Origin of the sequence: Streptomyces bathyalis, assembly GCF_015910445.1 — a bacterium.
GTDB classification, from domain to species: Bacteria; Actinomycetota; Actinomycetes; order Streptomycetales; family Streptomycetaceae; genus Streptomyces; species Streptomyces bathyalis.
Genome location: NZ_CP048882.1, coordinates 1,028,821 through 1,258,693, shown reverse-complemented (window position 1 = coordinate 1,258,693; position 229,873 = coordinate 1,028,821). Strand labels below are relative to the sequence as shown.

Sequence of the window (229,873 nt, the reverse complement as noted above, 5' to 3'; positions counted from 1 at the left end):
GGTTGACAACGCCGCTGAGTCCGATACGGCGTCGGGTGAGGAATTTTGGCTGGTGAGGCCAATGGTCTTCATGACTCTGCACTGGAGTGAGGACGGGGCAGAGCACAGAGACTGTTTCGTCGACTCCGACGGGATTGTCCGTTTGCCCTACGGCCTTGCCAGTGAGGAAACCGTCACTCACTGGGCTGAGCTTCCCACCCTGCCAGGCGGGATGACGCACGGCCTTCTCGGGGAAGATGCGCAGTCAGCTCTCCAGAACGCGTGGGACCTTCGTCCCAGCACCTGACCCACGGGGTATCAGACGCACCTGGGACCTGCTCGACCGCATCCGGGGTTCGGTGACCCCGGGCAGGCGCCCGTGCTCGGGTGGGGCGGAGCAAGGTCTTGAAGGCGCACGAGAACGGCCTCAATCATGACCAGCCGCCGTCAGGTCTTCTTTCGGGCCCGCTTTGCCTCCTGCTTGAAGGCGCGGACTTTTTCCAGGGATTCCTGTCCTGTGATGTCGGCGGCAGAGCGGTGTGCGTCGGCGTCGCCGTACGCGCCGGCGGCCTCGCGCCAGCCTTCGGGGGTCACACCCATCTGCTTGCCCAGCAGAGCCAGGAAGATCTGGGACTTCTGCTTGCCGTAGCCGGGCAGGGCGTTGAGGCGCTTGAGCACTTCGGCGCCGGTGGGGACGTCGCGCCACACCGCGCTCGCATCGCCGTCGTGATGGTCGACGAGGTACTGGCACAGCTGCTGCACGCGCTTGGCCATGGAGCCGGGATAGCGGTGCACGGCGGGCTTCTGCGACAGCAGTGCCGCGAATTCCTCCGGGTCGCGCGCCGCGATCTCGTGGGCGTCCAGATCGTCACTGCCCATGCGCTGGGCGATGGTGTACGGACCTGTGAACGCCCACTCCATCGGCACCTGCTGGTCGAGCAGCATCCCGGTCATCACGGCGAGGGGGCTGCGGCTGAGCAGCTCGTCGGCTTCGGGCTGTTGCGCGAGGCGAAGGGTGATGTCCATGCTCCGATGATCGCCTTCTCGACGCCGCACCGCACGCCTGCCTCCGCGTATTTCACGCCACGTGACCGGCCGGATGTCGTGAGCCAGCGGCGGCGCCGACTGGTGGGTGTCCTCGGCTGCCTCGTGTCGCCCACGAACGTGTAGGCCGGAGATTCGCTCAAGCTGCCGCTCCACCTCGCCTTGTGGGAGGGCGACGACCGTAGCTCGTGAGGAATGAGTTCCGGTTCGCTCTGACCGACCCTCGCGAAAGCAGGCTGTCGGCCGTTGCCGGGTGCTCAGGCTGCGCGCGCGGTGCTGCGGCGGGGGATGAGAGTGGGGGCGAAGGTTCTGGTTTCGGTGGGTGCGCCGGTGATGAGGTCGATGAGCTGGTCGACGGCGGTGGTGGCGATGGCGTCGAAAGGGACGCGGACCGTCGTCAGCGGTACGGGCAGACGGGCTGTCAGGGGGATGTCGTTGTAGCCCACCACCGAGAGGTCGTCGGGGATGCGCAGGCCCGCGCGCTGGACTGCGGAGAGGAGGCCGACGGCCGTGTTGTCGTTGACCGCGAAGACCGCAGTCGGCCTCGGGGCGAGGTCGAGTAGGTGGCGCCCCGCGTCCTCACCGCTCTCCATGCTGAAGCTGGAGGGCAGGATCGACGCTTCGTCGACAGGGATGCCGGCTTCCCGCAGCGCGTCCTCGTAGCCGGCGCGGCGGCCCAGAGCGCTCGAGGCGTAGGCGGGCCCGGCGATCAGGGCGATGCGCCGGTGGCCGAGGTCTATGAGGTGGCGAGTGGCGAGATAGCCGCCCAGGTGGTCGTCGCCAAGCGCAGCCGGGCTGCCGGCGTAGGCCCGCAGTGCCAGTACGTGTGCGACACCCTTGTCCGCCAGGTCCTGACAGAAGCCGCCGTCGGTACGGGCGGTGGTGAGGATCAGGCCGTCGACGCGGCGCTGGAGCAGGACGTCGCCGCTCTCGCGCTCGCGGGTGGGGTCGTCGTGGGTGGTGGCGACGACGGTGTGGTAGCCGCGTTTGAGGCCCGCGGTGGCGATCTCCTCGTAGAGCATGGCCATCACGGTGTCGGTGAGCCGGGGCACCAGCACGCCGATGGTGTTGGTCTGCTGACGGCGGAGGTTGGACGCCACCGGGTTGGGCGCGTAGCCGATGGTGTCAGCGACCTCACGGATGCGCGCGGCGGAAGGGCTGCGGTAGAAGCGGTGCCCGCGGTTGAGGGCCCGTGACACCGTGGAGCGGCTGACACCAGCGGTCCGTGCCACGTCGGCGATGGTCGGCGGTTTGTCCCCTGTGGTCGCAGGCACGGAGTCCCCGGGCTCGGGCCTGTCCATCGTCCTGGTGTCCCCTCTTCCTGCTGCTCGACGCAACAAGCGTATCTACCGTGCAACGCGCGGAGGAAACGATTGCACCAAGGGATGTGGGCGGCTTTCACCGGACACTCATGTGCCGCCCACGGACGACGCCGTGGGCGGCACATGCGGTGCGGCGATTGCTCAGGGTGACAGTTCCTCCAGGACTCTGCCCTTGGTTTCGATGGCGAAGACGGTGGTGACCAGGCCGCCGACGAGCGCGACGGCGGCGAAGGCGGTGAACACGTAGCGGATGCCGAGGTCAGCGACGATCAAACCCACCATCAGCGGGCCGATGGACGAGCCCGCCCGCAGCCACGCGCTGCCGAAGCCGGTGCCGATCGCGCGGAGCCGCGTGGGGTACAGCTCGGCGGAGTAGAGGTACAGGGAGAAGGAGATGGTCTGCAGGATCGCGTAGGCGATGGGGGCCAGGACGACGACCTGGGTCGCGGTGGTGGCGCCCAGCGCCGTGAGGACGAGGAGCGGCACGGTGGCGACGAAGAAGGCGACGGCGTACCAGCGTTTGCGGCCGACCTTGTCGATCAGCAGCGCGCATATGACGGAGGCGACGACGCCCACGCCCGAGGTGATCCAGCCATAGGCGAGGCTGGTCTCCAGAGGGAGATGGAAGACCTGCTTGTAGAGGGTGGGCAGCCAGGTCACCAGGCCGTTGTTGATCATGTAGACAGACACCCACAGGACCCAGATCATGAGGGTCCGCTTGAGGTAGATGCCTTTGAAGAGCTCGCGCCAGTCCGAGCGGGCCGTGGGCAATGTGTCCACCGGGCGGAAGACCGGCTCGGGCAGCGGCAGGCCCTGCTTGGTGGCGTCGGCCTCCAGTTTCCGTACGACGGTGTCGGCTTCCTCGTGACGGCCCTTGGCGGCGAGCCAGCGAGGGGACTCGGGCATCAGCCAGCGCAGCGGGATGGTCAGGACGGCCGGGACGAGGCCCACGACGAACAGGGCCCTCCAGCCGAACACCGGGACCAGGAAGTAGGCGGCGATCCCGGCGAACATCAGGCCGGCAGGGAAGATGACCTCGTACAGGAGGAAGAAACGGCCGCGCTTTCGGGCCCCGATGAACTCGTTGATGTAGGCGCTCGCCACCGGTACTTCGCCTCCGGTGCCGACGCCCTGCACGAATCGGAAGATCATCATGGACGTGCCGCCCCAGGCGAAGAGGCACGCGATGTCCATCGAGACGAACAGCACGATGGTGATGAGCAAGGTGGGCAGGCGGCCGATCTTCTCCGCCAGTCCTCCGAAGACGAGTGCGCCGACGAGCTGGCCCAGGTATCCGGCCGAGAGGATCATGCCGACCTGGGAGGGGCTGAGGTTCCACTCGTCCACCAGTTGCGGCATGGCGAACGCAATGGCCAGGACGGTATAGGCATCGAAGAAGGTGGCACTGCCGACGATGACGCGGATCAAGGTCAGGCGCCGTGTCACGGGAAGTCGTTCGAGACGGGCCACCAGCGCGGCGTTCGCGGCCTTCGCTGCTCCTCCGTCGGCGACAAAGGTTGTCATGTCTGTCGTTCCTCGCCGTTGAGCGGGTGCCGGCCGTTGAGAGCGGTGGTGCGGGCCAGCGAAAGGGGACACAGGATCGGCAGCGCCTGCTGCCGATCCTGCCAGGCCCGGCGGAGAGACTCGGGCCGGGCGGGGACCATGGGTCCCGCGGCTGAGCGGTGGGGAGCGGCTCGGCCGGGCAGGTGCGGGGCGTGCGGCGGAACGCGTCAGATGAGCTGGGCCTGCTTCAGGGCGAACTCGATCTCGGCGGCGGCTTCCTCGCCGACCGGCTGGAGTGGCTGGCGGACGGTGGCTTCCCTCAGGATCCCGCGGGCCCGCAGGCCGATCTTGAGTGCGACGGTGCCCTCCATGTGGGAGCCGCGGTGATAGACGGCCTTGGTCACCGGCAGCAGACGGTCGTGGATCTCGCGGGCCTTGGCATAGTCCCTGTCCTTGCCGGCGGCGATGAGCTCGACCAGCGGCTCGGGTGCAAGGCCGCCGTAGCCGACCAGGGCGCCGTCGACGTCGAACATGGTGTGCAGCAGGTACTCGTCGTGGCAGGTGAGGATCTGCAGGTCGGGGAACTGCTCGCGCAGAACCGGGATCTCCGTGTCCCAGCGGCGCATGTTGCGCACGCCGTTCTTGGTGGCGACGGTGCCCGGCTGGGCGGCGACCTCCAGCTGGGTCTCCAGGTCGTAACTGGCCTTGGTGGCGTCCGGGTACTGGAAGAGGATGGTCTGCAGGCCTGACTCCTCGTGGATGGCCCGGTAGCGCTCCTGCGGCGCACCCTTCTGGAACCCGAAGCGCAGCCAGCCGTGCGAGGGGTAGACCAGCGCGCCGAGCGCCCCGGCGTCCGCTGCCCGCTTCGCCTCCAGGGCCGCGGTCTTCGTGCCCTCAGCGGTGATCCCCGCGATGATCGGCACCCGGCCCTCGACCGCCTCGACAAGCGTGCGGATGAGCGCGACCTGCTCCTCGGGCGTCAGGTACGTTCCCTCGCCGGCATGACCCAGACACACCAGCCCCTTCACACCCTTCACGGAGACCAGCCAGCGCGCGAGATCGGCGTTGGCCGCGTGGTCGACCTCGCCCTCGGCGGTGAACGCGGTGACGGGGGCGGGGACGAGGCCGCGCAGATCCATGGGATTCATGAGACACACTCCTTGTGCAACCGATGACGGAATCGATTGCACAAGCGCATCGGCTGCGCGTCAAGGGGTGGGACACCGGAAAGTGGTGAGGTGGCAGGTGCAGTCTGCCGCCATGAAGGCCATGTGAACCCGAGCAAGATGCTCAAGCGTCAGATGTCCGGCCGCCCGCGCAGGCTTCGAACTCCTCCGCGAACGAGTTGGCCGAGGCCGACGGCGAGAAGCAGTTGAACAAGGCCACAGTCCGCCCCGGATGGGCCGACCTGCTCCGCCCGACGGGCTGGGCTACATGGAACTCGCTGTACCTGCTGGGTCTCATGACAGGACGAACCTATGCTGGCTGTCATGAGGCGGACATCCTTTGCGCAGTGGCCCTGCTCGATCGCGCGGACCATGGATCTGCTCGGGGACTGGTGGACGCCGTTGGTCCTGCGCGAGGCGTTCTACGGCATCCGGAGGTTCGATGCGTTCCAGGAGGCGCTGGGGATCGCCCGCAACACACTGACGGACCGGCTGCGGCGGCTGGTGAAGGAAGGCCTGCTGGAGAAGCAGCCTTACCAGACGGATCCGGTCCGCTACGACTACGTGCTCAGCGCCAAGGGGCGCGACTTCTACGGCGTGCTGCTGGTGATGAACCGGTGGGGGGATCGCTGGCTGGCCGGTGAAGCGGGCCCGCCTGTGGCCATGCATCACGAGACGTGCGGGCAGGAGAGTCATGCCGAGGTGGTGTGCGCCGCCTGCGGCGAGCCGATGACATCGGAGAACACCCGCCCCCGGTTGGGCCCCGGCTATCCACCGCACCTGGCCCAGAGGCCGGATGTGCAGGAGCGCTTCGCGGACTAGCTCAGGAGCTCCGTGTGGACGCGTCCGCCCTTGACAAGTGAGTCTATCTACGCAACTTTACTGGTGAGTGCCTTGATTTTGGTGCCTCGGATGGACAGGAGGCCGCAGGATGGTGGAGTGGACGGGCGCGCGCTATGCGGACAGGCCAACGGTGGAGGTCTGCACCTGGATCGCCGCCCCGCCGGCACAGGTGTGGACGTTGGTGTCCGACATCGAGCTGATGCCACGTTTCAGTTCCGAGTTGCAGTCGGTGGAATGGCTGGAGGGCGTGAGCGGCCCCGCTCTGGGAGCCCGGTTCATCGGCCGGAGCAAGCATGAAGCGTTGGGGGAGTGGGCCACCACGTCCCACATCGTCGAGTACGAGCAGCCGAGAGTGTTCGCCTGGGCGGTCGAGGATCCTCAGCACCCGACGGCGATCTGGCGCTTCGTCCTGGAGCCGTACGACGGCGGCACGTTGCTGCGGGAGTGGATGCAGATGGGGCCTGCTCGCTCGGGCCTCTCCATCGCCATCGATCGCATGCCGGACAAGGAGCAGAAGATCGTCTTTGTGCGCATGCGGGAGTTCGAGGCAAACATGACCGCCACTCTCGGAGCGATCAAGAACCTTGCCGAGAGGGCCCGCACCACAGGTGAGGAAAGTCCGTGATGCGTACGGCCACCACGATCGAAGCCTCCGGAGGCAACTGGCGGGAGCTGGTCGACTACGTCACCGAGGCGGAGAAGCTCGGCCTGGACATCTGTTGGGTGGCGGAGGCGTGGGGCTCCGAGGCACCCTCCCCGTTGGGCTACCTCGCGGCGAAGACCGAGCGCATGCTTCTCGGATCCGGAATCATCCAGCTCGGCACTCGCACTCCGATGGCCATCGCCCGCGCCGCGATCACGTTGTCGCAGATTTCCCAGGGTCGCTTCCTCCTCGGCCTGGGCCCCTCTGGACCGCAGGTGATCGAAGGGCTGCACGGCGTGCCCTTCGACCGGCCGCTGTCCCGGATGCGCGAGACCGTAGCGATCGTGCGGCAGGCCACACTCGGCGACAAGATCTCCTATTCCGGGCGGGAGTTCCAGATCCCGCTGCCGGGTGAGGCGAAGCCGATGCGGCTGTCGATGCGAGCTGAGTACGACATTCCCGTATACCTGGCGACGCTCTCACCGAAGATGCTGCTCCTGACCGGTGAGATCGCCGACGGTTGGCTGGGTACCAGTTTCGTGCCTGAGGGCGCCAAGAACGCGTACTTCGACCACTTGGACCGAGGGCTGGCCGCCGCCGGACGCACCCGCTCCGACCTCGACATCTGCCAGGGTGCAGAGGTCGCCTTCGCCGAGGACGAGAACGCGCTGCGCGCGATGATCGCTGGACGCAAGAAGGAGTTGGCCTTCAGCCTCGGCGGCATGGGCTCCGCGACCACAAACTTCTACAACAACGCCTATAGCCGCCAGGGATGGGCCGACGTGGCGGCCGAGGTCCGGACCCGCTGGCAGGCCGGGGACCGGGACGGCGCGGCAGGCCTGATCACCGACGAGATGGTGCTGGCAACCACGCTGATCGGAACCGAGGGCATGGTCCGCGAACGGCTGCGCGTATGGCACAACGCCGGCATCGACACCGTCCGGCTCTACCCCGCCGGAGAGACCCTTGAGGCGCGCCTCGCCACCCTGGGCCGGGCCATCGACCTGGTCCGCGGCATTGAGGACGAGGCCGCGGAATAGCGTCCTGGCCATGCCGGCCCGAGAGGTCTGCTGTGCAGCGGGCGCTGCCCACGAGGCGGCAGTTCAGCTCAACGGAGCCGGCTGACGCCGTCGACTGCCAGGCTCGTCGTCAGTGGGTAGCGGGAACAGCATGCAGGTGCTGGTGGCGTGGGCGAGTAGGCGGTCCGCCGCATCGACCAACTGGGCCTGGGCAAGGGCGGTCTGGCCTCCGCTGTTGATGACAGTGCCGATGGCGCGGACCGTGCCCGTGTCCAGGGTGACCCGCCGAAGGAACTTCACTGTCAGGTCCAGTGATGTGTACGCCGTGCCCTGTGGCAGCGTCGACTGGACGGCGCAGCCTGCTGCCGAGTCGAGCAGCGTGGCATAGACCCCGCCGTGCATGCTGCCGATGGGGTTGTAGTGCTCTTCTCCTGGTGTCAGTGAGAACACCACGCGCCCCTTCTCCACCTCCTGCAGTGTGAAGCCCAGTGTGGCGCCCACCGGGGCCGTGGGCAGGACGCCGGCCTGCAGCTCACGTAGGAAGTCCAGCCCGGAGGTGCGCCCGGCGGCAGCTGCGGTGAGTGCCGGGTCCCCCCAGTCGTATGTGCGTGTCCGTCCCACGATCTTGCTCCTCCCGGTCTGGCTCTCCAGGGGAAGCTAGCCTCCTGCCCCCTGACTGTCAATCTTGAAGTCAGGCGGTACGCTGCCGGGATGGAGTGGCTTGAGGCGAGCACCGAGAACTGTCCGGTTCAGATCTCGCTGGGTGTGGTCGGAGAGAAATGGACGCTGCTGATCCTGCGCGACGCCTGCAACGGAGTCCGCCGCTTCGACGACTTCCGCCGCCACATCGGTCTGTCGGAGGCGATCCTCAGCAACCGGCTCCGGAAGCTGACCGCCGCCGGCATCTTGAAGACCGTGCCCTACCAGGAGCCCGGCAGCCGATCCCGCAACGAATACCGCGTGACCCGCAAGGGGTGGGACCTGTGGCCCGTCCTCGTGGCGTTGAAGCAGTGGGGAGAGGTCTACGGTGACGACTCGTCAGAGCCGGTTCTCGACCTTCGGCACGACGAGTGCGGCGCCCCTGTGAGGGTGGTTGTCGAGTGCACCGAGGGGCACACCGAGCTGACCCCATCCGAGGCGACCGCCATGCCGGGCCCTGGCGCCCGGATGCGCTGACGTGACGGAGTCTGAACAACTGGGCGCCCGTCGTGGGCACCGGTGAAGACCTCCTTGGGCAACGAGTAAGTCCCGCACCCCCACGGCGCGGGTCTGCCCTCACGTCATTGCGACGACGACCTTGCCTGCCTTCGCGCGGCCCTTCTCGACGTACTGCAGGGCTTCCCGGGTCTCCTCGAACGGGAAGACACGGTCGAGGACGGGGCGGATCTTCCCGGCGTCGATGAGCGGCGTGAGTTCGCGCAGCTGGTCGCCGCTTGCCTTCATGAACAGGAACGAGTACGTCACGTTGCGGTGCTTGGCGCGGCGCCGGGTCCTGAAGCTCAGCGCGCTCATCGCCAGCCGGAGGATCGCGTTCGCGCCCAACTCGCGGGCGAAAGCTGTGTCGGGAGGGCCTGCGAGGCTGATGACCTTCCCGCCCGGCTTGAGTACGCGCAGGGACTTCTCCAGCGTCTCGCCGCCGAGGGTGTCCAGGACGACGTCGTAGCCGTCGAGTTCCGTCTCGAAAGTCTGCTGCTTGTAGTCGACGGCGACGTCCGCGCCGAGCTCCTTCACCAGGTCGATGTTGGCCGTGCCCGCGGTGGTGGCCACGTGCGCGCCCAGCTGCTTGGCCAGCTGGATGGCGATGGTGCCGACGCCGCCGGAGCCCGCGTGGATGAGGACCTTCTGGCCCGGCTGCAGCTGTGCCCGTTCGACCAGCACCTGCCACGAGGTCAGGGCGACCAGGGGAAGGGAGGCGGCCTCCTCCATGGTGAGCTTGGCCGGTTTGATCGCCACGTCGTCCTGGTGGACGGCGATGAGTTCGGCGAACGTGCCGATGCGGTCCTTGTCGGGCCGGGCGTAGACCTCATCGCCCACCGCGAACCGTGTGACGGCCGGTCCCACCTGGACCACCACCCCGGCGAGGTCGTTGCCCAGGACGAGCGGGAGACGGTACGGCAGGACCGCCTTGAACTCCCCGTCGCGGAGCTTGAGATCCAGCGGGTTGACGCTCGCCGCGTGGATGCGCACCAGGACGTCGTCGGCACCCACCTGCGGGTCGGGCATCTCGCCGGCACGCACCCCGTCCTTGTCGCCGTACCGCTCGATCATGAAGGTCTTCATCATCGTCTCCGTTTCTCGTCCGCGCGGGGACGGGATCTTTGTGCATTCTGGGTTCTCGCGCGGCAGTTGCCGCAGGCCTCAAGAGCGGCGTCGCTACCGGGAACCAGCGGCAATACCTTCGGGTGTCAGGCCACCGCGCGGCCGGGGAACGATGCGGCTGAAGTCGCCTCCCTGGATGCCGTTCAGGGCCTCGTCCGACCCGGCGTGCCTCACGCCGCATTCGGCGAATCAGCCAGGCTCCGCTTGACGTACCGGGTCGCCTCGTCGGCGAGGATCTCCGGTTGGCCCGTCTCGATGCCGTACAGGGCTTGTGCGGCGACATCGGCGGGGTCGGCCTTCTGATCGGCGGGAACGCTCGCGGCCATGTCGGTGTCCATGTATCCGACGTGCAGCGCAGAGACGGTGATGCCGCGGGGTGCCAGTTCCTCGCGCGCCGCGTCGGTCAGTGCCCAGGCCGCGGCCTTGGCCGCGGCGTAGGACCCCAGGCCCGCGGGGTGCAGCCAGGACAGGACGGACAGGACGTTGAGTACGGCGCCGCCGCCGTTGCCCTCGATGACGGGGGTGAAAGCTCGCGTCACGGCGAGCGGACCGAAGAAGTTCGTCTCCATCTCCAGGCGCACCGCGTCCAGGTCGCCCGCGATCAGCGGCGTGGCAGTGGAGATGCCCGCGTTGTTCACCAGAAGCGTCGCGTCCGATGCGGTGCGGGCCGCGGTCCGGATCGATTCCTCGTCAGTCACGTCCAGCCGCAGCGGGGTGACCTCCGGGAGGTCCACCGTTTCCGGGCGGCGGGCCGCCGCGTACACCTTCGCTCCGCGCTCCACGAGCTGAGTGGCCAGATGCCACCCGAGCCCACGATTGGCGCCGGTGACCACTGCGACCGTGTCCTTGAGTTCCATGCCTACTCCCGGCCTTGCCGGCGCCGCTGAGCGGCCCGGCAGTTTAGATTACGATGACAATCTAAACCCTGGGCTAGGATAGATGCCAATCGACATCCAATCGGGAGGTGGCTGATGGGCCGCGTATCGCAGGCGCAAGCGAAGGAGAACCGCCGGCGGATCGTGGAAACCTCCTCCCGGCTGTTCCGGAAGCAGGGCACCCACGTCAGCGTCGCCGACCTCATGAAGGCGTCCGGCCTGACGCACGGCGGCTTCTACAAGCAGTTCGCCTCCAAGGAGGCGCTCATCGACGAAGCCACCGCCCACGCGTTCGACGAACTCACCCGGCTCCGCAATGACGGACTCGAGCAGCACGCCGGACAGCGCGAGGCCGCCCAGCAGGCGCTGATCGACACCTACCTCTCCATCGAGCACCGCGACAGTGCGGCAGACGGGTGCCCCGCCGCCGCACTGGCCACGGACATGGCGCGCGAGCCAGGGGATCGCCAGGCCCGTCGCGTCTACACGGAGGGAGTCGGTGACTTCGCCGAGTGGCTCGCCACCGGGGACCAGGACGGCGTCACCCGGCTGTGCACCATGGTCGGCGCACTCGTCCTGGCCCGGGCCACCAAGGGCTCGCCACTCTCCGAGGAGATCCTCACCGCCGCGCGCGCGGCAGTGACGGCGACCAGCTGATCAGGGGACACGATGCCGGGCAGCACACATGACCGCCTGGTTCCCCGCGCGAACTTCCTTCCCTGGAACTTCCTTCCAGGGAGAGAACACCTAGGTCCGTCGCCGGGCCTCGAAGTGGATGGACTGAGCGGTCAGTTTCTCCAGCAGCGCGATCAGGGTCTCCTGCTCGCCGGTGCTGAGGGTTCCCGCCCAGTCCTGTTCGCGGGCGTTGTGGGCGCGGAAGGCGTCGGTGATGGCCTCCCGCCCCTTGTGCGTCAGGCTGAGGTTGACCGCACGCCCATCCTGTGAGGAGCGCTCCTTTGTGAGGAGGCCGTCCCGTTCAAGGGTGTTGACGAGGGCGGACACAGCGGCGCGGCTCATTCCGGACAGCTCTGCGACCTTCTTCCCTTCGACGGGTCCCGTGAGCCAGACGACGAACAGGACGCGGAAGCCGGGCCAGGACCAGCCGCGTGGGCGGTGGACGGTGGACTCCAGGTCGTAGACGAGCATGTTCGCGACGCGGTGCAGGCTGAGCACGAGCCGCATCGCGAGCGGATCCACTTCCGGCAGCTCACCGGTGGTGCGCGAGATGGCGTGGTCGACGAACGACCAGAAGTGGAGCTGCTCGTTGTCGGGCTGATCGTGCTGGTCCGGCTGGTCCTGGGTCACATGGCGGAGTCTAGGTGGCCCGCCGTTTTCGCGGCCGCGGTGCCCGCTCCCGCGCTCGGACGACGCATCAGCAGCAGGACACAGACGAGGCTGAAGGCAGCGACGAGGACGAGGTAGAGCGTGATGGGCCAGGTCGCCTTGTCGATGCCGTACAGGGCCGTCGCGACGGTCGGGGCGATGCCGCCGCCGAGGATCGCGCCGAGCTGGTAGCCGAGCGAACTGCCGCTGTAGCGGAGGCGGACGGGGAAGAGCTCGGCGAAGAGCGCCGCTTGGGGCCCGTACGTGAAGCCCAGCACGACCGCCATCACCACGAGTCCGGTCAGCATGGACGCGGTGGACGCGAGGTCGATGACGGGGAAGAAGGCCGCCGCCCAGGCCAGCAGCCCGACCGATCCGGCGACGAACACCCGGCGGCGGCCGAACCGGTCCGAGAGCGCCGCCGACCAGGCCGTGGTCAGCAGCCAGACGGCGGCGGCGATCAACACAAGGACGAGCATGAGCTCGCGGTCGAGGCCGAGCGTGGTGCTCCCGTAAGAGAGCGTGTACGCCATGAAGATGTAGCCGAGTGCGTTGTTGCCGATGAAGGTTCCGCCGGCGAGAACCACGTCCCGCCACTGGTGGCGCAGCACCTCGAGAACCGGCAGCCGCACGGGCTCCTCGGACTCTGCGGTCTCCGCCTCCCCTTCCGCCTGTTCGTGTACGGGCTCTTCGCGCACTGCCTGGAATTCGGGACTCTCCGCTGTCCCCAGCCGGATGACCAGCCCGACCACGACGAGCACGAAGCTTGCGAGGAACGGCACACGCCAGCCCCAGTCGGCGAAGGCGTTACTGCCCAGCCCGTGCGAGGTGGCGAGGAAGACGAGGTTGGCGAGGATGAGGCCGCCGGGCACACCCATCTGCGGGAAGCTGCCGTAGAAGCCCTTCCTGCCGGACGGGGCGTGTTCGACGGCCATCAGGACGGCGCCGCCCCACTCGCCGCCAACGGCGAGCCCCTGCACGAAGCGGAGCAGGACCAGCAGCGCCGGCGCCCAGACGCCGATGGTGTCGTAGGTGGGCAGCAGCCCGATGCCCGTGGTGGCCAGGCCCATCACAGTGAGGGAGAGCACGAGCATCGCGCGGCGGCCGATCCGGTCGCCGAAGTGGCCCATGACCACGCCGCCGAACGGGCGCGCGACGAAGCCGATCGAGTAGGTCGCGAACGAGGCGAGTGTGCCTGCGGTCTCGGAGAGCTGCGGGAAGAACTGCGGACCGAAGACCAGAGCCGCGGCCGTGCCGTAGATGAAGTAGTCGTACCACTCGACCGCGGTCCCGACGAAGCTGGCCGCGGCGACGCGACGTATGCCGGAAGGACTCGGGCGCGCTGTGGGGGGCGCGGCCGAGGAGGCCGCGGAGGTGGATGAGCGTGCGGGAGTACGCACCATGTGAGGCTCCTTGAACGGTGAATGCGGGACAAGGAGCCGAGCCGTCCGCCCACGGATCGGCCGGCGGCGCGGAGTCCGCACCCGGACTCGGCGACCGCGAGCGCACACGTTAAGCGAGCCTTTGAGACCTGACAAGACGTGGCGGACGGCTGCGGCGAGTTTCGCCGTGAGAGCCGCAGAGGGGTTTACAGCGTCGGTGGGCCGTCGTTACCGTTCAAATTAATCAAAGCTTTGATCGTTTGCTTCGATCCACTTGCCGCGGTTCTTTCCGGCACCCCGGGGAGCAGCGGTCCACCCCGACACCATCCCTTCCGACACCCCGAACCCACCCCCTGTACGGGGCGGCCCCGGCCCGCCCGCCGGGGGCGCCCCGTACGCACCGGTTCTGTCAGCGCCTCTCAAACGACCCGCCAACACCCGTTCCGAGCAGGTGAGTTCGCGCATGTCCCTCAAGTCCCCTCCACCCGTCCCCGTACGGGAGGGCGTTGCCGACCACGCCCCACCACCGCCCGGCCCCGGCGCGCTTCGAGCCTGCATGGCCCGCTTCGCCACCGGCGTCACCGTCGTGACCTACACCGACGGCGATCCCGACGGAGACGGTGACCCGCGCGGTGCCACGATGAACTCCTTCACGTCGGTCTCCGCCGATCCCCCTCTGGTGCTCATCAGCGTGGCCCGACGGGCCCGATGCCACGACCAGTTGATCGGCCGCCCGTTCTGCGTGAACGTCCTCGGCGCCGAACAGGAGCCGCTGGCCCGCCTGTTCGCCGGTTCCCGCGGTATCGCCGAACCGAGCTGGGTTCCCGACGCCCGCATCCCGCGACTGCACAACCCGCTCGCCTGGTTCGAGTGCGAGCCCTGGCGCTCCTACAACTGCGGCGACCACACCCTCGTCGTCGGACGCGTCACCGATCTCGGACACCGCGACGGGGACGCCCTCACCTACGCCTGGAGCCGCTTCGGCACCACGGTCCAATCCACCGACGGCATCGAACACCTCATCTGAGCCCTACCGAACCCCCACACCGCACAGCAAGGAGCAGGAACATGGCCGCGCGCACCGGCAAGGAATATCTGGAGCGGCTGTCCGCCTCCCGCCCCACCGTGCACATCCAGGGCGAGACCCTCACCGGAGGCGTCCAGGACCATCCCGCGTTCCGCAACGTGGTCCGTACGTATGCGGAGCTGTACGACCTCCAGCACGCCGACGAGCACAAGGAAGTCCTCACCTACACTTCCCCCACTTCCGGCGAACGGGTCAACACCTCCTTCCTCACCCCGAAGGCCCCCGAGGACCTGGTCAAGCGGCGCAAGGCGTTCAAGATCTGGGCCGACCACAGCAACGGCATGCTGGGCCGCACCGGCGACTACATGAACAGCTCCCTGATGGCGCTGGCTTCGGCCGCCGACTGGTTCGCCGAGTCCCGGCCCGAGTTCGGCGAGAACATCCGCCGCTATTACGAGAAGGTCCGCGAAGAGGACCTGCTGTGCACCCACACCCTCATCCCGCCGCAGGTCAACCGCTCCGTCTCCGGTACGGAACAGGGCGGCGGCAAGCTGTCGGCCAGGATCGTCGACGAGGACGACAACGGAGTCGTCATCCGCGGCGCCCGCATGCTTGCCACGATCGCCCCGTTCGCCGACGAGATGCTCGTCTTCCCCTCGACCGTGCTGCGCGGCACCCCCGAGGACAAGCCGTACAGCTACGCCTTCGCCATCCCCAACGACACCAAGGGCCTGCGCTACATCGCCCGCGAGCCGCTGGACTACGACCGGCCGCGCCACGACCACCCGCTCGGCTCGCGCTTCGAGGAGTCCGACTGCGTCGTCGTCTTCGACGACGTCCACGTCCCGTACGAGCGCTGCTTCGTGCTCGGCGACCCCGAACTGTGCAACGGCTTCTACTCCCGGACCTCCTCCCAGGTGCACATGACCCATCAGGTCGTCACACGCACCTCGGCCAAGACCGAGTACATCCTCGGGCTGGTCTCCCTGCTGACCGAGGCCATCGGCCTTGAGCAGTTCCAGCACGTACAGGAGGACATCGCGGAGATCATCGCAACGCTGGAGACGCTGCGAGCGTTCCTGCGCGCGGCGGAGGCGGACGCAGAGATCAACGAATTCGGCGTGCTGACCCCGGCGTTCGCGCCGCTCAATGCGGCGCGCAACCTCTACCCCAAGCTCTACCAGCGCTTTCCGCAGATCCTGCGCAAGCTCGGCGCGTCCGGCCTGATGGCGACCCCGACCGAACTCGACGTCACCGGTCCCGCCGCGGCCGACATCGAGGCCTACCTGCAGTCGGCGACCCTGACCGGTCCCGAGCGGGTCAAGCTCTTCAGGCTGGTCTGGGACACGTGCATCTCCGCGTTCTCCAGCCGCCAGGCGCTGTATGAGTACTACTTCTTCGGCGATCCGGTGCGGATGGCCGGCGCCTACGTCAAGTCGTACGACCGCGAACCGTACAAGGCCCGCGTCCAGGCCTTCCTCGACCGCGACTGAACGGGGCCGCCGACATGACACATCCACTCGGGACAGCGCCGTCGAAGGTGATCGCGGTGCATCTGAACTATCCGAGCCGGGCGCGTGAGCGGGGGAGGGCGCCTTCGCAGCCCTCGTACTTCCTGAAACCGCCGTCGTCGCTGGCGGGTACGAAGGAAGCACTGGAGCGGCCGGCCGGGTGCGAACTGCTGGGTTTCGAGGGCGAGATCGCTCTTGTGATCGGCTCACGCGCGCAGCGAGTCCCGCCCGGTGAGGCGTGGTCGCATGTGCGGTGGGTGACGGCTGCGAACGATGCAGGCGTGTACGACCTGAGGTATGCCGACCGGGGCTCGAATCTGCGCTCAAAGGGTGCCGACGGGTTCACACCTCTCGGGCCCCGGCTGCTGGACGCCCAGGAATTGGATCCGGCTGGGCTGCGGTTGCGTACCTGGGTCAACGGTGAGCTGGCGCAGGACGACACGACCGGTCAACTGCTGTTTCCCTTCAACGAGTTGATCGCGGACCTGTCGCGGCTGGTGACCCTGGAGCCGGGCGATGTGATCTTGACCGGAACGCCGGCCGGGGCGTCGGTGGTGCGGCCCGGCGACGTGGTCGAGGTCGAGGTCACTGCCGGAGAGCTGTCCACCGGGCGGCTGCGCAACCCGGTGGCTGAGGGGCCGGTCTTGGAACCGTTCGGGGCGATGCCCCGGGTGGACGTAGCAGAACGCGCCGCCGCATGGGGGTCCGCGTGGATGCCGGAACCGGCACTCGATCCCCGGCTGGCGGAGGGACTGCGATCCGTGGCAGTGGCCACCTTGAGCGCGCAGTTGCGCAAGCGGGGGCTGCCGCACATGTCGATCGACGGAGTACGCCCGAGCCGGCCGGGCCAGGAAATGGTGGGCGTGGCGCACACGCTGCGGTATCTGCCGCTGCGGGAGGACCTGTTCAAGCGGCACGGCAACGGGTTCAACGCGCAGAAGCGCGCGATCGAGGAGATCCAGCCGGGCCATGTGCTGGTGATGGACGCCCGCCAGGATGCCACCGCCGGCACGCTGGGCGACATTCTCGCCCTGCGGGCACAGAAGCGGGGTGCGGCCGGGGTCGTCACCGACGGCGCTGTCCGCGACAGCGCCGCCATCGCGGAGCTGGGTCTGCCGGTCTACGCGGCCGGCGCCCATCCCTCGGTACTGGGGCGCCGGCACGTTCCGTGGGACACCGGCATCCCTGTCGCGTGCGGGGGCGCGCTGGTGCAGCCCGGCGACCTCTTGGTCGGTGATGCGGACGGCGTCGTGGTCGTACCGCCGGATCTGGCCGAGGAGTTGATCGCCGACTGCCGTGAGCAGGAACGGCAGGAGTGCTTCATCACCGAGCAGGTCCATGCCGGAGAGAGCGTCGATGAGCTGTACCCCCTGGGTCCCGCCTGGCGTGAGCAGTACGAGAAGTGGTGCGAGGAAGAAGGAGCAGACGCATGAAGTTCCGTAGCGACCCGGCCGGTATCCGTGGCTCGATCGCCCCTATCGTCACTCCCTTCACCGGCACCGGTGCCGTCGACCACGAGAGCCTGCGTGGCCTGGTGCGCTTCCAGCTCGAAGCCGGCTCGCACGGCATATCCCTCGGTGGCTCGACCGGTGAGCCCTCGGCGCAGTCGGTGGAAGAACGCATCGCGGGAATGCGCACGGCGGTGGAGGAGATCGGCGACCGGGTGCCGTTCCTGCCGGGTACCGGCTCCCACACGTTGGAGGAAACCCTCGAAATCACTGCGGCCGCAAAGGAATTGGGCGCAGATGCCGCCTTGGTGATCACCCCGTATTACGCGCGGCCCACGCAGGAAGGGCTCTACCAGTGGTACGCGACGGTGGCGCGGAAGTTTCCAGACCTGCCGATCGTCGCCTACAACGTGCCCTCCCGCACGGCGATCGACATCGCCCCCGACACCGTCAAGCGACTGTTCGTCGAGTTCGACAACTTCGTCGGGGTGAAGGAGACCACCAAGGACTTCGAGCACTTCTCGCGCGTCCTGCACGCCTGCGGCCGGGAGTTGCTGGTGTGGTCCGGCATCGAACTGCTCGGCCTCCCCCTGCTCGCCCTCGGCGGCACCGGCTTCGTCTCCGCGGTGGCGAACCTCGCGCCGCAGGCGGTGGCGCGGATGTACGAACTGTGGGAGGCCGGAGACTTCGAGGCCGCACGGGACCTGCACTACGCGCTGCACCCCCTGGTCGACCTCCTCTTCGTGGAGACCAACCCCGCACCGGCCAAGTGGGTGCTGGCCCAGCAAGGCCGCATCGCCTCCGCCCACGTCCGCCCGCCGCTGGTGCAGCCCACCCAAGCCGGGTTGGCCCGCATACGCACCCTGTTGGCCGAGGGCGGCGACCTCACACAGCAGATCGGAGAGTAACTGCTGATGACCATCGACAACCTCCCCACCCGCATCCAGCACTGGATCGGCGGCGAACTCCTCGACTCAGCAGACGGCCGTCTCTTCGACGTCGCCGATCCCGTCACCAACACCCCCTACGCGCAAGCCGCCAGGGGATCGCAGGCCGATATCGACCGTGCGGTGGCCGCCGCAGGCAACGCGTTCCCGGGATGGAAGGGGATCTCGAACCGAGAGCGGGCGAACACACTCAACCGGATCGCAGACGCGGTAGAGGCCCGGCACGAGCAGCTCGCCCGGTTCGAGTCCTTCGACTCGGGCCTGCCCATCACCCAAGCCAAGGGGCAGGCCAAGCGGGCAGCGGAGAACTTCCGCTACTTCGCCGACGTCATCGTCGCCCTGGGCGAAGAGGCCTTCCGGCAGGCCGACTCCCAGTTCTCTTACGTCGTGCGCAGCCCCGTCGGCGTCGCCGGGCTCATCACGCCGTGGAACACCCCGTTCATGCTGGAGTCCTGGAAGCTCGCCCCGGCGATCGCCTCCGGCTGCACTCTCGTCCTGAAGCCGGCCGAATGGACCCCGCTGTCGGCGTCGCTGTGGCATGAGATCTTCGCCGAGGCCGGGCTCCCGGCCGGGGTGGTCAACATCGTCCACGGCGTCGGCGAAGAGGCCGGCCAAGCCCTGGTCGACCACCCCGACGTGCCGCGGATCTCCTTCACCGGCTCCACCAGCACCGGTCGCCACATCCTCCGCTCCAGCGCGGACCATCTGAAGGCCGCTTCCATGGAGTTGGGCGGCAAGTCACCCGTCGTCGTCTTCGCCGACGCCGACCTCGATGCCGCTCTCGACTCCGTCGTCTTCGGCGTCTTCTCCCTCAACGGCGAACGCTGCACTGCCGGCTCGCGTGTCCTGGTCGAGCGCGCCGTCTACGACGACTTCACCCAGCGCCTCGCCCGTCGAGCCGAGCAGGTGAAGGTCGGACCGCCCGCCGACCCCGCCACCGAAGTCGGCGCCCTCGTCCACCCCGACCACTACCAACGCGTCCTCGACTACGTCGACATCGGACGCAAGGAAGGCACCCTCATCGCCGGCGGCACCCGGCCCGCCCACCTGCCCGACGGCAACTACCTGCAGCCCACCGTCTTCGCCGACGTCACCCAGGACGCCCGCATCTTCCAAGAGGAGATCTTCGGCCCCGTCGTAGCCGTCGCCCCCTTCGACACCGAGACCGAGGCGATCACTCTCGCCAACGCCACCCAGTACGGGCTGGCCGCCTACATCTGGACCAGCAACCTGCAGCGGGGCCACCGCCTCGCCCACGCCGTCGAATCCGGCATGGTCTGGATCAACTCCCACAACGTCCGCGACCTACGAACCCCCTTCGGCGGCGTCAAGGCGTCCGGGGTGGGCCGCGAAGGCGGCGCCCACTCCGTCGACTTCTACACCGAGTCCAAGATCGTCCACGTCGCCATGGGCCACGTCCACACCCCCAAGTTCGGAGGAGGCACCTCCTGATGACCAAGGCCGCCACCCCCAACGCCCCGGACGTCGTCCGCTCCGCGTACGCGCAACTCGTCGTCACCGACATCGCCCGAGCCCGCTGGTTCTGGGCCGACATGCTCGGCTTCCACATCCAGTACGAAGACGACGCCACTCTCTGCCTGCGCGGCATGGACGAACTCACCCATCACTCCCTCGTCCTTCGCCAAGGCGACACCCCAGCCCTCGACCACCTCGCCTACCGCGTCCGCACGCCCGACGACGTCGACAAGGCGGAGAGCTACTTCCACTCCCTCGGCCGACCCACCCGCCGCATCAAGGCCGGCGACGGCACCCCCGGCATCGGAGACGCCGTGCGTGTCATCGACCCTCTCGGCTTCCCCGTTGAGTTCTTCTACGAGATCGACCACGCCGAACGCCTCATCCAGCGCTACGACCTCCACCACGGCGCGGAGATCGCCCGCCTCGACCACTTCAACATCTGCACCCCCGACATCCCCGCCGCCTACGCCCACTACGAAAACCTCGGCTTCGGCTGCTCCGAGACCATCGAAGGCGATGAACACGAGCTCTATGCCGCCTGGATGTACCGCAAGCAGACCGTCCACGACGTCGCCTTCACCGGCGGCGCCGGGCCACGCCTCCACCACATCGGCGTCGCCACCCACGAATCCCACAACGTCCTGCGCACCGCCGACATCTTCGGCGCCCTCCACAAGGAACGCCACATCGAACGTGGGCCCGGACGGCACGGCGTATCCAACGCCTTCTACGTCTACCTCCGCGACCCCGACGGCCACCGCGTCGAGATCTACACCAGCGACTACTACACCGGCGACCCCGATCACCAGACCTACCGCTGGAACGTCCACGACGACCGCCGCCGCGACTTCTGGGGCAACGCCGTGATCGAATCCTGGTACAAGGAAGCCACCCCCGTTCTCGACCTCGACGACAAGCCCCAACCCGTCACCGATGCCGTCCTCGACGAATCCGCCGTCGCCGTCGGCGCGGACGGACTCGGCTGAGGAAGCAAGCGAGAATTACGGGCGAGGCGGAGCACGGCTTCGCAAGGTGAATTCGTCGGCACGCAGTCAGCGAATCTCTGACTCAGGTCACTGACGTCACCGAAGCCGGGCTCCGCCGCGTGGCCGGTCCGGTGAGTCTGTGGGACGAGCACCTCCAGCGGAGCCTTGCCGGATTCGACCAGGACCTCGGGCTTCCGGCCGACAACGTAGTAGCGGGCTCCCGTAAGAGACGTCGTTTCCGTGCTTCCCGACCAGCCGCGGGAGTTCCGGGAGACCGTCCTGTCGGCCCGGCTGAGCTGCCGCCGGTTCGACGTCGACGTGTCCGGAATCGGCAAACGGTGATGTCTCGCGTGGGAAAGACGCGCCTCGCCTCTCACGGTTCACTTCCAGAAACCGACAGAGCGGAATGGAGAGCACCATGCCCGAGGAAGCCGGCAGCGAATTCTGGAAGAACCTCAAGCCGATCCAGAACTCCTTCAAGCCGGACGCACTGCCCGAGGTCTACCTCTCTCAGGTGGCCACGGATGACGATCGCTACTACGTACCGTTCTCGGAGACTGTCGGCTCACGTCCGCTGTGGATCAACGTCAAGGACAACACTTGGGCCGACATTCTGCGGTCCAAAGAGGCGGGGTTGGTCAACCGGCATTACCACCCGCACGAGGTCTTCGCCTACACGATCTCCGGGAAGTGGGGCTATCTCGAGCGGCCCTGGACCGCGCACGCCGGTGACTTCGTCTACGAGGCACCGGGCGAGGGGCACACCCTGGTCGCTTACGACAGCGACGAGCCCATGAAGACGCTCTTCATCGTCAAGGGCCCGCTGATCTGGCTGGACGAGAACGGCGAGACGGCCGGCCACTTCGACGTCCATGACTACATCGACATGTGCCGCAAGCACTACGAACAGGTCGGACTCGGTGCCGACACCGTCGACTCCCTGTTCCGATGATCCGGCTCGTCCCAATAACCAGAGGTCACCATGACCGGTACCAGTAACCACCCCGGTACAGCGGTCCCACCCACTGTGGGTGAAGCAAACCGCTATGAGAACCGGCTGCTGCTCATCCTGTTCCTGTCCTTCGGGTTCGTCTTCTTCGACCGCCAGGCGCTGTCCTTCCTGGCCCCGTTCATCAACAAGGACTTCTCCCTGTCCAACACCGAGTTGGGCACGCTCTCCGGGGTGCTGGCGCTCACCTGGGCGCTGTCGGGGATGGTGGCCGGCCGTCTGTCGGACCGGCTGGGGAGGCGTAAGCCGTTCCTGGTGGCGGCTGTTGTGCTCTTCTCCTGCTTCTCCGCCGCGGGCGGGCTGGTGGCCGGTTTCATCGGCCTGCTCGCCGCTCGAGCGCTCATGGGGGTGGCGGAGGGCGCGGTACTGCCGCTGTCGCAGTCGCTGATGGTGGAGGCGTCACGGGAACACCGCCGTGGCCTCAACATGGGCCTGCTGCAAGGCTCGTCGGCCGGGCTGCTGGGAGGGATCCTCGCCCCGCTGGCCGTGGTGTGGATTGCCCAGCAGTACAGCTGGCGCACGGCCTTCCTGGTGACGATCATCCCGGGCCTGCTCATCGCGGCCTGGATCGCGAAGTCGGTGCGTGAGACCCCACCGCGCGGCAAGGCCCGCGTCGGTGGTGAGACCGACGCTGTGGCGGGTCCGGCCGGCCCCAAGGTGTCGGTACGGGAAGTCCTGGGGCACCGCAACATCGTGCTGTGCGTGCTGGCGGCCTGCTGCTACCTCACGTGGTTCGTCGTCATCATCACCTTCACGCCCACCTATCTGCAGACCGTCAAGGGTTTCTCCCCGGGCACCATGAGCGGCGTCATGACCTGCTTCGGGGTGGCGTGGGTCCTGTGGGGGTTCCTCACTCCCGCGATCTCCGACCGCATAGGCCGCAAGCCCACCATGATCGTGTTCTCGGCCGTCGCGGCACTTTGCCCGATAGCAGTGGTGTATGTCGCCGACCCGCTGGCGCTGGCCCTGGTCGTGGTGTTCACCTACACCGGCCTGGGCTGCTTCACCCTGTTCATGGCCACGATCCCCGCCGAAACGGTGCCACGCGGCGCACTGGCCACCGCGCTCGGTCTCGTCATGGGGGTCGGTGAGCTGGCCGGTGGTTTCCTTTCCCCCATGATCGCCGGGCGCGCCTCGGATGCCTGGGGTCTGGAGGTGGCGATGTTCATCTCCGCCGGCGGAGCGGTCGCGGTCGTGCTGCTCTCCTGCGGGCTTCGGGAAACCGCACCGCGTGTGCTGCGCCGGCGGGCCGCCCGTGTCTCCGCTCCGGGCGGAGCGGCAGGAACGGCCGAATGAGGGCCGCGGTCTGGCACGGAGCCGGGGACGTCCGCATCGAGGAGGTGGGTGTTCCCGAACCGGGGCCCGACGAGGTTCTCCTCAAGGTGGCCTACTGCGGGATCTGCGGCAGCGACCTGCACGAGTACGCCGACGGGCCGCATGCCATCCCGGTCACCGAGCCGCATCCGGCCTCCGGCACGATGGCGCCGCTCGTCCTCGGCCACGAGTTCTGCGGGACGGTCCTGTCGCTCGGATCGGCCGTGACCGGGGTCGCCGCCGGTGACCAGGTGGCGATCGAGTCGAACTACCGGTGCGGGACCTGTCCGCGCTGCCGGGACGGCGAGTACAACATCTGCCGGCACTTCGGCTTCGCCGGCCTGATGGGCGATGGAGGAATGGCCGAATACGCCGCCGTCCCCTCCTACATGGTGCACCGGCTCCCTGCGGGCGTGTCGATGGAGCAGGCCGCTCTCTTCGAGCCGGCCTCGGTCGCCCTGCACGCACTGCGGCGCGCCGGCACAGCACCCCGCGCGGTAGCGGTCGTCGGTCTCGGACCGGTCGGCCTGCTGACTGTGCTGCTCGCCGCCGAGCGCGGCGTGCCGCGGATCATCGCAGCGGACCTCTCCCCGGATCGACTGGACATCGCCGCACGGCTCGGCGCCACCGACCTCATCGACGCAGGTGTGGACGCTCCGGGGGAGCGGATGCGCGAACTGGCCGACGGTGAGGGCGTCGACGTCGCGTTCGAGGTGGTCGGTTCCGAGACCGCCCTCCACACCTGCCTCGATGCGACCCGGCGCGGCGGACGGGTCGTCCTCGTCGGACTGGCTCAGGAAGTGCGCCTGGACGCCTTCGCCCTGGTCAACAAGGAGCAGTCGATTGTTGCGAGCGTCGGCTACCGCGACACCTACCCGGAGCTCATCCGACTGGTGGGGGAGCGAGGCCTCGACCTGACACCCGTCGTCACCTCGACCGTGGCCCTCGAAGACGTGATCACCGACGGCTTCGAAGCTCTGCTGAACGACGCGGGAAAGCAGATCAAGATCCTGGTGGAGCCTGCGCCCCAGTGCCGGAACGCCACTTTCGCCGACTGAAAGGAGACTCTGACGTGACCACCGGAATGCCGCCCGACGCCTTCGCCGGCCGAAGCGTCCTGATCACCGGGGGGACCTCCGGCATCGGTGCCGCAACGGCTGTCCTCTTCGCCCAGCTGGGCGCCGACGTGCACGCGCTCGGCCTGGTTCCTGCGTCGCCGGATGAACTGCCCCGGCACGAACGGGTCCACGTGGCGGAGCAGGACGTCACCGATCGCGACGGGCTTGCCCGCCGGATAGCGGCATGCGGCCGCATCGACCACCTGGTCACCTGCGCCGGTGTCAGCAGGGACCGCGACGAGTACGAGGTTGCTGCCTGGGACCAGGTGCTGGCCGTCAACCTCAGCGCCACCATGGCTGCCTGCCAGGCGGCGCGCCCGCAGCTCGTCCGGACCGCCGGGAGCATCGTCACCGTCTCGTCGATGTTCGGTTTCTTCGGAAGCCGGGACCGGCCCGCCTACAGTGCGAGCAAGGGCGGCATCTCTCAGTTGACCCGGTCCCTGGCCGCCGAGTACGCGGCGGACGGTGTCCGCGTGAACGCGGTCGCACCGGGCTTCGTGACAACCCCGCTCGCTCGCGGCGTAATCGACGATCCGGACGCCGCGCAGGCGGTGCTGGCCCGTGTCCCACTCGGCCGGTTCGGCCGACCGAACGAGATAGCCACCGCGATCGCCTTCCTGTGCTCGCCGGCCGCCTCATACGTAAATGGAGCCATCCTCCCGGTCGATGGGGGATACCTGGCCGTCTGACCTCCGGTCGGCCCGCTGCGGCCGGCGCCGGGTCGCATTCCACCCTGGACCGTTTTCGGGCGCCTGCTGGTGCCGAAAGGCTTGCCCCTGCCCCAGCGGAATGCGGATTCTCGCACCGGCGAACCCTACGGGCGCTCGGGTATGTACCCCCAGCGCCACTCGCTCTACCCTGCTGGGCACCCGCACGATTGCGCCTGCATCCCGAGCAGTGCGAAGGCATGCGCACGGTAAGGAGGCCGACATGCCCGTACTCGCTGTCTCCACCGTGTCGACGAGATCCGTCGCCCCCGCGGACCGGGTCGAATTCTGGGAGGAGCACAATCGGCGAGCGCTGGTGGGACTGACCTGCTCGCCCTATTCAGATCAGGGCTTGCTGGCCTCAGAGACCAACATCGAGCTCGGCGACATTCGGATGGCTGAAATCGCCGGCAACGAACACGTCATCGAGCGCACGCCGCGAACCTGCCGGGCGTTTCCGAAGGACTCCGTATTCGCCACCCTGCTGACAGCCGGCAAGGGGGTGTTTTTCCACGCGGGTGGCTGCCTCCTCCTGGAGGCAGGTGACCTGGTGCTCTACGACACCCGACGCTCGTACCTGTTCGGATTTCCCTCAGCCATGCGGCAGTTGCTCGTGGACATCCCCCGCGAAGTGTTCCGCCAACGTTGCGCTGAGGGCGACGTATCGGCACCGATCCTCTTCGGCAGGGGCTCGGCATCTGAGGGCGCACTCATCTCCACGCTGAGGTCGACGCTTTCCGACTCTGCCACGCGGGCGCGTGAAGGAGCCGATGTGGCGGCGGACACCGAGGACATCGTGCTGGACCTCGTCCGATCACTCGCCACGCCGCTTCTGGATGACCGTTCCGTGTCTGTCGACCGGTTCTCCCAACTGGCTGTCGCCAAGGACTACGTCGACCGGCACCTGCGCGACGCCCGGCTGTGCGCCGAGCAAGTAGCGGAAGCAGTCGGCGTGTCGACCCGGCACCTCAGCCGGATCTTCGAACCCACGGGAGTAAGTCCGTCACGCCACATCCTCGAGCAGCGGCTCACGAAGGCCCGCGAGCAGCTCACTTGCACCGGTTCCCGCGACCTCACGGTTGCGGAGGTCTCCCACTACTGGGGCTTCGCCAGCCAGGCACACTTCACCCGGGTTTTCCGAGAGCGGTTCGGGCAGACACCCGGCGAGGTACGTCCAGTCGCCGCACGTCCCGCCTCCAGCGATGGCTAGGCAGCTGCCGACAACGCGGTCGGCCCTATGCCGAATGCGGGGCCTACCGTCGCAAATACGATGCGCGTTTCGGTGAGGTAGCGATGTCCGACCAGCCACGTCGCTTGTCGACCGGTCCGCCGGAGGATCTGCAGGACCTCGCGGCGTATCGCGCCAAGGTCTCCCACGCTGTCGTCTCACTCGACGTCCACGCCGGGGACCCCGACAGCTTCCGCGGAAGGCTCAGGGCAGGAGTCACCGGCGACATCCACCTGTTCGACATGCATGCCGACGCGCATGCGGTCCACCGCACCCCGGTCCTCATCGCCCGGGCACCGCAGCGGTACTTCAAGTTCTCACTCATCGAGCAAGGCACCGGCATGATCGTCCAGGACGGTCGCGAGACCGAACTCAGGCCCGGCGACATGGCGCTCTACGACACAGACAAGCCGTACTCGTTCCTGTTCGACGACTGGACCCGCATGTCGATCGTCATGTTTCCGAGGGAACTGCTCGGCATTCCGGCCGACTTGCTCGCCGGTCTCACAGCCGTACGGCTCGACAGCACGAGCGGCGCCGGCGCCACGATCCGTCCCTACCTCAGCGCCCTCTCGCATCAGATCGGCCAAGTCGAAGGCCATGTGGCCCAGCGTCTGTTCCGCACCGCGTTCGAGCTGGTTGGCACCCTCCTCGAGGACAACCTCGCGAGCGCTTCGCCCGCCGGCAATCACGGCGCGCTGCTGCGCCGCATTCTGAACTACATCGACGAAAACCTCGCGCAGCCGGATCTGTGCCCCACGCAGATAGCTGCTGCTCATTTCATCTCCGTCCGGCACCTTCACGCACTCTTCAGCGATCAGTCCACGACGGTCTCGACCGTGATCCGCACCCGGCGACTGGAGCGGTGCTACGACGAACTCGTCAATCCACTGCTCAACGGAAGGCCGGTCACGGCCGTCGGACGCGCGCACGGGTTCGCCGACGCAACGCACTTCAGCCGGGCATTCCGCGCTCACTTCGGGGTGCCGCCCTCGGCCGTGCGCCGCGAGAACGCTTGACTGCGCCCTTCTCACGACCCGCCCCGAATCTCTGCACGCGGCGTCAATCCCTCTGCACAGAAGGCAAACCGGCGCGCGGCACCTCGATCCGAGAATGAGCCCTCTTGCTCACGCGATCGAGGAGGATCCCATGTCCGAGGCGACGGCCACCCTCTTGGACCTGATCACCGTCCCGCCAGATGCCGGACGCGCGATCCCCGATGCAGCCACGGGCGAGACGATCGGCTACGCGCCCGTGCACACCGTCGCGGACCTCGATGCTGCGATCGAGGCAGCGCGGAAGGCGCAGACCGCGTGGGCCCGACTCGGGCACGCCGAGCGGAGCCGCCTTCTGAACGAGATCGCGGACGACATCGAGGCGCACAGCGAGGAGTTGGCCGTCCTCCTCTCCCGCGAGCAGGGCAAGCCGCTCGACGGGCCCAACGCGCGCTTCGAAGTGGGCGCCTGCGCAGCGTGGACGCGCAACGCAGCGGACACCGTGCTCGAACCCGAAGTGCTCCTCGAAGCAGGGGACAGCCGCGCCGAGCTCCATCACGTTCCACTCGGCATCGTCGGCGCTATCGGTCCGTGGAACTGGCCGATGATGATCGCCGTCTGGCAGATGGCTCCGTCACTGCGCATGGGCAACGCAGTCGTCGTCAAGCCCAGCGAGTACACCCCGCTCTCGGTGCTCGCGCTGGTCGAGGTCTTCAACCGCCACCTGCCCCAAGGCGTGCTGACAGCGGTTTCGGGCGATCGCGAGGTCGGTGCCGCCCTCGCCGCCCACCCCGACCTCGACAAGATCATGTTCACGGGGTCGACCACGACCGGCCGCAAGATCGTGGAGAGCTCGTCGCACAGCCTTGCCCGGCTCACACTCGAACTCGGCGGCAACGACGCCGGCATCGTGCTGCCGAGCGCCGATGTGGGGTCGATCGCCGAGGACCTGTTCTGGGGCATTTTCATCAACACCGGCCAGACCTGCGCCGCCCTCAAGCGACTGTACGTCCATGAATCCCTGTACGAGCAGGTCGTCGACGTCCTTGCGGGCATGGCGGAGCGTATGCCGATGGGCAACGGGCTCGAGCCGGGCAACGTGCTCGGCCCGCTGCAGAACAGGAAGCAGTTCGACATCGTCAGCCGGCTCGTCGAAGACGCTCGCCGGTGGGGCGCCCGCGTTGTCGTGGGCGGCGAGCCCGCGACCGAGCTGGGGCCGCTGTTCTACCGCCCGACCGTCGTCGCGGACATCGAGGACGGAGCGTCACTGGTCGATGAGGAGCAGTTCGGACCCGCGATCCCGGTCATCCGTTACACCGATGTCGACGACGCCATAGCGAGGGCCAACGCGAGCGAGCAGGGTCTCGGCGCCTCGGTGTGGTCGGACGACCCCGACGCCGCGCTGGCAGTGGCTGAGCGGCTCGAAGCCGGCACTGTCTGGATCAATCAGCACGGCGCCCTCAACCCGCTCGTGCCGTTCGGTGGCATCAAGTCGTCCGGCTACGGCATGGAGTTCGGGGTGCAGGGTCTGAAAGCCGTCGCCGCGCCCAAGGTGGTCTCGCGGTGACCGCACGGCACACGGAGCGAGGGGACCGGCGATGACGGAGAACTTCGACGCGATCGTTGTCGGTGCCGGCACCGCCGGGTCGATCGTCGTCAGGCGGCTCGTGGACGCGGGGCGCCGCGTGCTGCTGCTCGAGGCGGGCGGCCGCGACGAGAACCCGATGATCCACGACATAGCGGGGATGGGGACTCTCTGGCACGGGCCCGAGGACTGGGACTACTACACGGTCCCGCAGAAACACGCGGACGGTCGGCGACTGCACCTGCCACGCGGCAAGGTGCTCGGCGGGTCGCACTCGCTCAATGCCGCGATCTGGGTGCGCGGGCTTCCCGCCGACTACGACGGCTGGGCCGCCCGGGGATGCGAGGGCTGGGGCTGGGACGACGTCCTGCCCGTGTTCCGCGGCATCGAGAACTGGCAGGGGGAACCCTCGACTCTGCGCGGCCAAGGTGGGCCCATCGACGTGGTCGGTGACGGCGACCTCGTGCCCATCCAGCAGGCCATCATCGATGCGGCCGTGCAGACCGGCGTTCCCTACAACCCGGACTACAACGGCGAGGTCATCGACGGCATATCTCAGCAGCAGATCACCGTCCGGGGCGGGACACGGCTCACGAGCTACATCGCCTACGTGCGCCCTGTCGAAGACAGCGACTTGCTCGAGGTGCGCACCGGAGCCTGGGTGCACCGCCTCCTGCTCGACGGGCCCCGGGTCGTCGGCGTCGAGTACGAGGTCGGGGGCGCGCTCATGCGGTCGCAGGCCGACACCGTGGTTCTGTCGGCCGGCACGCTCGACTCGCCGCGCATCCTGTTGCGGTCGGGTATCGGACCGGCCAAGGAACTCCAGGACCTGGGGATCGAGCCCGTGCGGGACCTGCCCGGCGTCGGCCAGAACCTGCACGACCACCTGCTCTCACCCGTGATCTTCACGACCGACGCACGGGAGGTCGCACCGCCGCAGCCGCACGTGTCGGTCACCCAGACACACCTGTTCTGGCGCAGCGACCCGTCACTGCCGGTGCCCGACACGCAGCCCATCAACTTCAGCGTGCCGATGTACGAGCCGTGGATGGAGGGACCCGCGCACGGCTTCTCGCTCATGGCGGGCCTCATCACTCCGCGCAGCCGCGGCTCGGTCACCTTGACGGGACCAGGCCCCTACGACCCGGTGGCGATCGACCTCGGCGCACTCGAGGACAAGCGTGACGTCGCATCGCTCGTAGCCTCGGTCCGCCAGTGTCGCCAGATCGGCCGTGCTCCCGCTCTCGCGGACGGGTGGGGTGCCCGTGAGCTGTACCCGGGTCCCGAGCATGGCGACGACGACATCGAGGCGTGGGTGCGTAGGACCGCGATCAGCTACCACCATCAAGTCGGCACGTGTCGCATGGGCGTCGGCGATGACGCAGTCGTCGACCCGCAGCTCCGTGTAGCGGGCCTCATGGGTCTGCGCGTGATCGACGCCTCCGTCATGCCGACCATCGTCTCAGGCAACACGAACGCACCGACCGCGCTGATCGGCGAGAAGGGCGCGGCGTACCTGCTGGCGGAGTGAGTCGGATCGACGGCTCTGCGCTCCGGCCGTGGGCGCCCCGCGGACGCGTCCCGGTGGCTCGGCATGGCGCTGAGCCACCGGGACGCTCCCTGTCTCAGAGCTGACGTGCCTCCCGTCGCGCGATCATTCGTTCACGTAACCCATGTACTTGTCCCAGTCCCAGTTCGGACCGGGGTCCGTGTGGTCGTTACCCGGGACCTCGGCGTGGCCGACGATGTGCTCGCGGTCCTTCGGGATGCCGTACTTGTCGGCCAGGCTCCTCGTCAGCGAGGCCGAGGAACGGTACATCTCCTCGGTGAAGTACGACGGGTCGTCGACGAAGCCCTCGTGCTCGATGCCGATCGAGGTGGGGTTGCCGTTGCCGACGTGCCAGGCGGTATCGCCGTCGTCGACCATCTGGGTCACCTCGCCGTCGGCGGAACGCACCACGTAGTGGGCGCTGACCTCCGCGTCCGGGTTCTTGAACCAGTTGATCGTGCTGTCGTAACTGCCCTGCGTGACGTGGATGACGATCTGTGAGATCGGCGCGCTCCGGCCGGGCGTGTAGTTCGCCGGGTCGGCCGGGTCGAAGTTGGGCGGCGGTGCGGGAGCCTCGGCGGCCGGCGGTGCCGGGGCGGGTGCGGGTGGTGGAGCGGGTGCTTCGGCGGGCGGCCCAGCGGGTGGCGGTGCCGGTGCCTCGGCGGGCGGCCCAGCGGGTGGCGGTGCCGGTGCGGGTGCCTCCGTTGGTGGCGCCGCGGGTTCCTCGACTGGTGCCGGTGCCGGTGGGGGTGCGGGTGTGTCGGCGGGGAGGCCGTCGGCTGCGTGTCGTTCAGGTTCCTCGACTGGTGCCGGTGCCGGTGCCGGTGGGGGTGCGGGTGTGTCGGCGGGCAGGCCGTCGGCTGCGTGTCGCTCCGGTTCCTCGACCGGCGCAGGTGCGGGAGGACCGTCGTTCGCAGGCGGGGGCCCCGCAGGCGCCGGAGCCGGACCACCAGTCGTCGGCGGTCCCGCAGGAGCCGGAGCCTGTCTCGGCGTCGGAGTCTCAGCGGACGGTGGCGGGCCCGCAGGCCCCGGTGCCGGAGGCCCATCGTTCGCGGGCGGCGGTCCCGCAGGAGCCGGAGGCTGTCCGGGCGTCGGAGTCTCAGGGGCCGGCGCCGGACCCACAGGTCCCGGTGCCGGAGGACCATGATCCGCAGGCCCCGGAGCCGGAGCCGGACCATCGTTCCCGAGGCCGGGTGGTGGGCCCGGAGCGTGATCCGGAGCCGGGTCGTCGTTGGCGGGAGCGGGACCGGGACCCGCAGGCCCCGGAGCCGGGCCGTCGTTGACGGGACCGGGAGCCGGGTCGTCGTTGGCGGGACCGGGGGCTGGACCATCGTTCCCGGGGCCGGGTGGTGGGCCCGGAGCGTGATCCGGAGCCGGGTCGTCGTTGGCGGGAGCGGGACCGGGAGCGGGACCGGGAGCGGGACCGGGAGCGGGACCCGCAGTCCCCGGAGCCGGGCCGTCGTTGACGGGACCGGGGGCCGGGTCGTCGTTGGCGGGACCGGGGGCTGGACCATCGTTCCCGGGGCCGGGTGGTGGGCCCGGAGCGTGATCCGGAGCCGGGTCGTCGTTGGCGGGACCGGGAGCCGGCCCGTCGTTGGCGGGAGCGGGACCGGGAGCCGGGCCACTACCCGCGGGCCCGACCAGACCATCGTTCCCCGGCCCAGGTGGCGGACCCGCAGGTCCCGGAGCCGGGCCACTACCCGCGGGCCCGACCAGACCATCGTTCCCAGGCCCCGTCGGCGAACCCGCGGGGCCCGGAGCGGGAGCGTCAGCCGCGGGCCCCACCAGACCACCGTTCCCAGGCCCGGGCGCCGGTGCGTCGTTCGCAGGCGCCGACGGCGGGGAGAACGAGTTGGTGCCGTGCTGGTCGGAGAGGGCCCCCGCCCCGTCATTGCCGCTGGGACCGTTCTGGGGACCCGCGCCGCCGACGTCACCCGGGCTCGCCTGGGTGCTCGATCGGACGCTCCCCTGCGCGCTCGTGTTCGAGTCGGGGCCAGGTCCTGAATCCGGGGCGGAGTTCGAGCTCGTGGTCGAGTTGGATCCGGGCCCGGAGTCGTCTGCGGCAGCCGTTCCGGCGGCTACGACACTCGCGACAACGGCACCCGCGATGACGAATCCACCGCGCAGAGCGGCAGATCCCGGCAAACTGCGTCTCTTTGACTCTGATGGACGACGGTGACGTCCTGCCATTCGTCTTCCTTTCCTCGGCCGGCGCGCGGTCGGCGCCGGTTTGTGGGTTCGTTGTGCTCATGGAGCCCAATGAGCAGGGCATTGGCGCTACTTACGTGGGCAGGCCTGCTGAGATCGGCCGCCCGAACTCCTCCCGGTGTCGGGATGGTCAAGTGGTGCTCCCTTCTGGTCGGGGACCCGGCGCTGACTGCCGGTCAGTGCACGAAGCGGCGGAGCCGCTCCGGCGAGAGCGAGTCGCCGGTGCGTATGCACCAGGCGACGTGGTTGTCGGAGACGGTGGTCTGCGGCACGGGTTCGGCGCATTCGTCCACAGCCATGGGGCAGCGGGTGCGGAACACGCAGCCGGACGGTGGATCGAGTGGGCTGGGCGGATCGCCGCCGAGCAGGATCCGCTCACGGTTCTTCTCCGTGGCCGGGTCCGTGTCGGGCACCGCGGACATGAGCGCCTGCGTGTACGGGTGTGCGGGCCGGGCGTAGAGGTGGTCCGTGGTGCCGGTCTCCATGAGGCGGCCGAGGTACATCACGACGACGCGGTGGCTCATGTGCTCGACAGCGGCCAGGTCATGGGAGATGAACAGGTAGGTCAGCCCGAGTTCGTCCTGCAACTCCCGGAGCAGGTTCATGATCTGCGCCTGGACCGAGACGTCGAGCGAGGCGGTCGATTCGTCCAGGACGATCAGGTCCGGATCCGCCGCCAACGCGCGTGCGATGCTCACACGCTGGCGCTGGCCGCCGGAGAGTTCGTGCGGGTACCGGACGGCGGTCTCACGCAAGAGCCCTACGAGATCGAGGAGTTCGGCCACTCTGCGGTTGCGTTCGGCCCGGCCGGAGAGCATCCGGTGCACGTCCATGGGCTCCCGCACGGTCGCACCGACCGTGCGCCGCGGGTCGAGCGAGGAGTACGGGTCCTGGAAGACCATCGCGATACGCCGCCGCAGTTCGCGCGCCTGGGCGCCCCGGGCGGCCAGTACGTCCCGGCCGCCGAGCCGGACCGTTCCCGACGTGGGCGTGACCAGGCGGATCAGCGCGTTGCCTATGGTCGACTTGCCGGACCCCGACTCACCGACCAGGCCCAGCGTCTGCCCGCGCCCGATGGCGAAGGACACGTCCTCGACGGCGTGCACCCATGACGGACGGCGTCCTTCCCGGGGGCCGGGGAATCGTACGGACAGGCCCCGCACATCGAGCAGCGGTGCGGGCGGGGTCTCCTGGGCGGCGTCCATGCCTGGTTCGCTTCTCAACGGCCCTCCGGGCAGAACGTGCGGGCGTAGTGGCGCGTGCCGACCTCCAGCAGTTCCGGGACCTCGGTCTCGCACCGCGGGTCTTCCTTGACGGGGCAGCGGTCGAAGAAGACGCAGCCGGGTGGCAGGGCGCGGGGGTCGGGGGGTGTCCCCGGGATGGCGGTGAGCTGGTCGCGTCGCTTGCCGAGGACCGGACGTGCTCCCAGCAGGCCGCGCGTATAGGGGTGTACGGGCGCCCCGTGCAGGGTTCCGGCCGGTGCTTGCTCGACCACGTGCCCGCCGTACATCACGACGACGTCGTCGGCGAGTCCGCCCACCACCGCGAGGTCGTGGCTGATCCAGACGACCGCCATGCCCGTGCGCTCCTGCCGCTCGCGCACGATGTCGAGGATCTGCGCCTGCGTCGTGACGTCGAGGGCTGTCGTCGGCTCGTCCGCGATCAGGACGTCCGGTGAGCAGGACAGCGCGATCGCGATCATCACGCGCTGCCGCATGCCCCCCGACAGCTGGTGCGGGTACGCGTCCAGCCGTCGGTCGGGGTCGGGGATGCCGACCGAGTCGAGGAGTTCGCGCGCACGGCTGCGGGCGGCTCTGCGGGTGGCGCCGAGATGTTCCTCGATGCCCTCGGTCATCTGCCGTTCGACGGTGAGCAGCGGGTTGAGCGAGGTCATCGGTTCCTGGAAGACGAATCCGAGCCGCCGCCCCCGTATGCCGCGGAGTTCACGTTCGGACAGCTTCAGCAGGTCCTCTCCGCCGAGCAGGGCGCTGCCGGTCACGGTCGCCGACGGTGGGACGAGACCGGCCGCGGCGAGCACGGTCATCGACTTCCCCGACCCGGATTCGCCGACCACGCCGAGGGTCCGTCCGGCTTCCACGGACCAGGACACCCCTCGTACGACATGGGCCGCGTGCCTGCCGCGGCCGAGTACGACCGTGAGGTCGCGCACGGCGAGACCCGGTGCCTTCATCGGCCACTCCTGGACTCGATGACGGAGCGCTGGCGGGGGTCCAGCACGTCGCGCAGCCCGTCACCCACGAGATTGAACGCCAGGACCGTGACGAAGATCGCGAGCCCCGGGAACACGCTCATCCACCAGGCGTCCGTGAAGCCCTTGCCGTCGAAGAGCATCCGTCCCCAGGACGGTTCGGGCGGCTGCACGCCGAGCCCCAGGAACGACAGCGCCGCCTCCGAGAGAATCGCGAACGCCAGGCTGAGCGAGGTCTGGACGATGACCGGCGCCGAGACGTTCGGCAGTACGTGGGTACGTATGATCCACAGCGGCCCGGCGCCGATGCCGGCCGCCGCCCGAACGTAGGGCTCCTCGCGCAGGGCCAGCGTGCTCGCGCGGGTGACGCGGGCGAACACCGGCACGTACACCACGCCGATCGCGACCGTCGCGGTGGTCACCCCGGGCCCCAGCACCGCGACGATGGCGATGGCGAGAAGCATGATCGGGAACGCGAAGATCACATCGACGAGGCGCATGACCACGGTGTCGGCCCACCCCCGGAAGTATCCGGCGACAAGACCGAGCGTCACCCCGGCGACCAGCGCGATGCCCACACTGAGCAGGCTGACCCGGAGCGAGACCCGGGCGGCGAGGACGACCCGGCTGAGGACATCGCGCCCCAGGTCGTCGGTGCCGAACCAGTGCTCCGTGCTGGGTGGTTGCAGGGCACGGGTGACGTCGACGGCGTTGGGGCCGTAGGGCGCGAGCATCGGTCCCGCGAAGGCCAGGACGGCAAGCAGGACGATGACGCCGAGACCGGCCGCCGGCACGGGGCGGCGCAGCAGGTGACTCCACACGGAGAACGGCCGCGCGCTCATCGGAGGGACATCCTCGGGTCGATGCGCCCGTACAGCAGGTCGACGAGCAGGCTGACGAGCAGGAAGAGCGCCGCGACCAGCAGCACCGCCCCCTGCACCACGGGATAGTCACGCGCGGAGACGGCGTCGAAGGTCAGCCGCCCGAGCCCCGGCCAGGCGAAGACCACCTCGACCACGATGATCCCGCCCATCAGGATCGCCGCCTGTACGCCGATCACGGTGACGACGGGGACCATCGCGTTGCGCACCACGTGGCGGCCCATCACGATGCGGTGCCGCAGCCCCTTCGCGCGGGCGGTGCGCACGTGCTCGGAGCCGAGCGCCTCCAGGACCGCGCTGCGGACGAAGCGGGTGATGATCGCTCCGGATACGAGGCCCACTGCCGTCGCCGGCATGATCACCCTGGACAGCCAGCCGAGGGGGTCCTCGGTCAGCGGCACGTAGCCGGAGGGCGGCAGCCACCCCAGCGTGCTGGAGAACAGCAGGACGAACAGGATGGCCAGCCAGAAGTCGGGTACGGACAGGCCGAGTTGGCTGACGATGCGCACGATCGTGTCGCTGATCTTCCCCTGTCGGGCCGCTGCGTAGACGCCCAGCGGAAACGCGATGCCCACGGCGACGACCATCGCCGCGAACGCCAGCGACACCGTGGCCGGCAGGCGCTCGAGCAGCACGAGCGTGACGGGTTCGCCCGTGCGGAAGCTCACCCCGAGGTCACCGGTGAGGGCGCTGCCCACGTAGTGGAAGTACTGGCTGACCAGGGGCCGGTCGAGCCCGGAAGCCTCGCGCAGCGCCTCGTAGGACTCCTGTGTGTACTGCGTGCCCAGGGCGACCCGCACCGGGTCGCCCGGCACGAGGTGCATCAGCGCGAAGACGACGACTGTCACGCCCAGCAGGACGACCGCGGCGTGCCCGGTACGGAGCAGGGAGAATCGCAGCATCAGCCGGTCAGCCCCACATCGCGGAAACGGACGGCAGAGTCGCTGCGGGCCTTGTATCCCTTCAACTGCGGTGCCCACGCCTGCACGACGTCGGGGTTGTAGAGGTAGATGTAGCTCGCGTCGTCGGCTATCTTCCGGGCGGCCTCCGCGTAACGCTTCTTGCGGGCCTTCTTCTCGGTCTCCTCCTGGCCCTCCTCCAGCAGCCGGTCGACCTCGGAGTTCGAGTACTTCTGGAAGTTGAAGTCGCCCTTGGTGTGATGCTGGGCGTAGTAGAAGTCCTCCGGGTCCTGGCTGCCGAGCCATCCGAGCATCAGCATGTCGAATTCGCCCTTGCTCTGCTTGTCCAGCCAGGTGGCGAAGTCGACCTCGCGGGGCTTGACGGTGACGCCGATCTTCTCGAGTTGGGAGGCGATCACCTGGCCCGCGGTGACCGTCTCCGGATACTCCTTGGTCACCAGCATGTCGATCTTCAGGTCACGCACGCCCGCCGCCGCGAGCAGCTTGGCGGCCCGCCGTGGGTTGTGCGAGTAGGGCGAGTACGCGGTGTGCCAGGGATTGGTCTTCGGTATGGCCAGTTGGTTCACGGTCGCGTTGCCGTACTGCGTGGCCTGGACGATGGCCTTGCGGTCGATGCCGTAGGCGATGGCCCGTCTGACCCTCGGGTCGCCGAACGGCTCCCGCTTCTGGTTGGTCGCCAGATACCAGTAGTCGTTGCCCACAGCCGTGTCGAGCTTCAGATCCTGGTTCTGCGAAACGCGCTCGACCTGCTGCGGCGGGATGTTGTCCGTCCAGTTGACCTCCCCGGCTTCGAGGTCCGCGACGGCTGTCGTGGGCTCGGGTATGAACCGGAAGGTCAGCGACGGGATCTCCGGAGTGCCGCCCCACCAGCGGGAGTTGGCCTTCAGCCTGACCGACTCGCCGGGGTTGTAGTCGTCGACGGAGAACGGCCCGGTGCCGACCGGGTGCGTCTTGATCTTCCCGCTCTCGACGTTCTTCTTGTTGACGATGGCAAGCCCTTTGTGGCCGCCGATTCTGGAGAGCAGGTTGTATATGGGCTTGTCGAGCTCGAGTACGACGGTCGAGTCGTCCGGTGCCGAGATGTGCTCGATGCCTTCGAATCGCCAGGCGTTCCCCAGCTTCTCGTCGATGATGCGCCGGTACGAGTAGACGACGTCGTCCGCGCCGAACTTGGAGCCGTCCTGCCAGGTGATGCCCTCACGGAGGGTGAACGTCCAGGTGAGCCGGTCCTTGCTGACCTTCCAGCGCTCGGCCAGCGCCGGTCGCATCGTGAGGTTCTCGTCCGGCTCGACGAGTGTGTCGAAGGTGTTCTCCAGCACCTCGAAGGAGAAGTAGGACGACGTGCGGTGCGGGTCGAGTTGATCCGGCTCGCCGGCGATCGCGGCCACGACGCCGGAGCCGTCCTTGCTGAGGCCGCGGTCCACTCCGGTGCCGGGCGAGCAGGCACCGAGCAGGGCTGATACGAGTGCGGCGCCTGCCCATCGGCTCAGCCGTCTCACGCCTGTCATCCCCCGCTTCGGTCGACTGGTCGTCCGCCCGCACCTTCATCATTATGATGAAGGTGCGTCATTATTACGAAGCACGGCGGCACGCTACGAACCTCGGCGAGCGAGGTCAAGACAGCACCCGAAAACCGTTACCCGGAGTTAACTCAGGGCGGCCGCCCGGCCGTTCAGAGAGGAAGACGTGTGACCTATTCCCTGGTGGTACGGGACCGTGACGGAAGCTTCGGAGTCGTCACCGCGTCGAAGTCCCTCGCCGTGGGTGCCTCGGTGCCGGCCGTGGCCGCGGACGCGGGCGCCCTCGTGACGCAGGCCCACACCAACACCACGTTCGCCGAGCGTGGGATCACGCAGCTGCGTGCCGGGTTCGACGCGGCCCGGACGGTCGAACGCCTCATTTCCTCAGACCCGGGACGTTCACTGCGGCAGCTCGCGGTGCTCGGTCCGGCGGGCGACGCCGCTGCGTGGACCGGCCCGGACTGCACGGAGGCCGCGGGACATCTCCTCGGTCCCGGATGTGTGGCCGTGGGGAACTGTCTGAGCGGAACGGCAGTTCTCAGCGCCCTGCGGGACACCTTCCTGGCCTCGGTCGGGGCGCTGCCCCATCGCCTGATCGCGGCGCTCGCCAGCGGCGAGGAGGCCGGTGGGGACCGTCGCGGCAGGCAGAGCGCCGCACTGCGCGTTGCCGGCCCGGCCGACGATGGCAGCCTCCGCTGCGCGGCCCGTGTCGACCTGCGGGTGGACGATCACGGCGACCCGGTCGGCGAGTTGCGCCGCCTCCTCGCGCTGCACGATGTCTTCACGGGCGCGGCGGATCCCTCTCGACGTGGCCGTTGACGGCGCTGCGCGCGCCGGGTGGTCCATGCGTGAGCCCCAACACGGCATGCCGCACGGCCAGTTCGGCGTGACGCCGCTGAACGGCCTTGCCCGTGAGGGTCGGTCAGAAGGCCAGGGGAGTGACCGCTCCGAGCACCACGGTGGTCTCCGTCCCGGGGTTGGCCCACCAGTGGGCGGCTGTGCAGTCGTAGGTGATGGTGTCGCCCTGAGACAGGTCGACGACCTCCTCGCCGATGCTCACCTTGAGCCGGCCTGACAGCACGACGACGCACTCCTGACCCAGGTGGCGATAGGAACGCCCCTCATTGCTGAACCCCGGAGGCACCTCGCTCCGGATCACTTGCAGACGTCCGCTCGACGGGGTCAGCAGTTCGCGCAGCACCTGCGAGTCGCGTGTGTCATCGCTCGGCGCGGGCAGCCGGGGCCCGTGACCGGCGCGGACGACGTGGTGCTCGGGCTCAGCCGCTCCCCGGAGCAACTGCACCAGTGGGATGCCGAGTGCGGCGGCCAGACGCTGCAGAGTCTGGAGGGAGGGATTGCCCTGTCCGCGTTCGAGCTGACTCAGCGCGCCCGTGCTCACGCCCGCGCGGGAAGCGAGCGCCTCGACGGTCATGCCCAGGACGCGCCGCGTCGATCGGACGGTCGTCCCGATGGTGGCGAGTTCGCCGTCACGGTCTCCGGCGGGAGCGCCCCGGGACTCCGCGAACTCCCCTGCTGAACCGTCGGGTTCCCCGGCGGGTTTCCTCGGCATGCCTCACCCCTCGGTGCGCCGCTCCGGTCGGACGCCCCTCATGAGCGCCCCAGGATTCTATGCGTCCGCGGTAGCGCGCCCGCAGCGAAGGTCCCCCACGTCCGCACGCGGTGCGGGTCCGCCCCCAGGCTCACCGATTCCGGTCCGGTCGGCGTCATGCGCCCTCCGCCGCCGGCTGGGCACCGTACCCGTGGCGAGTCGGCTCCGGTTTGCTCTGCGAACCCTTCTCACCCCCGTGATCTCACCAACTGTCCCTGTTTTGCGAACGGTTGGGCGCGTCGAGTGTCAGTCGTCTCGTGGTTCCGGCGCCTCCTGTTGCGGTAGAAACGTCCTGGAGCCGGGGGCGGGCCCCTGAGGAGGCTCCTTGCGCGATTCGGTGGCCCTGACGGCCTGGTCCGGCGAGCGGTCCGCCTGAAGGATCTGCCCAGGGTCGGCCGGGACGGTATCCGAATCGGCCACGACCCGGCTGGTCACTGTGGCTACCGCGACCGGCGGTCCGCTCAGCGCCGGATCGGGCCCGGCGCCACGAGAGATCGGGCCGAACGGAGGGGAAATGGCTGCTGAGGCTCAGGTCGATGTGCTCGACGGGTGGTCGAGACTCGTTCAAATGGTGCCCCCGGCTCGACGCGGCAGGCAGCTTCCCGAGTATCTCGCCAGTGCCACCGGGGTTCCGCTCCGCCGCATCGTTGCGGTCAGGAGTATCCGAAACCGCATCGCCCATGAAGGCACCCGCAGCGTTTCGGACGAGAGTGCCCGCCGAGCCGCGCAGACAATTCGTGAGATGCAAGGTGCGCTTTCTCCTGCGACGCCGTCCGACGCTGCCGCTCCACCCCCGCGATCGCGCCACGACCCTGGGCACGCGGCCCGTCAGGACAGGAGGGGGGAACGGGCAGACCGTGCTCCGGGCTCTGCCACCACCGGGAGCGGTGGGGCCCAGGCGACGGCGAGAGTCGTGTTCTACCGGCCAGTCCGGTGGGGTAACGCGGCGCGTTCGTACACTCTGCGGCTCGACGGGGAACCTTGCGGAACGGTGCGCATCAACCAGGAACTCGCCATCGAGGTAGCGCCGGGATTTCACAGAGCTGAAGCACGAATTGACTGGTCAACCAGTCCAGCCCTGGGATTCAGCGTGCAACCTGGTGAGGTTCTCCGAATGAGGGTGGAGGCAGTCGAACTCGCCAAGCAGGTCTCCGGCGCGTTGAGCTTCAACTGGAAGAACATGCTGCGACTCAGCATTGACTGAGGCCCTCACGGTGGCCCATGGCAGTGGTTCATGCCGCCATGACGGCCAGGGGGCTGCGGCCGAGCAACTCCTCGGCTTCGGGCCTCCGTGCGAGGCGAAGGGGGATGTCCATGCCCTGATGACCGCGCTCCCGTGGCCGTATCGCACGTGCTTCGCCCGGTTGGCCCAGAGTCACCTGTACGTACGGGCCTCGCGCGGACAGTCTGGGACGGACGGGTGCACGGGGCACCGAACGCCTATCCCGAGGGGAGGCCCGTGGACGGTGAGCACCGGCCGCCCCGCGACGGCGGCGTCCACGGTGACAGCCGAGACAGCAACTGTGGCAGTGGCAGTGGCAGTGGCAGTGGTAGTGGCAGGGCTGTGGCGGTGGGCATGCTCGTACTGACCGTGCTCACCGTCGTGATGGCCGCTGCCGCGGCCTGGCGACTGCTGTCGTAGGTCCGTGCGCGGTATGTGCCACAGCCGTGGACGGTCGTTCCGCAGCCCACTCGACCCCACCCCTCATGTGCCACCGTGCCGCTGTACACCAAGATCACGCTGTTCTAATCTTGGGCGCCTGCCCGGTGGTTGACGCTTCGTTCGGGAGGTTCGCGTGGTTCCGGTGCGGCAGGACGCGGATGCCTCCACGCGCATTTCGACGCCGGGCGGCGAGACGACCTCCGTCGTCATCGTCGGCGCCGGCCCCGCCGGTCTCACCCTCGCGAATCTGCTCCAATCGGAGGGCGTCGGCTGCGTGCTGCTGGAGGCCGAGAGCCGGGAGTTCATCGAAGCGCTGCCGCGCGCGGGCTTCCTTGAGGAGTGGGCGGTACGAGCGCTGGAGCGGCGAGGTCTCGCCGGCCCAGGTCTGCTCGGGGCGGAGGCGCAGGGCGACTGCGAGTTCCGGCTGGACGGGACGCGTCACGTCTTCCGCTACGGCGCGCTCTCCGGCCAGCGCCACATCGTCTACCCGCAGCAGTTCCTGGTGACGGACCTGGTGCGCGCCTTCGCCGACGAGGCGGGCGGCGACGTGCGGTTCGGCGCCCGGGACGTCGCCGTGCACGGCATCCGTACGAGCCGTCCCTCCGTCTCCTACACCGATCCGGAAACCGGGCAACAGCGCACCGTCTCCTGCGACTTCGTGGCAGGCTGCGACGGCGCCCGGGGGTCCTCGCGCACCGCGATACCCGACGGCGGCATCGAGGTCTTCCGTCACAATCTCGGCGTGGGCTGGCTGGCGTTGCTGGCCGAGGCACCGCCGTCCGCGGAGAGGGTCGTCTTCGGGCTCCATCCGCAGGGCTTCGCGGCGCACATGGCCCGAGGGCCCCAGGTCACCCGCTACTACCTGGAGTGCCCGCCGGGGGACTCACCGGACAACTGGCCGCACGAGCGCGTCTGGAGCGAACTGCGCACGCGGCTCGGCGCACGCGACGCGGAGCCGCTGAACGAGGGCGACGTGATCGAGCGCCGCGTCCTCGACATGCACAACTACGTTGTGGAACCCATGACTTACGGCCGACTGCATCTTGCCGGCGACGCCGCGCACCTCGTGGCGCCCGTCGCGGCCAAGGGCATGAATCTCGCGCTGAACGACGCGCTGCTGCTGGCCGACGCCTTCCGCGCGTACTACCGGGAGGGCGACGAGAGCGGCCTCGAGGGCTACTCCGACGCCTGCCTGAGGCGGGTGTGGCAGTACCAGGACTTCAACAGGTGGGTCTCCGAGATCGTCCACGGCCCGTCCTCCGGCGACCCGTTCAGGGCCGGGGTGGCCGCGGCCCGGCTGCGGCGCATGACGCGGTCCGAGAAGGCGGGGCGGGCCGTCGCCGGCCTCTACATCGGCAGCGACGCCGACCACTGACGGCCCGGGGAGCGGGGCTGCCCCGCGAGGACGACCCGGCGGACATGGCGCCGCGCCTGGTGAAGCCCGTCTGTCAGTCGCGGGGGAAGTTCTCGGTCGAGAGTGTCAGGCCGACGGGGGTGTCCGACAGGTCGACCTGTTCGCCGAAGTCGACGGTGAGGTCCCTGCCGTAGCCACCGTCCTTCGGGTGCGTGAAGAGGCGGCAGCGGCCGATGTAGGGGTCGACGATCAGATACGCGGGAACGCTCGACGAGGCATACGTCGCCAGCTTGGGGCCGTAGTCGTTGGCGGCCGTCGAGCGGGAGACGACCTCCACGACGAACTCGATGTCCTGCGGGGCGAAGCGGCCGCGTGCGTCGGGGGTGGCGTCGTCGGCGATCTTGACGAGGTCGGGGGCGAACCCGTTGAGATTTCCGGGGAAGTCGATCCGCACGTCCGATCCGATCACGGCTGCCTCGCCGAGATGGTTCTCCAGCTGTCGCAGCACCTTGCGGATGATTTCCCAGTGCGTCCAGCGCTGTGGCGACATGTGCACGGACCCCTCGACGATCTCGACCTTGTAGCCCTCGGGGACGGGCATCCGCTCCAGTCGCTCGAACAGTTCGTCCAAGGTGAGCTCGTCGGGCTCTGTCATCTCGATCCTGTCGGTCATGACGGTCACGGTGACGCTCCTCCCCGCCGCGCCGGATCGCGCAGCCGCGCGGTACAACGATACGCACAATTCGGGGGTTACGGGCGCCTCGTCCGTGTAGAGCCGCGGCGCTCACCGGAACGCTCAACTCAGGCGCAGCGCAAGGAAGAAGTCGAGCCTGTCCTCCAGGCGGGACAGGTCGCGGCCGGTGAGCTGTTCTATTCGGCCCATGCGGTAGCGGAGGGTGTTGACGTGCAGGTGCAGCTGGTCGGCGCAGCGCGTCCAGGAGCCGTCGGCGTCGAGGAACGCGGCCAGGGTGGGGAGCAGTTCGGCGCGGTGGCGGCGGTCGTAGTCGTGCAGCGGCGCCAGGAGACGTGCGGTGAACGCGCGGCGTACGTCGTCCGGGACGAAGGGGAGGAGCAGCACGTGAGAGGCCAGCTCCTGGTGCCCGGCCGCGCACACCCTCCCCTCGCGTGCGGCGGCGACCCGCCTCGCGTGGCGGGCTTCTTCGAGCGCGCCGTGCAGCCCGTCGGCGGAGTGGACGGTCGCGCTCACGCCGAACGTGAGCCGTTCGCCGTTGGCCAGCCCATGCTCCAGCGGTTCGCGGACCGCGGCGAGCAGGGTTTCCGCGTCGAGGCCCTGGCCGGTGGGGCGGGAAGCGTTTGGGTCGGCCGCGGCCCGGGGCGCTCCCGGCTCAGGTGCAGGCGCCCCGGAGTCCAGCGTGCCGCGGTCCTGCGCGAGGGCAGGCAGCGGCACGAGGGCGACCGCCTCGCTGCCGGTGTGCGCGACCGCGGTGCGGTCGGCCGTCTCCTCGCCGGTCGTTCGGGGGTCGAGCAGGATCTCCTCCAGGAGCGACCGGCATTCGCGGCCGTCTCCGTGACGCGGGCCCTCCAGCCGCGCGACGACGACCTGCCAGTGCGGGGCGCTGCCGAGGCCCGGCAGCAGCACCGGGGCGGCGACGCGCAGGCGAGCGGCGATCTCGGCGGGCGGTGCCCCCGCGTGCAGGAGCTCCAGCACTTCGGTGGCCAGCCGGCGGCGGACCGCGCGGGCCGCGTCGCGGCGGTCGCGTTCGACGGCGATCAGCTGTGTCACGCCGTGCAGAAGGTCGAGGCGTTCGTCGGGCCAGTCGCCCGCGTCGTCGTCGACGGCGAGGAACCAGTCCGACAGACCGGGGGCATCCTGCGGAGCGGCGTCGCCGCCCGGGCCGGATGGCGGGCCGGTGCCCTGGACGGGGAAGAGCGAGTACGTGGTGCCGTCGGCGGTGACCCGGTGCGGGCGCAGGCCGGGGCGCCTCCCGCGTGCGGTCAGGTGCGCGGCAGCCAGGCGGGAGCGGACCTGCGGTGACAGGGGTCGCCGGCGCCGCCCGCCGCCGGCTCCGCCGGAGCCCTCACCGGTGCCGCTGCCCGGGCCCGCCACCGTACGGCCCGTGACGGAGAGGACCCACGCCCGCAGGTCCAGGTCCGAGCCGAGCAGGTCGAGCACGACGTCGGGGCCGCCCCCCGTGGGGCCGGACGACATCATCCGCCGGTGCCGGTCCACCACGGCGGCCAGGTCGCCCGCCCGTTCCGTGGAGACCTGCCGCAGCACGTGCTCGGTGACCGTCGCGAAGGCGACGTCCTCCGTCACGGCGAACAGGGGCAGCCCGTGCTCGGCGCAGGCGGTCACCAGCGGCTCCGGGACGAGGCCCAGTTCGGCCTCGCCCGCCGCCAGCCCCGCCACGCCGGCGCCCACGAGGATGCGGACGAAGGGCGCGGCGTCCTCCGGGGCCCGGTACCAGGCGATGCCGGTGAGGACCAGCTCGTCCCCCGACAGGTAGCGGCCGGGGTCGCGCAGGTCGGTGGTCATGACGCCGCGCACCGTTCGGTCCAGCTCGTCCTCCCCGGTGAGGAGGCGCAGACCGAGGGAGCCCGTCTCCAGAAGTGCGCGCAGGCGCATGGTCGTTCGCCCCGTTCTGTGGATGTCGTTCTGGCCCCGCCCTGGCTCCGGCCGGTCCTGCCGAGACTCCGGGAGCGGGAGGGGGAGAGTAGCTGCGCGGGCGGAGCGGGGTGCCGGTGCGGTCCCGTGCTGTGCTCCGTGTGATGCCGCGAGCAGCGTGCTCCACGATGTTCGTACGAATCTACAAGACGGCGGACGCGGAGGGGCAGGAGCTTCATGGTTTCCGTGACTCCCCGCCGCGGGCCAGGCATCGGTGTACTGAACCGGAATCGCCCGCACGGCGCGTACGCCGGCGAGCCGCGCACGTCCGAGACTCCCGCGTACGTCAGCGACCCGAAGCGAACAGCGAATAGAGAAGAGCCCCATGGACTTCCTGCGTCCCGCCAGGTGGGAGGAGGCGCTCGCCGCGAAGGCCGAGCACCCCACCGCCGTGCCCATCGCGGGCGGCACCGACGTCATGGTCGAGATCAACTTCGACCAGCGCCGTCCCGCACAGCTGCTGGACCTGAACCGCGTCACCGAGCTGCACGAATGGGAGACGGGGGAGGAGGACGTGGCCCTCGGCGCGTGCGTCCCCTACACCCGGATCATCGAGAACCTCCGGCGTGAGCTGCCGGGTCTCGCGCTCGCCGCGCACACGGTCGGCTCCCCGCAGATCCGCAACCGGGGCAGCGTCGGCGGCAACCTCGGTGCCGCGTCCCCCGCGGGCGACTCGCATCCCCCGCTGCTCACCGCTGGTGCGGAGATCGAGGCCGAGTCCGTCCGCGGCTCCCGGCGCATCCCCGTCGAGGACTTCTTCACCGGCGTCAAGCGCAACGTGCTCGCCGACGACGAACTGATCAAGCGAGTGCACATCAAGAAGGCGAGCGGGCCGCAGCAGTTCTCCAAGATCGGCACCCGCAACGCCATGGTGATCGCCGTGTGCGGCTTCTCCGTCGCTCTGCACCCCGAGCGTCGCGCGGTGCGTGCCGCCGTCGGCTCCGCGGCCCCCACGCCGTTCCGTGCGTCGGCGGCCGAGGACTTCCTGAACGCCGCCCTGGAGGAGCAAGGGCTCTGGGACAACGGCAGGGCCATCCCGCCGTCGGTGACGCAGCGGTTCGCCGCACTCTGCTCCGCGGCGTGCAACCCCATCGACGACGTACGGGGCAGCGCCGCATACCGCCGGCACGCCGTCGGCGTGATGGCCCGCCGGACGCTCGGCTGGGTCTGGGACAGCTACCGGGGAAGCGCCGTGGGCGGCGCCGGCACCGACGAAGGAGGCGCCCGATGCGCGTGACATTCACCGTCAACGGACGGCGGCACGAGGCCGACGACGTGTGGGAGGGGGAGTCGCTGCTCTACGTCCTGCGCGAACGCATGGGCCTGCCGGGCTCCAAGAACGCCTGCGAGCAGGGCGAATGCGGCTCCTGCACGGTGCGGCTGGACGGCGAGTCCGTGTGCGCGTGCCTGGTGGCGGCCGGGCAGGTCGAGGGCAGGGACGTCGTGACCGTCGAAGGGCTCGCCGACTACGCGCGGCAGCGCACCGATGCCCCCGCCTCCACCTCGGCCGCCTCGTCCCCCGCGTCCGCGCCGGTGCCGGCCTCCACCTCCGCCGCCGATGAGCAGCGCTGGCAGGCCATGCCCTCGCCGGACGCCGACGTGCGCCTCTCGCCCGTGCAGCAGGCGTTCATCGACGCGGGCGCTGTCCAGTGCGGCTTCTGCACCCCGGGCCTGCTCGTCGCCGCCGACGAACTCATCGAGCACAACGCTCGGCCCTCCGACGCGGACATCCGCGAAGCCCTCTCGGGGAACCTGTGCCGCTGCACCGGCTACGAGAAGATCCTCGACGCCGTGCGCCTGGCCGCTGCCCGTACGGACCACGCGGAAGGCTCCGCACCGGGTCCCGGAGCGGGCCCCACGCAGGGAGAGGTGGTCTGACGATGGCCGGCGCGAACCCGACCCGCGTCCCCACCGCACTCACCCAGGGCAGCGCCACCAAGGGCGGCATCGGCGAGTCCACGCTGCGGCCCGACGGCACCCTGAAGGTCACCGGCGAGTTCGCCTACGCCTCAGACCTGTGGCACGAGGACATGCTGTGGGGCTGCACGCTGCGCAGCCCGTACTCGCACGCCGAGATCCGTTCCGTCGACGTGTCGGAGGCGCTGAAGCTTCCCGGCGTGTACAGCGTGATGACGCACGACGACCTGCCCGCAAAGACGCACTTCGGCCTGGAGATCCAGGACCAGCCGGTGCTGGCGAAGGACCGCGTGCGCTACCACGGCGAGGCCGTCGCCATCGTCGCCGCCGACCATCCGGAGACCGCCCGCCGCGCCGCGGCGAAGATCCGTGTCGACTACGCCGAACTGCCGCCCGTGCACGACGAGGAGAGCGCGACCGCCCCGGACGCGCCCGTGCTGCATCCCGGACGCGACGACCATCACGCGCCGCACGTGACGCACCCCAACATCGTCCACCGGCAGCCCATCGTGCGCGGCGACGTGGCGGCGGCGAAGGCGAAGGCCGACGTCGTCGTGCGCGGCGACTACGAAGTCGGCATGCAGGACCAGGCGTTCCTCGGGCCCGAGTCCGGGCTCGCCGTGCCCGCGGAGGACGGCGGCGTCGACCTTTACATCGCGACGCAGTGGCTGCACGTCGACCGCGACCAGCTCGCGCCCGTCCTCGGACTCCCGCAGGACAAGGTGCGGTTGACGCTCTCCGGAGTGGGCGGCGCGTTCGGTGCCCGCGAGGACCTGTCGATGCAGGCGCACGCGTGTCTGCTGGCCATGGCCACCGGCAAGCCCGTCAAGATCGTCTACAACCGGTACGAGTCCTTCTTCGGGCATGTGCACCGCCACCCCGCCAAGCTCACCTACGAGCACGGCGCCGACAGCGACGGCAAGTTGCTCTATGTGAAGTGCCGCATCCTGCTGGACGGCGGCGCGTACGCCTCCTCGTCGCCCGCCGTCGTCGGCAACGCCGCGTCACTGGGCGTCGGCCCGTACGACGTGGACAACGTCGACGTCGAGGCGCTCGCCCTCTACACCAACAACCCGCCGTGCGGCGCCATGCGCGGCTTCGGGGCCGTGCAGGCCTGCTTCGCCTACGAGGCGCAGATGGACCGCCTCGCCGCCGAACTCGGCATGGACCCCGTCGAGTTGAGGCAGCGGAACGCGATGTCGCAGGGCTCGCTGCTGCCGACGGGACAGCAGGTCGACGCCCCCGCCCCGGTCGCTGAGATCCTCCGCCGCGTCAAGGCGATGCCGATGCCGCCGGAGCGCCAGTGGGAGACCTCCGGCGCGGCCGGCAGCGGCACCGGTGTGGACGTACGGGCGCTTCCTGGCGGCCTGTCCAACACCACGCACGGCGAAGGCGTGGTGCGCGGTGTGGGATACGCCGTCGGCATCAAGAACGTCGGCTTCTCCGAAGGCTTCGACGACTACTCGACGGCCCGCGTCCGCCTCGAGGTGATGGGCGGAGAGCCCGTCGCCGTGGTGCACACCGCGATGGCCGAGGTCGGGCAGGGCGGCGTCACCGTGCACGCGCAGATCGCCCGCACCGAACTGGGCGTCTCGGGTGTGAGCATCCTGCCCGCCGACACGCAGGTCGGCTCCGCCGGTTCGACATCCGCGTCGCGTCAGACCTACATGACGGGCGGCGCCGTGAAGCAGGCGTGCGAGGCCGTGCGCGAGCGGGTTCTCCGGCTCGGCAGGGAGAAGTTCGCCGACGGGCATCCCGCGTGGGCTTCCGGCGGTGAACTCCTGCTGGAGGGCGGCAAGATCGTCACCGAAGGGGGCGAGGTCCTCGCGGCGCTCGCCGACGTCCTCGGTGACGAAGCCGTCGAGGAGGAGCTGGAGTTCAGGCACCGGCCGACCGAGCCGTTCGACCTGAAGACCGGCCAGGGCTTCGGCCACGTCCAGTACTCCTTCGCCGCGCACCGCGCCGTCGTCGAGGTCGACACCGAACTGGGCCTGGTCAAGGTCGTCGAACTCGCCTGCGCGCAGGACGTCGGCAAGGCCATCAACCCGCTCTCGACCATCGGCCAGATCCAAGGAGGCACGACGCAGGGCCTGGGCCTGGCCGTCATGGAGGAGATCCTCGTCGACCCAGGCGGAAAGGTACGCAACCCCTCCTTCACCGACTATCTGATCCCCACGATCCTGGACACCCCCACCATCCCCGTGGATGTCCTCGAACTCGCCGACGCGCACGCCCCGTACGGGCTGCGCGGGGTCGGCGAGGCGCCGACGCTCTCCTCCACCCCGGCAGTCGTCGCCGCCATCCGCGACGCGACCGGTCTCGCCCTGAACAGGGTCCCGGTCCGTCCCGAACATCTGACAGACACGCAAGCGATCTAGCGCCCCGGCCGGTGCGGGACCCCCGCACCGGCCGCCGGCACCCCGTACCGTCTCGGGCCGTCCCCCGGGTCGTGCATCCCAAATCCCCGCAGTGCCACGGCACTTCGGGGTGCCCCAGCGAAACTTGGGAGAACGCACACCATGACCCAGTCCAAGACCGCACATCGCGATCCCGCGGAACACGCGGGCTCCACCGCTCCCGAACCACAGACCGCCGAGGGACGCTCGTGGCTCGACCGGTACTTCCGGATATCCGAGCGCCACTCCACGCTCGCCCGCGAAGTGCGCGGCGGCGCCACGACGTTCATGGCGATGGCCTACATCGTCCTGCTCAACCCGGTCATCCTCTCCGTCCCCGACGCGGGGAACGCCACCCTCGACGCCGGGCAGGTCACCACGGCGACCGCCTTCGCCGCCGCGGCCACCACCCTGGTGATGGGCGTGCTCGGCAACGTGCCGCTGGCCCTCGCCGCCGGACTGAGCGTCTCCGCGGTGCTCGCCTACCAGGTCGCGCCGGAGATGACCTGGCCCAACGCCTTCGGGATGTGCGTCATCTACGGCGCGGTGATCATCCTGCTCGTCGTCACAGGGCTGCGGCGGCTGATCATGGACGCCATTCCGCTCGCGATGAAGCACGCCATCACGATGGGCATCGGCCTCTTCGTCACCCTCATCGGCCTCGTCCAGGCGGGATTCGTGACGAGCATGCCCGGGCCCGGCGGAGTCGCCGGCGCCAAACCGCTCCAACTGGGCACCCACGACATGCTCACGGGTTGGCCCGTGCTGTGCTTCGCCGTCACCGTGCTGCTCGTCTTCGTGCTCCAGGTGCGGCGGGTGCCCGGGGCGATCCTCACCGGCATCGTCGGCGGCACGGTCGTGGCGGGTCTGGTGCACCAGTTCGCCGGGCTCGACAAGAAGGACTGGGGCGGACGGAACGTGCCGGAGCTGTCGGGAAGCGTCGTGAGCACCCCGGACTTCGGCCTGTTCGGCAAGGTCTCCTTCGACGGCATCACCGACGTCGGCGCCGTCACGGTCGGCGTCATCGTCTTCACGCTCGTCCTCGCGGGTTTCTTCGACGCCATCGGCACCATCATCGGCATCGGCCAGCAGGCGGGACTCGCCGGCAGTGACGGCCGCATGCCGGGTCTGAACAAGGCCCTCGCCATCGACGGTGCGGGCGGAGTCGCCGGCGGCCTGACGGGTGCCTCCGGGCAGACCGTCTTCGTGGAGTCCACGGCAGGCGTCGGGGACGGCGCCCGCACGGGCCTGGCCAGCGTCGTCACCGGACTCGGCTTCACCCTCTGCCTGTTCTTCACGCCGCTGGCCCGGATCATCCCGACGCAGGTCGCCGCCGCGGCGCTCGTCGTCATCGGCGCGATGATGATGACCAACGCCCGGCACATCGACTGGAACGACATCGCCACCACGGTCCCCGTCTTCCTGACAACGGTGCTGATGCCGTTCACGTACTCCATCACCGCGGGCATCGCCGCCGGCAGCATCTCCTACGTCGTGATCAAGGCGGCGCAGGGCAAGTGGCGCGACGTGGGACCGTTGATGTGGGGACTGGCCGCCGTCTTCCTCCTCTACTTCGCGCTCAGCCCGCTCGAAGGGTGGCTCGGCGTGAGGTGAGGCGGACGGTCACGTGGGACCGCACCGGCAGAGGGACGGACCGGGCCGCGCACCGCCGCCGGGCGTAAGCTCGCAGGCCGCAGCCCAGCGCATGCGAGTGAGGAGTCATCGATGCTGGACATCGCCGCCGAACTGCACCGTTGGTGCGAGGAGGAGCGCGACTTCGCCGTCGCGACCGTCGTCGCCGTGAGCGGCAGCGCGCCCCGCCAGCCGGGTGCCGCGCTCGCCGTGGACGCCGGCGGCGAGGCGGTGGGCAGCGTCTCGGGGGGCTGCGTCGAGGGCGCGGTCTATGAGCTGTGCCAGGAGGCGATGGAATCCGGGCGCAGCGTCCTCCAGCAGTTCGGCTACAGCGACGAGGACGCCTTCGCCGTCGGACTGACCTGCGGCGGAGTCATCGACATCCTCGTCACGCCGGTGCGTACGGGCACGGACGCGTACTCGATGTACGCGGGCGCGGTCGCGGCTGCCGCCGGTGGCCGCGCCGTCGCCCTCACCCGGGTCGTCGAGGGACCGGAGGAACTGCTGGGCGGTGCCATGTTCGTACCGGCCGACGGTCAGGCCTCCGGCACCCTCGGCGGCTCCGCCGCGCTCGACGACGGCGCAGCCGCCCAGACCCGCGCCCTGCTGGACGCGGGCCGCACCGCCACCGTCGAGACCGGTACGGAGGGCGGCCCGCCGGGAGCCGGCGGACGCGGCGCCGCCGGCGACGGCGACCCGCTGTGCGGGCCCACGGTGACGCTGCTTGTCGAGTCGAGCGCGCCGCGGCCGCGGATGCTCGTCTTCGGCGCCATCGACTTCGCGAGCGCACTCGCCCGCACGGGTGCCTTCCTCGGCTACCGGGTCACCGTCTGCGACGCCCGTCCCGTCTTCGCCACCGAGGCCCGCTTCCCCGACGCCGACGAGGTCGTCGTGGAGTGGCCGCACCGCTATCTCGACTCGCAGGAACTGGATGCCCGTACGGTCGTGTGCGTCCTCACGCACGACGTGAAGTTCGATGTGCCGCTGCTGGAACGGGCGTTGCGGCTGCCCATCGCGTACGTGGGCGCCATGGGTTCGCGCCGCACCCACCTCGCGCGGCTGGAGCAGCTGCGCGAGGCGGGTGTGAGCGATGCCGAACTCGCCCGGCTGCACTCGCCGATCGGCCTCGACCTCGGTGCCCGCACCCCCGAGGAGACGGCGCTGTCCATCGCGGCCGAGATCGTCGCCGTACGGCACGGCGGCACGGGCGTACCGCTCACGGGAGCGCACACCCCGATCCACCGCGAACCGGGATCGGCCGGCCGCGGGGCGCGGGGGCTCGGCGAGGTGGCGTAGGCCGTCCCGTCGGCGGTCGGGCGGTCTGCTGGTCACCGGTTGCCAGGCCCCGGGGTCGCCCGGCGGTCAGGCGTCGGCCGGATGTCCGAGGGTCACGACAGGACTCAGGCCTCCCCGCCGGTGAGTGCGGCCGCCCAGCCGCCCTGGATCATGGTCTGGAAGTACCACTCGCCGTCCCGCTTGACCAGGATGTCCGAGTAGCTCATCGACGTGCTCTCCGAACCCACCGTCATCGTCGACTCGGTGAACACCACGGCGATGCTCCGGGAGAGGAAGTGCGGTGTGCGCCGGGACTCGAAGTGCACCTCCTCGCCGCCGCCGTCACCCATGACCGCGGACATGGTGCGCACGAACTCCTCACGGCTCCACTGCCGGGTCACGCCGGACCCGGGAGCGGCGTCGTCCGTGACGAGGTTCAGGGGGAACAGCGCCATTGAAGCCATGGCCTCGACGTCCGCCTTCGCGGCGTGGGCGTCGTAACGCGCGAACCATTCCTCCACGTCACGGTGGTCCTGGTCCGTCGCGGTGCGGGTCGTTGCGTCCGGCACGGAGTCTCCTCGTCATTGATCCAATTTGACTACTTGCCTCGCAAGAGTCCCTCCTGCGGGAGAATTAGTCAAACTTGATTAACGGCACGGGTGTGGGGCACGGACACGGGTGCGGGTGCGGGTGTGCGCTGCGGGATCGGAACGGAGGGGGTGGGGCGCCAACGATGCGTCCGCGCGGGTCAGTTGCTGAACTTCTCGATGAGCTGCCGCAACGTCTCGAAGGCGGGCTTGGGGGAGTAGTCATCGGTAGTGAGTCCGAACTGGTGGAACAGCCCCGGGTTCGCACTGTGGGCGTCGCGCAACGCGAAATGTGTGTAGCCGCTCAGCCCGACCTGCCCGGCATGGGCCGCGATGACGTTCACCACGGTCTCGACCACGTCGGCCTGTTTGTGCGGGGGCCTCTCCGGCCCGGTCGGCCAGCCGTGCTCGGTGATGTGCAACGGCAGATGCCCCAGGCCGGCAGGTGCCAGCGCCACACCACGATGGTGGCGAAGCAGACCCCCCACCGCGTCGGCCAGGTCAGGAGCGGCCATGGGTCGGAAGACGTCGGGGAAGAAGTCGAGCCCGACGTAGTCCAGATCGCCGACGAACTCCGGGCCTCCGTGGCGGGTCAGATCGGCGACGAAGGAAACGTCCTCCCCGAAGAGGGGAGTCGTGTTGAAGCCGACGCGCAGGTGCGTATGCCCGAGTTCACGTGCTCGCGTCTTGGCGGCGCGCACCCCGTGGATGATCGCGTCACGCACCCTGGGGTGGTGACCGTCCAGGTTGGGGTTCGAGGTGATGTTCGGCTCCTCGGTGATCTGCAATGTGCCAGTCACCGAGCCGTATTGCGAGACCAGTTCGCGCAGGAAGCCGCAGTAGCCTTCCACGTCCCCGTCGGCCGACTGGAATTGGGCGACCAGGTCCAGCCGGCGACCGCGAACGGCGTACCGGGCCGCGGCGGAGGGGGTTGCGGTCGCGTGCGGCTCACCGAGCCGTGTGGCGTCGTCGAACCCGATGTAGGCGCGCACCAGGAACGGGCGTCCTGCCTGTCCCTGGAGCTGGTCGAGTGCGCCGGCGATGCGAGCGGGATCGTCGGGCGGTCCGCTCACCAGGCCCCCGGTGTCATCACCGGCGACTCCACCCGGGTAGATGCCGAAGAGCAGTCCCTCACGCGCCGTCGGTGTCATGTGTGTGCTTCCTCTCTGCCGAATCCGGCAAGGTGGATGCCGCTGCGGAGCCGGGCCAAGTGAGCGTGCCCGCGCGGATTTCCCCGATGACTGAGTCGATCCACGCCATCTCGGCGCGAGCGACGCACAGCGCGTACTCGGCTTCGATCACGTGGAGCCGTGGCACTCCGGCAGCCAAGGCGTCCGCGAGACGCGTCTCGTCCGCGTCGGTGCGTTGCCGGAGTCGCCCGGCGCGCTCGGTCAGAGCGTCGACCGCGCCGCTCGGCCCGAGCGCGCCCAGGTATGTGATTGCGCCCAGGAACCTCGAGAACTCCCGCTCGGGGTTGCGAACCCGCGAGTCCAGCCTTCGCACCAGTTCGTCGTGCCCTGCTTGCGTGAGCGCGTAGACGGTTCTCTCGGGGCGGTTTCCGGACCGCTGTTGGCCCTGCACGCTCACCCAGCCCGCTTCGACCATGGCGGCAACGGTGTTGTAGAGCGTGCCCCGCGTGATCACCGCCGTGTGGCTTTCACTTCGTTTCCGCAGCTCGGAGAGCATCTGGTACGGGTGCGAGGACTGTTCCAGCAGAAGCCCCAGCACTGCCAGCACGATCGGGTTGTCGAGAGCGCGGCGCGGCATGGTCGAACTCTATCAGTCCAAATAGACTATGTTGCTGGCCTGTTGGGAAGGGGGACACAACATGGCCGTGTGAAGGGGAGACGGAACCCGCTCAGAGGCGGCCGGCGTGGGCCGCCGCGGCGAGAGCCGGAACCAAGCTCGCGCGCGGGACACCGGTGCGCCGCCTGCCGATCACCGTTCCGCACCGGCTGTCCATTAGCGCGAGCCCGACCGGAGTGAGCATGTGACGCACCACGTTCCGCTCGCGGGTGCTCATGATCAGCCCCGCGCCGCGCACCACCGCCGCATGTTCGCCGGCCGAGGAGGCCAACGCCCCTGCCCCGCCGGGCGAGTTCCGTCGTGCTGCAGTTGCCGCCGACGGACTGCAGCACGGCCGCTCGCGTGTAGCCCAGCAACTGGGACAGACGTGCACTCGCGCCCGTGTCGGCGGCCATGTGCACCTCTGGCCCGTCGCCCTTGCCGGCGACACCATCGTCGGCGGCAGGGAGCGGCACCGGCGACTTCCAGCGCATGACGGGTGCGAACGTGCGCAGCATCGTTTCTCCGTGCCGCTGTTCCACTGGATGCGCGCACGCCATGTGCGGTCGGCCTCGATGCCGCACGGACACGCAGCCAGCACGTGCCGAACGCGGCCCGCTGGACAGGGCGGAGCCAAGTCGGCGCATCGCCGGCGCCGCGCCCTCCGCGCCCTCCGCGCCCTCCGCGACCCGAACGGGAGCCCAGGCACACGGCTGCTTGCCGACGCCCAACCCCCCGATCTCGGCCCGCAGTTGACGCGCGGCGTGGAGCGCGTGGCCGGTCGGGGCGGCACCTTTCCCCGGGGGCATCGGCTGATGCGCGTCACGCACTCTTCCGGACAGCTGCCCGGACGCCGCCGGGTGAAATGGAGAGCCGGGCGACGAGCCACGGCGGAACCCCCGGAGCGGTCCGCAGCGGTTCAGAACAGCTTCAGATCCGCCAGTACGGCCAGGTGGTCCGAGCCCTTGAGTTCGAGGAACTGGGCGTCGACCGCCGTCAGCGGGTCGCTGACGAGGACGTGGTCGATCTGCGCGCCCATGGGACGCAGCGGCGTGTTGTTGGGCCACGTCGGTGTGCGGGACTGGCCGGTGAGGCGGGCGGAGTCGTTCAGTCCGGTCCGCAGCAGGGAGCGGAAGGCGGCGTGGTCCTGGGAGGAGTTGAAGTCGCCCGCGACGATCGTCGGCGTGCTGCCTCGTGAAGCGCCGTACGCACGCAGCGTCTTGAGCTCCTTGCGCCAGCTGCCCAGGGACTCAGGGGTGGGCGGCATCGGATGGGCGACCTGCACCTTCACGCTCGTGCCGGCGATGTCGGCGACAGCGCTCGGCATGGCCAAGCGCCCAGGCAGGGAGGACTTCTTGTTCAAGGGGAACGCGCTCAGCAGTGCCGAACCGCCCGCGCCGCCGCTCTCGATGATGTTCCGGTACGGGTACGTCTCGTACATCCTGGCGCTGCGCAGCGCCTCCACGCACCGGGTGTCGCACTCCTGGACGGCGACGAGCTGGGGGCGCTCCCGGCGCAGCGTCTGCACCAGTGCCTCCGTCGCGGTGCCGTAGCGCACGTTGGCGGTCAGGACCCGGAAGCGTGCCTTTCCCGTCCGCTCGGAGACACCGGCGGGCGCGTCCGGACCCTGGGGCAGGGTGTATCCCACGGTGGCGGCGAGCACGGCGATCGCCCAGACGGCGAGGAAGCCCCGGCGTGCCAGCACCGTGTAGAGCAGCGCCAGCCATCCCGGCACGAGGAACCAGGGCAGGAAGGCGAGGAGTTGAGCGATGGGTGTGGGCCCGTCATCGTTCATGCCGCGGAAGGTGAGGGGCACGCTCAGCACCGCCAGCACCAGGCCGACGAACCAGGCCATGGGGCGCCGGCGCGTCCGCCGCGGTTTCTGTTCCCGCCGTACACGCTCATAGCGGGGACGGACGGGCCGTGCGGTGGCCTGGAGCTGATGCTCGGTCACCGTGCCACGGCCGCCCCGCTTGATGCGATGGTTCCGGTCCCCCGTCAACACGTTCTTGATGGTGCCCCATCCCTCGTGCAGGAGTGCGCACGTCCTTCCGATCTTTTCTTCGTCCGCGCACTTCACTACGAGTCCTGACGGTCCTGTCGCGCATCCGTCAAGAACTCCACGCAGACGTGGGGTGAGGCGGGTGCCCTTGCCCCGTTTTTGCCAGGTGAGACCCTTTCAGGCCGATGAATTCCGGCACCGGCCCGTGTCCGTCACTTGTGACGGTCCCCGAAGCGCGGGGGCCGAAGTGTGACGAGGAGGCCGCCATGAAGTTCATGATCATGCTCCAGGGGACGCAGTCCGAGTACGACGCGATGGACGGCAACGCCTCGGCGGAAGCACCCGCCTGGACCAAGGACGACCTGAAGGCCATGTTCGGTTTCATGCAGAAGCTCAACGAGGATCTCGCCGCTTCCGGTGAACTCATCGAGGGCCAGGGCCTCACCGCACCGTCGGAGGCCGGGGTCGTCACAGGCGAGAAGGACGGCCGCCCCCTGGTGTCCCGCGACGGGTACGGCGTGGGACAGGAAGTGCTGGTCGGGTACTGGCTGCTGGAGTGCGAGAGCTTCGACCGGGCGACGCAGATCGCGGCCCGGGTGCACAGCTGCCCGGTGCCGGAGGGCGCGGTCAGCCACCCGGTGATCGTCCGTCCCGTCCAGGAGGAGCCCCCGGTCGCGCAGTAGCCGTCGGCGGGTGGCCGCGCACCGCCCCGGCACCCGGAAACGGAATACGGGTCGGCCGCCCCGGCACCCTGCGCCCGGCGGCCGTCGAAGCTCTTGTCAGCCGGGGGATGCCGGTGAGGCATCCGCCGGCTCGGGCGGCAGGCAGGAGGCGACACGGTCCGCGCCGGCCCGCGCCCGGGGCCCGGTGGTGAGGAGCGCCAGCAGCAGCACCGCCGCGCCGCATCCGGTGAGGATCCACCAGGCCGTCACGTCCGAACCGGCGGCGACGGCCGCTCCGATGACGGCGACGCCCAGTGCCGAGCCGACCTGACGACTTGTCGAGGCGATGCTCGCAGCCAGACCGGAGCGTGAGCGGGGCATCCCGGAGACCGCGGCGTTGGTGATGGGCGCGTTGACCAGGCCGAAGCCGATGCCGAACAGGACGTACGCGGTGAAGAGCAGCATGTCGGTCCGCTCGGCGTCGAAGAGCGCGAACAGCACGCCGCTCGCCGTCATGAACACACCCGCTAGCAGCAGTGGCAGACGTGCGCCGCGTACGGCGACCAGATGCCCTGACAGTGGCGCGAAGACGGCGGTCATCGCGGCCATCGGCAGCAGATGAAGACCGGCCTCGAACGCCGAGAGGCCCCGGTCGTTCTGCAGATGCAGGGTGCTGAGGAAGAGGAATCCGGTCAGCGCGGCGAACGACGTGACCGCCGTGAGCGCGGCGCCGGAGAAGGGGACGCTGCGGAAGAAGCGGAATTCGACGAGCGGTTCGGGGCGGCGCCGCTCGTACAACGGCAGAACCGCGGCCGCGCACGCGCCGGCGCCGAAGCAGCCGAGGATCAGCGGCGAGGTCCAGCCGGCGTTGCGGCCCTCGATGATGGCGAAGGTGAGCGTGCCGAGCGTGGCCATCACCAGCAGCTGGCCGCCCAGGTCCAGCCGTCGCGGCTGCGGTGCGCGCGACTCCGGTACGAACAGCGCGGTCAGCAGCAGCGCCGCGAGCCCGATGGGGATGTTCAGCCAGAAGATGGCGCGCCAGCTCACCGACGCGACGAGCGCGCCGCCCAGCAGCGGGCCGGCCGCCATGGAGAGCCCGACGACGCCGCCCCACACGCCGATGGCCCGTGCCCGCTCCCGCGGTTCGACAAAGGTGTTCGTGATGATCGACATCGCGACGGGGTTGAGCATCGAACCACCGACGGCCTGGAGCGCGCGGAACACGACGAGCCAGCCGAGGCCCGGCGCGAGGGCGCACAGCAGCGAGCCACCCGTGAAGAGCACGAGCCCCGTCTGGAAGACGCGGCGCCGCCCCACCCTGTCCGCCGTCGAACCGGAGAGCATCAGCAGGGAGGCGATGACGACCGTGTAGGCGTCGAGCGTCCACCGCAGCCCGGAGACGGATGCGTTCAGGTCCCGCTGGAGCGAGGGCAGCGCGACGTTGAGCGCCGTGTTGTCGAGGCTGACGATCAGCAGGCTCATGCAGCAGATGGCCAGCACCAGCAGGCGCCGCGTGGTGCTCGCGCTCGTCGCGTCCGGGGAGGCCGGTGACACCTCTCCAGCATCCACGGCCCACGTACGAACTGCCGCCCGGGGGTGGTGCCGGGGCGCTCGGTGACTCAGGATGATCCGCAGTGTGACCAGCGGCGGACCGTGGAAGCAGCCCCCGGAGGGTCCTTCGGAGGGAATCGGGGCCCCGCGGCGCACCGGCAGTACAGAGCGGCATCCGAGGAGTTGACGATGACGGCGACCGAGCCCACCAGCCCCACCGACGCCTTCCGCGCCGCCCGGGACACCCTGCTGCGGCACCGGACCGACTACGACACCGCGCGCACCGCCTTCTCCTGGCCCAGGCCCGAGTACTTCAACTGGGCGCTCGACTGGTTCGACGCCGTCGCCGAGGGCAACGACCGCACCGCGCTGCACATCGTCGAGGAGGACGGCACCGCGGCCCGCTACTCCTTCGCGGAGATGCGCTCACGTTCGGCGCAGGCCGCCAACTGGCTCCGTGCGCAGGGCGTCGAGCCCGGCCACCGCGTCATCGTGATGCTCGGCAACCAGGTCGAGCTGTGGGAGACACTGCTGGCCTGCATGAAGCTGCGCGCCGTCGTCATCCCGGCGACCCCGCTGCTCGGCCCGGCGGACCTTTCCGACCGGATCGACCGCGGTGAGGCCCGCCATGTCGTCGTACGGGCCGAGGACACGGCCAAGTTCGCGACCGTGGAGGGCGACTACACCCGTATCGCCGTCGGCGGCGGCGGGAGTCCGGAGGAGGGCTGGCTCGCCTACGAGGACGTCTACGGCGCCTCACCGGACTTCGAGCCCGGCGGTCCCACCCGTGCCCAGGACACGCTGCTGCTCTACTTCACCTCCGGCACCACGGCCCGGCCCAAGCTGGTCGAGCACACCCATGTCTCCTATCCCGTCGGTCACTTGGCGACGATGTACTGGATCGGGCTGGAGCCGGGGGACGTGCACCTCAACATCTCCTCGCCCGGGTGGGCCAAGCACGCGTGGTCGAACGTCTTCGCTCCCTGGAACGCGGAAGCGACGATCTTCATCTACAACTACACGCGCTTCGACGCGGACCGGCTCCTCGCCGAGATCGAGAAGGCCGGCGTGAGCAGCTTCTGCGCGCCGCCCACCGTGTGGCGCATGCTCATCCAGGCCGACCTGAGCAAGCTGAAGGCCGTGCCGCGCGAGGTCGTCGCCGCGGGCGAGCCGCTCAACCCCGAGGTCATCGAGCATGTGCGGCGTGCCTGGGACAGGACCATCCGCGACGGGTTCGGCCAGACCGAGACGGCGGTGCAGGTCGCCAACTCCCCGGGGCAGCAGCTCAAGCCGGGTTCCATGGGACGGGCCATGCCGGGGTTCGAGGTGACGCTGCTCGACCCGGTGACGGGAGAGGCGGGCGCCGACGAGGGCGAGATCTGCCTCGACCTGTCCGCCCGTCCCGTCGGGCTGATGACGGGTTACCGCGGCGACGACGAGCGCACCGGGGAGGCGATGGCCGGCGGCTACTACCGCACCGGCGACATCGGTGCGCGCGACGAGGACGGCTACATCACCTACATCGGGCGTTCCGACGACGTGTTCAAGGCGAGCGACTACAAGATCTCCCCGTTCGAGCTGGAGAGCGCGCTGCTGGAGCACGAGGCGGTCGCCGAGGCCGCGGTGGTGCCTTCGCCGGACGAGCTGAGGCTGGCCGTGCCGAAGGCGTACGTGGTCCTGGCGGAGGGCTGGGAGCCCGGGCCGGAGACGGCGAAGGTGATCTTCGCGCACTCGCGGGAGACGCTCGCGCCGTACAAGCGGGTCCGGGTCGTCGAGTTCGCCGAACTGCCGAAGACGATCTCCGGGAAGATCCGCCGCGTCGAGCTGCGGGCGCACGCGGCACAGGAGCCGGGGGAGGAGTTCCGCGAGGAGCGCTGAGCGAGCGGCCGGCGCTCATGGGGCTGATCGCGCGGTGAGCGTGCGGGGCCGCGCGGGCGGCGTCGAGCGCGGGGCGTTCACCGGGAGGGCCAGGGCGTCCCGTGTCAGCAGACCGAGCGGACCAGGTCGTCGGCCGGGTCGTTCACGGCCTGCGGCATGCCCGTCAGATCGAGGACGAACAGCGGCACGGACAGCGCGTCCGCGCGGGTGCGGGCCTCGCGCGAGTAGCCCGCGAGGGAGAAACAGGCCGTCCCCACTTCCTCGTTGAGCCCGTTCAGCCAGAGCGTCTCGACCTCGCGCAGGGTCGTCGGGGCGGTCGTGGGGTCGACGTGCGCGATGATCCCGGCGCCGCGTACATCCACCCCCGATGCCGGACGCTTCTCCGTCACCCGCACCCCGGGGAATCCGAGCCAGCGCAGATATTCGGCTGCTGCCGTGCGGGCGTCCTGGGCGGTGCGGATCGTGACGGGGCGGAAGGCGGGGCGCGTCGCGTGCCGTGGCTGTTCCTGCGTGCCGTGCGCCTTGAGCGGTGCGGGAGCGGTGAAGGGGCCCGCGCTTCCAGTCGGTGTGCCGGCGGGCGTGGGCGGTGCAGCTGAGGTGTCGGCGGCGTCGGCGCCTTCGGCGCCGGGGAGTTCGGCGGCGTCCGGCGGACGGTCGAGGCTCGCGGCACTCGCCGGATCCGGGCAGTCGACGCTGCCCGACAGGTCCCCGGAGGCGGGCCCGGGCTGCGGCGGCACCACGGGCATCCGCAGCAACGTGCCGCACCGGCAGCCGAGTTCGGGCTGCGGCCACTCCCGGGACGTGCCGCACGCAGGACAGCGGACCTCCACCCAGGACCCCGCCCAGGTGCGGTGCCTCACCTGCGCCGGGGTGCCGTCGCGCAGCAGTGGGAGCGTGACGGGAGCGCCGCAGTCGCAGGGGTAGACCGGCGGCGTGTAGGTGTGCTCGCGGCGGCACTCGGGGCAGCGCACGGGCACGCTTTCTGCCATCTCTTCGGCTCCAGCGGCATCAGCGGAACGGGAAACGGTCGGCGGGATCGGGGACGACGGGCCTTGCGGCCCTGCTCATATCGTCCCTGAAAGGGCGGGGTTTCCGAAGAGGAACGGAACAGAAATTGGTGCGAACGGGGCCGGCGGGCCCTCCGCGTGCGGCGGGCTGTGGGACACGCGGCACGCGGAAGGAGCCGGTTCGGCCGGTCGGCGGTGGAGCCGGAGGGCGCGACATGACAGTTGCCGGCGCCACCGCCGCCCGGGGTCTGCGGGCAGATCCGCCGGGCCGGGCGCGACGTTGATGGCCGCCGCCGCGCCCGGCCGAACGGGACCTGCCCCGTGACCGTTACGCCTCCTCGAACTCCCGCACGGCGTCGATGTCCGGTCCGTGCGGCGTGTTCGCCTCGCGCTCGATCATGATCTCCACGAGTACGGGACGCGAGGTGGCCACAGCCTCCTTGCGAGCCCACTGGATCGCTCCGGAGATGTCCGCCGGCTCCCAGACGCGTTGTCCCGAACAGCCGTAGGCCTCCATGAGCTTGACGTTGTCCGTGCCGAACTCGTCGTAGTGGATGTCGACCTGGTAGTTCATGCCGTAACCGATCTCGGCCTGCCGGATCAGGCCCAGGTACTCGTTGTTGAGCATGATCAGCACGTACGGCACGTTGTACTGGGCGGCGACCGCCAGCTCCTCCACCAGGTACTGGAACCCGTAGTCGCCGACGATGCCCACGACTTCGGCGTCCGGCTCGCCCATCCCCTCCAGTGCCTTCTTCACGCCGATCGCCGCGGGGACCTCCCAGCCCAGCGGGCCCGCCTGTCCGCAGACCTGGTAGTGCCGCGGGAGGTAGGCCTTCTGATGCTGGCCGCCCCAGATCTGGTACAGCCCGATCGCGGTGACGAAGTAGGTGTTCTCGTCGAAGGCCTCGTTGATCTCCTTGTACGCGCGGGGTGCCTTCACCGGCGTGGAGTCGAAGTCCTCCCGGCGCACCAGCGTGCGCTTCAGCTCCTGGCAGCGCTCGACCCAACTCCCCACGTCCGCCCGCGCCTTGCGCTTGCGGGCCTCGGCAAGCAGCGCCGTCAGGAAGAGACCGGCGTCGGAGACGATGCCGAGGTCCGGTTCGAAGACCTTGCCGATCTGGGCCGGTTCGATGTCGACGTGCACGAACGTGCGCTCGCCGCGGTAGATGTCGATGTTCGCGCCGGTGTGCCGGTCGCCGAAGCGCGCGCCGACGGCGAGCACGAAGTCGGACTCCAGGAACGAGGCGTTGGCGTAGCGCTGCGAGGTCTGGATCCCGGTCGTGCCGAGGTTCAGCTCGTGGTCGTCCTCGATGACGCCCTTGCCCATCAGGGTGACCTGGAAGGGAACCCTCAACTCCTCGACGAGCTCCCGCAGTTCCGAACCCGCGTCGGCGAGGATCACGCCACCGCCCGCCAGGATCAGCGGCCGCTCGGCAGCCAGCAGCATGTCCAGCGCCCGCTCCACACGCGGCAGATGAGGTTCGACCGCGGGCACCGGGAGCCGCGTGTCGATCTCCGCGTCGTAGGTGATCTCCCGCTTGGCCAGGTCCAGCGGCAGGTCGATGAGCACAGGGCCCGGACGGCCCGCACGGGCGATGCGGAACGCCTCGCGGAAGGCCCACGGGATCTGCGCCGGCTCCTTGATCTGCACGGCCCACTTGGTGACGGGCTTGGCGATCTCGACGATGTCGACGGCCTGGAACGCCTCCTGATGCAGCTTCGGCGAGACCGCCTGGCCCGTGAGGCACACCATCGGGATGGAGTCGGCCTGCGCGGTGTAGAGGCCCGTGACGAGGTTGGTCGCCCCCGGACCTGAGGTGGCGATGGCGACGCCGACCTTGCCGTTCGTACGGGCCCACCCGTCGGCCATGTGGGTCGCGCCCTCCTCGTGGCGGACCGTCAGGTGATCGATGCGGCCGTCCTCCTCCATCGCCTTGTACAGCGGGAGGATCGCCGCGCCGGGGCAGCCGAAGGCGATGTCCACCCCCTCGTCGACCATGATCGAGACGGCGGCGTTCATCGCGGGCATTCGCTTCGGGGCCATGCGTCAGTCCTCCACCTTCTCGCCGGAGAGGCGTCGCACGCCGCGCACCAGCGCGGAGTGGTCGAGGCCGCCGTCGCCCTGCTGCCGCAGCGCCGCGACGAGTTGGGCCAGCAGCGCACCCGCGGGGACGGTCGCGCCGACGTTGCGTGCCGCGTCGGTGACGATGCCCATGTCCTTGTGGTGCAGGTCGATCTTGAATCCGGGCCGGAAGTCGCCCGCGAGGATGCTCTCCTTCTTGCGGTTCAGCACGGTGGAGCCGGCGAGCCCGCCGGCCAGCACGTCCAGTGCCGCCGGGAGGTCGACGCCGGACTTCTCCAGGAAGACCACGGCCTCTGCGACAGCCTCGATGTTGACGGCGACGATCAGCTGGTTGGCGGCCTTCACCGTCTGCCCCGAGCCGTGCGGACCGCACAGCACGATCGTCTTCCCGAGCGCCTCGAGAACGGGCAGTGCCGCCTCGAAGGTCTCGCGCTCGCCGCCGACCATGATGGACAGCACACCTTCCACGGCTCCGGCCTCGCCGCCGGAGACGGGAGCGTCGAGCACGTCGACGCCCTTGGCGGCAGCGGCCTTCGCCACGTCCACCGACGTCTGCGGGGTGATGGAGGACATGTCGATGAGCAGGCCGCCCGAGCGGATGTGCTCCAGCACGCCGCCCTCGTGCAGCACGACCTGCTCGACCTGCGGCGACGCGGGGACCATTGTGATGACGACGTCGGCCCCGCGGACGGCGTCCGCGATGGAGGACGCGGCGCTGCCGCCGTTCTCGACGGCCTGGTCGACGCGAGCGGGGTCGAGGTCGAACGCGGTCACGGCGTAGCCGGCGGAGACGAGGTTGCGCACCATGGGGGTGCCCATGATGCCGAGACCGATGAATCCGATCTTCGTGTTGTCCGGGGTGTGGCTCATGGGGTCATGCCTTTCGAAGTCTGTTGCCTACGGGCGTACTTGGCGGGAGCGCGGCCCCGGGCCGGAGCGCGTCCGGCCGGGTGCCGGTGGCGGGGCCGGGTGCGAGCCGTGGCACCGGTGAGGCCGCGGCCCGGCCTGAGCACTCAGGCGCGGCGCAGCGGACGCGGCAGCCACTCGAAGCTCTCGGCGCTCGGAAGGTCGCCGGGCTTGTACTCCAGGCCGATCCGGCCCTCGTAACCCGCCTTGGCGAGGCGCTCCAGCAGGTCGGGGAAGTCGAGTTCGCCGGTGCCGGGAGCACCTCGGCCCGGGCTGTCGGCGATCTGGACGTGTCCGGTGCGGGCCGCGTGGTCGTCGATGACCTTGTGCAGGTCCTCGCCGTTCATCGCCAGGTGGTAGAGGTCCATCAGGAACCTCGTGTTGTCCAGCCCCGTGGCCTCGTTGACCTCGTCCACGACCGAGACGGCCCTGGGGGCGCTGACGATGGGGCAGTGCGGCGACTCGATGGCGTTGAGGGCCTCGATGAGCAGCACCGCTCCGATGCTGTCGGCCGCGCGTGCCGCCGACACCAGGTTCTCCAGGGCGAGTCGGTCCTGCTCGTCCGGCGTGGCCCCCGATACGCGGTTGCCGTAGAGGGCGTTGAGTGCGGTGCAGCCGGTCGACTGGGCGAAGTCCACGGCGACGTCGATGTTCCGGCGGAACTTCTCGGACTCCTCACCCGGCACCGACAGCGCACCGCGGTCCGGTCCGGGCAGCTGGCCCGCGTAGAAGTTCAGACCCGTCAGCCGGGTGCCGGCGTCGGTCAACGCCCGTCGCAGCGAGTCCAGTTCGGCCCGTTCGGGCACGGGTGCGTCCACCCACGGCCACCACAGCTCGACCGCGGTGAAGCCCGCGGCCGCGGCCGCGGCGGGGCGTTCGAGCAGCGGAAGCTCGGTGAAGAGGATCGACAGGTTGACGGTGTAGCGGTGATCGGTGCCGCCGATGCCGGCGAGCTCGGATTGGGACGCCACGGCGATCGCCTTCCTCCGGTCGGTGCGGGCAAGTTTTCGTATTGTGAAAGTAGCTTTCTGCTTTATGGAAGACTGCTCTCGGATCCCGGAAGCTGTCAAGGGGTCTGCCGCAGGCTGAGACCACGGGCAACGCTCTCGGCCGCCGTCCGCCGCCCCTTCCGATGGCCGCTCCCCGTGGCGTTCGCGTAGGTTGACGACGTGCGATTGCGAGTTGAGTTCACGACGGAGCCCTTCGATTTGGACGAGGCGCCGCGGCATGCGCTGGTGGCCCGGGAGGTCGTGCAGAGCGCGCCGCTCGACTCCGTCGACGTGGGCCCGTTCGGCAACACGGTGGAGGGCCGGGCCGAGGACGTGCTCGACGCGGTCCAGGCCCTGCTTCGCGACTCGCTCGGCGCCGGCGCGACCCGCATCTCGCTCCAGCTCAACGTCCTCGCGGACACGGAGCCGGGTGCCGCCGGGGGCGGGGCATGACCGCTGCCGACGCACAGGAAGGGCGCCGCTTCGCGGACGCGGTCAAGCCGCTGGTCGACGCCATGGGCGGAGAGATGGTCTCGCCGGAGGAGGCGAAGGGCGACGACGTGGTCCTCGCCTGGGAGGGACGGGACGTCGTCGCCGTACGGCTGCCGCACCTGTCCGACTCGCTCGACCACATCCTCGCCGAGCTGGAACGCCGCCACGGGATGCCGCTCGCCGAACTGGACCGCAGGACCAAGCAGTCGGTCGTGCGCGTGCTGGAGAGCCGCGGCGCCTTCTCCGTGCGGCACGGCGTCGAGACCGTGGCGAGCGCCCTCGGTGTCAGCCGCTTCACGGTCTACAACTACCTCAACCGCGAGACCCGCGAGGGCGGCGACCAGGGGTCCCCGGGGGCCTGAGCCGCTCGCTCTCCGCGTGCACGGGTCACGGACTTCGACGCAGCCCCGTCCCGCCGGGCGCCTGTGAACGTTCGAGCAGGCTCAGCATCGCTTGCCGGAATTCGGTGCGTTGCCGCTCGCTCCAGCCCTCGGTGAGCCGGGCGAAGACGGCTTCCTGCCATTCATGTGCCTCGTCGAGCATGGCAAGGCCCGCCGGGGTGACCGACAGCTCACGGCGCCGGCCGTCGGCCTCCGGTGCGCGCATCCGCAGGTATCCGGCCGCGACCGCGCTCTTGACCAGGCGGGACGCGCCGCTCTGGTCGATGCCGATCTCGTGCGCCACCGCGTTGACGGTCGCGGGTTCCCGCCGCGTCAGGGAGTGGACGGCCTCCGTGACGAGCACGAGACGTCCCGGCTCCGCCCCCTGGGGTTCGCTCGCGTGAGGGCGGCGCGACCAGTGGCGGACGAACTCGAAGAGCACCTGACCCGGGCCGCGATCGGCGCCGGGCCGGGCCTTGGCAGTCCTGCTCACTCCGTGGCTGCCATCTCGCGGCAGATGTATGCCAGGTCGAGTGCCGAGTCGAGGTCGGGCAACCGCAGCGAGGCGGACACCCGCTCGCCGGTGACCCGGAAGAGCGTGGCCACCCTGGTCGGGATGTGACTCCCGGGCCAGGTGGCGTCCTCTTCGACCACCATCAGCCGCTCGCTGACCGGATGCCACGTCTGCGGGACCAGCTTGATCCCGGACCGCTGCACCCAGTCCGCGAACTCGGCAGGCGAGATCGGGCCGGCGCCCTTCGGGCCCAGCACGACGACCGGGTCGGTGACCGCGTCGGCGGCAGGCCCCGGGTCGCCGTCGTTCACCGTCGCATGCCAACGGCCGACGGCTGCTTCCAGTACGGATTCCATGAGTGCACTGTATGCGAATCGCATGTAAGTGGGGAGTGGCGGAGTGGGGCGGCCACGACGTTCCGGCCGCAACGCCGACGGCGAGAGGAGGCCGGCCCGCCACCACATGCCCCGGTCCTACGCGGCGACGCCCATGAGGACATGGGTTGCCGGGGGGCTGCCACGGCGCCACCACCAGGGCCTTTAGGACCGGAACTTCAGGCGCGGCCGGACCGCCGTCGCTCGCACCGGAGCCATTCACCGCGCACCTGAATTTCAACAAACTGTTGACGTTGCCCTCCTCCGGGGTTTAGCTGTTCCCAGTCCGAACAGTCTCCGGAGGCATACGTGACGCCTTCCCCTTCCCCCGCGACGCCGGGTCTGACCTGGCTCAACTCCGCCGTGGAGAGCGATGCCCGCAGCGCGCTCCAGGAGGTCTGCGCCGCCCGGGCGTGGGCGGGTGCGGTGCTCGACCGCCGCCCGTACGCCACCCCGGCCGAACTGCTCGCCGCGAACGACGCGGCGATGGCGGAGCTCACCGCCGAGGACCTCGCCGAGGCCATGGCAGGGCATCCGCCCATCGGACGTCCACGGGCCGGCGACCCGTCCTCGGCGCGCGAGCAGCGCGGCATGGCCGGCGCCTCCGACAGGCTGAAGGAGGAAATGCTGGAGCTGAATCTGGCCTACCAGGAGCAGTTCGGCCACGTCTTCCTGATCTGCGCGACCGGCCTGAGCGGCGAGGAGATGAGGGACGCCGCACGCAGCCGCATCGGCAACTCACCCGAAGAGGAACGTGAGATCGTCCGCACCGAACTGACGAAGATCAACCGGATCCGGCTGACCTCGCTGGCAGAGACGGCACGTCCGGCAGATGTGGAAGGCGAGCGAACATGAGCGGCAACCCGGGCGGCGCGACGGCATCGGTGTCGACGCACATCCTCGACACCAGCGTCGGCCGTCCCGCAGCGGGCGTCGGTGTGGAGCTGTCCGTGCGCACCGACGGCAAGGCGGAGTGGTCCGCGCACTCCGCCTCGACCACGGACGCGGACGGACGCTGCAAGGACCTTCCGGCACTGCCGGAGGGCACCGCACATGCCCGGCTCACCTTCGGGGTCGAGCCGTATCTGAACGCGAACAGGACGCACGAGGAGCACGAGGCGGGGGAGCGGGGGAGCTTCTTCCCCGAGGTGACGGTCGTCTTCGCGGTCGCCCCGGGCGAGCACTATCACGTGCCGCTGCTGCTCAACCCGTTCGGCTATTCCGTATACCGAGGGAGCTGACAGCGAATGACGGTGCCGACCACGATTCTCGGCCAGAACCAGTACGGCAAGGCGGAGAACCGCGTCGTCAAGATCACCAGGGACGGCGCGACCCACCACATCAGGGACCTCAACGTCTCGGTCTCCCTCAGCGGTGACCTGGACGAGGTCCACTACTCCGGCTCCAACGCGAACGTCCTGCCCACCGACACGACCAAGAACACCGTCTTCGCCTTCGCCAAGGAGCAAGGCATCGAATCCGCCGAGCAGTTCGGCCTCGCGCTCGCACGTCACTTCGTGGACGCCACCGAACCGATCCGCACGGCACGCATCCGCGTGGAGGAGTACGCGTGGGAGCGGATCGCCACCTCCGAAGGCGAGGCACCGCACTCCTTCGTGCGCCGCGGCCAGGAGACCCGCACGGCGCAGGTCACCTACGACGGCTCCACCGTCGAGATCCTCAGCGGGCTCAAGGGACTCACGGTCCTCAACTCCACCGACTCGGAGTTCTGGGGCTACATCAAGGACAAGTACACGACCTTGAAGGAGGACTACGACCGCATCCTCGCCACCGAGGTGAGCGCCGTGTGGCGGCACGGCTGGAACGGCGAGGACGATGCGTCGGCCCCCGACTGGCAGAGCTCCTACGAAGGCACGAAGGCGCTCATGCTGGGTGCCTTCGCGGAGACCTACTCCCTCTCCCTCCAGCAGACCCTCTACCGGATGGGATCCCAAGTCCTGGAGGGGAGGCCCGAGTTGGAGGAGATCCGGTTCTCCATGCCCAACAAGCACCACTTCAAGGTCGACCTGGAGCCGTTCGGCATCAAGAACGAAGCCGCCGACGGCGCCGTCTACATCGCCGCCGACCGCCCGTACGGGCTCATCGAGGCGACGGTGCTGCGCGAGGGCGCCGAGGCGCGGATACCCCTCGACCTGACCAACCTGTGAGAAGCGGCGGCCCGGAACCGGCGGGCTCCTGCGACCGGGCGCCCGCCCCCGATTTCCGTCCGGCGCGGCTGCTTTGGCCGTCCCTGTACCTGTTTCCGTCCCACCGGCATCGAGGACTCCTGACACCATGACTGATCCGGCAGACCGCACAGAGCGCGTCGTCATCGAGAACTGCGCAATCGCCACCGTCGACGCGCACGGCACCGAGCATGCCCGCGGCCACGTCGTCGTCGCCGGCAACCGGATCGAGTCCGTCGGCGAAGGCAGTGCACCCGCGGGCCTCGAAAACGTCGTGCGCCGCGTGGACGGCACCGGGCACCTCGCCACGCCGGGCCTGGTCAACACCCACCATCACTTCTACCAGTGGCTCACCCGCGGACTCGCCCAGAACGCCAACCTCTTCGACTGGCTCGTCGCCCTCTACCCCGTATGGGCACGCATCGACGAGGACATGGTGCGCGCCGCCGCACGGGGGTCCCTCGGCATGATGGTCCGCGGCGGCGTGACCACGGCGATGGACCACCACTACGTCTTCCCGCGCGGTTCCGGCGACCTCCTCGGCGCGGAGATCGGTGCCGCGCGCGACATCGGCGTCCGCTTCAACCCCACCCGCGGCTCCATGGATCTGGGCGCGTCCGACGGCGGACTGCCCCCGGACTTCGCCGTCGAGACCACCGACGACGCCCTTGCCGCCACCGAAGAGGCCATCGACACCCACCACGACCCGTCCTTCGATTCGATGCTGCGCATCGGCGTCGCACCCTGCTCGCCCTTCTCCGTGACGACCGAACTGCTGCGCCAGGCAGGCGAACTGGCCCGCCGCAAGGGCGTACGTCTGCACACGCACGGCTCGGAGACGGTGGAGGAGGAGAAGTTCTGCCACGAGCGGTTCGGCATGGGACCCACCGACTACCTGGAATCGGTGGGCTGGCTCGGCGACGACGTGTGGATGGCGCACTGCGTCCACATGAGCGACTCCGACATCGCAGCCTTCGCCCGCACCCGCACGGGCGTGGCCCACTGCCCCTCCTCCAACGCCCGCCTGGCCGCGGGCATCGCACGGGTACCGGACATGCTCGCCGCGGGCATCCCGGTCGGCCTCGGCGTCGACGGAACCGCGTCCAACGAATCCGGCGAACTGCACACCGAGTTGCGCAACGCCTTGCTCGTCAACCGGCTCGGCGCGCACAAGGAGAAGGCCCTCACCGCCCGTGAGGCGCTGCGACTGGGAACGTACGGCGGAGCCGAAGTCCTCGGCAGGGCCCACGAGATCGGGTCGCTGGAGCCGGGCAAGCTCGCCGACCTGGTGCTGTGGCGGATCGACGGCATCGGGCACTCCTCGATCGCCGACCCGATCGCCGCGCTCGTGCTCGGCGCCGCCGCACCGGTCACGCTGTCGCTCGTGGACGGCCGTACGGTCGTCGAGGACGGCCATCTCACCAACGCCGACGAGGACTTGATCGCACGCGAGACGCGGGACGAAGCCCGGCGGCTCGCCCGCATCGCCGCGGACGAGGGCTGAGCCCCGAGCCGCGACAACCCAATGACACCGGCCGGGAGGGACGGCTCCCGGCCGGGCCAGACACACATACAAGCCCTTCCCAGGGGCGTGGCCCAACCCCTCACGCTCCCGGGACGGTCCGGCACCACCGGCTTGGGGCACCGCCCGGCGAAAGCCGGGGGGCAGCGCACAGAAACACCGTGAACGAACGTGAGCTGTGAAGACCGACAGGAGGACCCGCCGTGACCGATACGCCCGCACACGACGAGAAGCCGCAGGGCGGCAGCGACCGGCAGCCGGCGCAGGACCCCGAAGCCGCACCCGAAGCCGCACCGCCACCCGGCGCGGCGATCCCGCCCGGACCCGCCACGCAGGCAAAGCATCCCGTCGACCAGACGCTCCCGCCCCTCAAGCTCATCACCACCGGCCTGCAGCACGTGGCGGCCATGTACGCGGGCGTGGTCGCCCCGCCCCTGATCATCGGCTCGGCGGTCGGGCTGTCCGTCACCGAACTGACCTTCCTCACCGGTGCCAGCCTGTTCCTCGCGGGCATCGCCACGCTGCTGCAGACCTTGGGCGTGTGGCGGATAGGCGCACGGCTGCCCTTCGTCAACGGCGTCACCTTCGCCTCCGTCGCGCCGATGCTGGCCATCGACAAGTCGGAGGGGCACGAGGACGCTCTGCCCGTCATATTCGGCGCCTGCATGGTGGCAGCCGCCCTCGGCTTCGTACTGGCTCCGTACTTCAGCAAGCTGGTGCGCTTCTTCCCGCCCGTGGTCACGGGCAGCGTCATCACGCTCATCGGCGTCTCACTGATGCCCGTCGCCTTCAACTGGGCGCAGGGCGGCGACCCGGAGGCACCCGGCTACGGCGCGACGAAGAACATCGCCATGGCCGGTGTCACCCTCCTCGTCGTTCTGCTGCTGAGCCGCTTCACCCGCGGCTTCGTCAAGCAGATCGCGGTTCTGCTCGGACTCGTCGTGGGCACGCTGATCGCCGTCCCCGTCGGCATCACCGACTTCGGCGCGCTGAGCGACGCCGGCATCGTCGGCTTCCCCACCCCATTCCACTTCGGTGCGCCGCAGTTCGCCCTGGCCGCCGTCGTCTCGATGTGCATCGTCATGCTCGTCTCGATGACGGAGTCCACCGCCGACATGCTCGCCCTCGGCGAGATCGTGGACCGGCCCGCGGACGAGAAGACCATCGCCGCCGGGCTCCGCGCCGACACGCTCGGCTCCTTCATCAGCCCCTTCTTCAACGGTTTCCTGGCCACGGCCTTCGCGCAGAACATCGGCCTCGTCGCGATGACGAGGATCCGCAGCCGCTTCGTGGTCGCCGCGGGCGGCGGCATGCTCATCCTGATGGGGCTCTGCCCGGTGGCGGCCGCCCTGATCGCGACCGTGCCGCAGCCGGTGCTCGGCGGGGCGGGCGTCGTCCTCTTCGGCTCCGTCGCCGCCAGCGGAATCCGCACCCTCGCCAGGGCCGACCTGGGCGACGACAGCAACATAGTGATCGTCGCGGTGTCGCTGGCCGTCGGTGTCGTCCCCGTCGCCGCCCCGGACTTCTACGACGTCTTCCCGGGCAGCGCACGGATCATCCTGGACTCCGGCATCTCGACGGGCTGCGTCACCGCGGTCGTCCTCAATCTGCTCTTCAACCACCTGGGCCGGCGGCGGCGCGGCGATCCCGGCGACGCTCCGGTGCCGGAGCCGCGTGCCGGCGAGGTGACGGCGGAGCAGCCCGCGCGCTGACCGTCCCGTTGCTGCGGTCCGCAGGGGCCGGGTCGGGCCGCACGTCGCACGCCGCACAAGACCCGCCTTCCAGACGGACCCGCGCCTCATCCGCTGCGCACGCCATGGCGGGGCGGCGCGCACGGTGGGGTGCGGGGGTCGGGCGTGCGGGCGGACGCTTCGCGGGTGGCCTCGTCGTCACTCGAACCGGTAGTCGCGCATCTTGTACGAGGCCTCGTCGTCGGCGGCCTCCTCGTGCTGGTCGAGTTCCACACCTGTGGGACGGCGCTTGCCGTCGAACGTGACCTCGGCCCTGTGCGCTTCCTCGTTCCGCGCGCGCTCGACCCTCTTCAGCAACTCCTCGACGGAGAAGACCCAGTCACTGAGCCTGCCGGGAGGCCTCTTGCCGTCACCGAGGAGCCTGGCCCGCACGACCTTGCCGTCCGTGACGTGGATCCGGAAGCTTCCGCTCATGACCATGGTGCGTGACTCGAGCGTGTAGCTGTAGCGGCGAGGGGCGTTCCACTCCGTCTCGCCGGTGTAGTCGCTCCCGCAGCCGGTGAGCAGTGCTCCGGCCAACGTGGCACCCGCGCCGGCCCGCAGCGCGATGCGGGCGTTCCCCCATGCATGGCTCATGTGCACTGCGACGTTGCCCTCAACCGCCCGGTTCCGCGGGCCGATTGGTGACGACCTGTCAGTTGCCCGGTCCCTGCCGTGCGGTGGCTTCCGAGCCCGCAGGGGCCGGAGCGCTATCGTCGCGGGCGTGCGACTGCTGCTGACCACGGACACCCATCTGCCCAAGCGCGCCAAGCGACTCCCGGACCCGCTGCTCGACGAACTGGACGCTGCAGACGTCGTCTTCCATGCGGGGGACTGGGTCGACACCGACACCCTCGACCTGTTCGAGTCGCGCGCCCGGCGGCTCGTCGGCGTGTACGGCAACAACGACGGGCCCGCTCTGCGCGAGCGCCTTCCCGAGGTGGCGGACGTCGAACTGGCAGGGGTGCGCTTCGCCGTCGTGCACGAGACGGGGGAGGCGCGGGGCCGCGAGCGCCGCTGCGCCGAGCGCTTCCCCGAAGCGGACGTTCTGGTCTTCGGCCACAGTCACATCCCCTGGGACAGCACGGCCTCGGGGCGCCTGCGCCTGCTCAATCCGGGCTCGCCGACGGACCGCAGGCGCCAGCCGTACTGCACCTACATGACCGCCGAGGTCACCGAGGAGGGACTGTCGCAGGTGCAGCTCCACCGGCTGCCCCGCGCCCACTGAGTCTTTTCCAGCAGACCTCAGACTGAGCAGGTCAGCTGGTGGTGCCCACGCCGAGCCCGATGGCCGGCCGACGGGGAAGCTCCTGGCGGACAGGCGGTGTTGGCCTTGCCCTGTCCGCCAGGAGCCTCACTGTCCGGACCGGAACGCCTACTCCCGGGCCTGACTCGGATCGATCGGAAGCTCTCGCGCCGTACTCTCGCCGCGCTCCTCGGCGATCGACTGCCGCCCCGCCGTCCCGCAGCAACGGTCGTACTGGTTCTGCCAGTCCGCCATGAATGTGCTGTAGCTGGAGCTGCCGGTCAGCTTCAGGTCCGACTCGTCGTTGTGCCAGACGCCGTTGCTCGTCCAGTTCGAGGAACCGACGAAGACCAGCTTGGAGTTGGCCGTACCTGCGTAATTTCCGCTGACCATCATGTACTTGTCGTGCGTGTAATGCTTGGCGTAGCCGTTCGCGTCGGTTTCGCGGGTGGTGTCGTGCACGTAGATGTTCGGCCGGTCCTTCAGGTAGTTCTGCACGCTGTCATCGACCATTCCCGCGGTGATCAGAATGTGGATCTTGACGCCGGTCTTGGACAGGCTCACCAGCTTCTTCGGCAGTTCCAGATAGTTCCGCTCGCCCGGCCTCCCGTGCGAGGTCCACTGGAACATGGCGATGTTGATCGTCGCCGGTGCCTTGATGTTGTTCAGGAAGTCGACCCAGGTGTCGCTCTTGGAGCGCGCCTTGGGCCACTGGTAGGAGGGCGGGGACAGCGTCCTGGCGGCCGTGCCCTTGGTGGAGCTGTAGTAGTCGGGTGCCAGCGGGCCGGGGCCGTTGAGCGCCCCCTTGGCCATGGCGGTGAAGAAGCTGACGTAGGAGTTGTACAGGGCGACGTTGCCCTTGACGGTGGCGCTGCTGTTCCACGCGGTCCCGGCCTGGGCGGAGGTGGGGTTGGCGCTGCTGACGGTCACCGACCTGTTCGCCTCGAGCCCGCCGCTGAACATGTAGAACTTCGCATGCAGCGAGGAGCCGGCGTAGTGGGTCAGGCAGCCGCCCGGGCACATGGCGGCGAAGCTGGAGGCTCGCGGGTCGTTGCCCAGCTCGTTGACCACCGACTGCCAGACCCCGTTGTCGCTGTGGACGTCCATCAGCGCCTTGACGATGACACCGCGCTGGTGTGCGGCGATCAGGGCGCCGGCGAATTCCGGGCCGGGCTGTGCGCTGCTGATCGAATACATGGCGACGCGAATGGTCTGCCCGCAACTGGCGCTGTTGATCGAGTCGATGAGCGGGCCCATGATCTCCATCTGGGCCTCGGGGTCCTCCGGGTCGTTGAAGCGCGGGCCCGGGGTGGAGGTGAACGTCCGATACTCGCAACTGAGCGGCGCCTTGGCTTTCTTGACCGCGGCGTGCGCCGGTGTCATCGGCAACAAGGCGACAACGAGCGCGATGATCAACGTAATCGTTCGCTTCATGGGCGGCGGCCTTTCGCTGGGCTGTTGATGATGAAGAGACGGGCCGTCGCAAGAGGCCCACTTGAGCGGTGCCGCCGTCGGCGGAATCCACGGCCGTTCCACCGATGTCCTGACTGATCAGGAAGAATCCTCCTCAAGTCCCCGAACTGCGCATCACGGGACTCCTCGACGAGGGACGCGCGACCACGGGACGCTGCTCTGCCGGCCGATGGATGTGTCGCCGCCGTGCGCTGCGCCAGGCGCCTGGCGCAGCGACCCGTCCATGCCGTCGGGACGGCGCTCGCGCCGCCCGGGTCCCCGCCTGTTTCTGACGCGCCCGCGGCCACGACCGCGGCGGACGCCTCCGCACCCGGCTGAGCAGGGCGCACGAACGCTCTCGGGTTCGTGGATATCGGAGCGTTGTCGCTCGACGAGCTGTGCTGAGGCTGTCGCAGCGATGGCGACAGCGAAATGACGAACTTCAAGATCCCCCCGAGCGTCCTGAACGTTGCTACAAGCCGCCGATGACGATCGGCGCCTGCACCCCCACCCCGCTTCTCGCAGCGGCCCGATGAGCGAGTCCCAAGTGGGACATATCAGCCCAAACAGGCTCTACTACTCCTTCAGAGGATATCCGCAAGAGCGTCACGTAAAACTCCATAATCGTACCCAAGCGGGGATAGTAAGGCTTTTGCAACCTGGCCCAGCGGCAAGCCAGTTGGCGCGGCGCGGCGTTGGGGCCGAGCTCGGCTGCCGGTTCCTGCGGATGGCGGCTCGAGACGGCTGCGGCGCCGAGCGGTGGTTCGGCTGTGGCCGACCGCTGCGGAGGGTCCGGATTCTGATCGCGCCGGCCGCGCGATGGGCCGTAACGTCGTCCGCATGGAGCTGCACTCCGTCAACATCGGTCATCCCCGCCCCAATCCCTGGAAGCGGCTGGCAGCGACGGGGATCGACAAGCGGCCTGTCGACGGTCCCGTGGCGGTCACCGCTCCGGGCCCCAAGGGCGACGGAGCAGTCGGCCTGGCAGGCGACAGGGCCTATGACGTGAAGCACCACGGCGGATACGACCAGGCCGTGTACGCCTACGCCCGGGAGGATCTCGACGCCTGGGAGGCGGAGTTGGGCAGGGCGCTCCCGAGCGGCGTGTTCGGAGAGAACCTCACCACCCTCGGCCTGGACGTCAACGACGCGCTGATCGGGGAGCGTTGGCGCATCGGCGCGAGCGTCGTCCTCGAAGTGTCCTGCCCACGGGTCCCGTGCGGGACCTTTCAAGGCTGGCTTCAACGAGACGGGTGGATCAAGCAGTTCACAACGGCGGCGCGTCCCGGTGCGTATCTGCGTGTGATCGAGGCCGGTGAGATCCGGGCAGGCGACCCTGTCGAACTGAGGCACCGGCCCGATCACGACGTGACCGTGTCCCTGGTCTTCCGTGCGCTGACACGTGAACCGAGGCTGCTGCCGAAGGTGCTGGCTGCGGACGCGCTGCCGAAGGAGGACAAGGAACACGTCAGCAGGCGAATCGAGCGCCAGGGATCCGGCAGGGCCCGCCCTGGCTCCGGGGCCTGATACGGGGTGAGGCTTCCGTCCCGAGCAGGGTGCTCACCGGCTGAGGCCGCACGCTGCGAGTCCGGACAGCTGACGTAGTGTGCGGGCCTGCGGCGGAATGCCCCGTGGGCCTCACCGGCGGCACCCTCGCCTGGCGCCGCCCGCGAGAGGGGGCGCCGCCGGCGGCATCGGGGTCGCGCGGGCGCCGAGGGGGCGAGCGACGAGAAGTTGCTGGGCTTCTGGATGGATCGGGTCGGATTCGGTCGATCCTCCCACCGTGCCGGAAATCCCCGGAGTCGTCCTGACGAGGTCTTTTGCTGATGGCTCATCCGCCGCGTGCGGCCCGCCGCGGGCGAGTACGGTGACGTCTCACCGAACGACCCCGCGTCGACCGACATCCCGGGGGAGAAATGGAGCCGGCACCCCGGCTCCGCGGCTGAGGCAGTGAGGAACGGTGTTTCGGTGACTGCGGACCATCAACAGGAAGATGTCATGCCAGGGGCCTCACTTGGACGTCACGAGGACCAGGCGGCCGCTGTGCCGCCGGGGGCCGACGCGCTCTCTCCCGCGGAACGCTCACTGGTCCCCGCGGGCCTTCCCGAGCGTGCCGTCCCGCTCAGACGTGAGGTGCTCTGGGCTCTGGGGGCCGCCGCCTCCTACGGAGTCACGCTCTTCGTGGGCAGCGACGACCTCGTGCTCCTCGCGATACCCGGACTCCTCGGGCTCGTCGTCCTCGAGGTCATCGCGGTGCTGTACCTGCTGCGCAGGCCGTCGAGAGGCGCCCCGGCACCCTTTCCCACCGACGGCAGCGATCAGCGGGGCCCGGTGAATTTCCTGTACGCGGCCCTGCTCAAGCGCTACGCCGCGCTCGTGGTCTCCAGCGTCGTCCTCATGGCCGTACCGCTGGTGACCAGGGCCACGTACCTCATGCCGCTGCTGATCGTGGGCCTTCTCGGCATCGCGCTGGCCACCGTCTTCTGGCTGGACCAGCTGCGCTGGGTGCGGCAGTGCGCCCGCATCCTGCACGTCTACCCCTTCGAATTCCGCGCTCCGATCTACGGGTTGGAGCTGTTGAAGCACGGAAAGCGCGTGGTCGTCCTGGGCTACCAGGGCCTGGAGTCGCCGGACATGGTCGCCCGGGAGCCGATGGGCCACCCCCGGTGGCCCGACCGGATCGCCGACGGGGGCTGGTTCGCCGGGGACGAGGTCTTCGGCGGTGTGCTGCTCGTCCCGGGGACGGGCGAGCTGATGTGCATGCAGCCGGTGGACTGGGACGACTTCAAGCAGTGGCGGGACGAGGCGGGGGAGGAGCGCCGCGCCCAGGCGAAGCGCGCCGGCATCGACGGCCGGGCCGTCTGACGCACGCCGGGCGCCTGCCCGGTCCTCCACCTGGATCAGGACCCTTCCCGTCGGAGCGAGCGCGCCGGACCCCAGGCGCCTCGGGTGCCTCGGGAGCCCGCACCCCCGCTCCGTCCCCGCGACCGGCGAGCCGCCTCCGCGTGCCCGTGGGCGCGGGTCAGGATGGTGCCCCCGATCCAGGAGGAGGGCGCTTGCATGGACTTCCGTGACCCGCCGAAGGCCGCCGCGTGGCAGCACATCAAGGCCCGAGCGGGCTTCGAGGTCGTCTACTTCGAAACCACCGACGAAGGCTGGCGTATCCACGGCTGCACGACCGCCGTTGAGGACGGACGCTCCTGGATCGTCGACTACGAGATCGAACTCGACGCAGCCTGGATCACCCGCTCCGCGCACATCTCCGGCCGGTCGGCCACTGGTCACCGCACGAGATCGATCATCACCAACGGCGACGGTCACTGGCAGGTCGACGGGGTGGTATCGCCCGAGCTCGACGGATGCCGCGACATCGACCTCGAATCCTCCGCGATGACGAACGCGTTCCCCGTGCGGCGGCTGCGCCTCGTGGAGGGAGTCCGTGCCGAAGCCCCCGCCGTGTACGTGCGCGCGGCGGACCTCACCGTCGAACGGCTCGACCAGACCTACGAGCTCGTCCGCGACAAGTCGGGGCGGCAGCGCTACGAATACTCCGCCCCCGCCTTCGACTTCGGCTGTCATCTCGCCTACGACAGCGCGGGCCTCCTCCACGACTACCCGGGCATCGCCATCCGCGTCACCTGACGGCTCCGTACGGGCAGCGGACGGCGAGCCCGGGGCGCGGGGCAGGCGTCAGTCGATGCTGAGCTCGAAGATGACGGGGCAGTGGTCGGACGCCTTGGGCTTGTCCAGTCCGATGCCCGGGAACCGCGGGCCCTTGTACCGGGTGGCTCGCAGCGCCGTCCCGTTGCGGAAGATCTCGGGCACCACGTCCGGTGCGGGCGCGGCCCCGGCGAGCGACCTGGACGGCAGCAGGTAGTCCAGCTGCCGGTATTCGTTTCCTCCGGCCCAGAAATGCGTCCACTGCTCGTCCTGGGGCAGCCGCCCCACGACGTTCTCCAACTGGTCCCAGGTGACCAGCTGATCGATGCCGGAGCTTCCGTCGCCGTTCGGCTCGATGTAGTCGTTGAGGTCGCCGCAGACGACGAACGGATGGTCGCCGGGAGCCTGGTGCCCGAAGCGGTCCTCGACTATTTCCATCACCTTTGTGGCCTGCCGCTCCCGCTTTCCGCGGGTCTGGTTGCGCCCACCGATCATGGACTTGAAGTGGTTGACGAAGACCGTCACCGTGCTCTTCCTGGTCTCGCTGACTTCGACCTCTATGTCGACTTCGAGACAGTCGCGGGAGAAGAGTGATGCCGTCGGGCTCGACGGGTCCATCAGGTGCTGATGCGAACGTATGCGGGTGATCGGCAACTTGGACAGGACAGCCACATCGATCAGCCGCGGATCGTTGCCGTCCACGCCCGCGATGTACGGGTACTGGGAACGGCCGCCGAGGGCCTGCCCCCGGAACTTCTTGAGCGTGTCGACGTTCTCGACCTCCTGGAGGCAGAGCACGTCCGCCTTGATCTCTCGCACGGCCGCACCCGTGATCGCCTTGTCGTCCATTCCCAGCTCGTCGAAGCGGGTCTGGTCGACGATCCAGCCCTTCGTGTTGGCGCTCGCCGGGTCGACGTTGTCCCTGAACCGCCAGCGTGCGAAGAGGTTCTCGACGTTGAAAGTGGCCAGTCGCAATGTGGTCATGGCAATCCTCCCGTGGGGCAGAGGAGTTCTTGAGCTACCCCGAGGCGGAAGCGGCTTCCGCCGCAAATGAAGCGGCAGTTGACGGCGACGGCATTGCGGTGAGTGCGCCGGCACCGAAGAGTTCAGTGCGGGCCGACGTCCGCGTCTCCCAGCACCTTCCACTTGATTCGAAGGCTTCCGGGATCAGCCGTCGCATCTTGCCCCGGCGCCCTGACGACTGGCGCGGGGTACCGGCCCGACCGCTGAGTCAGGCGCTCTGCAATTCATCTCGGTACGCAATTCCATGGTGAAGCCTCGTCGTATCCCTCGCATGTCGTGTCGCATGCCGTGAGTGGAGCGGCCGGTACGAGCGGGGTTTCAGGGCCGTAGCGCGGGAGGCCCGGACAGCTGTTGAGACTTCACCTTCTCGGGTACGCCTCTGCGAGCCGCGCCGCGGGGCGTGTCGGCCGCCGCGGCTTCACGGCCGAGTGGCGGGACGGGACTTCGGGCTGGTGCCGCGGTTCTGCGGAGACCACGTCCGGGCGGAGTTCGGGCTGCCGCCCGTATCGGTCGCCCCCTCCCGCCCCCCGGCCGCACGGAAAGGGCTTGAGTCTCCAGCCGCTGGAAGGTCCAGACTCCCGGTATGAGCGACGAACACACCGAGTGCCTGACCATCGGGCAGCTCGCCGAACGTACGGATGTCTCCGTGCGCACGATCCGCTACTGGTCGGACGTGGGGGTGCTGACACCGCTGCGGCGCTCCGAGGGCGGCTACCGGCTCTACGGCGCCGAAGCCGTCGCGCGCCTCGAACTCATCCGGACGCTGCGGGAGTTGGGGCTCAGCCTGGACGAGGTAAGCCGTGTGGTGCGCAGCGAGGCGACGGTCGCCGAGGTCGCCGCCACGCACGTCGCCGCTCTCGATGCCCGGATACGGGCCCTGAAGGTGGGCCGGGCCGTCCTTGCGACGGTCGCGGAACGCGGATCCACAGCCGAGGAGACAGCCCTGATGAACAGACTCGCGCGACTCTCGGTCGCCGAAAGAAGGAACATCATCGAGGACTTCATGAAGGAGGTGTCCGACGGACTGGAAGGCGCCGAGGACATGCGTGAGGGTCTGCGCAGGCGCCCCGTCGAACTTCCCGACGACCCCACCACCGAGCAGGTCGACGCGTGGCTGCAGCTGGCCGAACTCATGCAGGACGGGGAATTCCGCTCCCTCATGCGCCGGATGCTGGAGCTGAACCCGAAGGGGAGTCCCGGCGGCTCCATTTGGTTCACCCTGCACGTGGTGGAAGCCGTCAGGGAGGCCCGGGAGTCGGACGTGGAGCCGGACGGTGCCGGGGCATCGGCCGTTCTGGAGCGGCTCTTCCGGGACGCCGACCGTGTCGCCGTCCTGGAGAGCCTGGAGGCCGGGCTGGAGGCGGGAGCCGAGCGGTACCGGCAGCTCCTCCGAGTCGTCAGGGGACATCCGGCGGGGCCGTCACGCGACGCGGACCACGAGTGGCTCGCGCAGGCACTGCGAGCCGAGATCCAGCGCGCGACGGTGAGCTGAACCGGAGAGCGGCGGGAGCCGTGCGCCGTCGCCTGCTCCGGTCGGCCCCGCACACCGGTCCGGGTGACTATCGTCCGCCCGGACCGCTCGGACGCACGTAGGTGAGTCCGGGCCCGTCCTCCGCCTTCTGGGTGAAGGACTTGCCGTCGGCGGACAAGCTGAAGTGGACGTTCTTCTGCGGGCAGTTGGCCGCCGGTTCGCCCTCGATGACCTTCGGGGGACGGGAGGCCACGTTGAACAGCGTGTCCAACTGACTGGTGTACAACTCGGCCCGGGCCACGCAGCGCCGGCCCTTCAGATTGGTGAAGACCGCGGTCGGCTCCTGCGGCCGGGGTTCCCTGATGGTGACTCGCTGGCTGCCGTCCTCGAGCTCCCAGCTGCCCAGCCAGTCCTTGTCCACACCGGTGACCGGCTCGGGAGGATCCGGCAGCTCGCGCTCCGCCTGGTCGGGCTCCGTTTTGGTGAAGCTGAGCTTCGAGACCTGGAAACTGAGCCGCGTGCCCGCCTTGTTGATCGTCATGAACTCGAACTCCCCGTACATGGGGCACTTCTCGGACCGCTCTCCCGACTCGCGGAAGACGGCGGTGAATTCGCCGACGTTCCTGCGGTTGGGGTGGAGACCCGCGCGGGTCACGCAGCGTTCGCCGGATCGGGAGAAGAACGTCGCCACCCCGCCGTTCCCGCTCTGCTGTACGGCCAGTCGCTGTGAGCCGTCCTCCGCCTTCCAGCTGCCGAAGAACCTCTCGTCGAGCCTTCTCGCGGGCCGGGGCTTCTCGGACGGGCCTGAGTAGCCGTCCTTCTCCGACCACCGGAGCGTCTCGATCCTCTCCTCGGTGTAGTGCAGGAAGGCGGCGTGGTCACCTCCCTCGGCGACGTTCGCCTTGTTCCAGCCGTCGAACCCCTTCTGCCGGTCGACTCCCCACCGGGTGAACCGGCCCGTTCCGACCGCGGCGATCGACTCCTGCGGCGGTTCGCCGTCGTAGCAGTACTGGCCGAAGTCAGCGATGGCGGCGACCGTTCCGTCGGTGGCCGCCAACTCGATGCCCTGACAGGGGTCTTCTTCCGTCCGGTGGATCAGCTTGGTTGCGGACCACTTCCCGGTCCCGGGGTCGTAGTGCCGCTCGCCGAGACCCTTCTGCTCGACGTAGCGCATCTCCACCTTGCGGCCGTCCGGCAGTTCGATCACCGCTCGGTCCTCGCCCTCGGCGCGTGTCGCGGCATTCGCCGGAGTGCCCTGCCCGGACGTGGACCCGGAGTCCGTGATCGCGAACACCCCCCAGCCCACGCCCGTCAGAACCATGACCACGCCACCCGCGGTGAGTGCCCCGGCAGTACGACTGCGCATACGTCCCCCAGTTGGTCCGTTCCCCTGTGTGCGGTCGGCATCTTCAGGGGGGACGGACGGGGACACGGAGACCGCCGGTTGCAGCGCACCCCCGAGGTACTTGATGTCGATGCCCGAACGTGACGGGACCGTTCCCGGCGATCGGCCGGGCGGCGCGCCCACGCGCGTGCCCGGCCGCGACCCGCCGTCCGGTGACGAGCGGAGAGGGCCGGGCACGCGAAGCCCGGAGGGCCGCTACTTCTTCATCAGGAGTTCGGCCGCGGTCCGTTCGAGGCCCGCGCACGACTCGACGGTCTCCGCCATCTCGTCGAAGAGCTGCCGCCGCGTTGTCTCGTCCGGTGCGTCGTACTCTGCGGCGAGGGCCTCCGCCCGTTCCTCGAGGGCGCGGATCTCCGCCGCCGCCGCCCTTCCCTGCGACATGATCAGCTGCATCCGCTCCTCGCAGATCTCGGTGTAGTCACCGAGCTGCGAGACGGTCTCCAGGGCCAGTGCCGCCAGCCTCTCCCAGCCGCGCCCCGACTCGCCGAAGAGCCCCGCCGCTTCCTGGTGGCCGGTCAGTTCGAGGAAGCGCGCGTACAGGGGGCGGGTGGCCCCGGGCGAGGTGTATTCGAGCTCCAGGCACTCATAGAGCCTGCGCACACCGTGGAAGAAGGGGACCGGAGCGCCGAAGCGCCGCTCCCACCCCGACTTCGCCTTGGCGTCCCGCAGTTGGGAGGCCAGCTTGTCCATCCCGGAGAGGCCGAAGTTGACGTCCCAGTTGTTGCCCATGACGGGCCCGGTCAGATGCGCACAAGTGGTCGCGATCGCCCCGGCCACGTCGGGCTCGCCAGAGGGCGGGCCGGACGGCACGATCATCTGGTGCCGCCCCTTCTTGTACGAGGACCACGCCTCGCCGAACTCCTCGGTGCCGATGGCGTGCGGCGTGACCGACTCGTCGTCCACGTACAGGGTGTCGCCGTCATACCCGGCGATCACGACGGTGTACGGGTCGTTCCCGAAGCCGGGCACCATCCCGTGCCACGGCAGCCGTGACTTGTCCACGGTGCAGAAGACGGGACGGCCCTCGTCCAGGGCGGCACGCACCCGCTCCCAGCGCGGCTTGGCGCTGTGCTGTTCCTTCCAGGGGACGCCGAGCCGGTCCAGGGCCGCAGGCACCCAGGGCTCGGGGTGGTGCTGCGCGACGATCGTCATCATCGGCGGAACGTCCTTGTACTCGAAGACGAAGTACATGAACCCGATTCCGCCGGCCAGGCCCGCGACGAGCGCCTCGTCGTGGACGCCGCCGAGCGCGTGCCGGACGAGGGACGCCTCGTGGTGCTGGTCCGTCCCGAACTCCCCGTAGACCAGGCCGCTCGGCAGGGCAGGGGCCTCGGCACGGGCCGCCTGGGCCAGTACGTGCCGCCGGGCCGTCGTGTACGACTCTCCGGTACGGGCCATCCGCTGCCGCACCAGCTTCTTGAGCGCTCGCTGCTCCGTCATCGTCGATCCTCTCAGGGCACACGATGCGAGCCCCTCACGCGGGCCCACCACCGTCGCCACGAAAGGACAGGCCGACAAGGCAGAGAAAGGAACACGCCCGCGATGACAAGAAGATCACCTTCGCCTCCGCGCTGCCCCGCAGCGTGAGTGCCGGGTCAGGAGGTCGGGCGCACAGGCGGCGCCGGAGGCGCAGTCTAGCCCTTCATCCCCTGTCCCGGCACTCGGTGGAGCGGAATCAGTCGAGCAGCTCGTACGCGGGCAGCGTCAGGAACGGCTCGTACTTCTCATCGAGCGCGACCCGCAGCAGCAGGTCGTGGGCCCGCTGCCACTCGCCCGCCTCGAAGCCGGCGGCTCCCGACTCCTCGCGCAGCTGTGCCAGGTCCTCGTCCGCGACACGGCGCACGAGCTCCGGCGTGACGCGCTGTTCGCCCTCCGGGGTGTCGGGGAGCACCACGCCGGCGTTGACCCACTGCCAGATCTGCGAGCGCGAGATCTCCGCTGTGGCGGCGTCCTCCATGAGGCCGAAGATGGCGACGGCGCCCCCGCCGCGCAGCCAGGACTCGATGTAGCGGGTGCCGACCTGGACGGCGTTGCGCAGGCCCGCGTACGTCGGCTTCGCGTCGGTGGAGTCGACGGCGAGGAGTTCGGCGGCGGTGACCTCCACGTCCTCGCGCAGCCGGTCCTTCTGGTTCGGGCGGTCGCCGAGGACCGCGTCGAAGGACTCCTGCGCGACGCTCACCAGGTCCGGGTGCGCGACCCAGGAACCGTCGAAGCCGTCCGCTGCCTCGCGGTCCTTGTCTGCCCGGACCTTGGCGAAGGCCTTCTCGTTGGCCTCCGGGTCGCGCCGGTTGGGGATCTGGGCGGCCATGCCCCCTATGGCGTGGGCACCGCGCTTGTGGCAGGTGCGGACGAGCAGTTCGGTGTAGGCCCGCATGAACGGGGCCGTCATCGTCACCGAGTTGCGGTCCGGCAGGACGAACCTGGAGCCGGCGTCACGGAAGTTCTTGACGATGGAGAAGAGGTAGTCCCAGCGGCCGGCGTTCAACCCCGAGGCGTGGTCGCGCAGTTCGTAGAGGATCTCGTCCATCTCGTACGCCGCGGTGATCGTCTCGATCAGCACGGTGGCCCGGACGGTGCCCTGCGGGATGCCGCAGTAGTCCTGGGCGAAGACGAAGATCTCGTTCCACAGCCGGGCCTCGAGGTGCGACTCCAGCTTGGGCAGGTAGAAGTAGGGGCCCTTGCCCATGTCGAGCAGGCGCTGCGCGTTGTGGAAGAAGTAGAGGCCGAAGTCGACGAGGGCGCCCGGCACTTGCTCGCCGTCCACCCGGAGATGACGCTCGTTCAGGTGCCATCCGCGGGGACGCATGACGACGGCGGGCATGCTCTCGGCGGGGCCGAGCTCGTAGGACTTGCCCGAATTCTCGTCGGTGAAGTCGATGGTGCGCTCGTAGGCGGAGATCAGATTGAGCTGTCCGCCGACGACGTTCTCCCAGGTGGGGGCGGAGGCGTCCTCGAAGTCCGCGAGCCACACCTTGGCTCCGGAGTTGCACGCGTTGATGGTCATCTTGCGGTCGGTGGGACCTGTGATCTCGACGCGGCGGTCCTGAAGGGCCTCGGGGCAGCCGGCCACCTGCCAGTCGCCGTCGCGGATGTGCGCGGTGTTGGGAAGGAAGTCGAGGGTCGAGGTGCGGGCGATCTCCGCCCGCCGCTCCGCGCGCTGGGCCATCAGCTCGTCGCGGCTCGGTGTGAACCGGCGGTGCAGGGCGGCGAGGAAGTCGAGCGCCGCCTCGGTCAGCACCTCCTCCTGGCGCTCCACGGGAGTCGCATCGACGATCTCGACGGCTGAGGGCGCTCCTGCGGGCATGGTGGGTCACTCCTTAGGGCGGCGTGCGGTCACGGCCGCCGATTGCGTGCGTCCGGCACGGAGTGCCGCGGGCCGAGCGGCGCTCGTGGAAGCGGTCCGGGTCCTCGCGTAGAGAACTCAAACGCTTCTGAACAGTGGAGACTAGTTTCCTTATGGTGGAACAATCAAGGGTCTGTTGATGTCGAGAGATGCCTCTCACCCTCTCCCGTGTTCGGCCCGGTGGCCCTGGGTGCCATCCCGGGGGAACCGCCAGCGCCCGCGGGGTGAGGCGGGGGCGGAGGCTGGGTTCCGCGGTCGTGCGCGGCGAAACCCGAGGCAGGCCGAAGCCCCGGCATCCGCCTCGTGCCCGCACCCGCCGCCCGGAATTCACACCGCCGGTTCCGAGCTCCCGATCGGCGCACCCGGCGGCGCCAAGCACGCCGCCCCTCTCACGAGCCGATCCGCTTCAGGCGTTCCAGATCCAGAGGGGTGTCGATGTCCGTGGGGTCGGCGATGTCGCCGCACTCGACCAGCTCGATCTCGTCCGCACGCGTGGAGAGATAGGCGCGCGCCCCCTGGTCCCCCTCCGCGCTCTTCGCGATCCCCGGCCAGTGATCCGACCCGAACAGCACGGGATGTCCGCGGCGCCCGCCGTACGACGCGGCTGCCAGCGTGGCGGTGGAGCGGCAGGCCGAGCGCACGCGGGTGACCGCGCCCGAGCCGATCCAGGGCTGATCGACGAGGAGCAGGACCACCGCGTCCGTGCCCGTACCGGTGAGCGAGTCCAGACCGACCCGCAGCGAGGAGCCCATCCCCGATTCCCAGTACGGGTTGTCGAGCACCGTGCAGCCGGAGAGTTCCGCCCGTGCCCGTACCTGCCCCGCGGCCGCGCCCAGCACCACGTGCACGCGGTCGCAGCCGCCGGCGCGCAGGGTCCGCACCGCGTGCTCGATCAACGGCCGTCCGCGCAGCGGCAACAGAGCCTTGGGCCGCCCGCCCAGGCGCCGCCCGCCGCCCGCCGCGAGCAGCAGCCCGGCGACCACGGGGGCCGTCCGGTCTTCCTCCTCGTACCGCTCGCCCGTCATCCGGATCTCTCCTCTTGCCCTGCCCGTCCTTGAGGCGGTCCCCCTGCTCGTCCGTCTCCTCGTCCCGATGCCGCAGTCTCACCGCAGAGGCGCGCGGGAGACAGCTGCACACCTCCATAACGCACGATTGTGTATGAGTCGCGCAAGGCGTTGCGAACTTGGCGTTGCACGCCCCGAATTTCGCGCTCCGTGTGGCGCGATGTGCGGAGAGTGGCGTTTACTTGGGCGAGCCGGTCGCGTTCGGTCCTGTGGGGGATGGGCGCGGGGCATCATCTGTGTGGGGGCGAACTGTGGCGCGAAGCGATGCTGTGGGGCAGCGTGCGATACCTGTGGCCGACAGCGGGGAGGATCCCCGCGTCGCCGGGCTGGGTGCTGCCGTGGCCCGTCTCCGGGCCGAACTGGACGCGTATCCCGCCCAGTTGTACGACAGACACGCGGCCGAGGACGAGCTCGCCGCGCTCGCCGATCAGGTCGCCGAGGGTATTCCCACGACCGAGGCCCTGCGCAGCTCCCTGCTGCAGATCGTGGCCGCCATCGGTTCGGTGAGCGCCCTCGCGGATGCGCTCTCGGCCCTGCGGAACGCCATCGAGCTCTTCGGCGAACCCCTGGGCTTCCAGGGCGTCAACTAGGTCACTTCGTTCGGATCGTCTCTTCGCAGTCGGTGTCGTTGAGCGACGCGCAGCGGGTACGGATCGAGCTGCTGCCTCCGGACCGAACGCCGAAGCGGGGCGCGCTCAGCGGCATGGGCGTCCGCTCCGCGGGACCTTGCGTCACGCGCTGCCCGAGACCATGATCATTCCGAGAATCAGTGCGAGGGCGGACAGGAGCGCGCCCACCATGGCCAGCGGCTTGCCGCGCTGGTTCCTGCTGTAGGCGACGATCGCGAGGATGATTCCGCCTGCTCCGGACGGAATGCCGATGTACGGACGCACGCCTGTCAGGTCGATCGGCAGGAGCGGCAGCACGCATCCGAGAAGTCCGAGGATCACCGCGGCCACGGCCGCCCCGGCTGCCTTGGGACGGTCCACCGGAGCTGTTCCGACGGCCTGCGGGGCCGACGCGTTCGGTTCCGGCGGCGGGCCGTAGCTCATGAGGGCTCCTCACACTGATGAATTCGCTCGCCCGGCAACCGTCGCCCGACGCGGTGATCGGAGCGTACAGCCCCGGAAGAACCGGCGGGCCCCGGACGGCAGTCCGCACTCGGTGCTCAGCTTTCGTTCACCGTGCGGCCGTTGGTCCTCAAGGGCGGCGTCCTTGATCCCTCGTACCGGACGGGCGCTGTCCCGGCGCGGGTGCGGCGGAACCCCTGCCGCAGAACGTCAGGGAATCGTCCGAGTACTTACATGCCGATGACGACGGCGCTCAACCGGTGGCTGCGGGCGGGGCGTCGGGGCGAGCGTGGCGGAGCGGCCCGGGAAGCCTGTCCGGGGGCCCACACCCGGGCAGGCGGGGCGCGTCACGACACCCACCGATCGCGTTGGAGGGGCTTGTGAGCATGGACGATCACGAACGCCCGCGCGTCGGCCCTCGGCACGCGATCCGGGGAGACCTTCCACCCTGCACGCCCGTTCCGCCGTCGCCGGTGCGCCCGTATGCCGAACTCCCCGCCCACACCCCGGAGTCGGCCGTCCCGGCGCACCTCACCGCCGACGCTCCGGCGCACCCCGGGAAGATGCCGCGAGGGCACACAGCCGATGGCCTCCGCGATGACTGTCCCGGGCGGAAGCTCATGGGGCCCCTTGCGGACGGCGCGGTGCGCGGCTTCAGGGCGGTGCGGGCAGTGACGGCGGGCGGCGGCGCCGTCGCGGTGGTGTTGCTGTTGATGGCGGTGGTCCTTCATCAGACGGGCGCCTGGCCGTTCGCACGGGATGACAGCACGGCCGAGCGGTCCGTTCCCGACGCGAGGTTGCCCCTGCCGCCGTCGGCCCTCGGATCCGGTGGCTCCCCGTCCGGCGGCGAGGACGACGAGGATGGCGACCAGGGCCGCAGTGACGAGGACGGCGGGAGCGGCGGGGGAGACGAAGGCCGCCCGGGACAGAGCGCGTCCACGCCCGGCGCGGGCATGCGGGCCCCGGGAGGGGGCGGCGGCCCGGCGGAGAACTGCGGCTGCCGGGCCACCTGGCACGTGGAAAGTCAGTGGGAGGACTTCAACGCGACGGTGAGGGTGCTCAACACCGGAAGGCGGCCGGTCCGCGCATGGCGGATCACCTGGACCTGGCCCTCCGGTCAGCGGCTCGTCAGGGGCTGGAACGCCGGCTTCCGCGAGTCGGGAGGGGCCGTGACCGTGCGCAGCGGCGACGGCAACGCCCGGATACCCGCGGGAGGTGAGACCACGTTCCGCCTCCAGGCCACCGGAGGCGGAAGTCCCGCACCGCTCCTCGTCTGTCACGTCCTCTGAGGGCCGCGCGCGAACACCGCCCGACACGTTCGCAGGCTCAGGCACGGCAGGGGCAACGGCGAAGTGTGCGGCCGGCGGCCGTCCTCAGGCTCCCGTGCCGCCGTTGCTCGCGAGGGCTTTGGAGAGCTGTTCGGCAACCTCGTGCATCAGCGGTACGAACTTGTCCGTCGCCGCCTCCGTGACCCTGCCCGCCGGTCCGGAGATCGAGATCGCCGCCGCCGTCGGTGAGTCGGGCACCGAGACGGCGATGCAACGCACCCCCAGCTCCTGCTCGTTGTCGTCCATCGCATAGCCCACCTCGCGGACGTGTTCCAGTGCCGCGAGGAAGCCCTCCGGTGTGGTGATGGTCCGCTCGGTCGCCGCGGGCATGCCCGTGCGGGCGAGCACCGCGCGCACCTCTTCCGGCGAGCTGCCGGCCAGCAGTGCCTTGCCCACGCCCGTGGAGTGCGGCAGTACCCGCCGCCCGACTTCCGTGAACATCCGCATCGAGTGCCGGGAGGGCACCTGCGCCACGTAGACCACCTCGTCACCGTCGAGCAGCGCCATGTTGGCGGTCTCGCCCGTCTCCTCGACCAGCCGTGCGAGGTGCGGCCGCGCCCACGTGCCCAGCAGCCGGGAGGAGCTCTCGCCGAGGCGGATGAGACGGGGGCCGAGCGCATAGCGGCGGTTGGGGTGCTGACGCACGTAGCCGCAGGCCACAAGGGTGCGCATCAGCCGGTGGATGGTCGGCAGGGGCAGCCCGCTGGTGCCGGAGAGTTCGCTCAGTCCGACCTCGCCGCCGGCGTCGGCCATCCGCTCCAGGAGGTCGAAGGCGCGCTCGAGTGACTGGACGCCGCCCGACTGCCCCGTGGCGGCAGGGGTGGCGGCGGTGGCGGGGTTTCGCCGGTCGGACGACGGCACGTCGCGTTCCTTTCCTGCGGGTGGGGCGCATGCTACCGGCACGGGATCACCGGGCCCCGCGGCCGCTGACCCTGCGGATGTGTGGGCCGATCACTGTATTGGATTCTGCATCGCGGAATGTTACTTCCATTTTGCGGAATCCGCCATGGTCGGCGTCTTGACGCGGCAGGGATCTGCCAAGAGGATCTGGCATCAACAGAATGTTGAAGAGAAGGGGTGGTCAGGTGCCCGGCGTCCAACTCGTCATGCGCTCGACGCGCGTCGTCACACCCGAGGGTACGCGGGCGGCGTCGGTGAGTGTCAGGGACGGCAGGATCACGGAGGTCGGTCCGTACGACGCGCGGGTGCCGGACGGGGCAGAGCTGGCGGACGCGGGCGAGGACGCGGTGCTCCCAGGACTCGTCGACACCCACGTGCACGTCAACGACCCGGGCCGCACCGAGTGGGAGGGCTTCTCCACCGCCACACGAGCCGCGGCGGCGGGCGGCATCACCACGCTCCTCGACATGCCGCTCAACTCCCTCCCGCCGACCACCACCGTCGCCCACCTCCGTACGAAGCAGGACACCGCACGCGCGCAGGTCCACGTCGACACCGGCTTCTGGGGCGGCGCAATCCCCGGCAACGTGGCGGACCTTCGCCCGCTCCACGAGGCGGGTGTCTTCGGATTCAAGTGCTTCCTCTCGCCCTCCGGCGTCGAGGAGTTCCCCGAACTCGGCCCGGCCGCCCTGGAGTCGGCGCTCACCGAGATCGCGGGCCTCGGCGGCCTGCTCATCGTGCACGCCGAGGACCCCTCGCACCTGGCCGCGGCACCGCAGAAGGGCGGCCCCGCCTACGCAGACTTCCTCGCCTCCCGGCCGCGTGCCGCGGAGAACGACGCGATCGCGCGGCTGATCGACCTGGCCCGGAAGCTGGACGCACGCGTCCACGTGCTGCACCTGTCCTCCGGCGACGCGCTGCCGGCCATCGCACGGGCCCGCCGGGAGGGGGTGGCGATCACCGTGGAGACCTGCCCCCACTTCCTCACCCTCTCCGCCGAGGAAGTCCCGGACGGCGCAACGGAGTTCAAGTGCTGTCCGCCCATCCGCGAGCGGGCCAACCAGGACGCCCTCTGGCAGGGCCTGGCCGACGGCGACATCGACTGCGTGGTCTCCGACCACTCGCCCTGCACCGCCGAGCTCAAGGACGGCGACTTCGGTACGGCGTGGGGCGGCATCTCCTCGCTGCAGCTCGGCCTGCCGGCGGTGTGGACGGCAGCGCGCAGTAGGGGTCACACGCTCGACGACGTCGCGCGCTGGATGTCCTCGGGACCCGCCCGGCTCGCCGGGCTGGACGGACGCAAGGGCGCCGTCGCGCCGGGCCACGACGCGGACTTCGCCGTCCTCGCCCCCGAGGAGAGCTTCACCGTCGACCCGGTGCGGCTGCATCACCGCAATCCCGTCACCGCCTACGCCGGCAGCACCCTGCACGGTGTCGTCCGCGCCACATGGCTGCGCGGGCAGCGGATCGCCGAGGACGGCCGCCCTCTCCGGCAGTGCGGTCGGCTGATCGAGCGGAACCAGCACGCCGGCAGGACCGAGACCCAGAGGACCGAGAGGCCCACCGCATGACAGACACGCGGCACCCCGCCCCCGCACCCGACTCCGCGACGGCCACCGGCCCCGGCGCCGTGCTCCCGCGCTTCACCGGTGACGCGAACCCGTACGGGGGCGGCGATCCGTACGCCGACTACCGCTCCGCCGAGTTCCCCTTCACCCATCTCGCGGACCTGGCCGACCGCCGGCTCGGCGCCGGAGTCACCGCTGCCAACGACGAGTTCTTCGCGGAGCGCGAGAACCTCCTGGTGCCCGGCCGCGCCGAGTTCGACCCCGAACGCTTCGGCCACAAGGGCAAGATCATGGACGGCTGGGAGACCCGCCGCCGCCGTGGCGCCGGCGCCGAAGTCCCGCACCCCACCGCGGACGACCACGACTGGGCGCTCGTGCGGCTCGGAGCCCCCGGCATCGTGCACGGGATCGTCGTCGACACCGCCCACTTCCGCGGCAACTACCCGCGCGCCGTCTCCGTCGAGGCCACCTGCCTGCCCGGTGCGCCGTCGCCGGAGGAACTGCTCGCCGACGGTACCGAGTGGACGGTCCTCGTGCCGGAGACCGTCATCGGGGGTCACGCCGCCAACGGCTTCGCCGTCGAGGACGGCCGCCGCTTCACGCATCTGCGCCTCAACCAGCACCCCGACGGCGGGGTCGCGCGGCTGCGCGTGTACGGCGAGGTCGCCCCCGATCCCGAGTGGCTGGCGGCCCTGGGCACCTTCGACCTGGTGGCCCTCGAGAACGGCGGCCGCGTTCAGGACGCCTCCGACCGCTTCTACTCCTCGCCCAGCAACACGATTCTGCCCGGCCGTTCACGGCAGATGGACGACGGCTGGGAGACACGCCGCCGCCGCGACACCGGCAACGACTGGATCCGATACGCCCTGACGGCCCAGGCCGCCGTCCGTGCGGTCGAAATCGACACCGGTTACCTCAAGGGCAACGCGGCCGGGTGGGCGGCGCTTTGGGGCAGGGACGGCGCGGAGGGCGAGTGGCGCGAGATGCTTCCGCGCACCCGGCTTCAGCCGGACACCGCGCACCGCTTTCTGCTCGCCGACGCCTCGCCGGTGACCCATGTACGGCTCGACATCTTCCCCGACGGCGGAATCGCCCGGTTGCGTCTGCACGGATCACTCACCGCGCAAGGCGCCCGTGACCTCGGCGAACGTCACCGGAGGACGGCTGCCGGGAGGTGAACTCCCGCCAAAAATCCTCCACTTGGCGTTGACATGTCATCTACGCGCGTCAGAGTGGATGGTATGAGATTCCCCCCACGAATCGCGCGCATCAGCGCCCTCAGTGCCCTGTCCCTCACTCTCCTCGTCGGCGGTCCCGCCGCGATCGCGCAGGCGACCGCGGACGCCCCGACGGCCTCCGCACCGGCGGCCGTCGCACCCGCGGACGTCGGAAAGATCTGCGAGACGAAGCTGCCGAAGGAGGCCCACGAGACCCTCGACCTCATCGACAAGGGCGGCCCCTACCCGTATCCGCAGGACGGGACCGTCTTCCAGAACCGCGAGGGCATCCTCCCCGACCAGGACGAGGGTTACTACCACGAGTACACCGTTGAGACGCCCGGCTCCGACGACCGCGGAGCCAAGCGCATCGTGACCGGTGAGGAGAAGCAGGAGGACTACTTCACCGAGGACCACTACGAGTCGTTCGACAAGGTCGACTTCAGCTGCTGAAGCCTGTCAGCGCCCCACGTCCGGTCATCCGGCGGGTGCCGCGGGCCAGGTGAAGGTCGCGACGGCACCTGCCGGAAGCTCGTACGCCAGCGAGTGACCGGACTCCGTGACGGAGAACTTCCGTGCCGAATCGGCGGAGTTGAGGACGACGGCCGCCCGGGAACCGTCCGGGTTCTCGAAGACCACGTCCTCGACTCCGCCCGGCTGCTGAGTGGTCGACCCGATGCGGTGCGCGCCGCGGTCCACGAACTTGGAGACGTGGCCGAGCGTGTAGTACTCGGCGTTCCTCGCCACGTCGCCGCCGTCGATCTCGACGACGCCGTTGCACCTCGTCTCGCAGTTGCCGAAGTGCGGGCCGCCGCTCTTGTCGAGAGCCATGTTCCACAGCACGACGGTCTCCGCGCCCGCCCGCATGCTGCGCACGACCAGGTTCTCCGTCTGCCACTTCAGACTGTCGGCGAAGGTGCGGCTCGGATCGTCGCTGTCGGTGCCGGAGCACTCGGTGAAGAAGACCCGGCTGCCCGCGTCCCGCACCTGCTGCTGCGCCTCCGGCTCACCGCCGTAGCAGTGGAAGGCCGCGCCCTGGACGCGGTCGATGTCCCCGGTCTTCTCCAGGACTTCGAGCGGATACTCGGGCTTGTCCCAGTTGTGGTCGTAGGCGAAGAGCTCCGTGTCGAGTCCGGCCGCGGTCAGCTTGGCGTCCAGCACCCGCAGGAAGTCCGCCTGTTCGGCGGCGGGCATCCCCATGGACGGGTAGGTCGTCTCGAACAGCGGCTCGTTCTGGGCGGTCAGATCGTGGACGGGCACGCCCTCCCCGGCGTACGCACGGACCGCCTTCACGAGATAGTCCGCGTACGCCTCGTGGTTCTCCGGCTTCAGGCTGCCGCCCTCCAGCTTCCCGCTGTCCTTCATCCAGGCGGGTGCCGACCAGGGCGTGCCCATGACGCGGATGTCCGGGTTGATGCTGAGGGCCTGGCGCAGCAGGGGAAGGATCTCCTTGGTGTCGCGCCCGACGGAGAAGGAGCCCTGCTCGTCCTCGTAGCTGTAGTAGGGGAGTTCGGCGACGAAGTCGGAGCCGCCGAAGGGCTGGCGCAGATAGTCCAGGCCGATTCCGTCGCCGTCCGCGGAGAACAGGGACTTCATCAGTTTCTCGCGCTCGCCGTCCGGCAGCCCGCTCATCAGCCTCGCGGACGCCTCCGTGACGGAGGCACCCGCACCCGTGAACTGCTGTGCGCGATCGGTCGCGTCGACGGCGATGTCGATGTCCTGCCGCTCGTCGTCGAAGCCGACGTCCTCGCCGCGCTCAAGGCGCTTGCTCCCATCGGCGGTGGTCACCCAGACCTGCGCGGAATCGGCGGCTGCCGTCCGTGTGCCGGGTTTGCCGTCGCCGTCCGCGTGGGCGGCCCCGCCGGCGAGTACGTGGGTGCCGGCGAGCAGTGCGAAAGCGGTCGCCGAAGCGGCGAGTCTCCGTCGGTGTGTCACGGTGCGGCTCCTTCGGGTGCGGGGGGATCGGCGTTTGTCGCGGCGAAGCGGGGAGTTGAGGCGGTTCGGCTGCGGCTACGCGGCCCGGCGGGCGCGGCGCCGGTGCTTGCGGACGATGTCCGCGTAGTGGTGGCCACTGCTCTTGATCGTCCGCCGCTGGGTGGGGTAGTCCACGTGGACGAGCCCGAAGCGCTTGTCGTATCCGTAGGCCCACTCGAAGTTGTCCATCAGCGACCACGCGAAGTAGCCCACCAGCGGCACACCTTCGTCGACGGCGTCCACGCAGGCCGCCAGGTGCTCATCGAGGTAGCGGACGCGCTCCGGGTCGTCGACCTGACCGTCCGGGCCCACCACGTCCGGGTACGCGGAGCCGTTCTCGGTGACGTACAGGCGGCGGGCGCCGTAGTCGTCGGTCATCCGCAGCAGCGTCTTCGTCAGGCCGGACGGGTGCACCTCCCAGTCCATGTGGGTGCGCCGTGCCCCGGCCGGTACGACCTGACGCGCGCGGGGGAGCGCGCCGCCGGGGTCGTCGGCGACGAGATTGCGGAAGTAGTAGTTCAGGCCCAGCCAGTCCAGCGGCTCGGCGATGGTCCTCAAGTCGCCTTGCTGCTCGGGCAGTTCGACCCCGTACAGCTCCAGCATGTCCTGCGGGTAGCCGCGGCCGTGCAGCGGATCCATCCACCAGCGGTTGGTATGCCCGTCGGCGCGCACCGCGGCGGCCACGTCGGCCTCCTTGTCGGACGCCGGCTCGCAGTGGGTGAGGTTGTTGACGATGCCCACCTGCGCGTCCGGCACCGCCGCGCGGATCGCCTGCACTGCCAGCCCGTGGCCCAGGTGCAGGTGGTACGAGGCGCGCACCGCCGCTTCGATGTCGGTCAGCCCGGGTGCCATCGCTCCTTCCAGGTGGCCGATCCACGCGGAGCACAGCGGCTCGTTGAGCGTCGCCCAGTTCTTGACGCGGTCACCGAGCCGCTCCGCGACCTTCGAGGCGTACGAGGCGAAGTGCTCGGCGGTCTCGCGCACCGGCCAGCCGCCTCGGTCCTGGAGCGCCTGCGGCAGGTCCCAGTGGTAGAGCGTCGGGAAGGGCGTGATGCCCTCCTCCAGCAGCGCGTCGGTCAGCCGGTCGTAGAAGGCCAGCCCGGCCTCGTTGGTCCTCCCGCTGCCGCCGGGGACGACGCGCGGCCAGGCGATGGAGAACCGGTAGGCGTCCACGCCCAGTTGCTTCATCAGGGCGATGTCCTCGCGCCACCGGTGGTAGTGGTCGCAGGCCACATCGCCGGTGTCGCCGTTCGCGACCGCACCGGGGACCCGGGAGAAGGTGTCCCAGATGGAGGGTTCGCGGCCGTCTTCCGCGGCGGCACCCTCGATCTGGTACGAGGCCGTGGCCACGCCCCAGAGGAAGTCGGCGGGCAGCGCGAACGGTGAGGTCACCGGCGCGTGGGAGGCTTCGGTCGCTTCGGACACGGGCTTCCTTTCGTACGGGGCGAGTTGGGCCCGGACAGGCTTGTGACGGGTGACGGGTGACGGGTGACGGCGGACGGGCGATTGTCGGCAGGGCAGGGCGTGCGGAGCCGTGACGGCACGGCGGCAATGCGCCGCACCGTCATGGCCCGACGGACGGGATCACGGGGTCACGTGACGCTCACTTCACGGCGCCCGCTGTGAGCCCGGCGACGAGATAGCGCTGGAGCAGCAGGAAACCGGCGACGATCGGCACGCTCGCGACGAGCGAGGCCGCCATGACCTGGTTCCAGTACACCTGCGTCTGCGTGGCGTAGCCCTGGAGCCCGATGGCGAGGGTTCGGGTGGTCTCGTTGGTCATGACGGACGCGAAGAGGACCTCGCCCCACGCCGTCATGAACGAGTAGACGGCGACGGCGACGATGCCGGGCACCGCGGCCGGCACCACCACGCGCATCAGTGCCCCGAGCGGCCCGCATCCGTCGGTGAGAGCCGCCTCGTCCAGGTCGCGGGGTATGGAGTCGAAGTACCCGATCAGCATCCAGATGGAGAAGGGCAGGGTGAAGGTGAGGTAAGTGACGATGAGCGCCCCGCGCGAGCCGTACAGCGCTATGCCCGTGGCGTTGCCGAGGTTGACGAAGATGAGGAAGAGCGGCAGCAGGAAGAGGATGCCGGGGAACATCTGCGTCGAGAGGATCGTGACCGTGAACAGGCGCTTGCCGCGGAAGCGGTATCGGCTGACGGCATAGGCCGCGAACGTGGCGATGAGCACCGAGCACCCGGTCGCCGCGCCCGCCACGATCAGCGAGTTGAGGAAGTAGTCCGCGAGCGGGACCGTGCTCCAGATGTCGACGTACGGGCTGATCGTCAACGAGCTCGGGATCCACCGGAAGCGGTCCGAGACATCCTGGAGCGGCTTGAGCGAACTGCTCACCATCACCAGCAGCGGAGTCGCCGCGAAGATCGTGAGCAGTGTCAGGACGATGCGCCGCGTCCAGACGAAGGAGCGTGGCGGTGCCGTGGGGGAGACCATGCGGGAGCCGGCCCGCGAGCCCGTGCGGGATGCGCCGCCCGAGCCGTTCCCCACTGCCGTGCCGCCGCGCCCCCGCGAGGAGCCGTCCGACGTGCCCTTCGCGGTCCCGCCGGGGGCGGTCGCCGTGACCTCAGACATCGCGCTTCCTCCCCGCGCCGGTCGCCAGCAGATAGCAGCCCGTCACCACGAGCAGGAAGAGCAGCAGCAGTACGGACATGGCCGAGCCGGAGCCGAAGTCCCAGGTGACGAAGGACGATTGGTAGATGTGGATCGAGACCAGGTCCGCGGCCTCCGGTGCCGACTTGCCGAACAGGATGTACGGGACGTTGAAGTCGTTGAACGTCCACAGGAACAGCACCAGCACCAGCACCTGGTTGACGGGGCTCAGTGACGGCAGCGTGATCCGGCGGATCTGCTGCCAGATGCCGGCGCCGTCGACCTGCGCCGCCTCGTACAGCTCCTTCGGGATGTTCTGCAGCGCGGCCATCAGGATCAGGAACGCGAACGGCCAGGTGCGCCACACGGCCACGACGACCAGCGCGACGAAGCTGTTGTCGCCGATCAGCCAGAACGGTTCGGTGTCGGTGAGACCCAACTGGTCGTGGATGACGTGGTTGACCATGCCGCCGTCGCGCTGGAGCAGGAAGGACCAAGTGATGACGGCGGTGTACACGGGCAGCGCGTACGGCGTCAGGAACAGCGCCCGCAGCACACCGCGTCCGCGGAAGGACTCCTGCATCAGGATCGCCGCCGTCACGCCCAGCAGCCACGCGAACGAGACCGCCAGCACCGTGAAGGCGCAGGTGACCAGGAACGAGTGCAACAGGGCTTCCCCGACAGGGGCGTTGACGTCCACGGCGATGCGGAAGTTGTCCGCACCGATCCATGGCGCCGCGCCCCAGTCGCGGATGTACTGCTGCGTCAGTTCCTTGAAGCTCATCACCACGCCGACGACCATCGGCGCCAGGTGGATGAGGATCTCCAGGACGAGTGCCGGCAGCAGCAGGAGGTAGGGCAGTCCGGCCCGGCGCAGGCGGTCGGGGAGGATGCGCCTGCGCCGGGGGAGTGAGGGCCCGTTGCCGGCCGGGGCCGCCTCAGGTGCCGTCGGGCCGGCCGTGCCCGGTGGGGGGCTGAGAGTCGTCATCGGCGCGGCTTACTTCCGCATCTGCTGCTGCGCGGCGGACAGTTCCTTCTTCACCGACTCCGAAGTGACCTTGCGCCCGGCGGCCGCGTCGGCGAAGAGCTCCTTGGTGGCGTTGCCGACGAGCGTCTCGAACTTCGACTCGTCCTTCACCTGCGGCAGCGGCGCGGAGGAGGAGGTGAGCACATCGCGCAGCACCTTCAGGTCGGGGGTCTCGAAGGCCTTGCCGGTCTGTGCCGACTTGACCGGCGGGATCGATCCGTACGTCTCGTTGAGGAGGCGCTGCTCCTTGTCGGACGTCATGAACTTCGCGAACTTCACCGCGCCGTCGATGTTGTCGGAGTTCTTGAAGACCGCCAGGTTGATGCCCGCGACCATCGACCGCGTGCCCTTCTCTCCCGAGCCGCGCGCCTGCACGGGTATCGGTGCGACGCCGTACTCGTCGGGCTTCATGCCGTTGGCCTTCAGGCCGTTCGCGGCCGCCTGCCACATCAGCATGCCTGCCTTGCCCTTGGCGAAGTCGCGTACCGACTCGTCCTTGGCGTACTCCGCGTTGCCGGACGACGCGATCTTCTCGGAGGCTATGAGGTCCACGTACTGCTTGATGGCCTTGACGGCGCCGGGCGAGTCGAACGTCGCCTTGCCGGAGGGGTCGAAGAAGTCTGCGCCGTGCTGCTTGCCGAGGATGAAGGCGTGGTGGGAGTTCTCCACGGGGTCGCCGCCCTCGACGGCTATCCCGTACTTGCCGTCACCGGTGAGCTTCTTGCCGTCCTTGACCAACTCGTCCCAGGTGGCAGGGGGTCCGTCGATGCCCGCGTCCTTGAACATCTTCTTGTTGTAGTAGAGCCCGTACGCGAGCGAGTAGAGCGGCAGGGCGGCGGGGTCCTTCTGGGGCGCCCCGGCGGCGGCCAGCGCGGAGGGGGTGAAGCGCTCGGCCCCGCCGACCTTGGCCAGGTTCTTCTTGTTCCAGGGCAGCAGTGCTCCCGTCGCCTGGAGCGAGGCGGACCATGTGTTGCCGATGTTCAGCACGTCGGGGCCCTGGCCGGAGGAGGTTGCGGCGAGGATGCGGTCCAGGAGGCTGTCCCACGGGATGACTTCGAGCTTGACCTTGATCCCGGTCTGCTTCTCGAAGCGCTTCAACTCCGGCGTGAGCACACGCTTGTCGTGGGCGAGGCTGGTGCCCTGGTTGCTGGCCCAGTACGTGAGCTCCTTCGGGTTGTCGTTGCTGCCCTCACCGTCGGTCGAACTGCCGCCGCCGCACGCGGCGGTGACGGCCGTCATTGCGGCGGCGAGTGTGACGGTGACTGCGTTGCGTGCCCGGCTTCTGCGCATGGACGAATGCCCCTCCCCGAGGCGCCTGCGTTCGGACCCTGAATGGTCCGAACCATTAATTTCACGCCGTGAGTTAAGTAGTGAGAGAAGGGGGCGTCAAGACTTCTGACAGAGGTATGTTGACAGAGGAGGGCAGCTGATGGGCGGATATGACGGGCGAACAGTACGCGACCTGCGGCGTAGCAACCGCGCGTCCGTGCTTCGCCGGCTGTATTTCGAAGGTCCGCTCAGCAGACAGGAGTTGGGCCCCGCCACCGGCCTCAGCTCCGGGTCGATAAGCAATGTCGTCACCGAACTCCTCGCCGAGGGCGTCCTGGAGGAGGCCGGATCGGTCGGCTCCGACGGCGGCCGCCCGCGTACGCTGCTGCGCGTCGCGCCGTACAGCGCCTGTCTCGTCGGCGTCGACGTCGGCGAAACCCGGGTGCGGGTCGAGCTGTTCGACCTGAAGCTCACCGAAGTGGCGCGCAGCGAGCAGCCGTTGGACGACGGCAGGCACGACGCGGCGCTCGTCGTGCAGCTGATCGAGAAGGGCCTCGCCGCGGTGCTCGCCCAAGTCGGCGCGTCCACGGGGCCGTTGCTGGGCGTGGGCATCGGCGTGCCCGGCATAGTCGAGCGGCGCGAGGACCGCGGAGCCGTGGTGCACGGCCAGACGATCGGCTGGGACGCCGTCCCGCTGGAGGCCATGCTGCGTGAGTCCGCCGGGCTCCCCGAGGGGGGAGCTCTCGCCGGAGAGCAGCGGGCGCCGCTCCACATCGACAACGGCGCGAAGACCCTCGGCCAGGCCGAGATGTGGTTCGGGGCGGGACGCGGTGCGCGCGACGCCGTGATCGCGCTCATCGGCTCCGGCGTCGGAGCATGCGTCGTCACCGGCGGCGAGCCCTACGGAGGCGCCTCCAGCGGCGCCGGGGAGTGGGGCCACACCGTGCTCACCGTCGGGGGCCGCCGCTGCCGCTGCGGGGCGCGCGGCTGTCTGGAGGCGTACGTGGGCGCGAGTGCGGTGATCGAGCGCTGGCGCGAGGCGGGCGGCGAACCCGGCACCGACGACGAGGAGTCGGCCCTCGCCGCACTCCTGGCCGCGGGAGAGGGTGAGGGGGCCGATGGCCGCATCGCCGCGGACGTACTGGCGGAGACAGCCGAGTACCTGGGCGCCGGCATCGCCGATCTGGTCAACCTGTTCAACCCTGAACGGATAGTGATCGGAGGGTGGGCCGGACTGTTGCTCGGGCCACAGCTGCTTCCTGCTGTGCGGGAGGCGACGGGCGCGTACGCTCTCCGGTACCCGGCGGCCCGTACGGCCGTCGAACTGTGCAGGCTCGGCCCGGACGCCGTGACCGTCGGCGCTGCAACGCTGCCGCTGCGCCGCTTCCTCGACGGGGGAGGAAGTCCGCCTCCGGGGGTGGCATTGTCCGTGTGAACGGGTAACGTCTCCACAGAGAGTGATGCCTTGGTGGCAGATGTGGGGAGAAACCGGTGGTAAACGGACCGGAGGCCATTACCTGCGGTGAGGCGATGCTGCTGATGCTCGCCGAGCCCGGCATGCCGCTGGACCGCGCCGCCTCCTTTCGCCGTTCCGTTGCGGGCGCCGAGTCCAACGTCGCCCAGGGTCTCGCCCGCCTCGGCCACTGGGCCCGCTGGATCGGCCGCGTCGGCGACGATCCCGCCGGCGAGGCCGTGCTCCGCGAGCTGCGCGCGGACGGGGTCGACGTCTCCGGCGCCGAGATGGATCCCGCGGCCCCCACCGGGCTGCTGCTGCGCGACAGCCATCCGCAGCGCGTGATCGACGTGCAGTACTACCGCGCCGGCTCCGCCGGATCGCTGCTCTCGGCGGACCAGATCCGCCTGGAGATGCTGGAAGGAGCCCGGGTGGTGCACGTCTCGGGCATCACACCCATGCTCTCGGAGTCGGCGGCGCAGGCCACTTGGGCGCTGGTCGAGCGGGCCCGCCAGGCCGGCGCCGCGGTCTCCTTCGACCCGAACGTACGCCGCAAGCTGGGGACCGAGCACGAGTGGATCCGCACCGTGGGTCCGCTGCTGCGCGAGGCCGACCTCGTGCTGGCGGGGGAGGACGAACTGGAGCTGCTGCTGGGCGGGGGAGCCGAGGAGACATCGAAGGCCCTGCTGACGATGGGGCGCGCCCGCACCGTCGTCGTCAAGCGCCGTGACCACTCGGCGTCCGCCCTCGGGCGGGACGGGGAGTGCACACAGGAACCCTTCGACGTTCCGGTGTGCGACCCGGTGGGCGCGGGCGACGCGTTCGCGGCCGGCTGGCTCTCGGCGTGGCTGCGCGGCCGGAGCGCCGAAGAAGCCCTGGCCGAAGCGGCGTGCGTCGCCGCCCTGGTGGTGCAGGCGCCGGGCGACACCGACGGGCTGCCGACGGCCCACGTCCGGGACCGCGCCCTGGCGGGGTTCCTGAAGGGCTCCGATTCCGTGCATCGCTGACCGCGTGCACGACACTGCCGGCCGCAACGAGACCCCCTGTCGCCGACCGAGATCTCGAAGCACGAACAGACCGAGCGCACCGTGAGAGGCGGGGCGCGGCGGAGGAACGGATCACGACCAGCCGTCCCGCCGAGCGCCCGGCCGGACGAGAAGAGAGGCGGCCACAGCCGTGTACCGATGGGAGATCACCCGAACCGCCCTTGAGCAGCGCGTCTTCGCAATCATCCGCAGTGACGGCTACGAAGGAGTCACCTCCACCGCGGACACCCTCATCGGCGCGGGCATCAACAGCCTGGAGATCTCGCTGACCACGCCTTACGCCCTGGACGCCGTGGCCACCCTGCGCCGCGAGGCAGGGCCGGAATGCATCATCGGCGCCGGCACCGTCCTCGACGCGGCCTCCGCCCGTGCCGCGATCGATGCCGGCGCGCTCTTCCTCGTCTCGCCCGCCCTGGACGCCGAGGTCATCCGCACCGGCCACCGCTACGGCATACCCGTCTTCCCCGGCGTCGCCACGCCCACGGAGATGGTGCGGGCGATGGAGCTCGGTGCCGACGCGCTCAAGCTCTTCCCCGCGTCCGCCCACGACCCGTCCTGGCTCAAGGACGTGCGGGCGGCACTGCCGCAGGCCCCGCTGCTGCCGACCGGGGGTGTCACCGTCAAGAGCGCTCCCGAGTGGATCGCCGCGGGCGCCGCCGCGTGCGGTATGGGTTCGGCGCTCACGCAGGGGGACAAGGCAGCGGTCGCCAAGCGCGTCAGCACTCTGCTGCAGAAGCTCGAGGCGGCCGGGTCCGCCTCGTCCCCGTGACGCGGGCACTGAGCCGCTTCCCGCATCCGGCGCCGTAACGGGCTCCGCGCCGCGGGTTGACGCACCGTTCGATCGGTGGCACTGAGACCCGGTCCCGAGGGGGAAGCGCATGTTCCGCCTCACATGCCTTCGGAACCGCCACCTCAAAGACACAAGAAGAATCTAGTCTGTCGGCAATGCAAATCAGGGAGTGCCGGGAAGCAGACGTGGCATTGCTCCAGGAGCACATGCCCTCGCCCGGTGCTGCCTGCGACCATGCCTCCCGCTTCCTCCGGCATCGCGAGGGCGAAACCACCCTTCTCGTCGCATGGCGTGACGGGCTGCCCGTCGGCAGCTGCGACGTCATCTGGGAGGGCTGCCAGGCACCGGAGGTCAGGGCCGTCCACCCGGACTGCTCCGAGATCAGCGGCCTCGGCCTCTGGCCGGAGACGCTGCGCACCCAGGGAGTCGGCACCGCCCTCATCCAGGCCGCCGAGGGGCTCGTGCTCGCGCGGGGCCGCGTCAAGGTCGGCGTCGGCGTGGAGAAGAACAACCCGCGCACGCAGGACCTCTACAAGCGGCTCGGCTACCGCGACTCGACGCCCTACCTCGACTGCGGTTCCTACGAGGACAGCGCGGGCCTCATCCACCGCGTCGCCGACGCCTGCACGTTCATGGTCAAGCTGCTGCAGCCGGCGGAGGCCGCCCAACAGCCCTGAATCCGGGGCGAGTTCGGGCGATGCGGTCCGCCGGGAGTCATTGACGCCGTACGGCGTTCCCGATCGTTGCCGAGAGTGACGGCATCTTCGTCAACTGCAAACTGTTGACAGTTTTCAGTCTGGGGACCAATCTACTGCCAGCGACGGAGACGACCCGGTCGCCTGCGGAGCCGGCCCGTCCGGTGTCCGCGGGAACGGTGGCCGCGTCCCCCAGATCCGCGACCCGGCAACGAAGTCGAGGTGCAGGTCGCGGCTGTTACGCCCGAGAAGCCGGCTGCCGGTTTTCCCCGCCCGGGCGCAGACCTCGACTGCCGGCCGCCCGTGGGCGGCAGGCAGTACGCCATGTCCGGATCGCCAGGAGGGTGATCATGACCGACACCGTTCACACGGCGGGGCACACGCAAGAGATATCACCGCGGGTGATCGCGGCCGGCGCCATCGGCTCCGTCGTCGAGTACTTCGACTTCGCGGTCTACGGATACGTCGCCACCATCCTGGCGACGCACTTCTTCGTCAGCGGCGATTCGCAGGCCGGACTGCTCGCGACGCTGGCGACATTCGCGCTTGCCTTTGTCCTGCGGCCGGTCGGCGGCATCGTCTTCGGACACTTCGGTGACCGCTTCGGCCGCAAGAACGCCCTCGCGGCAACCGTCGTCCTGATGGCCGCCGCGTCCGGACTCATCGGGATACTGCCCACGTACGCGGCGATGGGTGTGGGGGCCACCGCGCTCCTGGTACTCGCACGTTGCGCGCAGGGCATCGCCGCGGGAGGCGAACTGGGCGGCGCCGCATCCTTCGTGGCGGAACACTCGCCGTCCGCCCGGCGAGGCCTGTACTGCTCGACCACGCAGACCGGAGCGCTGGCGGGGGCACTGGCCGCGGCGCTGACCGTTTCCCTGCTGACCACGACCCTGGGCGCCTCGGCGATGTCCGACTGGGGCTGGCGGCTTCCCTTCCTTATCGCCATCCCGCTCGGCGTCGTGGGCCTCTGGATACGCTCGCGGCTCTCGGACACCCCTCACTTCCAACTGGTCGCGGAGCAGGGGGAGAAGGTCCGTGCTCCCGTCGTGCAGACCTTCCGGGCACACGGCGGAGCTCTCGCCCGCTGCGTCGGTCTTTCCATCCTGCTGTTCTCCGCGTACTACGTCTTCTACGTCTACGTGAGCATCCATCTTCAGAAGGTCGTGGGTCTCTCGGCGGACCTTGCCTTCTGGTCCACGACGGCGACGCTCGCCGTCTCCACGCTGCTCATGCCGTTCTTCGGCGCCCTCACCGACCGTGTCGGGCGCAGGCCGGTCTTCATCAGCGCGTCCGTCGCGGGAGTGCTCCTGCCCGTTCCGGGGTTCATGCTCTTCGACGCGGGCACCGGATGGGCCGTCGTCTCACACGTGCTGCTCGGCCTGATCGACGCCGCACTCATGGGCGCGGCGTTCTCCACGTTCGCCGAACTGTTCCCCACCCGGGTCCGCTACACCGGCATCGCGCTGGGCTTCAACATCGGCAGTGCCGTCGCCGGCGGGTCCGCGCCGTACATCTGCACCTGGCTGGTCGACGTCACCGGCTCACCGGTGGCGCCCGCCTGGTTCGTCATGGGGACGGCGCTGGTCACATTGGTGACCGCGTTCACTCTCCGGGAGACTTCCGGGACCGAACTGCGTGACGTCTGAGGAGACATGATGTCCGAACCCCGGAGCCGGGCGCTGCCGAGGAACAACACCTTCTCGCAGGCGACCGAGGCCGTCCTGCGGGAGATGGTGCTCGACGGCACGATCGCCCCCGGGGAGCGGCTCAACGAGGTGCTGATCGCTGCTCAGTTGGGCATCAGCCGCGGCCCGCTGCGAGAGGCCATCCAACGCCTCAGCAGCGAGGGGCTGTTGACGGTGATCAGCCACCGGGGTGCCTTCGTGAGGACGTTCTCCCGGCAGGACATCGTCGAACTGTACGAGCTGCGCAGCGCGCTGGAGCTGCACGCCGTGCGTCTCGCATGCCAGAGGGCGGGCGACGAGGACCTGGACGACCTGGACGCGATGCTCTCGGACACCGAGAGCCGCATCCGGGAGTCGTCCGGCCACGCCTACCCGCAGGAGCTCGACTTCCATCTCCGGCTGGTCCTCCTGGCCGGCAATCAGGCGCTGATGCGGGCCGCCCAGGACGTCCAGCGCCAGCTCGCGCTCGCCAGGTCGATGTCGGCGAAGCGGCCGATGCGCGCCAGGGCCGCGGTCGTCGAACACGCCGACCTGGTCACGGTGTTGCGCAGCCGGGACGCCGGGCAGGCCACGCGGATGATGGAGCGCCACCTCGATCGCTCGATGCACAGCGCCCTGTCCGTGCTGGGGCTGCCGCGCAACGGTGACGACGAGGAAGACGGCAGCGAACCCGGACCGGATTGAGGAGCACATGAGGCGGACCACCAGACTCCGGGAGCTGATCGGGCGCGGGGGCAGGCCGCTGGTGCTGCCGGGGGCGCCCAACGCCCTCACCGCGAGGGTCGTGGAGCAGTCGGGCTTCGACGCCGTGTACGTGTCCGGCGCCGGGGTGAGCAACACCTTCCTCGGAATGCCGGACCTGGGCCTGCTCGGAATGAGTGAACTCGCGGCCCACGTCTCGGCGATGGCCGACGCCGTGTCGGTGCCGCTCGTCGTGGACGCCGACACCGGCTTCGGGAACTCGCTCAACGTGCAGCGGACGGTTCGGGCACTCGAGCGCGCCGGCGCCGCGGGAATCCAGATCGAGGACCAGGTGAGCCCGAAGAAGTGCGGCCACTTCGCGGACAAGGAGATCATCGGCACCGCCGAGATGGTCGGCAAGATCCGCGCCGCAGTCGACGCCCGCACCGACGACGACCTCGTGGTGATCGCCCGTACCGACGCACGCGCGGTGGAGGGCATCGACGCCGCATGCGAGCGCGCGGCCGCCTTCAGCGAGGCGGGAGCGGACATCCTGTTCGTCGAAGCCCCCACGAGCAGGCAGGAGATGGCCCACATCACCCGCACCGTGCCCGGCCGGCACATCGCCAACATGGTCGAGGGCGGACTGACCCCGCTGCTGCCCACGGACGAACTCGGGGAGCTGGGCTTCTCGGTGGCCCTCTACGCCAACGCGGCGATGCGGGGCGCCGTGACGGGAATGCGGGCGGTCCTGGACCACCTCGCGAAGCACGGCGACACCCGCAACGCGCAGGATCTGATGATCAGTTGGGCGGACAGGCAGAGCCTGGTCAACAAGCCGCTCTTCGACGAGCTCGACCGTCGCTACGCCGACGGCAGCGATTCCCGGGAGGCGGACGGCCGGTGAGCGAGTACGACCTGAGGCTGCACGGCGGCCGCGTCTTCCTGCCGGACGTCGGTCAGACCGAGGCCGACCTGCTCGTCCACGACGGTCTCATCGCGGGCATCATCGGCCGCGACGCACCGGCCGCGGCCCGTGAGTCGGTGGATCTGCGCGGGTGCACCGTGCTGCCCGGGGCCATCGACCCGCACGTGCACCTGGGCAAGGACATCCGCGTCCCGAAGGACCCCGACGACGCGGAGCTGGAGACCGCCTCCGCGGTGGCCGGAGGCGTCACCTCGATGCTCGTCTACCTGATGAGCGCCGATCCCTACGAGCAGGTGCACGAGAGCGCCAAGGCAGTGATGGAGTCGGGTTCGCACACGGACTTCGGCTTCCACTTCGTGCTCGGCACGGACGAACACGTCTCCGCCGTCCCGGCGTACGTGCGCGAACTCGGCGTCTCCAGCTTCAAGTTCTTCATGAACTTCCGCGGCGACGAGGGCGCCTACCTCGGCATGCCCGGCAACGACGACGGCTTCATGTACGAACTGCTGGGCACCACGGCCGACGCGGGCGCGATGGTCAACCCCCACCCCGAGAACATCGAGATCGTCCGCCGGCTGCGCAAGGACCCGCCGGACGAGTCCAGGGGCCCGCTGCACGCCTGGCATCTGACGCGTCCCCCCGTGGTCGAGGCCGAGGCGGAGCAGCGCGTCGCCTACCTGGCGGCGGACACCGGTGCGTCGGCGTACGCCGTGCACACCTCCAGCGCCGCCGGGCTCGACGCGATGCGCATGCAGCGCACCGCCTACCCGAACCTGTTCGTGGAGACGTGCACCCACTACCTGACGATGACCACGTCCTCGCCGTGCGGGACCTATGGAAAGGTCAACCCGCCGCTGCGTCCTGAGGCCGACCTGGAGGCGCTCTGGCAGGGCGTCGCCGACGGCAGCGTGGACACGGTCGGCTCCGATCACAACGCGCGGCACCGCTCGTTCAAGGAGAAGGACATCTGGTCCGCCTCGGCCGGATTCCCAGGCACCGGCGTGCTGTTGCCGCTCACCCTCGGGGAGGGGCTGCGCCGCGGCGTCCCGCTGGAGCGGCTGGTGGAAGCGACGAGCACCCGCTCGGCGAAGTTGTTCGGCCTGTTTCCGCGCAAGGGTGTCATCCGCGTCGGCTCCGACGCGGACCTCGCTGTCGTCGACCTCGACGGCACGACGGAGATCTCCGCGGACAGCCAGCACTCCGCGGCCGGCTACACACCGTGGGAGGGCAGGCAGGCACCCGTCCGCATCGTGCACACGCTGGTGCGCGGCCACTTCGCCGTCCGCGACGGCCGGCTCTCCAGCACACTCCGCGGGAGCTACCTCTCACGCCGGCACAGCGGCGCGAGCGCGCTGGACGCCGCAGAGAGGGGGCAGACCTGATGGGACACGAACACCCCTGGACCGTCGGCGGGGCAGGCGTGATCGACGAGACCACGCGACGCCACTACGAGCTGGCCGGGTTCGGCAGGCCCGCCGGCCTCGGGAAACGTCCGGCCCTGCTGATCATCGACGTCCAGTACCGCACGACCGGCACTCGCCCGCTTCGATTCGAGGAGGCGACGCAGGAGTTCACCACGAGCTGCGGACAGGTCGCCTGGGACGCGGTGCCCCGCATCGCGGAGCTGCTCGGGGAATTCCGGGAGGCGGGCCTGCCCGTTCTCTACCCGCACGTCGCACCGAAGCAGAGCTACGACGCCGGACGCCTCGGCGCCAAGGTGCCGGGAATCATGAACATCCCCGAACACGGCTACGACTTCGTCGCGGAGGTGGCGCCTGCTGAGGGAGACGTCCTGCTGCCGAAGCGCCACCCGAGCGCGTTCTTCGGCACGCCCCTGACGAGCTACCTGGTCGAGGCGGGAGTGGACACCCTCGTGATCACCGGGTGCACCACCTCCGGATGTGTGCGCTCCAGCGTCACCGACGCCTTCTCGCTCAACTTCCGTGTGGCCGTCCCCAGCGACGCGGTCTACGACCGCAGCCCGGTCGTTCACGAGGTGAATCTCTTCGACATGGCGCAGAAGTACGCCGACGTCTCGACGACCGCCGAGCTGCTCCCGCGGCTGCGTGCGCTGCGCAGCGCCGAAGGCGACGGCATGTGATGGACCGGGACGTGATGGACGGGCGGGACACCGATGTCGTCGTCGTGGGCGCGGGGGGCGGCGGGCTCACCGCGGCGCTCGCAGCAGCCGAACAGGGCGCGGGCGTCGCCCTGTTGGAGAAGCTCGACCGGCCCGGCGGCAACACCTTCGTCAGCACCGGCTCGATCCCCGCGGCCGGCAGCCGCTACCAGCGGGACGCCGGGATCGAGGACAGTGCGGAACGGATGGTCGCCGACCTCTCGCGACAGAGCGGCCCCCACGGCACCGGACATCTGCTCCGGCTTCTGGCGGAGGGCTCGGCGGACCTCGTGGAGTGGCTCGTCGAGTCCCACTCCGTCGACCTGCGGCTCATCACCGACTACAGGCACGTCGGGCACAGCGTCCCGCGCCTCCACGCGCCACCGGACCGGCGCGGGGCGTCCCTGACGCGGGACCTGCTCGCCGCCGTCCGGCGCCTGGGCGTCGACGTCGTCACGGGCAACCCGGTGGCGCGGCTCCTCACCGACGACGGCCGCGTCAACGGCGTCGTGGTCGACGGCCCGCGCTCAGGGACGTACGAGCTGCGTGCCCCCGCCGTCGTGCTGGCGTCCAACGGCTTCGGCAACAACAGGGACATGGTCGCCCGCTGGATTCCCGGGATCAGCGGTGCCCGGTACTCGGGGGCCGAGGGCTCCACGGGCGAGGCCATCACCTGGGCGGCCGCGCTCGGTGCGCGGCTGGAGAACATGGGCGCCTACCAGGGGTACGCGGCGCTCGCCCATCCCCACGGCAGCATCGTCAGCTGGACGACCGTCGAGAAGGGCGGCTTCCTGCTCTCGCCCCACGGCGACCGGATGGGCGACGAGAGCGTCGGCTACTCCGGCTTCGCGCCGGTCGTCGCCCTGGCAGCCGAGGAGAGCCACGTCGTCTTCGACACCCGGATCCGGGACTTCGTGCGCGAACACGAGCCGGAATTCGCCGAACTCGTGGAAGCGGGCGGCGTCCGCGAAGCCCCCGATGCCCCCTCGCTCGCAGCTGTCATCGGCTGCGACACCTCAGCCGTCGAACGGGCGCTGGAGGACCAGCGGCACGCGGCTGTCACGGGCACCGCCGACTCCATGGGACGCACCGACTTCCCGATGGGTGCCCTCCGCGCGCCGTACTGCGCCGTCCGCTCCGTTCCCGCGATCTTCCACACCCAGGGAGGCGTCGACGTGGACGAGCACGCCGCAGTGCGCACCACCGCCGGCGGTGTCATCCAGGGCCTTCACGCGGTGGGCGGAGTCGCCGCGGGAATCTCCGGCCGGTCCGGCGCCGGCGGCTACTCGTCGGGCAACGGACTGCTGACCGCCGTCGGCCTCGGACGTATCGCGGGCGAAGCCGCGGCGCAAACCGCGGCGCATACCGCGGCGAGCTGACACACGTTCTGGGCCACGCGCCCGCTCCGGCCCGGCACTCTCGTGGGCGGTGGACCGTTCATCCGGCAGCCGCCCGCTCCGGCCCGAGGAGGGTCACGTTGGTGCCCGGACCGTTCGACGCAGCCCTCGACTCGTGGCGCGTGTGGCAGGAGAGCCCCTGGGGCCAGTTGCGGTACAGGCTCGCCGAGTTCAATCTGCAGCGCCGGCTGGAGGAGCTCGGCCCGGGGCCGTTGCGGGTGCTGGACCTCGCCGGGGCCGACGGCGGTGACGCGCTGCCGCTGCTCCGACGCGGGCACCACGTGACCATCGCCGACTTCTCCCCGGGCATGCTCGCCGCGGCGCGCGAGAGGGCTGAGCGGGACGGTACCGGCGAGCGGCTCGTCACCGTGGAGGCCGACGTGTTCGAGCTGCCCGGGGCCGTGACGGGCAGCCGCTACGACGTGGTGCTCTGCCACAACCTCCTTCAGTACCTGGACGATCCGGCGCCCGCGGTCCGCACCGCGGCTTCGCTCGTACGCGACGGCGGTGTCCTGTCCGTCATGGCGCTCAACCGGCACGCTGCGGCGCTCGGCCTCGCGGTGCGCTCGCTGGACCCGGCCGCCGCGCTCGACGCGCTGGACCGGCGCACGACACACGGCGAGACGTTCGCGACCGAACTGACGCTCCACACCGCCGAGGAGATCACGCCGCTGCTGGCCGAGTCGGGCTGCACCGGCATCGAGCACTGCGGGATCCGCAACGTCAACGATCACATCGTCGACGACTCCCGCAAGCACGACCCGGACTTCTTCTCCGCGCTGGAGGCCCTGGAACTGGCGATGACCGACCGCCATCCGTACCCGCACACAGCGAAGATCTTCCAGCTCCTGGCCCGCGTCGGGGAGCCGCCCGCCACACCCTGACCTGGGCGCTCGGTCCTCGTGGCCGCCGCTCAGGCGAGCCGGTCGTACGCCGACGCGTGGATCTCGTGCGCGAGCGGTCGGCCCTGGAGGTACGCCTCGGTCTCGTCGACGACGGTCCTGCCTTGAAGCTTGTACCCCTGCTGCGTGGCCCCGGCGATGTGCGGGGTGAGGACGACGTTCGGCAGGTCCCACAACTCGCTGTCCGCGGGCAGGGGTTCGTCGTCGAAGACGTCGAGGGAGGCGCTGAGCCGCCCCTGCCGCAGCTCCGCCGTCAGCGCGTCGGTGTCGTAGAGCGCCGAGCGTGCCGTGTTCACCAGGATGCCGCCGTCCGGGATCATCGCCAGCCGCTCCGCGCCGAGCATGCCGCGAGTCTCGTCGGTCACGGGAGCGTGCAGTGCGACGACGGGACAGGTGCGCAGCAGGGTCTCCAACGGTGTGGCGAGGACGCCCAGTTGGCGGGCCTCCTCGTCCGGGAGGTACGGGTCGTGGACGACGACGGTGGCCCCCAGGGCGCGGACCAGTTCGATGTAGACCCGCCCGACCCTGCTCGCGCCGATCACGCCGATGCGGGTGCCGGCGACGGTGCGTCCGAGGCCGGGCGACCTCGCCAGCTCCCAGTCGTGCTGCTGCCGCATGGCCTGCTCGACGATGTGCATCGAGCGCAACTGGCCGATGGTGAACCACAGAGCGGTCTCGGCGACGGAACGAGCCATGGCGGCCGAGGCATGCGTGAGCCGGATCCCGTCCGAGAGCAGGGACTTGGGCACCAGATGCCGCACGGTGCCCGCGCTGTGTGCGATGAACCACAGCCGCCACGTGTCCGCGCGGCGGGCGGGCAGGGGCGCCGATCCCCAGCCGGTGACCAGGACATCGGCCTGCAGCCGCCGCTCCGCATCACCGTCGATGCCCGGGGTGGTGCGCGTGACGGTGCCCAGGGCCTCCAGCCGTGCGAGCGACTCCGCGTCGAAGAGGCTCTCTTCCAGGGACGGGGCCAGGTCGAGGACGATCGCGGGCTCGGGGATCTCGTCGGTCATGCCGGCTGCCTTCCGCTGCGAGTGCGTCCGGGTCGGTCGAGGCGGTGACCGGCACGCCGCCGTTCACTGCCGGGCGATGCGCCTTCGCCGCTGCCCGTGTGCGGCAGGCGGCGTGAGAAGGGCGCGTGGATGCCGTGACAGTGTCGCAGGGCGCCGGGGCGGCAGGGCGGCAGCGGTTCCGCCCGGCGGCTAGGGTCCGGACATCCGTCCCCGGCCTTCCGGGCCGGCCGACCCAGGGAGCTTCGATGTCCGTCCGCCGCGTCGTACCCGACATCCGCAGCGAGGCCATGGAGGACAGCCGCGACTTCTACGGGCTGCTCGGCCTCGAGGAGGTGATGAACATGGGCTGGGTCATGACGCTCGCCTCACCGTCCAACCCCACCGCCCAGGTCATCTTCATGAGCCGCGACGAGACCGCGCCCGTCCAGCCCGACATGAGCGTCGAGGTGGACGACGTGGACGCTGTCTACGCGGCCGTCGTCGACAGCGGGGCGCAGATCGTGCACCCGTTGCAGGACGAGGAGTGGGGTGTGCGCCGCTTCTTCGTCCTGGATCCGAACGGGTGCGTGGTCAACGTGCTGAGCCATCGCTGAGGAGTTGCCGCCGAGGCGCGGGCACCGGCGGCGCTCACGGCGCTCCGTCGAGCGGGGCGGGCCACTCGTTGAAGGGCAGCAGTTCACGCAGGGGCGTGGAATTCCCCCGGCCGAGCACGACCTCGGTGCCGATGTTTCCCGGATCGATCTGCCGTACGAACTCCCTGCACCGGCCGCAGGGAGGCAGCACGTGCAGCAGCCCCTCGTCGCTGCGCCACACGGCGACGATCTTCGCGATGCGGTACTCCCGCGCGGTGACCATCGCGGCGACCGCCGCGTGCTCGGCGCAGAATCCGGTGCCGGAGCCGGTGTCGATGCACACGCCCCGGTAGACGTTTCCCGCAGCCGTCACCAGCGCCGAGCCCACGTCACCGAAGAGCCGGTCGCCCACGCGGTGCGGATTGAGCACATCTGTTGCGGCGGTGATGAGTTCGTCGTCCGAGACGGTGGCCATGCCCGGACGCTACAGCGCTCGGCACCGTGCCGCGAAGGGGTTCCCGGGCAGTGCCGGCCGGACGCCGCCCGCCCGCGGGGAGGCCGGGGGCGGCGCCCCGCCGTCAGGTCCTCAGGACAGCTCCGCCACCGCCACCGGGCGGCCCTCGCGGCGCGAGAGCTCGCACGCCTCGGCGACACGCAGCGCGGCCAACGCCTCATATCCGTCGCAGGGGTTGGGCGCCTCGCCCCGCACCGCCCGTACGAACGCGGAGAGTTCGGACTCGTACGCCGGGGCGAACCGCTCCAGGAAGCCCGGCCAGGGGGTTCCCTGCGAGGGGCCGGCCGTCGGCTCGACGGACGTCAGCGGCGTGCGGGCGTCGAGGCCGACCGCGATCTGGTCCTTCTCGCCCGCGAGTTCCATGCGCACGTCGTACCCGGCGCCGTTGACGCGGGTGGCCGTCGCCGTGCACAGCACGCCGTCGTCCAGCGTGAGCAGCACCGCGGCCGTGTCGACGTCGCCGGCCTCGCGGAACATCTCCGGGCCCGCGTCCGAGCCGGCCGCGCACACGGAGAGCACCTCTCGTCCCGTCACCCAGCGCAGCGCGTCGAAGTCGTGGACGAGGCAGTCGCGGTAGAGCCCGCCGGAGAGCGGGATGTAGGCGGCGGGCGGCGGCGCCGGATCGGAGGTGGCCGCCCGCACGGTGTGCAGCCTGCCGAGGGAGCCGGAGCGCACGGCGGCGCGTGCCGCCGCGTACCCCGCGTCGAAGCGCCGCATGAAGCCGATCTGCAGCAGGGTTCCGGCATCCTCGACCGTGCGCAGCGCGTCCATCGTGCCGGGCAGGTCGAGCGCTATCGGTTTCTCGCAGAAGACGGGAAGTCCGCGCTCGGCAGCCGCCTTGATGAGGCTCGCGTGCGACGAGGTCGCCGAGGCGATCACGACGGCGTCGAGGTCGCGGGAGAGGAGTTCGTCGGGGGACGGGGCGACTGCCGCGCCGAGGCCCTCGGCCACCTCGGCGGCGCGCGGGGCGTCGACGTCGGTGACGAGCAGCTCGCTCACCTCGGGTTCGCCGCTGAGAGTGCGGGCGTGGAAGGTGCCGATCCGGCCGGTGCCGATGAGTCCGATGCGCATGTGGGTACGTTCGCCTGCCGGTTCGAGAGCTGTCAATACTTTGTCAGGACAATTGGACGAACCACGAGGAGGGACGGGTTCGCTACGTTCTGCTTTGTCCGGACAACCGAACTTACGCCTTCCGGTGGACCGCCCCGCCCACTACGCTCCCCCCGTGGCAAAGAATGATCCGGTGGACCTCGAGTTCAGCGTGGACCGCAGCAGTCCCGTCCCGCTGTACTTCCAGCTCGCCCAACAGCTCGAGACCGCCATCGAACGCGGCAAACTCTCCCCCGGCAGCCTGCTCGGCAACGAGATCGAGCTCGCGGGGCGGCTGGGTCTGTCCCGTCCCACGGTGCGCCAGGCCATCCAGTCGCTCGTCGACAAGGGCCTGCTGGTGCGCCGCCGAGGCATCGGCACCCAGGTCGTGCACAGTCAGGTCCGGCGTCCGCTGGAGCTGAGCAGCCTCTACGACGATCTGGAGGCGGCCGGCCAGCGCCCGGCCACGCAGCTGCTGCGCTACGAGAAGGAAGAGGCGACGGCCGAGGTCGCCGCCGCGCTGGCCGTCGCTCAGGGGGCCCAGGTTCGCCGGGTGGAGCGGCTCCGGCTGACCCACGGCGAGCCCATGGCGTTCCTCCGCAACCACCTGCCCGGCGACCTGCTGCAGGGGGAGAGTGGCGAGGAGCTCGAAACGACGGGCCTCTACCGGCTGATGAGGGGCCTCGGTGTCACGCTGCACAGCGCGCGCCAGTCCGTCGGCGCCCGGGCCGCCACGGCGGAGGAGGCGAAGCTGCTGGGGGAGGACGCGGGCGCTCCGCTGCTGACGATGGAGCGGACGACCTTCGACGACACCGGCCGTCCCGTCGAGTACGCCTCGCACCTGTACCGGGCCTCGCGCTACGCCTTCGACTTCCAGCTGCTCGTCCGGTCCTGAGCCGGGAGCACATCCGCGCAGGCCCGTCCGCGCGCCGTCGCAGGCGGGGCCGGATGCGTGACGGCGACGCCAAAGTTTGTTCGGACAAACTCTCATGGAGAATGTTCGGACAAAGTATTGACGGCCCGCTCCGGGCACGGCTAGAACTCCGCTCATGGTCCTTCGGCGTAGAGCACGTAGAGCGACAACGGTGGCGGCAGTCCTGACGAGCGCGGCCCTCCTCGCGGCCGGCTGCAGCAGCTCCGGCGGCAAGAGTGGCGAGGAGCAGAGCAACGGCGCGGGCGGCGGCAAGGGCGTCAACACCCCGCGTATGACGATCGCGATGGTCTCCCACTCCGGGGACGGTGACACCTTCTGGGACATCGTGCAGAGCGGCGCGAAGGACGCGGCCCGCAAGGACAACGTCCAGTTCGACTACTCGCACGACGAGGAGGCGGGCCGCCAGGCGCAGCTCGTGAAGTCGGCCATCGACAAGAAGGTGGACGGGCTGATCGTCACGCTCGCCAAGCCCGACGCGATGAAGGGCGTGGTGAAGAAGGCGGTCAAGGCCGGGATCCCGGTCATCACCATCAACTCCGGCGGTCAGTTCTCCTCCGAGCTCGGTGCCCTCTCGCACATCGGCCAGGACGAGGCGATCGCGGGTGAGGCCGTCGGCGACGAACTGAACAAGCGCGACCGCAAGAAGGCGATCTGCGTCATCCACGAGCAGGGCAACGTCTCGCTCGAGGAGCGCTGCGACGGTGCGAAGAAGACCTTCGACGGGGAGATGAGCACGCTCAACGTGGACGGCACGAACATGCCGGACGTGCAGTCCTCCGTCGAGGCCAAGCTCCAGTCGGACGACGACATCGACACCGTTCTCACGCTCGGCGCCCCGTTCGCCGCCACCTCGGCGAAGGCCAAGGAGAAGGCGGGCAGCAAGGCGGAGATCGACACCTTCGACCTCAACGCGCAGGTCGTGAAGGGTCTGAAGGACAAGAGCTTCGGCTTCGCCGTGGACCAGCAGCCCTATCTCCAGGGCTACGAGGCCGTCGACGCGCTGTGGCTGCACGCCTACAACGCCAACGAGCTCGGCGGAGGCAAGCCCGTCCTGACCGGCCCGCAGGTCGTCACGGACAAGGACGTGCCGCGGCTGGAGAAGTACACCAAGCGCGGAACCCGGTGAACTTCCCCCGCGGGCAGGCCCCCGATACTGGCGCGGACGTCCGCGCCGGTACGGGGTGCCTCCGCGGGCGCCGCGACGAACAGAAACACCCGTACCGAGAGGTCAGCAGTACGTGTTCAGGCTGGGAAGGTTCCGCCGGAACCGCGCGACAGCGCGCGCGACCCGCACCGCGACGGCAGCGGCCGTCCTCGTGTCCGTCGGGCTCGCGTCCGTCGGACTCGCGGGGTGCAGCAGCACCGGCGGAAAGCGGGCGGAGGAGGAGCGCAACGCGGCGGTCTCGGGGGACGCCGCGGTCGGTACTCCCCGCTGGAAGATCGCCATGGTGAGCCACTCCGGCGAGGGTGACACCTTCTGGGACATCGTCCAGAGCGGTGCCAAGCAGGCTGCCGCCAAGGACAACATCGAGTTCCACTACTCGCACGACAAGGAGGCGGGCCGCCAGGCGCAGCTCGTGAAGGCCGCCGTCGACAACGACGTGGACGGCCTGATCGTCTCCCTCGCGAAGCCGGACGCGATGAAGGGGGCGATCAAGAAGGCCGTCAAGGCCGGCATCCCCGTCGTCACCGTCAACTCCGGTCAGGACAAGTCCGAGGAGTACGGCGCGCTCGCACACATCGGCCAGGACGAGGTCCTCGCGGGTGAGGCCGTCGGGCGGGAGCTGAACGAGCGCGGCCGCAAGAAGGCCGTGTGCCTCCTGCACGAGCAGGGCAACGTCGGCCACGAGGAACGCTGCCGCGGGGTGCGCAAGACCTTCGACGGCAAGGTGCGCAACCTGCACGCCGACGGTACGAACATGCCCGCCGTCGAGTCCTCCCTGGAGGCGGAACTCCAGTCGGACCGCGAGATCGACACCGTCGTGACGCTCGGCGCGCCCTTCGCTCCCACCGCGGTCAAGGCCGCCGAGGGCGCGGGCAGCAAGGCGGAGACCGTCACCTTCGACCTCAACGACCAGGCGGCCAGGGAACTCAAGGACGGGTCGATCGGATTCGCCGTGGACCAGCAGCCGTACCTGCAGGGCTACGAGGCGGTCGACCTGCTCTGGCTGGAGCGCTACAACGCCAACATGCTGGGCGGCGGCGAGCCCGTGCTGACCGGCCCGCAGATCCTCACGAAGAAGGACGCATCCACCTTGCAGAAGTACACGAAGCGGGGAACGCGATGACGGCTGCATCCACACCCACACCACCCGACGCCCCCGAGGCGGCCGGAGGCGGCACGGCCACGGAGGCACAGCCGGACAAGAGCCCGGGAGACTCCGCGCAGGCCGGGAAGAGCGACGAGCGCCTGGTCCACCGGCCGCTGCTCCAGCGGATGCTGGGGCGGCCCGAACTCGGCGCCGTCGTCGGTGCGATCGCCGTCTTCGTCGTCTTCTCGGTGGTCGCCGACAGCTTCCTGCGCGCCTCCAGCCTCTCCACCGTGCTCTACGCCTCCTCCACCCTGGGGATCATGGCGGTACCGGTGGCGCTGCTGATGATCGGCGGCGAGTTCGACCTGTCGACCGGCGTGATGGTCACCAGCTCCTCGCTGGTCTCCTCGATGTTCAGCTACCAGATGACGGCCAACGTCTGGGTCGGCGTCGGTGTCTCGCTGCTGGTCACGCTCGGCATCGGCCTGTTCAACGGCTACATGCTCGTCCGCACGAAGCTGCCGAGCTTCATCATCACGCTCGGCACGTTCCTGATGCTGACGGGGCTCAACCTCGGCCTGACCAAACTGATCAGCGGCACCGTCTCCACCAAGACGATCTCCGACATGGAGGGCTTCGCCTCGGCCAAGGCGCTCTTCGCGTCCGAGCTGACCATCGGGTCCGCCGACATCCAGGTCACCGTCGTGTGGTGGCTGGCTCTGGTGGCCCTGGCGACGTGGCTGCTGCTGCGTACGAAGGCCGGGAACTGGATCTTCGCGGTCGGCGGCGGCGAGCACACCGCACGCGCCGTGGGCGTTCCCGTCGCCCGCACCAAGATCGGTCTGTATCTCGGGGTGGCGCTGGGCGCCTGGATATCCGGCCAGCATCTGCTGTTCAACTACGACGTGGTCCAGTCCGGCGAGGGCGTCGGCAACGAGCTGATCTACATCGCCGCGGCCGTCATCGGCGGCTGCCTGCTGACCGGCGGCTACGGCTCGGCGGTCGGTGCCGCCGTGGGCGCGTTCATCTTCGGCATGACGAGCAAGGGCATCGTGTACGCGCAGTGGGAGCCCGACTGGTTCAAGTTCTTCCTCGGGGCGATGCTGCTCGTCGCCGTCCTGCTGAACGCGTGGATACGCAAGCGTGCGGAGGCGAGCCGATGACCACGGACAAGGGCACGGACACGGGGAAGGACGCCGGGACGGACATGGACGGCGACAGCGCACCCCGGGACGCGGTGACGACCCCGCTCGTGGAACTGGAGGGAGTCAGCAAGTTCTACGGCAACATCCGCGCGCTGGAGGAGGTCTCCCTGCAGGTCCACGCGGGCGAGATCACCTGCGTGCTCGGAGACAACGGGGCCGGCAAGTCGACGCTCATCAAGATCGTCGCGGGGCTGCACCAGCACGACGCGGGCACCTTCCGCGTCAACGGTCAGGAGACCCGGCTCTCCTCACCCCGCGAGGCTCTGGACCGCGGCATCGCGACCGTCTACCAGGATCTCGCCGTCGTCCCGCTGATGCCGGTCTGGCGCAACTTCTTCCTCGGCTCGGAACCGACCAAGGGCCGGGGCCCCTTCGCCCGGCTCGACGTGGAGCACATGCGGCGCACCACCCACAGCGAACTGCTGCGGATGGGCATCGACCTGCGCGACGTCGACCAGCCCATCGGCACCCTGTCCGGCGGCGAGCGGCAGTGCGTGGCGATCGCGCGCGCCGTGTACTTCGGCGCGAAGGTCCTGGTGCTGGACGAGCCGACGGCGGCCCTGGGCGTGAAGCAGTCCGGCGTCGTGCTGAAGTACGTCGCCGCGGCTCGCGACGCCGGCCTGGGCGTGGTGCTGATCACGCACAATCCCCACCACGCCTATCTGGTGGGGGACCGCTTCGTACTGCTCAAGCGGGGTGCGATGGCCGGCAGCCACCACAAGGACGGTCTGCAGCTGGAGGAGCTGACACGGCAGATGTCCGGCGGCAGCGAGCTGGAACAGCTCAGCCACGAGCTGGAGCGCGCGCCGGTCCCGCAGCATCTGAAGTGAGTGCGCGCATCTGAAGCGAGCGCGGCGGCGGGGGCACCGTCGGCGGCCGGGACACCGGCACGCGTCGGAGGCCTCAGGCCCTTCGCGTCCTCCCTGGTCAGAGGCGCGTGGCTTCGCGACCTCGCGCGGTAAGGCAGAATCGGCCTGTGGGCCGGGGTACGGGCTCACCGTCCCGCCCGGCCCACTGACCGACCGACCCGTGGCCCAGAGCCAGCAGCCGCGCACAGAGGAAAGGCCGCGCAGTGAGCATGTACCGAGAGCGCGCGGACCGGGACCGTCTCTACCGCCGGTCCGCGCCGAGCGCCAGCGTCCTGCGTACGGTCAGCACCCGCGAGCGGCGCTCGCCGCTGTCCGCGCCCCGGGTCCCCACGGTCGGCATCGACATCGGCGGCACGAAGGTGATGGCGGGCGTCGTCGACGCCGACGGCCAGATCCTGGAGCAGGTGCGGGCCGAGACTCCCGAGAAGTCCAAGAGCCCCAGGGTCGTCGAGGACACCATCGCCGAGCTCGTCCTGGACCTCTCCGACCGCCACGACGTGCACGCCGTGGGCATCGGCGCCGCCGGCTGGGTGGACGCCGACCGCTCCCGCGTCCTGTTCGCACCGCACCTGGCCTGGCGGGACGAACCCCTCAAGGACGCCCTCACCGCACGTCTCGCCGTCCCCGTCATGGTCGACAACGACGCCAACACCGCCGCGTGGGGCGAGTGGCGCTTCGGCGCCGGACGGGGCGAGGACCACCTCGTGATGATCACCCTCGGTACGGGCATCGGCGGCGCCATCCTGGAGAACGGCCGCGTCAAGCGCGGAAAGTACGGAGTGGCGGGCGAGTTCGGGCACATGCAGGTCGTGCCGGGCGGGCACCGCTGCCCCTGCGGCAACCGCGGCTGCTGGGAGCAGTACAGCTCGGGGAACGCCCTGGTGCGCGAGGCCCGCGAGCTGGCCGTCGCCGAGTCTCCCGTCGCGTACGGGATCATCGAGCGCGTCGGCGGTCACGTCTCGGAGATCACCGGTCCGCTCATCACCGAGCTTGCCCGTGACGGCGACGCCATGTGCACCGAGCTGCTCCAGGACATCGGGCACTGGCTCGGCGTCGGCATCGCGAACCTCGCCGCGGCCCTCGACCCCGGCGGCTTCGTTATCGGCGGCGGTGTCAGCGCCGCCGACGAACTGCTCATCGACCCGGCACGTGAGGCGTTCAAGCGCCATCTGACGGGTCGCGGATACCGGCCGGAGGCCACCATCGCCAAGGCACAGCTCGGACCCGAAGCGGGCATGGTCGGAGCCGCCGACCTCGCGCGTCTCGTGGCCCGCCGATTCAGGCGCGCCAACCGGCGCCGACTCGAGAGATACGAGCGCTATGAACGCGCCGCCGACAATCTGCGCCGGGCGGTGGGCCAGTGACGACCACCGCGCCCCAGAACGTGCGCCCGTCGCAGCGGCCGCCGCACCGCCCGCGCCACCGGCTCCTCACCCTGCTGATAGTGGTACTGCTGATCGCGGTACCGGCGGGATACCTGGTCAAGTCGGCGTTCACGAGCCGCGACAGCGGTGAGCAGAAGGAGCGCATCGCGGCTGCGACCAACCTCACCTACGGCTGGCCGAGCAAGGTGCAGCGCAACGTCTACGACGTGCCCCTGCCGTCGAGTTCCAGCCACTACGCCTTCTACGAGGCGAACTCCTGGCAGACCAGCACGCTCTACGTGCAGTTCCGGCTCCCGGAGAAGAAGCTCGACGATTTTCTCGAAGACGTCGGTACCAGCTCTTCCGCACTGAGGTCCGGACACGTCACCATCGGCGACAGGTATGCCGAGAGGATCGGCTGGGATCTGAAGAAGCAGGGACACGACTACGCTGGCACCACGTTCCGGCAGGACGGCAGCCGTCCGGACGTGGCGATCACCGTCGACCGCACGTACGAGAGCATGCCGCGTGTATATGTCGTGTCCACCGTGAAGTTCTGATGTACGGAGCAATGCCCCCGTGGTCGCGCCCCACGGATTGCTGGGTAGCGTGGCCGCGTGAGCGAGAAGCAGAGTGACCGGATGTTGCAACACCGCCTGGACGGCCCCGACGACGCCCCCGTGCTCGTGCTCGGTCCGGCCCTCGGAACGACATGGCACATGTGGGACCGGCAGATACCGGAACTGACCCGCAACTGGCGCGTTCTCCGTTTCGACCTGCCCGGTCACGGCGGAGCCCCCGCCCACCCCGCGGACTCGGCGACGTCGCTCGCCGAGCGCGTTCTGGCCACGCTCGACTCCCTCGGCATCCAGCGCTTCGGCTTCGCCGGGTGCTCCATAGGCGGTGCCGTCGGCATCCAGCTCGGGCTGCTGGCCCGCGAGAGGCTCTCCTCGCTCGCCCTGATCTCCACCTCCTCCCGCTTCGGCACCGCCGACGCCTGGAGGCAGCGCGGCGTCGTCGTCCGCACCAACGGGCTCGACCCCATCGCCCGCTCCACGCCGGAGCGGTGGTTCACCGAAACGTTCATCGAGGCGCAGCCCGCCATCGTGGAGTGGGCCGTGCAGATGGTCCGCACGACCGACCCCGGCTGCTACATCGCGGCCTGCGAGGTGCTCGCCGCCTTCGACGTACGCAGCGACCTTGGCAGCATCGGCGTTCCGACGCTGGTCGTCGCGGGTGCCGAGGACGAGGCGACACCGCCCGCCGACGCCCGCGCCCTCGTCGCCGGTATCCCGGACGCGAGACTGGCGATAGTGCCCGGAGCGTCGCACCTGACGCCCGTCGAACAGCCGGGCGCCGTCACCGAGTTGATCATCAGGCACTTCACCACCAGCTGGCAGGAGTCGCCCGCGGGCCCGCCCGCCCCCGCCCCCGTGATCACTCCCGCACCGGTCAGGCCCACCGGGGCCGTCGCGGAGCTGGAGTCCGCGGATCTGGTCGCCGCCCGCGGCGACAGCTACGACGCCGGGATGAAGGTCCGGCGCGAGGTCCTCGGAGACGCGCACGTGGACCGGGCGCAGGAGAACGCGGACGACTTCACCCAGGACTTCCAGGACTTCGTCACGCGCTATGCCTGGGGCGAGGTGTGGACCCGGCCGGGCATCGACCGACGGACGCGCAGCGTGATCACCCTCACCGCGCTCGTCGCCCGGGGCCACTTCGACGAGCTGACCTTCCACATCCGGGCGGCCCTGCGCAACGGACTCACCCCGGAGGAGATCAAGGAAGTCCTCCTCCAGACCGCCGTCTACACGGGCGTCCCGGCAGCGAACTCCGCGTTCGCCGTCGCCCAGGGCGTGATCCGGGAGGAGACCACGCCCGACGAGTAGAGCACGCGTCGCGGGGAGGTCCGCACGTCGGCGGAACCTCCGCGCACAGCAGGCACAATGGCCCCCATGGAGCTGATCAAGAAGGGCCACGCCTGCGTACGGGTCGAGAAGGACGGACGCACGCTCGTCATCGATCCCGGAGGCTTCAGCGAGGGCGACGCCGCCGTCGGAGCCGATGCGGTGCTGGTCACCCACGAGCACCCGGACCACTTCGACGAGGGCAGGCTGCGCGCCGCCATGGAGGCCAACCCGGCCGCGGAGATCTGGGCGCCGCGCAGCGTGTCGGAGAGGATCTCCACCACCTTTCCCGGCCGCGTGCACACGGTCGGGGAGGGCGACACCGTCGACGCCGCCGGCTTCGGGGTCGAGGTCCACGGGCAGCTGCACGCCGTCATCCACCCCGACATTCCGCGGATCGCCAACTGCGGCTACGTCGTGGACGGTTCCCTCTTCCACCCCGGCGACGCCCTGACCGTGCCGGGCCGCCCGGTGGACACCCTGCTGCTGCCGGTGCACGCGCCGTGGAGCAAGGTCTCCGAGGTCATCGACTATCTGCGCGAAGTGGCGCCGCGCCGCGCCTTCGACGTGCACGACGGACTCCTCGCGGACCAGGCACGGCCCGTCTACGACCGGCTGATCGGCGACCTGGGAGGCGTGGAGCACGGCCGACTGGCCCCCGGCGAGAGTGTCGGTGTCGCGCGGTAGATTTCACGGCATGCGTATCGCGACCTGGAACGTCAATTCCGTCGGTGCTCGTCTGCCGCGGCTGCTGGAGTGGCTGGAGTCCTCCGGCCCCGATGTGATCTGCCTCCAGGAGCTGAAGTGCTCCGCCGAGGCCTTCCCCTCCGCCGAGGTCAAGGCGCTGGGTTACGAGTCGCTGGTCAACGGCGACGGCCGGTGGAACGGGGTCGCGGTGCTCTCCCGCGTCGGCCTGGCCGACACCGTCATCGGCCTGCCCGAGGGCCCGGCGTACGACGGCGGCCAGGAGTCACGCGCCGCCGCGGCGACGTGCGGCGGTGTGCGCGTGTGGTCGGTCTACGTGCCCAACGGGCGCGAGGTCGGCCACCCGCACTACGACTACAAGCTGCAGTGGCTGGAGGCGCTCCGCCGGACCGCCCGGCACGAGGTGTCCGGCGACCTCCCCTTCGCGATACTCGGCGACTACAACATCGCCCCCACCGACGAGGACGTCTACGACCGGTCCGTCTTCGAGGGCTCCACGCACGTCACCGAGCCGGAGCGGGCCGCGCTGAAGGCGCTGCGCCAGGAGGGCCTGTCCGACGTGATGCCCCGCGCCCTCAAGTACGACCACCCGTACACGTACTGGGACTACCGGCAGCTGTGCTTTCCCAAGAACCGGGGCATGCGCATCGACCTCGTCTACGGCAACGCCCCCTTCGCGGCCGCCGTGAAGGACTCCTACGTCGACCGGGAGGCACGCAAGGGCAAGGGAGCCTCCGACCACGCCCCCGTCGTCGTCGACCTGGACATCTGACCGGACGGGAGAAGGGGCGCCCGCGGGCGGTTCCGCGTGACGCCCCTTCCCGGCCAGTGCCTAGGGCACGAGCTTCTTCAGCTCCACCGACTCGCCCATCGCCTTGTATCCCGCGTCGCCCGGGTGCAGATGGTCCCCGCTGTCGTACGCGGGCAGCATCCGCTGCGGGCGCGCCGGGTCCCGTACGACCGCGTCGAAGTCGAGCACCGCGTCGAAGGTTCCCTTGTTGTCGCGGACGAAGGCGTTGACGGCGCTGCGCTTGGCCTCGACCTCCGGGAAGCAGTCCTTGTAGCCCTCACAGGGCGTCAGCGTGGCCCCGACGACGCGCAGTCCGCGCTCGTGCGCGCGGCGGGCGACCTCCTTCAGGCCCGCGATGACCTCCTCCGCCGAGGCGCCCCACCGCACGTCGTTGATGCCTTCGAAGACGACGACGGTGTGTGCGTTCGTGTGCGCCAGCACGTCACGCTCCAGCCGGTGCAGGGCGCTGACGCCGCCGGTGTCGTCGCTGACTCCGTCGCCGGGGTAGCGGTCGGAGACGACGCGGTTGGCGGAGATCCCCTGGTTGAGCACTCCGTACTTCGGCACCTCCTGCTGCGCGCGCAGCCGCCGCGCCAGCACGTCCGGCCAGCGCCGGTTGGTGTCCGTCGTGGAGCGCACCCCGTCGGTGATGGAGTCACCGAACGCGACGACGGATCCGGGGCCGCCCCGCACGTCGACGCCCGTCAGGAAGGGCCACACCTCCAACGAGCCCGTGAAGGCGGCCCCTTCCTGGTCTCCCGTGCGGTCACCGCTGCCACTGGCGCTGACGTAGCTGCGCTGGCTGGTCGCGCTGTGCACCGGCGCGGCCGCCACAGGACCCGGCAGATGGATGCTCACCAGCAGATTGCTGTCCGCGGGCACCTGGAAGCCGACCGGATCGCTCACCGCGTGCGCCCCCGCGGGCATCACCACACCGTCACGGCCGCCGAATTGCAGCTTCACCGGCCGCCCCCTGCCGGTGGCGCCCTCGCTCTGCACGACGACGGAGGCCCGCCCGATCTCGACCGGCGCCGAGGCGAAGGTGTTCGCCAGCCGGATCCGCGTGCGCGAGCCGCCGGCGGAGGTGTGCACGACGAGACGGAGCGTCTGATCCGTCCAGGGGCCGACGGTGGTGTAGCCGGCGGTGCTCGTGGTCCAGCTCCCCGTCCATGCCGGTTCCTGCCGCCGTACCGACGCGGCGAAGACGTGCAGATCGCTTTCCGGACCCGCGTCGCGCGGAAGGGTCACCGACCGGACGGAGCGGCCCTCGCGGACCGGAACGGTCACCGCGTACAGCTTGGCCTTCTCCGTCAGGGGCGTGCCGGAGCGGGTGTTGATGTGCGGCAGGGCGACGGCCTTCGTCGCGAGGGGACCGCCGCGCCAGTCGGGAGCGTTCAGCGTGTACGTGGACGAGGAGCCGTCCCAGTAGCGGATGGTGCCCGTGCCGGTGACGCCCGCGCCGGGGCCGCCGCTGCGGGAGGTGCCAGCGACCAGTAACGACACCGCGTTTCCGGATCCGCTGACCCGGACCTGCTGCCCGTCGGCGCGTACGTTGTCGGGCCGTCCCGGCTGCGTGTGGGGCCAGCGCAGTGCTGCGGAGTCGAGCCCGAGCAGGCGGCCGGGCTCCCAGCCGGCGGCCTTGAGGTCTTGCGCGGAGAGGGAGTTGCCCGCCCCGTCGAAGTCGGCCTCACCCGGACGTGCGTCGTCGCTCACCGCCCGGTTGTCGAAGAGCCGCTCCAGAGGGAGCGGCTCTTCGTCGGTCGTTGTCGTGCGGTCTTCCGCGACCGCTACCGCGGGGGCACCCGCGAGGGTCAGCAGGATCACGAGGGGAACACTCCACAGACGTCTGCGCACGCCGACGGTCCTCTCTCTTCGTCCGGCACCAACACCCTTTCCGCGCGCCCCGATTCGACCGAGGCCCGGTGAAGGTAGAGAGACGGCAAAGCGGCGTCAAGGTGTCCAGTCGGGACACCCACCGTTTTTTCCGCACGCCTGTCGATGCACAGCGTGCCTGTGGTGCTCGCCCATGTGGGGATGACACTCTGAACCGCATGAACATCCCCTTCCTGGACAACTGGCGTAAGCGGCACGGCGACGCGCAGAACGCCTCGATCGCGGACGCGGTGTCCAGCGACCCGGAGGGCGCCGCGCAGCTTCTCTCGGAATGCGAACTGCTGCGGCACCACGCGGGGGACGCGGGAGTCGAACTCGACGACACGGCCGAGTCGTTGGCGGCCCTTGACCAGCTCCTGCCGCGCTGGCGCGAGGACCCGGAGATCACACCGTGGCTCGGCAGCGACGCGGGCCTGTACCTGGGAACGGTCCTCGTACGCACGGTCGCCGGCGCCGAGTGGCGGCTGCGGCAGGACGGTCAGCCGGTGGTGCGGCTCGGTTCGGGCCGGGAGCTGGACGTCCTGGAGGAAGGGGCCTCGTGGGCGGAGACCGGCACTCCGGAGCTGTCGCAGCTGTATGCGGAGTTCTCCGAGGTGTGAGCCCGATCGCGAGCCGGGGGACGCCGCACTTTCCCGAATCGAGGTGCGGGGGCGTGCGGGCCGTGGGTGGTCCTGGCGCTCCCGGTGCTTCAGCTCTTCGCCCGGTGGCTGCCGCGACGTCCGCCTGAGTCCGGATCGGCGGCGGCGGAGACCGGCGGCGCGGTCGCGGCGCGGGTGACGTCGGCGACGAGCTCGACCACGTCCGCCCCGTACGCCTGGGAGTTGACGACCCTCAGCAGCACGCAGAAGTTCCCGTTGGCCCCGTACTTGCGCGTCAGCTGGTCCTGGTTCCGGGCCAGATACCGAGCGGCGGCCTGGTTGGTGACGGAACGCTGTCCGCACAGGAGGAACACGGGGCGGGCGGCGTCGCTCTGCCCGGCGGTGAGGCGGGCGAGCAGCACGTGCTCGCGCACGCCCGGCTCCAGCAGATGACGCTCGCCGCCGATGGTGAACGCGCCCCGGTCCGGGCTGCTGCCGGTCTCGGTGTCGATGTGGACGCCCGGCAGCAGGGACTGCAGATGGGCCGCCATGCGCCGGTTCGAGACGGGCCCGCCGATGCAGAACTCGGTGCGTTCCCCGAAGCCCTGCTGCGCCATGTCGTGGGATATGACGTCCGCGTTCGCTCCGCACTCCTTGACGACGGCGGACAGCTCCAGCAGCGCGAAGACGTCGTTGCGGGCGACCGACCACTCGGCGGTGGCCGCGTCCCGGTTGACGACCATCAGGCACTCGGAGTGGTGCGGCAGTCCGAAGAACCGCTGCTTGCGGCTCAATCCGCGCTGCGCCAGATAATTGCGCGCGAACCAGCCCAGCGCGACGGCGAGCGCCACCGCGACGACACCCAGCACGAGAGCAGGCAGGTTCACCGTCATGGTGCGGCAGCGTACATGCGCAGGCGAACAGGGTGCAGGGGAGTCGGCGGGATCGGCGCAGCACCGGTGCTGACGCGTCTTCGGCGGCGGGCTAGTCTTCGCTGACCCGTCCCGTCAGGAGGCTCCAATGCGGCGCATGACCAACCGCCGTTCCGTCAGACTCTTCGCCGTGATCACCGCCACCGCGGCCGTCGCCACGGTGGGCGCGGCAGCCGCGCCCGCCCTCACCGGAAGTGGTCAGGACGGCGGGCACGAGCCGGCCAAGAAGCCCGTAGCGGTCGGCTACGGAGGCGCCGTCTCCAGCGTGGACGCCGATGCGTCCGCCGCGGGAATCAAGGTGCTCAAGCAGGGCGGCAACGCCGTCGACGCCGCCGTCGCCACGGCCGCCGCGCTCGGCGTCACCGAGCCCTACTCGGCGGGACTCGGCGGAGGCGGGTACTTCGTCTCCTACAACGCGGCGGACGGGAAGATCCGTACTCTCGACGGCCGGGAGACAGCACCGAAGAGTGCCGACGCGAAACTCTTCCAGGAGGACGGCAAGCCCATTCCGTTCGACGAGGCCGTCACCAGCGGTCTCAGCGTGGGCACTCCCGGCACGCCCGCCACGTGGGAGAAGGCCCTCGGCAAGTGGGGCACCAAGTCGATGGGGAAGGTCCTCGCCCCTGCCGGGAAGCTGGCGCGCGACGGCTTCACCGTCGACAAGACCTTCCGCCAGCAGACGGCCGACAACGAGGAGCGCTTCCGCAAGTTCCCCGACACCGTCGACCTGTTCATGCCCGGGGGCAAGCTGCCGGAGACGGGCAGCACGATGCGCAACCCGGATCTGGCCCGTACGTACGACGCGATAGCACGCAAGGGCACAGGGCAGCTCTACGACGGGGCGATCGCCGACGACATCGTCAAGACCGTGCGCAAGCCCCCGGTCGACCCCGACAGCGGGGACAAGGTGCGCACGGGCGATCTGACGCGCGACGACCTGAAGGCGTACGAGGTCAGGAAGCAGGCGCCGTCGCACACCCGGTACCGCGGTCTGGACGTCTTCAGCATGGCTCCCTCCTCCTCCGGCGGCACCACCGTCGGCGAGGCCCTGAACATCCTGGAGCGCGGCGACCTGAGCAAGCTCAGCGAGAAGAAGCTGCTGCACCGCTACATCGAGGCCAGCCGCGTCGCCTTCGCCGACCGCGGACGCTGGGTCGGCGACCCTTCGGCGGAGGACGTGCCCACCGAGGAACTGCTCTCGCAGCGCTTCGCCGACTCGCGTGCCTGCCTCATCAAGGACGACAAGGTGCTCAAGAGCCCCGTGGCGCCGGGTGATCCGCGCGATCCCGCGGACTGCGGCTCCGGCGACAAGGCCGCGCCGACGACCTACGAGGGCGACAGCACCACGCACCTGACGACGGCCGACAAGTGGGGCAACGTCGTCTCCTACACCCTGACGATCGAGCAGACCGGCGGCAGCGGCATCACCGTCCCCGGACGGGGCTTCCTGCTCAACAACGAGCTGACGGACTTCTCGTTCGCGCCCGCCGACCCGGACGTGCACGACCCGAACCTGCCCGGTCCGGGCAAGCGTCCGCGCTCGTCCATGTCGCCGACGATCGTGCTCGACGACGGCAAGCCCGCCTTCGCGCTCGGATCGCCCGGCGGCGCCACGATCATCACCACGGTGCTGCAGAGCATGATCAACCACGTGGACCGCGGCATGCCGCTGGACAAGGCCATCAACGCGCCCCGCGCCAGCCAGCGGAACGCGGCGAAGACCGAGATCGAGCCGAAGCTGTGGAACAGCGATCTGCGGCCCGAGCTCGAGGATCTCGGCCATGCCTTCACCAAGATCGAGGAGCTGGGCGCGGCGACGGCCGTGCAGCCGCTGCCTGACGGACGGTGGCTCGCCGCGGCGGAGAAGGAGCGCCGCGGCGGCGGCTCGGCCATGGTGGTGCGCCCCTCGAAGTAGGGACATCGGGAGAAGCCGGCAAGGCCGGACGGTCGCGGGGAGCGGGACGAAAACCGCCCGTAGCATTCCCGTCACACTCGCTGTAACACGGCGGGTGTGCAATGCGGGGCATGTCAGATGTGCCCGCTTCCGCGACCACCCGGCAGACTCTGGAGCCGGTTCGTACCTTCGCTGCCGAACTGGCCGCGCTGATCGGGCAGTTGGACCCTGATGCCGGCTGGTACGCGGTCTTCGGCGCTCACGACCCACAGGGTCTGCGGGACTGCCTGTCGGCCCGTGAGGTCCCGCCGTGGGACGTCGTGGCCTCGCTGATCGAGGACTTCGGCCACCTGCACGGGCCCGGCGCCGCAACGTGGGCGCAGGAGCGCCTGCGCCGGCTGCACTCCGCCGCGACCGCCGCGTACGACGTCCGGGCCGGCGGCGATCCCGCGCTCCGGAGCCGACTCGCCCTCGTGGAGGGGGAGTTGGCCGAGGCGGCGGCGCGCGTGCGGGCGCTGGAGCCGGACGGCGGCGCGGAACTGGCATGGGCGCGGGACCATCTCGCACGTGCCGAGGCGCGTCGCGCGGAACTGCGCGCCCGGCACGCCGCGCTGGACGACGCGCTGGACGACCCCGCGGGGGACGACCCCGCGGGGGAGGAGCGGGGCGAGCCGGCGCACGTCCCCGGGCACAGCGAGCCGGCTGCCCCTCCGGACGCCCCCGCGCGCCCCAACAGGCGGCTGCGCACGGGCGGTTCGCGTTTCGCCGGTGCCCCCGCCGAAGACGAAGCGGACGCCTCCGGGCCCGTCGCGATAGTGCCTCCCGGCGCTCCCTCGCCCGACCTCGCTCCCCGCACGGCCGAGGACGCGGGCGCCGCCGCGACAGGTGAACCGGCCCCGCGCGGCGCACGGTTCGCCGGGGCGGTGCGGCGTCGCGCAGCCGCCGACGTACCCGCACCCGGGGACGTCGCCGAGGCGCGGGCAGTCGCGGAGGAGTCCGCCGAGCGGCTCCTCCGCCTGCGGCGGGAGGGAAGCGGGGGTGAGGCGCACGCGCTGCTGTCCGACGCCGCGAGCCGGGAGCCGCTCCGATTCGCCGCGCTGGTCGAGGAGTTGCACAGGCGCGGCATGGCATCGGACGCGGGGATCCTGCTGTGGGAGGCAGCGGCCCTGCCCGTGGACGCCTTCGCCGCCGCAGCCGACGCGCTCTCCTCCCTGGGCCGCGCCGGGGACAGCGCGCGGATGCTGCGTCAGGGCGTGCACCGGCCGCCGCAGCAGATCGCGGAGGCCGCACTCGCCCTGGACCGGGCGGGCCGCCAGGCCGAGGCCGCCGAGCTGCTGGCCGCCGTGATCCGTGCCCGTACGCCCGCGGAAGCCGCCCAGGTGGCGCTCGCCGCCCCGGCGGTGCTGGTCGGCCTCGTCCTGGACGCCGCACGCGCACTGTCCGAGGAGCAGTGCCGCAGGGTCGCCGACGCCCTTCGGACCGCGGGAGTTCCCGGCGTGCCGGGAGCCCCCTGACGGCGCGGCCAGGGATCGGCGTGCGCCACCGCCGCCGGCGGTTCTGCCTGGTGGACGAGTGTGCGCGCCGCTGCGGGCCGCCCGTCGGCACGTCCGTGGAAAGCCAGATCGTTCGGGCGACGTGGCGCAGATGCCCTTGCCACCGTGCGTGACCCGACCTACGGTCACATTCTCACGTGGATCTACGCGTGTCGAATGGCCTTGACCTCCCGGCAAAGGAGCTGCTCATGCCCGATGTTGTGCGCGCCGCCCTCGTGCAGGCGACTTGGACAGGCGACACCGAATCGATGATCGAGAAGCATGAGCAGCACGCACGCGAGGCGGCCCGGCAGGGCGCCAAGGTCATCGGATTCCAAGAGGTCTTCAACGCCCCGTACTTCTGCCAGGTGCAGGATCCCGAGCACTACAAATGGGCCGAGCCCGTGCCGGACGGCCCGACCGTGCGGCGGATGCAGGAGCTGGCACGCGAGACGGGGATGGTCGTCGTCGTCCCCGTCTTCGAGAAGGAGCAGTCGGGCTTCTACTTCAACACCGCCGCCGTCATCGACGCCGACGGCACCTTCCTCGGCAAGTACCGCAAGCACCACATCCCCCAGGTCAAGGGATTCTGGGAGAAGTTCTACTTCAAGCCGGGAAACGTCGGCTGGCCGGTCTTCGATACAGCCGTGGGCAAGGTCGGCGTCTACATCTGCTACGACCGCCACTTCCCGGAGGGCTGGCGCGCCCTCGGCCTCGCGGGCGCGCAGCTCGTCTACAACCCGTCGGCCACGCACCGCGGCCTGTCCTCCTACCTGTGGCAGCTGGAACAGCCCGCCGCCGCCGTCGCCAACGAGTACTTCATCGCCGCCATCAACCGCGTCGGCCAGGAGGAGTACGGCGACAACGACTTCTACGGCACGAGCTACTTCGTCGATCCGCGCGGCCAGTTCGTCGGCGACGTCGCGAGCGACAAGGAAGAGGAACTCATCGTGCGCGACCTCGACTTCAGCCTGATCGAAGAGGTGCGCCAGCAGTGGGCCTTCTACCGTGACCGCCGTCCCGACGCCTACGACGGGCTGGTGCAGCCCTGATGAGCGCCCAGAACGAAGCGGGCTCGGCGGCGGCGCTCCTGCAGCGTCACCGCGCCGTGCTGCCCGACTGGCTCGCGATCTACTACGACGAGCCGATCGAGATCACCCACGGTGAGGGACGGTACGTCTGGGACGGCGAGGGCAAGCGCTACCTCGACTTCTTCGGCGGCATCCTCACCACGATGACGGCCCACGCGCTGCCGGAGGTCACCAAGGCCGTCAGTGAGCAGGCCGGGCGCATCCTGCACACGTCCAGCCTGTATCTTGACCGGCCCATGGTGGAGCTGGCCGAGCGCATCGCCGCCCTGTCCGGAATCCCCGACGCCCGCGTCTTCTTCACCACCTCGGGCACCGAGGCCAACGACACGGCGCTGCTGCTGGCCACGACCTACCGCCGCTCCAACCAGATCCTGGCGCTGCGCAACAGCTACCACGGCCGTTCCTTCTCGGCGATCGGCATCACGGGCAACCGCGCCTGGTCACCCACGAGCCTCTCGCCGCTGCAGACGCTGTACGTGCACGGAGGCGTCCGCACCCGCGGCCCCTACGCGGCCCTGGACGACGCGGATTTCATCGAGGCGTGCACCGCGGACCTGGAGGACATGCTCGGCCAGACCGGCGGTGACGTCTCCGCCCTGATCGCCGAACCGGTGCAGGGCGTGGGCGGGTTCACCTCGCCGCCCGACGGCCTGCTCGCCGCGTTCCGCCAAGTCCTCGACGAGCGCGGCATCCTGTGGATCAGCGACGAGGTGCAGACCGGCTGGGGACGTACCGGCGAGCACTTCTGGGGCTGGCAGGCGCACGCCCAGGCCGGCCCGCCCGACATGCTCACCTTCGCCAAGGGCATCGGCAACGGCATGTCCATCGGCGGAGTCGTCGCACGGGCCGACATCATGAACTGCCTTCCGGCCAACTCGATCTCCACCTTCGGCGGCAGCCCCGTCACCATGGCCGCCGGCAACGCCAACCTCAACTACCTGCTGGAGCACGACCTTCAGGGCAACGCCCGCCGCGTCGGCGGTCTGCTCATGGAGCGGCTGCGTGCCGCGTCCGCCGGCCTGGGCGTCGTACGCGAGGTGCGCGGCCGGGGCCTGATGGCCGGGGTGGAACTGGTCGAGCCCGGCACCGACACCCCGTCCCCGAAGGCGGCCTCGCTGGTGCTGGAGGCCGCGCGCGAGCGGGGCCTGCTCGTCGGCAAGGGGGGCGGCCACTCCACGAGCAGCGTGCTGCGCATCGCGCCACCGCTGAGCCTCACCGTCGCCGAGGCGGAGGAGGGCGCCGAGATCCTCGAGCACGCCTTGCGTACGGCCAACAACGAGCTGGGAGGGAAGAGAACCCAATGACGCACTCACGTACGGTCGTTCGCGGGGGACTCGTCATCACCGCGTCCGACGAGACGCACGCGGACGTACTCGTCGAGGACGGGCGGATCGTCGCCACCGCCGCCACCGGAAGCAGCGTTGCCGAGGGCTGGAACGCCGAGCACACGATCGACGCCACCGGCAAGTACGTCATCCCGGGCGGCGTCGACCCGCACACCCACATGGACATGCCCTTCGGCGGCACCTTCTCCGCCGACGACTTCGAGACCGGCACCAGGGCGGCCGCCTGGGGCGGTACGACGACCATCGTCGACTTCGCGATCCAGACGAAGGGCCACGCGCTCCGTGAGGGCCTGGACCGCTGGCACGCCAAGGCCGACGCCCAGTGCTCCATCGACTACGCGTTCCACATGATCCTCTCCGACGTGAATCAGGGGACGCTGAAGGAGATGGACATGCTGGTGGAGGAGGGCATCACCTCCTTCAAGATGTTCATGGCCTACCCGGGCGTCTTCTACAGCGACGACGGGCAGATCCTGCGCGCCATGCAGCGGACGGCGTCCAACGGCGGCCTGACCATGATGCACGCGGAGAACGGCATCGCCATCGACGTCCTCGTCGAGCAGGCGCTGGCCGCGGGCCGCACCGACCCGCGTCACCACGGCGAGGTGCGGAAGGCGCTGCTGGAGGCGGAGGCCACGCACCGCGCCATCCAGCTCGCCCGGGTGGCCGGTTCACCGCTGTACGTCGTGCACGTCTCCGCCGAGGAGGCCGTTGCCGAGCTGGCCGCGGCACGCGACAAGAACCTGCCGGTCTTCGGGGAGACCTGCCCGCAGTACCTGTTCCTCTCCACGGACAACCTCGCCGAGCCGGACTTCGGCGGCGCCAAGTACGTCTGCTCCACGCCGCTGCGGCCGCGCGAGCACCAGGCCGCGCTGTGGCGGGGGCTGCGTACCAACGACCTCCAGGTGGTCTCCACCGACCACTGCCCGTTCTGCTTCGTCGGCCAGAAGGAGCTCGGCCGCGGCGACTTCTCCAAGATTCCCAACGGGATGCCGGGCGTCGAGCACCGCATGGACCTGCTGCACCAGGCCGTGCTCGACGGTCACATCTCGCGGCGCCGCTGGATCGAGCTCGCCTGCGCCACACCGGCCCGCATGTTCGGGCTGTACCCCAAGAAGGGGACCCTGCAGCCCGGTTCGGACGCCGACATCGTCATCTACGACCCGCAGGCCCAGCAGACGCTGTCCGTCGACACGCACCACATGAACGTCGACTACTCGGCGTACGAGGGCAAGCAGATCACCGGTCAGGTCGAGACGGTGCTCTCACGCGGCGAGACGGTCATCGACAGGCGCACCTACACAGGACGCGCGGGGCACGGGCAGTACACACCCCGTGGTCTGTGCCAACTCCTCGACTGAAACCAGCGGTTGAAAGGAAAGGACAGGCATGGACTTCGGACTCGTACTGCAGACGGACCCGCCCGGCTCCCGGACGGTCGGCCTCATGAGGCGTGCCGAGCGGCAGGGCTTCCGCTACGGGTGGACCTTCGACTCGGCGGTGCTGTGGCAGGAGCCGTTCGTCATCCACAGCCGCGTGCTGGAGAACACCGAGCGGCTGATCGTGGGGCCGATGGTCACCAACCCCGGCACCCGCTCGTGGGAGGTCACGGCCTCGACCTTCGCCACCATGAACGAGATGTACGGCAACCGCACCGTGTGCGGCCTCGGCAGGGGCGACTCGGCGATGCGCGTTGCCGGGCGCAAGCCCAACACCCTCGCGCGGGTCAGCGAGGCGATGTCCGCGATCCGCGACCTCGCGGAGGGGCGTGAGGCGGTCGTCGACGGCACGCCGCTCAAGCTGCCGTGGGTGCGTGACGGGAAGCTGCCCGTATGGATGGCCGCGTACGGGCCGAAGGCATTGGCGATGGCGGGCCGCGAGGCGGACGGCTTCATCCTCCAGCTCGCCGACCCCTATCTGACGGAGTCGATGGTGAAGGCGGTGCGCGTCGCGGCCGCACAGGCCGGCCGCGACCCGGACGACGTCACCGTCTGCGTGGCCGCACCGGCGTACGTCGGTGACGACATCCAGCACGCCCGGGAGCAGTGCCGCTGGTTCGGCGGCATGGTCGGCAACCACGTCGCCGACCTCGTGGCGCGCTACGGAGAGGACTCCGACCTCGTGCCCGCGGCGCTGACCAGCTACATCAAGGCACGTCAGGGCTACGACTACACGCACCACGGGCGCGCAGGGAACCCCGACACCGAGTTCGTCCCCGACGAGGTCGTCGACCGTTTCTGCCTGCTGGGCCCGGCCGAGGCACACATCGAGAAGCTGCGCACCCTGCGGGATCTCGGAGTCGACCAGTTCGCCGTGTACGCCATGCACGACGCCACGGAGTCGGTCATCGACGCATACGGACGGGACATCATCCCCGCTCTGAACGGCTGAGCAGCGGAGAACTGAGCAGCGGACGGCCGGGCAGCGCGGATGCCGCTCACCCGCAACGCCCGGCCCCGTACCGACGATCTCGTACCCACAACCGAACAACATCCCAGCACCCAGCAGAAGAGGTGTGTGCCATGACCGGGACCGTTTCAACCGCCGCACCGGGCCCGCAGGACGTGCCCGGTCACGGCAGCACCGAAGAACTCACGCATCCCGACGGCCGGGTGGAGCTCGCCGAGGGCGCGATACCCGAAGGCAGCCGGTTCGCCAACGCCGACCTGCATCCGGTGCCGATGACCAAGCGGCACTGGACCACGTACAACTTCGTCGCCGTGTGGGTCGGCATGGCCCACAACATCCCGTCGTGGATGCTCGCTTCGGGTCTCATCGCCTTCGGCATGGACTGGAAGCAGGCCGTCTTCACCATCGCCCTGGCCAATGTCATCGTGCTGCTGCCGATGCTGCTGACCGGTCACGCGGGCCCCAAGTACGGCATTCCCTTCCCGGTCTTCGCACGTGCCTCCTTCGGCCTGCGCGGAGCGAACCTTCCCGCGATGATCCGCGCTGCGGTGGCGTGCTGCTGGTTCGGCATCCAGACGTGGATCGGCGGACAGGGCATCTTCGTGCTGCTCGGCAAGATCTTCGGCGGCTGGACCGAAGCGGCGAAGATCGGCGGTGAGCCCTGGACGCTGTGGCTGTGCTTCCTGCTGTTCTGGGCGCTCGAACTCGCCATCATCTACCGGGGGATGGAGACGCTCCGCCGCTTCGAGAACTGGGCTGCGCCGTTCGTCATCGTCGGTGCGGTGGTGCTCCTGGTGTGGATAGCCGTCAAGGCGGGGGGCTTCGGGCCGCTGCTGGACGAGCCGTCGAAGCTGGGCTGGGGCCCCGAGTTCTGGCCGGTCTTCTTCCCCGCGCTGATGGGCATGATCGCCTTCTGGTCGACCCTGTCGCTCAACATCCCCGACTTCACGCGCTTCGGCGCCGGCCAGCGGGCGCAGGTGTGGGGCCAGTCCCTGGGCCTGCCCACGACGATGACCCTCTTCGCCCTGATGTCGGTGTTCGTCACCTCCGGCTCGCAGGTTCTGTACGGGGCCTCGGTCTGGGACCCGGTGGAGCTCGCCGGGAAGACCGACAACGTCTTCGGACTGCTCTTCGCCCTGGTGACCGTGCTCATCGCCACGATCTCCGTGAACATCGCGGCGAACGTCGTGTCACCCGCGTACGACCTGGCGAACCTCGCACCGAGGTTCATCAACTTCCGTACGGGCGCGCTCATCACGGGCCTCATCGGAGTGGTGATCATGCCGTGGAAGCTGACCGAGACGCCCGAGCTGTACATCTACACCTGGCTCGGCACGGTCGGCGGCCTGCTCGGCACCGTCGCCGGCATCCTCATCGCCGACTACTGGATCGTGCGCCGCACCCGCCTGCACCTGGCCGAGCTCTACCGCGAGGGCGGCGCGTACTGGTACACCTCCGGCTGGAACTGGCGGGCGGTCGCCGCGTTCGTGGTGGGCGGGCTGCTGGCCGTCGGCGGCTCCTACTCCGCCAAGGGGAAGGGCCCCTTCCCGGCCGACGGCCTGATCCCGTTCCTCCAACCGCTCGCGGACTACGGCTGGTTGGTCGGCGTGACGAGTTCGCTGGTGCTGTATGTGGCGCTGATGCGGGTGAGCCCGCCGAAGGCGGCAGCGGGGGGCTGACGAAAGGGCTCAGGGCGCGGCCGTCGCGAACTCGCGGCGGCCGCCGCCCGCGTCCGCACCTCACCCCCGCGTCAGGCCTGGCTCTCAGGTCCGTCCAGGTCGTAGTCGAAGGTGTACGGGTAGGACGTTTCGCCTTGCCTGGCCGTGTAGTTGCCCGTTCCGCGCAGCCCCTTGAGGTCTCCGGTGCCTGAACCGGCCACCACCTCGAAGGTGCAGTGCACCGTGCCGTCCGCGTCGAACCAGCCGCGCTCCTCCAGGACGAAGGTGCCCTTCCGGCCGTCGAGTTGACCCGCGAGCAGTTCCATGCCGGTGAACGTACCGGCGGTCTCCGAGACGTAGGCGACGGCGTACTCGCACGTGGTGTCCGCGGCCTCGACACCGCCGGAGAAGGTGTTGGTGACGGAGGCACGCGCGAGTCTCGGGTTCGTTCCGCTCTTCGTGCCGACCGCACTCTCCTCCCAATTGGCGAAGGTGAAACGGCCGGTGGTCCGCTCGGGCATGGGTTTCCTCTCGGTCGGCGGCGCCGGGTCGCGCCGCAGTGTCCGATCAGCCTCGTCGCCGTACCTGACACCTTCTGTCAGGTACGGAAGGACAATGGCTCCATGCGCGCCGACCGGCTTCTCTCCCTGCTCCTGCTGCTCCAGAACCGGGGGCGGATGACCGCTCCCGAACTCGCCGCGGAGCTGGAGGTGTCGGTACGTACGGTCTACCGCGACGTCGAGGCGCTCAGCGCCTCGGGCGTCCCGGTCTGCGCCGACCGCGGGCCGTCCGGCGGCTACCGCCTGATGGACGGGTACCGCACGCGGCTGACCGGGCTCACGGACGCGGAGGCCGGCTCCCTCTTCTTCCCCGGAGCGCCGGGCCCGGCGCGCGACCTGGGTCTTGGCGCGGTACTGGCGACCGCCCGGCTGAAGCTGCAGGCCGCTCTCCCCGCCGAACTGGCCGAACGCGCGAGGCGCGTGGAGGACCGCTTCCATCTGGACGCGCCGGCATGGTTCCGGGACGCCGACCCCGTTCCGTATCTGGCACCGGCCGCCCAGGCGGTGTGGGAACAGAGGGTGCTGCGTGCGCACTACCGGCGGTGGAAGGGCGAGGTGCACCGGGAACTGCACCCGCTGGGCATCGTCCTCAAGGGCGGCATCTGGTACCTCGTGGCCCGTGCCGACGGTGCTGTGCGCACGTACCGGATCTCGCGGTTCCTCGCTCTGGACACGGCGGAAGAGGTCTTCGAACGGCCGGCGGGATTCGACCTGGCCGCCCACTGGGAGGAGTCCTCCCGGCGGCTGGAGTCGGCAGTGCACAAGGGCACGGCCCGGCTGCGGATCTCGCCCTGGGCACAGCGGCTGCTGCCCATGCAGTTCGGCGCGGTGGGCTCGCGAGCCGTCGAGAACGCGGGTCCGCCGGACGCGGAGGGCTGGGTGTGCGTGGAGATTCCCGTCGAGGCGCAGGCCGTCGCCGTCGGTGACCTGCTCAGGCTCGGTACGGACGCCGAGGTGCTCGGTCCGCCCGAGCTGCGTCAGGCCCTCGCGGCGGCCGTTGCCGTACTGGCCGCTCGCTACGCGGCGGCGCCATGATTCCCAACCGGTACTCCCGACTGGGCGCCGCCCCTGGACTCCGCACGAGCACGGAGGAGCAACGGGCCGCGGGGACGCGCCGGATGGGCGCGCCCCGTCACAACTCCGCGTCGAGCGAGAGGCGGTGGACCCCCGGGAGGTAGGCGTCGAGCTCTCCAGGGGTGAACCGCGTCATGCCGACGACGTGCCAGAACTCGCCCGCCACATCGCCCTCGTACTTGTATCCGCCGCTCGGCGTCAGTGCCGCCCAGCCGCCGGGAATGCCGATCAGCGTGGCCCGCAGTTCGGGGGTCGCTTCGGGCTCCGAGGCGTCGGGGAGGCTCCACAGGCGGACCGTGCCGTCCTCGCCGCCGCTCGCGAGCTGCGTACCGTCCGGGCTGAAGGCGAGGGTGTGCACGCGACCGGTGTGCCCCGTCAGCCGGGCCGTCATCTCGCCGCTGTCCGCGTCCCACAGGCAGATGGCGCGGTCGTCCCCGGCGGTCGCCAGCAGCGGGCGACGCGGATGCGCCGCCGCCGTCCACAGCCGCCCGCGGTGCCCGCGCAGCACGTGCCGCTGCTCGCCGTCCTCCCACACGACGGCCGTACCGTCCCAGGAGGCGCTCAGCAGCGCGCTGTTGCCGCAGCAGAAGGTGACGGCGTACACGCGGTCGGCGTGCCCTTCCAGGTCGGCGACGAGACGTCCCGTCGAGGGCTCCCACAGCCTGACGTGGCTGTCGTCGCATCCGGTGGCGAGGAGTTCGCCGTCCTCGCGGAACGCGATGGAGCGCACCCGCCCGCGGTGCAGCGACAGCGTCGTCACATGCGCACCGGTGGTGCGCCACCACAGCCGGACGGTGTCGTCGTCGTTGGCGGTTGCGAGGAGTTCACCGTCGCCGCTGAAGGCCTCCGCCCACGTGTGGTCGGTCTCGACGTCGATCTCCCGCAGGTATTCGCCGGTCGTGGCGTTCCACAGATAGACGTCGCCGTCGTTGCTCGCCGTGCCGAGCAGGGGACCCGCGGGGCTGAAGACGGCGGAGACCAACCGGTCGCCGCGGCCCGAGAGTTCGGTGGTGCGCCGTCCCGTGCGGGCGTCCCACATCCGTACGATCCCGTCGTTGCCGCCGGTGGCGAGGAGCGCGCCGTCGGAGCTGAAGGCGAGCGTGTTGACGCGCCGCCCGTGGCCGCGCAGGATCCGCTTGCCCTGACCCGTACCGGCGTCCCAGATCTGCGCGCCGCCGTCGTTGCCGACCGTGAGCAGCTGACGGTCCTGCGGGCGGAAGGCGCACGCCCAGGCCGAGCCGCGGTGTTCGACGGGCTGCTGCGGAAGCAGGGCGACCGAACGCCCGCCGGTTCCGGAGGTGTTCACCCGCCACAGCCGCACCGCGCCGTCGCTGTCGCAGGCGGCCAGGAGCCGGCCCTCGTCCCCGAACAGCACCTGGTAGACGGCACCGGTGCTGCGCTCCAGCGTGCCGGCCGGTGCTCCCACCCGGGGATCCCACAGACGTACTTGGCCTTCGGTGTCCCCGCTGACGAGCAGACCGCCCGCCGGATGGAAGTCGAGCGTGTAGACGTGGCCCGAGTGGCCGGTGAACTCGTGCAGCAGGCGGGGCCCGCCCTCTCGCGGCGCTTCGCCGGAGGCCGCCACGTCCCAGACGCGTACGGTGCCGCGGCCTTCCGCGCCGCGGTCGGCGGTGGCCAGCAGCGTCCCGTCGGGGCTGAACCTGGCCCGGTAGACGGCCCCTTGATGCCCTTCCAGCTCAGCGGTGCATCGCCCCGTGCGGGTGTCCCAGACCCGCAGGGCCGCACCCGCGTCACCCGTGACGAGGGTGCCGCCGTCGGAGCTGAAGACGGCCGTGTACACGGGCACGGTGTGGCCGGGCAGCCGGTGCAGGGGCTGACCGGTGGCCACGTCCCACACCGTCACCAGGCCCTCGGCGTCGCCGGTCGCCAGCAGCCGCCCGTCGAGGTCGAGCGACACCGGCCAGACGCCGCCGGGGTGGACCTCGATCCGGTGCCGGCAGCTGCCCGAGACCGGGTCCCACAGCCGCACCTCCCCGTCGGCCGCGCCTGTGGCGAGTACGTTCGCGCGGAACTTGACGGCGTAGACCCGCCCTTCGTGGCCGTGCAGCGTGCGCACCGCCCGGCCGGTGTCCGCCGCGCACACCAGCACGCCGCCGTCCTCGCTGCCGACGGCGAGGAGTTCACCCTCAGGACTGTAGGAGACGGGCTCGGGCAGCCGGCTCGTGCGCATGTCGAAGCCGTAAGGGACGCCGACGCCCGAGGGACGCAGCCCCGCCTCGACAGGCATGCCCGGGGCGATCGCGGCCGTGGCCAACTCCGTTGGCATTACGGGCTGTTCGTCGGTGACGGGGTCGATCAGTGCGGCCCTGTTCCAGCGGCTGTCCGTCAGCCGGGCGCCGCGCAGGTCGGTCCTGGTCAGCCGCGCCCTGCGCAGGTCCGCGCCGGTGAGGTCGGCGCCGCTGAGGTCCGCCTCGTCGAGCCGGGCACCGACGAGGCGGGCACCGCGCAGCACCGCGCCGGAGAGGTTGGTGCCCAGCAGCCGGGTGTCGGTCAGGTCGGCACCGGTCAGGTCGACGCCGGAGAAGTCACGTGCGGAGAGGTCCTCCCCGACGAGGCGGGCGCCGCGCAGGTCGGCGTCGGCCGGGACCCGCAGCCGGTCGATGACCCGCACCGCGTTCGCGCGGGCGGCCTCGCTCGTGCGGGGGCCCGGGGAGTTGAGCACGTCCTGGACCCACTCGGTACACAGCGAGTGGTCCGCCAGGTCGCAGAAGAACTCCACGGCGAGCTGGGTGAGGGGGCGCGCGGCGAGCAACGTGTCGTCGCCGAGGGCCAGTTGGGCCGCCGCCTCGCGTGCGATGAGCCATTCCACGACGGAGCCGTGGATGAAGTGGAAGAGACCTTCCTCCGTGCGCACCAGGAGACTTCCCGCGCCGACGGCCTGCGCGCTCTCCTGGGTGGACATCGAGCCGCTGCCCACCAGCCCGCTGAGCGTCTCCGCGACGGTCTCGGTCAGTTCGTCCAGTCGCAGCGCGCTGCGGCCGCTCTCCCACAGCCGCTGTGCCAGGGCGGTGACCGCCGCCCACAGGTGGTCGATGCTCAGCCCGGGAGCGGCGCCGGGACCGCCCTGGCCGCGGCGCTCCTCGAAGGCGAGCCAGGCGGCGAAGACGTCCTCGTACAGGCCCGCGGGGCTCAGCGCGCGGCCCGCCCCCGCCACCGCGCGCAGCTGCTCCGTCCCGAGGTCGGCGACGAAGCTGAGGAGGCGGGGGTTGCGGCTCAGTTCCAGCAGGTCGGGGATGTTCTGCAGCAGGCGGAAGCGCTCTTCGGCTACCGCCTCGTCGCCGTACCGGTTGACGAGGTACCTGCGGATCTGCGCCGGGACGAAGCCCGCGAGGGAGAGCACGCGGCGCCGCGGCAGCATCCCGACGCGCTCGCCGAGCGCGGTGAGCACCTGCGCCTGCGACTTGAAGTGCTGGGTGCGGCTGCTGACCACGATCTTGGCGTTGTCGACGGAGGCGTCCAGCAGGACCTGGAGGTGGTCGGCGGCCCGGTCGTAGCTGACGCGGTTGACCAGCTCGTCGAAGCCGTCGAAGAGCAGTACGACGCGGCCCTGTCCGAGCATGTATCGCAGCGCTCGCAGGTCGATCGTGTCGACGCCGTTGCCGGCCAGGTGCGCCGCGACGAGACCTTCGAGGCTGTGTGCTCGGTCGAGGGTGTTGAGCGGGATGAGCAACGGCGTGAGATGGGGGAGCTGTTCGGGGATGCGGCGGGCCAACTCCCGCAGGGCGAAGGTCTTTCCGTGCCCGAAGTCACCGAGCAGCAGGACGAAGCGGCCGTGGTCCGCCGCCAGCAGGTCGAGCATGTTCTCGACGAGGCCGTCGCGTTCTTCACCGTCCGGGCGTTCCGCGTCGCGGTAGCGCCCGGGGAGGTAGAGGCCCGGAGCGTAGCGGTCGTCGGCGCTGAGACTCGCCGTCTGCGCGGCGACGTACGTGCGCAGATCGAGCAGCCCCTGGAACTCGAGGAAGCTGCGGACGCGGATGCCCCGCCGGCTCGCCCGCTCACGCAGCGACCGGTCCGGCGCGGGCCCCTCGTGGACGATCTCGGCCTCGGAGCCGGTGTCGGTCGCGTGGGCCTGCGCGACGAAGCGGTCGATCTCCTCTTCCGTCGGAGTGGCCGCATGGACGGCGATGCGCTGCTGCCGCACCACCCCTTCCTCGTGCCAAGTGGCCATGATCTGGGCCATGTCGTGCGCATCGCGGCGGGGGACGTCCCGCAGGCGCACGCTCTCGTGGCGGGCCCGGCACACTTCGCGTACGCGCTCGGCGAGCGAGTCCGCGGGTTCTTCGAGGGGGCGGCTGTCCCTGTCGTCGTCGGTCGCGGGCGTGGCGGGGACCGTGACGGGCAGGGGCGCCGGCTCGTCGGGAACGGCGAAGATCCGGTGGGCGGCGCGCCATTCGAGGGGGAAGTCCGAGGGCTCGCTGCCGGCCTCGTCCGTCCAGCGCGTGATGCCGTCGGCGCCGACGCGCAGCAGTTCGCAGCGGGCAGGTGCCGCGGAGCCGAACACGGGCAACTCGCCCGCCGGCGTGACCAGTCGGGTGTGGGACGGTTCGGAGGAGGTGGTGCGGGGTCCGCCGGTCGGGCCGTGGAGCACCAAGTGCAGGCGGCGCGCGGTCAGCCGGGCGAAGGTGTCGGCGTCCCGCAGGGGACCCGGGCCGCCCGGAGCGTCACCGGGCCGCTGCCGCCCCTCGTTCAGCGGATGCCGCACCACGCCGATGCGCAGCCAGCCCTCCTCCTCGTACCTGCGCAGCGCCTCGGAGAACCAGGTGGCCTGGTCGCGTCCCAGGAAGCCGTACTGGTCGTCCTCGCGGTGGCTGAAGGCGATGGAGGAGTTGAACCCGGCGACGACGGTGTGCAGTTCGGGCACGGGGAAGAGCGTCCACGGCTGGTCGCTCTCGAAGACCGTGTCCATGCCCTGGTAGAGCCCGCGGAAGAGCCGTGTGTAGTGGCGCCACTTGGGCCAGTACGGCGGCTGCGGCGGCACCTCGTCGGCCTCGCAGGTGTGGAAGTAGCCGAGGCACGCCGCCTGGCTGACGTCCTGGGTCCCCGGCACGATCACCATCCGCTGCGGCGGCAGGTCCAGCTGGGAACGCAGCCCCGTAAGGAAGTTGAGGGCCTGGTCGCATTCGCGGGGGCTTCCGGACGCCGTCAGGTCACCGGAGACGACGAGGAGATCGGGCGCGGGCGCACCGGCGTCCTTCAGCTCGACCAGGTCGCTCCACATCTCCCGCAGCAGCGCGTCGGGTTCGCGGCCGCGCCCGAAGTTGGGCCCGGCCACGTGCAGTACCGACAACGCGTCCTGCCGCGAAACGGACCCGCCGCCCGGTGCGGCCGGGTACTGCGGGGCCCTGGCTGGGCGCCGGCGTCCCGACCAGCCCGTGCGGCCCAGCGGGCGCTGGCCGTCGTCGTGCGGGCCGGCGGAGTCGTGAGGAGCGCGCGGCCCGGGAACTTCCCCGGTGGCGCTGCCCGGGTAGCCGGGCCGCAGCCCCGGGCGTGCGTGCCCCTCGACGGCCTGCCCGACGCGCGTGAGCAGCATGTCGCGGGCCGTCTGCGTGTCGCTGACGCCCACCAGGTCGACGTACGTGATCGTCGCGAGGAGGCCCTCGATGGGGATGTCCTCGACGCGCACGGTCAGCAGCTTGCGCTCCGGCGCCTCAGGTTCGGCGCGCAGCGCCGCCTGCCACTCCATGCGCCCGTACGTCGAACGCCCGTAGTGGCTGGAGAGGACGGCGATCACGGCGACGGACTCGCTGACTCCGCGGTCCATGAAGTCGATGAAGTTCGTGCCCGGAACGAAGTCCCAGGCTTGGATCACCGTGCGGTAGCCGGCCTCCTCCAGCGTCCAGGCGATCCACGAGGCCCATTGCTCGTCCGCCGGGGAGTAGCTGATGAAGAAGTCCAAGTCCCGCGTGTGGCCCACCAGTTCCCCGTTGCCCGTCATGGAGGCATCGTAGGAGCTGAGAGGGCTGCCGGGCACCTCGGGTTCGACAGGCAGCGACATTCTCCTCACGTCACGTGTGCGATTCTGTGTGCCGTGCGAATCGTGAAGAGAGTGCATCCCCTGGACTGGTTCGCCGGCGGACTCCTCGTCTGCGGGATCCTTCTGTTCGCCACCGGGCTGCTGCCGGCCGGCCCGGCCGGGGAGGCGATGACCCGCATCGGGCCGCTTCTGGTCTTCCTCGCCACGGTGATCGTCCTGGCCGAACTGACCGGCAGGGCCGAGGTGTTCGACGCCGTCGCCTCGTGGGTCGCCCGCACCGGCAGGGGCAGCTATCCGCTGCTGTTCTGCCTCTGCGTGCTCTTCGCGTCCGTCACCACGATCACGCTCAACCTGGACACCACGGCCGTGCTTCTCACGCCCGTGATGCTCGCGCTGTCCACGCGCGTCGGCATCGCGGCCGTGCCGCTGGCGATGACGACGGTCTGGCTGTCGAACACGGCGAGCCTGCTGCTGCCCGTCTCCAACCTCACCAACCTGCTCGCCGCGGACCGCGTGGCGCTCTCGCCCGTCGAGATGGCCACCACCATGGGGTTGCCGCAGCTCGCCTCGATCCTGGTGACCATGGCCTGTCTGTGGGGCTTCTACTGGCGCCTCGGGCGGCGCAGCTCCGAGAGCTACATACCTCCGCGGCCGCTGCGGCCCGCGGACCCGGTGCTCTTCCGAGTGTGCGCGCTCACGTGCGCCGGTTTCCTGGTGGCGATCCTCGTCGCCGATGTTCCGCTGTGGTCCGCCTCGCTGACGGCGGCCGTCGTCGTCGTGGTGGCGTTCGCGGTCCGGCGCAGAGCGGACCTGCGGCTGACGCTCATCCCGTGGCGGCTGCTGATGATGGTCCCGGGAATGTTCCTCGTCGTGGAGACCGTCAACGCACACGGGCTGCACGATCTGCTCACCGCGACGATCGGCTCGGACGGCGGCCTGCTGGGCATGCTCCGCTCGGCGGGCGTGGGCGCCGGCCTGTCCAACGTCCTCAACAACCTCCCCGTCTACCTCGCGGGGGAGGCGGCCGTCCCGGTCGCGAACGAGCACCAGCTGCTGGCCCTGCTCATCGGCACCAACGTCGGCCCCCTCGTGACACCTTGGGCGTCACTGGCGACGCTGCTGTGGTTCGAGCGGTGCCGCTGGCACGGCACGCGGATCCCCCTGCGCCGCTTCATGGCCACCGGGCTGGTGCTCGCCGTGACAGGGACGCTCTCGGCCACCGCCGTCCTCGCCCTCGTCTGAGAAGCGGCGCGGTCACTCCGCCGCGGGCGTCCCGCCGGTGGCCGCGGACGCCAGATCCACCAGGTGCGCCAGCGCCTCACCCCGGGCCGCGACGAAGCTCCGCCCCGAGTCCGGTCCGTCGAAGCCCACCCGGAAGGGGCCGCCGGAGAGGGAGCGGAACTCCACGCCTGCCTCAGTGGCCAGCAGCGCACCGCCCGGGAAGTCGACGGCCTCCGCACGGTAGCCGAGGTATCCGTCGATGGTGCCGCTCGCCAGCATCGTCCAGCCCAACAGCGGTGCCCACAGCTGCAGTACGCGCCGTGAGTGCAGCTCCAGAGCTCCCCGCAGTGCCTGCGCGCGCACGTCGCTCCTGCTCACCGAATGCCCCTGCGTCCACGCCAGGACGGGCCCGCACCGCGGCAACTGTGCGCGTGGACCGCCCAGTCGGGTGGTGCCGCACCAGGCGCCCTGCCCGAGCGCCGCGCGCCACGTCCGCCCCGTCACCGGCTCGTGCACGACGCCGACGACGGGTGAGCCGTCCACGCACAGGGCGATCCCGACGGCGTAAGCGGTGAGACCGATCGCCACGTTGTTGCTGCCGTCGAGCGGGTCAACAAGCCACGTCCGGCTGCCGTCCGCCTCCAGCAGCCCGGCCTCCTCCGAGACGATCCGCTCGTGCGGGAAGTGCGTACGCAGCCGGGCGAGTATGACCTCTTCGGCCGCCAGATCCAGATCGGTGACGACGTCGCCGCCGTCGCCCTTGCTGCCGACGGTGTGGGCCTTCGCGAAGCGGGCGCTGAGCAAGGCCCCCGCCTCCTCGGCGGCTTCGACCGCCACCTTCTGCTCGTAGGCGTACGCGCCGGTGTCCGTTCCCGACCCGATGCTCTCGGGCGTGTCCCCGTCCGCGTCACTCCCGGTGCCCTGCATGGACCCTCCTCAGCGCCGCCCGCACGGTCCTTCGGGTGTCTTCTGCCCCGCACAGCCGCCGTACAGTGCGGCGGGCCGGGCCGTGCACGGGCCCGAGGAAGAGGTCCCTGCGACCCGGGAGCGTCCTGCCCAGTACGAGCGTGGCCGCGGGCTCGCCGTTCCTGACGACGGTGGAGTGGAACTCACCGGCCGCCAGCGTGTACGTCTCCCCGCCGGTGCTGGTGTGCTCGGGACCCGGCTCGCTGCGCACGAGGCGTTCGGTGGGCCGCAGTTCGTCGGTGCCGTCGGGGGCGCTGTGCACCTCGAAGACGCGGTGCGTCGCACCGGGGGAGGGGCCGGCGGCCGGGCCGGGCGCCGGAGCGGAGGCCGGTTCCGTGACGCGGACCGGGACGTTGGAGACGTGGCCGTAGAGCACGTGGCTGAGCAACTCCCAGCTGTGGGCGTGCATTCCGGCGGCAGCGGGCTCACCGGCAGCGGACCCGCCGCCGAAGAGGTGGACGCACACGCCCCGTTCCCCGTCGCGCACCACCGGCAGGCACAGAAAGCCCAGCGGATGCCGCACCGCTCTCAACTCCCGGTGCCCGGAGGCGATTTCGCCCAGGATGCCCGCCACCGCCTCACGCGGTACATGTGCCGCGGAGCCGTCCCGCAGCGCGTGTTCGAGCTCGTCGTAGTCCATGGCCCCCGACAGGTTCACCTCCGGTACGGGTCCTCCGCGTGAAGTGCCTTGTCGATGATGTCGCCGACGTCGGTGTCGGTGAAGACGGCGGGGAGCGGAAGGCTCAAATGGTCGAAAACCGCTCGCACTTCGTCCACCGTCGGCTCGTGACTCAGCGGCGGCAGCGCGTGGAGGTCGAGCCGCTCGGCCTGCTCCCTGCTCTGGTGCAGCTCGGTGACGTAGTAGTCGTAGAGCGGCTGGTCGCGTGCGACGAGGAGGTTGACGCGGTTGGGGTCGTCCTGCGTGATGACAAGGCAGGATTCGGACAGGTCGAAGCGGAGCGTCGGCACTCCCGCCGAGAGATGAACGCTGATCTCCAGCGTGTCCAGGCGCTGCCGGTACCAGCAGGCGGCCAGCACGGTCGCGTACGACTCCTTGCGGGTCCGCGTCGCCGTCCAGGCGTTGGCGGCGTCCACGTTCCGCTGCCGCGCGAAGGTCTGCCGGAAGCGCGCGTAGTCCGCACACGTCTTCTCGCTGCCGGGGTTGATGATGTCGATCTTGATGCTGAGGGGAGTGCGCTGGCGGGTCGCCGTCTCCACGCAGCGCGGCAGCGTCACCGCCCGCAAATAGGTGCCCGTACCGCCCTTGAAGTACCAGCGGTTGGTCTGCTCGCGGGCCTTGCTCAGCGCTTCCCCCACCTCGCTGCCCGACAGGGAGCGCACCATCGCCAGATCCTCCAGCGCACGGCGTGTGTCGGCGGACACCTCCTGGATGTCGGACCGGCGGCGGACGCGCTCGGTCATCGACCCCACGGCAAGTGCGCCGAGTACAAGGAGAGTTGCACCGGAGGAGACGTCGTCGCTGACCACTTCCCCGAAGACGTCGAGGAAACCGATCGTCAGGCCCAGTCCGACGGCGATGACGACATCCAAGTTCCGGATGATCCAGCCGACGCCCAGCTCCACGCGCCCCACACGCTGTGCCACGTATCCACCTCTCCCCGTGATGACCAGCATCGTAGGAGGGAGCGGACTTCGCCCGCCAGGCGGGGATGCCCTCGCAGCGACCGGCCGCCATGCGATGAATCCGGGCGTGCGCTCCGGTCCATCGCCGTGAGGAGTTCTCACGGCGACGGAAGGAACACAGTGATGCAGGAGTTGAACGCGGACGTCTTCATCTCGGTCGACGGCTGGGCCGGCTCGGCGACGTCCCCGGGCTACTTCGGGTACGGGGGCCCCGAACTCGAGGAGTGGATCGGCACCGAAATGGCCGCGCCCCAGCTGGTGATCCTCGGCCGGCGAACGTACGAGATCCTCTCGGGACTGCCCGAGGAGGCCCGCGACGAGTCCTCGCAGCGGATGGCCGAACTCGAGACGGTCGTCTTCTCCCGCACGCTCGAGAGTGCGGAGTGGCCCAACACCCGTGTGTGCAGCGGCGATCTCGTCGCCGAGGTGGAACGCCTCAAGCGCGAGGCAGACGTCCCCCTGCGCACGATGGGAAGCCTGTCGGTGGTGCGGCAGCTCATCGCGGCGGGTCTCGTCGACCGGCTGCGGCTGATGACCTTCCCCTTGCTGGTCGGCGAGTCGGGCCGCGAGCGGTTCTTCGAGCAGACGGCGTCCGCGGACCTGGAGCTGGCCGCCCACCGCGTGCTCGACGGCCGGCTGATGCTGCTCGAATACCACCCGACAGGCAAGGACATCCCGCGGGCGTGACGCGGTGGCGTCAGGCGTTGAACCCGCCGTCCACCGCTATCGACGCACCGGTGATGTTGCGTCCGCCATCACCCACGAGATGGGCGACCGTCGCGGCGACGTCGTCGGCCTCTCCGTACCTCCCGCGGGCGGTGAAGGCCGCCTGGGCGTCGGCTCCTTGTCCGTCCGCGGGGTTCATGTCCGTGTCGACGGGCCCCGGCGCCACGAGATTCACCGTGACGCCGCGTGGCCCCAGTTCGCGGGCGAGCGCCCTGGTGAGCCCGTTCAGGGCCGCCTTGCTCGTGGCGTACAGCGACATGCCGGGGAAGACGACGCGCTCGCCGACGCAGCTCCCGATGTTCACGATGCGCCCGCCGTCGGCGAGGTGCGGTTCCGCGGCCTGGGACGCCAGATAGGGACCACGGACGTTCACCGCCAACACCTGGTCGATGTCGGCGAGTTGCATCGTGCCGACGGGCCCGGTGGCCCCCACGCCCGCGTTGTTGACCAGGATGTCCAGACGTCCGAACTCCGTCACGCACGCTTCGACCGAGTGACGGATCGCCGCCGGGTCGGCGCAGTCCGCACGTACGGCGAGGACGCGACCGCCCGACTTCTCGATGAGGGCGGCGACCTCCTCCGCCGCGGCCACGCTCCGGTCGTAGGTCAGGGTGACGTCGGCGCCGTCGGCCGCCAGCCGCAGCGCGATCGCGGCACCGATGCCGCGGCTGCCGCCCGTCACGAGGGCCGCCTTGCCGTACAGGGGAAGCGACTGCCGGGCTGCGAGGCCGGTCGCTGCAGTATCTGTGCTCTGGATCGAAGACATACCGGGAGTCTCGTGCCGGTCCCGGAAGATCTCCGGCGGGTATCGGACGGCGCGCTGCGGGCCGCGTCGCCCTGCCGTCGCTCCGGTGTCGCAGATGCGGGCCGGCCCAGCGGGCGGCCGTCACGGTCACGCGTCGTGCAGCCGCTCCAGCAGCGCCGGCAGCGCCTCGCCGATCGGCTCGCGTACGAGCTCGTCCGCCAGCCCGTCGTACGGCGTGGGCTCGGCGTTGACGATGATCAGTCGGGCGCCGTGGTCGACGGCGATCTCCGCGAGCGACGCCGCGGGCTGCACCTGGAGCGACGTGCCGACCGCCACGAAGACGTCGCACGCCTTGGCGACGCCCACCGCCTGCCCGAGCACCTCCGGGTCGAGTGCCTGCCCGAACATGATCGTGCCGGACTTCAGGATGCCGCCGCACTCCAGACAGTCCGGGTCGTCCTCGCCCGCCTCGACGCGCTCCAGGGCCTGAGCCATCGTGCTGCCGGCCTCGCACCGCGTGCACATCACGGTGCGTGAACTGCCGTGCAGCTCCAGCACCTTGCGGTCCGGCATCCCGGCGAGCTGGTGCAACCCGTCCACGTTCTGCGTGATGACGCGCACGGGCTTGCCGGACTTCTCAAGCTGCGCCACCGCCTCGTGCGCCGCGTTGGGACGGGCGTCCCAGGTGGGACTGGTGCGGCGCATCTGCCACGACTTGCGACGGATGTCCGGATCGTTCATGTAGTAGTCGTAGGTGACGAGCTTCTCCGCCTCGGGATCCTGGCGCCAAAGCCCCTGCGGGCCGCGGTAGTCGGGGATGCCGGAGTCCGTGGAGATCCCCGCGCCACTGAGGATCGCGACGAGGGGGCCGCGCAAGGAGCCGGCGGCGTGCGGGCCGTCCGGTGCGGGTCCGGGGGAGTCAGGGGAAGCAGCCATGCGGGCCAAGGGTAGTCACGCTTGCCGCGAATCGGCCTCCGCCTTCGACCCGTCGTTGACGAGGGTGCCGGCGTCGCGCGGCGGGGCAGAACCGCATCTCGAGCGCTCAGCACAATCCTTGCCAGCCCACTTCGGGCGAGGATACTGTATGCAGTATTCCGAGATTCGATCGCACCATCCAGGGGAGGGTCCTCACCATGACCGCCGCTTCCGTACCGGGCACAGAGGCAGGGGGAGCCGATCACCCCGATGTCACCGACGGGATTCATCTGGTCGTCGATGCGCTCAAACTCAACGGCGTGGAGACCATCTACGGTGTCGTCGGCATCCCGATCACCGACCTGGCGCGTGTCGCGCAGGGAGCGGGCATCCGCTACATAGGTTTCCGCCACGAGAGCAACGCCGGACACGCCGCGGCAGCAGCCGGATTCCTGACGAAGAAGCCGGGCATCTGCCTGACCGTGTCCGCACCGGGCTTCCTCAACGGGCTGGTGGGGCTGGCCAACGCCACCACGAACTGCTTCCCGATGGTCCAGATCTCCGGATCCAGCGAACGGCACCTCGTCGACCTGCAGCGCGGCGACTACGAGGAAATGGACCAGCTGGCCGCGGCCAAGCACTTCGCCAAGGCGGCCTACCGGGTTCATCGCGCGGAGGACATCGGCCGCGGTCTGGCCCGCGCCATCCGCACCGCCGTTTCCGGGCGCCCGGGTGGGGTCTACCTCGACATCCCGGCCGCCGTGCTGGGCGAAGTCATGGACGCGGAGAAGGGCGCCGCATCACTGTGGCCGGTCGTCGACCCGGCGCCGAGCCAGCTGCCCGACCGGGAGGCCGTCGACCGTGCGATAGGCCTCCTCGCCAACGCCAAGCGGCCACTGGTCGTGCTCGGCAAGGGTGCGGCGTACGCACAGGCGGACGAGCAGATCCGGGAATTCATCGAAACCACGGGAATCCCCTACCTCCCCATGTCGATGGCGAAGGGCCTCCTGCCCGACGACCACGCGGCGTCGGCGGCCACCGCCCGCTCGCTGGCGCTCCGCAAGGCCGACGTCGTGATGCTCGTCGGCGCGCGGCTCAACTGGCTCCTGGGGCATGGCGAAGCGCCGCAGTGGAATCCGGAGGCCAAGTTCATCCAGGTCGACATCGCAGCTTCCGAGATGGACAGCAACCAGCCCATCGCGGCTCCGCTGGTGGGTGACGTCGGATCCGTGATGGAGGCCCTGACCGAGCGGAACAAGGCGGGCGCGATCACAGTGCCGGCGGAATGGCGTGAGGAACTCGACGCCCGCGCCAAGCAGAACGTCGAGAAGATGGCCGGACGCCTCGAGGCCGCCGCGAGCGCACACCCGATGAAGTTCCTGGGTGCGCTGCAGGCGGTCCGTGACGTCCTGCAGGAGCACCCCCAGGCCTACGTCGTCAACGAGGGTGCCAACGCACTCGACCTCGCCCGCAACACGATCGGCATGCAGGCCCCGCGGCGCCGGCTGGACAGCGGCACCTGGGGTGTCATGGGCATCGGCATGGGTTACGCCATCGCCGCCGCCGTCGAGACCGGCGCCCCGATCGTGGCCATCGAGGGCGACAGCGCCTTCGGATTCAGCGGCATGGAAGTGGAGACCATCTGCCGCTACAAGCTCCCCATCGTCACCGTCGTGCTCAACAACAGCGGCGTCTACCGCGGCAACGAGGCCTCCCCTTCGTCCGACCCGGCACCGACCGCTCTCACGGCCAACCACGACGTCATGATCAAGGCGTTCGGTGGCAAGGGCTACCAGGCGACGACACCGGATGAGGTGGCCACGCACCTGCGCGAGGCGCTGGCGTCGGGCACCTCGGCGCTCATCGACTGCGTGATCGACCCGTCTGACGGGACCGAGAGCGGCAACATCTCCCACCTCAATCCCAAGGGCATCACCATCAAGCAGTGACAAGAACTGCCGGCCCGCCCCGCCCGGCCCGATCAACGCCACAACTTCTGGGCCGAACGGCGAGGGCGGGCACGGCAATTGCGCGATCAGCAAGGCTCTCCTTCGTGCACATACCCCGCCGAGAGGGCGATTCCGGTTGCGGCCGGGCGGCCGTGGGCATCGCAGGGCCCGGCTTCGTGTGCGCGCGGCGCACAGCCGGATCAGACATGTCCGGCAGCGAGATGAGCTTCTCTTCCTTGTCGGCCCTCGCAGACATGTTCTCCGGGCCGCATTTCACGCGCACCGCGCATGTTTCGCATCTGCCCGGGAAGCGCCCGGCCGTCATGTAGTCGGTCAGGCCCTTCAGTTCGACGTGACCCCGTCGAATTTCCCTCGGCTCTTCTCTGTTGAGGAACCTGAGAATTGGCCCCGGCCACCTCAGCGTTGCCCCCAGCGCCGTCGAACTCCGCACGACGGGCGCGGGAAACGTCTCGCCGAGGGCCGGCCCGGCCCGGGAACCCCAACTGCGCCACCCATACCTGTCATGACGTCGGATTCACCGACGGCTCTGCCTCCACGGTGAAAGGCATCCGACTGCCCGGCGAAGCCCGTGAAGTCCGGGTGTCACATCGATGTCGAACGGCTGCCCGCAGCGTGTTCCGCAAACATGCCGTGGACGGGTGCGCGGCCGAACCCGACGGAAGGCAACGGGAATTCGGCGACGGCCGGCGCGGAACGCCGGCAGGACGCACATGGCGGCGACAGGCGACGGACACCGGATTGGAATGAGGCGTTTCTAGCGTCTCCTCGTCGAGTCGGGGACGTCGCCCCCGCCGCGTTGAGGAGATATCGATGAATCTGATGACACAGGACCCCACGGGACTTGTGCTGCCGGAACCCGACGGCCGCAGAATGAGGGAACTGGCGTCGCGTGCGGCCGTGCTCTCGGGTGCCTCCACGGCCGAACTCGCCGATCTGCTGCTGGACATGCCGGGCGGGTTGCGCCAGGGACTGCTCGACTTCGCAGCCGGGACCAGCGGCCAGGGGTGCTTCGTCATTCGAGGGCTTCCCGTCGGGGATCTTCCCGGCACGCCTCAGTGGCACGGTTCCCGGGTGCTGGAGCAGCACCTCACCACGGGGGTGCTGACGCTCGTCGCTGACCTGCTCGGGAGCCTCATCGGCTACCAGGACGAGAAGGACGGGGCCCTCATACACGAGGTGCACCCCGTGGCCGGCGAGGAACAGCGCATCGAGAACAGCGGTTCCGTGGCCTTCGACTTCCACACCGAGAACGTCCACCACCCGTTGCGGCCGGATTTTCTGGGGCTGCTGTGCCTGCGGCAGGACCACGAGGGCGTCGCGGCCACCCGGGTCGCCTCCGTACGTGACGCGGCGGCTCTCCTCACCGGCGCTCAACGGGAGATTCTCAGCGAGCCCCGATTCCGCAGCGCCTATCCGACGTCCTTCGCCCGGAACATCGCCGCGCGCCGCCCGGAGTCCGGGCCGCATCCGGTGCTCTTCGGCGCGGAGCCGAACCTCTTCATGCGCTTCAACTCCCACACCACCAGCGGCCCCGACCGCGAATCCGACGAGGCGCTGCGGGCTCTGGCGGCGGCGCTCGAGGAGACCTGCCGGGAGATCGTTCTGCGGCCCGGCGAGATGGTCGTGGTGGACAACCACGTGGCCGCGCACGGTCGTTCCGCGTTCACGCCCCGCTACGACGGCATGGACAGGTGGCTGCGCCGCTGCTACTCGCTGCGGGCCGTGCCGCGCTGGGCGGAGCAGATGATGCCGCAGCGCCGGGTGCTGCCCGAACTGAAGCAGATCTCGGGCGTGCTCTGAAACGTCCGCGCGAATTCACCGGCGGTCGACGAGAGGGTTGGAGTCACATTGGACGTCCTTGGAACAGCGGGGCTGCTGTCCGCCGCGCTGGCAGCGGGCTGGGTGGATGCCGTGGTGGGCGGCGGCGGGCTGCTCCTGATTCCTGCGCTGCTGCTGTCCTTTCCGCAGCTGCCCCCGTCCGCCGCGCTGGGGACCAACAAGCTCGCCGCCATCACGGGAACCACGGTGGCGGCCGTGACCTTCGCCCGGCGAACCAAGCTGGACCGGTCCGTCGCGCTGCCCGCGGCCGCGCTCGCCGTCCCGGCGGCGGGGTTCGGTGCCGTTTCCGCGTCCAGCGTGCCCGCGGACTGGTTCCGGCCGGTCGTGATGGCGCTCCTGGTCTCCGTCGCCGTCTTCGTGGCGCTGCGGCCCCGCTTCGGAGCGGCCGAGGGCCGCGACGCCGTCAGCCGTCGCCGCCGCATGGCCGTCATCGCGCTCGCGGGATGCGGCATCGGCTTCTACGACGGCCTGTTCGGACCCGGCACCGGAACCTTTCTGATCATGGCGTTCACCAGTGTGCTGTCGCTGGAGTTCCTCCAGAGTTCCGCGCTGGCGAAGGTGGTGAACGTCGGCACCAACCTCGGGGCGCTCACGGTCTTCGCCGTCCAGGGGGACGTGCTGTGGCTCCTGGGCGCCGGAATGGCCGTCTGCAACATCGCGGGTGCTTCGCTGGGAGCCAGAACCGCTCTGCGGCGCGGCTCCGGCTTCGTTCGCACGGTGCTGCTGGTGACGGTGACGGGCATGGTCGTGAAGCTCTGTTTCGACCAGTTCGGGTGAGCTGCATGACCGAAGTGATCCCGATGCGGGACCCGTTGGGGAAGGCTTTCCCCAACTCCGTCGCGCTGGAGGGCGTCTACGACGCCGAACGGCTCAGCCGCGAACTCAAAGCGTTCGACCGACACTTCGGCTCCCCCCTCTCGGCGGCCAGCGGCCGGCGCGTGCTTCCGCTGCGCAGCGTCGGCGGCGACCCGCACCGCACGGACAGCGGCGGGCCGAGCCTGAGTGGCTTCGGGGAGACGCCGTGGCTTGCCCGCCTGCCCTATCTGCGGAAGCTGCTGGAGGACCTGCCCGCACCGCTTCTGGGAGTGCGTCTGATGGCGCTGGCTCCCGGCGCACGGCTCAGCAATCTCCAGTCCGTCAAGTGCGGTCCTCCCTGGGGGCTTTGCCGCCTGCACCTGCCGATCGTCAGCGGGCCCCGCGCGCGGACCGTCTTCGCCGGGGAGAACCGGTGCTGGGACCCGGGAACGCTCTGGTTCGTCGCCTCCTGGCGTGTGCACGCAATGGTGAACCGGGAACCCTTCGAACTCGTCCATCTGGTGGTCGACACCTGCCACACCGACGGGCTCAGCCGGATGTTCCCGCAACAGCTGCGGCAACGGCTCGACGGGGTTCCGAGCCTGTCATTGCGTCCGCAGGTGCCACTGCGTCCGGCGGACGCACAGGGCTACCGGTGCCGCTTCCGGATGCCGGAGACGTTCGCCAACTGGGAACAGCCGGGCCATCACCTTCCCCGTGATTCCGGGAAGGGGCTCGTCACGGCAGAGGTGGACGTCCACGAAGGCGTTCCGCGGCTGCTGCTGGACAGCCGCCCGTTCTGCTCCTTGGAGCACATCGGCGAAGGCGAATTCCGCCTCTGTGGGTGGAGCGACGAACGCACGCTCCAGGTCGTCGGCACGAACGAGAGCCGGGTGGTCCTGCTCCGGACGCGCGAGGGCAGCAGCACCTACCGCGTCCGGCTTCCCGCCCTGCCTCCCACGTCCGAGGAGTGAACAGCAGGACGGGAAACGCCGGTTGCCCGCGGGAATCAGGTCACGGCCTGCGGAAGCTCCGCCATCGCGCGACGGATCTGTTCGAGCCTGGCCGGGGCGCCCATTCTGCGGCACAACTCCGCGCCCTCCCGGAAGAGCGAGGCGGCACCGGACAGGTCGTGCGCGGCCCGACGCGATCGTCCCAGTCCGAGCAGGACCTGGGCCTCCATCAGCGGGTCCTGGATGGCGCGAGCGATCTCGAGCGCTTGACGGAGCCGCTCGTCCGCCTCGTGGAGCCGGCCGCGCCGGACGTCGACGGTGGCGAGCCCCGCGAGCGCGTAGGCGCGTCCGCTGGGGTCGCCGATGGGTGTGCTGGCCTCCAGGCTCAACTCGTATGCTTCCGCGGCCCGTTCGAGGTCGCCGCGGGCCAGATGGAGATCAGCGAGGCTGAAGCGGACCTGCGCCGCGCTGCGGCCGCGGAATCCCTGTACGACCTTCTCCGCGTCCCGCAGGAAGACCTCGGCCTCCTCGTAGCGCTCCATTTCGATCAGGGTCTGGCCGCTCCAGCGCAGCACCTGTGCCTGCGCCTCGAGATCCTCCACCGACCGCAGCACCGGCAGCGACTCCCGCCAGCGGGCGAGTGCCCGGTCGAAACGGCCCGTGATGCGGTCCGCGCAGGCCGCCTTGCGCAGCGCCAGCGCATGCCCGTAGCGGTCGTCCACCTCGCGGAAGAGCCGCCGCGACTCCTCGAGGAGCGGAACTGCCCGTTCGTAGTGGCGCCGGGTGAGATACAGATCGCCCAGCCCCAAGAGCATGGCCGCGGCACCCCTGTTGTTCCCCTGGCGGCGTACGGCGCTCAGCGCGCTCTCATGAGTGACCTGCCAGTCGTCGAAGTGGAAGCGGACGCTGAAGAGACAGCGGGAGGTGGCGGCCAGATCCCAGGCGATCTCGTCCTGCCCCTCCGCTGCCGCCTGCTGGCACAGCGCGGTGATGGTCGCGCGGTCCGACTCGTACCAACGCAGCGGGTCCGAGGCCATCCTCTCCAGCACGTCGGCCGGTGCGGGCGGTTGCCGCGCGAGGCTGTGCAGGACGGTGAAGTCCCCTCCGCACACGGTGCGGTGGGCCAGGTCCGCCAGGGCGAGGGCCGTCGCCGCGGCCCGGGTGAGCACGGCAGTACGCTCCGCCTTCGGCTCCGTCTCGTGCACCCGCTCCAGGGCGTACAGCCGCACCAGGTCGTGCATGCGGTACCGGGGCTGACCGGCACCGGCAGGGCTGGTCACATCGACCAGCCGGGCGTCGAGCAACTCCTCCAGGAGGTCCTCGCCTTCGGCGAGCGGCATGTCCAGCAGCGGAGCGCAGATCCACTCGGAGAAGTCCGGCGTGGTCAGCAGGGCGAGCCGCCGGAAGAGTTTGCGCGCCGCGGAGCTGAGCCCTTGGTGCGACAACTCGAGGCTGGTCCTCATCTCCAGGCTCTCGTGGGCCAGTTCGTCGAGTCTGCGGCGTTCGTTGGCCAGCCGGGACGCGGCCTTCTCCAGGGTCCAGTGCGGCTTGGACGCCAGCTTCGTCCCCACGATGCGCACGGCGAGCGGCAGCCGGCCGCAGTACTCCGTGAGTTCCGCGGCGACGTGCGGCTCGGCCGAGAGCCGCTTGCGGCCCACGAGACGATCGAGCAGGGCGAGCGCCTGGTGCTGCTCGAAGACCTCCAGCTCCAGCACGCACGTGGTGGGCGCCGTGGTGATCCTGGCGCGGCTGGTGAGGAGCACACCACAGCTGCCCGTACCGGGAAGCAGCGGCCGCACCTGCCGCACGTCACGGGCGTTGTCCAGCACGATCAGCATGCGCCGGTCCGCGAGCAGGCTCCGCAGCTGCTCCGACCGTTCGTCGAGCGTCTGCGGTATGGCGGAGCCAGGGAGCCCGAGCTCACGCAGGAAGCGGGCCAGGGCTTCCTCGGGTGTCACCGGGTGCTCGTCCATGCCGCGCAGGTTGACGTAGAGCTGTCCGTCGCTGAAGACGGGCCGCAGCTGATGAGCCGCGTGCACGGCGAGAGCCGTCTTTCCCGTACCTCCCGGCCCCACGATCGCCGCGACCGGGACCGATCCGGTTCCCGGGACGAGGCTCTTCCGCAGGGCGGCGAGCTCCTCCTCGCGGCCGACGAACTCCGCGAGGTCGCCCGGGAGTTGACAGGGACCGTTCTGCTGCGGCCCTGGCGCCACGACGGACGCCAGGAGCGGCACCGCGGGCGCGGGCTCCGCCACGGCGGACTCCGGGTCAGCTTCCGGCTGAGGCACGGGTGCCGTCCCCCGCAGGATCTGTTCGTGCAGCCGCCGAAGTTCCTCCCCGGGCGTCACGGCGAGTTCCTCGCGCAGCAGGCTCGATGTGTCGCGGTAGAGCTGGAGTGCGTCGGCCTGACGCCCGGAGCGGGCCAGCGCCAGCATCAGCTGGCCCCGAGGACGCTCCAGCAGGGGCTGCTGCTGGACGAACACCGAGAGTTCCGCGATCAGTTCCTCGTGCAGCCCCAGCTCGAGCTGGAGATCGGACACGCTCTCCCTGACGGCTACCTGCTCCTCCTCCCAGCGCCGCACCTCGGGCTGCCAGGCCCTGCGGGTGACACCGGACAGGACGGGGCCGCGCCACAGGGACAGCGCCGACTTGAGACGCGAGAGCGCAGCCTCCGAGTCGCCCGCCGCGAGGTGTTCGCGGGCCTCGTCGCGCAGTTGACGGACGGTGAAGGTGTCGAGACGTACTCCGTCCGCGACGAACCTGTAACCGGGTGGATGGGTGAGCAGCAGGTCCCGTCCCGCGCCTGCCCGTTCGAGCTTGCGGCGGAGCATCGAGACACAGACGGCGATCTGATTGGCAGGGTCGGCAGGGAGGTTGTCCTCCCACACGCTGTCCATGAGGTGCTGTGCGGGGACGACTTCGTCTGCCCGCAGCAGAAGGGCGCCCAGTACGGCCTGCAGCCGGGGCGCCGTTATCTGCAACTGGCGTCCGCGGGCACGTATGTCCAGCGGACCGAGTACCCGGAATTCCGGTAAATCCCCCGATATCGGCAGTGCGGTAGGCACGCCTGATTCCCCCTTGTAGCTACGTACTATGCTGCATCGTCAGTAAATCTTCAGAAGAAGTGACTCCGCCGTGAAACACCTATGGTGTGAGTGTCGTCACGGCCGCCCGGTGCGAAGTGTTTTCGCAGCTGAGGCAGTGTCAGGCGGTCCGTGCGCGCAGCCATGAGAGGACGGCTTCCGCATCCCCGTCCGACGGGAAGACGGGGTAGCGCACGCTGTTGACGAACCCGTCCTTGAGCACGAGCGTGTGCCTGCGCAGCAGCGTCAGTCCCGCCGCTGTGAAGGTTGGCAGCCCCAGGGCCTCGGTCAGTTCCAGCCGGCCGTCGCTCAGGAGCTCGTAGGGAAGTTCAAGACGCCGGGCGGCCTCCAGCTGTTCATCCGTGCTCTGAGTGCTCACCCCGTAGACCACGGCACCCAGAGCGCCGAACGCCTCACGCAGCCCGGCATAGGAGACGCACTGCGGCGTGCAGCCCCGCGCGCCCGGTGTGGCGTTCCATGCGGCCTCACCGCCGGGTGGTGCTTCGCCCGGACGCCCGGTCCGCGGGTAGCAGAACAGGACGGTCCAGCGGCCCCGCGACTCAGCGTGCGGGTCACGCAGTACGCCCCCTGTGGAGGGCAGTTGCAGCGCCGGAACCCTTCGTCCCGGCAGATGGTCACAGGCGCCGTCGTCGGTCGGGACCGGCAGTCCGCCGGGCAGGACCGCAGGGTCATGTGGCACGCTCATCGGCACGTTCTCCTGGTATGCGCCCGGTGTTCCGTTCCTGATCGCCCGTCGGGCCGTGGCCGCGGGCGGGCAGCTCTGACCCCACATTACGGCGAGCGACCAGACCGCGGTACGCGAGAGCTCCGCTCACCAGGCTCAGCAGGGCGGCCAGGGCGAAACTCCAGCGCGCGTCACCCCCCGACCTGTCGGCGATCGCTCCGAAGAGCACCGCGCCCAGCGGATTGGCGACGAAGGCGGCCGTGCGGGCGTTCGCGGTCACACGTCCCAGGAACTCTGCGGGCACGAGTTTCTGACGCAGCGCCCGGATGTGGATCGACGCGAAGATGGAGAGGCCGCCGTGCAGCAGGTTCGCGATCAGCAGCAGAACGGGATGCACGGACAGTGCGAAGCCGAGCAGGGTTCCGCCGACGCCGATCACGGACCAGCCTATGAGCGCGCCCGGTCTGGCGGTCTCCTGGGTGAACCGGCCGGCGAGCCAGGCGGCGAGCACGCCCCCGACCCCCGCCGCGGCAAGGACGACCCCCGCCCATGTCGGCGACGCACCCAGCCCGACGGTCGTCTGGAAGACGATCAGTGTCTCGGCGGCGATCACGAAGTTGACCGCGGCCTGCACCAGGATCAGCCGGGAGATGAGCGGGTGCGCGCGCAGATAGCCCATGCCCTCCTTCATCTCCCGCCACAGCGAGCCCGTTCCGCTGCGGCGGGCCGGTGCGGACGGGGACGCGGCAGCATCCGACGTCCCTACCACGGCCGCGTCAGCTCTGCGCCGCCCCCCGAGGTGGCGAAGCGGCAGCAGCGTGCCGATCGACGCCGCGAACGTCGCCGCGTTGAGCCACACCGCGCGGTCGACACCGATCAGCGCCACCAGTGCGCCGGTCACGGCAGGCCCCAGCAACAGGCCAAGCTGGCTGCTCAGTTCGAGCCGGGAGTTGCCCGTGACCAGTTCATCGGTGCGCAAGGTCGACTGCACGGCCTTGGCCAGCGACGTCTCGAACAGCACGCCCAGCGCCGCAGCGAGACAGGCCAGCGTGAACAGCAGGACCGCACCGTGCGCGGCGTGCACGGTGAGCGGCATGGCGGCGAACAGCACCGTCCGGCCGGCGTCACAGCCGATGAGCACCTTCCGGCTGTCCCAGCGGTCCGCCAGTGGGCCGGCCAGCAGCCCGACCAGCAGGTAGGCGACGGTCCGCGGAGTCGCGGCGAGTGCCGCCTCATCGGACTGTCCGTGATCTGGAGCATCAGCAGCGGTACGGCGAGAATCGCCGCTCCGTCGCCCACGACGGACACGGTCTGCCCTGCCCACAGCAGCCTGAATCCGCCTGAATTGACGGTGCCGGTGCTCAGCGGCATGGCGTTCGTTCCTCCTCGTGCCGGATGAGCGCCTCAGCGGCTGCCGGGACGAGCCGGGCAGCCGTGCCCGAGTACACGGCGCGCAACACGTCGTCCGGGAGCGCGAGCCCGTAGGCGGGCCACGGGTCCTGGCGGCCGCGGTAGTGGAACGCGTCGTCGTCCGACTCCAGGACGCGGAACTGCTCCCGGTAAGTGGCCCGGTCCTGGACGCGGTCTCCGCCGAAGACCACCCGGTCGCGCCAACGGTCCAGAAACCTCGCGGCGTGCCTCGGCTGACGGGCCAGTACGTGGTGACAGGCCCCCAACTCGACGAAGAGGCCGGGGTGCAGCCGCAGCCTCTCCTCCACGGTGTCCAGCCGTTCGCCGCTCCCGTCGATGTGAGCGGCGATCACGGTGAGCCCGGGGAACCGCTTCAGCAACCGGTCACGGCGTTCGTGTACTTCCCCGTGCCCCAGACTGCCGGGACGCCGGCGCGCCCACGGCTTGCGGAACAGCCGGACGAGAGCTTCGTTCCGGGAGTCCCACGGCTCGTACGCGGCCAGTTCGTCTCCGCAGTGAACGATCGCCGGCAGCCGGAGCGCGGCTGCGGCCTCCCAGAACGGGTCGAGGCGCGGGTCGTCGAGGAAGAGGGGGTCCTCGGGGACGGGGCCGGTACCGGGGTCGTCGACCCCGAACCCCTTGTCGTGCAGCTCGCCGATGAGCACCGCACCGTGTTCCCTCACGTCGGAGGCGAGGGACTCGGCCATGCGTTCCGCGCCGCCGCGGCGTCGGGCGCTCGACCAGTCCACCGTGGCGGCGGGCAGCAGCCGCCCCGGTGCCGCGCGGGCGAGTTCGGCACTGCCGGCCGTCGTCTCACCGCGGTCGGCGAAGGAACTGGTCACCACCGCCGCGATGTTGAGTTCCCGCATCAGCCCCAGCCGTTGCCCCGGCTGCTCCTCGTCCAGCGTCAGATGCGCATGGACGTCGACAACGGGGAAGCGGGCACATGACACCTCGGTCTGCGGCGTCCGCAGCTGAGGGGTGGGGGCGTAGTCGAAGACGGACACCTCGGGAGGAGGGGTGAAGGCCATCAGCCACGCCGCTCTCCCCTCGGGTATCCGGATCATCACTTCGCCCTCTCCCCAAGTGAGATGCTCCTTGCGCACCAGGTCGGTGATCACCGTGTGCCGCCATCCGGGGGCCTTCAGCAGCACCTGCTCCCCGCGTGGCCCGTCGACGGTCACGAGGTGGGCGTGCCGCCCGTACGGTTCCGTGCTGACGGTGCACCCCTCGGCACGGAACTCCGGGGCTCCGGAAGAAGTCCGTGCCGTCACATCGGCTCCGCGTGGGCCATCGGCCCCTGGCACATGCGCACCCTCAGAAGATGACGCCGGGGGTCGGTGAAGTGTTCACGGGCATGCATCACACGGTGGTTGTCGACGAAGACGACCTGGTCCTCCTCCAGTCGCACCACCTCGCGCAGCGACGGCTCGGTGAGCACCTCGTCCAGCAGCGTGAGCGAGCGGGCGATGTCGCCCGCGGGGTCGAGCCGGGCCAGCCGGACGCCCTGCGCCAGCAGGTCGGCCCGGTAGCGCACCATGGGTCTGCCGTCGCCTGCCTTGCTGAAGACCCGTACGGGCACGAGGCGTTGACCGTTCCACATGGGCACGTCGGTGGTCAGCAGGGTGTCGCGCGCCCGCCGGAGGGTCCCGCTGCCCCCGAGAACCTCCCAGACGCGGTGGGCGTCGACCAGGACGGAGGCACCGCCGCTCAGGGCCGGTCGCACGCACCACAGTCCGAACCAGCGCTCGGGGCTTGAGGAGAAGGCCGAGTCGGTGTGCAGGCACGCCTCGCCGTCGCTGACGGAGATGTTGTTCCGGCGCTGTGCCTCGGGGAGTTCGGGGCGGGGGCGAACGTCCCAGACGACGATGTCGTCCGTCGCCCCCACGGGGCTCGGCGTACCGATGGCCGCCGACGCCGCCACCACCAGGGCGTCACGTGCGTGCACCGCCATACCGGCGAGGCCCGGCACGGATGCCACGGCGTAGCCGTCGCGGTGCAGCGCCTCGAGAACGGCATCGAGGAACGGTACGGCGTCCGCACGGCGTAACAGCTCCTGCGCCAGGGCCCGTTGGGTCCCCGCGTCGTGGAGTTGCGCGGGCGCGGCGTGCGGTCCGCCGGGGCGGCCGGCCGCCCCGGGCAGCGGTGCGGTGAACGGGAGGACGGGCCGAACGATGGCTGTGGAGAACGGGGAAGACATGGTCACCTTCCGGAGTGCCGAGTACCTGTCGAGACGTCAGATCAGGAAGTCGCCGGGCCAGTGGTGCACCGGGTCGCGGGCGAAGCCGGTCAGGGTCCCCACCGCCCCGTGGTCGTCGCACGGCAACACCGTGTATCCGTGGTGTTCGTACGGAGGGGTCTCCAGGGAGCCGGAGAGCCGGTAGACCGCCGAGGGGTGCGCCTCGCGCAGCCAGACGTGCCCGCCGTCCGCGCCACGGTCCGGCCCCGGCTCCGTCCGCCAGCCGGCGAAGCGCGTACAGCTCCCCGGGCGGTCGTGCTCCCGCAGCAGGGCACCGGTGTGCCGCAGCCGTTCGGTGTCGGTGCCGGTCAGTACGGTGCACCCGCCGGTCGCGCCCAGCACCGTGGCGGCCGTCGCGCCGCGTACCTTCCGGGCCGTCGAAGGATGCCCCGTCAGGACGACCAGGTCCTCGGGCGAAGCCTCCCGCACGGCCTCGGCGGCGCTCTTCGTGAACGGTGCGAGCGTCCCGGCCCGCAGGCCGAACAGCGGCGCCGAGAGGGCCGTGAGGATCCGCAGGATCCTCTTCCGGTCGCTCTCGTGTCCGACGACGCTCGTGGACACCCCGCACAGCGCGAAGGGCAGAGCGCGCCTGATGACGTGCACCGTCAGGCCGTGGGCGGGAAGCAGCACCACGACCCGTCCGGTGCCGTCCCACGCGGACGGGCAGGTCGCCGTGCCGTCGCCGGATGGCCGGCTGCGCCGCGCGGCCCAGCCGAGGGTCAGGGCCAGCTCCCGGGCCAGGACCTTGGGCCACTGCGCCGGCCCGATACGGGGATCGCGCAGCTCTTCCGCGACGTCGGCCGGAACCCCCTGCCGCAGCGCGCCCGACAGCCCGCGCAGGGACCCGAGGGGACTGTGCCGCAACGGCAGCACCTGGCCCACCGCGTACACGGCGCTCACGGCAGGCCGTTCGGGCTCCCGAGTCGCGCTTCCCGCATCGAAGGCGAGCGCGTCAGCCATCGACATGCCAGCCGACGCGCTGGAGGACGGCCGCTTCACCGTGCCTGTAGTGCTGGAGGACTCCGTCCAGGAAGCTCCACGCCAGCTGCGGCACGAGCGCGGCGGCGGCGACGGAGTCCCGCGTCACCTCGTGCCTTGCGGCCAGCAGCCGGAGCAGTTCGCGGGTGTCGTCGCCATGTCCGAGACGCGTGTCCTCCTCATCGTGCCGCCGCATCGCGGAGACCAGCGGCTCCGCCTCCGGAAGCTTGCCGAAGAGGGCCTGGTAGAAGCCCTCGTGACGGGAGTGGACGGTGTTTCCGGCGGCGGACAGGGTCAGTTGGAGGAAGGCGAGCGCGAGGCAGTACGCCTGCCAGTCCCGCTGGGCCAGTTCACGGAGCGTGCCGACGAAGGTGACGGTGGTCGGAAGCGGGCGCATGCGGTCGGGCGTCAGTCCGTGATCCCGGTCGCCGCGGGCACGCTTGATGCCGCGCAGGAACATCTTGCCGTGGTTGAACTCCTCGATGAGGTGCTTGACCAGCTCCCCCCGGATCAGCGTGTCCGGGCAGGAGGCGACTGCCGCTCCGGTGTGCTGCCAGATCCCGGCCACGTAGTGGTAGTTCTCGACCATCCAGCCCTGCACGAGCGGGAGGCTGGGCTCTTCGGTGAGGCGCTGCCACAGCTCGTGCCCGTCGATCGCCGTCATCCATCCCTCGACGAGCTTCTCCAGGCCGACCTCGTCGTTCCTGCCGTCCCACCCGCGGGCGGTGTTCTCCACGAGCTCACCGGCGACGGCCGCGGGTGTCCGTGCGGACGCGTCGGCGGCCCCGGCTGCGTCGGCCGCGCGATCGGAGTAGGCGTAGGCCAGCGCCAGGACCCTGGACACGCCGGGAGCTGCGCTGCGGGGCCCGTGGGCGTACGAGGAGTAGACCTCGGCCGGCCACACGGGCAGACCGTCCACCTCGCCGCCGAGTGTGCGCTCGGGGCCCTCGAGCGCCGGGACCGACGCGGCGCCCCGCACCGTCTCCGCGGACAGTCCTGCCTCGAAGGTGTCCAGCCAGCGAACGATCATCTCCGCGACCAGCGTGACCGCGTTGAGCCAGTCGGCGAGCTCCTCCGCCGGTACGACCTTCGCGGCGCGGACGGCGTCCCGCCAGTTGTTGCCGTGACCGAGCCCCAGGTCGGTCTCCACGTGTTCGAAGATGGCGGTGACCGCCTCCTTCGGCAGCATGCCCTGCTCGGTCAGCATCGTGTGCCACCCGGTGACGGACTTCTGGTCGCCCGCCGTGTACTCCAGCAGCCCGGAGCACACCGCGGCGGCGAGGGGGCCGTAGGCCGCGACTGTGCGCATCAGATGGATCCACTCGACGGTGACCGGCGACGGCCGTGCCTGACGGACCAGCTCGCGCGGGACGCCCAGGGCGGCCAGGCCGTTCTCGAAGTACGTGTCGTGATCGGCCTCTTCGACGACGTGGTGGGCCTGAAGCCGTATCAGCTCCGACGGGCGCAGGGCGTCGGTGATACCGCTGGCCATCCGGAAGGGTGCCGCGGCCAGGTAGTGGCGTGACTCGAGGAGATACGCGCGGACCGCGCCGAGCGCCTCTCCGTCACGGATGCGCTGCCAGACGGGGTGGCCGTAGATGAATTCGAGGCAGGTCCGGTACTGGTCCTCGACTAGACGCTCGACCTCCTCGGCGGGGAGGGCGCGCTCCGCGGGGCCGAGCCCGATCGGGCGCCTGAGGGTGGGAAGCAGCCGGGCGTCGTGCGCGGCCCCCAGCGGCAGTTCGGCCGTGTCGACCAGAACGGTGTGCTCGGCCGAGGCGTCGCTGGGGCGGGAGATGAAGGGAACGGTTCGGCGAAGCCTTGTCATGTCGTTTCTCCGGCAGCCTGGTCGGGATGGACGGTCGAGCGCGGAACCGGGGCCGCCTGGGGCGGCCCCGGTCCTGATCAGGGGGCTGTCACTCCACGACAGCTGCCCGCAGAGCGGCGGCAGCGGCGTCGGCACGCTGCTCGAGCTCGGTGATCTCGTTCAGTTCCTCGACAGTGATCTCCTCAGCCATGATTTCTCCCTTGGAATTCGATGGAGTTCTGTGACCGGTGATGAGTGATTCCGTGGGAACACTCATCACCGTTCGATGCCGGCGGATCGATCTTTGCCGGGCCGGGACGAGCACGGCAAGGGCATTTCGCAGGCATGTCCGAACTCGCGTTCAACAGGGCATGACCTGCGGATTCTCAGAGAACATCCGGGTGACAGGGAAAAGAAAGGGCAGTCGGCTGAAATCGAGGAACCTCACGTCACGGCGAATTCGTATTCCTCGTAGGACGTGATCTCCAGGCGCGCCAGCCAGTCGTCGCCGCCGACGGCGAAGGCCAGCAGCGGATATTGCCACGTTCTCAGGTCGTGCAGCGTCTCCCGGAGGGCCCAGTGGGCGAACGCCTCCCCGGGGTCCCGGTGCTCGTCCGCCTGTCCGTCCGGAGACGCGCAGCTGTGTTCGTACCGTTCGAGTGCCCCGGCGAGATCCGACATCGGCATGACCCGGTGCCCGCCCAGCAGCGGCCGGAAGATCTCGTGGACATTGACCGGCGTGGAGCAACCCGCCATCGCCTGGAGCCAGTTGGACTCGAAGAAGACCTGACTGGAGCCGCTGCGAAGACCGCGGTACGCGCGCTCACGGGCGAGCACGGTGCCGCGATGCGCCGTGCAGCGGGGCAGTGCCATGCGTTGGACGCCCTCGAGGGCAAGGATCTTGGGAGCGATGATGTGCTCCGCCGAGTGCGGCAGGGGGCCGGTCAGGTCCGTGCGTTCTCCGCTGCGTAACCCCACGGTGTAGTAGGGGAGCGAGTGCCCGTCGCTCAGCGGACGGCTGCCCTGCACGGCCGCCGCGCTGTTGTAGGCGGCGACCACGCCGGGATCGCGGCGGACGAACCGGGGGAGGAGCGAGCCCCCGTCCGGCGGCAGGAGATCGCGCGCGGCGGAGATGACGGGTGAATCGCTCCCCACCAGCGCGAGCCCCCGGCGCAGGCACTCCTGGAAGTAGCCGAGGAGAGAGGAGCCGGGGCGCGGGTCGGGCATGAGATGGCGCAGTCGTTCAAGGGCGGGCTTTCGGTCCTTCTCCCGCCGGAGGGTCCGGCACACGGCCTCCTCGTGCCGGCTGATGATCTCCCGCAGCGCGGGCTCGGCGTCGTCCGTCCCTATCGCGGTGATGGCACGGTCCGGACCGGCCAGGCTCCACATGCCGTAGGTACGTGATGTCTCGCGGATGAGCCGCTGCACCGTGGTCGAGTGGTGCCGGGCCACAGCCGACAGCGGCACCGTCCGGTCCAGCGCTCCGTAGCCGGCCCGTCCCAGGTTGGGGAAGAGGAATCCGTCCGGGCAGAAGGCCGACAGGGGGCGGCAGTTCGTCCACCCCTTCTTGCTCATGATCTCCTTGCGCACGACGCGGAAGCCCGGGTCGCTCTCGCGGCCCCGCTCCACGCCCGCGTTGTCGATGTCGTCGATCGCGTACGTCCCGGCGCCCCTGGAGGCGAAGGCGAGCGCCAGCGAGACCGTCCACGGGCTCTGATAGAGGGCCAGGGGCGGATGGGCCACGGGGTCGAGCCCCGTCAGACGCAGGTCTGTGCTCCCGGTGGGCGTCACGGTGCTTCGTCCTCCTCCTGGGTGCTGTGGAACTGGAATCTGACGCCGGTCCGCTTCCGTTCGGCGAGCCGGTACGCGTGCCAGGCCAGGGCTAGGTCCTGCCACGGCAGTCCGACGGGGCAGTAGACGGTGATGTCCGCGTCGTGCTCCCGCGCCGGGACCGCACCGGTGAGGACGCCTGTGAGGGTGCCCGCTGCTTCATCGGGCGCCAGGCCCGCGCTGCCGAGCGCCCCCGAAGTCATGGCCAGGTCGATGTCGTCGACGAAGACCCGTGCGCGCTGCATCAGTTCGGGGGTGAGTTCGAGCTTGCCCGGTTCGTCGGCGCCGAGGGAGGTGATGTGGGTGCCCTCGCGGATGTCTCCGACGTCCAGCAGGGGGCGGCGCGGCCAGGTGGCGGTCACCAGAGTGTCGCTGCGCGCCGCCACCTCGGCGGCGCTCCCGGCCTGCTCGCAGTCGATTCCGGCGCGGCGCCAGACCTCGGCCGCCCTGTGCGCCCGGCCGGGTTCGACGTCGTGGACGACGATGCGCCGGATCGGGCGCAGCGCCGCCAGCCCCCGCACGGTCAGCCCGGCCTGCGTGCCCGCACCGATGACGCCCAGCGTCAGGGGAGTGGAGCCGGGGGCGAGCCGTTGTGTCCCCAAAGCAGCCGACAGCCCCGTCCGCCACGCGGTGACGAACGAGGAGTCGAGCAGGCTCAGCAGGCGCCCGTCCCGCAGGTCGTGCAGGCAGATGACGCCGCGGATCGCGGGGTTCGAACCGGGGAACTTGGCGTTGACCTTCACCGTGTAGGCGGGAACTCCCGGCAGGAGTCCCGCGATCAGCACCATGGCGTTGCCCGGCGCCGGCAGCTCCTGGCGGACGCGTTGCGGCGCCGGTTCAGGCGCCGGCCCGTGGACGAATCCGGCCTCGAGGCCGCGCAGGCAGTCACCGGCCGGCAGCAGGTCCTCCAGCTCACGCGCGCCCAGCAGCATGGTCATGCGGCCTCTCCTCTGCGTCGTTCGTACGCCCCTTGACCCACGACCCCCGCCCCCGTCAGCACCGCCGCGGTCCCCGCGATCAGCAGTGCCGTGTCCACCTCGACGAACCTGTCCAGCACGGCGGCGGACACCAGACTCCCCACGAACGAACCGCAGTACGCGACGGAACGGCACGATCCGGCCACGCGCCCGAGCAGCTCCGCGGGAACGACGGTCTGACGCAGCGAGCGCCAGTACACGGTGTAGACGAGCATCCCGGAGACGAGAGTCGTCTGGGCGGCGACGACGCCGGCGAGCGAGGTGAGCAGTCCGGCACTCGCGACGGACACGCCCTGCAGCACGACGGAGAAGCCCATCACCGTGAGAAACGCGCGGGATGGCGCCTTCCACGAGAGCAGCACCGCGACCCCGAGGGACACCGCCCCGGCGACGGCGAACACGACGCCGACGGTGCCGGACCCGGCTCCGAGGTCCGAACGCAGGCGGTACACGAGCATCGGCTCGTAGGCACCGAAGACGAGGTTGATCAGCGTGCTCGTAAGGATTCCGGTACGGATCCTGCGCTCTGAGAGGAGATACCTCAGACCCGTCGCGAGATCACGCAGGTGTCCCGCACGGTCCGCGGCCGCCGCCGGGCCAGCGGGCGCCGGCGGGGCGGGTTGTTTCATCCGCGCCAGCAACGCGAACGCCGTGACGAAGGTGAGGCTGTTGACCAGGATCGTCGCCTGGGGGGCGAAGTGGGCGACGGCGAAACCCGCGGCGGCGGGCCCCCCGACCACGCACACGGTCCGCGACGCCTCCGTCATGGCGTTCGCGCGGGAGAGCAGCCCCGGGTTCACGAACTGGGGGAGCGCGCTGTCGAAACAGGCGGCGGAGACGGCAGCCGCGCCGCCCACGAGCAGGGCGACGGCGGCGAGTCCGGCAACGCTCACGTACGTCCATGAGAACGCGGCGACCGCGCACAGCAGGACGAGCGCGGAGACGAGGTAGCAGCGCCGCAGCGCCGTGATCCGGTCGTTCCGGTCTGCGAGGACGCCGCCCAGGAAGCCCATGACGACCTGCGGAAGGAGCGAACAGGCGAATACGAGGCTCATCGAACCTGCGGTCCCGCCGACCTCGTAGACGATCAGCGGGACGGCCAGAGCGTAGAACTCGTCGCCCGCGACGTTCACCGTGTACGCGGTCCACAGGCGGGCGAACGGCCGGGTGAGGCCGGGTCTTCGCCCGGGAGCCGGGGGCAGGGCGACGTCGTGTGCGGTCACAGGCTGAAGTAGTCCACCTTCAGGCGCGGGATGTAGTTGGAGACGTCCGAGTAGTACTGGACGATGCTGTCGTTGTACTGGTCGAACGAGTGCTTGAGGTCGTGCAGGTTGTTCACCGCCCGGTGAGCCTGCTGGACCGGCACCGACTCCCGGCCCTCCAAGGCCTCTTCGAGCAGCCCGGTGTGATTCGCCTTCACATCCTCCTCCACATGGGAGAGCAGCGGGGCGAGGCAGTCCTCCGGGAACCCGTACTGCACCGCGAGACGCTGAAGCGTCCGGGCCCCGTCCAGGGTGTCGGTGCCGCGCGCTTCGAAGAGCTTGGTGCACGCGAGGTAGCCGAGCGTGTCCTCACGCGCGATCTCACAGAGGTTGTTGATCCAGGACCATGTCCCGATGAGGGGATGCGCGTTCTCCACCTGCTCCTGCGGCAGCCCCATGCGTACCAGGCTGTCCCGGGCCATCCAGGCGTGGTCGTACTCCTCGGCCAGGTACTCCGAGAGCAGCCGCTTCCAAGCGGGATCGGTGCAGTGGGCGATGGCCGTCGAGATGTGCCGGCTCGCGGAGTTGATGTAGTGGTACGTCTCCAGGATCAGTCCCAGGAACACTTCCTTGCGGAAGTCCTGGTTCTCCAGACCGGACCACAGGCGGTGGTAACCGATCTGCTCCGTCCACATCGCGGTGGACTTGTCGATCTGCTTGAGGAACGCATCGACCGGAATGTTCTCGAGCTCGTTCTCCTCGGTGCGCAGCAGCCCCTGTTCTGCGAAGCTGCCGACGATACCGACTGCATCCGGAACGCTGACCCCGGTGATTTCCGAGATTTCGCTGACCGTGTGGCGCCCGTCCAGATAGCGCTTGAAATTGAGAAAGTCCTTGAGTTGCGCACCGTGCTGCTCGAGCTCGAAGTGCTGGTCACCGACGATCATGAGGACACTGCCCCGGTTGGGCACGAAGAACGTACAGTGCCGAAGCCGAGGCCGCTGCTCCGGGCCGGATGAAGGTGCCATGACTGTCCCTCCTGGTGGACTGGGAACGACGTGGGGCGCACGGCGGTGCACCCCACGTCGTCAGCGTTACGCCCTGATCGGTCAGCCGCAGAGAACGGCGCCGGCGACCTTGCTCATGGCGGGCTTCTCAACGGGCTTGATGGTGATGGACATAATGAATCACCTTTCCCTTTCAATCATTTGAGGAAAGCCGTCGACGTAATTCGTCGGCGACACGCTGATACTGCCACGTGCCGGCACGTAGAACGCATGAGGAAAAGCAGATGTGATCCACATCACCGGGAATTGATGTTGTCATTCTTTCAATTCCCTGTCTGCCGCCCCCGGTGAACGTGTCGTGAACCGCGGAAACGCCGCGGAAATCGAGCTGACAGGGAATTGAAAGATGTCCGGGTCCCGTGTTCAGGACCGGACCGAAGGCTCCTGAGTCCTTCCCCGGGGGAGTGGCTGCCGCCCGGCCGGCTCAGCCGCCCGCTGCCCGGATGTGGCTGAGCCGAGGCCTGGCCAAGGTGACTGCATACGGCATACAGTCGCCCGGATCCTGTCGGTCCGCTTGTGAGGTGGGCAGCCATGCGGCTTCGCGTATCAACACCCTCGCGCGCCGTGACCCTGACCGCCGCCCTGGCACTCACCGTGACGGGCTGCGCTTCCCTGACGACTTCCGCGACCGAGGTCGGCGGCGTGCGGATGGGCGACGACAGACCCGTGCGGGACGGCGGCACCCTCACCGTCGCGTTCAAGTCCGACCCGGACAAGCTCGATCCGAGCCTGGGCAGCACGCTCGTCGGCCGTAGCGTCTTCGCCGCGATGTGCCAGAAGCTCTACGACACGGACGCGAAGAACCGCATCAAGCCCCAACTGGCCGCCGGAATGCCGAAGGTGAGCGACGGCGGCCGGAAGGTCGTCATCGAGGTCCGCCGCGGCGCCCGCTTCAGCGACGGTACGCGGATGGACGCCGAGGCCGTCGAGACGTCGCTGAAGCGGCACCGGGATCTGCCGGAGTCGGCCCGCTCCAGCGAACTCGAGCCCGTCGAGAGCATCGAGGCGGTCGGTGACGACAAGGTCGAACTGCGTCTGAAGGAGCCCTACGAGCCGCTGCTCGGCGCGCTCGCCGACCGCTCCGGCATGGTGATGTCTCCGCGTGCCCTGAAGAAGTACGGCAAGGACTTCGCCACGCACCCCTCCTGCGTCGGGCCCTTCCGCTTCAAGCAGCGCGTGACGGGTGACCGGATCGTGCTGGAGAAGGACCCCAACTACTACGCCGCGTCCCGTGTGCATCTGAACAGGGTCGTCTACCGCACGATCATCGACGGCAACGTGCGGCTGGCCAACCTCCGTTCCGGCGATTCGCAGATCAGCGACCAGACCGCCCCGCTGGAGGTGCAGAGCGCGCTGACCGACGACAAGCTGCAGCTCTTCAACTCCCCGACGCTCGGCTACCAGGGTCTGACCGTCAACATCGGCAACACCCGTGGCCTGGGCAAGAAGCCGGGCAAGAAGAACAGCTCGCTGGCCCGCGACAAGCGCATACGCCAGGCGTTCGAGCTCTCGCTCGACCGCAGCCTCATCAACAAGATCGTCTTCCAGGGCATGTACGACACCGCCTGCGGCCCGGTCGCCCCCTCCAGCGAACTGGGCACGAAGACGAAGTGCCCGGGCCGGGACCTCGGAAAGGCACGCCGGCTCCTGCGCGAGACGGGTGCGAAGGGACGGGTCCCCGTCGAACTGACCATCTCCAACACCGTGGAGGACATGCGGCTCGGGCAGGTCGTCCAGGCGATGGCCAAGGACGCCGGGTTCCAGGTGAAGCTGCGCCCCACGGAGTTCACCACGCTCCTCGAACACGCCGACAAGGGCGACTTCGAGGCCGTGTCGGTCGGCTGGTCCGGCCGGCTCGACCCGGCGGGCAACATCGACGCGTTCGCCGCCACCCTCGGCTCGGAGAACCGCTCCGGCCTCTCCGACAAGCGCATCGACTCCCTCATCGAGGACGGACGCCGCACCGCGGACCCCGACGAACGCCGCGACATCTACCGCGACGTCACCCGGGCCATCAACGACCAGCACGCGCTGATCTATCTCTACCGGCAGCGCAACTACGTCGTGGCCACCAAGGACGTAGGGGGCCTGCGCGTCTACGGCGACGGCCTGATACGCGTCGAGAACGCCGGATACGTGCGCGGCAGCTCGGGGTCTGCGCTGGGGCTCCCCCCGGTTGAGCAAGGGGGAGAAGTCCGAGGGGACAGTACGGAGGCGAGGAGCCGATGACCCGGTATGTGCTGCGCCGGCTGGGCCAGTCGGGACTGACGCTGGTCCTGGTCAGCATCGTCGTCTTCCTCGGGGTGCGAGCCATGCCGGGCGACACGGCACGCGCACTCGCCGGCGAGGAGACCAACCCGGAGGCACTGGAGGCGATCCGCCGCCAGTACGGACTCGACCAGAACATCGCCGTGCAGTACGCGCGTTACGTCGAGAACGCCGTGACCGGCGACCTCGGCACCTCCGCGCGCACCGGCCTTCCCGTCGTCGACGGCATCTTCGACGCCTTGCCCGTCACCCTCGAACTCGCCCTGCTCTCCCTGCTCCTGGCCGTCGTCGTCGGCATCGGCGCCGGAGTGGTCGCCGCCGTGAGGCGCGGCAGGCCCGCCGAGTGGCTGGCCAACACCGTTGCCCTGCTGGGGCTTTCGGTTCCGAACTTCTGGCTCGGCATCGTCCTCATCCTGGGATTCGCCATCGCCGTACCGGTGTTCGCGGCGTCGGGCTTCGTGCCCTTCGGCACCGATCCGCTGGAGAACCTGCGGCGCATGGTGCTGCCCGTCATAGTCCTCGGCAGCGGCCTGGCGGCCATCGTGATGCGGCAGACGAGAGCGGCGATGCTGGAGTCGCTGTCGGCCGACTACGTGCGCACCGCCCGCGCCAAGGGCCTCGCACCGCACCAGGTCGTCGGCGGGCACGCGCTGCGCAACTCGCTGGTCACCGTCGTCACAGTGCTGGGCCTCCAGCTGGGCCACCTGATCTCCGGCGCGGTCGTCACGGAGCAGATCTTCGTCCTGCCGGGCTTCGGCAAGCTGATGATCGACGCCGTGTTCACCCGCGACTACGCGATGGTGCAGGGCGTCGTGCTCTTCACCGCCACCGGCTACATCCTCGTCAACCTCGCCGTCGACCTCCTCTACTCCGTCATCGACCCGCGCATCAGGCTGGGAGGTGCACAGTGAGCACGGTCACCGAAGCCGCGGAAGGCGCCGGGCCGGACGGGACGCGCGCCGGGGCCCCCGAACCCCCGGCCGCACCGGCACGGCCGAAGCGTGCGCTACGTCAACTGGGCCGCAACAAGCTCGCGTTCACCGGTGGGGTCATCGCGGCGGTCTTCGTGCTCGTCGCGCTCGCCGCGCCGCTCATAGCCCCTTACGACCCGGCACGTGCCGACTTCGGCTCCGCCCTGGCCGCACCGGGTCCGGACCACTGGCTCGGCACCGACGACCTCGGCCGCGACCAGCTCTCCCGCGTGATCCACGGCGCCCGCGCCTCCATGCAGGTGGGAGTGCTGGCGGTGGCGCTGGCGTTCGTCGTGGGCGTGCCGTTCGGCCTGATCGCCGGGTACTACGGGCGGTTCGCCGACTCCCTCGTCTCCCGCCTCACCGACACGCTGCTCGCCTTCCCCTTCCTGGTGCTGGCCGTCGGGCTCGCCGCCGTGCTGGGCCCGTCGCTGCTGAACGCGACGATCGCCATCGGCATCTCACTCGTACCGCAGGTCATACGCGTGATGCGCGCCGAGACCCTGCGGCTGAAGCACCTCGACTACATAGGGGCGACCATCGCCGGCGGCGGCGGTGACGGCACGGTGCTGGCCCGGCACATCCTTCCCAACGCCGCCTCGGCGCTGCTCGTACAGGCCACGGTCGGCGTACCCACCGCGATCATCGGCGAGGCGCTGCTCAGCTTCCTCGGCCTCGGCGTGCAGCCGCCGGACCCCTCGCTCGGCGTGATGCTCTCCAGCGCACAGCCCTACATCGCGGCGGCGCCCTGGATGGCCGTCTTCCCGGGACTGGCCATCGTCGCCGCGACGCTGGCCTTCAACCTCTTCGGTGACGGGCTGCGCGACGTGCTCGACCCAAGGGGGGTGACCCGGTGAACGAGCCGAACCCCGCGGCCTCGGCCGGTGCCACAGCCGGTGACTCCGCTGCCGGCCGCAAGGACCCCGTGCTGCGCGTCAGCGACCTCGCCGTCACCTTCCGCGGCGAGGAGGGCGACGTACACGCCGTCGACGGCGTCGGATTCGACGTCGAGCCGGGCGAAGTGCTCGCCGTGGTGGGCGAGTCGGGCTGCGGCAAGTCCGTCACGTCGCTGGCCGTGATGGGCCTGCTGCCCGGAACGGCGCGCGTGAGCGGCTCCGTGACGCTCCGCGGACGCGAACTGGTGGGCGCCGAGGAGAAGTTGCTGCGCGGTGTGCGCGGCACCGAGCTGTCCATGATCTTCCAGGAGCCGATGACGTCCCTCAACCCGGTGCTGAGCGTGGGACGCCAGATCGGCGAGGTCCTCCGGCGCCACAAGGGCATGGACAGGCGGCAGGCGAAGCGGCGCGCCGTCGAACTGCTGGAGCTGGTGGGCATTCCCGCGCCGGAGCGGCGCGTACACGAGTATCCGCACCAGCTCTCCGGCGGCATGCGCCAGCGCGTGATGATCGCCATCGCCGTGGCCTGTGATCCCGCGGTGCTCATCGCGGACGAACCCACGACGGCACTGGACGTGACGGTGCAGGCAGGCATCCTCGACGTGCTGACCTCGCTGCGGGAGCGGCTGGGCACCGCCGTCGTGCTGATCACCCACGACCTCGGTGTCGTCGCGCACACCGCCGACCGCGTGCTGGTGATGTACGCAGGGCGTGCCGTCGAACACGCCCGCGTCGACGACCTGTTCGCGCAGCCCCGCCACCCCTACACCCGCGGTCTGCTCGGCGCCGTGCCACGTCCCGGTGCGACGGCCGCCGCCCCCGCGGGTGAGCGGGCGCGGCTGCGCGAGATCCCCGGCATCGTCCCCGGACTCTCCGTCCAGCCGGACGAGTGCACCTTCGCGCCGCGCTGCCCACGCGCCGATGAGGTGTGCACCGCGTCGCGGCCCGTGCTCACCAGGCCCGCGGAGACGGACGGCGACCACGTCGGGCGCGGGCACACCGTGGCCTGCCGGCACCCGCTGACCGGAACCGGCGAACTCGCCGGCCACGCAGGGGAGGGAGCACCGTGAACAAGCCCGCAGAAGGGACCACCGGCGCGGCGGTGGACGCATCCGCCCTCGAAGTGGACGGCCTGGTACGGCACTTCACCGCACCCCGTGGACGCGGCACGGTTCGTGCCGTCGACGGGGTGTCCCTGACCGTGGGACGCGGCGAAGTCGTGGGCCTCGTCGGTGAGTCCGGCTCCGGCAAGTCGACTGTCGGACGATGCATCGTGCGGCTCGACACCCCCACCGCCGGCACGGTCCGCATCGGCGGCACCGACATCACGCGGCTCTCACCCCGCAAACTGCGCCCCCTGCGCAAGGACTTCAACATCGTCTACCAGGACCCCTCCGCGTCGCTGGACCCGCGGATGCGCGTCTCCCGCATCGTCGGCGAACCGCTCACGCTGCACCGGATGGCGAGCGGTTCCGAGCTGCGGGAGCGTGTGGAGAAGCTGCTGGGCCAGGTCGGGCTGCCGCCCGGGACGGCCGAACGCCGCCCGCACGAGCTGTCCGGCGGGCAGCGTCAGCGCGTCTCCATCGCCCGTGCGCTCGCCGTGGACCCGATGCTGCTCGTCGCGGACGAGCCGACGTCGGCCCTCGACGTCTCCGTGCAGGCATCCGTGCTCAACCTGCTGGCGGACCTTCAGCGCGACCGCGGCTTCGGCTGCCTGTTCATCACGCACGACCTGGCCGCCGTGGAGTTCCTGGCCGACCGCATCGCCGTCATGTACCTCGGCGAGATCATCGAAGTGGCCCCGGCCGCCGACCTGTTCGCCGCGCCGAAGCACCCGTACACGCAGGCACTGCTCTCCGCCGTGCCCGTGCCCGACCCGCCCGTTCAGCGCGCACGGCAGCGGATCGTGCTGCAGGGCGATCTGACCGGCCCCGTCTTCCCCAAGGCCGCGGGCACGGCACAGACTGTGGACCACTGCCGCTTCCACACCCGCTGTCCCCTCGCGGTCGAACGGTGCCGTACGCAGGCGCCCGAGCACCGCACACTGCCCGGAGCGAACGGCGGGCGCATGGTCGCCTGTCACCTCGTGGCGGACGACGGAACCGCGCCGGACGCGGCAGCGACGGCACACTCCGGCACCTGAACAAGCCGGCGGATCACCGCAAGCACAAGGGGAACCCGACGGCAGAAGAACCCGACAGCACACCAGCCCACAAAGCACAGCCCACGAAGCAGGGAGCCGCACCACCCGTGTTCACGACCCGCCCCACCCTCCAAGGCACCTTCGGCATGGCCTCCTCCACCCACTGGCTCGCCTCGCAGACCGCGATGGCCGTGCTGGAGGACGGCGGCAACGCCTACGACGCCGCCGTCGCCGCGGGCTTCGTGCTGCAGGTCGTCGAACCGCACCTGAACGGCCCCGCCGGCGAGGTGCCCATCCTCATCGCCCCCGCAGACGGCCCCGTAAAGGTGCTGTGCGGGCAGGGCGTAGCACCGCGCGGCGCGACCGTGGAGCACTACACGTCCCTCGGCCTCGAACTCGTCCCCGGCACCGGCCCCCTGGCCGCCGCCGTGCCGGGCGCCTTCGACGCGTGGATGACGCTGCTGCGCGACCACGGCACTCAGTCCCTGGAGCGGATCCTCGGCTACGCCATCGGCTACGCCGAGCGCGGCCACCCCGCGGTCGAACGCGTCGGCGAGACGGTGGAGACCGTACGGGAACTCTTCGAGACGGAATGGCCCACCTCCGCGGCCCTGTACCTCGCGGACGGCCGAGCGCCCGCCCCCGGCTCGCTGCTGAAGAATCCGGCGCTGGCCGCGACCTGGCAGCGGCTGCTGTCCGAGGCCGCCGCTGCCGGACCGGGGCGCGAACAGGTCATCGAAGCCGCGCGCCGAACATGGCGTGAGGGCTTCGTCGCCGACGCCCTCCTCGCGGCCTCCGCCCGGCCCACCATGGACACCTCGGGGGAGCGCCACACCGGCACCCTCACCGGCGACGACCTCGCGAGCTGGGAGGCCACGTACGAGGACCCCGTCACCTACGACTGGAACGGCTGGACGGTCTGCAAGGCGGGCCCCTGGTCCCAAGGCCCCGCCCTGCTCCAGCAGCTCGCGCTCCTGCCGGACGAAGTGACCGCCGCGGACGTGCAGTTCGACGACGCGCCGACCGGATCCGCCTCGGGGGACGGGGCGTTCGTCCATCGCCTCATCGAGGGCACCAAGCTCGCCATGGCAGACCGCGAGGCGTGGTACGGGGACGCCGACGGCCCCTCCGCCGTTCCCGTCGAGGCGCTGCTCTCCGACGGGTACAACTCCGCGCGGCGCGCCCTCATCGGCGACAGCGCCTCCCGCGAACTGCGCCCCGGCAGCCCCGACGGCCGCGAGCCCCGCCTGTCCGCGCACGCGACCGCTGTCGCAAGCGGCCAGGCCGGGTTCGACCCCCTGGCCGTCTCGGCCGGAGCCGGAGAGCCCACCGTCGCCCGCGACGGGGTCACCCGCGGCGACACCTGCCACATCGACGTCGTGGACCGCTGGGGCAACATGATCAGCGCCACCCCCAGCGGCGGCTGGCTCCACTCCAACCCGGTCGTCCCCGAACTCGGCTTCCCGCTCGGCACCCGGCTCCAGATGACCTGGCTGGAGCCCGGCCTGCCCAACTCCCTGACGCCGGGCCGCCGCCCCCGCACCACGCTCACGCCGTCGCTGGCGCTGCGAGACGGCCGGCCCGTGCTCGCGTTCGGTACGCCCGGCGGCGACCAGCAGGACCAGTGGCAGCTCCACTTCTTCCTCGCCGCAGCGCTGCGCCCGCACGTACGCGGCGGGCTCGACCTTCAGGGCGCGATCGACGCCCCCAACTGGCACACCGAGAGCTTCCCCGGCTCCTTCTATCCGCGAGCGATGCGGCCCGGCAACGTCACCATCGAGGCCCGGGCGCCGCAGGCGGTGACCGACGGGCTGCGCCGGCGCGGTCACGACGTCGAGATCGGCCCGGCCTGGTCGGAGGGCCGGCTGTGCGCCGTCGCGCGTGACCCGGAGACCGGGGTGCTCAGCGCCGGCGCCAACCCGCGCGGCATGCAGGGCTACGCGGTGGGGCGTTGACGTCGGCAGGAACCCCGGAGGCAGGGGGAGGGCGCACCGCGGGCACCCCGTGCTTTGATGGGCGCATGATCGACGATGAGCTGGTGACAGCAGTCGAGGGCGCTGTGCGCAGGGCTGTCGCGGAGGAGGTGACGCCGCGTTGGCGTCAGCTCGCCGATGACGAAGTGGTGCAGAAGAGCGGCCCCCACGACCTCGTGACCGTCGCCGATCAGCGCGCGGAGGAGCAGCTGTCCAGGGAGCTGGTGGCCCTGCTGCCCGGCTCCGTCGTCGTCGGGGAGGAGGCGGTGCACGCCAAGCCCGCCACGTACGAAGCCCTGCACGGCGACGCACCCGTGTGGATCGTGGACCCGATCGACGGCACACGGCAGTTCGTACGCGGCCACGAGGGCTTCTGCACACTGGTCGCCCTCGCCCGCTACGGCGAGCTCCTCGCCTCCTGGACCTACGCACCCGTCCCGGACGAGATGGCGATCGCCCGGCACCGCGGCGGCGCGCTGCTCAACGGAGACGTGCTGTGCGCCGGGTCCCCCGAGGAGGACAAGGTCCTCGAAGTGGCCACCTCCCACCCGGACTTCACCACCGACGAGCAGAAGCGGTCGCTGCTCGGGCTGCGTACCGAGGGTGTGGCACCCCGCCCCTGCGGGTCCGCCGGGCTGGAGTATCTGTCGGTGGCGCGCGGCCGCGTCGACGCCGTCGCCTTCAGCTGGGAGGCCGCGTGGGACCACGCGGCTGGGCTGCTCCTGGTGGCGGAGGCGGGCGGCGAGAGCCGCACCGTCGCGGGGGAGCCGTTCCGTCTCGCCGGAGGCAACGCGCTGCCGTTCACCGCGGCGCGGGACGCCGGTACGGCCCGGCGTATGGTGGGGCTGCTGCGCGCCGGACGCTGACCGGTGCGGCGCGCGACCTCATAGGCGAGGGGAGAGCCGACAGTGCCATCGATCCGTGACGCGGTCGTCGTCGGAGCAGGCCCCAACGGGCTGACCGCGGCGGTCGAACTGGCCCGACGCGGCTTCTCCGTCGAACTCTTCGAGGCGAAGGAGACCGTGGGCGGCGGAGCCCGCACGGAGGAACTCACGCTGTCGGGATTCCGGCACGACCCGTGCTCCGCGGTGCATCCCACGGCGGCGGTTTCCCCCGCGTTCAACAGCATGCCGCTGGAGAAGTACGGGCTGGAGTGGCTGCACCCCGAACTGTGCATGGCCAACCCCTTCCCTGACGGCACGGCAGCCGTCCTCTCCCGCTCCGTCAGCGAGACGGCCGTCTCGCTCGGTCCGCGTGACGCCGGTACCTACCGGCGCATGGTCGAGCCGTTCCTCGCCAAGTGGGAGACCCTCGCTGCCGACTTCCTCGGCATGGGTTCGTGGTTCAACGGCCGCTTCCCCTACAACCCGCTGCTGCTCGCCCGGTTCGGGCTGACGGCGCTGCAGCCGGTGAACCTGCTCAACCTCCGCTTCCGCGACGAGAAGGCGCGCGCACTCATGGCCGGCCTCGGCGGTCACGTCATCGCCCCGCTGTCCACCCCCGCCATGAGCGGAGCGGCCCTGACCTTCGCCTTGGCCGCGCACAGGGCCGGCTGGCCGCTGCCGCGCGGCGGCTCACAGGCCATCTCGGACGCTCTCGCCGCGTATCTACGCGCGCAGGGCGGGCAGATCCACACCGGCACGGAGGTGAAGCGCCTCGACGAACTGCCCCCGGCCCGCGCCTACATCTTCGACACCTCGCCCCGTGCGCTCGCCCGCATCGCGGGGCTCGGCAACGCCTACGACGGCTTCCGCTACGGAGCCGGCGTCTTCAAGATCGACTATGCGCTGGACGGGCCCGTGCCGTGGACGTCCGAGGCGGCCCGCCGCGCGGGCACCGTCCACGTCGGCCCGACGGCGGGCGCGATCGGCACCGCCCTCAAGGCCGCCGTCTCGGGTCACGCGCCGGAGCGGCCCTTCCTGATCACCGCACAGCCGAGCCTGGTCGACAAGTCCCGAGCGCCGAAGGGCAAGCACGTCTTCTGGGCGTACGGGCACGTCCCGAACGGCTGGGAGGGCGACGCCACCGAGGCCGTCGAAGCCCAACTGGAGCGTTTCGCACCGGGGTTCCGCGACCTGGTGCTGGCGCGTGCCACGGCCGGACCGCCCCAACTGGCCGCCCGCAACGCCAATTACGTCGGCGGCGACTTCTGCGCGGGTGCGGCCGACGGGCTCCAGCTTCTGATCCGTCCGAAGCTGACGTCCGTCCCCTACAGCACCGCCCACCCGGCTGTCTTCCTGTGCTCCTCCTCCACGCCGCCCGGCCCGGGGGTGCACGGAATGTCCGGACATCATGCGGCTCGGGCGGTCTGGCGGGAGCTGCGGCGGCGCTCCTGAGGCTCCGGCGGGCCGCCGAGCCCCGGCGGATCTCCCCGCCCGGACCTTCGGGCCGGGCCTTCCGGGACCTTCGGCACGGGAAGCCCGGAAGGGCAGTCGTTGCATAGCCCATGGTGGCAGGGGGCCCGTGACGGATAAGGTCGCACCGGCGCGACTGCCTGTTCGAACGTAAACAGACCCAGGGGCAGAACCATGACGACGACGGCGCGCGTACTGATCGCCGCGGACAAGTTCAAGGGCTCGCTGACGGCCGTCGAGGTCGCCGAGCGGATCACAGCAGGGATCAGGCGGGCGCGGCCCGGCGCGAGCGTGGAATCGCTCCCCGTGGCCGACGGCGGCGACGGGACGGTGGCGGCAGCGGTCGCCGGCGGCTTCGAGCGCCACGAGGTGGAGGTCACCGGACCGCTCGGCGCCCCCGTCACCGCGGCCTTCGCGCTGCGCGACGGAACGGCCGTGGTCGAGATGGCCGAGGCCTCCGGGCTGGAACTGATGCCGCCAGGCGTCTTCGCACCGCTGACCGCCACGACGCGCGGCACCGGCGAACTGCTTCTCGCCGCCGTCGAGGCGGGCGCCCGCACCATCGTCCTCGGCGTGGGCGGCTCCGCGACGACGGACGGCGGCGCCGGCATGCTCGAAGCGCTCGGTGCCCGGTTCCTCGACGAGGACGGCGACCCTGTGCCGCACGGCGGCGGACCGCTTGTGGAGATGGTCTCCGCCGATCTCTCGGGCCTCGACGAACGCCTCAAGGACATCCAGGTCGTGCTCGCCAGCGACGTCGACAACCCGCTCACCGGCCCGAAGGGCGCCGCCGCGGTCTACGGCCCGCAGAAGGGCGCGGGCGAGGAGGACGTGAAGGTCCTCGACGCGGCGCTGACGCACTTCGTGCGAGTGATGGGCGACTCGGTGGGGCCGAGAGCGGCTGAGACCGCGGAGGCACCCGGCGCGGGCGCGGCCGGCGGCATCGGCTACGGCGCGCTGGTCGGCCTGAATGCGACGTTCCGTCCCGGCATCGACGTGCTGCTGGAGGTGCTGGGCTTCGCCCGCGCCCTGCAGAACGCCGACCTGGTGATCACCGGGGAGGGCTCGCTCGACGAGCAGACCCTCCACGGCAAGGCCCCCGCGGGCGTCGCCGCCGCGGCGCGTAAGGCGGGCAAGCCCGTCCTCGCGGTGTGCGGACGGCTCGCCCTCGACAACAAGGCCCTCAAGGGCACCGGCATCGAGCGCGTCTACGCCCTCACGGACTTGGAGAAGGACACGGCCCGCTGCATCTCGCAGGCAGGCCCCCTCCTGGAACAGCTGGCGGAACGTCTCGCCGAGGACTGCCTCTGAGTGGACGGGCCCCTCGTCGCCGCCTGACCCGCTGGCCGGGTACGAGGGGGTCGGCCGCGCCGGAGGCAGCCGCTGCGGCGCCCGGTGTCACCGGGAGCGGTCCGTCCGGAGGGGCGCTCCGGCGTGGTGCAGACTCCTGAGCGCCTGCCGGTATGAGGCGATGAGCCCGGTCTCGAGGTAGTCCACACCCATCTCCGCGCAGTACTGCCGGACCATGGGTTGGGCCTTGCGGAGCTGCGGGCTCGGCATGCTGGGGAAGAGGTGGTGCTCGATCTGGTGGTTCAGTCCGCCCAGCGCGATGTCCGTGAACCATCCGCCGCACACGTTCCGCGACGTGAGCACCTGACGCCGCAGGAAATCCGGGCGTTCCTCACCCCGCATCATCGGCATTCCCTTGTGGTTGGGGGCGAAGATGGAACCGAGGTAGAGGCCGAACAGACACTGGTGGACCGCAATGAAGGTCAGGGCCAGGACCGGCGGAAGCACCAGGAACAGCGCTGTCAGATACAGCCCGAAGTGCGCGAACAGCAAGCTCCCCTCCAGGCCGCGCCGTTTCACCGCCCGGTTCCTCAGCGCTCTCACCCCTGAGACGTGCAGATTGAAGCCTTCCAGAGCGAGCAGCGGTAAGAACAGGAAGGCCTGCGTGCGCCCGATCAGCCGCGTCAGGCCCCGTGCTGACCGTGCCTGAGCCTGGTTCCACACCAACAGGTCGGGCGTGACGTCCGGGTCCAGCTCCTCATGGTTGGGATGGGCGTGGTGCCGGGTGTGCTTGTCCTGCCACCAGCCGTAGCCCATGCCGATGCCCAGGTTTCCGGCGAGCCGCCCGACGCGCTCACTCGCCCTGCGCCGCCGGAAGACCTGGCGGTGGGCCACGTCGTGTGCCACGAGTGCCACTTGCCCGAACACGAGCGCCAGATACCCGGCCACGGCCAGGCTCCACCAGCTCTCGCCGAGCAGCAGGAACACGGCCCAGCCCACGGCGTACAGCACGATCACGAGCGTGATCCGAAGCGTGTAGTAGCCGGTTCGCCGGCGCATCAGACCAGCGGCCACGATCCGTTTCGACAACTGTGCGAAGTCGCTTCCGGGTCGCGGAACGGTGCTCGTGCTGCGCGCCGGTTCGTACACCGCGCGGTCCGGGGGCCGGGGGTTCTCAGGGGGGACGGACGCAGGCGGTTGTGCGCTCATCGAACGCTCCTCGGAGGGGAAGGGCCATGAGGTCCCGTTCGCGTCCTGCGGCAGCGGACTGCCGCCGGACGCGGATGGAAGCCTCGGTCATTGGCGGCCGTTGCCGCGTCGCCGCGAGAGGTGGCGCCCACGACGGCCGTCACGGTGGTCGCGGCGAACACGTCCGCGCAGGGACGGGACCGGCCGGTGGCCTCGGCCGCGCCTTCCGCGGTCCTCCTCACCGGGCCGGAAACGTCCGTGGTGCATGCTCGCGAGCCGGAGCGCCTGTCTTTGGTGGAGCCGGCGGATGACGAGTGAGCCCAGGATGCTGATCGCCAGGACGACGCCGACGGTGACGAGCGTGTCCATCACCGTCACATCCCGCCCGAGCGGGCCCGCACGGACGGAACGCGTGGAGCGGACGCGGTCACGGGAGCGGAGCCGCCCTCGGATTCCCACGCCTCCTCCTGCGTGCGCTGTCCCTCCGTGAGGGCTTGAACCACGTCGTCTGCTGCGACGAGTTCACTCGCGGTGAGGCGGAGGCCGGTGTGAGTCGCGGCGGCCATCAGACGGGCGGCGGTCGCCACGCTCGTCGCAGGCGGTATCACCAGCAGGTCCATGCGGCCGACGCGGTAGGACAGCAGCACGACCTTGTGCGGGTCCTGCTCCGCCCTGAACCACCCGACCTTGACCAGATGGCCGGTGACCGGCACCTTGCGCGGGACGACCGGCCAGTGCGTGGGGTTCACGGAGATCCGCGTGACGCGTCCCCACAGGCGGTCCAACACGTCCGTGAGAACGGGGAGTTCACGCAGGAGATTACGGGAGTGCGGCCACCAGGCTCCGTCCAGCAGGCCCGCAGGGGCGTCCTGCGGCTTGAGGGCGAGGCGGAGCGGCGGTGCGGAATACGGCTCGTGGATCAGCTGAGTGCGGTCCGGGGTCACGTGCATGACGCGTACCTGACTCGGGCCGGTGAAACAGCCCGGTGTCTTCCATCACCAAGAACGGCACCCGTATGAGCTAGCGGTGCACGGAAAGCCCTCGATGTCGCCAGCCTACTCCGCCGCGAGGCTCAACGGGCCTGCCACGGCCTCGTATTCCGGCCCGCCCACTCCGCGCCCGGGGGTGTCACCAGCAGGTCGCAGCGGCTCTCGTCGGAGCGCAGACGTATCGTGTGCGGATCCGGAGTGACATCGCACCGGTCGATTCGTACGCTGCGGTTCTCGTCAAGTGCCAGGCTCTCGGGGCGGATTCGCCACATCGCACGGCTGACCGTGACTCGGGTGATGCCCGGCCAGCGTTCTTCCAGCGCGGTGATGAGAGTGGGAAGCTCCCGGCCGAGGTCGTGTGAGCGGGGCCACCAAGTGCCGTCACACCACAGTGGTTCCGTGCGCGCAGGCAACAGAGCGAGGCGGACCGGGAGGCCGTCTGGCCGGTGCGGATCCGCGAAGCTCCCGGCTACGTCCATCCCTGCCTGGTTCCTGGCACCACGTGTCCGGGCGGCTGCAGTGACGGCCCCTGGGGCAGTGCCTCGGCATCCACTGTGAGGTAGAGACGGGTGCCTGTTCCGGTGTCGCCGGCGGGGTAGCTGCGCTGTTCCGTGCTCGCGAACCGTGCGCGCAGCGTCTGCGCCACCTGCCGGGCGACCTCGGGGGAGGCCGCCGTGATGCGGACCTCGGCGAGGCCCGGCCCAGGAAGGGAGTGCTCGTGTGCCATCAGCGTTCCTGTTCGTCGTGGGAGCCGCTCTTTCGCGCCCTGGGCGTCGAGGCGACGCTTCGTCAACGGCCCCGCGCCCGACCGAGGTGGGGCGGCGACGCGTCCGCCTCGGAGTGATCAGAAGCCGGCCGTCACAGCCGGAGCGGATGGCTCCCGGCGATGGACGGGGTGTTGCCGTGTCCATCGGCTTTTTCGGGGAAGCTGCGTCCGCCCCGGGGGTGATCGGTCATCACGAACAATGCGCGGACCTGTCCCCGGCCGTCGGCGGCCGGCGTCGTCATTCGTCGAGAGCGGCGCCTGCGTGGGAGCAGGCGTGCGAGGAACTCTCGCTGCCGACTGTACGGCACGGGTGAGCGAGCCCCTGCAGACCGCGAACAGACAGCACTGGGGCCCGGGTCGAAACCCGGGCCCCAGCATCGTTCCGTCCCCTGGGCCGCGCTGCCGTGCCGCCTACGTGGGCTCGCTAGCCCTGTGCGGCGGTTCTCGCTTCGCGGCGGTTGTCGCGGAAGGTGTGCACGCGGCGGGCCGTCGCGAAGAGCGGGATGACGGCGCCGAGCACGACCTGCAGCGCGCAGCCGGTCTGCAGCAGCAGCTCGCCGCCCGGGGCGTCGAACGCCCAGGCCGCCAGCAGCCCCATGCTCGCGATGATCCAGCCGAGCATCGCCACGGCCAGCCGTCCCGTCGGCTTCGGGTACTCGACGCGGCTCACCATCAGCCACGCGACGCCCATGATGGCCAGCAGAGTCGGCACGAACGGCAGCTCCAGCAGCACGATCGAGACGACCGTCAGCGCTCCGAACGGCCCGGGCATGCCCTGGAACATGCCGTCACGCATGGGCACGCACGAGAACCTCGCAAGCCGCAGCACCACCGCCAGAAGCACCACGACGGCGGCGACCACCGACACATGCTGATTGGCGTCGTTGGCGACCATGCCCCACGTGGCCACGAAGAAGGCGGGCGCGAGGCCGAAGCTGATGAGGTCGGAGAGGTTGTCCAGCTCCGCGCCCATGGCCGAGCTGCGCAGCTTCCGGGCCACCAGTCCGTCGAAGAGGTCGAAGACCGACGCCAGCAGCATCAGCATCACGGCGGTCGCGGCACTGTGCCGGGCCATGCCGCCGTCCTCGCTGCCCGTCAGATGCGGGATGAGGACGCCGGTGGTGGTGAAGTACACCGCCATGAAGCCGCACGTGGCGTTGCCCAGCGTCAGGGTGTCGGCTATCGACAGCCGCGTGGACAGCGGCATCTCGTCGTCATCGTCCGCCTCGGCCTCTGCGACCCAGGCGGCAGCCTGCGTATCGGGATCAATCACGGTCAAGGCGAGTCACCCCCGCTGTGGTGGCCTGCCCGACCTCGACTCCGGCCTCGACCCCGTCGGGGAGGTAGACGTCGACGCGGGAGCCGAAGCGGATCAGCCCCACGCGGTCACCTTGCTCGACCTTGCAGCCCTGCGGCACGTACGGGACGATCCGGCGCGCCACCGCGCCGGCGATCTGGATCATCTCCACATCGCCGATCTCGGTGTCGAAGTGCCAGACGACCCGCTCGTTGTTCTCGCTCTCCTTGTTGAACGCGGGGACGTAGCCGCCGGGGATGTGCTCCACGGAGGACACGGTGCCCGCGAGCGGAGCGCGGTTCACGTGGACGTTCAGCGGGCTCATGAAGATCGCGACGCGCGTACGTCCGTCGTGCCACGGCATGATGCTCTGCACCACTCCGTCGGCCGGAGAGATGACGCGGCCCTGGGCGATCTCACGCTCGGGGTCGCGGAAGAACCAGAGCATGCCCGCGGCGAGAGCTGTCGCCGGTACGGCGAGCGCGGCCGCCTTCTTCGAGCGGCGGGCCCGGAGGAGGCCGACGGCCGCGGTGGCCACGGTCGGCAGAAGCCACGGCGACGCTCCGCGCGCGATGCGGACTCGTCCGCGTGGTGCGGAGGATGGGCTGTGGGGCATGTATGACCTTCGTAGCGGAGGGAGCCGCGGCAACGATTGGGGGACGGCGGCTTTTCGGGATGTTATCGGTTACGGATGGCAACTGGCCAAGCCACTACGACAGTCCGTACCCGTAATCCCGGTTCGGGATGTCGTCCCGGCTGGCAGGAAAACACCCCGATTAGGGACATCACCCCTGGAAGCGGTACTCCTCCAACAGGCGGCGGCCTACGATCATTTTCTGGATCTCGGCGGTTCCTTCACCGATCAAGAGCATCGGCGCCTCGCGGTAGAGGCGCTCGATCTCGTACTCCTTGGAGAAACCGTACCCGCCGTGGATGCGAAACGCGTCCTCCACGACCTCCTTGCAGTACTCGGAGGCGAGGTATTTGGCCATTCCCGCCTCGAGGTCGTTGCGCTGACCGGCGTCTTTCTTGCGGGCCGCGCCCACCATCAGCGCGTGTGCGGCCTCCACCTTCGTCCCCATTTCGGCCAGCTTGAACTGGATCGCCTGATGCTGCGCGATCGGCTTTCCGAAAGTGTGCCGTTGCTGTGCGTAGTCGATGCCCAGCTCGAAGGCGCGCTGGGCGACACCGCAACCACGCGCGGCGACATTGACGCGGCCGACTTCGACCCCGTCCATCATCTGGTAGAAGCCGCGGCCGGTCTCCCCGCCGAGTACCCGGTTCGCAGGTACCCGCAGGTCCTGCATGATGAGCTCCGTCGTGTCGACGCCCTTGTAGCCCATCTTGTCGATCTTGCCGGGGATGGTGAGCCCGGGCCGCACCTCGCCGAAGCCCGGCTCCTTCTCCACCAGGAACGTCGTCATCGACTTGTGCGGTGCCGTCCCCTCGGGGTGTCCCTCGTCCGTGCGGCAGAGCACCGCGACCAGCGTCGAGGAACCGCCGTTCGTCAGCCACATCTTCTGGCCGTTGAGGACGAAGTCTCCGTCGTCACCGCCCTCGCGGACGCCCTTGGAGGAGATGGCGGAGACGTCCGAGCCCAGGCCCGGCTCCGACATGGAGAAGGCGCCGCGCACCTCGCCCGTGGCCATCTTCGGCAGGAAATGGTCCTTCTGCTCCTGGGTGCCGTGCTGCTTGAGCATGTACGCCACGATGAAGTGGGTGTTGATGATGCCCGAGACGCTCATCCAGCCGCGGGCGATCTCCTCCACGCACAGGGCGTACGTGAGGAGGGACTCGCCGAGGCCGCCGTACTCCTCGGGGATCATCAGGCCGAACAGGCCGAGTTCCTTGAGGCCTTCGACGATCTCGGTCGGGTACTCGTCGCGGTGCTCGAGCTCCGTCGCGACCGGGAGAATCTCCTTGTCGACAAAGCTGCGGACGGTGGAGAGGATCTCCTGCTGGATCTCCGTGAGACCTTCCGTCTGTGCGAGGCGCCCCATCTCACTTCCCTCCCTTTGCCGCGCCCTTGCCGGGGGCGGACTCGCGCAGCTCGGGGCGGCCCGGCTGCTCGCCTCCGCGCTCCTTGATGTAGGCCTCCGTGGGCACCATCACCTTGCGGCGGAAGACGCAGACGAGCGTGCCGTCCTGGTTGTAGCCCTTGGTCTCGACGTGCACGATCCCGCGGTCGCTCTTGGACTTCGACGGGATCTTGTCGAGGACCGTGGTCTCGCCGTAGATCGTGTCGCCGTGGAAGGTCGGCGCAACGTGCTTGAGCGACTCGATCTCCAGGTTGGCGATGGCCTTCCCCGACACGTCCGGTACGGACATGCCCAGCAGCAGCGAGTAGACGTAGTTGCCCACCACCACGTTCTTGCCGAAGTCGGTCGTCTGCTCCGCGTAGTTGCTGTCCATGTGGAGCGGGTGGTGGTTCATCGTGAGCAGACAGAACAGGTGGTCGTCGTACTCGGTCACCGTCTTGCCGGGCCAGTGCTTGTAGACGTCCCCGACGGTGAACTCTTCGTATGTGCGGCCGAACTGCATCCTGATCAGGCCTCCGGTGCTTCGAAGGACGTCGTGCGGGACATCCCGGCGGCGCGGCCCTTGCCCGCGATGACCAGGGCCATCTTGCGGCTCGCCTCGTCGATCATCTCGTCGCCGAGCATCGCCGAACCCTTCTTGCCGCCCTTCTCGGACGTGAAGTACTCGTAGGCGTCGAGGATCATCTCCGCGTGGTCGTAGTCGTCCTGGGAGGGGGAGAAGATCTCGTTCGCGGCCTCGACCTGCCCGGGGTGCAGCACCCACTTGCCGTCGTAGCCGAGCGCTGCGGCACGCTGTGCCACCTCGCGGAAGCCGTCGACGTCCTTGATCTGCAGGTACGGGCCGTCTATCGCCTGGAGGTCGTGCATGCGGGCGGCCATCAGGATCCGCATCAGGATGTAGTGGTAGGCGTCGGACGGGTAGCCGGGCGGCTGCTCGCCGACGACGAGGGACTTCATGTTGATGGACGCCATGAAGTCGGCCGGCCCGAAGACGATCGTCTCCATGCGGGGCGACGACGCGGCGATCTCGTCGACGTTCACCAGGCCCTTGGCGTTCTCGATCTGCGCCTCGATGCCGATGCGGCCAACCTCGAAGCCCATCGTCGTCTCGATCTGCGTCAGGAGCATGTCCAGGGCCTGGACCTGCTGGGCGTCCTGGACCTTCGGCAGCATGATGCAGTCGAGGTTCTGCCCGGCGCCCTCGACGACGGTGATCACGTCGCGGTAGGTCCAGTGCGTCGTCCAGTCGTTGACGCGGACGACGCGCGTCTTGCCGGTCCAGTCACCCTCGTTGAGGAATTTCACGATGGTGTGCCGGGCGTCCGGCTTGGCCAGCGGCGCACAGGCGTCCTCCAGGTCGAGGAAGACCTGGTCGGCGGGGAGGCCCTGCGCCTTCTCGAGGAAGCGGGGGTTGCTTCCGGGCACGGCCATGCAGGAGCGCCGGGGGCGCAGCGTGCGGGATGCCTGGCCGGTGTCCGACGGGGCTGTCATGCGGGGACCTCCAGGGGGTCGAGCTTGTTCGCTGTGCGGATTTCGTTGACGATACGGCCGATGATCTCGGTGATGCCGAAGTCCTTCGGGGTGAAGACGGCGGCGACTCCGGCCTCGCGCAGCGCTGTGGCGTCGGCCGAGGGGATGATGCCGCCGACGATGACGGGGACGTCGTCCGCGCCCGAACGCCGCAGCCTCTCCAGCACGTCCGGCACCAGCTCCGCGTGCGAGCCGGAGAGGATGGACAGGCCGACGCAGTGCACGTCCTCGGCGACCGCGGCCGAGGAGATCTGCTCGGGCGTGAGCCGGATGCCCTGGTAGATCACCTCGAAGCCCGCGTCGCGGGCCCGTACGGCGATCTGCTCGGCTCCGTTGCTGTGCCCGTCCAGGCCGGGCTTGCCCACGAGCAGCCGGAGCTTGCCGACGCCGAGTTCCCCGGCGGTCAGCTTCACGCGGCGGCGTACATCGGCGAGCGTGGAGCCTTCCTCGGCGGGCACCGCCACGGGGGCGCTGCTGACGCCGGTGGGTGCGCGGAACTCCCCGAACACCTCGCGCAGGGCGCCGGCCCACTCGCCGGTGGTCACGCCCGCCCGGGCGCACTCCAGCGTCGCCTCCATGAGGTTGGCGTCGGTCGCGGCGGCGTCCTTGAGCCGCTGGAGGGCGCGTGGCGCGGCGGCGTCCGGCGACTCGTCGCGGGTGGCTCGCCAGCGCCGGACGGCCTCCGCGACCTGTGCCTCGGTCGCCGGGTCGACGGTGTGGATGGCCGTCTCCAGGTCGGCGGTGAGCGGGTTCGGCTCGGTCGACTCGTAGCAGTTGACCCCGACGATCTTCTCCTCGCCGGACTCGATGCGGCCGCGGCGCTCGGCGTGCGAGGCGACCAACTCCGACTTCAGATAGCCCGATTCGACGGCGGCCATGGCCCCGCCGAGCTTCTCGATGTGCTCGATCTCCGCGAAGGAGGCCTCGACGAGTTCGTTCACCTTCGCCTCGACGACATGCGATCCGGCGAAGATGTCCTCGTACTCGAGCAGGTCGCTCTCCACCGCCAGGACCTGCTGGATCCGCAGGGACCACTGCTGGTCCCAGGGCCGCGGCAGGCCCAAGGCCTCGTTCCAGGCGGGCAGTTGGACGGCGCGGGCGCGTGCGTCCTTGGAGAGGGTGACAGCCAGCATCTCCAGCACGATGCGCTGGATGTTGTTCTCCGGCTGGGCCTCCGTCAGCCCCAGGGAGTTGACCTGCACGCCGTAGCGGAAGCGCCGCTGCTTCGCGTTCTCGATGCCGTACCGCTCACGGGTGATGCGGTCCCAGATGCGGGTGAAGGCCCGCATCTTGCACATCTCCTCGACGAAGCGGACGCCCGCGTTGACGAAGAAGGAGATCCGGGCCACGACGTCGCCCATCCGCTCCTGCGGCACCTGCCCCGAGTCACGCACCGCGTCGAGTACGGCGATCGCCGTGCTCATCGCGTACGCGATCTCCTGGACCGGCGTGGCACCGGCCTCCTGGAGGTGGTAGCTGCAGATGTTGATGGGGTTCCACTTGGGGATGTTGCCGACGGTGTAGGCGATCATGTCCGTCGTCAGACGCAGCGAGGGGCCCGGGGGGAAGACGTGCGTGCCCCGCGAGAGGTACTCCTTGACGATGTCGTTCTGCGTCGTCCCCTGGAGCTTGGAGATGTCGGCGCCGTGCTCCTCCGCGACGACCTGGTACAGCGCCAGCAGCCACATGGCCGTGGCGTTGATCGTCATCGAGGTGTTCATCTGCTCGAGGGGGATGTCCTCGAACAGCCGCCGCATGTCCGCCACATGGGAGACGGGCACGCCGACGCGGCCGACCTCGCCACGTGCGAGGACGTGGTCGGGGTCGTAGCCGGTCTGCGTCGGCAGGTCGAAGGCGACCGAGAGCCCGGTCTGGCCCTTGGCGAGATTGCGCCGGTACAGCTCGTTGGACGCCTCGGCCGTGGAGTGACCCGCGTACGTGCGCATCAGCCACGGCCGGTCCTTGGCTCGCTCAGGCATGCTGGCCGGTCCGCTCGCCTTCGGTGTCGCGGCTGTGCTTGTCGGTCCGCTCGCCTTCGGCATCCCGGAACAAGTTGATCGAGTCGAGGTGCTTCGCGCGCTTCTCCGCGTCGCGGACGCCCAGGCCCTCCTCGGGAGCCAGCGCGAGGACGCCGACCTTGCCCTGGTGGACGTTGCGGTGCACGTCGTGGGCGGCCTGGCCGGTCTCCTCCAGGTTGTACGTGCGGGAGAGCGTCGGGTGGATCTTGCCCTTGGCGATGAGGCGGTTGGCCTCCCACGCCTCGCGGTAGTTGGCGAAGTGCGAGCCGACGATGCGCTTCAGCGACATCCACAGGTAGCGGTTGTCGTAGGTGTGCTCGTAGCCCGAGGTGGAGGCGCAGGTGACGATGGTGCCGCCCTTGCGGGTGACGTAGACGCTCGCGCCGAAGGTCTCGCGTCCGGGGTGCTCGAAGACGATGTCGACGTCTTCGCCGCCCGTCAGTTCGCGGATGCGCTTGCCGAAGCGCTTCCACTCCTTCGGGTCCTGGTTGTGCTCATCCTTCCAGAACTTGTAGCCCTCGGCGTTGCGGTCGATGATCGCCTCGGCGCCCATGCGGCGGCAGATCTCCGCCTTCTGCTCGCTGGAGACGACGCAGATCGGGTTGGCGCCGCCGGCCAGCGCGAACTGCGTGGCGTACGAGCCGAGTCCGCCGCTGGCGCCCCAGATGAGGACGTTGTCGCCCTGCTTCATCCCGGCGCCGTTGCGGGAGACCAGCTGCCGGTAGGCGGTCGAGTTGACCAGGCCGGGAGCCGCGGCCTCCTCCCAGCTGAGGTGGTCCGGCTTCGGCATCAGCTGGTTCGTCTTGACCAGCGCGATCTCCGCGAGGCCGCCGAAGTTGGTCTCGAAGCCCCAGATGCGCTGCTCCGGGTCGAGCATCGTGTCGTTGTGGCCGTCGGCCGACTCCAGCTCGACGGAGAGACAGTGCGCGACGACCTCGTCGCCCGGCGCCCACTTGTTCACGCCCGCGCCCGTGCGCAGCACGACGCCGGCGAGGTCGGAGCCGATGATGTGGTAGGGCAGGTCGTGCCGCTTGGTCAGCGGGGACAGGCGCCCGTAGCGCTCCAGGAACGCGAAGGTGGACATGGGCTCGAAGAGCGAGGTCCACACGGAGTTGTAGTTGACGGAGGAGGCCATCACGGCCACCAGCGCCTCGCCCGGCCCCAGTTCGGGCACGGGAACCTCGTCCAGGTGCAGGGACTTGCGGGGGTCCTTCTCCCGGGAGGGGAGACCGTCGAACATCTCGGCCTCGTCCCGGTGGACGGTCACCGCCCTGTAGGACTCCGGGAGGGAGAGGTTCGCGAAGTCTTCGGCGGTCGTGTCGGACGCGAGGATCGCGTCAAGGATCTTGTTCACGGTAATGCCTCCGGCGAAGCGCTGTGGAAGAGGACGCTTTGAGGGTCGTCGGGTGTGAGGCAGTGCCGTCGGTTCGGCGGGTGATGCAGTTGGCGGCGCTGGTGAGCGCGGGTTTGCCTGTGACGCAGGCGTCCGGGCGCGGACGGGTGTGGTGCCGTTGGGACGGGCCCGGACATGCATCAAGGTATGACACCCAGTGCCAGTGCACAAGACACTGCGTGCCAATAAATTCTCTCACTTGATGTGAGGGTCCGCACGCATGAGCGACGCCGCTCGCACCGCTCGCGCCGTGCGCGCCCGGCTGCGACCCCGGCCGGGTCGCCGGTCCGCAATCGCGCTGGTCCGAACAGGCCCTGCTCCGAGCGGCGGTTTTGGTTTCCACGGCGCCCGGGGACCTCTGGACCCATCGCTGCGTTTGAACCCTGCGCCGCACAGGCGCGCGACTCGAAGCCGAGGGAGACCATGGGTTGGACACGCACACGTCGCGCGGCCGCGTCGGCCGCACTCGCCGGAGCACTCGCCGTCGTCGCCACGACCCTGCCGCCCGCCGCTGCCGAATCGCGGACCGGGGCCACGGCGTCCTCCGGGGCCGTGACGGCGACGAAACCGACCGACCCGAGAACGCCGCAGCCGCCTCAGCTCCCGCGTGACTTCCGCGGCAAGGGCAAGTGGATCGTCCGCGACCTGGGCATCACGGTCCCGTTCACGTGGGAGGGGAAGAACGGCGACAGCCAGATGACCGCCGGAGGCCCGCAGTACCCCATCTGGTTCACGAACCTGATCTACCGCAACACGCTCTACACGATCACCTTCAAGTGGCCGGGCCTGAACGTGCATTCCTGCTCGAGGGTCCCCGGCTTCAACCGGAACACGCTGAACCGGTTCCTCGAGGGGTCACGGTTCGTCGGGCGGGAGACCCTCCACTTGAACAAGCCCCGGCAGGTGAATCACTGGAGAGTCGGTGTCGTCCTGCCGCAGCGGCCTCCGGGGCTGCACCTGCGGTTCCCGCTCGCGCTCGCCGACGTCTACGTCGACCAGCGCAACAGGGGGACGTTCTGGCAGTTGCTGCAGTTCGGTCTCCAGAACCTCTACGACCCCGAACTGGACGAATGGGCGAAGATGGACTCCTTCGTGCACAAGCCCGGAAAGGTGAAGCTCCCCGCGGAGTGCGCCGCTCCCGGCACCCAGGGTTCTGCTTCGAAGCGCTCCTGACGGAGGGCACCTCCCGGCAGGTCCGCGTGGCCTTCGCCCCCAGGCGGCGTCACGCGGACCTGCCACCCTCGGGTCGCGGCCGCCGGAACTCCGCGCGCCACCGCAGGGCGCCGGGGTCACCGGGGTGCGGCACCTGCTCGACCCGGGCGGCCCGCAGCCCGTGGACGGCGAAGGAGTCCAGTTCCGAGCGGGTGAGCGGCCACGGCGGACCGTCCACCTGCTCGCCCTCCTCGCGGATGCCGGAGATGACCACCAGCCGCCCGCCGGGCGCCACCGTGCGGGCCACGTTGACGATCACTTCCGCGCGCACCGAGAGCGGCATGGACTGCACCGTGATCGACTCCACGACGAGGTCGAAGGCACCGGCCCACTCGGCGGGCGGGTCCAGGAGATCGGCCACGACGTAGTCGACTTCCGAGTCGGGGAAGCGCTCGCGCGCACCGCGGACGGCCGTCGGCGAGATGTCGAACGCGGTTGTGCGGAACCCGAGGCCGGCCACGTATTCGGCGTCCCGCCCGAGCCCGGAGCCGACCACGAGGGCACGCTCTCCCGTGACGTCGAGTGCCTGCCGCTCGGCCCATTCGACCAGCAGCGCGTTCGGCTCGTCGCGGTCCCACGGCACGGTCGCCCCACCGGCGGCGGCCTCGGCGTAGAGCCGCTCGAACCAGCCCGTCGGATCGTCCTCGGCCAGCGACTCGGAGGCCAGCCGGTTCGCGTCCACGTCACGGTCATCGGTCATGGAGCCAGCATCGCCGAACCCCCTGTGTACGTTCACGCGTTGGGGCAGGTTTCGCCAGCGGCCGTCAGCCGCCGGCTCTTCTCGGACCGGTGGTGCTCAGTCCCGCAGTGCCTGCTCGATCGTGCGCATGATCTCGCCGATCGGCGTATCGGTGCGGGCGACGGTGACCAGCACCTCGTCCTCCCGCGTGGTCTCGGCACCGACGGCACCGTTCGGGCTGCCGGCCGGCTCGGGCGCCGCGAGCCGGTTCGCCCCGAAGCCCGTGCCGAAGGTTCTGCGTACGATCGCGAACGCGTGGTCCAACTGCGCCTCCACGTCGCCCACTCCACCGCTGCGCAGCCACCGGCGCAGCACGTGGTTGTGCGCCGTGACGACCGCCGAGGCGGCGACCTCCGCCAGGAGCGGATCGTCGTCGCCGTCGCGGTGGGCCGCCTCGTCGAAGTGGCCGAGCAGATACCGCGTGAAGAGCCGCTCGTAGCGCGCGACGGAGGCGATCTCGCGCTCGCGCAGCGCCGGCACCTCGCGGGTCAGCTTGTAGCGCTCGACGCTGCCCTTCGGAGACGCCGCATACATCCGCATGACCTCTTTGATGCCGCGGCACACCGTGTCGAGCGGGTTCTCGTGGGCGGGTGCTGCCTCCAGGACCGCCTGTGCCCGCACGAGGGTGTCGTCGTGGTCCGGGAAGATCGCCTCTTCCTTGGCGCGGAAGTGCCGGAAGAAGGTGCGCCGGGCGACACCCGCCGTGGCCGCGATCTCGTCGACCGTCGTGGCCTCGTAACCCTTCGTCGCGAAGAGCTCCATCGCCGCCGCCGCCAACTCGCGTCGCATCCTGAGGCGCTGGGAGGAGGCGGTGTGCGAACGGGACGGCTTCGCGGAGTCTGACATGTGGGGAACGTTACATGCCGTGACGGAGTCGGGGGGCGGGCTGCCTGCGGAAGGCTCGAGCAGCCCGCCCCACCGGTTGTCCCGCTTCACAGAAGCGTCACCGCCGTGCGTACTCGCGGAAACCTCGTCCCGTCTTCCGCCCCAGGCAACCCGCCGCGACCAGGTGTTCCAGCAGCGGCGCCGGCGCCAGCCCCGGGTCGCGGAACTCCCTGTGCAGCACCTGCTCGATGGCGAGAGAGACGTCCAGGCCGACGACGTCCAGCAGCTCGAACGGTCCCATCGGGTAGCCGCCGCCGAGCTTCATGGCCGCGTCGATGTCGTCGAGCGAGGCGTAGTGCTGCTCGACCATCTTCACGGCGTTGTTGAGGTACGGGAAGAGCAGCGCGTTCACGATGAATCCCGCCCGGTCGCCGCAGTCCACGGGGTGCTTGCGGATGCCTCCGCAGACCTCGCGGATGGTGGCGTGAGCCTCGTCGCCGGTGAGCACGGTGCGCACGACCTCGACGAGCTTCATCGCCGGCGCCGGGTTGAAGAAGTGCATGCCGATGACGTCCTGCGGACGGGACGTGGCGCGGGCACAGGCGACCACCGGAAGGGAGCTGGTGGTCGTGGCCAGCACCGCGCCGGGCTTGCACACCTCGTCGAGCCTGGCGAAGAGGGCCCGCTTGACCTCCAGGTCCTCCGCGACCGCCTCGACCGCGAGGTCGACGCCCGAGAGCGCCTCCAGGGAACCGGCGGGGGAGATGCGGCCGAGCGCGGCGACCCGGTCGTCCTCGGTCATCCGGCCCTTCTTCACGGCACGCTCGAAGGACTTGGCGACGCGTGCCTTGGCCGCCTCCGCCTTCTCCTCGCTGCGCGCCGCGAGCACCGTCTCGTACCCGGCCTTGGCGAAGACCTCGGCGATGCCGCTCGCCATGGTGCCCGAGCCGGCGACGCCGACGGACGAGACGGGACGGCCCTCGGTGCGGGCGGCGTCGCGGTCCGGTGTCTCCGAGTCGGCGATGAGGACGGAGGAGCCGGGCGCCTCGTACGAGTAGAAGCCCCGGCCGGTCTTCTGGCCCGTCAGACCGGCGTCGCTCAGCTGCCTCAGGATCGGGGCAGGTGCGTGGAGCCGGTCGTGGGAGTCGGCGTACATCGCGTCCAGCACGGTACGTGCGGTGTCGATGCCGATGAGGTCGAGCAGGGCCAGCGGGCCCATGGGGAGCCCGCATCCGAGGCGCATCGCGTTGTCGATGTCCTCGCGGCTGGCGTAGCGCGACTCGTACATCGCCGCGGCTTGGTTGAGGTAGCCGAAGAGCAGCCCGTCGGCGACGAATCCGGGCCGGTCACCGACCGCGACGGGCTCCTTGCCCAGCTCGCGGGCGAGTTCGGTCACCGCGGTGACGGCCTCCGGGGAGGTGAGCACCGAGGAGACGACCTCGACGAGCTTCATCGCCGGGGCGGGGTGGAAGAAGTGCAGACCCAGCACGCGCTCGGGGCGGTCCGAGTCGGCCGCGAGCCGGGTCACGGAGAGCGCGTTGGTGCCCGTCGCGAGGATCGTGTCCGGCTTGACGACGGTGTCGAGCGCGGCGAACACCTGGCACTTGGTGTCGTAGTCCTCCGGCACGACCTCGATGACGAGGTCCGCCTCGGCGGCGGCCTCCAGTTCGCCCGAGGTGCGGAAGCGGGCGAGCGCTTCCTGACGCTCGTCCTCCGTCATCCGCTCGCGCTGCACCGCGCGCGCGGTGGAGGCTTCGAAGGCGGCGGTTGCGTGACGCGCGGCGGCGTCACTGATGTCGATGCCGATGACCTCACGGCCGGCACGGGCGAGAACGTCGGCGATGCCGGTGCCCATGGTGCCGAGGCCGATGACGGCGATGGTGTTCAGAGGCGGACGGTCCATCACGGGACTCCAGTTGTGACGACTGACGATGAGGGTGTGCCGGCCGCGCGCACAGCACGGGTGCAGGGCGCAGCTGCGGCAGGAGATTCGAGGAATCGAGGAAGGAAGACGGAAAACGGGGTCAACCGGCCCTGTCCCAGGGGCCGTTCCGTACAGGCGGTACAGCCCGGGCACTGCCGCGGCGGTACGCCACGGCCCCGGACCCCCGCCGAACCGACTTCACTCTCGGGCGGCTGCGTCACCAGGCCGCCTGAGCGGGGGTGCCGCTCTGACGAGCACCTTAACTCGTGGGTAACCAATGCGCCAGGGGTATGGCACTTCCAGGGCTGTGGGACGGAACACTGGGGGAGGGAGCGGAAGTGGCCGACGCATTCCGATCGTTGATCGATCGCGTCCGGGCGGAGGCGGACCCGGTCGAGTACGAGCGGCTGGTCGCACTCGCGAGGGAGGACACTCCGGCGGCGCGGGACGAGCTGGCGTCCGTGCTGGCGGAGAGCCAACGCCCGCTGTGGGCGCGGGAGGTGGCGGCATTCGCCCTCGGCAGCGCGGGGGACAGGCGCAGCTTTGAAACCTTGATCTTCATGCTGAACTACCGCGACCCCGTGCGCTGCGCCACGGCCGCTCACGCCCTGGCACGGCTACGTGACCCGCGCACCGCACGCGCCGCCGCGGCCCTCGCCACCAACGAGCTGCGCACCGGCTACGCGCTGCATGCCGTGCGGCTGCTCACGGCGTTACGGGCGCCGGAGTCGGTGCCCACGCTGATCTCCGTCCTCCAGCGGCTGCTGATGGGGCCGGTGCACTACTGGCCGATCGCCGAGGCCTGCGTGCAGGGACTGGGGGCGCTGGGGGACCGGCGTGCCGTCGCGGTTCTGGGGGCGGCCGCCGAGCACCACAGGCTCTCGCCCTTCGCGAAGGCGGCGCTGGCCCGCATCCCTACGGCGCCGGCGCGTCCCCGCAGAAGAGCTGTCAGACCGAACAGCTGTCCGTGACCGTCAACGGCCGCCCGTAGCGCACGATCGGGATGTGCGTGCCCTGACCGTCGATGTCGTAGGTGTCCTCGCCACCGTCCGGGGTGAAGCCGGCGCGCTCGTAGAAACGGCGGGCGCGCGCGTTGCCCTCGATGACCCACAGCACGACGCGTGTGAAGCCCTGCCGGGCGGCGCCCTCCAGGCAGGCGCCCGCGAGGTCCCGGCCGAGGCCGGTGCCGAGCAGATCGGGGCGCACGTAGATCGCGTACAGCTCCGCTTCCTCGGTGGCGGTCTCCGCTCGCGGCGCCGATGTGTGGGCACCGCCGGGCCGGTTCGGGCCGAACGCAGCCCAGCCTGTGACGGCCCCTTCGGCGCTCTCGGTGACGAGGTTCGTCACGGGGTTGCGGGTGAGGGTGGCGGCCTGGGCGAACATCTCCCGGCGACGGGCGGCGTCCTCCTCGACGGACATCGCGTCCAGGAAGGGGCGCGGCAGGAGGTCCGCGTAGGCGTGCTGCCAGGCGCACACCCGCAGTTCGGCGACGGCGTCGATGTCGTCCGCGGTCATCTCCCGTACAGGCATGGACGGATCGTGGCAGAACGGCGGAGCGGTCTCGACCGGATTACGGGGGCCCCGGGCCGGCTGTGCCGGCAAGACGGCCGAGGGGACGTCTCTGCCCTCAGGGCGACGAGTGGCGGGGCGCCGGCCGGGTGGTCGTCGGCGAATTGATTGGATGCTCCAGAAGTCCAAGGCCCACGCTGACGGGCAACGTGAACAAGGGGAGTTGCGATGAAGTTCCGTCCACTCGGCGATCCCGCTGCCCGGGTGTCCGAGATCGGTCTTGGCTGTATGGGCATGTCGATCGCCTATGGAGCCGCCGACGAGAGCGAGTGCCTGCGCACGTTGGATCGTGCCGCTGAGCTGGGCGTCAACCTTCTCGACACCGCGGACGTGTACGGCGTCGGCGCCAACGAGGAGCTGCTCGGCCGTTGGCTGCGCAACCGCGGCCGCGACTCGGTCTTCCTCTCGACCAAGTTCGGTCTCAAGCACAGCGCCGCCACCCGCAGGGTGGACGAAGTCGACACTTCCCCCGAATACGTGCAGGTCGCGTGCGACGCTTCCCTGGCGCGGCTGGGGGCCGAGCACATCGACCTGTACTACATGCATCGCCGTGACCCCGGCGTACCTGTCGAGGACACGGTCGGTGCCATGGCCGCCCTGGTCGAAGCGGGCAAGGTCCGCTTTCTCGGACTGTCCGAGGTCAGCCCGGGCACGCTGCGCCGGGCACACGCGGTGCACCCCATCACGGCGATCCAGCTCGAGTACTCGCTGTTCACCAGGGACGTGGTGGAGGGGGAGATGCTCGACACCTGCCGGGAGCTCGGCGTCGCCGTGGTTGCGTACTCGCCACTGGGCCGCGGCATGCTCGGCGGCGCTCTGCACTCACGTGAAGCTCTGTCCGAAGAGGACAACCGCCGGCGATGGCCGCGTTTCGCGCCGGGGAACATCGCTGGCAACCTTGCTCTGGTCGAGGCGGTCAGGAACGTCGCCGATCAGATCGGCTGCTCGCCGGCCCAGGCGGCGTTGGCCTGGCTCCTGTACCAGGGGCCGGACATCCTGCCGATTCCCGGTACCAAGCGGGAGCGGCACTTGCTGGAGAACATCGAAGCGACCGATGTGGCTCTGAGCCCGGCTCAGGCGGCGCGCTTGCGCGATGCCGTGCCGGCGCGGGCGGTGGCCGGCGGACGCTACCCCGACCAGGCTCTCGCCCGTCTCGGCCACTGAACCGGCTCGCCGGCTGCTGCGCCGGAAGGGCGGACGAGGGGACGGCTGCCCGGGCACAGGCGCGGCGCACCCGTACGCGGGACGCAATCCGGACGGAAGATGTCGGGTTTCGGCGGCAGCATGGAGCCATGACCGAGAGCTGGGCGGCCTTCCGCGCCGCCGAACCCGAATTCGCCGACACCGTACGAGCCCGCTTCCAGGCGTTCCAGCACCACGTGCTCGCCACCCTGCGCCCCGACGGCTCGCCCCGACTGACCGGCCTGGAGGGCGACTTCAGGGGTGACGAGCTCTGGCTGGGCATGATGATCGGGTCCCGCAAGGCGCTCGACCTGCGCCGCGACCCCCGTTTCTCGATGTACGCCAACCCCGGCACGGGTACCGGAATGGGCGGCGGCGACGTCCGCATCTCGGGCCGTGCGGTCGAGGTCACGGACCCGGAGGAGTTCGCCCGGTACGCCGCCGACGATGCGGAGACCGAGGCGCCGGAACGCTTCCATCTCTTCCGCGCGGAGCTCTCCGAGGTCGTACGGATCAGGGTCGAGGACCCGCACATCATCTTCCAGGTCTGGCACCCGGGCCACGCACTGCGCACGATCCGCCGCGGCGACGAGGACAGCACCGTCTACGAGGACGACTGAGCCACCGCGGGTACGGCGACGGTCCGGCCGGCTCCGGTGCCGGCCGCGCGGGTGGCCGCCTCGGCCACGGCCACCGCGGTCAGTCCGGCGTGGGCGTCGGCGACCGGTGTCGAGCCGTCGGCCGCGCAGCGCAGCAGGTCGGCGACGGCGGCTCGCACGCTCTCCGTGTACACATACGGCTTGCGGTTCTCGCCGCCGAGGTCGATGACGGCCTCCACGCGGTGCGGGACGCTGCGTGCCACGCCTCTGCCGCGGGCGGGACGGGCATCGTCCGCGTGCCGTTGCACGTCGACGGCGGCGCGTTCGCCGCCGTGCGGGCGAAGGCCGGGAACGGCCAGCAACTCAGCCGTCCTGGAAGGAAGTTCCTCCCATCGGGCGGCGCCCTCGTCGTCCGTCCACGCGGTGATGGTGGCGTGTGCCGGGATCCACCCGGTGATGCGCGACTCGGCGAAGCCGTGGTCCAGGCGCATCAGCTGGCGCTCGCACCGGTGGGCGTGGGTGAAGGAGTGCAGGTGGGTGGCGAGGACACCGCCGGGGTGCACGGCGTCCGCGATCACCATGTCGACGGGGCCGCCCGGGCGCCGCACGGCCGTGGCGCGCACCGACTCGGGCTCGCTGCCGATCAGGGCGCGGGCGGCGTCGAAGAAGTGGACACCGTGCTCGATGAAGATGCCCCCGCTGTGCGCGGGATCCCAGAACCAGTGGTCGGGGCCGAGGTCCTCGTCGGACGCGTCGTTCTCGAAGAGGAAGCGGCGGGGCGGGGAGAGGAGGCCCTCGGCGATCAGCCGCTCAACGGCGCGCAGGAGCGGGTTGTAGCGAAGGACGTGGTCGACGGCGAGAGTTCCGGGCGAACGGTTCACCTCGTCCCGCACCCGGGCGGCGTCCTCGGTGGTGGTGGCGAGCGGCTTCTCGCAGAAGACGTGCTTGCCGGCACGGAGAGCGGCAATGGCCATCCCGGCGTGCGTGGCCGGCGGGGTGGCGAGGGCCACCAGGTCCACGCCGTCCGTGGCGAGCAGCGAGGCGAGGCCGTCGTGCACGGTCGCATCATGCTGTGCGCCGAGCGGCTTCGCGCGCGACGGGTCGGGATCGGCGACCGCGGCGATGCGCAGGCCGGGCAGGCCGGCCACGGCATCCAGGACGTACGCCCCGAACGATCCGCAGCCGACCAGCCCCAGGCCGAGGGCCGGCGCTGTCACGTGGTGCGTTCCAGGAGGGCGGCACCGATGTGGGCGTCGGCCATGCCGTAGAAGACGTACAACTTCCCGTCGATCTCCTCGATCGCCGTGGGGAAGACCACGTTGGGGACGGTGCCGGAGCGCTCCTCCTCCGTTTCGGGGGCCATCAGGGGCTCATCGGAACGGGCGATGACCTTCGAGGGGTCGGCCGGGTCGAGGATCATCGCCCCGGCGGCGTACGAGACCCGCTGGTTCTGCTCGAAGGGGTCCGCCATGGAGCCGGAGACCCCGTGGTGGATGAGCAGCCAGCCTTCGTCGACGCGGATCGGGGCGGGCCCGGCGCCGATCTTGAGTGCCTCCCAGGGGTGCTCGGAGAGAGCGACCAGGCGGTGCTGCCGGGGGCGGACCAGCGCGCGGACGTCCTGCTCGGCCTCCGCGACCGGAACGTAGGAGATCCAGATGCCGGGGCGCTCGTCGGTGACGCCGGCGGGGAGGTGGACGCCCTCACCGGGACGGAACCAGGCGAGGTCCCACATGGGGCGGTGCAGCATCGCGTACGCCGGTTCGCCGTCCGGGCCCGGGACGGGCTCGGGGAAGTGGACGACGTCCTTGTTGGGGAAGAGGTTGAGGTCGGTGTCGAGGTCGGGCTGGTACTCGAACTGGATCGGGCCGAGGCGGGTCCAGTCGGTGAGGTTCCCGGAGACGGCGAGGGCCGGCTTGGGGCCGAGGGGCCCGTAGGCGACGTAGGACATGACGTGCTTGCCGAGGGAGGGGATCCAGGTGGTGCGGGGGTCCTCGACCCCGGCGTTGTTCTTGCCGCGCTCCCAGCCCTCGTCGGGGGCCAGCACGACGCCGCGGCGCTCGACGCCGGAGGGTACGCCGTCGGCGAAGGTGACCTCGGCGAGCCCGACTCGGGAGACGTTGCCGTCGGCCACCAGGCGGGGCAGCAGGTGCAGCTTGCCGTCCGGGGTGCGGCCGGAGGCGGGATTGAGGACGCCCTCGCTCTCGTTGGCCTCGCCGGGCAGTGGCGACATCATGACGCCCAGCCGGCGCAGGGTGTAGGGGATGTTCATACGGGGGGTCGTGTCGGTGCTCAAGTGTCAGCCCTTTATGCCGGATCCGAGGTCGGTGGAGACGAAGCGGCGCTGGAACGCGAGGAACAGCGCCACGGCCGGAGCGGCGAGCACGCATGCCCCGGCGAGAATCGCGCCGTACGGGTTGGCGGCCCGGCCGGCGACGTTCGAGATGTAGTTGGCCAGTGCCACGGCCAACGGCTGCATGTCCGCGTCCTTCGTCACGAGGAACGGCCAGAGGAACTCGTTCCAGGGGCCGATGAAGGTCAGCAGCACGGTGGTGAGCAGCGCCGGCTTGCACAGCGGGGTGGCGATCCGCAGCATGATCGCCAGCTCGCTCGCGCCGTCGATCCGAGCGGACTCGAACAGTTCACGGGGGAGTTGCATGAAGAACTGGCGGAAGACGAAGACAGCCGTCGAGTTGATCGCGAACGGCAGGATGATCCCGAGGTAGGTGTCCGCCAGCCCGTAGCTGCGGACGATCATCACGTAGAGCGGGATCATGAGCAGCTGGAACGGAACCAGCTGCACCAGGAGCACCGTGCCGAAGACCGCGCCTCTGCCGCGGAAGTGCATCTGCGCCAGCGCGTAGCCCGCCAAGAGGCCGAACACGACGGTGCACAGGATGACGCCACCGGTGAAGATCCCCGAATTGGCGACGGCCCTCAGCAGCGGGACCCGGTCGTTGATCGCCGTGTAATTGCCGAGCGTGAGGCCTGACGGATCGGGCAGCACGTCCGACGGCTCGGAGCTCGGCTCGGCCTGGAGCGAGCCCAGCACCATGGAGTAGAAGGGGAAGAGGAACGCACACGCGCCGGCGAGCAGTACGAGCAGCCGGGGTATCCGGCGTGTGGTGGAAGCAGCGGACCTCACGGCTCAGTCCCTTTCCGTCAGCTTGCGGTTGATCAGCGAGACGGCCAGCACGAACAGCACCAGCAGCACGCCGATCGCGGCGGCGACATCCGGGTTTCCCTGCTCGATGCCCCGCTGGTACATGAGCAGGACGGGGGAGGCGGAAGCTCCGTCCGGACCGCCGCCACCGGTGAGCAGGTACGGCTCGGTGAACAGGTTCGCCCCGGTGATCGTGGCCACGATCACCACGAGCGTCGTCGCCGGGCGCACGCCGGGCACGGTGATGGAGAGGAACTTGCGGACCGTGGACGCGCCGTCGGTGTCCGCCGATTCGTAGAGCTCCTTCGGCACGTTCTGCAGCGCCGCGAGGTACAGCATGATGAAGAAGCCGAGCTGCTTCCACGCGACGAACACCGCGATCAGGGGCATCGCCAGCGTCTCGTTGACCAGCCACGACGGCTCCGGAGCCAGCTGCCCCAGCACCTTGTTCACCAGGCCGCCGCTGCTGAAGAGCCACATCCAGATACCGACCATCGCCACGCTCGCGGTGATGTACGGCAGGTAGTACGCCGCGCGGAAGAACGAGCGCATCGGCAGCTTGGCGTTGAGCGCACTGGCCAGTACGAGCGAAAGCCCCACTGTCAGCGGCACGTTGAAGACCAGGAAGACGGCGATGTTGCCGAATGCCTGACGGACGTCCGGGTCGCTCAGCACGGCCGCGTAGTTCTCGAGGCCGACGAACGGGTACTCCACGATCGCGTTCGGCGCGGCGAAGAAGTAGTCGTGGAACGACATCCACACCGCGAAACCGAACGGGTAGGCGAAGACCACGGCGACGAACGCCAGATACGGCGAGACGAACCCGAGCCCCAGGAGGTTGCGGCCGAAGGACCGCCCGATGCTCCTGGGGCGCGTGCCGCCCGGCGCGGGCGAGGACATCAACAAAACCCCTCTGCGTTGATCACTTCTGGGCGGCGAGCTTCTCGACCTCTGCCGCAGCCTTCTTCAACGCTGTCTGCGGGTTCTCCTTGCCGAAGATGACCGAGCGCGAGTAGGCGTCCCGGAACGCCTGCCAGGCGGCAATCGACTTGGGCACGTTGGGCACCTCGACGGTGTTCTCGGCCGCCTGGGCGTAGGTCTTGTACTTCGGGTTCTTCTCGAAGAAGTCCGCGTAGTTGCCCGTCAGGTCCTCTCGCACCGGCATCTGGCCGGTCGTCTCCAGCAGCTTTCGGTCCTGCTCCTTGCTGCTGGCGAACTTCAGCACGTCCCATGCCGTACCGCGGTTCTTGCAGGAGCTGAACAAGCCCACCGACTTGGCGTCGCTGAAGGTACGGGTCTCCGCGGCCGACTGCCCCTTGGACGTGGGGACCGGGACCACCCCGTAGTCGACCTTCTTGTCGTAGACCTTCACGGCCCACGGGCCGGCGATGGTCATCGCGGCCTTGCCGTCGGCGAACGCGTCCCCGTTGTACTTCTCCTTCTGCGACAGGTCCTTGTCGTACATCGACCGCCAGAAGTCCGCGACCGCCCGCCCCTCAGGGCCGGTGAACTGCGCCTTGCCGTCCTCCACCAGCTGCTTGCCGCCGCTCTCGGCCGCGAACAGCGGGTAGAAGTCGAACCAGGACTGGAAGAACTCCGAACTGGGCGCCGGCCAGACCGCGGCCTTCACCCCGCCCTTGTCGACCAGCTTCTCGGAGGTGGCCAGGAAGTCCTTGTACGTCTTCAAGCTGGGCTTGTCCGCGTCGAGTCCGGCCTTTTCGAAGACGTCCTTGTTGTAGGAGATCATCACGGGGTTGGACTTCCAGGGCAGCTGGTAGTACTTGCCGTCCTCCGACTTGTACTGCTCGGCCGCGTCCCCGGAGCGCTTCTGGATGTGCTGCGCGGCGCCGGGGAAGTCGTCCAGCGGCACCAGGCCGCCCTGCTTCTGGAACTGCGACACGGCTGCCGGGGAGGTGTTGAAGACCAGACAGGGGGCGTTGCCCGCGGTGATGGCCGCTCCGATGACCTCCTCGGAGCTCTTTCCGGCCGGTATCTCCTGGGCACGGACCTTCTCGTCCGGGTGCGCGGAGTTCCAGGACGAGACCATCTTCTTGGCCCAGGCGATCTCGTCGGGGTTGTTGGCGTACCAGATCTTGATGGGGCCCTTGGACGTGGCGGCCTTTCCGCCGTCGTCGCCGGAGCCGCCACCGCACGCGCTGAGTGGCAGCACGAGGAGGGCCATGGCAAGGGGAAGCGCTCGTTTCATGAGGTACTCCGTGGTTCGTCGTCGGCTTGGGAGGCTCGGGGGCGGGGGAGACCGCCCGGGGCGGGCGGGGCGGTGGATCGTCGGAGGACCAGCTCGGTCGGCGGCAACTCGGCACTCTCCGCGCTGCCGTTCTCCACGAGTTGGAGCAGGGTGCGGGCGGCGGCTCGGCCCATTGCGAGGGCGTCCATCCGCACCGTGGTCAGCGGCGGGTGCACATGGCGGGCCAGTTCGGTGTCGTCGAAACCGGTGACCGAGAGGTCGTCGGGAATACTCAGGCCCCGCTCATGCGCGACGGTGGCGCCCGCGATCGCCATCAGGTCGTTGGCATAGACGATGGCGCTCGGCGGCTCGCTCTCCTCGAACAGGCGCCGGGTGGCCGCGGCGCCGCCGGCCGCGGTGAAGTCCCCTGCAGCCTCCGGCCCCGGGGGCAGACCGAGATCGCGCAGCGCGTCCGCCCAGGCGGCGCGTCTCCTGTGACCGTGCACGAACTCCTGCGGCCCGGCCACATGCGCGATCCTCCGGTGCCCCAGCGCGGCCAGGTGCTCCACGGCGGCGCGGATCCCGGTCCGCTCGTCGAGGTTCACGGCGGGGAAGGCGGGTGAGGTGTCCGGCGTCTGCAAGGTCACTGCGGGCAGCCGCAGTTCCTGCAGGAGCTCCAGCCGGGGATCGTCGCCCACCCGCAGATCGGAGAGGAACACCCCGTCCACCCGTCCGTCCCCGGCGAGTTGACGGTATCCGTCGGCCTCCTCGTCCCAGCCGCCGGTGACGACCCGCAGCACCAGGGCATGCCCCACCTTGGCCAGCTCGGTCTCCACCCCGGCGATGAAGGCGGGGAAGAACGGGTCCGCACCGAGCAGCTCGGCGGGCCGGGCCATCACCAGGCCGAGCGCGAATGCCCGGGAGTAGGACAACGCCCGCGCCCGATGGCTCGGCCGGAATCCCAGCTCCGCCGCGGCGGCGAGAACCCTTGCCCTGGTGTCCGCTGCGACTCCGGGGCGGTTGTTCAGGACGAAGGACACCGTGCTCTTGGAGACGCCGACGACCCGGGCGACATCGGCGATCGTCGGGCTCTGGCGCACGGTCTTTCCCCTCGGACGGTGTGGGTGGCACTGGCTACGGCGCTACGGCTGTGCGCGAGCACCAGCTCAAGCGGCTGGCGGCAATTGCTCGCCGTGCAGCCTGGGCAGGCACTTAACCGGTTTGAAAGGAACCCCGTCAAGAGTTCTGACTCCAATTTTCAAACCGGTTTGAGGGGGAGCCGTCCTACGGCCGGTGCCGGCGGGTTTCAGCGAGCTCTGGCTGCGGCTTCACGTCGCAGATCAACTGGCCGGACGCGATGGGCAGTTGGGGGCACTGCCGAGGTCGTTCTCGACTCCCCCTGGGCCTGGCGGCGCGGGAGGTACCCCCGGCGTTGCCGGGCGCAGGGCCGACCGCGCGCCCGTTCATCGAGCGGGCCCGTTCATGGAGCAGGCCCGTTCATGGAGCGGGCGCACTTGAGGCGCACGGTCCGCTGTTCTGCCGGAACGCGGCCGACCTCCCGTGAGGGATGCCGCTGTTGGCGGTGTGGTGCGCTGGTGCCGGATTCCCGGCCGCGGTCAGGGGATGACCGCGTACGCCTCGACCTCCAGCAGCAGATCGGGATGGACGAGTGAGGAGACCTGGACGGCCGTGCTCGCCGGTGGCCGCGTGACGTCGATGCTGGGGGCACCTCCCGAGCCGCCAGGCTCAGGGGGAATCAAGCGCCTCGCGGACCGCTGGGAGGATGCCGACGTCCGTGGTGAATGAGCTTCACGACGTCGTCGAATCCGGCGCCGGCAGCGGCAAGACAGCGGCGCAGGTTCGTGAAGACCTGCCGGGCCTGAGCGGCGGAGTCACCCGCGCCGACGACGTCGCCGTTCTCGTCGAGGGCGACCTGCCCGGAGACGGCGACGAACCGGCCCTCGCCCCATACGACATGGCTGTAGCCGTTGCCCGGCGCGACGCCGTGCGGGGCCCTGATGTGAGTGAGTTCGGACATGTGGGGATCGTCGTGCCTGCGGCGCGGACGCGCGAGGGGATTTCTACAGCAGGGTCAGCTGCGTGCAGTCGGGGGTGTCGGGCTCCTGCTCGGTGGCCCTGTCGGGGTGGACCTCGACGCGGCGGTGGGTGCCCGGCGAGGTGGGCCCGATGCCGTACTCGGCGGCCAGTTCGTGGACCTGACGGGTGATGCGGCGCTGGTACCAGGTGGGGGCGTAGGCGCCGTCCGCATACAGACCCTCGTAGTGCCGCACCAGTCCGGGGTGGTGCTTCGCGAGCCACTGCATGTACCACTCGCGCGCCCCTGGCCGCAGGTGCAGCGCGAGCGGGGTGACGGACGAGGCTCCGGCGGCGGCTATCGCCCGCACGGTCGTGCGCAGTTGGGTCGGGGAGTCGCTGAGGAACGGGATGACCGGAGCCATCAGCACTCCGCAGGGGATGCCCTGGCTGCTGAGCGTGCGGACCACGTCGAGGCGCCGGTCGGGGGCCGGGGTGCCCGGCTCGACGGTGCGCCACAGCTCCTCGTCGGTGAACCCCACGGAGACGGAGATGCCCACGTCCGTGATCGCTGCCGCCGAACGCAGCAGGTCGAGGTCGCGCAGGATGAGCGTCCCCTTGGTGAGGATCGAGAACGGGTTGGTGTAGTCGCGCAGCGCCGTGAGGATGCCGGGCATCAGGCGGTAGCGGCCCTCCGCCCGCTGGTAGCAGTCGACGTTGGTGCCCATCGCTATGTGCTGCCCGTGCCAGCGGCTCGACCCGAGCTCACGGCGGAGCAGCTCGGGGGCGTTGACCTTGACGACGATCTGCGTGTCGAACCCGGCTCCCGTGTCGAGATCGAGATAGCGGTGCGTGCCGCGGGCGAAGCAGTACACGCAGGCGTGTGAGCAGCCCCGGTACGGATTGACCGTCCATTCGAACGGCATGCGGGAGGCCCCCGGCACGCGGTTCACGATCGAGCGGGCGCGCACCTCGTGGAAGGTGATGCCCGCGAATTCGGGGGTGTTGAAGGTACGACTGACCACGTCGGTGCCGAAGAGGGCGGGGTTCACCGCCGACCCGTCGCCGCTCAGGTTCTCCCAGCGCATGGACCCTCCTCGTGCCTCGTGCTGTTCGTACTCAGAGAATAGAACATCTGTTCCCACTCGCTCGTCAAGCCGATTTGGGCCCCCGTCCGCGGGGTGATTGGGTTGCCGGGCGCCAGCGGGCGCAACGGACGTGCCGAACAGCAGGAGGAGCACATGGCGCAGGTCGAGTCGACGACCCATCGCGAGATCGCTGCGGAGCCCGACGCGGTACGGCGCGCGCTCGCCGACTACAGCGGGACCCGGCCGAAGCTGCTGCCCGAGCACTACAGCGAGTACGAGGTGCGCGAGGGCGGCGAGGGTGCTGGCACCGTCGTGCACTGGAAGGTCCAGGTCACCAGCAAGCGGATCCGTGACTGCCTCATCGACGTCAGCGACTCGGCCGGGGGTGAACTGGTCGAGAGTGACCGCAACTCCACGATGGTCACGACCTGGAAGGTCGAACAGGGAGCCTCGGAGAATGCCGCACGCGTCACGGTGAAGACGACCTGGAAGGGTGCGGGTGGCATCGGGGGATTCTTCGAGCGGACCTTCGCGCCGAAAGGGCTGGCCCGCATCTACGACGAGATCCTGGCCAAGCTCGCCGCGGAGACGGAGAAGTGAGGCAGAAGTAACGGGACGGCGGGTGTGCGGCCGCACACCCGCTCACCGGATCGAGTGGTTCTCGCGGGGGCACCGAGGGCGCGCGACCTTGCCGTCCCGCCGGCCCCCGGCCCCGAAAGCCGCAGTTGAGCGCCCGACAGGCGCCCCGGGCAACGGACTTGAGGTTTCCACGGCCCTCCGGAAGCCAGTGGTGTCTGACTTGCTCGCTCCTGTCACGTAATGCGAGAAATGCTCCCCGAGGATGAGCGGATGCGACCAGGGGAGTGCGATGAGCGGTACGGCTCTGGAGCCCCCGGAGGCGCGGTCACCCGCGGTCGTCGAGGTGAGCCTGGAGATCCCCACGCCGGGTCCCGCGGCCTCGGATGCCGGTCGGGGAACCGGTCACGGAACCGAGCCGGGACAGCCCGCCGAGTCGCCCCAGCAGGACAGTCCCGCAGGGCTCAGCAGGCGCCGCGTGCGGCTGGTCTTCGTCGGGCTGATGCTCGCTCTGCTGCTGGCGGCTCTCGAACAGACCATCGTCGCCACGGCGTTGCCCAGGATCGTCGGCGAACTGCACGGCCTGGACCGGATGTCCTGGGCCGTCACCTCCTACCTGCTCGCCGCGACGATCGGGCTGCCGGTCTACGGCAAGCTCGGGGACCTCTTCGGGCGCAAAGGGATCTTCCTCTTCGCCATCGTCGTCTTCGTCGCCGGCTCGGCCCTCGCCGGCTGGTCGCGCACGATGACCGAACTGATCGCCTACCGGGCGCTCCAGGGCGTCGGCGCCGGCGGGGTCATGATCGGCGTGCAGGCGATCATCGCGGACGTCGTTCCGCCCCGCGAACGCGGCCGCTACATGGGCCTGATCGGCGCCGCGTTCGGCCTCGCGTCCGTGGCGGGGCCGCTGCTCGGCGGCTGGTTCACCGACGAACTCTCCTGGCGCTGGTGCTTCTACATCAACGTCCCCTTCGGCCTGGTCACCCTGATCGTCACCGCCCTCGTACTGAAGCTGCCGCGCCCGGAGGGACGCCCGAAGCTGGACGTGCTCGGGACGCTCCTGCTCGGGGCGTTCTCCACATGCCTGGTGCTGCTGACGAGCTGGGGCGGCACCGAGTACGACTGGGACGACACCGTCATCCTGGGACTCGCCGCGGGCGGTGCCCTGAGCGCGGTGCTGTTCGTCGCCGTCGAACGCCTCGCGAGCGAACCCCTCCTGCCGCTGCGCCTCTTCCGCGACTCCGTCTTCAACGTCACCGGCATCGTCGGAGTGGCCGTCGGCATCGCCCTGTTCGGCGCCGCGAGCTATCTGCCCGGTTTCCTTCAGATGGTCGACGGCGTCAGCGCCACCGAGTCGGGACTGCTGATGCTGCCCATGATGGGCGGCGTCGTGCTGTCCTCCACGGTCTCGGGCCAGCTCATCTCACGCACCGGCCGCTACAGGATCTATCCGGTACTGGGCTGCGCCCTCTCGGCCGCCGGCATGTGGCTGCTGTCGCGGCTGGAGACCGGCACGTCGCGCGAGGCCTACAGCGTCTGGATGGCCGTACTGGGACTGGGCATCGGGCTCGTGCTACCGGTACTGGTCCTGGCCGTGCAGAACTCCGTGCCGGTCCGGGACCTCGGCGCGGCGACCAGCGCGAACAACTACTTCCGCCAGATCGGCGGCAGCGTCGGAGCCGCCGTCTTCGGCACGCTCTTCATCCAGCGCCTCACCGACGCGCTCGCCGTGCGGCTGCCGCACGACGCCTCGCACGGCCTGCCCGACCCGTCGTCTCTGACCCCGCAGGCGGTGCACAAACTGCCCGGTCCGCTGCGCGAGATCTACGTACAGGCCTACGCCGACGCCATGCCGCGCATCTTCCTGTACCTGGTCCCGGTGCTCGTACTCGGGCTGATCTTCACCTTCTTCCTCAAGGAGAAACCGCTCGTGAACGAGAACGCCGCCGTCCCCGAGGCACGCACCCCGGCGCACGCCGCCGCGCCGACGGGCACGGTGAGCGCCCCGCACACCGCGGGGGTCCCCGTCTGCGGAAGCGTCCGCCATCACGACGGCAGCAGCGTGCCGCGTGCCGCCCTGACCCTCATCGACACGTCCGGGAAGCAGGTCGGGCGCAGCGCGACGGGGGAGGACGGGCGGTACGCGCTGAGCACGCCCGCCACCGGCTCCTACGTCCTGATCGCCGCGGCGAGCGGTCATCAGCCGCAGGCCGTCGGCGTCACGGTGGCCGAGCGGCCCGTCGAGCTGGACGTCGTGCTCGGCGGCGCGGGACGCCTGGCGGGCTGCGTCCTCACCCCGGACGGTCTGCCGGTGCGGGAGGCCGCGGTGACCCTCACCGACGTCCGCGGGGAGGTCGTGGCCGCCACCCGCAGCAGCATCGAGGGGAGTTACGCCCTGGATCAGCTGGTGGCCGGCGAGTACACGCTCGCCGCCAGCGCCCCCGCATACCGTCCCGCGGCGCTGCCGGTGTCCGTGCAGGCCGCGCGCGAGACCCGGCAGGACATCGAACTCGCGGGCGGCGCCATGCTCCGCGGCACCGTGCGGGCGGTCGGTGGAAGGCCGGTGGAGGACGCGCGCGTGACCTTGCTCGACGCGGCCGGCAACGTGGTGGACACCGCGACCACCCGCGAGGACGGCGTCTTCCGCTTCGTCGACCTGGCCGCCGGCGAGTACACCGTCATCGCCGCCGGCTATCCGCCGGTGGCGACGGTGCTTCAGGTCGAGGGCGGCGGTCGCACCGAGCGCGATCTGCTGCTGGGGCACGAGAACTGACCCTCGGTCCGGCCGTGGAAGCACCGCTTGGGACGTTGACGCAGCGCGTGTCGCGCGAGGCGGTCCAGGGTCTGCCCAGCCGGGCGAAATGCCAGGTCAGAGCGGAGAGCGACAAGGCTTCAGTGGTCGAGACCACGGGAGTTATCCACAAGGGTGTCACGGGGTTTGCGTACCGCGTAACGTTCCCGGCATGAAGATCCTCATCAGCGCCGACATGGAAGGCGCCACCGGCGTGACATGGCCCGGGGACGTCCTTCCGGGCACCCCCCAATGGGAGCGCTGCCGCCCGATGTTCACCTCGGACGTGAACGCCGCGGTGGTCGGCTTCTTCGAGGGCGGCGCCGATGAGGTCCTCATCAACGAGGCGCACTGGACGATGCGCAACCTGCTGCTGGAACAGCTCGACGACCGGGCACAGATGATCACCGGCCGGCACAAGACCCTCAGCATGGTCGAAGGCGTGCAGCACGGCGACGTGGACGGCATCGCCTTCGTCGGCTATCACACGGGCGCAGGCACCGAAGGCGTCCTGGCGCACACCTACTTGGCGAACTCCATCACCGGTGTCTGGGTCGACGGGTCCCGGGCCAGCGAAGGCCTCCTCAACGCCCTCGTCGTCGAGGAGTACGGGGTACCGGTGATCCTCGTGACCGGCGACGACCGCACCATCGAGGACGCCAAGGGGTATGCCCCGGACGCCTACGGGGTCGCGGTCAAGGACTACGTCTCGCGCTACGCCGCGGTCTGCCGTACACCGGGGCGAACGGCCGCGGACATCCGGTCCGCCGCCGGCAGGGCCACCTCCCTCGCCGTGCGGGCCAGTCCGTCATCGCCTCAGGAGCACACGGTGGAGCTGGAGTTCGACGCGGAGCATCTTGTGGGCGCGGCCACGGTCGTGCCGGGCGTCGAGCGGACCGGGGAGCGCCGCGTCGCCTACACCTCCCCGGGCATGTATGAGGGAATCCGCACGTTCAAGGCGGTCACGACGGTCGTCTCGGCCGCGGTGGAGGAGCAATATGGCTGAGCACATCGACCAGACGGCGCTCGACGAGGCAGTGACGTTCACCTCCGAGCTGATCCGCATCGACACCACCAACCGGGGCGGAGGCGAGGGCTCCGAGCGTGCCGCCGCGGAGTACGTAGCCGAGCGCCTCGCCGGCTCGGGCATCGAGCCGCAGTTGCTGGAGAAGGCTCCCGGACGTACGAACGTGGTGGCACGGATCCTCGGCTCCGATCCGGAGGCCGACGCGCTCCTCGTGCACGGCCACCTCGACGTGGTGCCCGCCGAGCCCGCCGACTGGAGCGTGCACCCCTTCTCGGGCGAGATCCGCGACGGCGTGGTCTGGGGCCGCGGCGCCATCGACATGAAGAACGCCGACGCGATGGTCCTGGCCGTCGCACGCGCCTGGGCGCGTGCGGGCGTCCGGCCACGCCGCGACATCGTGCTGGCCTTCACCGCGGACGAGGAGGACAGCGCCGAATACGGCTCGGACTACCTGGCCGACCAGCACTCCGGACTGTTCGAAGGCTGCACCGAGGGCATCAGCGAATCGGGAGCCTTCACCTTCCACGCCGGCGACGGGCTGCGGCTCTACCCCGTCGCCGCGGGAGAGCGGGGCACGGCCTGGCTCGAACTCACCGCCCGCGGCAGGGCCGGGCACGGCTCGAAGGTCAGCCGGGCGAACGCCGTGAGCAGGCTCGCCGCCGCCGTCGCACGCATCGGCGAGCACGAATGGCCGCAGCGGCTGACTCCTACGGTGCGCGCCGCCCTGAAGGAACTGGCCGAGGTGCACGGCCTGCCCGAACCGGCAACGGACGCCCCGGACTTCGATGCCGACAAACTCCTCGCCGAACTCGGCCCCGCCGCGGCCCTCGTGGAGCCCACCGTGCGCAACAGCACCAACCCGACGATGCTGAGCGCCGGCTACAAGGTCAACGTGATCCCCGGCAGCGCCACCGCATTCGTCGACGGGCGGATGCTGCCCGGCGGCGAGGAGGAGTTCCACCGCACTCTCGAGGAGCTCACCGGCCCCCACGTGGACTGGAAGTTCCACCACCGCGAGGTCCCCCTCGAAGCTCCGGTGGACTCACCGACGTATGCGGTGCTGCGAGAAGCGCTGAATCACTTCGACCCGGACGCGCACGTGGTCCCGTTCTGCATGTCCGGCGGCACCGACGCCAAGCAGTTCTCCCGGCTGGGCATCGCCGGCTACGGCTTCACACCGCTGAGACTGCCCCAGGGCTTCGACTATCAGGCGCTCTTCCACGGCGTGGACGAGCGCGTGCCCGTCGACGCCCTGCACTTCGGAACCCGCGTCCTCGACCGCGCCCTGCTCGCTCTCTGACCCCCACCCCCACGGAGGCTCATCCCACATGGCGAAGACCACGGCACCGTACGGCAGTTGGCCGTCCCCCATCGACGCCGCCCTCGTCGCCTCGCACGACGGGCGGCCCGATTACCTGGGCACTGTCGGCGCAGAGGTGTGGTGGACGGAGCCCCGTCCCGCCGAGGGCGGACGCCGCGCCCTGATGCGGCTGTCCGCGGACGGCGGTGAGGTCCGGTCGGTGCTGCCCGCTCCATGGAACGTGCGCAACCGCGTCATCGAATACGGCGGGATGCCGTGGGCGGGCACCGCCCGCGACGAGGGCGGGCCGCTGATCGTCTTCACCCACTTCGCGGACCAGCGGCTCTACGCCTACGAGCCCGACATGCCCGACCGGTCACCACGCCCCCTCACACCCGTTGCGGAAGTCATCCCCGGCGGGCTGCGCTGGTGCGACCCGGTGCTTGTGCCGGAGGGCCCCGGGGGGCCCGAAGTGTGGTGTGTGCTGGAGGAGTTCACCGGCGAGGGACCCACCGATCTGCGGCGTGTGATCGCGGCCGTGCCGCTGGACGGCTCCGCGGCCGACGACCGTGCCCGCGTGCGCGAACTGACCGACGACGCAAGCAGGTTCGTGACCGGGCCCCGTCTCTCCCCGGACGGCAGCCGCGTCGCCTGGCTCGCCTGGGACCACCCCGCCATGCCTTGGGACGGCACGCAGGTGAAGACGGCCCGTGTGACCGCCGATGGCCGGTTCGAGGATGTACGGACCGTCGCGGGGGGCCCGGACGAGTCGGTCGCGCAGGTCGAATGGGCTCCCGACGGCGCCCTGTTGATGGCCTCCGACGAGTCCGGCTGGTGGAACCTGCAGCGCCTCGACCTCGAGGCGTCCGCCACCGACCCCGGCGGCAGAAGGGCTCTCTGCCCCCGCGAGGAGGAGTTCGCCGCCGGGCTGTGGCGCATCGGGCAGAAGTGGTTCGAGCCTCTGGAGGGCGGCCTCATCGCGGCGCTGCACGGGCGGGGCGCCCTTCGGCTCGGTGTGCTCGACCCGGAAAGCGGTGAACTCGCCGACGCCACCGGCCCCTGGACCGAATGGGCAGCCGTGGCATCAGCCGGCACCCGTGTCTTCGGCGTCGCCGCGGGCCCGCAGAGCTCGTACGAGGTCGTCGAACTCGACACGCGCACCGGCCACAGCAGGGTCGTCGCCGCACACCACAAGGATCCCGTCGACCCGGCTCACTACCCTCAGCCGCACGAACGCACCTTTACCGGCCCCGACGGGCGCGACATCCACGCCCAGGTCTACCCACCGCGCCACCCCGGATACGAGGCGCCCGACGGGGAGTTGGCGCCCTACGTCGTGTGGGCGCACGGAGGCCCGACGAGCCGGGTTCCGCTCGTGCTCGACCTGGAGATCGCCTACTTCACCTCACGTGGCATAGGCGTCGTGGAGGTCAACTACGGCGGATCGACGGGCTACGGGCGTGCCTACCGCAACCGGCTGCGTGAACAGTGGGGCATCGTCGACGTCGAGGACTGTGCCGCGGTGGCACGCCAGTTGGCGGCGGAAGGCGAAGCCGATCCGGCGCGGCTAGCCGTTCGTGGCGGCAGCGCCGGTGGCTGGACCAGCGCCGCCTCCCTCACCTCACCGGCCACCGAGGGCCTCTACGCGTGCGGGACGATCAGCTACCCGATCCTCGACCTCGCCGGCTGGGCCACCGACGAGACCCACGACTTCGAATCGCAGTACCTGGAGTCCCTCGTCGGTGACCGGGAGCGCTTCCCCGAGCGCTACCACGACCGTTCCCCTCTCCACCGCGCCGACCGCGTAGGCGTGCCTTTCCTGCTGCTGCAAGGGCTCGACGACGTGATCTGCCCGCCCGTCCAGTGCGAACGCTTCGTGGCGGAGGTCGACGGCAGCGGCGTCCCGTACGCCTACATCACCTTCGAGGGGGAAGGCCACGGCTTCCGCCGCGCCGAGACGATCATTCGCGCCGTCGAGTCCGAACTCTCCTTGTACGCCCAGGCCTTCGGCATCGACCGCGACGACGTACCGGTACTGGAGCTGAACCGATGAGCCGCAGCACGACCGCAGCGCTGACCAGGTTGCCCCGGCTTCGTCCGGGCGACCGTGTCGGAATCGTCGCCCCCAGCGGACCGGTGCCCGAGGAACGGCTGAAGGCGGGCGTGGCGATTCTGCGCGAGTGGGGCCTGGAGCCTCACGTGGGCCCGCACGTCCTCGATCCTCACCCGGCCCTCGGACACCTCGCCAGCACCGACGAACACCGGGTCCGCGACCTCCAGGAAGCGTGGTGCGACCCGACGTTGGCGGCCGTCATCTCGGCGCGGGGAGGCTACGGCACTCAGCGCGTCCTCGACCTGCTCGACTGGGACAGGCTGCGCGAGGCCGCCCCGAAACTCTTCGTCGGCTACAGCGACCTCACCGTCCTGCACGAGGCCGTCTCTCAGCGCCTCGGCCTCGCCACCCTGCACGGGCCGATGCCGACGACTGCCGCGTTCCTCGAGGACGAGGCGACGCGTGAGCACCTGCGGCGGTCGCTCTTCGAGCCCGAGACCGTCCTGACCATCGGGCCCACGGCCGAAAGCAGGACGCTCGTGCCTGGTCGCGCCCACGGCATGACCCTCGGCGGGAACCTCTCCCTCCTCGCCTCCGAGCGAGGCACTTCGCACGCCCGCCCCTCCGCCGCCGGGGGCATCCTGCTGCTGGAGGACATAGACCAGCCGCCCTACAGCATCGACAGGTTGCTGACGCAACTGCTGCGCTCGGGCTGGTTCGACGGCGTCGCCGGCATCGCGCTGGGTTCCTGGACGGCGTGCGGCGACCCGGAGGAGGTCGGCGCGGTGCTGCGTGACCGGCTGGAACCGCTCGGCGTTCCCGTCGTCGAGGAGCTCGGCTTCGGCCACGGCCCGTCGACACCCACACTTCCGCTCGGTGTCCCTGCCGTACTCGACGCCGACGCCCGCACTCTCACCTACGACGAACCGGGACTTCTGTGACCGCCATCGAACCCTCGATCCCGCCGCTGCCGCCGGGCGAGCCCGATCCGTCCGTCGCCGATCCGCACGCGCTGCTGCGCGGCTACCTCGACTTCTACCGCGACACCCTGCTACGGAAGATCGACGGGCTGTCGGAGGCCGACCTGCGGAGGAGCCATGTGCCCTCGGGCTGGTCGCCGCTGGAGCTGGTGCGGCATCTGACCTACGTCGAACGCCGTTGGCTGGCATGGGGGTTCGAGGCCGAGCGGGTCCCGGACCCGTGGGGCGACAGGGGCGGCGACGACAGATGGCGCGTCCCGGACGGAGCCGTGACGGCCGACATCGTCGACGCGTTCCGCGCGCAGTGCGACCGCTCCCGCGAGATCGTCCGCGAGGCCCGCCTGGACGCCCACGCCCGGCTCGGCGGACGCTTCCCCACCGAGGACGAGGCTCCGTCGCTGGCCTGGATCCTCTTCCACCTGCTGCAGGAGTACGCCCGGCACGTGGGCCAGCTCGACGTGGCGAGGGAACTGGCGGACGGAGCGACCGGGGAGTGAGCAGGGGCCTGCGGCGCCCTGCAGCTCATTCATGAACCCGTGTGTTGTTCGAGGAACTCAGCTATGTGCTGGGCCAGTTCCTCACCCGCGTCCTCTTGGAGGAAGTGCCCGGCACCGCGAATGACCGGATGATCGTGTCCCTGTGCGCCTCGCATCTCGCGCCGGAAGATCGGGGCCATGCCTTCGGTGATCGGGTCGCCGTCGCTGAAAGCCACCAGCATCGGAGTGGGGCTGTCGCGCAAGGCAGCCCAGGCGGCCCGGTTGGCTGCAGTGGCGGGGTCGTCCGGTGACGTGGGCACCAGGCCGGGCATCGCCCGGGGACCGGCGCAGTAGGAATCGTCGGGGAACGGCGCGTCGTAGGCGGCGCGTACCGCGTCGCTCATCGGGCGCTGACATCCGGACTGCACGAACCGGCCGATGTCGAGGGTGGGCTGGCCCTGGATGGCTTCGCGGAATTTCCACCAGATGTCGGGCATCGGGATGTCGCCCGTGGGCAGGCCGGTGTTGGCCACCACCAGACGCGCGAAGCGCTCCGGGTGCTCGGCGGCCAGGCGCAACCCGATCAGGCCGCCCCAGTCCTGTCCGACCAGTGTCACGCTGGTGAGGTCAAGGTGATCGAACACCAGGGCGCGTACCCATTCGACGTGGCGAGCGTAGGTGTGGTCGAAGACCCCGGTCGGCTTGTCGGAGCGGCCGAAACCCACAAGGTCCGGGCAGATGACGCGGTGGCCGGTCGCAGCCAGCGTCGGCATCATCCGCCGGTACAGAAACGACCATGACGGCTCACCGTGCAGCATCAGTACGGGACTGGCGTCGGCGGGCCCGTCTTCCACCCACGCCATCCGCAGTTCGCCGCCTTCGTCGTCGGACACGTTGGCGTACCGGGGCTCATAGGGGAAGTCGGGGAGATCGGCGAATCGTTCAGCGGGAGTGCGCAGGATCTGCATGGCCGTCGACCCTAACGGCGAGTTGACTGACCGGTCAACTCCCCCCTAGGTTGGCCGCTATGGAGACACGTGAGCGGATCGTCCGTTCTGCGGCCAGGCTGTTCATCACCCGTAGCTACCAGTCCGTGGGAATCAGCGATCTGTGCGCGACGGCCGACGTGCGGAAGGGCAGCTTCTATCACTTCTTCGCCTCGAAGGCCGACCTGGCGAAGACCGTCGTCGACCTGCACGCGGCGGAGTTGGAACGAAGCCTTGGCGAGGTCGATGAGGACGACCCGGCAGCCCGGCTGCTGGCAGTCGCCGATGCGGTGACCTTGGTTCAGAGGACCTTTGAGGAACAGTTCGGCCGGATAGTGGGTTGCCCGTTCGGCAACCTCGCCGCCGAACTGTCCACCACGGATGAAGAACTCCGCGCACATGTCGCGGCGGTGCTGACGCGCTGGGAGGCGCACTTGGCCGCTGCCTGCCGGCACGCCGCCGCACACGGCGTCCTACGGGAAGGCGTCGAGCCGGACCTGCTGGCGCACCTGACGCTCGCCCAGATCCAGGGCCTGATCCTGCTGGCGAAGGTCTCCGGGGCCCCTGCTTCCCAGATCACGACGGGGCTGCGCGCGTTCCTCGACCTCAACCTCCGGGAGCCGGCCGAGAACCGGCCCCGAACTGATCCGGGCCACCAGGCAGGCAGCCGACAGGGGAAGTGAAGTGCGCCGAGGCCGGGGCCCGTTCAGAGCTCGGTGAGCTCCGCCAGTACCCGTACCTGCTCCGACATCCGCACGGTGTCCGACAGATCGCCGTGGCCGTCGAGGTGGTACAGCAGGAAGTCGACGAGGCGTGCCACTGCCCAGGCGCGCAGTCGTGCCACGTCCGTACCGGTCGCGTCGGCCACGAGCGCCGTACGCCGGGCGAGCACCCGCCGCGGATCGGGATGCCCGAAGGGGTCGTCGGTCTGCTGGATCAGCGGCCACGGGTCGAAGGCGGGGTCCCCGTACATCGGCTTGGTGTCGATCGCCAGCCACGGCTCGCGCTCGGCGGTCAGGAGGTTGCCCGGGTTGAAGTCACCGTGAACGACGGTCTTCCGTCCGCCGGCGCGCGGGAGTTCGCGAAGCAGCCGGGCGCCGAGCAGGAAGAGACCGGTATCGACCCCGGCGGGCCAGTCGTACCGCTCGACGCGTTCCTCCGCGTGATCGGCCCAGCCGGACGCCACCGCCGACAGCGGCTCCACGAACGGCACTCGGCTGTCGCCGCCCGTGCCCGTGTCAGCGCCTGTACCCGTGTCCTCGACGCCCGTCCGCGGGCCCGCGTCCCACAGCCGCCGCAGCACCCCGGCGCCCAGCAGCAGCCGTTCCTCCGCAGGCAGCTCCGTCGCGGTGCGCAGCTCCCTGCCCGGCTCGCAGCGTTCCAGCAGCAGGGCGTACCGCTCCGGGTCGTGCTCGAACACGAGTACCGAACCGCGGCCCGCCCACAGCTTCAGCACCTCGCCCTCGGGCCGTGCCTCCGCATGCGGCCACGTCACCTTCAGCACGGCGGCGGTTCCGTCCGCCCGCCGCGCCGGAGCCACCCAGGAGCAGCTGCCGCCGTGGTACGGGACGCCGAGCCGCAGCTCCCAGCGGTCGCGGAACTCCTCGACAAGGGCGGGCAGTTGCGTCAGCCACCGGCGTCCGCTCGCGGTGCGCCGCATGTCGTTCATGACCGGCAGCGAGGGCGGGAAGAGCGAGGCGTCCGTCACGGTACGTTCGTACCATGACCGCCGGCCCCGCCCCTTCCCCAGCTCCCGCGGCCCCGGAGACGGTGATCCTTCGCGTGTCCGGGAACGCCGCCCGCGCCACCCGCGAACTGGAGTGGCTCTCCCAGGACGAGCGGTCACGGGCCGCGGCGTTCAGACGTCAGGAGGACCGGGACCGCTACCACGTCGCGCACACGGCGCTGCGCCGTGAACTCGCCCGCCGTACGAACACCGCGCCGTCCGAGCTCCCCCTCGTCCGCGCCGACTGCCCGGTGTGCGGCGGCCCGCACGGCAGGCCCGGCCTCGCGGGCGACCCCTTGCACTTCTCGCTCTCGCACGCGGGAGATCTGGTGCTCCTCGCGTTCGCCGCCGCACCCGTCGGCGTCGACGTCGAGTCGCTGCCGGGCCCGGGAGTCGTCGAAGAGGTCTCCAGGACCCTCCACCCCCGGGAACAGGACGAGCTCGGCGCCCTGCCGCCACAGCAGCGGCCCGCGGCGTTCGCCCGATGCTGGACGCGCAAGGAGGCCTACGTGAAGGGGACCGGGAGCGGACTCGGGGAGGAACCGTCGGTCACGTACGTCGGCACCTCACAGCGGCCCGCCTCACCGCCGGGCTGGACCATCGGCGACCTCGACGTGGCCACCGGCTACGCCGCCGCGTGGGCGCTTCGGCGCAGCTGACCCGCCCCGGCGACAGTCCCGCCGGGCCCGGCGTCCCGGGTGGGGGCCAGTGGCGCGAGGGGGAGCGTCCCCAGCAGACCGGCGCCTGTTCAAGGGGACGTCCAGCGTGTTCCATGGTCATCAGGGGGTCCCGGCAAGGCGGCGGCACCCACGGAGGATCGAGGTAGCCGTGCCGACGACGCTGCGCCGCACCACTCTGACCCTGCCCGTCGCACCCGTCGGCCCGGAGAATCCGCTGCCCCCGCTCGCGCCCCTCGACGAGATGCACACCATCGACGAGCACGAACGGGCCGCACTGCCGCCTGACATGGCGCGTCAGGTCGGCTACGCACCGCTGCGGTCCGTGCTGCCCACCCGCATCCTCGACGGCTACACGCGCGAGCGCGCATCCGCCTCCCTGGACGCTCTGGTCCTGGAGAACGACCGGCTGCGGGTGACCGTGCTCCCGGGACTCGGCGGCCGCGTCCACTCCCTGCACCACAAACCCACAGGACGCGAGCTGCTCTACACCAACCCCGTTCTGCAGCCCGCGGACTTCGCCCTGAACGGTGCCTGGTTCTCGGGCGGCATCGAGTGGAACATCGGCGCGACCGGCCACACCACGCTCTCCGTCGCGCCCGTCCACGCCGCCCGCGTGCCCGCCCCCAACTGGGGGCCCCACCCACCCGCAGCTGGGGGAGACATGCTGCGGCTGTGGGAGTGGGAGCGCCTGCGCGACACTCCGTTCCAGGTGGACCTGTGGCTCCCGGAGGGATCCGACTTCCTCTACGTCGGCGCCCGCATCCGCAATCCCCACGACCACACCGTGCCCGTCTACTGGTGGTCCAACATCGCGGTGCCGGAGGACGAGCGCACCCGCGTCCTCGTTCCGGCGGACGAGACCTGGTACTTCGCCTACGAGCGCCGCCTGCGCCGCATCCCCGTGCCGGAGTGGGACGGTGTCGACCGCTCGTACGCCTTGCGGAGCGAGTTCCCGGCCGACTACTTCTACGAGATCCCCCGCGAGGAGCGGAAGTGGATCGCCTCCCTGGACGAGCAGGGCACAGGCCTTGTCCAGACCTCGACGGACCTGCTGCGGGGCCGGAAACTGTTCGTGTGGGGCCACGGGCCCGGAGGGCGGCGCTGGCAGCAGTGGCTCACCGAGCCCGGTACCGGCGGCTACGCCGAGATCCAGGCGGGCCTCGCCCGCACCCAGCTCGAACACATTCCGCTGGAGGCGGGGCGGGAGTTCGCATGGCTGGAGGCGTACGGGCCGCTCGCCGTCGATCCGGCCACCCTCCACGGCGACGACTGGGCCGCCGCACGCAGACACACCGCCGCCCGTCTGGAGGAGACCCTGCCCCGTGCCGACGTGGACGCGGCCTTCGCCGCCTGGCTTCCGCATGCCGACACCGAGCCGGAAACCGAAGGGGACGGCAGGTGGCTCGCCACCGGCTCCGGCTGGGGAGCGCTCGAAGTCGCACGCGGCGGCCACAAGTTGACCGGCACGCCGTTCCCCCGCGAGACGATGGGCGAGCAGCAGCGGCCCTGGATCGAACTGCTGACGAAGGGGCGGTTCCTCGACGACGCCGCCGGCGCTCAGCCCGCTCTGACCGCCTCCGATCCCGGTCCTTCACTTGTCTCCGACGCCTGGCGCAACCAGCTGGAGTGCGCGCCCTCGGGACCGGTGACCGACTACCACCTGGGCGTCGCGCAGTGGCACGCGGGCGACCGGGCGCAGGCCGTGCGCAGTTGGGAGCGCTCTGCCGCGGCGGCGCCCACGCCCTGGTCCCTGCGCTGCCTCGGCCACGCCGACGCCTACGACACCGCCGGAGGCGTGCATCCCGAGCGCGCCGCCGACCGGTATCTGGCCGCGCTGGACCTGGCGACGGCCGCCCCCGCGCCGACCCTCGCCGCGTTCGTGCGCGAGGCGGTGCCCGTTCTCCTCGCGGCGGGCCGCGCATCCGCCGCCGCCGATGCCCTGGAACTGCTGCCGCCGGGGTTCCGGCTCCGCGGCCGCTTCCAGCTCCTGCACGCCCAGGTGCTGCTGGCGAACGGCGAGAAGGAGGCGGCGCGGGCGGTCTTCGACGAGGGATTCGACGTCGACGATCTGCGCGAGGGCGACGAGGTGCTCGGCGAGACCTGGGCCGCCCTCACCACGGAGCCGCTGCCCGCTCGGTACGACTTCCGGATGCGCCCGGCCTGACGAGCCGGACCTGGAACGGGCATCACGGCCCCCGAAACAGACACCGTGGTGTGCCGCGCGCGCCCCACCGCCCCAGGGCACAGGGCCCGCAACCGACGGTGAAACGGGCAGATACGGTCACGATCCCGTCGGTACTTGGCCTGGTCCCCGTGTTCGAGGGGCTGTACAACTCTCCACACGGGCCCGAACGGGCAGATCCGTGACCGTACGGAGAGGAAGGGGGCGTCGTCCATGAGCGCGGAGGAACGTCAGCGGGAGATCGTCGGGGCCGCCCGGCGAAGTGGCTCCGTCGACGTCGCCGAGCTCGCCGCCGAACTGGGCGTCGCGAAGGAGACGGTCCGCCGGGACCTGCGCGTACTGGAGTCCCACGGGCTGCTGCGCCGCACGCACGGAGGCGCGTACCCGGTCGAGAGCGCGGGCTTCGAGACCACGCTCGCCTTCCGCACCACCATGCACGTACCGGAGAAGCGCCGCATCGCCGCCGCCGCGGTCGAACACCTCGGTGACGCGGAGACGGTCTTCATCGACGAGGGCTTCACGCCGCAGCTCATCGCCGAGGCTCTGCCACGTGACCGGCCGCTGACCGTCGTGACCGCCTCCCTCGCCGCGGCGGGCGCGCTCGCGACGGCCGAGGAGATCACGGTGCTGCTCCTCGGCGGACGGGTGCGGGGCGGCACGCTGGCCACCGTCGACCACTGGACGACGAAGATGCTCGCCGGCTTCGTCATCGATCTGGCCTTCATCGGAGCCAACGGCATCTCCCGCGAACACGGCCTCACCACGCCGGACCCGGCCGTGAGCGAGGTCAAGGCGCAGGCTCTGCGCGCCTCACGGCGCCGCGTCTTCGCCGGCATGCACACGAAGTTCGGCGCGGTCAGCTTCTGCCGCTTCGCGGAGGTCGGCGACTTCCAGACGATCATCACCTCCACAGGGCTGCCCGCCTCCGAGGCCCACCGGTACTCGCTGCGCGGACCTCAAGTGATCAGGGCCTGAAGGCCCGTACACGGCCGGCCTCACCCTCCGCCGCCGGCCCGTCCCGTGCATCCACCGCCCGTTTCGCCCCCATATGACCAGGAGACCGCACATGCGCATCCGCAGCCGCCACAGGACACGCGCAGTCATAGGCGTCGCCACGGCCAACGTGCTGCTGGCCGCCTGCGCCGGCGCCGGGAGTCTCGCCACCGGCGGCGACACCATCAACGTCCTGATGGTCAACAACCCGCAGATGGTCGAGCTTCAGAAGCTCACCGCCAAGCACTTCACCAAGAAGACCGGCATCAAGGTCAACTTCACGACGCTGCCGGAGAACGACGTCCGGGACAAGATCGGGCAGGACTTCGCCAACCAGGCCGGCCAGTACGACGTCGCCACGATCAGCAACTACGAGGCGCCGATCTACGCCAAGAACGAGTGGCTCAAGCCCCTGGACGGCTATCTGAAGAAGGACCCGGGCTTCGACCAGAAGGACATCCTTCCTCCGATCCGCGAGTCCCTGAAGGGCGAGGACGGCAAGACCTACGCCGAGCCCTTCTACGGCGAATCCTCCTTCTTGATGTACCGCAAGGACGTCTTCGAGAAGAAGGGCCTGAAGATGCCCGACAAGCCGACCTGGCCGCAGGTCGCCGAGCTCGCCGCCAAGGCCGACGGCGCACAGAAGGGCATGAGCGGCATCTGCCTGCGCGGGCTGCCCGGCTGGGGCGAGCTGATCGCTCCCCTGACCACGGTCGTCAACACCTTCGGCG

General features: G+C 70.2%; 196 protein-coding genes and 3 pseudogenes (2 of these 199 running past the window's edge). 108 read left to right on the top strand and 91 right to left on the bottom strand.

The window, feature by feature from the left end; genetic code table 11:
* Positions 1-286, top strand: the 3' portion of a protein-coding gene (locus G4Z16_RS05550; protein ID WP_197349476.1) for an AQJ64_40280 family protein. It extends 98 nt beyond the left edge of the window; the window shows 286 of its 384 coding nt (coding positions 99-384); its start codon lies beyond the left edge, outside the window; it ends in the stop codon at positions 284-286.
* Between the two features lie 140 nt (positions 287-426).
* On the opposite strand, the gene G4Z16_RS05545 is transcribed toward G4Z16_RS05550, so the two are convergent.
* From G4Z16_RS05545 to G4Z16_RS05530, 4 genes are all read right to left on the bottom strand, one after another.
* Positions 427-1,005, bottom strand: a complete 579-nt coding sequence (locus G4Z16_RS05545; protein ID WP_197349475.1) for an HhH-GPD-type base excision DNA repair protein — start codon at positions 1,003-1,005, stop codon at positions 427-429.
* Positions 1,006-1,280: 275 nt separating this feature from the next.
* Positions 1,281-2,255 (bottom strand): LacI family DNA-binding transcriptional regulator, encoded by a 975-nt coding sequence (locus tag G4Z16_RS05540; RefSeq protein ID WP_246530693.1) that lies wholly within the window; start codon positions 2,253-2,255, stop codon positions 1,281-1,283.
* A 231-nt stretch (positions 2,256-2,486) separates the two neighbouring features.
* Entirely contained in the window at positions 2,487-3,869 is a 1,383-nt protein-coding gene (locus tag G4Z16_RS05535; RefSeq protein ID WP_197349473.1) for an MFS transporter, read from the bottom strand.
* A gap of 206 nt (positions 3,870-4,075) precedes the next feature.
* A complete protein-coding gene (locus G4Z16_RS05530; protein ID WP_197349472.1) occupies positions 4,076-4,996 on the bottom strand; it encodes a dihydrodipicolinate synthase family protein in 921 nt (306 codons plus the stop codon).
* A 342-nt stretch (positions 4,997-5,338) separates the two neighbouring features.
* Between G4Z16_RS05530 and G4Z16_RS05525 the strand changes: the two genes are divergently transcribed.
* The 3 genes from G4Z16_RS05525 to G4Z16_RS05515 all read left to right on the top strand — a co-directional run bounded on the left by G4Z16_RS05525 (position 5,339) and on the right by G4Z16_RS05515 (position 7,540).
* A complete protein-coding gene (locus G4Z16_RS05525; protein WP_197349471.1) occupies positions 5,339-5,836 on the top strand; it encodes a winged helix-turn-helix transcriptional regulator in 498 nt (165 codons plus the stop codon).
* Positions 5,837-5,948: 112 nt separating this feature from the next.
* Positions 5,949-6,482, top strand: a complete 534-nt coding sequence (locus G4Z16_RS05520; RefSeq protein ID WP_197354182.1) for an SRPBCC family protein — start codon at positions 5,949-5,951, stop codon at positions 6,480-6,482.
* Positions 6,482-7,540 (top strand): LLM class flavin-dependent oxidoreductase, encoded by a 1,059-nt coding sequence (locus G4Z16_RS05515; RefSeq protein WP_197349470.1) that lies wholly within the window; start codon positions 6,482-6,484, stop codon positions 7,538-7,540. The genes G4Z16_RS05520 and G4Z16_RS05515 overlap by 1 nt, the downstream gene beginning before the upstream one ends.
* Positions 7,541-7,603: 63 nt before the next feature.
* Here G4Z16_RS05515 and G4Z16_RS05510 read toward each other — a convergent pair whose 3' ends face one another.
* A complete protein-coding gene (locus tag G4Z16_RS05510) occupies positions 7,604-8,140 on the bottom strand; it encodes a PaaI family thioesterase (RefSeq protein ID WP_197349469.1) in 537 nt (178 codons plus the stop codon).
* A 90-nt stretch (positions 8,141-8,230) separates the two neighbouring features.
* On the opposite strand from G4Z16_RS05510, the gene G4Z16_RS05505 reads away from it, so the two are divergent.
* Positions 8,231-8,695, top strand: a complete 465-nt coding sequence (locus tag G4Z16_RS05505) for a winged helix-turn-helix transcriptional regulator (protein ID WP_197349468.1) — start codon at positions 8,231-8,233, stop codon at positions 8,693-8,695.
* 99 nt (positions 8,696-8,794) lie between these two features.
* On the opposite strand, the gene G4Z16_RS05500 is transcribed toward G4Z16_RS05505, so the two are convergent.
* Positions 8,795-9,799: an NADP-dependent oxidoreductase gene (locus G4Z16_RS05500; protein ID WP_197349467.1), complete on the bottom strand. Its 1,005-nt coding sequence runs from the start codon at positions 9,797-9,799 to the stop codon at positions 8,795-8,797.
* A gap of 209 nt (positions 9,800-10,008) precedes the next feature.
* Positions 10,009-10,695, bottom strand: coding sequence for an SDR family oxidoreductase (locus tag G4Z16_RS05495; protein ID WP_197349466.1), 687 nt, complete (start codon positions 10,693-10,695; stop codon positions 10,009-10,011).
* Between the two features lie 114 nt (positions 10,696-10,809).
* On the opposite strand from G4Z16_RS05495, the gene G4Z16_RS05490 reads away from it, so the two are divergent.
* Positions 10,810-11,370: a TetR/AcrR family transcriptional regulator gene (locus G4Z16_RS05490; RefSeq protein ID WP_197349465.1), complete on the top strand. Its 561-nt coding sequence runs from the start codon at positions 10,810-10,812 to the stop codon at positions 11,368-11,370.
* Positions 11,371-11,460: 90 nt separating this feature from the next.
* Here G4Z16_RS05490 and G4Z16_RS05485 read toward each other — a convergent pair whose 3' ends face one another.
* A complete protein-coding gene (locus tag G4Z16_RS05485) occupies positions 11,461-12,018 on the bottom strand; it encodes a MarR family winged helix-turn-helix transcriptional regulator (protein ID WP_197349464.1) in 558 nt (185 codons plus the stop codon).
* Positions 12,015-13,439 (bottom strand): MFS transporter, encoded by a 1,425-nt coding sequence (locus tag G4Z16_RS05480; protein WP_197349463.1) that lies wholly within the window; start codon positions 13,437-13,439, stop codon positions 12,015-12,017. The genes G4Z16_RS05485 and G4Z16_RS05480 overlap by 4 nt, the downstream gene beginning before the upstream one ends.
* A gap of 442 nt (positions 13,440-13,881) precedes the next feature.
* Here G4Z16_RS05480 and G4Z16_RS05475 point away from each other — a divergent pair, with 442 nt between their 5' ends.
* The 14 genes from G4Z16_RS05475 to G4Z16_RS05410 all read left to right on the top strand — a co-directional run bounded on the left by G4Z16_RS05475 (position 13,882) and on the right by G4Z16_RS05410 (position 30,303).
* Positions 13,882-14,445 carry a flavin reductase family protein gene (locus tag G4Z16_RS05475; RefSeq protein WP_197349462.1) on the top strand — a complete coding sequence of 188 codons (564 nt, stop codon included), beginning with the start codon at positions 13,882-13,884 and terminating at the stop codon, positions 14,443-14,445.
* Positions 14,446-14,486: 41 nt separating this feature from the next.
* A complete protein-coding gene (gene hpaB / locus G4Z16_RS05470) occupies positions 14,487-15,938 on the top strand; it encodes a 4-hydroxyphenylacetate 3-monooxygenase, oxygenase component (protein ID WP_197349461.1) in 1,452 nt (483 codons plus the stop codon).
* A gap of 14 nt (positions 15,939-15,952) precedes the next feature.
* Positions 15,953-17,389 carry a fumarylacetoacetate hydrolase family protein gene (locus tag G4Z16_RS05465; RefSeq protein WP_197349460.1) on the top strand — a complete coding sequence of 479 codons (1,437 nt, stop codon included), beginning with the start codon at positions 15,953-15,955 and terminating at the stop codon, positions 17,387-17,389.
* Positions 17,386-18,312: a 4-hydroxy-tetrahydrodipicolinate synthase gene (gene dapA, locus G4Z16_RS05460; RefSeq protein WP_197349459.1), complete on the top strand. Its 927-nt coding sequence runs from the start codon at positions 17,386-17,388 to the stop codon at positions 18,310-18,312. The genes G4Z16_RS05465 and dapA overlap by 4 nt, the downstream gene beginning before the upstream one ends.
* Positions 18,313-18,318: 6 nt before the next feature.
* The gene (gene hpaE / locus G4Z16_RS05455; RefSeq protein WP_197349458.1) at positions 18,319-19,803 is read left to right on the top strand and encodes a 5-carboxymethyl-2-hydroxymuconate semialdehyde dehydrogenase; all 1,485 of its coding nucleotides are present in this window, start codon (positions 18,319-18,321) and stop codon (positions 19,801-19,803) included.
* A complete protein-coding gene (hpaD, locus tag G4Z16_RS05450) occupies positions 19,803-20,816 on the top strand; it encodes a 3,4-dihydroxyphenylacetate 2,3-dioxygenase (RefSeq protein WP_197349457.1) in 1,014 nt (337 codons plus the stop codon). Before hpaE ends, hpaD begins: the two co-directional genes overlap by 1 nt.
* A gap of 418 nt (positions 20,817-21,234) precedes the next feature.
* Positions 21,235-21,768, top strand: a complete 534-nt coding sequence (locus G4Z16_RS05445) for a 2,4'-dihydroxyacetophenone dioxygenase family protein (protein WP_197349456.1) — start codon at positions 21,235-21,237, stop codon at positions 21,766-21,768.
* Between the two features lie 75 nt (positions 21,769-21,843).
* Positions 21,844-23,121, top strand: coding sequence for an MFS transporter (locus G4Z16_RS05440; RefSeq protein ID WP_246530692.1), 1,278 nt, complete (start codon positions 21,844-21,846; stop codon positions 23,119-23,121).
* Entirely contained in the window at positions 23,118-24,197 is a 1,080-nt protein-coding gene (locus tag G4Z16_RS05435) for a 2,3-butanediol dehydrogenase (RefSeq protein WP_197349454.1), read from the top strand. Before G4Z16_RS05440 ends, G4Z16_RS05435 begins: the two co-directional genes overlap by 4 nt.
* Positions 24,198-24,211: 14 nt before the next feature.
* Positions 24,212-24,946, top strand: coding sequence for an SDR family NAD(P)-dependent oxidoreductase (locus tag G4Z16_RS05430; RefSeq protein WP_246530691.1), 735 nt, complete (start codon positions 24,212-24,214; stop codon positions 24,944-24,946).
* Positions 24,947-25,187: 241 nt separating this feature from the next.
* Positions 25,188-26,174: a helix-turn-helix domain-containing protein gene (locus G4Z16_RS05425; RefSeq protein ID WP_197349453.1), complete on the top strand. Its 987-nt coding sequence runs from the start codon at positions 25,188-25,190 to the stop codon at positions 26,172-26,174.
* Positions 26,175-26,257: 83 nt separating this feature from the next.
* On the top strand, positions 26,258-27,211 hold the full coding sequence (locus G4Z16_RS05420) for an AraC-like ligand-binding domain-containing protein (RefSeq protein WP_207794543.1): 954 nt from the start codon (positions 26,258-26,260) through the stop codon (positions 27,209-27,211).
* A gap of 130 nt (positions 27,212-27,341) precedes the next feature.
* Positions 27,342-28,754 carry an aldehyde dehydrogenase family protein gene (locus G4Z16_RS05415; RefSeq protein ID WP_197349451.1) on the top strand — a complete coding sequence of 471 codons (1,413 nt, stop codon included), beginning with the start codon at positions 27,342-27,344 and terminating at the stop codon, positions 28,752-28,754.
* Between the two features lie 31 nt (positions 28,755-28,785).
* The gene (locus G4Z16_RS05410; RefSeq protein ID WP_197349450.1) at positions 28,786-30,303 is read left to right on the top strand and encodes a GMC family oxidoreductase; all 1,518 of its coding nucleotides are present in this window, start codon (positions 28,786-28,788) and stop codon (positions 30,301-30,303) included.
* 132 nt (positions 30,304-30,435) lie between these two features.
* On the opposite strand, the pseudogene G4Z16_RS32325 reads toward G4Z16_RS05410, so the two are convergent.
* The 6 genes and pseudogenes from G4Z16_RS32325 to G4Z16_RS05380 form a co-directional block, all read right to left on the bottom strand.
* Positions 30,436-30,870 (bottom strand): annotated as a pseudogene (locus G4Z16_RS32325) (N-acetylmuramoyl-L-alanine amidase); the annotation flags it as partial.
* A 1,835-nt stretch (positions 30,871-32,705) separates the two neighbouring features.
* Complete coding sequence (locus G4Z16_RS05400) at positions 32,706-33,734, bottom strand: ABC transporter ATP-binding protein (RefSeq protein WP_197349448.1); 1,029 nt, start codon at positions 33,732-33,734, stop codon at positions 32,706-32,708.
* Between the two features lie 14 nt (positions 33,735-33,748).
* A complete protein-coding gene (locus tag G4Z16_RS05395) occupies positions 33,749-34,720 on the bottom strand; it encodes an ABC transporter ATP-binding protein (RefSeq protein WP_197349447.1) in 972 nt (323 codons plus the stop codon).
* The gene (locus G4Z16_RS05390) at positions 34,717-35,580 is read right to left on the bottom strand and encodes an ABC transporter permease (RefSeq protein WP_197349446.1); all 864 of its coding nucleotides are present in this window, start codon (positions 35,578-35,580) and stop codon (positions 34,717-34,719) included. Before G4Z16_RS05390 ends, G4Z16_RS05395 begins: the two co-directional genes overlap by 4 nt.
* On the bottom strand, positions 35,577-36,521 hold the full coding sequence (locus G4Z16_RS05385; protein ID WP_197349445.1) for an ABC transporter permease: 945 nt from the start codon (positions 36,519-36,521) through the stop codon (positions 35,577-35,579). The genes G4Z16_RS05390 and G4Z16_RS05385 overlap by 4 nt, the downstream gene beginning before the upstream one ends.
* Positions 36,521-38,038: an ABC transporter substrate-binding protein gene (locus tag G4Z16_RS05380; RefSeq protein ID WP_216865956.1), complete on the bottom strand. Its 1,518-nt coding sequence runs from the start codon at positions 38,036-38,038 to the stop codon at positions 36,521-36,523. Before G4Z16_RS05380 ends, G4Z16_RS05385 begins: the two co-directional genes overlap by 1 nt.
* A 189-nt stretch (positions 38,039-38,227) precedes the next feature.
* Here G4Z16_RS05380 and G4Z16_RS05375 point away from each other — a divergent pair, with 189 nt between their 5' ends.
* Positions 38,228-38,878, top strand: coding sequence for a DUF1028 domain-containing protein (locus tag G4Z16_RS05375; RefSeq protein WP_197349443.1), 651 nt, complete (start codon positions 38,228-38,230; stop codon positions 38,876-38,878).
* Between the two features lie 103 nt (positions 38,879-38,981).
* Here the strand turns inward: G4Z16_RS05375 and G4Z16_RS05370 are convergent, their stop codons facing one another.
* Positions 38,982-39,629, bottom strand: coding sequence for a helix-turn-helix domain-containing protein (locus G4Z16_RS05370; protein ID WP_197349442.1), 648 nt, complete (start codon positions 39,627-39,629; stop codon positions 38,982-38,984).
* A gap of 1,844 nt (positions 39,630-41,473) precedes the next feature.
* On the opposite strand from G4Z16_RS05370, the gene G4Z16_RS05365 reads away from it, so the two are divergent.
* Entirely contained in the window at positions 41,474-42,706 is a 1,233-nt protein-coding gene (locus tag G4Z16_RS05365) for a 4-hydroxybenzoate 3-monooxygenase (protein WP_246531218.1), read from the top strand.
* A 73-nt stretch (positions 42,707-42,779) separates the two neighbouring features.
* Here G4Z16_RS05365 and G4Z16_RS05360 read toward each other — a convergent pair whose 3' ends face one another.
* Together G4Z16_RS05360 and G4Z16_RS05355 are read right to left on the bottom strand one after the other, a co-directional pair.
* The gene (locus G4Z16_RS05360; protein ID WP_197349441.1) at positions 42,780-43,358 is read right to left on the bottom strand and encodes a Uma2 family endonuclease; all 579 of its coding nucleotides are present in this window, start codon (positions 43,356-43,358) and stop codon (positions 42,780-42,782) included.
* Positions 43,359-43,481: 123 nt separating this feature from the next.
* Positions 43,482-45,272 carry a PucR family transcriptional regulator gene (locus G4Z16_RS05355; protein WP_197349440.1) on the bottom strand — a complete coding sequence of 597 codons (1,791 nt, stop codon included), beginning with the start codon at positions 45,270-45,272 and terminating at the stop codon, positions 43,482-43,484.
* A gap of 364 nt (positions 45,273-45,636) precedes the next feature.
* Between G4Z16_RS05355 and G4Z16_RS05350 the strand changes: the two genes are divergently transcribed.
* The 5 genes from G4Z16_RS05350 (at position 45,637) to G4Z16_RS05330 (ending at position 52,552) form a co-directional block, all read left to right on the top strand.
* Complete coding sequence (locus G4Z16_RS05350; protein WP_197349439.1) at positions 45,637-46,548, top strand: FAD binding domain-containing protein; 912 nt, start codon at positions 45,637-45,639, stop codon at positions 46,546-46,548.
* Positions 46,539-47,189 (top strand): (2Fe-2S)-binding protein, encoded by a 651-nt coding sequence (locus G4Z16_RS05345; RefSeq protein ID WP_197349438.1) that lies wholly within the window; start codon positions 46,539-46,541, stop codon positions 47,187-47,189. Before G4Z16_RS05350 ends, G4Z16_RS05345 begins: the two co-directional genes overlap by 10 nt.
* A gap of 2 nt (positions 47,190-47,191) precedes the next feature.
* Positions 47,192-49,606 (top strand): xanthine dehydrogenase subunit D, encoded by a 2,415-nt coding sequence (gene pucD, locus G4Z16_RS05340; RefSeq protein ID WP_197349437.1) that lies wholly within the window; start codon positions 47,192-47,194, stop codon positions 49,604-49,606.
* 141 nt (positions 49,607-49,747) lie between these two features.
* Positions 49,748-51,238, top strand: a complete 1,491-nt coding sequence (locus tag G4Z16_RS05335; RefSeq protein WP_197349436.1) for an NCS2 family permease — start codon at positions 49,748-49,750, stop codon at positions 51,236-51,238.
* A gap of 111 nt (positions 51,239-51,349) precedes the next feature.
* Positions 51,350-52,552, top strand: coding sequence for an XdhC family protein (locus tag G4Z16_RS05330; RefSeq protein ID WP_197349435.1), 1,203 nt, complete (start codon positions 51,350-51,352; stop codon positions 52,550-52,552).
* Positions 52,553-52,656: 104 nt separating this feature from the next.
* Here G4Z16_RS05330 and G4Z16_RS05325 read toward each other — a convergent pair whose 3' ends face one another.
* The 4 genes from G4Z16_RS05325 to G4Z16_RS05310 form a co-directional block, all read right to left on the bottom strand.
* Entirely contained in the window at positions 52,657-53,100 is a 444-nt protein-coding gene (locus G4Z16_RS05325; protein ID WP_197349434.1) for a nuclear transport factor 2 family protein, read from the bottom strand.
* Positions 53,101-53,279: 179 nt separating this feature from the next.
* A complete protein-coding gene (locus tag G4Z16_RS05320) occupies positions 53,280-54,269 on the bottom strand; it encodes a hypothetical protein (protein ID WP_197349433.1) in 990 nt (329 codons plus the stop codon).
* Positions 54,250-54,885 carry a PadR family transcriptional regulator gene (locus tag G4Z16_RS05315; protein ID WP_197349432.1) on the bottom strand — a complete coding sequence of 212 codons (636 nt, stop codon included), beginning with the start codon at positions 54,883-54,885 and terminating at the stop codon, positions 54,250-54,252. The genes G4Z16_RS05320 and G4Z16_RS05315 overlap by 20 nt, the downstream gene beginning before the upstream one ends.
* A gap of 937 nt (positions 54,886-55,822) precedes the next feature.
* A complete protein-coding gene (locus G4Z16_RS05310) occupies positions 55,823-56,908 on the bottom strand; it encodes an endonuclease/exonuclease/phosphatase family protein (protein WP_246530689.1) in 1,086 nt (361 codons plus the stop codon).
* 263 nt (positions 56,909-57,171) lie between these two features.
* On the opposite strand from G4Z16_RS05310, the gene G4Z16_RS05305 reads away from it, so the two are divergent.
* On the top strand, positions 57,172-57,588 hold the full coding sequence (locus G4Z16_RS05305; RefSeq protein ID WP_197349431.1) for a YciI family protein: 417 nt from the start codon (positions 57,172-57,174) through the stop codon (positions 57,586-57,588).
* 96 nt (positions 57,589-57,684) lie between these two features.
* On the opposite strand, the gene G4Z16_RS05300 is transcribed toward G4Z16_RS05305, so the two are convergent.
* On the bottom strand, positions 57,685-59,121 hold the full coding sequence (locus tag G4Z16_RS05300) for an MFS transporter (RefSeq protein WP_281393660.1): 1,437 nt from the start codon (positions 59,119-59,121) through the stop codon (positions 57,685-57,687).
* Positions 59,122-59,307: 186 nt separating this feature from the next.
* Here G4Z16_RS05300 and G4Z16_RS05295 point away from each other — a divergent pair, with 186 nt between their 5' ends.
* Positions 59,308-60,996, top strand: a complete 1,689-nt coding sequence (locus G4Z16_RS05295) for an AMP-binding protein (protein WP_197349430.1) — start codon at positions 59,308-59,310, stop codon at positions 60,994-60,996.
* A gap of 104 nt (positions 60,997-61,100) precedes the next feature.
* Here the strand turns inward: G4Z16_RS05295 and G4Z16_RS05290 are convergent, their stop codons facing one another.
* The 4 genes and pseudogenes from G4Z16_RS05290 to G4Z16_RS05275 form a co-directional block, all read right to left on the bottom strand.
* Positions 61,101-61,985 (bottom strand): hypothetical protein, encoded by an 885-nt coding sequence (locus G4Z16_RS05290; protein WP_197349429.1) that lies wholly within the window; start codon positions 61,983-61,985, stop codon positions 61,101-61,103.
* Between the two features lie 346 nt (positions 61,986-62,331).
* Entirely contained in the window at positions 62,332-64,050 is a 1,719-nt protein-coding gene (gcl, locus tag G4Z16_RS05285; RefSeq protein ID WP_207794542.1) for a glyoxylate carboligase, read from the bottom strand.
* A 3-nt stretch (positions 64,051-64,053) separates the two neighbouring features.
* A pseudogene (locus G4Z16_RS05280) lies at positions 64,054-64,962 on the bottom strand (2-hydroxy-3-oxopropionate reductase); the annotation flags it as partial.
* 140 nt (positions 64,963-65,102) lie between these two features.
* Positions 65,103-65,939 carry a TIM barrel protein gene (locus G4Z16_RS05275; protein ID WP_197354176.1) on the bottom strand — a complete coding sequence of 279 codons (837 nt, stop codon included), beginning with the start codon at positions 65,937-65,939 and terminating at the stop codon, positions 65,103-65,105.
* Positions 65,940-66,164: 225 nt separating this feature from the next.
* On the opposite strand from G4Z16_RS05275, the gene G4Z16_RS05270 reads away from it, so the two are divergent.
* Both G4Z16_RS05270 and G4Z16_RS05265 read left to right on the top strand, forming a co-directional pair.
* Positions 66,165-66,437 carry a YkoF family thiamine-binding protein gene (locus tag G4Z16_RS05270; protein ID WP_028436837.1) on the top strand — a complete coding sequence of 91 codons (273 nt, stop codon included), beginning with the start codon at positions 66,165-66,167 and terminating at the stop codon, positions 66,435-66,437.
* Positions 66,434-66,838: a helix-turn-helix domain-containing protein gene (locus G4Z16_RS05265; RefSeq protein WP_197349427.1), complete on the top strand. Its 405-nt coding sequence runs from the start codon at positions 66,434-66,436 to the stop codon at positions 66,836-66,838. The genes G4Z16_RS05270 and G4Z16_RS05265 overlap by 4 nt, the downstream gene beginning before the upstream one ends.
* A gap of 25 nt (positions 66,839-66,863) precedes the next feature.
* Here the strand turns inward: G4Z16_RS05265 and G4Z16_RS05260 are convergent, their stop codons facing one another.
* Together G4Z16_RS05260 and G4Z16_RS05255 are read right to left on the bottom strand one after the other, a co-directional pair.
* Positions 66,864-67,349, bottom strand: a complete 486-nt coding sequence (locus G4Z16_RS05260) for a MarR family winged helix-turn-helix transcriptional regulator (RefSeq protein WP_197349426.1) — start codon at positions 67,347-67,349, stop codon at positions 66,864-66,866.
* Positions 67,346-67,726: a hypothetical protein gene (locus tag G4Z16_RS05255; protein ID WP_197349425.1), complete on the bottom strand. Its 381-nt coding sequence runs from the start codon at positions 67,724-67,726 to the stop codon at positions 67,346-67,348. The genes G4Z16_RS05260 and G4Z16_RS05255 overlap by 4 nt, the downstream gene beginning before the upstream one ends.
* Before the next feature lie 327 nt (positions 67,727-68,053).
* Here G4Z16_RS05255 and uraD point away from each other — a divergent pair, with 327 nt between their 5' ends.
* From uraD to G4Z16_RS05230, 5 genes are all read left to right on the top strand, one after another.
* Positions 68,054-68,599, top strand: coding sequence for a 2-oxo-4-hydroxy-4-carboxy-5-ureidoimidazoline decarboxylase (gene uraD / locus G4Z16_RS05250; protein ID WP_197349424.1), 546 nt, complete (start codon positions 68,054-68,056; stop codon positions 68,597-68,599).
* On the top strand, positions 68,596-68,985 hold the full coding sequence (uraH, locus tag G4Z16_RS05245) for a hydroxyisourate hydrolase (protein WP_197349423.1): 390 nt from the start codon (positions 68,596-68,598) through the stop codon (positions 68,983-68,985). The genes uraD and uraH overlap by 4 nt, the downstream gene beginning before the upstream one ends.
* A 6-nt stretch (positions 68,986-68,991) precedes the next feature.
* Complete coding sequence (gene pucL / locus G4Z16_RS05240) at positions 68,992-69,912, top strand: factor-independent urate hydroxylase (RefSeq protein ID WP_197349422.1); 921 nt, start codon at positions 68,992-68,994, stop codon at positions 69,910-69,912.
* Between the two features lie 127 nt (positions 69,913-70,039).
* Complete coding sequence (locus tag G4Z16_RS05235) at positions 70,040-71,434, top strand: 8-oxoguanine deaminase (protein ID WP_197349421.1); 1,395 nt, start codon at positions 70,040-70,042, stop codon at positions 71,432-71,434.
* A gap of 329 nt (positions 71,435-71,763) precedes the next feature.
* The gene (locus G4Z16_RS05230) at positions 71,764-73,164 is read left to right on the top strand and encodes a nucleobase:cation symporter-2 family protein (RefSeq protein WP_246531217.1); all 1,401 of its coding nucleotides are present in this window, start codon (positions 71,764-71,766) and stop codon (positions 73,162-73,164) included.
* Positions 73,165-73,341: 177 nt separating this feature from the next.
* Here the strand turns inward: G4Z16_RS05230 and G4Z16_RS05225 are convergent, their stop codons facing one another.
* Positions 73,342-73,779 (bottom strand): DUF6174 domain-containing protein, encoded by a 438-nt coding sequence (locus G4Z16_RS05225; protein ID WP_197349419.1) that lies wholly within the window; start codon positions 73,777-73,779, stop codon positions 73,342-73,344.
* A gap of 127 nt (positions 73,780-73,906) precedes the next feature.
* Here G4Z16_RS05225 and G4Z16_RS05220 point away from each other — a divergent pair, with 127 nt between their 5' ends.
* Positions 73,907-74,410, top strand: coding sequence for a metallophosphoesterase family protein (locus G4Z16_RS05220; RefSeq protein ID WP_197349418.1), 504 nt, complete (start codon positions 73,907-73,909; stop codon positions 74,408-74,410).
* A 147-nt stretch (positions 74,411-74,557) separates the two neighbouring features.
* Here G4Z16_RS05220 and G4Z16_RS05215 read toward each other — a convergent pair whose 3' ends face one another.
* Entirely contained in the window at positions 74,558-75,862 is a 1,305-nt protein-coding gene (locus G4Z16_RS05215) for a phospholipase D-like domain-containing protein (protein WP_197349417.1), read from the bottom strand.
* An 858-nt stretch (positions 75,863-76,720) separates the two neighbouring features.
* On the opposite strand from G4Z16_RS05215, the gene G4Z16_RS05210 reads away from it, so the two are divergent.
* The 3 genes from G4Z16_RS05210 (at position 76,721) to G4Z16_RS05200 (ending at position 79,522) form a co-directional block, all read left to right on the top strand.
* Positions 76,721-77,407 carry an MOSC domain-containing protein gene (locus G4Z16_RS05210; protein ID WP_197349416.1) on the top strand — a complete coding sequence of 229 codons (687 nt, stop codon included), beginning with the start codon at positions 76,721-76,723 and terminating at the stop codon, positions 77,405-77,407.
* Between the two features lie 471 nt (positions 77,408-77,878).
* A complete protein-coding gene (locus G4Z16_RS05205; RefSeq protein WP_197349415.1) occupies positions 77,879-78,745 on the top strand; it encodes a hypothetical protein in 867 nt (288 codons plus the stop codon).
* Between the two features lie 195 nt (positions 78,746-78,940).
* Positions 78,941-79,522 (top strand): putative glycolipid-binding domain-containing protein, encoded by a 582-nt coding sequence (locus G4Z16_RS05200; RefSeq protein WP_197349414.1) that lies wholly within the window; start codon positions 78,941-78,943, stop codon positions 79,520-79,522.
* A 48-nt stretch (positions 79,523-79,570) separates the two neighbouring features.
* Here the strand turns inward: G4Z16_RS05200 and G4Z16_RS05195 are convergent, their stop codons facing one another.
* Positions 79,571-80,524 (bottom strand): endonuclease/exonuclease/phosphatase family protein, encoded by a 954-nt coding sequence (locus tag G4Z16_RS05195; RefSeq protein ID WP_197349413.1) that lies wholly within the window; start codon positions 80,522-80,524, stop codon positions 79,571-79,573.
* 622 nt (positions 80,525-81,146) lie between these two features.
* On the opposite strand from G4Z16_RS05195, the gene G4Z16_RS05190 reads away from it, so the two are divergent.
* Entirely contained in the window at positions 81,147-82,055 is a 909-nt protein-coding gene (locus G4Z16_RS05190; protein WP_197349412.1) for a helix-turn-helix domain-containing protein, read from the top strand.
* A gap of 67 nt (positions 82,056-82,122) precedes the next feature.
* Here the strand turns inward: G4Z16_RS05190 and G4Z16_RS05185 are convergent, their stop codons facing one another.
* The 4 genes from G4Z16_RS05185 to G4Z16_RS05170 all read right to left on the bottom strand — a co-directional run bounded on the left by G4Z16_RS05185 (position 82,123) and on the right by G4Z16_RS05170 (position 87,807).
* A complete protein-coding gene (locus G4Z16_RS05185) occupies positions 82,123-83,400 on the bottom strand; it encodes a hypothetical protein (protein WP_197349411.1) in 1,278 nt (425 codons plus the stop codon).
* 234 nt (positions 83,401-83,634) lie between these two features.
* A complete protein-coding gene (locus G4Z16_RS05180) occupies positions 83,635-84,879 on the bottom strand; it encodes a BtrH N-terminal domain-containing protein (protein WP_197349410.1) in 1,245 nt (414 codons plus the stop codon).
* A gap of 235 nt (positions 84,880-85,114) precedes the next feature.
* The gene (gene aceB, locus G4Z16_RS05175; RefSeq protein WP_197349409.1) at positions 85,115-86,743 is read right to left on the bottom strand and encodes a malate synthase A; all 1,629 of its coding nucleotides are present in this window, start codon (positions 86,741-86,743) and stop codon (positions 85,115-85,117) included.
* Between the two features lie 428 nt (positions 86,744-87,171).
* Entirely contained in the window at positions 87,172-87,807 is a 636-nt protein-coding gene (locus G4Z16_RS05170) for a nucleotidyltransferase family protein (RefSeq protein WP_197349408.1), read from the bottom strand.
* A 329-nt stretch (positions 87,808-88,136) separates the two neighbouring features.
* On the opposite strand from G4Z16_RS05170, the gene G4Z16_RS05165 reads away from it, so the two are divergent.
* Complete coding sequence (locus tag G4Z16_RS05165; RefSeq protein WP_197349407.1) at positions 88,137-88,436, top strand: DUF5955 family protein; 300 nt, start codon at positions 88,137-88,139, stop codon at positions 88,434-88,436.
* A gap of 141 nt (positions 88,437-88,577) precedes the next feature.
* Here the strand turns inward: G4Z16_RS05165 and G4Z16_RS05160 are convergent, their stop codons facing one another.
* Positions 88,578-88,898, bottom strand: coding sequence for a hypothetical protein (locus G4Z16_RS05160; RefSeq protein WP_197349406.1), 321 nt, complete (start codon positions 88,896-88,898; stop codon positions 88,578-88,580).
* 638 nt (positions 88,899-89,536) lie between these two features.
* Between G4Z16_RS05160 and G4Z16_RS05155 the strand changes: the two genes are divergently transcribed.
* Complete coding sequence (locus G4Z16_RS05155) at positions 89,537-90,205, top strand: cellulose binding domain-containing protein (RefSeq protein ID WP_197349405.1); 669 nt, start codon at positions 89,537-89,539, stop codon at positions 90,203-90,205.
* A gap of 84 nt (positions 90,206-90,289) precedes the next feature.
* Here the strand turns inward: G4Z16_RS05155 and G4Z16_RS05150 are convergent, their stop codons facing one another.
* Positions 90,290-91,105 (bottom strand): IclR family transcriptional regulator, encoded by an 816-nt coding sequence (locus G4Z16_RS05150; RefSeq protein WP_197349404.1) that lies wholly within the window; start codon positions 91,103-91,105, stop codon positions 90,290-90,292.
* Positions 91,106-91,305: 200 nt separating this feature from the next.
* On the opposite strand from G4Z16_RS05150, the gene allB reads away from it, so the two are divergent.
* From allB to G4Z16_RS05135, 3 genes are all read left to right on the top strand, one after another.
* Positions 91,306-92,715 carry an allantoinase AllB gene (gene allB, locus G4Z16_RS05145; RefSeq protein WP_197349403.1) on the top strand — a complete coding sequence of 470 codons (1,410 nt, stop codon included), beginning with the start codon at positions 91,306-91,308 and terminating at the stop codon, positions 92,713-92,715.
* A complete protein-coding gene (gene alc, locus G4Z16_RS05140) occupies positions 92,712-93,890 on the top strand; it encodes an allantoicase (RefSeq protein ID WP_197349402.1) in 1,179 nt (392 codons plus the stop codon). Before allB ends, alc begins: the two co-directional genes overlap by 4 nt.
* Before the next feature lie 63 nt (positions 93,891-93,953).
* A complete protein-coding gene (locus G4Z16_RS05135; protein ID WP_197349401.1) occupies positions 93,954-94,382 on the top strand; it encodes a guanyl-specific ribonuclease in 429 nt (142 codons plus the stop codon).
* Between the two features lie 24 nt (positions 94,383-94,406).
* Here the strand turns inward: G4Z16_RS05135 and G4Z16_RS05130 are convergent, their stop codons facing one another.
* From G4Z16_RS05130 to G4Z16_RS05110, 5 genes are all read right to left on the bottom strand, one after another.
* The gene (locus G4Z16_RS05130) at positions 94,407-95,864 is read right to left on the bottom strand and encodes a glycoside hydrolase family 30 protein (RefSeq protein WP_197349400.1); all 1,458 of its coding nucleotides are present in this window, start codon (positions 95,862-95,864) and stop codon (positions 94,407-94,409) included.
* 75 nt (positions 95,865-95,939) lie between these two features.
* Positions 95,940-97,328, bottom strand: a complete 1,389-nt coding sequence (locus G4Z16_RS05125) for a GH1 family beta-glucosidase (protein ID WP_425508049.1) — start codon at positions 97,326-97,328, stop codon at positions 95,940-95,942.
* A 178-nt stretch (positions 97,329-97,506) separates the two neighbouring features.
* Positions 97,507-98,358: a carbohydrate ABC transporter permease gene (locus G4Z16_RS05120; protein ID WP_197354174.1), complete on the bottom strand. Its 852-nt coding sequence runs from the start codon at positions 98,356-98,358 to the stop codon at positions 97,507-97,509.
* Positions 98,359-98,488: 130 nt separating this feature from the next.
* Entirely contained in the window at positions 98,489-99,502 is a 1,014-nt protein-coding gene (locus tag G4Z16_RS05115) for a carbohydrate ABC transporter permease (protein WP_197349399.1), read from the bottom strand.
* A gap of 9 nt (positions 99,503-99,511) precedes the next feature.
* Entirely contained in the window at positions 99,512-100,831 is a 1,320-nt protein-coding gene (locus G4Z16_RS05110) for an ABC transporter substrate-binding protein (protein ID WP_197349398.1), read from the bottom strand.
* Positions 100,832-100,970: 139 nt separating this feature from the next.
* Between G4Z16_RS05110 and G4Z16_RS05105 the strand changes: the two genes are divergently transcribed.
* The 11 genes from G4Z16_RS05105 to G4Z16_RS05055 all read left to right on the top strand — a co-directional run bounded on the left by G4Z16_RS05105 (position 100,971) and on the right by G4Z16_RS05055 (position 112,491).
* The gene (locus G4Z16_RS05105; RefSeq protein ID WP_197349397.1) at positions 100,971-102,245 is read left to right on the top strand and encodes an ROK family transcriptional regulator; all 1,275 of its coding nucleotides are present in this window, start codon (positions 100,971-100,973) and stop codon (positions 102,243-102,245) included.
* Between the two features lie 95 nt (positions 102,246-102,340).
* Complete coding sequence (locus G4Z16_RS05100) at positions 102,341-103,270, top strand: sugar kinase (RefSeq protein WP_197354173.1); 930 nt, start codon at positions 102,341-102,343, stop codon at positions 103,268-103,270.
* A 169-nt stretch (positions 103,271-103,439) separates the two neighbouring features.
* Positions 103,440-104,078: a bifunctional 4-hydroxy-2-oxoglutarate aldolase/2-dehydro-3-deoxy-phosphogluconate aldolase gene (locus G4Z16_RS05095; RefSeq protein WP_197349396.1), complete on the top strand. Its 639-nt coding sequence runs from the start codon at positions 103,440-103,442 to the stop codon at positions 104,076-104,078.
* Between the two features lie 206 nt (positions 104,079-104,284).
* The gene (locus G4Z16_RS05090; RefSeq protein ID WP_343070676.1) at positions 104,285-104,776 is read left to right on the top strand and encodes a GNAT family N-acetyltransferase; all 492 of its coding nucleotides are present in this window, start codon (positions 104,285-104,287) and stop codon (positions 104,774-104,776) included.
* Positions 104,777-105,144: 368 nt separating this feature from the next.
* Positions 105,145-106,443: an MFS transporter gene (locus tag G4Z16_RS05085; protein WP_246530688.1), complete on the top strand. Its 1,299-nt coding sequence runs from the start codon at positions 105,145-105,147 to the stop codon at positions 106,441-106,443.
* A gap of 9 nt (positions 106,444-106,452) precedes the next feature.
* Complete coding sequence (locus G4Z16_RS05080; RefSeq protein ID WP_197349394.1) at positions 106,453-107,166, top strand: GntR family transcriptional regulator; 714 nt, start codon at positions 106,453-106,455, stop codon at positions 107,164-107,166.
* A gap of 7 nt (positions 107,167-107,173) precedes the next feature.
* Entirely contained in the window at positions 107,174-108,070 is an 897-nt protein-coding gene (locus G4Z16_RS05075) for an isocitrate lyase/PEP mutase family protein (protein ID WP_197349393.1), read from the top strand.
* Positions 108,067-109,473 carry a dihydroorotase gene (locus G4Z16_RS05070; protein WP_197349392.1) on the top strand — a complete coding sequence of 469 codons (1,407 nt, stop codon included), beginning with the start codon at positions 108,067-108,069 and terminating at the stop codon, positions 109,471-109,473. Before G4Z16_RS05075 ends, G4Z16_RS05070 begins: the two co-directional genes overlap by 4 nt.
* Positions 109,473-110,192, top strand: coding sequence for an isochorismatase family protein (locus tag G4Z16_RS05065; RefSeq protein WP_197349391.1), 720 nt, complete (start codon positions 109,473-109,475; stop codon positions 110,190-110,192). The genes G4Z16_RS05070 and G4Z16_RS05065 overlap by 1 nt, the downstream gene beginning before the upstream one ends.
* Entirely contained in the window at positions 110,192-111,589 is a 1,398-nt protein-coding gene (locus G4Z16_RS05060) for an FAD-dependent oxidoreductase (protein ID WP_246530687.1), read from the top strand. The genes G4Z16_RS05065 and G4Z16_RS05060 overlap by 1 nt, the downstream gene beginning before the upstream one ends.
* 101 nt (positions 111,590-111,690) lie before the next feature.
* Positions 111,691-112,491 (top strand): class I SAM-dependent methyltransferase, encoded by an 801-nt coding sequence (locus G4Z16_RS05055; RefSeq protein ID WP_246530686.1) that lies wholly within the window; start codon positions 111,691-111,693, stop codon positions 112,489-112,491.
* A gap of 29 nt (positions 112,492-112,520) precedes the next feature.
* Here the strand turns inward: G4Z16_RS05055 and G4Z16_RS05050 are convergent, their stop codons facing one another.
* Positions 112,521-113,525, bottom strand: coding sequence for a hydroxyacid dehydrogenase (locus G4Z16_RS05050; RefSeq protein WP_197349389.1), 1,005 nt, complete (start codon positions 113,523-113,525; stop codon positions 112,521-112,523).
* Positions 113,526-113,770: 245 nt separating this feature from the next.
* Here G4Z16_RS05050 and G4Z16_RS05045 point away from each other — a divergent pair, with 245 nt between their 5' ends.
* Complete coding sequence (locus tag G4Z16_RS05045) at positions 113,771-114,118, top strand: VOC family protein (protein ID WP_197349388.1); 348 nt, start codon at positions 113,771-113,773, stop codon at positions 114,116-114,118.
* Between the two features lie 34 nt (positions 114,119-114,152).
* On the opposite strand, the gene G4Z16_RS05040 is transcribed toward G4Z16_RS05045, so the two are convergent.
* Both G4Z16_RS05040 and G4Z16_RS05035 read right to left on the bottom strand, forming a co-directional pair.
* Entirely contained in the window at positions 114,153-114,572 is a 420-nt protein-coding gene (locus G4Z16_RS05040) for a cytidine deaminase family protein (protein WP_197349387.1), read from the bottom strand.
* 111 nt (positions 114,573-114,683) lie between these two features.
* Entirely contained in the window at positions 114,684-115,682 is a 999-nt protein-coding gene (locus G4Z16_RS05035; RefSeq protein WP_197349386.1) for a Gfo/Idh/MocA family protein, read from the bottom strand.
* A gap of 190 nt (positions 115,683-115,872) precedes the next feature.
* Here G4Z16_RS05035 and G4Z16_RS05030 point away from each other — a divergent pair, with 190 nt between their 5' ends.
* From G4Z16_RS05030 to G4Z16_RS04985, 10 genes are all read left to right on the top strand, one after another.
* Positions 115,873-116,595, top strand: coding sequence for a GntR family transcriptional regulator (locus tag G4Z16_RS05030; RefSeq protein ID WP_281393785.1), 723 nt, complete (start codon positions 115,873-115,875; stop codon positions 116,593-116,595).
* 154 nt (positions 116,596-116,749) lie between these two features.
* Positions 116,750-117,760, top strand: coding sequence for a sugar ABC transporter substrate-binding protein (locus G4Z16_RS05025; RefSeq protein ID WP_197349385.1), 1,011 nt, complete (start codon positions 116,750-116,752; stop codon positions 117,758-117,760).
* Positions 117,761-117,950: 190 nt separating this feature from the next.
* Positions 117,951-118,922, top strand: a complete 972-nt coding sequence (locus G4Z16_RS05020; RefSeq protein WP_246531216.1) for a sugar ABC transporter substrate-binding protein — start codon at positions 117,951-117,953, stop codon at positions 118,920-118,922.
* A 149-nt stretch (positions 118,923-119,071) separates the two neighbouring features.
* Positions 119,072-120,049 carry an ABC transporter permease gene (locus tag G4Z16_RS05015; protein ID WP_246531215.1) on the top strand — a complete coding sequence of 326 codons (978 nt, stop codon included), beginning with the start codon at positions 119,072-119,074 and terminating at the stop codon, positions 120,047-120,049.
* 44 nt (positions 120,050-120,093) lie between these two features.
* Complete coding sequence (locus G4Z16_RS05010) at positions 120,094-120,921, top strand: ATP-binding cassette domain-containing protein (protein WP_246531214.1); 828 nt, start codon at positions 120,094-120,096, stop codon at positions 120,919-120,921.
* Between the two features lie 248 nt (positions 120,922-121,169).
* Positions 121,170-122,324, top strand: a complete 1,155-nt coding sequence (locus G4Z16_RS05005; RefSeq protein ID WP_197354168.1) for an ROK family glucokinase — start codon at positions 121,170-121,172, stop codon at positions 122,322-122,324.
* On the top strand, positions 122,321-122,884 hold the full coding sequence (locus G4Z16_RS05000) for a hypothetical protein (RefSeq protein ID WP_246530685.1): 564 nt from the start codon (positions 122,321-122,323) through the stop codon (positions 122,882-122,884). The genes G4Z16_RS05005 and G4Z16_RS05000 overlap by 4 nt, the downstream gene beginning before the upstream one ends.
* Before the next feature lie 81 nt (positions 122,885-122,965).
* The gene (gene pcaDC, locus G4Z16_RS04995; RefSeq protein ID WP_197354166.1) at positions 122,966-124,213 is read left to right on the top strand and encodes a bifunctional 3-oxoadipate enol-lactonase/4-carboxymuconolactone decarboxylase PcaDC; all 1,248 of its coding nucleotides are present in this window, start codon (positions 122,966-122,968) and stop codon (positions 124,211-124,213) included.
* Positions 124,214-124,279: 66 nt separating this feature from the next.
* Positions 124,280-124,918 (top strand): MBL fold metallo-hydrolase, encoded by a 639-nt coding sequence (locus G4Z16_RS04990; protein ID WP_197349382.1) that lies wholly within the window; start codon positions 124,280-124,282, stop codon positions 124,916-124,918.
* A 10-nt stretch (positions 124,919-124,928) separates the two neighbouring features.
* Entirely contained in the window at positions 124,929-125,708 is a 780-nt protein-coding gene (locus G4Z16_RS04985; protein ID WP_197349381.1) for an exodeoxyribonuclease III, read from the top strand.
* A 60-nt stretch (positions 125,709-125,768) separates the two neighbouring features.
* On the opposite strand, the gene G4Z16_RS04980 is transcribed toward G4Z16_RS04985, so the two are convergent.
* Positions 125,769-127,580, bottom strand: coding sequence for an SGNH/GDSL hydrolase family protein (locus G4Z16_RS04980; protein ID WP_197349380.1), 1,812 nt, complete (start codon positions 127,578-127,580; stop codon positions 125,769-125,771).
* 197 nt (positions 127,581-127,777) lie between these two features.
* Between G4Z16_RS04980 and G4Z16_RS04975 the strand changes: the two genes are divergently transcribed.
* Positions 127,778-128,218 (top strand): DUF6278 family protein, encoded by a 441-nt coding sequence (locus tag G4Z16_RS04975; RefSeq protein WP_197349379.1) that lies wholly within the window; start codon positions 127,778-127,780, stop codon positions 128,216-128,218.
* An 89-nt stretch (positions 128,219-128,307) separates the two neighbouring features.
* On the opposite strand, the gene G4Z16_RS04970 is transcribed toward G4Z16_RS04975, so the two are convergent.
* Positions 128,308-129,090, bottom strand: coding sequence for a hypothetical protein (locus G4Z16_RS04970; protein WP_197349378.1), 783 nt, complete (start codon positions 129,088-129,090; stop codon positions 128,308-128,310).
* 136 nt (positions 129,091-129,226) lie between these two features.
* Here G4Z16_RS04970 and ggt point away from each other — a divergent pair, with 136 nt between their 5' ends.
* The 7 genes from ggt (at position 129,227) to G4Z16_RS04935 (ending at position 139,080) form a co-directional block, all read left to right on the top strand.
* Positions 129,227-131,044, top strand: coding sequence for a gamma-glutamyltransferase (gene ggt / locus G4Z16_RS04965; protein ID WP_197349377.1), 1,818 nt, complete (start codon positions 129,227-129,229; stop codon positions 131,042-131,044).
* 110 nt (positions 131,045-131,154) lie between these two features.
* Positions 131,155-132,537, top strand: coding sequence for a hypothetical protein (locus G4Z16_RS04960; protein ID WP_246530684.1), 1,383 nt, complete (start codon positions 131,155-131,157; stop codon positions 132,535-132,537).
* A 227-nt stretch (positions 132,538-132,764) separates the two neighbouring features.
* Positions 132,765-133,607: a nitrilase-related carbon-nitrogen hydrolase gene (locus G4Z16_RS04955; RefSeq protein ID WP_197349376.1), complete on the top strand. Its 843-nt coding sequence runs from the start codon at positions 132,765-132,767 to the stop codon at positions 133,605-133,607.
* Positions 133,607-134,950 (top strand): aspartate aminotransferase family protein, encoded by a 1,344-nt coding sequence (locus G4Z16_RS04950; RefSeq protein WP_197349375.1) that lies wholly within the window; start codon positions 133,607-133,609, stop codon positions 134,948-134,950. Before G4Z16_RS04955 ends, G4Z16_RS04950 begins: the two co-directional genes overlap by 1 nt.
* Complete coding sequence (gene hydA / locus G4Z16_RS04945; protein WP_197349374.1) at positions 134,947-136,353, top strand: dihydropyrimidinase; 1,407 nt, start codon at positions 134,947-134,949, stop codon at positions 136,351-136,353. Before G4Z16_RS04950 ends, hydA begins: the two co-directional genes overlap by 4 nt.
* Before the next feature lie 28 nt (positions 136,354-136,381).
* Complete coding sequence (locus G4Z16_RS04940) at positions 136,382-137,383, top strand: TIGR03842 family LLM class F420-dependent oxidoreductase (protein ID WP_197349373.1); 1,002 nt, start codon at positions 136,382-136,384, stop codon at positions 137,381-137,383.
* Positions 137,384-137,514: 131 nt separating this feature from the next.
* The gene (locus G4Z16_RS04935) at positions 137,515-139,080 is read left to right on the top strand and encodes an NCS1 family nucleobase:cation symporter-1 (protein WP_197349372.1); all 1,566 of its coding nucleotides are present in this window, start codon (positions 137,515-137,517) and stop codon (positions 139,078-139,080) included.
* Between the two features lie 71 nt (positions 139,081-139,151).
* Here G4Z16_RS04935 and G4Z16_RS04930 read toward each other — a convergent pair whose 3' ends face one another.
* Positions 139,152-139,580, bottom strand: coding sequence for a DUF3224 domain-containing protein (locus G4Z16_RS04930; protein ID WP_197349371.1), 429 nt, complete (start codon positions 139,578-139,580; stop codon positions 139,152-139,154).
* A gap of 102 nt (positions 139,581-139,682) precedes the next feature.
* Between G4Z16_RS04930 and G4Z16_RS04925 the strand changes: the two genes are divergently transcribed.
* Entirely contained in the window at positions 139,683-140,654 is a 972-nt protein-coding gene (locus G4Z16_RS04925; protein WP_197349370.1) for a helix-turn-helix transcriptional regulator, read from the top strand.
* 97 nt (positions 140,655-140,751) lie between these two features.
* Here the strand turns inward: G4Z16_RS04925 and G4Z16_RS04920 are convergent, their stop codons facing one another.
* The gene (locus G4Z16_RS04920) at positions 140,752-146,649 is read right to left on the bottom strand and encodes a WD40 domain-containing protein (protein ID WP_197349369.1); all 5,898 of its coding nucleotides are present in this window, start codon (positions 146,647-146,649) and stop codon (positions 140,752-140,754) included.
* Positions 146,650-146,742: 93 nt separating this feature from the next.
* Here G4Z16_RS04920 and G4Z16_RS04915 point away from each other — a divergent pair, with 93 nt between their 5' ends.
* Positions 146,743-147,930, top strand: a complete 1,188-nt coding sequence (locus tag G4Z16_RS04915; RefSeq protein ID WP_197349368.1) for an SLC13 family permease — start codon at positions 146,743-146,745, stop codon at positions 147,928-147,930.
* Between the two features lie 12 nt (positions 147,931-147,942).
* Here G4Z16_RS04915 and G4Z16_RS04910 read toward each other — a convergent pair whose 3' ends face one another.
* From G4Z16_RS04910 to G4Z16_RS04900, 3 genes are read right to left on the bottom strand one after another with little or no spacing between them, the layout of a single operon-like run.
* Positions 147,943-148,836, bottom strand: a complete 894-nt coding sequence (locus G4Z16_RS04910) for an inositol monophosphatase family protein (protein ID WP_197349367.1) — start codon at positions 148,834-148,836, stop codon at positions 147,943-147,945.
* Entirely contained in the window at positions 148,817-149,533 is a 717-nt protein-coding gene (locus tag G4Z16_RS04905; protein ID WP_246530683.1) for a hypothetical protein, read from the bottom strand. The genes G4Z16_RS04910 and G4Z16_RS04905 overlap by 20 nt, the downstream gene beginning before the upstream one ends.
* Complete coding sequence (locus G4Z16_RS04900; RefSeq protein ID WP_343070668.1) at positions 149,530-150,480, bottom strand: hypothetical protein; 951 nt, start codon at positions 150,478-150,480, stop codon at positions 149,530-149,532. Before G4Z16_RS04900 ends, G4Z16_RS04905 begins: the two co-directional genes overlap by 4 nt.
* Before the next feature lie 162 nt (positions 150,481-150,642).
* Here G4Z16_RS04900 and G4Z16_RS04895 point away from each other — a divergent pair, with 162 nt between their 5' ends.
* Positions 150,643-151,206 (top strand): dihydrofolate reductase family protein, encoded by a 564-nt coding sequence (locus tag G4Z16_RS04895; RefSeq protein WP_197349365.1) that lies wholly within the window; start codon positions 150,643-150,645, stop codon positions 151,204-151,206.
* A 10-nt stretch (positions 151,207-151,216) separates the two neighbouring features.
* Here G4Z16_RS04895 and G4Z16_RS04890 read toward each other — a convergent pair whose 3' ends face one another.
* Positions 151,217-152,011, bottom strand: coding sequence for an SDR family NAD(P)-dependent oxidoreductase (locus G4Z16_RS04890; protein ID WP_197349364.1), 795 nt, complete (start codon positions 152,009-152,011; stop codon positions 151,217-151,219).
* Between the two features lie 126 nt (positions 152,012-152,137).
* Positions 152,138-152,926: an SIR2 family NAD-dependent protein deacylase gene (locus tag G4Z16_RS04885; protein WP_197349363.1), complete on the bottom strand. Its 789-nt coding sequence runs from the start codon at positions 152,924-152,926 to the stop codon at positions 152,138-152,140.
* 197 nt (positions 152,927-153,123) lie between these two features.
* On the opposite strand from G4Z16_RS04885, the gene oxc reads away from it, so the two are divergent.
* From oxc to G4Z16_RS04865, 4 genes are all read left to right on the top strand, one after another.
* Positions 153,124-154,854: an oxalyl-CoA decarboxylase gene (gene oxc, locus G4Z16_RS04880; RefSeq protein WP_197349362.1), complete on the top strand. Its 1,731-nt coding sequence runs from the start codon at positions 153,124-153,126 to the stop codon at positions 154,852-154,854.
* A gap of 831 nt (positions 154,855-155,685) precedes the next feature.
* Positions 155,686-156,675, top strand: coding sequence for a TauD/TfdA family dioxygenase (locus G4Z16_RS04875; protein ID WP_197349361.1), 990 nt, complete (start codon positions 155,686-155,688; stop codon positions 156,673-156,675).
* 48 nt (positions 156,676-156,723) lie between these two features.
* Positions 156,724-157,491 (top strand): TSUP family transporter, encoded by a 768-nt coding sequence (locus G4Z16_RS04870; RefSeq protein ID WP_197349360.1) that lies wholly within the window; start codon positions 156,724-156,726, stop codon positions 157,489-157,491.
* Positions 157,492-157,496: 5 nt separating this feature from the next.
* Complete coding sequence (locus tag G4Z16_RS04865) at positions 157,497-158,483, top strand: aspartyl/asparaginyl beta-hydroxylase domain-containing protein (RefSeq protein WP_197349359.1); 987 nt, start codon at positions 157,497-157,499, stop codon at positions 158,481-158,483.
* A gap of 35 nt (positions 158,484-158,518) precedes the next feature.
* Here G4Z16_RS04865 and G4Z16_RS04860 read toward each other — a convergent pair whose 3' ends face one another.
* From G4Z16_RS04860 to G4Z16_RS04810, 11 genes are all read right to left on the bottom strand, one after another.
* Positions 158,519-161,527: an AfsR/SARP family transcriptional regulator gene (locus G4Z16_RS04860; RefSeq protein WP_197349358.1), complete on the bottom strand. Its 3,009-nt coding sequence runs from the start codon at positions 161,525-161,527 to the stop codon at positions 158,519-158,521.
* A 139-nt stretch (positions 161,528-161,666) separates the two neighbouring features.
* Positions 161,667-162,251 carry a peroxiredoxin gene (locus tag G4Z16_RS04855; protein ID WP_197349357.1) on the bottom strand — a complete coding sequence of 195 codons (585 nt, stop codon included), beginning with the start codon at positions 162,249-162,251 and terminating at the stop codon, positions 161,667-161,669.
* Positions 162,235-163,554 carry an MFS transporter gene (locus tag G4Z16_RS04850; RefSeq protein WP_197349356.1) on the bottom strand — a complete coding sequence of 440 codons (1,320 nt, stop codon included), beginning with the start codon at positions 163,552-163,554 and terminating at the stop codon, positions 162,235-162,237. The genes G4Z16_RS04855 and G4Z16_RS04850 overlap by 17 nt, the downstream gene beginning before the upstream one ends.
* Positions 163,555-163,591: 37 nt before the next feature.
* Positions 163,592-164,914 (bottom strand): amidohydrolase family protein, encoded by a 1,323-nt coding sequence (locus G4Z16_RS04845; protein ID WP_197349355.1) that lies wholly within the window; start codon positions 164,912-164,914, stop codon positions 163,592-163,594.
* Positions 164,911-165,840: a TauD/TfdA family dioxygenase gene (locus tag G4Z16_RS04840; protein WP_197349354.1), complete on the bottom strand. Its 930-nt coding sequence runs from the start codon at positions 165,838-165,840 to the stop codon at positions 164,911-164,913. The genes G4Z16_RS04845 and G4Z16_RS04840 overlap by 4 nt, the downstream gene beginning before the upstream one ends.
* A 36-nt stretch (positions 165,841-165,876) precedes the next feature.
* Positions 165,877-166,845, bottom strand: a complete 969-nt coding sequence (locus tag G4Z16_RS04835) for a hypothetical protein (RefSeq protein WP_197349353.1) — start codon at positions 166,843-166,845, stop codon at positions 165,877-165,879.
* On the bottom strand, positions 166,832-168,685 hold the full coding sequence (locus G4Z16_RS04830; RefSeq protein ID WP_197349352.1) for a thiaminase II/PqqC family protein: 1,854 nt from the start codon (positions 168,683-168,685) through the stop codon (positions 166,832-166,834). The genes G4Z16_RS04835 and G4Z16_RS04830 overlap by 14 nt, the downstream gene beginning before the upstream one ends.
* A 423-nt stretch (positions 168,686-169,108) precedes the next feature.
* Complete coding sequence (locus G4Z16_RS04825) at positions 169,109-170,455, bottom strand: hypothetical protein (RefSeq protein WP_197349351.1); 1,347 nt, start codon at positions 170,453-170,455, stop codon at positions 169,109-169,111.
* Positions 170,452-171,432 (bottom strand): ornithine cyclodeaminase family protein, encoded by a 981-nt coding sequence (locus G4Z16_RS04820; protein ID WP_197349350.1) that lies wholly within the window; start codon positions 171,430-171,432, stop codon positions 170,452-170,454. Before G4Z16_RS04820 ends, G4Z16_RS04825 begins: the two co-directional genes overlap by 4 nt.
* Positions 171,429-172,694: an MFS transporter gene (locus G4Z16_RS04815; RefSeq protein ID WP_197349349.1), complete on the bottom strand. Its 1,266-nt coding sequence runs from the start codon at positions 172,692-172,694 to the stop codon at positions 171,429-171,431. Before G4Z16_RS04815 ends, G4Z16_RS04820 begins: the two co-directional genes overlap by 4 nt.
* Positions 172,691-173,701, bottom strand: coding sequence for an iron-containing redox enzyme family protein (locus tag G4Z16_RS04810; RefSeq protein WP_197349348.1), 1,011 nt, complete (start codon positions 173,699-173,701; stop codon positions 172,691-172,693). Before G4Z16_RS04810 ends, G4Z16_RS04815 begins: the two co-directional genes overlap by 4 nt.
* Positions 173,702-174,304: 603 nt before the next feature.
* On the opposite strand from G4Z16_RS04810, the gene G4Z16_RS04805 reads away from it, so the two are divergent.
* From G4Z16_RS04805 to G4Z16_RS04765, 9 genes are all read left to right on the top strand, one after another.
* Positions 174,305-175,969 carry an ABC transporter substrate-binding protein gene (locus G4Z16_RS04805; RefSeq protein WP_246530682.1) on the top strand — a complete coding sequence of 555 codons (1,665 nt, stop codon included), beginning with the start codon at positions 174,305-174,307 and terminating at the stop codon, positions 175,967-175,969.
* Positions 175,966-176,919, top strand: coding sequence for an ABC transporter permease (locus G4Z16_RS04800; RefSeq protein ID WP_197349346.1), 954 nt, complete (start codon positions 175,966-175,968; stop codon positions 176,917-176,919). The genes G4Z16_RS04805 and G4Z16_RS04800 overlap by 4 nt, the downstream gene beginning before the upstream one ends.
* The gene (locus tag G4Z16_RS04795) at positions 176,916-177,836 is read left to right on the top strand and encodes an ABC transporter permease (RefSeq protein ID WP_197349345.1); all 921 of its coding nucleotides are present in this window, start codon (positions 176,916-176,918) and stop codon (positions 177,834-177,836) included. The genes G4Z16_RS04800 and G4Z16_RS04795 overlap by 4 nt, the downstream gene beginning before the upstream one ends.
* A gap of 68 nt (positions 177,837-177,904) precedes the next feature.
* Entirely contained in the window at positions 177,905-178,945 is a 1,041-nt protein-coding gene (locus G4Z16_RS04790) for an ABC transporter ATP-binding protein (RefSeq protein WP_246531211.1), read from the top strand.
* Positions 178,942-180,018 (top strand): ABC transporter ATP-binding protein, encoded by a 1,077-nt coding sequence (locus G4Z16_RS04785; RefSeq protein ID WP_197349343.1) that lies wholly within the window; start codon positions 178,942-178,944, stop codon positions 180,016-180,018. Before G4Z16_RS04790 ends, G4Z16_RS04785 begins: the two co-directional genes overlap by 4 nt.
* Positions 180,019-180,125: 107 nt before the next feature.
* Positions 180,126-181,973 carry a gamma-glutamyltransferase family protein gene (locus G4Z16_RS04780; protein ID WP_197349342.1) on the top strand — a complete coding sequence of 616 codons (1,848 nt, stop codon included), beginning with the start codon at positions 180,126-180,128 and terminating at the stop codon, positions 181,971-181,973.
* A gap of 65 nt (positions 181,974-182,038) precedes the next feature.
* Positions 182,039-182,857 (top strand): inositol monophosphatase family protein, encoded by an 819-nt coding sequence (locus G4Z16_RS04775; RefSeq protein WP_197349341.1) that lies wholly within the window; start codon positions 182,039-182,041, stop codon positions 182,855-182,857.
* A 42-nt stretch (positions 182,858-182,899) separates the two neighbouring features.
* Positions 182,900-184,327 (top strand): phytoene desaturase family protein, encoded by a 1,428-nt coding sequence (locus G4Z16_RS04770; protein ID WP_197349340.1) that lies wholly within the window; start codon positions 182,900-182,902, stop codon positions 184,325-184,327.
* Positions 184,328-184,519: 192 nt separating this feature from the next.
* Complete coding sequence (locus tag G4Z16_RS04765) at positions 184,520-185,656, top strand: glycerate kinase (RefSeq protein WP_197349339.1); 1,137 nt, start codon at positions 184,520-184,522, stop codon at positions 185,654-185,656.
* 87 nt (positions 185,657-185,743) lie between these two features.
* Here the strand turns inward: G4Z16_RS04765 and G4Z16_RS04760 are convergent, their stop codons facing one another.
* The 11 genes from G4Z16_RS04760 to ccrA form a co-directional block, all read right to left on the bottom strand.
* Positions 185,744-186,844: a fatty acid desaturase family protein gene (locus tag G4Z16_RS04760; RefSeq protein WP_197349338.1), complete on the bottom strand. Its 1,101-nt coding sequence runs from the start codon at positions 186,842-186,844 to the stop codon at positions 185,744-185,746.
* Between the two features lie 353 nt (positions 186,845-187,197).
* Complete coding sequence (locus tag G4Z16_RS04755; protein ID WP_197349337.1) at positions 187,198-187,773, bottom strand: DUF5994 family protein; 576 nt, start codon at positions 187,771-187,773, stop codon at positions 187,198-187,200.
* Between the two features lie 122 nt (positions 187,774-187,895).
* Complete coding sequence (locus G4Z16_RS32315; protein ID WP_246530681.1) at positions 187,896-188,291, bottom strand: DUF5994 family protein; 396 nt, start codon at positions 188,289-188,291, stop codon at positions 187,896-187,898.
* Positions 188,282-188,539 (bottom strand): hypothetical protein, encoded by a 258-nt coding sequence (locus tag G4Z16_RS04750; RefSeq protein ID WP_197349336.1) that lies wholly within the window; start codon positions 188,537-188,539, stop codon positions 188,282-188,284. Before G4Z16_RS04750 ends, G4Z16_RS32315 begins: the two co-directional genes overlap by 10 nt.
* Positions 188,540-189,002: 463 nt before the next feature.
* Entirely contained in the window at positions 189,003-189,857 is an 855-nt protein-coding gene (gene pssA, locus G4Z16_RS04745; protein WP_197349335.1) for a CDP-diacylglycerol--serine O-phosphatidyltransferase, read from the bottom strand.
* Complete coding sequence (locus G4Z16_RS04740; RefSeq protein ID WP_197349334.1) at positions 189,844-190,491, bottom strand: phosphatidylserine decarboxylase; 648 nt, start codon at positions 190,489-190,491, stop codon at positions 189,844-189,846. The genes pssA and G4Z16_RS04740 overlap by 14 nt, the downstream gene beginning before the upstream one ends.
* Before the next feature lie 169 nt (positions 190,492-190,660).
* The gene (locus G4Z16_RS04735; protein WP_197349333.1) at positions 190,661-191,875 is read right to left on the bottom strand and encodes an acyl-CoA dehydrogenase family protein; all 1,215 of its coding nucleotides are present in this window, start codon (positions 191,873-191,875) and stop codon (positions 190,661-190,663) included.
* A gap of 1 nt (position 191,876) precedes the next feature.
* Positions 191,877-192,416: a MaoC family dehydratase gene (locus G4Z16_RS04730; RefSeq protein ID WP_197349332.1), complete on the bottom strand. Its 540-nt coding sequence runs from the start codon at positions 192,414-192,416 to the stop codon at positions 191,877-191,879.
* 5 nt (positions 192,417-192,421) lie between these two features.
* Positions 192,422-193,405: an HpcH/HpaI aldolase/citrate lyase family protein gene (locus G4Z16_RS04725; protein ID WP_197349331.1), complete on the bottom strand. Its 984-nt coding sequence runs from the start codon at positions 193,403-193,405 to the stop codon at positions 192,422-192,424.
* On the bottom strand, positions 193,402-195,423 hold the full coding sequence (locus G4Z16_RS04720; RefSeq protein WP_197349330.1) for a protein meaA: 2,022 nt from the start codon (positions 195,421-195,423) through the stop codon (positions 193,402-193,404). Before G4Z16_RS04720 ends, G4Z16_RS04725 begins: the two co-directional genes overlap by 4 nt.
* Positions 195,416-196,816, bottom strand: a complete 1,401-nt coding sequence (ccrA, locus tag G4Z16_RS04715; RefSeq protein ID WP_197349329.1) for a crotonyl-CoA carboxylase/reductase — start codon at positions 196,814-196,816, stop codon at positions 195,416-195,418. The genes G4Z16_RS04720 and ccrA overlap by 8 nt, the downstream gene beginning before the upstream one ends.
* 462 nt (positions 196,817-197,278) lie before the next feature.
* On the opposite strand from ccrA, the gene G4Z16_RS04710 reads away from it, so the two are divergent.
* Entirely contained in the window at positions 197,279-198,028 is a 750-nt protein-coding gene (locus G4Z16_RS04710) for a hypothetical protein (protein WP_197349328.1), read from the top strand.
* Between the two features lie 49 nt (positions 198,029-198,077).
* Here the strand turns inward: G4Z16_RS04710 and G4Z16_RS04705 are convergent, their stop codons facing one another.
* The 3 genes from G4Z16_RS04705 to G4Z16_RS04695 all read right to left on the bottom strand — a co-directional run bounded on the left by G4Z16_RS04705 (position 198,078) and on the right by G4Z16_RS04695 (position 201,534).
* Positions 198,078-198,767 (bottom strand): class I SAM-dependent methyltransferase, encoded by a 690-nt coding sequence (locus G4Z16_RS04705; RefSeq protein WP_197349327.1) that lies wholly within the window; start codon positions 198,765-198,767, stop codon positions 198,078-198,080.
* Positions 198,768-198,863: 96 nt separating this feature from the next.
* Positions 198,864-199,652, bottom strand: coding sequence for a TetR family transcriptional regulator (locus G4Z16_RS04700; RefSeq protein WP_197349326.1), 789 nt, complete (start codon positions 199,650-199,652; stop codon positions 198,864-198,866).
* Between the two features lie 97 nt (positions 199,653-199,749).
* Positions 199,750-201,534, bottom strand: coding sequence for a 3-hydroxyacyl-CoA dehydrogenase family protein (locus tag G4Z16_RS04695; RefSeq protein ID WP_197349325.1), 1,785 nt, complete (start codon positions 201,532-201,534; stop codon positions 199,750-199,752).
* A gap of 359 nt (positions 201,535-201,893) precedes the next feature.
* Here G4Z16_RS04695 and G4Z16_RS04690 point away from each other — a divergent pair, with 359 nt between their 5' ends.
* Positions 201,894-202,526, top strand: coding sequence for a HEAT repeat domain-containing protein (locus G4Z16_RS04690; RefSeq protein WP_197349324.1), 633 nt, complete (start codon positions 201,894-201,896; stop codon positions 202,524-202,526).
* Here the strand turns inward: G4Z16_RS04690 and G4Z16_RS04685 are convergent.
* Positions 202,504-203,085 (bottom strand): GNAT family N-acetyltransferase, encoded by a 582-nt coding sequence (locus G4Z16_RS04685; RefSeq protein WP_246530680.1) that lies wholly within the window; start codon positions 203,083-203,085, stop codon positions 202,504-202,506. The genes G4Z16_RS04690 and G4Z16_RS04685 overlap by 23 nt on opposite strands.
* A 207-nt stretch (positions 203,086-203,292) precedes the next feature.
* On the opposite strand from G4Z16_RS04685, the gene G4Z16_RS04680 reads away from it, so the two are divergent.
* Both G4Z16_RS04680 and G4Z16_RS04675 read left to right on the top strand, forming a co-directional pair.
* Positions 203,293-204,288 (top strand): aldo/keto reductase, encoded by a 996-nt coding sequence (locus G4Z16_RS04680; RefSeq protein WP_197349323.1) that lies wholly within the window; start codon positions 203,293-203,295, stop codon positions 204,286-204,288.
* 128 nt (positions 204,289-204,416) lie between these two features.
* Positions 204,417-204,926: a pyridoxamine 5'-phosphate oxidase family protein gene (locus tag G4Z16_RS04675; protein WP_197349322.1), complete on the top strand. Its 510-nt coding sequence runs from the start codon at positions 204,417-204,419 to the stop codon at positions 204,924-204,926.
* On the opposite strand, the gene G4Z16_RS04670 is transcribed toward G4Z16_RS04675, so the two are convergent.
* The 8 genes and pseudogenes from G4Z16_RS04670 to G4Z16_RS04635 all read right to left on the bottom strand — a co-directional run bounded on the left by G4Z16_RS04670 (position 204,911) and on the right by G4Z16_RS04635 (position 213,372).
* Positions 204,911-206,122: a Gfo/Idh/MocA family protein gene (locus tag G4Z16_RS04670; protein WP_197349321.1), complete on the bottom strand. Its 1,212-nt coding sequence runs from the start codon at positions 206,120-206,122 to the stop codon at positions 204,911-204,913. The two genes, G4Z16_RS04675 and G4Z16_RS04670, sit on opposite strands and share 16 nt — an antisense overlap.
* On the bottom strand, positions 206,119-207,174 hold the full coding sequence (locus G4Z16_RS04665) for a glycoside hydrolase family 130 protein (protein ID WP_197354162.1): 1,056 nt from the start codon (positions 207,172-207,174) through the stop codon (positions 206,119-206,121). Before G4Z16_RS04665 ends, G4Z16_RS04670 begins: the two co-directional genes overlap by 4 nt.
* Positions 207,175-207,201: 27 nt before the next feature.
* On the bottom strand, positions 207,202-208,047 hold the full coding sequence (locus tag G4Z16_RS04660) for a carbohydrate ABC transporter permease (protein WP_246530679.1): 846 nt from the start codon (positions 208,045-208,047) through the stop codon (positions 207,202-207,204).
* A gap of 3 nt (positions 208,048-208,050) precedes the next feature.
* Positions 208,051-208,965: a carbohydrate ABC transporter permease gene (locus G4Z16_RS04655; protein ID WP_197349320.1), complete on the bottom strand. Its 915-nt coding sequence runs from the start codon at positions 208,963-208,965 to the stop codon at positions 208,051-208,053.
* Between the two features lie 22 nt (positions 208,966-208,987).
* Positions 208,988-210,271, bottom strand: a complete 1,284-nt coding sequence (locus G4Z16_RS04650; RefSeq protein ID WP_197349319.1) for an extracellular solute-binding protein — start codon at positions 210,269-210,271, stop codon at positions 208,988-208,990.
* Positions 210,268-211,350, bottom strand: coding sequence for a LacI family DNA-binding transcriptional regulator (locus G4Z16_RS04645; protein WP_197349318.1), 1,083 nt, complete (start codon positions 211,348-211,350; stop codon positions 210,268-210,270). The genes G4Z16_RS04650 and G4Z16_RS04645 overlap by 4 nt, the downstream gene beginning before the upstream one ends.
* Positions 211,351-211,866: 516 nt before the next feature.
* A pseudogene (locus G4Z16_RS04640) lies at positions 211,867-212,288 on the bottom strand (RidA family protein).
* A gap of 43 nt (positions 212,289-212,331) precedes the next feature.
* Positions 212,332-213,372 (bottom strand): Rv2578c family radical SAM protein, encoded by a 1,041-nt coding sequence (locus G4Z16_RS04635; protein ID WP_197349317.1) that lies wholly within the window; start codon positions 213,370-213,372, stop codon positions 212,332-212,334.
* Positions 213,373-213,525: 153 nt separating this feature from the next.
* Between G4Z16_RS04635 and G4Z16_RS04630 the strand changes: the two genes are divergently transcribed.
* The 7 genes from G4Z16_RS04630 to G4Z16_RS04600 all read left to right on the top strand — a co-directional run bounded on the left by G4Z16_RS04630 (position 213,526) and on the right by G4Z16_RS04600 (position 222,596).
* The gene (locus G4Z16_RS04630; protein ID WP_197349316.1) at positions 213,526-213,972 is read left to right on the top strand and encodes an SRPBCC family protein; all 447 of its coding nucleotides are present in this window, start codon (positions 213,526-213,528) and stop codon (positions 213,970-213,972) included.
* Positions 213,973-214,240: 268 nt separating this feature from the next.
* A complete protein-coding gene (locus G4Z16_RS04625) occupies positions 214,241-216,721 on the top strand; it encodes an MFS transporter (RefSeq protein WP_197349315.1) in 2,481 nt (826 codons plus the stop codon).
* 190 nt (positions 216,722-216,911) lie between these two features.
* Positions 216,912-217,745 carry a M55 family metallopeptidase gene (locus tag G4Z16_RS04620; protein ID WP_197349314.1) on the top strand — a complete coding sequence of 278 codons (834 nt, stop codon included), beginning with the start codon at positions 216,912-216,914 and terminating at the stop codon, positions 217,743-217,745.
* Positions 217,738-219,066 (top strand): M20/M25/M40 family metallo-hydrolase, encoded by a 1,329-nt coding sequence (locus G4Z16_RS04615; RefSeq protein WP_197349313.1) that lies wholly within the window; start codon positions 217,738-217,740, stop codon positions 219,064-219,066. Before G4Z16_RS04620 ends, G4Z16_RS04615 begins: the two co-directional genes overlap by 8 nt.
* Before the next feature lie 28 nt (positions 219,067-219,094).
* Positions 219,095-221,119 carry a S9 family peptidase gene (locus G4Z16_RS04610; protein ID WP_197349312.1) on the top strand — a complete coding sequence of 675 codons (2,025 nt, stop codon included), beginning with the start codon at positions 219,095-219,097 and terminating at the stop codon, positions 221,117-221,119.
* Positions 221,116-222,060, top strand: coding sequence for a S66 peptidase family protein (locus tag G4Z16_RS04605; RefSeq protein WP_197349311.1), 945 nt, complete (start codon positions 221,116-221,118; stop codon positions 222,058-222,060). The genes G4Z16_RS04610 and G4Z16_RS04605 overlap by 4 nt, the downstream gene beginning before the upstream one ends.
* Positions 222,057-222,596: a DinB family protein gene (locus tag G4Z16_RS04600; RefSeq protein ID WP_246530678.1), complete on the top strand. Its 540-nt coding sequence runs from the start codon at positions 222,057-222,059 to the stop codon at positions 222,594-222,596. Before G4Z16_RS04605 ends, G4Z16_RS04600 begins: the two co-directional genes overlap by 4 nt.
* A gap of 29 nt (positions 222,597-222,625) precedes the next feature.
* Here the strand turns inward: G4Z16_RS04600 and G4Z16_RS04595 are convergent, their stop codons facing one another.
* Positions 222,626-223,543 carry a haloalkane dehalogenase gene (locus tag G4Z16_RS04595; RefSeq protein ID WP_197349310.1) on the bottom strand — a complete coding sequence of 306 codons (918 nt, stop codon included), beginning with the start codon at positions 223,541-223,543 and terminating at the stop codon, positions 222,626-222,628.
* A gap of 59 nt (positions 223,544-223,602) precedes the next feature.
* On the opposite strand from G4Z16_RS04595, the gene G4Z16_RS04590 reads away from it, so the two are divergent.
* A complete protein-coding gene (locus G4Z16_RS04590; protein WP_197349309.1) occupies positions 223,603-224,244 on the top strand; it encodes a TetR/AcrR family transcriptional regulator in 642 nt (213 codons plus the stop codon).
* Positions 224,245-224,267: 23 nt separating this feature from the next.
* Here the strand turns inward: G4Z16_RS04590 and G4Z16_RS04585 are convergent, their stop codons facing one another.
* Positions 224,268-225,269 carry an aminoglycoside phosphotransferase family protein gene (locus tag G4Z16_RS04585; protein WP_246530677.1) on the bottom strand — a complete coding sequence of 334 codons (1,002 nt, stop codon included), beginning with the start codon at positions 225,267-225,269 and terminating at the stop codon, positions 224,268-224,270.
* A gap of 14 nt (positions 225,270-225,283) precedes the next feature.
* Between G4Z16_RS04585 and G4Z16_RS04580 the strand changes: the two genes are divergently transcribed.
* The 4 genes from G4Z16_RS04580 to G4Z16_RS04565 form a co-directional block, all read left to right on the top strand.
* Positions 225,284-225,946 carry a 4'-phosphopantetheinyl transferase family protein gene (locus G4Z16_RS04580; RefSeq protein ID WP_197349308.1) on the top strand — a complete coding sequence of 221 codons (663 nt, stop codon included), beginning with the start codon at positions 225,284-225,286 and terminating at the stop codon, positions 225,944-225,946.
* 169 nt (positions 225,947-226,115) lie between these two features.
* On the top strand, positions 226,116-228,131 hold the full coding sequence (locus G4Z16_RS04575) for a DUF5107 domain-containing protein (protein ID WP_197349307.1): 2,016 nt from the start codon (positions 226,116-226,118) through the stop codon (positions 228,129-228,131).
* Positions 228,132-228,362: 231 nt separating this feature from the next.
* Positions 228,363-229,124, top strand: a complete 762-nt coding sequence (locus G4Z16_RS04570; RefSeq protein ID WP_197349306.1) for a DeoR/GlpR family DNA-binding transcription regulator — start codon at positions 228,363-228,365, stop codon at positions 229,122-229,124.
* Positions 229,125-229,215: 91 nt separating this feature from the next.
* Positions 229,216-229,873, top strand: partial view of an ABC transporter substrate-binding protein gene (locus G4Z16_RS04565; protein WP_197349305.1) — the beginning only. It continues 704 nt past the right edge of the window; only the first 658 of its 1,362 coding nucleotides appear in the window; the start codon lies at positions 229,216-229,218; its stop codon lies off the right edge, out of view.

Excerpts from the sequence above, each read along its gene's own strand:
- G4Z16_RS05255 (WP_197349425.1), bottom strand. The coding sequence starts at position 67,726 with ATGGAATCCGTACTGGAAGCAGCCGTCGGCCGTTGGCATGCGACGGTG.
- G4Z16_RS05315 (WP_197349432.1), bottom strand. The coding sequence starts at position 54,885 with ATGCCGCGCCGCGCTCTCGACAACCCGATCGTGCTGGCAGTGCTGGGG.
- G4Z16_RS05215 (WP_197349417.1), bottom strand. The coding sequence starts at position 75,862 with ATGAAGCGAACGATTACGTTGATCATCGCGCTCGTTGTCGCCTTGTTG.
- G4Z16_RS05385 (WP_197349445.1), bottom strand. The coding sequence starts at position 36,521 with ATGCTGCGATTCTCCCTGCTCCGTACCGGGCACGCCGCGGTCGTCCTG.
- G4Z16_RS05170 (WP_197349408.1), bottom strand. The coding sequence starts at position 87,807 with ATGACGGGCGAGCGGTACGAGGAGGAAGACCGGACGGCCCCCGTGGTC.
- allB (WP_197349403.1), top strand. The coding sequence starts at position 91,306 with ATGTTGAAGAGAAGGGGTGGTCAGGTGCCCGGCGTCCAACTCGTCATG.
- G4Z16_RS04680 (WP_197349323.1), top strand. The coding sequence starts at position 203,293 with ATGAAGTTCCGTCCACTCGGCGATCCCGCTGCCCGGGTGTCCGAGATC.
- G4Z16_RS04975 (WP_197349379.1), top strand. The coding sequence starts at position 127,778 with ATGAACATCCCCTTCCTGGACAACTGGCGTAAGCGGCACGGCGACGCG.
- G4Z16_RS05400 (WP_197349448.1), bottom strand. The coding sequence starts at position 33,734 with ATGGACGCCGCCCAGGAGACCCCGCCCGCACCGCTGCTCGATGTGCGG.
- G4Z16_RS04705 (WP_197349327.1), bottom strand. The coding sequence starts at position 198,767 with ATGACCGATGACCGTGACGTGGACGCGAACCGGCTGGCCTCCGAGTCG.
- G4Z16_RS04760 (WP_197349338.1), bottom strand. The coding sequence starts at position 186,844 with ATGAGCGCACAACCGCCTGCGTCCGTCCCCCCTGAGAACCCCCGGCCC.
- G4Z16_RS05335 (WP_197349436.1), top strand. The coding sequence starts at position 49,748 with ATGACCCAGTCCAAGACCGCACATCGCGATCCCGCGGAACACGCGGGC.
- G4Z16_RS04835 (WP_197349353.1), bottom strand. The coding sequence starts at position 166,845 with ATGTCGATGGCTGACGCGCTCGCCTTCGATGCGGGAAGCGCGACTCGG.
- G4Z16_RS05205 (WP_197349415.1), top strand. The coding sequence starts at position 77,879 with ATGCCAGGGGCCTCACTTGGACGTCACGAGGACCAGGCGGCCGCTGTG.
- G4Z16_RS05505 (WP_197349468.1), top strand. The coding sequence starts at position 8,231 with ATGGAGTGGCTTGAGGCGAGCACCGAGAACTGTCCGGTTCAGATCTCG.
- G4Z16_RS04675 (WP_197349322.1), top strand. The coding sequence starts at position 204,417 with ATGACCGAGAGCTGGGCGGCCTTCCGCGCCGCCGAACCCGAATTCGCC.
- G4Z16_RS04615 (WP_197349313.1), top strand. The coding sequence starts at position 217,738 with ATGGCTGAGCACATCGACCAGACGGCGCTCGACGAGGCAGTGACGTTC.
- pcaDC (WP_197354166.1), top strand. The coding sequence starts at position 122,966 with ATGTTGCAACACCGCCTGGACGGCCCCGACGACGCCCCCGTGCTCGTG.
- G4Z16_RS05075 (WP_197349393.1), top strand. The coding sequence starts at position 107,174 with ATGAGGCGGACCACCAGACTCCGGGAGCTGATCGGGCGCGGGGGCAGG.
- G4Z16_RS04830 (WP_197349352.1), bottom strand. The coding sequence starts at position 168,685 with ATGACAAGGCTTCGCCGAACCGTTCCCTTCATCTCCCGCCCCAGCGAC.
- G4Z16_RS04720 (WP_197349330.1), bottom strand. The coding sequence starts at position 195,423 with ATGCCTGAGCGAGCCAAGGACCGGCCGTGGCTGATGCGCACGTACGCG.
- G4Z16_RS04840 (WP_197349354.1), bottom strand. The coding sequence starts at position 165,840 with ATGTCTTCCCCGTTCTCCACAGCCATCGTTCGGCCCGTCCTCCCGTTC.
- G4Z16_RS05185 (WP_197349411.1), bottom strand. The coding sequence starts at position 83,400 with ATGCGCAGTCGTACTGCCGGGGCACTCACCGCGGGTGGCGTGGTCATG.
- G4Z16_RS05160 (WP_197349406.1), bottom strand. The coding sequence starts at position 88,898 with ATGAGCTACGGCCCGCCGCCGGAACCGAACGCGTCGGCCCCGCAGGCC.
- G4Z16_RS05420 (WP_207794543.1), top strand. The coding sequence starts at position 26,258 with ATGTCCGACCAGCCACGTCGCTTGTCGACCGGTCCGCCGGAGGATCTG.
- gcl (WP_207794542.1), bottom strand. The coding sequence starts at position 64,050 with ATGGCCCCGAAGCGAATGCCCGCGATGAACGCCGCCGTCTCGATCATG.
- dapA (WP_197349459.1), top strand. The coding sequence starts at position 17,386 with ATGAAGTTCCGTAGCGACCCGGCCGGTATCCGTGGCTCGATCGCCCCT.
- G4Z16_RS04595 (WP_197349310.1), bottom strand. The coding sequence starts at position 223,543 with ATGCAGATCCTGCGCACTCCCGCTGAACGATTCGCCGATCTCCCCGAC.
- G4Z16_RS05500 (WP_197349467.1), bottom strand. The coding sequence starts at position 9,799 with ATGAAGACCTTCATGATCGAGCGGTACGGCGACAAGGACGGGGTGCGT.
- G4Z16_RS05415 (WP_197349451.1), top strand. The coding sequence starts at position 27,342 with ATGTCCGAGGCGACGGCCACCCTCTTGGACCTGATCACCGTCCCGCCA.
- G4Z16_RS04570 (WP_197349306.1), top strand. The coding sequence starts at position 228,363 with ATGAGCGCGGAGGAACGTCAGCGGGAGATCGTCGGGGCCGCCCGGCGA.
- G4Z16_RS05025 (WP_197349385.1), top strand. The coding sequence starts at position 116,750 with ATGGTCCTTCGGCGTAGAGCACGTAGAGCGACAACGGTGGCGGCAGTC.
- G4Z16_RS04855 (WP_197349357.1), bottom strand. The coding sequence starts at position 162,251 with ATGAGCGTGCCACATGACCCTGCGGTCCTGCCCGGCGGACTGCCGGTC.
- G4Z16_RS04635 (WP_197349317.1), bottom strand. The coding sequence starts at position 213,372 with ATGCGCTGGGAGAACCTGAGCGGCGACGGGTCGGCGGTGAACCCCGCC.
- pucL (WP_197349422.1), top strand. The coding sequence starts at position 68,992 with ATGACGGTGCCGACCACGATTCTCGGCCAGAACCAGTACGGCAAGGCG.
- hpaE (WP_197349458.1), top strand. The coding sequence starts at position 18,319 with ATGACCATCGACAACCTCCCCACCCGCATCCAGCACTGGATCGGCGGC.
- G4Z16_RS05005 (WP_197354168.1), top strand. The coding sequence starts at position 121,170 with ATGTACCGAGAGCGCGCGGACCGGGACCGTCTCTACCGCCGGTCCGCG.
- pucD (WP_197349437.1), top strand. The coding sequence starts at position 47,192 with ATGGCCGGCGCGAACCCGACCCGCGTCCCCACCGCACTCACCCAGGGC.
- G4Z16_RS05120 (WP_197354174.1), bottom strand. The coding sequence starts at position 98,358 with ATGGTCTCCCCCACGGCACCGCCACGCTCCTTCGTCTGGACGCGGCGC.
- G4Z16_RS04925 (WP_197349370.1), top strand. The coding sequence starts at position 139,683 with ATGCGCGCCGACCGGCTTCTCTCCCTGCTCCTGCTGCTCCAGAACCGG.
- G4Z16_RS04755 (WP_197349337.1), bottom strand. The coding sequence starts at position 187,773 with ATGCACGTGACCCCGGACCGCACTCAGCTGATCCACGAGCCGTATTCC.
- G4Z16_RS05225 (WP_197349419.1), bottom strand. The coding sequence starts at position 73,779 with ATGAGCCATGCATGGGGGAACGCCCGCATCGCGCTGCGGGCCGGCGCG.
- G4Z16_RS05360 (WP_197349441.1), bottom strand. The coding sequence starts at position 43,358 with ATGACCGACAGGATCGAGATGACAGAGCCCGACGAGCTCACCTTGGAC.
- G4Z16_RS05135 (WP_197349401.1), top strand. The coding sequence starts at position 93,954 with ATGAGATTCCCCCCACGAATCGCGCGCATCAGCGCCCTCAGTGCCCTG.
- G4Z16_RS04765 (WP_197349339.1), top strand. The coding sequence starts at position 184,520 with ATGACGACGACGGCGCGCGTACTGATCGCCGCGGACAAGTTCAAGGGC.
- G4Z16_RS04930 (WP_197349371.1), bottom strand. The coding sequence starts at position 139,580 with ATGCCCGAGCGGACCACCGGCCGTTTCACCTTCGCCAATTGGGAGGAG.
- G4Z16_RS04710 (WP_197349328.1), top strand. The coding sequence starts at position 197,279 with ATGGGTTGGACACGCACACGTCGCGCGGCCGCGTCGGCCGCACTCGCC.
- G4Z16_RS05085 (WP_246530688.1), top strand. The coding sequence starts at position 105,145 with ATGACCGACACCGTTCACACGGCGGGGCACACGCAAGAGATATCACCG.
- G4Z16_RS05080 (WP_197349394.1), top strand. The coding sequence starts at position 106,453 with ATGTCCGAACCCCGGAGCCGGGCGCTGCCGAGGAACAACACCTTCTCG.
- G4Z16_RS05105 (WP_197349397.1), top strand. The coding sequence starts at position 100,971 with ATGGGCGGATATGACGGGCGAACAGTACGCGACCTGCGGCGTAGCAAC.
- G4Z16_RS05355 (WP_197349440.1), bottom strand. The coding sequence starts at position 45,272 with ATGCGCCTGCGCGCACTTCTGGAGACGGGCTCCCTCGGTCTGCGCCTC.
- G4Z16_RS04700 (WP_197349326.1), bottom strand. The coding sequence starts at position 199,652 with ATGTCAGACTCCGCGAAGCCGTCCCGTTCGCACACCGCCTCCTCCCAG.
- G4Z16_RS05040 (WP_197349387.1), bottom strand. The coding sequence starts at position 114,572 with ATGGCCACCGTCTCGGACGACGAACTCATCACCGCCGCAACAGATGTG.
- G4Z16_RS04750 (WP_197349336.1), bottom strand. The coding sequence starts at position 188,539 with ATGGCACACGAGCACTCCCTTCCTGGGCCGGGCCTCGCCGAGGTCCGC.
- G4Z16_RS05065 (WP_197349391.1), top strand. The coding sequence starts at position 109,473 with ATGGGACACGAACACCCCTGGACCGTCGGCGGGGCAGGCGTGATCGAC.
- G4Z16_RS05530 (WP_197349472.1), bottom strand. The coding sequence starts at position 4,996 with ATGAATCCCATGGATCTGCGCGGCCTCGTCCCCGCCCCCGTCACCGCG.
- G4Z16_RS04655 (WP_197349320.1), bottom strand. The coding sequence starts at position 208,965 with ATGTCCTCGCCCGCGCCGGGCGGCACGCGCCCCAGGAGCATCGGGCGG.
- G4Z16_RS04820 (WP_197349350.1), bottom strand. The coding sequence starts at position 171,432 with ATGACCATGCTGCTGGGCGCGCGTGAGCTGGAGGACCTGCTGCCGGCC.
- G4Z16_RS04890 (WP_197349364.1), bottom strand. The coding sequence starts at position 152,011 with ATGTCTTCGATCCAGAGCACAGATACTGCAGCGACCGGCCTCGCAGCC.
- G4Z16_RS05515 (WP_197349470.1), top strand. The coding sequence starts at position 6,482 with ATGCGTACGGCCACCACGATCGAAGCCTCCGGAGGCAACTGGCGGGAG.
- G4Z16_RS04990 (WP_197349382.1), top strand. The coding sequence starts at position 124,280 with ATGGAGCTGATCAAGAAGGGCCACGCCTGCGTACGGGTCGAGAAGGAC.
- G4Z16_RS04605 (WP_197349311.1), top strand. The coding sequence starts at position 221,116 with ATGAGCCGCAGCACGACCGCAGCGCTGACCAGGTTGCCCCGGCTTCGT.
- G4Z16_RS05475 (WP_197349462.1), top strand. The coding sequence starts at position 13,882 with ATGTCCCTCAAGTCCCCTCCACCCGTCCCCGTACGGGAGGGCGTTGCC.
- G4Z16_RS05180 (WP_197349410.1), bottom strand. The coding sequence starts at position 84,879 with ATGACGGAGCAGCGAGCGCTCAAGAAGCTGGTGCGGCAGCGGATGGCC.
- G4Z16_RS05445 (WP_197349456.1), top strand. The coding sequence starts at position 21,235 with ATGCCCGAGGAAGCCGGCAGCGAATTCTGGAAGAACCTCAAGCCGATC.
- G4Z16_RS04625 (WP_197349315.1), top strand. The coding sequence starts at position 214,241 with ATGAGCGGTACGGCTCTGGAGCCCCCGGAGGCGCGGTCACCCGCGGTC.
- hpaB (WP_197349461.1), top strand. The coding sequence starts at position 14,487 with ATGGCCGCGCGCACCGGCAAGGAATATCTGGAGCGGCTGTCCGCCTCC.
- G4Z16_RS05350 (WP_197349439.1), top strand. The coding sequence starts at position 45,637 with ATGGACTTCCTGCGTCCCGCCAGGTGGGAGGAGGCGCTCGCCGCGAAG.
- G4Z16_RS05345 (WP_197349438.1), top strand. The coding sequence starts at position 46,539 with ATGCGCGTGACATTCACCGTCAACGGACGGCGGCACGAGGCCGACGAC.
- ggt (WP_197349377.1), top strand. The coding sequence starts at position 129,227 with ATGACCAACCGCCGTTCCGTCAGACTCTTCGCCGTGATCACCGCCACC.
- G4Z16_RS05370 (WP_197349442.1), bottom strand. The coding sequence starts at position 39,629 with ATGCCGAGGAAACCCGCCGGGGAACCCGACGGTTCAGCAGGGGAGTTC.
- G4Z16_RS05155 (WP_197349405.1), top strand. The coding sequence starts at position 89,537 with ATGGGGCCCCTTGCGGACGGCGCGGTGCGCGGCTTCAGGGCGGTGCGG.
- G4Z16_RS04590 (WP_197349309.1), top strand. The coding sequence starts at position 223,603 with ATGGAGACACGTGAGCGGATCGTCCGTTCTGCGGCCAGGCTGTTCATC.
- G4Z16_RS04730 (WP_197349332.1), bottom strand. The coding sequence starts at position 192,416 with ATGCAGTTCGGCCGCACATACGAAGAGTTCACCGTCGGGGACGTCTAC.
- G4Z16_RS04610 (WP_197349312.1), top strand. The coding sequence starts at position 219,095 with ATGGCGAAGACCACGGCACCGTACGGCAGTTGGCCGTCCCCCATCGAC.
- G4Z16_RS04895 (WP_197349365.1), top strand. The coding sequence starts at position 150,643 with ATGCAGGAGTTGAACGCGGACGTCTTCATCTCGGTCGACGGCTGGGCC.
- G4Z16_RS05330 (WP_197349435.1), top strand. The coding sequence starts at position 51,350 with ATGCTGGACATCGCCGCCGAACTGCACCGTTGGTGCGAGGAGGAGCGC.
- G4Z16_RS04695 (WP_197349325.1), bottom strand. The coding sequence starts at position 201,534 with ATGGACCGTCCGCCTCTGAACACCATCGCCGTCATCGGCCTCGGCACC.
- hpaD (WP_197349457.1), top strand. The coding sequence starts at position 19,803 with ATGACCAAGGCCGCCACCCCCAACGCCCCGGACGTCGTCCGCTCCGCG.
- G4Z16_RS05295 (WP_197349430.1), top strand. The coding sequence starts at position 59,308 with ATGACGGCGACCGAGCCCACCAGCCCCACCGACGCCTTCCGCGCCGCC.
- G4Z16_RS05235 (WP_197349421.1), top strand. The coding sequence starts at position 70,040 with ATGACTGATCCGGCAGACCGCACAGAGCGCGTCGTCATCGAGAACTGC.
- G4Z16_RS05010 (WP_246531214.1), top strand. The coding sequence starts at position 120,094 with ATGGACGGCGACAGCGCACCCCGGGACGCGGTGACGACCCCGCTCGTG.
- G4Z16_RS04940 (WP_197349373.1), top strand. The coding sequence starts at position 136,382 with ATGGACTTCGGACTCGTACTGCAGACGGACCCGCCCGGCTCCCGGACG.
- G4Z16_RS05265 (WP_197349427.1), top strand. The coding sequence starts at position 66,434 with ATGACCGCTGCCGACGCACAGGAAGGGCGCCGCTTCGCGGACGCGGTC.
- G4Z16_RS04910 (WP_197349367.1), bottom strand. The coding sequence starts at position 148,836 with ATGCAGGGCACCGGGAGTGACGCGGACGGGGACACGCCCGAGAGCATC.
- aceB (WP_197349409.1), bottom strand. The coding sequence starts at position 86,743 with ATGCCCGCAGGAGCGCCCTCAGCCGTCGAGATCGTCGATGCGACTCCC.
- G4Z16_RS04875 (WP_197349361.1), top strand. The coding sequence starts at position 155,686 with ATGAATCTGATGACACAGGACCCCACGGGACTTGTGCTGCCGGAACCC.
- G4Z16_RS04620 (WP_197349314.1), top strand. The coding sequence starts at position 216,912 with ATGAAGATCCTCATCAGCGCCGACATGGAAGGCGCCACCGGCGTGACA.
- G4Z16_RS05535 (WP_197349473.1), bottom strand. The coding sequence starts at position 3,869 with ATGACAACCTTTGTCGCCGACGGAGGAGCAGCGAAGGCCGCGAACGCC.
- G4Z16_RS05305 (WP_197349431.1), top strand. The coding sequence starts at position 57,172 with ATGAAGTTCATGATCATGCTCCAGGGGACGCAGTCCGAGTACGACGCG.
- G4Z16_RS05390 (WP_197349446.1), bottom strand. The coding sequence starts at position 35,580 with ATGAGCGCGCGGCCGTTCTCCGTGTGGAGTCACCTGCTGCGCCGCCCC.
- G4Z16_RS05200 (WP_197349414.1), top strand. The coding sequence starts at position 78,941 with ATGGACTTCCGTGACCCGCCGAAGGCCGCCGCGTGGCAGCACATCAAG.
- G4Z16_RS04985 (WP_197349381.1), top strand. The coding sequence starts at position 124,929 with ATGCGTATCGCGACCTGGAACGTCAATTCCGTCGGTGCTCGTCTGCCG.
- G4Z16_RS04950 (WP_197349375.1), top strand. The coding sequence starts at position 133,607 with ATGAGCGCCCAGAACGAAGCGGGCTCGGCGGCGGCGCTCCTGCAGCGT.
- G4Z16_RS04630 (WP_197349316.1), top strand. The coding sequence starts at position 213,526 with ATGGCGCAGGTCGAGTCGACGACCCATCGCGAGATCGCTGCGGAGCCC.
- G4Z16_RS05395 (WP_197349447.1), bottom strand. The coding sequence starts at position 34,720 with ATGAAGGCACCGGGTCTCGCCGTGCGCGACCTCACGGTCGTACTCGGC.
- G4Z16_RS05480 (WP_197349463.1), bottom strand. The coding sequence starts at position 13,439 with ATGGTGCGTACTCCCGCACGCTCATCCACCTCCGCGGCCTCCTCGGCC.
- G4Z16_RS04960 (WP_246530684.1), top strand. The coding sequence starts at position 131,155 with ATGTCAGATGTGCCCGCTTCCGCGACCACCCGGCAGACTCTGGAGCCG.
- G4Z16_RS05195 (WP_197349413.1), bottom strand. The coding sequence starts at position 80,524 with ATGACCACATTGCGACTGGCCACTTTCAACGTCGAGAACCTCTTCGCA.
- G4Z16_RS04885 (WP_197349363.1), bottom strand. The coding sequence starts at position 152,926 with ATGGCTGCTTCCCCTGACTCCCCCGGACCCGCACCGGACGGCCCGCAC.
- G4Z16_RS04650 (WP_197349319.1), bottom strand. The coding sequence starts at position 210,271 with ATGAAACGAGCGCTTCCCCTTGCCATGGCCCTCCTCGTGCTGCCACTC.
- G4Z16_RS04970 (WP_197349378.1), bottom strand. The coding sequence starts at position 129,090 with ATGACGGTGAACCTGCCTGCTCTCGTGCTGGGTGTCGTCGCGGTGGCG.
- G4Z16_RS05435 (WP_197349454.1), top strand. The coding sequence starts at position 23,118 with ATGAGGGCCGCGGTCTGGCACGGAGCCGGGGACGTCCGCATCGAGGAG.
- G4Z16_RS05490 (WP_197349465.1), top strand. The coding sequence starts at position 10,810 with ATGGGCCGCGTATCGCAGGCGCAAGCGAAGGAGAACCGCCGGCGGATC.
- alc (WP_197349402.1), top strand. The coding sequence starts at position 92,712 with ATGACAGACACGCGGCACCCCGCCCCCGCACCCGACTCCGCGACGGCC.
- G4Z16_RS04920 (WP_197349369.1), bottom strand. The coding sequence starts at position 146,649 with ATGACGGGCAACGGGGAACTGGTGGGCCACACGCGGGACTTGGACTTC.
- G4Z16_RS04665 (WP_197354162.1), bottom strand. The coding sequence starts at position 207,174 with ATGAACATCCCCTACACCCTGCGCCGGCTGGGCGTCATGATGTCGCCA.
- G4Z16_RS32315 (WP_246530681.1), bottom strand. The coding sequence starts at position 188,291 with ATGGACGTAGCCGGGAGCTTCGCGGATCCGCACCGGCCAGACGGCCTC.
- G4Z16_RS04865 (WP_197349359.1), top strand. The coding sequence starts at position 157,497 with ATGACCGAAGTGATCCCGATGCGGGACCCGTTGGGGAAGGCTTTCCCC.
- G4Z16_RS05210 (WP_197349416.1), top strand. The coding sequence starts at position 76,721 with ATGGAGCTGCACTCCGTCAACATCGGTCATCCCCGCCCCAATCCCTGG.
- G4Z16_RS04580 (WP_197349308.1), top strand. The coding sequence starts at position 225,284 with ATGACCGCCGGCCCCGCCCCTTCCCCAGCTCCCGCGGCCCCGGAGACG.
- G4Z16_RS04735 (WP_197349333.1), bottom strand. The coding sequence starts at position 191,875 with ATGGGGCGCCTCGCACAGACGGAAGGTCTCACGGAGATCCAGCAGGAG.
- G4Z16_RS04685 (WP_246530680.1), bottom strand. The coding sequence starts at position 203,085 with ATGCCTGTACGGGAGATGACCGCGGACGACATCGACGCCGTCGCCGAA.
- G4Z16_RS05190 (WP_197349412.1), top strand. The coding sequence starts at position 81,147 with ATGAGCGACGAACACACCGAGTGCCTGACCATCGGGCAGCTCGCCGAA.
- G4Z16_RS05495 (WP_197349466.1), bottom strand. The coding sequence starts at position 10,695 with ATGGAACTCAAGGACACGGTCGCAGTGGTCACCGGCGCCAATCGTGGG.
- G4Z16_RS05525 (WP_197349471.1), top strand. The coding sequence starts at position 5,339 with ATGAGGCGGACATCCTTTGCGCAGTGGCCCTGCTCGATCGCGCGGACC.
- uraH (WP_197349423.1), top strand. The coding sequence starts at position 68,596 with ATGAGCGGCAACCCGGGCGGCGCGACGGCATCGGTGTCGACGCACATC.
- G4Z16_RS04955 (WP_197349376.1), top strand. The coding sequence starts at position 132,765 with ATGCCCGATGTTGTGCGCGCCGCCCTCGTGCAGGCGACTTGGACAGGC.
- G4Z16_RS04725 (WP_197349331.1), bottom strand. The coding sequence starts at position 193,405 with ATGACAGCCCCGTCGGACACCGGCCAGGCATCCCGCACGCTGCGCCCC.
- G4Z16_RS04740 (WP_197349334.1), bottom strand. The coding sequence starts at position 190,491 with ATGCCCCACAGCCCATCCTCCGCACCACGCGGACGAGTCCGCATCGCG.
- G4Z16_RS05100 (WP_197354173.1), top strand. The coding sequence starts at position 102,341 with ATGCTGCTGATGCTCGCCGAGCCCGGCATGCCGCTGGACCGCGCCGCC.
- G4Z16_RS05035 (WP_197349386.1), bottom strand. The coding sequence starts at position 115,682 with ATGCGCATCGGACTCATCGGCACCGGCCGGATCGGCACCTTCCACGCC.
- G4Z16_RS04810 (WP_197349348.1), bottom strand. The coding sequence starts at position 173,701 with ATGGCACCTTCATCCGGCCCGGAGCAGCGGCCTCGGCTTCGGCACTGT.
- G4Z16_RS05320 (WP_197349433.1), bottom strand. The coding sequence starts at position 54,269 with ATGACACCGACGGCGCGTGAGGGACTGCTCTTCGGCATCTACCCGGGT.
- hydA (WP_197349374.1), top strand. The coding sequence starts at position 134,947 with ATGACGCACTCACGTACGGTCGTTCGCGGGGGACTCGTCATCACCGCG.
- G4Z16_RS04935 (WP_197349372.1), top strand. The coding sequence starts at position 137,515 with ATGACCGGGACCGTTTCAACCGCCGCACCGGGCCCGCAGGACGTGCCC.
- G4Z16_RS05015 (WP_246531215.1), top strand. The coding sequence starts at position 119,072 with ATGCTGGGGCGGCCCGAACTCGGCGCCGTCGTCGGTGCGATCGCCGTC.
- G4Z16_RS05465 (WP_197349460.1), top strand. The coding sequence starts at position 15,953 with ATGACACATCCACTCGGGACAGCGCCGTCGAAGGTGATCGCGGTGCAT.
- G4Z16_RS05050 (WP_197349389.1), bottom strand. The coding sequence starts at position 113,525 with ATGACCGACGAGATCCCCGAGCCCGCGATCGTCCTCGACCTGGCCCCG.
- oxc (WP_197349362.1), top strand. The coding sequence starts at position 153,124 with ATGACCGCCGCTTCCGTACCGGGCACAGAGGCAGGGGGAGCCGATCAC.
- G4Z16_RS04775 (WP_197349341.1), top strand. The coding sequence starts at position 182,039 with ATGATCGACGATGAGCTGGTGACAGCAGTCGAGGGCGCTGTGCGCAGG.
- G4Z16_RS05425 (WP_197349453.1), top strand. The coding sequence starts at position 25,188 with ATGCCCGTACTCGCTGTCTCCACCGTGTCGACGAGATCCGTCGCCCCC.
- G4Z16_RS05545 (WP_197349475.1), bottom strand. The coding sequence starts at position 1,005 with ATGGACATCACCCTTCGCCTCGCGCAACAGCCCGAAGCCGACGAGCTG.
- G4Z16_RS05060 (WP_246530687.1), top strand. The coding sequence starts at position 110,192 with ATGGACCGGGACGTGATGGACGGGCGGGACACCGATGTCGTCGTCGTG.
- G4Z16_RS05410 (WP_197349450.1), top strand. The coding sequence starts at position 28,786 with ATGACGGAGAACTTCGACGCGATCGTTGTCGGTGCCGGCACCGCCGGG.
- G4Z16_RS05045 (WP_197349388.1), top strand. The coding sequence starts at position 113,771 with ATGTCCGTCCGCCGCGTCGTACCCGACATCCGCAGCGAGGCCATGGAG.
- G4Z16_RS05110 (WP_197349398.1), bottom strand. The coding sequence starts at position 100,831 with ATGCGCAGAAGCCGGGCACGCAACGCAGTCACCGTCACACTCGCCGCC.
- G4Z16_RS05290 (WP_197349429.1), bottom strand. The coding sequence starts at position 61,985 with ATGGCAGAAAGCGTGCCCGTGCGCTGCCCCGAGTGCCGCCGCGAGCAC.
- G4Z16_RS05115 (WP_197349399.1), bottom strand. The coding sequence starts at position 99,502 with ATGACGACTCTCAGCCCCCCACCGGGCACGGCCGGCCCGACGGCACCT.
- G4Z16_RS04800 (WP_197349346.1), top strand. The coding sequence starts at position 175,966 with ATGACCCGGTATGTGCTGCGCCGGCTGGGCCAGTCGGGACTGACGCTG.